Source organism: Colwellia aquaemaris (assembly GCF_057548755.1).
The window spans coordinates 173,015-403,700 of the sequence record NZ_BAAJLV010000004.1; the positions used below are offsets into that span (position 1 = coordinate 173,015).

Genomic DNA, 230,686 nt, shown 5'->3' on the forward strand with positions numbered 1-230,686 from the left:
CAAAGAAAAACCTATCGATGTGGTATTCTCTGATTGGAAACTAGCTGAACTATCTGGTATTGACCTGCTCAATTACTGCCGTAAAAATATTGCTGAAGTCGGCTTTGTCATTGCAACGGCTTACGGCACTATTAACCATGCAGTTCAAGCACTTCAACAAGGTGCTGATGATTATATTCCGAAACCTTTTAAGCGCCAAGAGTTGTTACTAACGATAGAAAAGGCGTTGAAAGCTAGAAAACTACGTGGACAAAATACCGAATTATCTGCTCGGCTATCAGAGCAAAATAAACTGGTTGGTTTAGTTGGAAAAGCGCCTTGCATGCAAAAGGTTTATCAACGCATCGACAAAGTTTCAGCAACCAATGCAACTGTGCTTATTTTAGGAGAAAGTGGTACTGGTAAAGAGCTTGCCGCACGAGCTTTACATGAAAAATCTGATAGAAAGCATGAAAAGTTTATTGCAATTAATTGCGGCGCCATTGCTGAATCAATTGCTGAGGCTGAACTGTTTGGGGCGGAAAAAGGCGCTTTTACAGGCGCCAACACGTTAAAAATTGGCCGATTTGAAGCTGCCGACAAAGGCACAATATTTCTTGATGAAATTGGCGAGTTAAGTGCAACATTACAAGCTCACTTATTACGTTTCTTACAGGAAGGCACTATTACGCGTTTAGGTAGCAATGAAGAGATCAAATTAGATATCAGAGTAATAGCGGCTACCCATAGAAACTTACAACAAGACGTAAGCACGGGCGCTTTTCGAGAAGACCTTTATTATCGGCTCAATGTTGTGCCAATTGATATGCCGCCATTAAGAGAGCGTCAACAAGACATCGCCATTTTAGCTGACCACTTTATTGCCTACCACGCTAAGCAATATCAATGTCAGCCAGCCAAGTTATCTAATGATTTATATCGTCAACTTTTAGAGTATCATTGGCCAGGTAATGTTCGCGAACTATCAAACCGCATCGAACGCTTTGTTTTACTCAACGATGAAACTGAATTAACACAAAACTTTAACAGCAATTCAGCTCAAGAAAATACTGAGAATATGCCAGTTTTCAACTTACCAGAACAAGGCTTTTGCTGGCATCAATTTGAGCGTGACTGTTTATCAAAAACTTTGACCTTAAATAATGGTAACAAAACCAAAGCGGCAAAGTATCTAAATATGTCATACAAAGCATTTTTGTATCGTTTAGAAAAATTTGAAATAAAAAGCTAAATTACATACGGCAATTGTCATGATATGTTTCGGGTTTATATTGCTTTATTACCAGTACAGGTTTTTAATTACCAATATGTATAATAAGCCGGTATACATGCTCTAAACTTAAGTTAAGGCACGCAATATTGTTGCTGCTAAAAGTTGCCTTGTAACTAAACAATGCAATTGTTGACCTAAGAGGATGCTTGTATGAGTGCCATTTGGAAAAACCATGCGAACCGTTTAATCGAATTGATTAACAGTAATAACGATACCCATGCTCATTTATATTTAGAGCAATTACTGCTATTCCCTGTTGATATTCAGGATAGAATCATCAACGACGTAAGCCATTTAAAGCATTGCAATACCGATGATGTTGCAAAAATTATTAATCAATACATGACGTTTGAACTTAAATAACGTCTTCAAACACTGCGCCTATACGCCTAACACTTGTTAACTGTCATTGATCAGGGATATGTTATTAAGTGTTAGTTGTGTTGTTAACCATAAATATAATGTCAACTAGCTTTAAGTGGCAAGTTGCTGCTCTCGTAACTGCTTTATACTATCACGAACTGACGCCGCTAATTCAAACTCCAAGTTCTGTGCATGCGTAAACATTTGTGCTTCTAACTCTTTTACTTTCTCATCGATTTCTTTGGTTGTAAGTGTCTGGTATTTGGCTGCTGGCTCTGCCGCTTTGGCGGCAAACTCTGCTCGACTCTTACCGCCATCAATATCCATCACATCAGTAATATTACGCTTAACACCTCTTGGCGTAATATTATTATCGAGATTATATTGATGCTGTTTTGCACGACGCCTTTGGGTTTCATCAATCGCTTTACGCATTGAGCCAGTAATACGGTCTGCATATAAAATGGCTCGGCCATTAATATTCCGAGCGGCACGGCCGATAGTTTGTATTAATGAGCGCTCCGAGCGTAAAAAGCCTTCTTTATCAGCATCAAGTATGGCTACTAGTGACACTTCTGGCATATCTAAGCCCTCTCGGAGCAAGTTAATACCAACTAAAACATCAAACTTACCTAGACGAAAATCACGAATAATTTCTACTCGTTCAACCGTATCAACGTCTGAATGTAAATAACGCGTTTTAACTTGGTGCTCATCTAAATATTCGGTTAAGTCTTCAGCCATACGTTTGGTTAACGTAGTGGCTAAAACACGTTCACCAATTTCAACACGTTTACGAATTTCAGATAACAAATCATCCACTTGTGTATCAACTGGGCGTACTTCAATTTGTGGATCAAGTAAGCCAGTCGGCCTAACAACTTGCTCGGCAATTTCTCCCGCCGACTTTTCAATTTCGTAATTGCTTGGCGTTGCGGAAACATAAATAGTTTGTGGCGCTAATGCCTCAAACTCATCAAATTTCATCGGCCTGTTATCAAGCGCCGATGGCAATCGAAAACCATATTCAACAAGGTTTTCTTTTCGTGAACGATCGCCTTTGTACATGGCGCCTATTTGCGGCACAGTTACATGGGATTCATCAATAATAAGCAAGCCATCATTGGGTAAGTAATCAAACAAAGTGGGTGGTGCTTCCCCTGCTCCTCTGCCTGACAGATAGCGAGAATAGTTTTCGATTCCCGAACAATAACCAAGCTCATTCATCATTTCGATATCAAATTGCGTACGTTGCACGATACGCTGCTCTTCAACTAACTTATTGTTTTCTTTTAACTGTGCAGATCTATCTTTTAATTCAACTTTTATTTGCTCAACAGCTGCTAATATTTTCTCTCGTGGCGTTGCATAGTGCGTTTTTGGGTAAACGGTAACTCTTGCCACCGTACGCTCTACTTCGCCAGTTAACGGGTCAAAAACACTAATCCGCTCTATCTCTTCATCAAAAAGTTCAACTCGCAACGCCATTCGGTCCGATTCAGCAGGAAAAATATCAATCACATCACCTCGCACTCGATACGTTGCCCGTTGAAATGCGACATCATTTCGCGTGTATTGCAATTCCGCTAATCTTCTTAAAATATCGCGCTGATTAATAATGTCACCCACACTAATATGCAGCATCATTTTTAAATAGGAATCTGGATCGCCTAAGCCATAAATGGCGGATACCGAAGCAACAATAATGACGTCTCGACGCTCTAATAGGGCTTTAGTTGCAGACAAACGCATCTGTTCAATATGCTCGTTTACAGAGGCATCTTTTTCTATAAAGGTATCTGTTGTTGGTACATAAGCTTCTGGCTGATAATAATCATAATAAGAAACAAAGTACTCAACTGCATTTTCAGGAAAAAACTCCTTCATTTCACCATACAGTTGCGCTGCTAAGGTTTTGTTAGGCGCTAACATCATGGTTGGACGGTTTAATTTCTCAATGACATTGGCAATCGTATAAGTTTTACCTGAGCCCGTAACCCCAAGTAATGTTTGATGCGCTAAGCCTGAATCAATACCATCTAATAGTTTAGCAATTGCACTTGGTTGGTCACCACTAGGTATATAATCTGAATGTATTTTCAAATTCTTCATCAAACAGTCACCTCTGTTGGCGTGGGATCATTTTGACATTGTTTATTAAATAAATGATATGAAATCATTGCCATTAGTACGTTTCCAAGTAATGCTCCAACAAAGAAACCTTCTAATCCAAACCATACACTACCAATATAAGCTAAAGGTACATAGCAAACGAATAAACGAATAATACTTAACGCAAGTGCAACCATAGGTTTGTGCAAGGCATTAAATGATGAGTTTGTTAAAATAATAACGCCTTGTAAACCATACCCTAAAGGCAATATCCAAATAAATAATGTAATAATATCAGCAACGGCTTGCTCTTTAGAGAAAGCTTCTGCAATGAGTGGAGCCGCTAACACTAAAATCGCATAAATAAGAACTTGCCATACTAAAACAAACTTTATTGATGCTTGATAACCTTCAGCAACACGTTTCATATTGCCGGCACCAAAGTTTTGACTAATAAATGGCGGTAAGGTCATCGACAAGGCTAGCACAACCAAGCAAGCTATAGACTCAAGTCGGGTACCTACACCGAAAGCCGCAACCGCAGACTCGCCATACTTGGCAACAATCGCTGTTAACACTGCTGATGCAATTGGTGTCAGCATATTTGCCCCTGCAGCCGGTAAGCCTATATGCAAAATACCACGCGCTGATTGAATCAATTTTTTAAGCGGTATTAAATGTGTATGAATTAAATCACGTTTTGCGCCCAAAATATAAAGTACATAACCTAAACCAAAAATCCATGACACAGAAGTTGCAATTGCAGCCCCTTGTATGCCCATAGCCGGTACAGGGCCAAAACCGAAAATAAATATAGGGTCTAAAATAGCATTTATAAGCCCCGCGCTACCCATGATCAAACTGGGCGTTTTAGTATCACCGGATGCTCGTAATGCAGCATTTCCTATCATAGGGCCAATTAAACAAATGCAACCCAAAAACCAAATATCCATATATTGATGAATAAGTGGTAATAATGCTTCACTAGCCCCCAATAATAAGAAGATAGTATCAATTAGAAAATAGCCAATAATGGCCAGTAAGCCTACAATAATGGCTGTTATATACAATGCACTGGTTGCCAAGTTTTTCGCTGATTCTTTATCGCCCTTTCCAAGTGCTTTAGCAATAACTGCCGAAGTACCAATACCTAGCCCTATGGTTAAACTAATCACGGTAAAAGTGATTGGAAAAGTGAAACTTATTGCGGCTAAAGGTTGCGTTCCTAATAAACCAACAAAAAATGTATCAACTAAGTTGAAAGTCATTAATAAAATCATTCCGTAGATCATCGGAACGGTCATATTTTTCAATGTCGGTGCAACGGGATCTACAAGTAAATTAATTTGGCGATTTTTTTTTGGAGTGGTCATTAATACTTTCAATTGTTGAGATAAATAGAATGCGTTAGCCATTGTAAAAGATCACGAATAGACTCGCTATGGAAATATTTTAATTCCAGTAATAAAGTCACAATATTACAAATTTAATTGCCTGCTGATAATTTAAGCTCCACTGGCTTTCGTAGAAGTACACAGCAAAATGTGCGAAAAATCACTCTTGAACAAAAAACACACGCCCCGAGAGTAAAACAGCAAATACAACACTTAATCTATTGTTAAATAAGTAAATAATAAAAAAACAACAAAATACTTTACATTACTACAAGCCGCATTCTACTGTTTAAGTTACCTAAATTTACACTTTAACTCACACAGTTATCCACAGATTAAGTGGATAACTACTAATTTACTCTCACAGGATTAGTGACGAGCATTTTTTCAACAAAAACTGCAGAAAACTTACCAACAATGGCTGCAAATTAAGCAAACAAACAATAAAATGATTTTTTTCTAAATTTTGTGTTGACAGTCTGACAAGTGCCCTTTAATATTCCGCCCCGTTAGCCAATAGCGGCTTACGAAACAATTCCTCAATAGCTCAGTTGGTAGAGCAACGGACTGTTAATCCGTTTGTCCCTGGTTCAAGTCCAGGTTGAGGAGCCAAATTAATAAGCAATGGTTATTATTTTAAAATAAAAACGGTTGCTAAGAGTTTTCTTCACAGCTCAAAAAATGAGTAATGGACTGTACTTTAATAATGAATAGGTGTTTGTTCCTGTTGGTTATTCAAGTCCTTGTGATGAGATAAAATGTTAAATAACAGCTTTCAGTTTTATTGCAAGCTGTTATATTAGAAGAACAATTCCTCAATAGCTCAGTTGGTAGAGCAACGGACTGTTAATCCGTTTGTCCCTGGTTCAAGTCCAGGTTGAGGAGCCACATTAAGAGCGATGCTCTCTTCCCTGATAAAGGAAGTAAAAGTTTTATTCCTCAATAGCTCAGTTGGTAGAGCAACGGACTGTTAATCCGTTTGTCCCTGGTTCAAGTCCAGGTTGAGGAGCCACATTAAGAAACCTGCTTTTTAGCAGGTTTTTTTTCGCCTAAAATTTTATTTCAACTTCTCTTAAAACATTTCAGAATGATTTGTTGGTAGCGCAACGGACTGTACTCTTATAATAAATAGGCGTTTGCCCCCGATTCAAGCCCAGTCTCAAAAACATAAGAGAGCCACATTAAGAAACCTGCTTTTTAGCAGTTTTTTTTCGCCTAAAACTTTATTTCAACTTCTCTTAAAACATTTCAGAATGATTTGTTGGTAGCGCAACGGACTGTACTCTTATAATAAATAGGCGTTTGCCCCCGATTCAAGCCCAGTCAAAAACATAAGAGAGCCACATAAAACATCTCAGAATGATTTGTTGATAGCGCAACGGACTGTACTCTTATAATAAATAGGCGTTTGTCCCCGATTCAAGCCCAGCCAAAAAATAAAGCATTAAAAATAAAAAAGCAGCAATGAATCATTGCTGCTTTAAAAACGAATTTAAGTATTTAACTTATACCGAACACTATCAGTATAAGTTAAAAAAATATGGCTAGCGCTTAAACTCTGACGTTTCACTCCATTGTGGCCAAACATTCTCATGAGACAATTCATAGCCTATTTCAAAGAAAGCTTGCATATCTTCAACGGCACCCGATAGATCCCATAACTCGTTATATTCATCACAAGCATTGTGGTAACACTTAGACAAGATAGGGTTTAATTTTTCACGTAGTGCTTTCGTTGCTGCATCTACAGGCTCTTTACCACTTTTTGCGTAAAGCGCTGGAATACCTATGTTTGCAAAAGCAAAGTGATCTGAGCGGTAATAAATACCAGCTGCTGGACGCGGATCACCTGAAATAACACGACCTTGCTTTTTCGCAGCTGTTGTTAGGTAATCATCAAGTTGAGATTGACCTAAACCATATACCGAAACATCTTTACTACGACCATTAACATTTAATGCATCCATATTAATGTTAGCTACGGTTTTAGCTGCCGGAATAATCGGATTTGCTGCATAGAATTTAGAGCCTAGCAAACCTTGCTCCTCCGCCGTTACCGCCATTACCGTAATTGAACGCTCTGGCGCTACCGGTAGCTTTGAGAATGCTTCTGCAACTTCAATTAAAGCTGCTGTACCAGATGCGTTATCAACCGCACCATTATAAATTTGATCGCCATCTTTATTGGTATCTTTACCTAAGTGATCCCAATGGGCTGTATAAAGAATATGCTCGTCTGACTTTTTACTACCTGGTAAGGTCGCTATAAAGTTATATGACACCGACTTCTTCACCGTGTTGTTTACTTCAACTGACGCTGTTAAATCACCCATATCAACATGATAGCTACCTTTAGCCGCTTCAGCTTTTGCTTTTTCGAAATTCAAACCCGCTTTAGCAAATAGTTCTTTCGCAACATCTGTATTCACCCAACCTTCAACAGCCACTCGGCCTTTATTCATGTCTTCACGAACAAAACCAAATTGTGCTCCGGTCCATGAATGTTCAACAACCGACCAGCCATATGATGCCGCCGCAGTTTCGTGAATAATAATGGCACCTTCAGCACCTTGACGGCTCGCCTCTTCATATTTATAAGTCCAACGACCGTAATACGTCATAGCATTACCGTTAAATAGCGCAGGATCTTTTGTTGCAAAACCTGGGTCATTTACTAGCATGACAACTGTTTTACCTTTTACATCAAGGCCTTCATAGTCATTCCAGTTATATTCAGGTGCATTAACGCCATAACCAACAAAGACTAACTCAGAATCTTTTAGTTGCTCAAAATCACTAATTCGACTTGAACCCATCACCATGTCATGGCCATATTGGTAATTTTTATCACCTATGGTTAATGTCATTTCTGGAGAAGCTTCAATTGATACCATAGGCACGGCTTGTAAAAAGCTATCGCCGTTGCCTGGCTGAAAACCAACTGCTGTTAATTGCTTGGTTAAATAATCTAAGGTAAGTTTCTCACCTTTACTTGATGGAGCGCGCCCTTCAAACTCATCGGAAGCCAACACTTTAATGTGCTCAGTTAGCTGTTCTTTATTAATACTCTCATAACTGGCGATAACATCGGCAGCAGTATTAGACTTTTCCACATTTTGTGTGCCACATGCCGCTAACACAGTTGAAGCAAGCAAAGTTAAAGCTACAATTTTTTTCATATTTTTATTCTTACGTTAATAATGACTTGCCGATTATAAACAAATCTTGTCATCTTTAGGTAGGGTTTACTGCTAAATTAAGCTAATAGCTTACAATTGCAAATTCTTTGTAACTCGCTAGTAAAATATTTATAAAGATTAAAATAATTGCGCAAAGCAAATAACCGCAATGACAAACAAGAACAAATAAAGTTTCAATTGTAATATCAGCACTCTACACTAGAAATTAAAACAAATAACAATTATCTATGTCGAACTAAATTTTGATATAAATCATATTTGACCAAGGGTATTGTTGCTACTATGCTAACGTTTTCAATCAACAGGTAAATTACTATGCCACTTTCCCGCAAAAGAAGCGTTCAACATAAAGTTTATATTCCATCTTCGGCTCGTGAAAACCAGTATTTACTGGCGAAATTTAATATTACCGAACAATTAATTGAAAAAATTGCCGGTGCTGTTGATTTAACAAGCGAAAAGCCATTTGAAAAGTTTTATAAAAAACTTTCAGAGCTGTTTTTTAAAATTAACGAAGAGCTAGATATCGAAAGTGGTCAATTTGTTGCTAATGATAAATTTACCCGTATCCGTTTCAGTCCTGAAAAAATAACGGCACAAACCGAACAACAAATTCTATTTCTTTATAACTCACGTTATCATTTCAGCCAAAGCGCCCATTATGATGGAAAAAAACAAGCGCAGAAAATTCATTTAGTATTTTTAGCTAATGGCGATGAAGTGAGACACAACTCAGCACTTTTCCACCAAAAAGTGGTTACTGCCATCAGCAAATTTACTGAACAAACAGGTATTAGCAAACAAGAAATGCGTATTTGTGATCACCAACACTTAACATATGACCTATTTGCAAAAGATAAAGGTGTTCAAGGTAATCAGGTACATAAATTACGCAGTATTTCAAAACGCTATGCACCAGATGAAATTACCATACCTGAAAATACCGATGAATTAACCTATGCGGTTGTTGACATGCCAATTAATCGCCGTTTACGTAATTTAGTAGCCTTAGATCACAGTGAAGGTGAAAACTATAACCCTTTGTATAACTATATTGCCGATGCCTTTATCAACGCTGCCAAAAAACACCACTTAAATAATGGTGCCGTTATCGCCAATGGTTTAGTACCTATTGTTCGCAAAAACGAAGATGAAAACACTATCGCCAAAGGCGAGCTTATTATGCTTGGCTATAATCCGAAAAACACCAGTGGCGGTTATACCTGCAAATGGGCTGCAGATCAGTTAGTTGACAGCATTCAATTTGTCTTTGTTGCTAGTGATCAAGACAAAACTAGCCATGGATTTGGGAAGTTTTTAACGCAAATAGAACATGCCCTACACAGCATTGCTGAAAAGCTTGAGTACATTAATGATAATGAAGAGCTAACCGTACGTTTTCATCAGCATATAGGTTTTTATCAAGACTGATAAAACAGCATACATAAAACAATAAAACGTGGCCAAAGCCACGTTTTTTTTACCTGAATTAGAATGAGTTTAACTAAAACGAAATCATAGACTTAATAGCCTTGATAAATTACGATACTATTTGTGTTTTTAATAGCACTGCTCTTCAAATTCTCATAGGTAGTCCAAAATTGATCGATCTAACACTGCTCAGCCTTTTTATTCCAACATTTTTTATTGTTAGCATAACGCCTGGTATGTGTATGACCTTAGCCATGAGCTTAGGCATTACTATAGGCGTGCGAAAAACATTTTGGATGATGTACGGAGAACTACTAGGCGTTGCAACCGTAGCCATCGCTGCTGTATTAGGCGTAGCAACCTTAATGAATAAATTTCCAGAGTTGTTTCAGGGCTTTAAAATTTTAGGTGCTTTATATCTTTGCTATATAGGTATCAATATGTGGCGAGCAAAAGGTAAGCTGGTAATTGCATCAACTGCAAACATTCAAGCTGTCAAAAAACGTAGCTTATTTCAGCAAGGTTTCTTTACTGCAATTGCAAACCCAAAAGGTTGGGCATTTATGATATCGCTACTACCACCATTTATTAATCCCAAACTTTCATTGGCACCCCAATTGACCATTTTAGTAGTAGTTATTTTAATTTCTGAATTTATCTGTATGACCCTATATGCTACTGGCGGTAGAACTATTGGCAAAGCTTTAACGCAGCGTAACAATGTGCAACTACTCAATAAAATATCGGGTAGCTTAATGATGGCCGTCGCCCTTTGGCTGGCACTAAGCTAAAGTTGGTCATTATGTTTCAATTGATAGTATTGAGCGACAGCTAGATTAACTGCGATAACTCACTAACGTGATCATTTTAGAGATTTTTTGATTGCTTTGTGTGGTAAAGGTTAACCACATTTTCCAGGTCATTTTTTGGGCGGAGCAACTACCAACAAATAACTCACCGGTAAATGTTTGTACTTGCTCATCGACAATTTCACCAGAAATAACTCTACGCTCAAGAAATACCGGAATTTTCCCCATAAACATTTCCACGCCTTCCATATAGCCTGTTACAGAGATTATTGCATCGCTACCTATGTAATTGACTGAAACATTAAACGGCTGTTCTGCAACAATTTTTTCAACATCAAACTGCACTTCAACGCGCCCAGAGCCAACAGCAAAATTACACGGACTTTGCTCAGCAAGACATTGCATAGTTTTGTTAGAGGCCAAATGATTATTATTGCTACTGGGTTTTGACTCATTACATGCAACTAAGCCTAGTGCCACAAAACAGCATAATGTAGGTAGTAAATTTTTAAGGTTTATCATTGAAATCGACATCATTAATTTCTGTAACAGCTATGATACCGAAAAGCTGGTGATATTTATCACTTTATTCCGACATATTTTTGATTTGAAACAACTCTCGTTTCGTTAGTCATTGCTATAATTTTGCGCAATATAGAATTCATGACTTGCAATAGTTAGCAAAAATACCGTGGGCAATAAAAATGACAACATGCATTAAAGTTAAACAACCTAATACAAAATATATAGATTGCGATAATTGTTCAATGCAACCTGTTTGTATTCCTTTAAAAGCAGGCAAGTCCGAAATTTCAATTATGGACAGTTATTTGTCAAAGCGAAATATTGTTACTGTTTCGACACCATTATTTCAAGAAAAACAAGCTGCAGAAGCAATTTATGCCGTTTGCTCAGGTAGTTTTAAGTTGACTGAAACCTCACCTGAAGGCAAAGAAAAAGTTATTGGCTTTCGATTTCCTGGCGAGCTTATCGGCGAGGATGCGATTCATACCCAACACTATAACTACAACGCAGTAGCTGTAGGCAATACCACGGTATGTCGTGTCGATTTAGCTGAGCTAAATGAATGTGGCAAACTAATGCCTGAGCTACAACTGAGCTTAATTTCATTGCTTAGCAAACAGAACTCTATGCTTCGAGAAGAATTTACATCAGTTGTGGCGAAACATACCGCTGAAAGCTTATTAGCAGCGTTTATTCTCAATATGTTAAAAAGAAATGCACATTATCAAGAAACTGAAACTAAATTACATTTACCAGTTGGACGCGATGTTATTGCCAATCACTTAGGTTTTCGTCGTGAAACATTAAGCCGCATATTTTCAAAATTTCAACAAAAAGGATTATTATCTATACATGCCAAAGAGGTTGAGATTTTAGATTTAGCAGCTTTAAAGGAAGTTGCATACAACTGATAATGTTGCACTTTATTAAATACTGAGGATTATCATCCTCAGTATTTCTTTATTTATCGCACTTCACGAATGTTCACTTTTCATACAGCTAGTTAACTCGCTGTTTTTCATAAATTAGTCTACCTTTACTAATAACTTTTAAATTGTTCGATCAGCTAAGCGCTATTTCAAAAAAATTTACCGTACGAGATTACAGCAACTTCGTTTTTTTTGTTGATTTAAATCAAGCTTTGCAGTTGATTTATGTCATAGGCGAAAGGTAAAATTACATGGAATTTGAAACAGCTCGTAACTGAGTGTGACATTTATCACTGCTTCTCAGCAATTTTTACTGAAAAAGTGGTTTTATCAATAAAAATTGCAAAATCTAACCTAGTAACGGAACAATAAAAATGACAACAACGCTTGATCATCCGTCCTATAACTTCAATGTGGTGCGTCAATTCACCGTAATGACAGTTATTTGGGGGATCGTTGGTACTCTAGTCGGTGTTCTTATCGCAGCACAATTAATTTGGCCTGCATTAAACTTTGATACACCGTGGTTAACATACTCTCGTCTTCGTCCACTGCATACCAATGCGGTAATTTTTGCTTTTGGTACCAGTGCCCTGTTTGCTACTTCATATTATGTTGTTCAGCGCACATGTAAAACGGCATTATTTGGAGGCAAATTAGCCTCATTCACCTTTTGGGGATGGCAAGCGGTTATTGTGCTTGCAGCGATAACGTTGCCACTTGGTTATACATCAAGTAAAGAGTACGCCGAATTAGAATGGCCAATCGATATTCTTATCGCTGTGGTATGGGTTAGTTACGCCATTGTATTTTTTGGTACATTAGTCAAGCGCAAAACTTCACATATTTATGTTGCTAACTGGTTCTTTGGTGGTTTTATTATCACAGTTGCCGTATTGCACATAGGTAACAGCATGGTTATTCCAGTATCCATGATGAAATCATATTCACTTTATTCGGGCGCAATTGATGCCATGATGCAGTGGTGGTACGGACACAATGCCGTAGGTTTCCTATTAACTGCTGGTTTCTTAGGTATGATGTACTATTTCGTACCAAAACAAGCTGAACGTCCAGTTTACTCTTACCGTTTATCTATTGTTCATTTCTGGGCATTAGTTTCTTTATATATTTGGGCTGGTCCTCACCACTTACATTACACAGCACTACCAGACTGGGCACAATCTGTTGGTATGGTAATGTCTATCGTTTTATTCTTGCCATCTTGGGGTGGTATGATCAACGGTATTATGACGTTATCAGGCGCGTGGCATAAACTTCGTCATGACCCAATTTTACGTTTCTTAATCGTTTCATTGTCTTTCTACGGTATGTCTACGTTCGAAGGACCAATGATGGCAATCAAATCGGTAAACGCCCTTTCTCACTACACTGACTGGACCGTTGGTCACGTACACTCTGGTGCGTTAGGTTGGGTTGCTATGGTTTCAATTGGTGCGTTATATCACCTAATTCCAGTGCTATTTAACCAAGGTCGTATGTACAGTATTCGCTTAATTAACATTCACTTCTGGATGCACACAGCCGGTATCGTTTTATACATAGTTGCGATGTGGATTTCAGGCGTAATGCAAGGTTTGATGTGGCGTGCGGTTAACACTGACGGTACATTAACGTACAGCTTTGTTGAAAGTTTAACAGCATCATACCCATTCTACTTTATCCGCTTTGTTGGTGGTGTGTTAGTGGTTGCAGGCTTTGTTTTAATGGCTTACAACATGTTCAAAACTATTGGTGCTAAAGACGGAAGTCTTAAGCCAGTTGAAGCAGCTTAAGGAGCCATACCATGATCAACAAACATGAAAAAGTTGAAAAAAGCGTTGGCTTATTCTTTATCTTCACTATCTTTGCTATCAGCATCGGTGGTTTAGTAGAAATTACGCCGCTTTTCTTCCAAAAAGCAACAACAACACCTGTTGACAACTTACGCCCATACACAGCTCTAGAAATGGAAGGTCGTGATATTTATATCCGTGAAGGTTGTAACGTATGTCATAGCCAAATGATCCGTCCATTTCGTGCTGAAACAGAGCGTTACGGTCATTACTCGGTTGCTGGTGAACAAGTTTGGGAGCACCCACACTTATGGGGTTCAAAACGTACTGGTCCTGACTTAGCCCGTGTTGGCGGTCGTTACAGCGATGACTGGCACCGCGCTCACCTACTTGACCCTCGCTCTGTTGTGCCTGAGTCAAATATGCCTTCATTTAAGTGGTTAGCTGAAAATACCCTTGATGGCGAATTAACGGGTAAGAAGTTAGCAACTTTTAACTTCTTAACACGTAATCGCAGCCATAAAGATGAGCAAGGTAACCCGATCCCGCTTTACTCTGAAACTGATATTGCTGATGCAAAAAAGGCAGTTAAAGGAAAAACGGAAATGGATGCGTTGATTGCATATTTGCAATCTCTTGGCCATGCATTGAAGTAATGGCTATGGATTACGGCACGCTTAGAGGGTTAATTGCCCTATTAATATTGGCACTATTTATTGTCATTGTGGTTTGGTCATATTCAAAAAAACGCAAAGGCGCGTTTGATGAAGCGGCAAATTCAATTTTCGAAGAAAAAGATGAAATAAATCACTCTGACAAAAATAACAAACAGGAGACTAATAATAATGTCTAGCTTCTGGAGTATTTGGATTTCAGTTCTTACCTTAGGTACATTAGTAGGTTGTTACCTACTATTGCGCTGGTGTTTAAAGAACTTTGCAGGCGTTGAAGAAGGTGAGTCTATGGGCCACACCTTTGACGGAATTGAAGAGTTGAACAACCCACTACCAAAATGGTGGAGTACATTCTTCTTATTAACAATCATTTGGGGTTTTGGCTACTTATTACTTTACCCAGGTTTAGGTAACTTCCAAGGTTTACTAGGTTGGAAAAGTTCTAACCAAGGCATTTTGAATTTATCTGAGTCAAAGGCGAGCGTTGTTGCCGCGAAAGATTCAGGCATGCTAGTTCAGTATGACCGTGAAGTTGAAGCCGCTGATGCTAAATATGGTCCAATCTTTGAAGCTTATGCTGCACAAAGTATTGAAACCTTAGCGGGTGACGAAGAAGCATTGAAAGTAGGCCAACGTTTATTTTTACAAAACTGTTCACAGTGTCACGGCTCTGATGCTCGTGGTACCACTGGCTTCCCTAACCTAGCTGATAAAGACTGGTTATACGGTGGTTCACCAGAAATGATCAAAGCCAGTATTATGCACGGTCGTAAAGCGAACGGCATGATGGCGTGGAAAGACGCTTTAGGCGGCGAGCAAGGCGTGAAAGAAGTAGCAGCATTTGTGCTAAGTTTAAGTGGTCGCGAAGTTGACGCTACAGCTGCACAAGCGGGTAAAGCTAAATTTTCTATGTGTGCGGCTTGTCACGGCGCTGAAGGTCAAGGCAGTGTTGCTATGGGTATTCCATTAGGTGCACCTAATTTAACGGATAACACTTGGTTATACGGTGGCTCTCAACGTGCTGTTGAAGCGTCAATCGCTAATGGTCGTGCCGGCGTTATGCCAGCATGGGATAAGATCTTAGGTGAAGAAAAAGTTCACGTGATCAGCGCTTACGTTTATAGCCTATCTCAAAAATAAATTTAATATATAAATATTAAGTTTAACTTTTAAAAACAAAGCCTTGGTGTTTAATTACACTGAGGCTTTTTTAATTCTAGCGATAAATTAAAATTCTCTAAATTAACGCTTTTTTGATAGTTCCCATTTAAGAAAAGCCGTATAATATGCACACTATCTGTAAATAAGAAATTTTCATGAAAACATCTTGGTATCGAGAGCCTTGGGCATGGCTTGTATTTATTTTGCCTTTTACCGCAGTTGTTGCTGGCATTGTTACTTTCATTATTGCTAACTCAAACCCAGATACGCTCGTTGTTGGTGATTACTACAAAAAAGGTAAAGCAATCAACCTTGAGTTAGGGAAAATCAAGCAAGCTCAAAAGCTAGGTATGCGCTTTGACTTAAAACTTGATGATGAGCAATTAACTATTCGCCCAACCGGTATCGAAAAAGAATTTCCATTATTAAATGTAAACTTTTATCACTCTACGTTGGCTGATAGAGATTTTTATTTAGTATTAACCGCTGACGGTAATGGTGATTTCAACCATTATTTTGAGCCAGAGCAAAATGTTTCGGGCAAATGGCGGGTTACGATCAGCCCGTTTGAAAATCATTGGAAAATACAGTCGGTCATTACCTTACCTCAGTCTGACTTTATCGATATTAGTCCTAACCCAGCACAAGCTAATTAATGGCCTAGAATTAATGAGCCTAGATTGTTTTCATTGTGGTGAAGTTGTTCCTAACGGTATTAGTTTAGCAACCAATATTGACAATATTTCACAGCCCATGTGCTGTGTTGGTTGCCAAGCTGTATCGCAAACTATTGTTGATAATAACCTCACCGATTATTACCGATTTCGCAGTGCCCCGGCACAAAAAGGCGACATGCTAGTTCCCGAGCAATTACAGCGCAATGAAATTCTTGATGATGAGAATCTGCAAAGTGAATTTGCTTACTATCATGACGGCTTTAAAGAAACCATATTAACCATAGAAGGCATAAGCTGCTCAGCCTGCGCTTGGCTAATAGAAATGCAGGTTAGTAAACTGCAAGGCATTAATAAAATTAATGTCAATGCCACCACCCAAAGAGCGACGGTGCAATGGCAAGAAAACATCGTTAAACTAAGTGAAATATTAGGCTTAATTGAAAAAATTGGCTATCACGCCCTACCTTTTAAGGCGAGTACCGCAGAAGAAATCAATAAAAAACAGGCAAAAAACTTTATTAAACGTTTAGGCATATCCGGCATTTTAATGATGCAAGTGATGATGATTGCCTTTGGTTTATATTTTGGCGCTTTTTCAGATATGGCCGAACATAATTTAGTTTACTTACGCTGGGCAAGCTTCTTTCTCACTATACCTATTGTTACCTACGGCGCCTTCCCTTTTTATAAAAGTGCATTCTATGCCTTAAAAGCAAAACAATTATCGATGGATGTTCCGGTATCCATCGCTATTGGTTTAGCATTTCTTGCCAGCGGCTGGGCAACCTTAACGCAGCAAGGTGAAGTATATTTTGAATCAGTTTCCATGTTTACTTTCTTGCTACTTATTGGCAAATTCTTGGAGTTTAGAGCACGCACCCGAGCCGCTGACGTTTCGGCTAATTTATTAAAATTAATGCCAATGACAGCGATTAAACTAGTTGATAATCAGGAAAGTTTTATTGCAGCGACCAATCTCAGTGCCGGTGACGTTATCATTATTAAGCCTGGTGAAACAATTCCAGCTGACAGTGAAATTAGCTCAGGAAGTAGTCAAATAAATGAAGCTATGCTCTCAGGTGAGCAATTGCCTTTGCAAAAAGGTGAACGAGACATTATTTACGCGGGTACTATTAATGGCGATGGTAATTTAACGGCGGTTGTAAAGCATAACAATCAAGCGTCATTTCTCAGCCAATTAATCCGCTTAAGTGAAACATCACAAACTCATAAGCCTAAGCTGGCAAAATTATCAGATAAAATTGCCCAATACTTTGTTGCTTTAATTCTAGTAACGGCGTCTTGCACCGCTTTTTATTGGGCTCAGCACCAACCAAGTGAGGCATTTTGGATCACGCTATCAGTGCTTGTTGTGACTTGTCCTTGTGCTTTGTCACTGGCAACACCTACTGCACTTACCTGTGCAACCACTCGGCTAAATAGAGATGGGATCATGGTAAAGTCAGGCCATGTATTAGAAACCATGCCAGAAATTGACGTTATGGCATTTGATAAAACCGGTACTTTAACAACGGGGGAGTTTACCATTGCCAATGTGGTTACTTACGGCGATTACGCGCTTGAAAATAACCCTGAAGGCAAACAACAAGTACTAGCGATTGCCGCAGCACTTGAAACCTATTCAGCACACCCGCTTGCCAAAGCATTTAGCCAATACAAAGACTTTACCTTAAAAGCTACACAAGTTGTGGTGGAGCCCGGTGCTGGTGTTACAGGTTATGTAAACGACAAGCATTATCGCATTGGTAAAAACTCTTGGTTATTAGCAAAAAACGACTCTCAAGCATTTAACGCACAATGCGTACTGATGGAAGGTGAAACCCTAATTGCCGAATTTTATTTACACGATGACCTACGCAGCGATGCGAAGCCATTGGTTGACTTTCTTCATACTTCCAATATGAAAACCCTTATGCTTTCTGGCGACCATAAGCCGGGCTGTAACGCAATACAATCACAATTACACTTAAGCCAAGTACAAGCGAATTTATCAGCACAAGACAAAGTAAACGCGATTAAGCAACAGCAATTATCACATAATGTTGCCATGATTGGCGATGGTGTAAATGATACGCCAGTATTAGGAGCCGCACACCTATCAATTGCTATGGGTAGCGGTACCGATATTGCGAAAAATGGCGCCGATGTTATATTGCTCAACAATAAACTTGCCTGTGTTAAAACCTTAAGAGAAGTATCTGAACGCACAACTGTAATTGTAAAACAAAATTATCTTTGGGCGTTTGGGTACAATGCCATCGTTTTACCATTGGCGGTTATGGGCTATATTGCACCATATATGGCAGTAATAGGCATGTCGGCTAGTTCAATTTTAGTGGTAAGTAATTCTTTAAGGCTATTAAAAAAATGAGCGTAATTTATGTATTAATCCCCATTGCTATTTTACTCACCGCAATAGGTATTTATATTTTCTTTTGGGCGGTTAAAACCGAGCAATTTGATGATCTTGAAAAACAAGGTATGAGTATTTTGTTTGATGACGCCAATGATAAAAAAGAGAATAACGCACAACAAAAATCGGAGTCAGCTAACAATCAAACTGATGTTAAAACTACCTCCAAACTTGACGGCAAGAATAATGTCACAAACAAGTAATAACTAAAGCCATGAACCTCGATTACTTTTCTGCCTTTATTATCGGCTTATTGGGCTCAGGTCATTGCATCGTTATGTGCGGCGGCATTAGCACTATGCTCACCACGGCCATTTCCCAAACGGCTGAGAATAAAAAATACCGTATAGTATTTTCCTATAACCTTGGCAGAATTGTTTCTTATAGTTTAATTGGTGGCTTAGTAGCACTTACCAGTTCAATGGCGGCAAAAAGTATTGGCTTTCCTGTTGTTGCACTAAAATCAATTGCGGGCATATTTTTAATTTTACTCGGCCTTTATTTAGGACAATGGCTAATGTGGTTAAGCCATATTGAGCATTTAGGTAAAAAGCTCTGGCAGTATATATCGCCAAATACGAAAAAATTTATTCCTATTAAAAACAATCGCAGTGCTTTTGCATTAGGCGCGTTATGGGGCTGGCTGCCTTGTGGCTTAGTTTATTCAACATTAACTTGGTCGTTGGCCAGTGCAAACGCAATTAATGGTGCACTAATTATGTTTTTCTTTGGACTTGGCACTTTACCTGCTTTGCTGTCAGTATCTTTAGGGACAATTAGCGTCAAGTCCCTATTAGGTAACGCTCTCTTTAGAAAGTCAGCCGCCGTTTTACTGATTTTATACGGTATTTATACTATACTTATTGCATATCTATAACGCATCTAATATGATCCTAATCATTAAAATGCAAAATTTATATAGGTTACTATGAGTAATAAATCGTGTACAGGTCAGCAACATATTCACTGCCAAAACTGTAGTATTAGCGAGCTATGTCTGCCGTTTTCCCTAAATGATAAAGAGCTAGATACGTTAGATAATATTATTGATCGTAAGCGCCCTATTCATAAAGGCGAGCAGATCTTCAATGATGGTCAACCTATGCATGCACTTTACGCTATTCGTTCTGGTACTTTTAAAACTTATACGGTCAACGAGCAAGGTGAAGAGCAAATTACCGGTTTTCATTTAGCCGGTGACTTATTGGGTTTTGACGCTATCGCTAATGCTGAGCATCCAAGCTTTGCTAAAGCACTTGAAACCTCTATGGTATGTGAAATTCCTTACAACACGCTGGATAGCTTGTCTAACAGCATGCCAAAATTGAAAAAGCAAATTTTACGTATGATGAGTACGGAAATTCGCGGTGATCAAGAAATGCTAACGCTACTTAACCGTAAAAATGCCGAACAACGCTTAGCAACGTTTATTAGCACATTAAGTAGTCGCTACCATGCTCGTGGCTTATCTGCATCTGAGTTTCGTTTATCAATGACCCGTAGCGATATTGGTAACTATATTGGCTTAACGGTTGAAACTATCAGTCGTTTACTTAACCGTTTTCACAAAAATGGTTTAATTCAGGTTGACGGCAAGTTAATAACTATTCTTGATATCGACAAATTAAACGAGTGCGCGGCACTTTAATCTCCTTCCTTACATTACCTTAAACTTCCTTATTTAAACATTTCACGCTATGCTTAGCGTGAAATGTTGTTTATATTTGATACGATAATAAATTGATTTAAAACAACTATTATTGTTTCAAACTATTCTATTGTTATAGCTACAGCAGATAATTGATAAAGGAATTAGATATGGATAAGTATCAAAAAATACTCGCTATTGTTGATCCAACAACAGAAGATCAAAAAGCGCTAAAGCGTGCTATAGAATTAGCCCGTAAAACTGGCGCTAACATTACTGCATTTTTGACCATATACGATTTTTCTTATGAAATGACTACTATGTTATCAAGTGATGAACGTGAGGCCATGCGTCAATCCGTTATCAATGACAGAACCCAATGGCTACAAACATTACTTGCAGAGCTCGATTTACATGGCTTAAACGTAGATTGTCGTGTGATATGGCATAACCGTCCATTCGAGCAAATTATTGAGCAAGTATTAAAAAATGGCTACGACATAGTGATTAAAGGGACGCACCAGCACGATAAGTTAAAGTCGGTAATTTTTACACCAACTGACTGGCATCTTTTGCGTAAGTGCCCTTGCCCTGTGTTGTTAGTAAAAGAACATTTATGGCCTGACAATGGCAACATAGTAGCAGCGCTAAATATTGGTAGTGACGAAGAAGAGCACAGTTCACTTAATGACAAAATTACTGCTGAAGCTAAACAACTAACAAAAGTGATGAAAGCCAACTTACACTTAGTTAACTCTTTTCCCGGCACGCCAGTTAATATTGCCATTGAAATTCCAGAGTTCAATGCCAGCGATTACAACCGTTCAATGCAAAAACATCATGAGAATGCCATGAAAGCGCATGCAAGCGCGTTTAACATTGCTGAAGAAAACACCCATATAAAAGAAGGTTTGCCTGAAGACGTTATTCAAAGTGTGGCGGACACCCTAGACGCCGAGTTAGTTATTTTGGGTACCGTAGGCCGAACCGGCTTATCAGCGGCACTTATTGGCAACACAGCCGAACATGTCATTGATCGCTTAAACTGTGATGTATTGGCATTAAAACCTGAAGGTTATATTTCACCACTCGACATTGAATAATGTGATCTAGTACAAATTTTTATAAATTGAAGTTGAACTTGCCGGATTTAATGGCCTGTTCAACTTTTTTCATTTCACAGCTTCGGCTATACTACGCGCCGCAATTTATTGGGAATTAATTATGAGCGCAGATTTAAAATCACCCTTAACACCTAGCCAAAACACACAATTACAAAAGCTTGAAAAACGTTTACGACGTCATGTTGGCCAAGCTATTGCACAATACAACATGATTGAAGACGGCGATAAAATTATGGTGTGCTTATCTGGCGGTAAAGACAGTTATGCGCTGCTAGAAATTTTAATGCTGTTAAAAGCCTCTGCGCCAATAAAGTTTGAACTAGTTGCTGTTAACCTTGACCAAAAACAACCAGGTTTTCCTGAGCATATTTTACCTAATTACCTAGAGTCACTTGGTGTTGACTATCAAATTGTCGAAGAAGACACCTATGCTATTGTAAAAGAGAAGATTCCAGAAGGAAAAACCACCTGTAGTTTATGTTCACGTTTACGCAGAGCACTACTTTACAAAGCCGCTAAAGCCCTTGGCGCAACTAAAATAGCCTTAGGACACCACCGTGATGATATGGTAGAAACTTTGATGTTAAATATGTTTTATGGCGGAAAGTTAAAATCAATGCCAGCAAAACTGGTTTCTGACAACGGCGAACATGTAGTTATTCGTCCATTAGCATTTTGTAAAGAGCAAGAGCTCATTCAATATGCCGAACTAAAACAGTTTCCTATCATCCCATGTAACCTATGTGGCTCTCAGCCAAACTTACAACGCCAAAATATCAAAGCCATGTTGCAAGATTGGGACAAAAACCACCCAGGGCGAATTGAATCAATGTTTACAGCCATGCAAAACGTTGTACCTTCACATTTATGTGATGCGCAATTATTCGACTTTAAAACGATCAATAGCGACTCAGGCATCATTGCAGGCGGCGATACCGCATTCGACCAAGAAGGTTTTGTAGATGCCACAATAACAGAAAAGTCTTCACTAAATGTCGCTCCTACTGATTTATTAAACATTGTAGAAATTAAATAACTTAACTCAACATTTAACATTGGTATTTTTCAAACAAGGCTCTCTAATGCTCGAAAAACTATTTCAGCTTCAACAGCATAATACTTCAGTCAAACAAGAAATTATTGCTGGCTTCACAACCTTTCTCACCATGGCTTATATTATTTTTGTCAACCCAGCAATGCTAGCAGATTCAGGTATGGATCATGGCGCAGTATTCGTGGCAACCTGTATCGCAGCTGCAATTGGTTGTTTTGTTATGGGATTATTGGCCAACTATCCAATTGCATTAGCACCAGGTATGGGCTTAAACGCCTTTTTTACTTATACCGTGGTACTCGACATGGGCTATACATGGCAAGTGGCGTTAGGTGGAGTATTTGTTTCAGGTATTGTCTTTATCATCCTTAGCCTTTTTAATATTCGAGAATGGATCATCAACAGTATTCCACATTCATTGCGCTTTGGTATTGCTGCGGGTATTGGCTTATTTCTAGCTTTTATCGCCTTGAAAAATGCCGGTATTGTAATTGACAGCCCAGCAACGTTACTTACTTTAGGTGACATTACCTCACTCCCTGCAATTTTTGCTGCTGTTGGCTTATTTTTAATTGTTGGCTTGGCCAATCGTGGGGTCAATGGTTCAGTGATGATTTCGATTCTAGTGATCACCCTGCTAGGAATTATTTTTGGCGATGTTCAATATCAGGGCCTCGTTTCCATGCCGCCATCTGTTGCGCCAACTTTGATGCAACTTGATATCGCCGGAGCATTAGAAGTCGGTATGTTGTCAGTGATTTTCGCATTTCTTTTTGTCGATTTATTTGATACCTCGGGCACACTCATTGCCGTTGCACAGCGCGGTAATTTACTGGATGAAAAAGGTAATTTTCCACGTTTAGGCAAAGCATTATTAGCAGACTCTACCGCGACAGTTGCCGGTAGTGTGTTGGGGACATCTACTACAACCAGTTATGTAGAAAGTACGGCAGGCGTTAGTGCTGGTGGCCGCACCGGATTAACAGCAGTAACCGTTGGCGTTTTATTTCTTCTGTCCTTAATGTTTTCTCCGCTTGCAGGCATGGTGCCAGCATATGCGACTGCTGGACCATTATTTTATGTAGCTGTATTAATGCTGGCAGGCTTAGTTAATGTGCAATGGGATGACCTATCAGAAGCCGTGCCGGTAGCAGTTATTTGTATTACCATGCCATTAACATTTTCTATCGCCAATGGCATTGCGTTTGGTTTTATTAGCTATGTTGCTGTACGAGCATTTAGTGGTCACTTCAATAAAATCAACATCAGTGTTTTATGCCTAGCACTATTGTTTCTATTCAAATTCGCCTTTTTCGCTTAATCAATTTTTGGGAATTATCACCTATGTCTATAACTACTAAGATGGCTAAATCAATTACCTGTGTAGGTATTTTAATCGCGGGAGCAGTTAACGCTGAAACATTGTGGAGCGACAACTCCATTAGCTACTTAAAAAATACCAGCGACTTTGAAGTGCTAACCAACGACAATATTAATGTCATCACTTTTGAGCATGCCTCTGGCCATAACTGGGGCGATGTTTTCTTTTTTGCTGATCGCATCACTGCTAGCCAAGATAAAAACAATGCTCGACACGAAGAAACTTATGGTGAAGTCTCAGCTCGCTTAAGCCTGAGCTATCTAACCGGCAACAAACTAGCAATGGGCCCATTAACTGATTTATATCTTGCTGGTACATATGAGCATGATACAGGCAATAAAGATGGTATAGGTTTCGGCTTTAATAACTATTTAGTGGGCATTGGTGCTTCTTGGGATGTGTCTGGCTTTAATTACTTAAGCAGTAATGTTTATTTGGCTGAAAATGATGATACAGACAACGATTACCAACTAACAGTTGCTTGGGGTTATCCGGTTGCATTAGGCGATCACGATATTATTATTGATGGTTACCTAGACTGGTCATCTGCGGCCGATGATCATCAAGCAGATTTTCACTTCAACCCACAAGTCCGTTTAGATGTTGGCAAATACTTTGGCAAAGCAAAGTTTTTTGAAGTCGGGATAGAGTACTCATACTGGCATAATAAATTTGGTATCCAGGGTATCGACAACGAAAGCACTGTCAGTGCTATGATAAAAGTGCATCTTTAACTAAGGGCTATTACTCTTTGTTTATTCACTCAACGAAGAGATAAATGTTAAAGCAATTTAAAAATAAAAACTCGTTAGCACCACTAACGAGTTTTTTGTTTGAGCTTTCTTTTAGTAATTAATCTGAATTTAGTGCTAAGTAACTTTGATTATGCCGGATCATTTCCGTTAACTCTAATACGTAATCTGTACCACGCTCCGAATAGGGAATTAAACCTGTGGCTAATATTTCAGGAGCTAATGGTTGTTCTTGTTCTCGCAACTGACCACGAATGGTACGAAATACCATATACGCGCTATTGGTATTAATATTTTTCAAATAACGAGCCACACCTTGCTCTACTGAGCTATATGCAGCCACCTCATGCTTAGCACCGACATTGCGACCATTTGGCACCATACCGCAGCCTTTTTTATAACACCAGACACCAAAAAAATTCAATCCTATGCGGGCAAATCGAGATGTTCCCCACGCCGACTCATTTGCTGCTTGAACCAACACTAACGCTGGTGGAATAACATCAACCTTCAACTGTAATTCGTAAAGTTTTCTTAAAAGGGAAAACTTTTTGCTCACGCGATATTGCTTACTTAAATCGGCAATAAAAGCATGCTCTTGCTCACTAAGTGGCTGCTCCAAGGTTAATTGCGCAATCAAACGCTGTACTTCTGTGCGCAATGCTAATATTTTTTCATTCTCAGCAAGAACAGCAGGTTTAATAAAAGCAAAAAACGTTCTCTTCTTCTCTTTTACATCTCGAATACTGGCAAAGTCAGGTAAACGAACATTGTGTAGTGGCTTTTCTACAACCTTGACCACCTCAACTTTTTTTTCAGGTATTACCGGCTCAGGTACTAGTTGTTGCACTGGTACAGGTAAAAACGTGAATGGAGCCACTAACCCGGCAATAAGTAATAAAGTAAATGCGAAGGCGATAAAATGCTGTTTACTAAATATATTCAAGTCATCAACTCCTTTGTTTGTATATTAATCATTAAACTCTCTTTTAGTTTTAGATATAAATTCAACAAGTTAAGCTGAAAATGTATCGTTAATAGTATTTGAGTTATCAGATGAAGCTTGCATATGTAAGCCAAAAATTTCGCGATATAAAATGCCTTTAACGTTATAAAACATTGGCGCTATATAGGCTAAACAGAACAGAAAAAATGCTATAGCAATAAAACCTAACTCAGAGCCTGCAGCTGCTGCAATCGGCATTGCCGATATGATCATCGCCAATACCAATGTTAAGTATATAGCAAAAATTTTAAACCACTGAAAACGTGTTGCTTTTATGCAAAGCACTATCGCTTTCATAGGTGACATTTGTTTTTCAACCACTAACGGAAGCGCCAACGACAAGGCCACAGCTAAAAATATACCTGGTAAATAAAACAAGGCTAACCCTATCGAAACAAGGGTTGAGGTTAATAGCGCACAAACGGCAACCCAGCTGCCACGCTTTAAAAAAGCAAAAATTAACTGATAGCGTGTTTTCAAACCAACCGAGTGAAAAACTCCCATCATTTCAACGCCAGCAAGGAAAGGGTATACAACTAAGGTAACGATTATATTGAGTAATGTTATTGATTGCGGATCTTTCATTACCGCTTCAATACCCCCCATTGGCGAACTGACCAGCATTGAGGTAAACATAGCAATTAATAAGCAAATAAATAAACCGACATTAATTGATAGTCGAGACTTTAACGTCAGCTGCCAAGCTTCTTTTAATATCTCCCTTACATCAAGAGAATATTCACCTTTAGTAGCATTTTCTATGCTACCACCAACTTTTACTACAGGAAGTTTTTCCACGAAAATAGTTACCTAACTGAAAAGCATTTTACTGCTTTATTACCACACAATGCTCTGCAGTATATCGTAATTCAAGGGTATCTGGGAATATGCTTGTAATTGTGATGAAAATTCAAACACCTTGTACAAACAATAAACAACAAAAGTTTAAAATATAATAAGAAAGGTGTTTTCGCTGTTGAAGAATATTTATGAGCCGTGGCTGTCGGCTTGACTAAGGAAAGCTTTATACTTTAATTGCTTGTAGTTTTTCGCTATAAAAATGCCATAAATCCTCAAAAGACTTAAAGTAATATAACTGCCCTTGGTAACTAGTTTTCATAATGCCCTCCAATACTGAAGTGGCATTGTACAATTTTCAACCTAAACGAGTTGTTATCTAACTGTAATAATACGTAGCAATACGTCAATTAACTAAGTGATATTTACAATTTAATTTGGCTTGATATGAGTTAATATTGATTGAAAGTACTGAGCCCCTTTTTCATGCGCTAAGGCAATATTATTGTCAGGTATTGCTTCTGGATTTTTATAAACTTTCAATACCTTTTCCATACTCTCTTCACGAATTAAGTGTAATGTTGGGTAAGGAGAACGGTTGGTAAAATTACCCGCATCATCATAATCAGTATCCGCAAAACAATATTCAGGATGAAAATTGGCAATTTGAAATATACCTTCGAAACCATAATCAAGGATGACATCATTAGCATAATCAACTAAGTCTAAAAAACGATTAAAGTCACGGAAACCTTGCTCATAAATAACTAAACTAGTTTCAATATCAGGATTATCACGTAAATATTCCAGTTGATTTACTAACTCCACTAAAGCAGCTTTAACTTGCGCTTTGTCACTCACATGATAATAAATGGTATCGTTAACAAACTCTTTTTTAGCAAATGGACAAAAATTAAGTCCAATAATCACCTGCTCAAGCCATTGTTTAGTTTGCTGCACTTCCAAAACTTCTGTCATACCTTTGTACTAGCCTAGAAAATTGAATAAAAAATTAATTATTGTCGCTTTGTTGTAATTGCCACATGCTATTGTAGTGGCCTTTCTTCGCTAATAATTCCTGATGTGTGCCCTGCTCAACAATTTCGCCGTGTCGCATAACAATAATATTGTCAGCATCAACTATTGTTGAAAGTCGATGGGCGATAACTAAGCTCGTGCGGTGCTCGGCAACCTCTTTTATTGCACTTAAAATAGCTTGCTCTGACTGACTATCTAATGATGATGTTGCTTCATCAAAAACCAAGATGCGTGGATTTTTTAATATTGTTCTAGCAATGGCAACTCGCTGCTTTTCGCCACCTGAAAGCTTTAAACCTCGCTCACCTACAACCGTGTCTATACCGTCTGGTAAACGTTTAACAAAATCAGACAAATGCGCCATGTCAAAGGCATTCATTACCGCACTTTTGTCAGCATCAGGGTTACCATATTGTACATTGGCAAATAATGTATCGTTAAATAACACAGTATCTTGCGGGACAATACCAATATGGCTTCTCAACGAGTGTTGACTCACATCACAAATGTTTTGTCCGTCAATATTGATACTGCCATTACCACAATCATAAAATCGAAACAGTAACTTCACCAACGTTGACTTGCCTGAGCCACTCTCTCCCACAACGGCGACTTTTTGCCCTGACTTAATAGTAAAAGATAAGTTTTTAATGATCGAACGTTTGTCATTGTATGCAAAGGAAATATTTTCAAAAACAATTTCCGCCTTTGACAATGTTAGCTGCTTGGCATCAACTTTATCTTCTACTTTTGGCTTTCTGAGCATCAAGTCAAACATATGCTCAATATTGGCTAACGAGCCTTTTATTTCACGATAAACAAACCCCAAAAAATTCAATGGAATAAATAGTTGCATCATAAAAGCATTAATTAATACAAAGTCGCCTAATGTCATTTGCTGGTGGGTAACTTGATACGCGGCAAGTGCTAGCATTGCGGTCATAGAACATGAAATAATAAACGCTTGGCCGCCATTAAGGGCAAATAGCGATAAACGATTTTGCATTTTTGCCTTTTCCCAACTGGCCAGTTGTTGGTCATACGCTTTTGCCTCATATTCTTCATTGGTGAAATATTTAACAGTTTCATAATTGAGTAAGCTATCAATTGCCCGGGAATTACTTGAGGAGTCGGCTTTATTTGCTGCGCGAATAAATCGCGTGCGCCAATCGGTGGCGAATACTGAATATGCAACATAAAGCAGAATTGACATTAACGTGATAAGTGCAAACCAAATACCATAATTAATCAGTAAGATACTCACCACCATAACAATTTCGATTAGAGTGGGAATTATGTTAAACACCATAAAACGCATGAGAAAACTAATACCTGATGTGCCACGGTCAATATCTCGAGATAAACCACCGGTTTGGCGATTAAGGTGAAAGTCTAAATCTAGCTTATGTAAGTGTTGGAAAACTTTTAAACCGATGCGCCGTATTGCCCGCTCTGTTACGCGGCCAAATAAGGTATCGCGAATTTCGGCAAATAATACTATGGTAAGTCGTACCAAACCATACGCTGCCACTAAGGCAAATGGCACAATGAAAATGCGATTCTCTTGTTGCTCATCTAAAATATCGACAATATCTTTTAAAATAAAAGGCAAATAAACACTGGCCACTTTAGTCAATATTAAACAAGCTAGCGCCAGTAATATTCGTGTTTTAAATTCAAATAAATAAGGGAGAAGAAGCTTAACAACACGCCAATTAAAGGTAGTTACTTCGTGTTCTGACTGTATAGGTCTTCGCATAATAGTAAAATGCATCCAACAATTTAATAGCGATAGTGATGTAATAACATCACTATCGGGAAGTCACTATATTAACATTTTTTATTAATAAATAAGTAAGAAATAATATTGGTATTTACACAATGAATAACCGCTTTAGTTCGAGAGAATACAATTTTTACAATCAGCTACGGGGAATTTAGGATCTTTACGAGTGCTTGTGCTAACGTAAAGTACATGATGTATTAATTTGTTATTAAATAATTCGTTTTATGCTGACAATCATTAACACCGTAATCGACCGTTGTTTTTTCACTATCACCTTTATTCTTGGCGTGCAGCTGCCGGAGTTTATTCAGCAATACCAACAACGACTTAGCGGCCATCTCAACGAAGCAAAATTGCAGCTTGCTCAATTTGAAACCATAGCACAGCAGCATTTTGACGGCAGTTTAGTCTCTATGATTACTCGTTATAAAAGCAACAATGAAGCTTCTATCGTCAATACAGGGGAACTTATAGAGCGCTTGTTAGAACGCATACAATACCTTACCGCTCATCTAGAGCAAATTAACACAACCAACTACCTAGATAGCCTTTATCGCTTTATCAGACACCTTGATCAGCAAATCGCAATAGCAACAGCAGAGCATTTTTCTATGGCAATACCTTTAGAGCTAGAAGCTATAGCCACAGGTGCTGTTATAGCTATTACAGCACTTGTTATAAAAGAGCTGCTGTATATTGCGGCTACATATCCATTTAAGAAAAAGAAAGCAGATATTATATAATGCAGATATTAAAAAAGGCTGCCTAAGCAACCTTTTTCAAATCACACAATGCAAAACTGACTTGCTATTTTATTCGCCGTTACCGTCTTCTACGCGACTTTTAAGCTTTTGACCTGGACGAAACGTAACTACTTTACGCGCCGAAATAGGAATATCTTCCCCAGTTTTTGGATTACGCCCTGGACGCTCGCTTTTTTCACGAAGATCAAAATTGCCAAAGCCAGACAATTTAACTTGCTCACCTGATTCAAGAGTTTCACGAATTTCTTCAAAAAACACTTCAACCATTTCTTTTGCGTCGCGCTTACTCAGCCCAACCTTTTCAAATAAATGTTCTGCTACTTCTGCTTTAGTTAGCGCCATTTTTTAATCCCTCAGAGATGCATTAAGTTCAGTTTTCAATGTATCAACCACTCGGTCAACAACGTCAGTGATATCCTTTTCTTCTAAGGTTTTATCGTTATCTTGCAATGTCATTGCAATTGCTAAGCTCTTAAAACCAGATTCAATACCATTACCTCGGTATACATCGAACAAGTTTAGATCAACTAAATAATTTCCGCCAACCTTTTCAATAAGTTGTAGTACATTATTTGCACTAACTTGATCTTCAACAACAACAGCAATATCGCGTCTATTTGCCGGAAAGCGAGATATATCGCGCGCTTGCGGGATATTTAACGTACAAACTTCGCTCAATAAAAGTTCAAAAACTAATGTCCGACCATTTAAGCCTAATTTCCTTTCTAATTCAGGATGTAAGGCACCAACATGACCAACTAACACGCCATCTTTATGAATAGCTGCCGTTTGGCCTGGATGTAAAGCATCAATTTCTGCTTTTGAAAATTGATAAGCAGCTTCGTTACTCGTTAAACTTAATAGTGCTTCTACATCGGCTTTAATATCGTAAAAGTCAGTAGCGGCCTTTTCAATATCCCAATGTTCTTCACTGCGTTGACCACTTAGGACACCGGCAATCATATTATCTTGACGAACGCCATTTTCAGCACTTTCATCAGGAATAAAGCGTAAACCTGTTTCAAATAAGCGTACACGATTTTGCTGACGATTTTGATTATAGGCAACCGATTGTAATAGTCCTGTCCATAAGCTGACACGCATTTCTGACATTTCAGATGAGATAGGATGCGGCAAAATCATCGTTTCTTGGCCTGGGTGCAATAAAGCTTGTACCTTAGGGTCAACAAAACTGTACGTAATTGCTTCTTGATAACCACGATTAACTAAGGTGGTACGTAATTTACTCACGGCTAACTTAGCTTCTTTTTGCTCGCGCATCGCCAAAGTTGCTGTTGGTGAAACATTGGGAATATTGTTATAACCAAAAATACGAGCAATTTCTTCAATCAAATCAACTTCAATACTAATATCAAAGCGGTATGCAGGAACAACTACACACCATACTTTTTCGTTGCTTTCACCTGTTTCAGAAACGTTAAAACCTAAACGTGTTAGTATTTCTGTTACCGTTGCATCATCAATATGATGACCAATACGACCGTCAAGTTTACTGCGACGTAAAGTTACTGTTTTTTCTGCTGGTATGTTATCTTTCGATACGGATTCTACGATTGGACCTGCTTCACCACCAACAATTTCTAGTAAAAGCTGTGTAGCGCGTTCCATAGCATCACGTTGCAGTTGCGGGTCAATGCCACGCTCATAACGATGTGAAGCATCGGTATGTAAACCATATTGACGCGCTTTACCTAAAATAGCTAATGGTGTAAAAAAGGCGCTTTCTAAAAAGATATCTTTTGACTCAGTAGTAACACCTGAGGCTAAGCCGCCAAAAATACCCGCCATCGCTAACGCTTTTGCATCATCTGCAATCACTAAAGTCTCTGTTGAAAGTGTCACTTCATTTTCATCTAGTAAAACGAGCTTTTCATTTTCATTAGCGTAACGTACGTTAATATCGCCATCAATTGCTGCTAAATCAAAGGCATGCATTGGGTGACCTTGCTCTAACAATACATAGTTAGTGACATCAACTACTGGGTCAATTGAACGTGTACCGCAACGACGTAGCTTTTCCACCATCCATAATGGTGTTTGGGCATTAACATTGATGTTTTTGATCACACGGCCTAAGTAACGAGGACATGCTTGCTCAGCTAATAAGTTAATAGCAACAGTATCATCAATAGTCGGAGTTACCGCTGTTATCGTTGGCTCAGTAACACTTAAGCTATTTAATACGCCAACTTCACGTGCTAAACCTTTAAGGCCTAAACAGTCGCCACGGTTAGCAGTTAAATCAACATCAATAGTCACATCGTTTAGATCTAAATATTCACGAACACATGTGCCTAGTGGCGCATCACTTGCTAATTCCATAATCCCATCAGCACTTTCTGCTAAGCCAATTTCAGACTCACTACATAACATACCGTGTGATGGTACGCCGCGCAGCTTAGCTTTTTTAATTTTAAAGTTGCCTGGCAATACTGCACCAACCGTTGCTACCGCAACTTTCAGCCCTAAGCGACAATTTTTAGCACCACACACTATGTCGACTAACTCGCCATCGTTAAAGTCTGGACCTAAATTTATTTTTGTAACTTGCAATTTATCAGCATCAGGGTGTGGGCCACATTCAACCACTTCACCAATTAATACGCCGGTAAACTCACCTGCAACAGGCTCTACTGCGTCAACTTCAAGGCCAGCCATGGTGATTTGATGCGCTAAGTCATCAGAAGAAATAGCAGGATTAACCCACTCACGTAACCAAGATTCACTAAATTTCATTATATGGCTTTCCTACTTGAACTGTTTTAAGAAGCGAAGATCGTTTTCAAAGAATGAACGTAAGTCATTTACGCCGTAGCGCAACATAGTTAAGCGTTCAACCCCCATACCAAAGGCAAAGCCAGTATATACTTCAGGGTCAATACCAACACTACGCAATACATTTGGATGCACCATACCGCAACCTAATACTTCTAACCATTTACCATTTTTTCCCATTACATCAACTTCCGCTGAAGGCTCAGTGAACGGAAAGTATGATGGACGGAAACGAATTTCTAAATCTTCTTCAAAAAAGTGATGTAAAAAGTCATGCAAAATACCTTTAAGGTGAGTAAAGCTGACATCTTTATCGACCATTAAACCTTCCACTTGGTGGAACATCGGCGTATGGGTTTGGTCATAATCGTTACGATATACCTTGCCTGGAGAAATAATACGTAATGGCGGCTGTTCTTTCTCCATAGTACGAATTTGTACACCCGATGTTTGCGTACGCAACACTAACTTAGGGTTGAAATAGAAAGTATCATGATCTTGACGAGCAGGATGGTGTTCAGGAATATTTAAGGCGTCAAAGTTATGAAAGTCATCTTCAACTTCTGGCCCCTGTTTCACTGAAAAGCCTAAATCACCAAAAAAGCTTTCTATTCGTTCAATAGTGCGAGTTACTGGGTGTAAACCACCTAATTCATCGCCACGTCCTGGCAAAGTTACATCAATTGACTCAGCCGCAAGCTGTTGCTTAATAACTTCAGCACGCAGTAACTCACCGCGTTCATTCAATAACTTTTGAACTTTTTGTTTAGCGATGTTAATCACTTGACCCGCTTTGGGTTTCTCTTCTTTTGGTAACTTACTTAGGCCTTTCATTTGTTCCGTGAACAAACCTTTTTTCCCTAAAAAGTTAACGCGAACCTGGTCAAGTTCAGCAGGATCAGTTGCCGCAGCAATGGCTTGTTCTGCCTGCAATATAATATCGTCTAAATTCATGAGTTCCTCTAAAGCGTGTTTTAAATGCCTGCGTCTCGACAATACGAGACCTAGCATTAACATCGGCCGACAATTCAGCCTTTAGCTAGACTTTTTCGATTAATAAAAATGGTGAATGATTTTACACAAAAAATCACTATGAGAGTAGAGTAAATCTACGTTTTTCAACAAAAAGTTAGTACTGATTAACTTTTATTTTTAGAATAGTTGGCGACTTGCTCTTTTAGGCACAAATAAAGGCTTACTTACGCGTAAGCCTTTATGCAATTTAGGAAAGTATTAAAGGTTATAACCTGACTCATCGTGCTCTATTAAATCAAGCCCTGTGGTTTCTTGCTCTTTTGATACTCGTAAACCACCTGTCATTAATGCAACGAGTTTAAATAGTACATAAGATACAAGCGCCGTATATAAAATCGTTGCGCCAATACCAATAAGTTGCACCGTCACTTGCCCTAACATAGTGCTAATGCCCTCGGCATAGCCATAGCCACTAAAAGCGCCTAGTTCAGTTGAAGCAAAAACACCAGCAAGCAAGGTACCTAAAATACCACCGACACCATGCACTGGAAATACATCTAACGAATCATCAATTCTTAATTTTTGCTTGATATAAACCGTCGCGTAAAAGCAAACAATACCGGCAGCAATACCAATAATGAGTGCGCCACCAGGGCCAACAAAGCCTGAGGCAGGTGTAATTGTACCAAGACCTGCAACCATACCCGTTACCGCACCTAAAACACTAGCTTTGCCAAATTTTTTCCACTCAATAGCCGCCCAAGTTAACGCACCAGCAGACGCTGACAAGTGCGTTACTAACATCGCCATCGACGCATCACCAGTTGCTGCCAAAGCACTACCACCATTAAAGCCAAACCAGCCAACCCACAACATGCCTGCGCCAGTTACCGTCATGGTTAAATTGTGAGGCAACATTGGCGTCTTAGGAAAGCCATGGCGAGGCCCTAAAACAACGGCGGCAACAAGAGCGGCAACACCTGCAGTTATGTGCACAACAATACCGCCAGCAAAGTCATAAACCCCCATTTGTGCAAGCCAACCACCGCCCCATACCCAATGTGTTACCGGCGCATAAACAGCAAGTAACCAAAGTGCAGAAAACAATAATACCGCAGAAAACTTCATACGTTCAGCATAGGCGCCAATAATCAAAGCCGGTGTTATTACCGCAAAAGTCATTTGAAATAACATAAACAAGCTTTCAGGAATATCACCTGAAAGTGACTCTTTTGTTATTCCCATCATTAACACTTTGCTAAAGTCACCTATCCATGCATTGCCTTCACCAAATGCTAAGCTGTAACCTATAACAAACCATAAAATAGACGACAAACCTGCAATAGCAAAACATTGCATTAGAATAGATAAAATATTCTTCCTACGTACTAAACCACCATAAAATAGGGCTAAACCAGGTAAAGTCATTAATAACACTAATGCGGTAGATGTTAAAATCCACGCCGTATTAGCACCGTTTAACTCGGTTTCACTAGCTATGCTTGGCACAGCAAACAATAAAGTAAACATTAGTATAATTATTTTATTCATTTTTATTTCCACAAAGATAAATTAACACTATTTAGCAACAAAGATTTCTCTAACAATGCCAGACATAAAAGCTTAAATAGCCTCATCATCAGTTTCTCCGGTGCGAATACGTGTCACGTTTTCAATGTTAGTAACAAAAATTTTACCGTCTCCAATTTTTCCGGTTTGTGCTGAGCTTACAATCGTTTCAACAACACGCTCAAAAAAGTCATCTCGCACGGCAATTTCAAATTTAATTTTTGGCAAAAAATCAACCGAATATTCAGCACCACGATATAACTCGGTATGGCCTTTTTGACGACCAAAGCCCTTTACTTCGGTAACTGTCATACCATCGATACCTATTTCGCTTAACGCTTCACGAACATCATCCATTTTAAAGGGCTTAATAATTGCTGTGACTAACTTCATACGTTCACCTTTAGTGCAGTTAATTTAATTCTTATTTTTGAATTTTTTATTTACCTAACACTAAGCACCAATTATACCCAAAGTGAAAAAGCCAATAATTACAAACAAATAGAGGCATATAGCATAAACAACAATGCAAATAAGCACCAAGGCAGTGCAAGCATCAAAGGTAAGAGTGCTAATTTGGTGCAATAAAAAATATCAAGGTGCAAAGTGAGGTGCGTTATGCCAGCTAACGCTAGTAAAAATATAAATCGACGCTACAAGCATTAATTGACAAGGTGAATAAAGAAAATAAAAAGCCCCGCGAGTGCGAGGCTTAAAAGGATGGAAAACGGTTTATTAATCTATCAATTGATATTGTTCACGCAAAATGTCGATAATTTCTTGCTTAGGGTTATCTGACAGAACTATTTTATCGCCGGTAACTTTCTCAGCAATGGCCGTATAAGTTTCAGATACTGCCATTAGCACAGAAGCTGGTAATGCATTATCACGTGCAAGCGCTTCACGCTCAGCCATACGATCTTTATTTAACAGGATATCAGGATCTGGAAAGTGATTTAATAACAACTGACGAAAACCCTCTTTCGAGTTTTCAACAATTTTACCAGCGCGGTATTGCTCACCATCCCAAATACGAGAAGAATCAGGTGTACCAACTTCGTCCATATAAATTAGCTTGTCATTGCCCGCTTTGTCTTTGACATAACCAAACTCAAACTTGGTATCAACAAAAATTTGATCAAGCTTGGCAAGTGCTGCCGATATAACATCAAAACCTTGTGTTAAAAGTTTTTCGTACAGAGCAATATCATCTTCAGACTTAAAATTAAAAGCAGCGAAGTTCTCTTCGATATTCTTGCGAGTAATATTGACATCATCAACGGCAGGAACACCAGGAATCCCCTCTAAAATACCTTTGGTAGACGGCGTTTGCAATAATGCTGGTAACTTGCTGTCTTTTTCCAAGCCATCAACAAGTTCAATGCCACAAAATTCACGCTCACCTTTACTGTATGAGCGCCACATAGAACCCGTTATATACTGACGACAAATCGCTTCTATCATCACAGGCTGTGCTTTTTGCACTATCCAAACAAACGGATGAGGAATATCAAGAATATGGCTATCGGCTAGACCTTGCTCTTTAAAAAGTTTGAACCAATGGTTAGAAATAGCATTTAGCGCTGCACCTTTACCTGGTACACCTTTCATACCACCTTCACCGTGCCAAATGCAATCAAAGGCTGAAATTCTATCGCTGATCACCATAATGGCTAACGGTGTATCACTAGGAACATCATAACCTTTTTCATCAATCAAGCGGCGACTATCAGACTCGGTTAACCAGTAAACAGAGCGAACTTTGCCACTATGTACTGCTTTATCAGTACGAATGGGTAAATCATTATTGACCGCTAAAACTTGCTCAGCACGACTCATAATAAAACCTTAACTTTCTATAATTGAATTGAAATCTTTAACTAAGCAAACTTTTATTGGCTTGCAAATTTGCTTAGTTAAATATGCTGACCTTTCAGTCAACTTTTTAACACCCTGAAAAAGAAAAGGACGCCTAGGGCGTCCTTATCTCAGAGCTAATATCTCAAACTTATGCTAAAGAAGCTTGCGCTTTTTCAACTAAGAATGTGAAAGCTGCTTTATCGTATACTGCGATGTCAGCTAGGATCTTACGATCGATTTCAATAGAAGCCTTTTTAAGACCATTAATGAAACGGCTGTAAGATAAACCATTTTGACGAGCTGCTGCGTTGATACGAGCAATCCAAAGTTGACGGAATTGACGCTTACGTTGACGACGGTCACGGTATGCGTATTGGCCAGCTTTAGTTACAGCTTGGAAAGCAACGCGATAAACGCGACTACGAGCACCGTAGTAACCTTTAGCTTGCTTTAGAACCTTCTTATGACGTGCACGCGCTTGTACACCACGTTTTACTCTTGCCATTTTCTATCTCTCCTATTAACCGTGACGTAAAAGTTTTTTAACTGACTTAATGTCAGAAGCAGCAATCATGCATTTCGCACGAAGATGACGCTTAACTTTAGTACGGCGTTTAGTCAAGATATGACGAAGACCGGCTTGTTTAAACTTGTAGCCTGTGGCTGTCGCTTTAAAGCGCTTTGCAGCACCTTTGTTAGTTTTCATTTTAGGCATGAATATTACTCCGCATTCACATATAACTATTTTCATAGTTAATATGTTGCCATTGAAATTTAGTAATTCAGGCGAAAATCCGACACTGTAAACAGCAGGAGATTTTACTTTCAGGCCTAAAATTACCCGTTAAAAACAATATTGGTGAATTAACATTCGAAAACGTTAATTACTTGCATATACCAAATATTGATTATTTTTTAGGTGCTAAAACCATCACCATTTGACGTCCTTCCGCTCTACGAGGGAAAAACTCAACTACTGTTAGTTCTGCTAAATCGTTTTTAACACGAGTCAACAATTCTAAACCTAGCTCTTGGTGGGCCATTTCGCGACCACGGAAACGTAAAGTTACTTTAACTTTATCGCCACCTTCTAAAAAGCGTTTCAAGTTACGTAATTTAACTTGATAATCGCCTTCATCTGTACCAGGACGGAATTTAATTTCCTTAACCTGTATTTGTTTCTGCTTTTTGCGCTGCTCTTTTTGTTCTTTAGATTTCTCATAAAGAAACTTACCGTAATCCATTACTCTAAGAACAGGAGGTTTAGCTGTAGGGCTGATTTCAACAAGATCTACACCAGCGTCTTCTGCTTGGCTCATCGCTTCATCTAATGTGACGATACCACCTGGTTCTCCGTCATATTTAATCAAACGAACTTCATTACCTGGAATGCCAGTAATCAACTCATTTAAACGATGTGCTGGCTCTTTCTGCCCGCCTCGTTGTCCACCTTTAATAGCCATGTTCCTCCAAAGAACGTTGTTACCGAGTAAGTTTAATATAACTTACTCGGGGTAAATAAATAGTTTGCGTGTTTAAATAAAATTAGTGGCTTAACTGCGAGTTTTCACTTCGTCAGTTAACTTAGCAATAAAGTCATCAACTGACATTTTTCCTAAGTCCTCACCACCTCGAGTTCGTATCGCTATTTCGCCAGCTTCCATTTCTTTATCGCCAACAACTAACAAATACGGAACACGCTTTAAAGTATGCTCGCGGATTTTAAAGCCTATCTTCTCATTTCTCAAGTCTAGTTTTGCTCTAAATCCATTTTCTTTTAGTTTTTTAACAACTTTTTCACAATATTCACCTTGTTTGTCGGTAATATTCATCACTGTTGCTTGAATTGGTGACAACCACGTTGGGAATTTGCCAGTGTATTCTTCAATTAAAATACCAATAAAACGCTCTAATGAACCTAAAATAGCGCGGTGAATCATCACGGGGGTGTAACGTTCGTTGTCTTCACCTACATAAGTTGCGCCTAAACGCTCCGGTAAGGCAAAATCAAGCTGTACTGTACCACATTGCCAGTTACGGCCTAAGCAATCTTGCAGGGTAAATTCAATCTTAGGACCATAAAATGCTCCTTCACCAGGTAAGTATTCAAACTCTATGTCTAAATCTTTCATGGCTTGGGCTAAGCCTTCTTCCGCCTTGTCCCACATTTCGTCACTACCAATACGCTTTTCAGGGCGTGTTGAAAGCTTAACAATAATGTCTTCAAAGCCAAACGTTTTATAAACATCGTATACCATATTGATACACTTGCTTACTTCACTTTGCACTTGGTCTTCGGTACAGAAAATATGGGCATCATCTTGGGTAAAACCACGCACGCGCATTAAACCGTGTAAAGCACCTGACGGCTCATTACGGTGACAACAACCAAACTCAGCCATACGCAAAGGTAAATCACGGTAAGACTTTAGCCCTTGGTTAAATATTTGTACGTGACCTGGACAGTTCATCGGTTTAATCGCATATTCACGTTTTTCTGACTCAGTTGTGAACATTGCATCACTGTATTTGTCCCAGTGACCCGATTTTTCCCAAAGACCTCTATCCATCATTAATGGACCTTTAACTTCGTCGTAGTCATATTCATGAAGTTTTTCACGAACATACTTTTCTAATTCAGTGTAAATTGTCCAACCATCGTTATGCCAAAACACCATGCCCGGTGCTTCTTCTTGCCAATGGAATAAGTCTAGGTTTTTACCTATTTTACGGTGATCACGTTTTTCTGCTTCAGCAAGACGTTGAATATAAGCTTTAAGTTGCTTTTTATCAGCCCATGCTGTGCCGTAAATACGTTGCAGCATCTTGTTTTCAGAATTACCACGCCAATATGCGCCCGCTACTTTCATTAATTTAAAGTGATGACAATGACGCATACTTGGCACATGTGGGCCACGACACATATCAATGTATTCTTGGTGGTGATAAAGTGCCGGCGTATCTGACTTATCGATATTTTCATCAAGAATTTCTAATTTATAAGTTTCACCACGCTCGGTAAATGCATCGTAAGCGTCTTGCCAGCTACCTGTTTTCTTAATAACTTCATAACCTGTACGTGCCAAGGTCGTCATTTGTTTTTCAAGCTTAGCTAAATCTTCCTCGCTAATGGTTTCTTCCATATCAACGTCATAGTAAAAACCATTGTCGATAGTTGGACCAATGGCCATTTTAGTATTTGGCCACAATTGCTTGATAGCATGCCCTAATAAATGCGCACACGAGTGACGAATAATCTCTAGGCCTTCCGCGTCTTTACTGGTAATAAGTTGCAAAGTAGCGTCTTCGGTGATCAATTCACAGGCGTCAACTAAGGTACCATTAATACGACCAGCTATGGTCGCTTTCGCTAAACCCGATCCTATATCTAAAGCAACATCCATTACAGAAACTGCTTGTTCGAAAGAGCGTTGACTACCGTCAGGGAGAGTAATTACAGGCATGTATTTTCCTTGTTCAGTGGCGACACATACTAAGCGCCGCTTGAATTTTATTAATAATTTTTATAACGCATTGAAATAAAATCATATAATGACACAAAAATAATTGTCATTAGGCGCGCTATATACTGCTAATTTTACTATTATGTTCATCTTAACTGCGTATATATAAGACGTTTGCGCCAAGATAACATGATGAGCAGAGGAATATAGGGTAATTCGCCTTAATTTGCAATGAACAGGACCGCTATATTGAACACGCAGGCTAATTTATTTCTGGTAAACATAAAAACAACGATTTGGCTTTGTTTTTTTACCATGCTTTTCTTGCTATCGAACCACAGCGCCTTAGCAAATGAGTCGGCAAAAAAATTAGCTAATTCAGCAAAAAACAAAGCTGATCCATTCTCAGAGCAAAGCAAAGAAGAAAATTGGAAAACATGGCGACGCACGAAAAACTTAAAGGTGAGTTATCGTCCAAGCAGCTATCAAGATCTTATTGAAATAAAAGCGCAAGCAAGACTAAATTCAACACTTTCAGGTTTTATTTACTTTATTGAAGACCTGACTAATATGCCAGCATGGCTAGATAATACTCACTCGGCAGAAATTCTTGAGCAATTTACTGCCAGCGAAAATATTTTTATCACCCGCTTTAACGGCTTATGGCCAGTATCGGCTCGAGAAATGATAGTGCATTCACGATATTGGCAAAATGACGATTTATCGTTAGAAATTGCTGTTATTGATGCGAATGATTTTATCGCTGTGCATAAAAAAGCCGTGAGAATGAAAGTTCATAGTGCCCATTGGAAAATTATCCCAACCGCTGCCAATCAAATTGATATCAGCTATCAATTTGTTGTTGACCCAAGAGGCAATATCCCACAATGGCTAACAAAAAGCATGACTCTCAAGGGCATATGGACAACGTTAAATAACTTGCAAGAACAGTTACCGAAAAGTCATTGGCAACAAAAACAAAAAAGCCACATTCAAGAAATTCAATAGATGCGGCTTTTTAGTTTTTCATTTTTTACCAGTAACTAAACGTTTTTTAGCATGGAAAGTGCCATCGCTTCTGCCACTTTAATACCATCTATTCCCGCTGATAAAATACCGCCAGCATAACCAGCACCTTCACCCGCAGGATATAAACCATAAGTATTTACGCTTTCTAAGCTTTCTTTATCGCGCGTTATATTAATTGGCGAAGAAGTTCTGGTTTCCACCGCAGTTAATGTTGCTTCATTCATAGAAAAACCTTTAATTTTGCGCTCAAATGCAGGTAAGGCTTCACGAATGGCTTCTATGGCATAGCTGGGTAAAGTTTCACTTAAATCACAATATTTAACACCAGGCTTGTACGACGGCTCAACACTACCGTGTTCACCACTTTTACGGCCAGCTAAAAAGTCACCGACTAGCTGTACGGGTGCGTCATAGTTTTCACCACCTAACTTAAAGGCCTTTTCTTCAAGCTTACGCTGAAAATCAATGCCCGCTAATACGTTATCTTTACTGCCATTTTCATCATAATCTTCAGGCGAAATACCAACCACAATCGCGCTATTAGCATTGCGTTCATGACGTGAGTATTGACTCATACCGTTTGTCACTAAGCGACCTTCTTCTGAAGCTGCTGCCACCACTGTACCACCCGGACACATACAAAAACTGTATACCGAACGGCCATTTTTACAATGATGCACTAATTTATAGTCTGCCGCGCCTAATATCGGGTTACCTGCATTTTTACCAAAGCGAGCATCATCAATAACCGACTGTTCATGCTCAATTCTAAAACCTACAGAAAACGGCTTAGCTTTTATAAATACGCCTTTGTCATGCAACATTTCAAAGGTATCGCGAGCACTATGGCCAATCGCTAGGGCTATATGTTTGGTATTTATCACTTCACCCGAGGCTAACGTTAAGCCCGTCACCTGCATTTTTTCGCTATCAGTAGCGGCTGCTTCAAAGTGAATATCTTCTACACGTTGCTCAAAACGTACTTCCCCACCCAAACGGATTATTTCAGCGCGCATTTGCTCAACCATAGTCACTAACTTAAAAGTACCAATGTGTGGCTTACTAACGTACAAAATTTCTGCCGGTGCACCCGCATCGACAAACTCATTTAATACCTTGCGGCTGTAATGTTTAGGATCTTTAACTTGGCTGTATAGTTTGCCATCTGAAAATGTACCCGCACCACCTTCACCAAACTGGACGTTAGACTCAGTATTAAGAATTTTTTTACGCCAAAAACCAAAAGTATCTTTAGTACGTTCTCGTACTTCTTTACCACGTTCTAAAATAATTGGTTTAAAACCCATTTGCGCTAAAATTAATCCAGCAAATAAACCACATGGCCCCATACCAATAACAACGGGGCGCTCGGTCATATTCGCTGGCGCTTCACCAACAAATTTATAGCTAGTATCTGGGCTTTCTTTAACATTAGAGTTCTTCGCATGCTGGTGTAACAATTGCTCATTACAGCTGGTTTCAACATCTAAGGTGTACATTAAAATTATATTGCTTTTCTTACGGGCGTCGTATCCACGTTTAAAAATTGAAAAGCTCGTTAATTGCTCGGCAGTAATTTGTAATAAGGTAAGAATTGCCTGCTCTAGCTCTTCTGGTTGATGCTCAAGCGGTAATTTAACGTTTGTTAAACGCAACATAATGTGTTTCCAAAGCGGTACTAGGGGAAAAATTGGCGCCATTTTACCTGATAGTGCTAGCGATACCAAATACAAAGCAAAAACAACAATTGAATTTGTTGGTCGGCAAGGTATGATGCGCACATTCGATAGAAATTAACCTTTATGGGTAAGTAAAATGGCTTTTGTCGTCACTGATAATTGTATTCAATGTAAATATACTGACTGCGTAGCTGTATGTCCGGCTGATGCCTTTCATGAAGGGCCAAACTTTTTGGTGATCAACCCCGACTCCTGTATCGATTGCGATTTATGCCCTATAGAATGCCCAGCCGAAGCAATTTACCAAGAAGATGAAGTACCAGAAAACCAAAGAGACTTTATTGAGCTTAACGCTGAGTTAGCGAAAACTTGGCCAGTTATTACCGAAGTTATCGCGCCGCCAGCCGACGCTGAAAAATGGGACGGCGTAGCCAATAAAATAGAAAACTTAATTACCGACCTCGAGTAGCAAGCACATCTCCCGTTTGTTATTTGGCGGTTATTACCGTTACCAAGCTTATATTCTATTAATCCTCGACTATAATTACTCATATTCTCACCTAACTTGGTAAAGAATAATGTGGCAAACCATTGAGCAAGAAATTTCCCAAGTAATTGACGAGCCGTTCAATATCAAACATAAGCAAGTTGTAACGGGTGGTGATATCAATTTATGTTATTGGTTAAGTAACTATCAACGCAATTATTTCGTCAAACTTAATGACAAGTCTCGACTTCAGCAATTTGAGTCTGAAGCTTATTCTTTAGCGCAAATAAAACAATTAAATGTCATGGGCTGCCCTAATGTTTTAACAACAGGCACAACTTTAGACAAAAGCTTCCTTGTACTTGAATATCTGCCATTTAACCATGCCTCGAATCAAAACTGGTATTCATTTGGCAAACAACTAGCAACAATGCATAAGCAATCAAGCCATGGCCAATTTGGTTGGCAACATGACAACTATATTGGTACAACGCCACAACCAAATAGTTGGCAAAGTAATTGGAGGACATTTTTTGCTGAACAAAGAATAGGCTGGCAATTGCAACTACTCGCAGAGAAATCAGTAAAGTTGGGCTCAATTGACCACATTATTAACGTTTGTCACGACGCCTTACTACACCACCAAGTAATGCCCTGTTTAGTTCATGGTGATTTATGGCAAGGAAATGTCGGTTTTAGCAACAACGCTGCCTATGTTTTTGACCCCGCATGTTACTACGGCGATAGAGAAGTCGACATTGCCATGTCGGAATTGTTTGGCCAAATGCCAGACGAGTTTTATCAAGGTTATCAAGAAGTTTTTCCTCTTGACGCTAACTACGACAAGCGGAAGTTAATTTACAACTTTTACCATGTTCTCAATCATGCCAATTTATTTGGCGGTGTTTATATTGAGCAGTCAAAAGCTAACTTATCACGTATTCTAGCACTGCATTAACATATTAAAGTTTTACAGATAATTGCTAACATATTTTTGCGAATTTTCGCCATGAAAAATTCGCACTTTAACTGAAAGCGTACATACTAAAACTAACGGTTAATTCAAAAAATCTAGGAGGCAGTATGCCCCAAGAGATTAAAGAACAACGCATTGAATGCCCGCATTGCGGACATAATATTCGCGTAACATTAGACGCCAGTGAAGGTGATCAAGACTACTACGATGAATGCCCAGCTTGTTGTATGGAAATGCATTTAAATTTACACGTTGATGAATATCACCAAAAAATACAGCTCGCCGTAGATAGCGACGACGAACAAGTTTTTTAATCAACCATCATTTCGCATTACTCAACAACAATCGTTTAGCATTTTGCTTAATGGCTAACGGCTTCATTACTGTACTTTTAAGTTCATGCGCTCAATCGTTTCCACTATGGTCATGGTTTGCTGGTCAAATTCAATATTAACCTTATCGTCCACACCAATTTTACTTAGGTTGGTTCTCATTAAAGTTTCAGGAATTAAATGCACTGAAAAATGCTCATCAACATCAGCACCCAAGGTTAAACTAACACCGTTAATGCTAATAAAGCCTTTGGCAAAAATGTATTTTTTATAGTGTTCGTCTATCGAAAACGAAAGCGTGCAGTTGTCTGAGCTTTCGTCACGTTTTACAACTACAGCTTGTGTATGTACATGGCCACTTAACATATGGCCACCAATTTCATCACCCACTTTTAACGAGCGTTCAACATTAACTAACATGCCTTCATGAATATCGGCTAAATTCGACACTCGTAAGGTTTCATCAATCACGTCAAAGGTAATAAAACTTTTCTTATCGTTTAGCTCAGCTAAATTGCCAAACTCAACCGCCGTTAAACACACACCATTAATGGCAACACTAGCCCCCGTTTCTAGGTTATTAATAAGCGATTGTTCTAACGCTATTTTTAAGGTTATCGCATTATTTTTGCGAATTATCGAAATAACCTCAGCTTGTGATTGCACTATACCTGTAAACATATATCATCCAGATAAATAAACTTTTTTCCATCTTAACAAATTACCGTCGACGAAATAATTACCTAAATGAACATTAATCGCTTTTTTTCCAACAGCAAAAATTTAATGAAATTGGCCTACCCAATTTTAATTGCCCAACTTATCCAAAATTTAATGGGTTTTGCCGACACCGTAATGGCCGGACGCGTTAGCGCCACTGACATGGCAGCCGTTGCCGTAGCAAGTAGCGTGTGGTTGCCACTTATATTAACCATTTCTGGTTTAGTGATGGCACTTGCCAGTATTGTTTCGCAGCTTTCAGGCGCAAAACAATTTAACGATGTAGCCAAGGCGAGTTACCAAACCGCTTGGATAGCCGTATTCTTTTCTGTCATCATTATTGTGCTGTACTACATAGCTACACCGCTATTAATTGACTCTATTGCTTTAGAGCCAGAATTAAAACGCTTAATGTTTGAATACCTTGGTTATATCGTTTGGGGTGGCCCAGGTTATTGTTTGTACTTGGTTCTGCGAAACTACTCTGAAGGTTTGTCACATACCCGACCAACTATGATCATCAGCATACTTGGCTTACTGATCAACATTCCCGCTAACTACATTTTCATTTATGGTGAATTTGGCGCACCAGCACTTGGCGGCGCAGGCTGTGGTGTTGCTACGGCTATTGTTTATTGGGTGATGTTCCTTGGCATGTTTACTTATGCTTATTTTTCAAAACACTTAAAGCACGCACCACTGTTTACCAAGTTTTTCTGGCCACAATGGAGCGAAATTAAAACCATATTAGCTTTAGGTGTACCAATTGCCCTGTCTTTACTATTTGAAGTGAGCTTGTTTGCCGCTGTTGCTATTATTCTTGCGCCATTTGGTGCCAATGTCGTAGCGAGCCACCAAATCGCAATTAACTTTTCCGGCTTAGTGTTTATGGTTCCGTTAAGTTTGGCAATGGCTGTCACCATTAAAGTAGGCTTTGAAGTTGGAAATAAAAACTTAGAACAAGCAAAAGAGCTTTGTCGCTATTCCGTAATATTAGGATTAATTATCGCTGTTGTAACTGCCGCAATAACTTTGCTATTTAGCCATCAAATAGCGGCTATTTATACCATTGACGAAGATGTACTTGAACTCGCTGCCAGCTTAATGTTTTTAGCAGCACTGTTTCAATTTTCAGACGCAATACAAGTAATATCGGCTGGCGCATTACGTGGCTATAAAGATACTAAATCAATTCTTTATATTACCTTTTTCTCTTATTGGATTGTTGGCTTATCGTTCGGATTAATTCTTGGCATTACTGACTGGATAGTACCTGCCACAGGCCCTTATGGTTTTTGGATAGGCTTTATTTCTGGTTTAACGGTTGCCGCCATACTACTGGCATGGCGATTAAAAGTGGTGCAAAACCGTTTCGACCAACAAGCGTTAGCTAGCTAGTATTTTGTTTGAATACAAAGCGGTTTGTTGAATTAAGCAGCAATCGAGCAGCGTTTTACATAAAAGGGCTTGCACTTGCTAAAACAGATCGCTAACATAGCGCCTCGTTGAGTCCTTCAACTTGTATACGTCCGTAGCTCAGTTGGTTAGAGCGCATCCTTGACATGGATGAGGTCGGTGATTCGAATTCACTCGGACGTACCAAAATTCTCTTTATTATTCAATCTCTTACTTTATAAGTTAGTTTAAGCTGTTCGCTTTTTGTCTAGCAAAATTTGAATTCAAAAACTTTTAGATACGTTTATCATTTCACTATTTACTGACTGCATTAATGGCTGAAGCTGTTCTGTTCGTGCATTAAACCAGTAGTCAATATTCTCTGGTAAAACAATTACAGGCATGCGTTTATGGTACTGCTTGCACTTTTCATTGGGTGATGTCGTTAATGTTACCAGCTGATGAATATCACTATTGTAGGTTATTCCCGCCATATACATTGGCTGATTATCGGCATGACTAAACAAATATTTTACTTTTTTACCTTCTTCAGCTCTCCATTCATACCAGCCCGAGCATGGTACTAAACAACGGTTACTATTAAAGGCATTTCTAAACGTTGGTTTTTGAGCAGCAGTTTCGCTTTGAGCATTAATAAGCAATCTTTTAGACCAGCTAGGTTGTATTCCCCAACTTGTATCTAATTGCTGATAGTTTCCGTCAATTAACGATATTGTTGACGTGTTTTGACTTGGGCACAAATCATTATTTGATTCAGTCCAAAATTTAATGCCAACTGCATCACTAACAATTTGACACAAGGGGTCGTTAATAACGTTCATTCTGCCACACATAACCAATCTCAATCTCAATATCAATATCAATATCATATGAAAGAAATTAGTTTAATATAATTCATAAAACATAAACAACTAATAGACATTTTCGAAATCTCATCGTATCTTGCGAGCCATACGACAATAGGAACGAATAACCAAGGGAACTACGCATTGGTATATGTAGCTTTATTTTTAATCATTATTCTATATTTTAAAATTGCAGATAATTATCACCGAGTATTTTCATATAAATATGGGAAGATGAGATCAAAATTTGATTGGCTCAAATTTATTTGTTTTTGTCTAACAATCTCAGTAATCATATTATCTGTGATTTACTATGTTATTGAGTCAGGTGAAAACTCACCTCTTGCATATATATTTTTAGTACCATTCATTACAGGCTATCAGGCCTATTTTTTCCTAGCAAAGTTTAACTGTAATGAATTTTCGTTTTCAAGAATGATCCCTTTTAGTAAGTCATACAATATCCATTTATCTAACCCTCTCATTGATAAATTAAAAAGAATAAAAAAGAAAGAGGCAGAAAACACAATAAGCGCTCGTAATTATTTAAATAATATTACTGAAAAGAAATTAGTGGATGAAATTAATTTTTGTTTTGAAAAAAAGAATGCAAAGCGTATCGTTATGACCTCACATCATATAGGCCAAGAAGATTACAAAAAGGAAGTGATAAATCACCTTTCTCTAAAGAATTTCATCATTAAAGAAAATTCAATTTCTTTACCAGAAAGGTATTTAATGGCCTTAGTTCTATCAATTATGCTTAGAAGCTTAAAACCACTTTATTGGAAATTTGGAAGATTAGATATATATCTTTCAACTCACTAAAGTTTACTATAAATATTTCTTTTTGGTTTATCCCCAAAGGCTAGGCTCTTTATAGCCCTTTAAAAATAGGACACATGAGAAACCAGAAAAATACTTTATCCTCGTGTTACTAAGACGGGGGTCTTAGATTACTTCTCAATTTTACAATCGCTCATTAAATTATTTTGAAAATAATGAATTGCAATTGAATTGCCAAAAGTAGAAAGTCACTCTTGACTTCGCTTAGCCCAGAATGCAGTATTCTTTTGACGTTTCTCCTATTTATTTTTTAAAGGAGAACCATATGGCCATTTTTTTAGTTTTAATCAGTTTAGCTATTCTATTTCTTATTGCTGCTGTTGCCCTCTATTTAAAAAATCCTTCAGAAAAAATTCAAGAGCTAATAATAAATAGAATATTAATATTTGCTTTGTTACTTCTATCTGCTGCAATTGTTCGTACTAATATTAGTATCGACAAGGTAGTAAACTTAATCCAAACATTATCTAACTGACAATATTAAATTAAGCTCCTAATCTGATGACGTCATTATTGCTTACTAGTTTCCAACCCCAAATTTTAAATAGAACGTGAACAAGTTCACAACCTCAGTAAAATTTCGCGTTAACGTTTTTCTTTGTGGTGCTCATCAACAATTTTGTACATATGCACCCGATTGATGAAGTTAAATTCTGCGGATTCATTCCAAAGCTTAAGCAGATAGTTAAACTCTTTGACTTCATATGGCCTGGCTGTTTCTGTTAGTACTTTCTCTCACAAGTAATTAAAGCTATTGAATTGCTCTCTATTCATCATAAACACTCCGTTTCTGTTTACGATTATTCCTTATTTATCGGTTGAACTATCTTGTTTAGCGCGCAGAAAAAAATCATCAAATACATTGTGGTCGCGAGACTGTCCCCATTCATCAAGAAGTAGGTGATACTCAGCCAGTTCTTGCGGAGTTGCTGTTTGTTTAGTGGCTTTATCTGATAAATAGCTAAAGCGCTCTTGTTTAGCATTATGCATAATAAGCACTCCTTGCTTAGGTCATTTAACTATCGTACAAAATGCAAAAATTTCAAGTATCAGCGCTGTTAGCATTACCCCAATAAATAACCTTAAGTAGGTGGATATATAAGAATTAATCGTTAACTTAAAGCCAGTGGTGCCCTTTCAGCATTTAACGCCGCCCAGTGATTAACTTCTGAAACGACTAGCCCGTCGTTATCGTCAAGCAAGGCTTTAAAGTGATCACGTATTCGCTCAACCGATGTGTCTGCCTTTTTTAAACACCAAGTTGACTCTAACACCCGAATGGCCCCTAAATGTTCAAGCTCGTCAATTAATTTTAAATCGTTTGCTCTATCGCATAAGTCGTAAGTTAAAAAGTACAACGCCAAAACAGCACTCCTTATGTGTTCAGCTGTAGGCCGCAATAAATATAGCCTCAAATGAACGTAGGTTTAATAAAGCCTTGATGATACAAAAATGTTTAATAAAAACCATTACACGACATTACACGCGATTTTTTCGCTATAAAAGCACACGTTCGTTACACACCATTAACAAGCAAAAGCCTTATTAATTTAGTTTTTAATAAGCTTTAGTCACGTTAATCATGTCATTATGTACCGCCTGCATTACTGGTGGTAAATGCTCAGTTGCCGCATTAAACTAATAATCAATGCGCTTATGATAAAGCTGACTTTTTTCATTGGGTGAAGTCGTAATTTGTTTCAGTCCAAAATTTAATACCTAGGGTATCACTGACAATTTTACATAGAGGATCGTTAATAACGTTCATTCTAGCGCACATAATTTTCCTCACCTTTTATATACATACACAAGCCCCATCACTAATATTCAAAAAACTTAATCAACTCTTAAGCACAGTAATTGAAGATAATAAACTCATGCAATCCATTTAAAAGTTCGTGTAACTGAAAGATTATTTGATGAGAAAACTGCTGCACTTGTTATAATGGCCACATAGACCATCACGAAAACGACTATGAATTACACCACGATTGAAGAATTAAAAAACGCTTGGATATTCAAACATAAAAGCTTACCTATTAGTGATAGCGACAAAGAAAAAATTAAACCTATGACGGCTAATAGAGCAAAAGTATTATGGGACGGCAATATTAGTAAACAAGTTGACCACCCTGACTTTTTCAAAAAAGGTGATTGGGCTGAAAATGGTAGCTCATGGCTAGATAGTGGTAAATGGGAAAGTACTTGGGACGGTGATAACGAACAATTACCCGAACAAATTCTACAACATTTAAACTGGGACAATAATACCGTTATTTATTATTGTTCAAGCCGTAATAACGTTATTGAAACCACTTGGGCAGTATTTAAACGTTGTTGGAAAAACTTCTTATTTATGGATGACGGACCTATTTTAATCGGTAAAAAACGCAAAGAAGCGGTGCAATTTTTATCAACCGGTTATTTTAAATTGGGTAATAGAACTAGCTAAACTAACAAAGACAAAAATTCAGGGGCATTGTGCCCCTTTATTTTTATTTTAGAAAACTACTGATAACTTGGCTCCGGTATAAGCTTGGCTATCGGCCTTCCAATATTCGCCATCGACTTGTCGATAGCGTGTAAATGCTTCAATTTGCAGGTGTTCAAACTTAAAACCGGCACCAACACCAATATAACCGTCTATGTCATTCGAATCATCATGATGACTTCTATTGGCAACAACATAGTCATTATCATCATCGCTGTAGAAAACCCGATAATGATGATCTTCATCGCGATCTTGAAATGCCAACTCACCTAAATCAAAGCCCACTTCTGCGTAAGCGAAGATATCAGAAAAATAGCCGAATTTAAAACCAGCTTCCCAGGCTAAATAGTCGTGTTGATCGCCGTCTCTATCTGTCACTTCTGCTTTACCAATTGAGCTAAGAACCGACATACCAAAATTTGAATCTCTATTTGTTAACCAAATTTCAGTACCAATACCTGAAATATAGTCATCACCATTAACTTCATTTTTAACAAAAAAACCGAACTTAGGTGCTTGACTAGCACTAGCACTAAACGCCGCTAAAAAAAGTACCATAACTAGTGGCGTAATTAAGTATTTAATGCCGAACGTTATCGACTTATTTTGAATTGTTGAATGCGCTAACATGAGCGTCCTTACTATAGGGTTTGCTGACCTGGTAAATACAGCTTAAAACATAGGACTGTTCGCTTCAGTAACGAAACTGTTAGTTAATCAAGGCATAGTGTTAGAAAGTGTAAGCAATAAAGAAGCGAAAAATAAAAAGGTAGCCTTAGCTACCTTTAATGAATTAATTTAGCAAAATAAAGCGTTGCTATGCTTCTTCACTTGAAAGCATTACCGCAAACCAGCGCCCTTCTGCAGAACTTTCTAACGCTATTTTTATTACCATGGTTAATGGTACAGAAAGTAGCATACCCACAGTGCCTAATAACCAACCCCAGAAAATTAAAGAAAGAAAAACAACCAGCGTTGATAACCCTAAGCCTCGTCCTAAATATCGAGGTTCAACAACGTTACCCATTACCGTATTTATCGTTAGATAACCTAAACCAATAAAGCCAGCCGCCGCCGGACCTAATTGTAAAACGGCCAACAATACGGCAGGCACTGCGGCAATAATAGAGCCAATATTTGGAATATAATTCAACAAAAAGGCAAGCACACCCCATAATAAAAAGAAGTCTAAACCAAATATCCATAACATGGTTGAAACGCACACACCTGTGGCGATACTAACCAATGTTTTAATTGCGATATAGTTATTTACTGACGCTAAAAATTCATCAATTTGCTTTAACCTTGCTTCAGGATCATCCATTGCTAAATGCAATTTTCTTGGAATTGAATAAGCTTCAAACAACATAAATATTACGGTGATAATGATCAAAAATAAGTTGGTCATTACGCCACCTAATCCACTAAGCATATTCGCAGCTAATCCCATGGCTGCACCGGGGTCAAAATATTTAATTAACAGATCAGAGGATACTTTTATATTGTATTTATCAAGTTGGGCAGTAACCCAAATAAACTCTTCTTTAAGTTGTGCACGATACTGCGGAAGGTTCTGTGAAAGTTCATTTAATGAATTACCCACAAGCCCGGCGAGAGATAACACAATTGATAAGAAAATAACAATTACAAAAATCACCGCAATTGGTTTTGGTATTTTATATTTTTGTGCTTTAACCACTAATGGGTTACAAATAATGGCAATAAATGCCGAAAGTAAAAATGGTACTAAAATGGTGGCCGCGGTTTTAACACCAGCTAACACGACAAATAAGGCCGCCGTTACTAATAAAAACTTCACTGTGCCTTCAGATTTTCCTTGTAAACCCATAACTTAGTCTAATTCAATTTATCTTGAGAAAACTATACGCGATTTTATAGCTAACTAGCCAGCAAAAACGCGTATAGAGACTAAATTTATACGACTTATGCTTCCTTACATGGTTCTCCGTATCAAAGTAACGCTTGAAAGGTTCAATAAACGCCAACAACTTAGCATACCAATAAGGCCAACAAATAAGGCACCAGCACCTATACCGACTAACCAGTATTGAAAATGAAAGCTGCCCGACATTTGAAAAACTTGGCTTTGTAGAATATAAACCGCGATTTCCATGCCGATACTTGCCATTAAACCAGCAATAGCACCTAATGCAACAAACTCATACAATACACTATTACGCAGCAACTTACCTTTAGCACCAAGTGTTCTTAATATAGCTAATTCCCGCTCTCGCTCTTCCATACTGGCTTGTACTTGCGCAATTAATACTAAACTACCTGCAAGTACTACAAGAATAAGAATGAGCTGAATGGCTACCGACACCTGCTCAATTATATTATTGAGTTGCGCCATGATTGCCGCAAAATCCATTAATGTAACAGTTGGGAAATTCGCCATAAAGCGGTAAACCATATCGCGGTCTTGATCAGTCACTGACCACGCTGAAATTGCCGTTGTTGGAAATTTATCAAGCACGCTTTGGTTAAAGATCATAATGAAATTTAACTGACGGCTTTGCCAATTCACTTCTCGAATACTGGTTACTGGCACGGTAAACTCATCAGAGCCTAAGGTAAAAGTTAATTCATCACCTAAGTTAATTTCTAGACGTTCTGCCATATTACTTTCAATTGACACTTGTGGTGTTTGATCATCAACTTGCCACCACTGCCCATCGATTACTTCATTCTCAACTGGCAATTCATTGCGCCAAGTTAAGCCAAGTTCACGGCCAGCGCCACGACGACCTTCTTGTCGCGGCTGTTCATTGTCAGTATCGTTAGCTTTTTCATTCTTGGCTTCGTTATCTGATTCCGCACTACCACCTTGACGGTTATCATCATCTTCACGAATAGTTTTTTCACCATTTATTGCCGACAAACGGCCGCGATAAATATTATAAAAGCCTTGGTTAGCAATATTATTTTCATTGACAAATGCCTGCAAAGGAGACACTTGCTCAGGGGTTATGTTGATTAAATAATGGTTAGGCGTGTCTTCAGGGAATTGCTGTTCCCACTCCGACAAAATAGAGCTTTTCATCACGGTAATTAACAGCAAAAGTTTTATGGCAATTGTAAAGCTCACCAATTGCACACTGTTTTCACTGGCACGGCGTTTCAAATTGGCCAGCGCCAAATGCCATGACTTACCTGCTTTGGTGCCAACTGTGCGGCCGGCACTCATTAAACCTCGGCCAAATAACAGCAAAATAAAAGAAACAAAAATGCCACCTAAGAGCAATGCTGCACTCATAATGAGGTTTTGGCTAAAAATAAACAGCAGTAAAAATAGTGCCAACAATGGTGGTAATTGATGCCAACCAAATCTAGCCACTTTTAGTTGACTAAAACCGCGAATAACATTTAATGGTGAACTTGCCACTAAGGTCATAATTGGATGAATGGCAAAAGCAATGGCGCATAATAATCCGGTAAAAATTGCCGTTAAAAATGGCACAAAGGTTAGCGGTGCATCATCTAACGAAAGATAGTTTGCAATGGCATTAACGCCAAGTAAAAGCAAGCCATAACCAACAATTAAACCAACAGCGATACTCAAACAGCTTAATAATGTCCAATGTAGGCAATACAGTTTACGCACATGAGAAATAGACGCACCCATAGCTTTAAAAATAGATACTGTTGATTGGTGACGCTGACCATAACGACGACTTGCCACCGCAACGGCAACAGCCGCCAATACTATGCCTAACATACTTGCTAAAGATAAAAACTTTTCAGCGGTATCTAGTATGTTTGATAAACGATTTTGAGCCGCTTTAGCATCGTACCACCGCTGACTTTCATTTATTTGCGGTTTTATCCAATCTTCAAAGGCTTCTACGTCACTTGTTTCACCAGCAAATAAATACTTGTAGCCCATACGGCTACCTGGCTGAATGAGCTCAGTTTTCGGCATATCAGCAATATTTAAAATTATGGTTGGGCCAGCGATAAAAGCGCGGTAAGACCTGTCAGGAATATCGGTAACAATACCGGCAATGGTTAATGGCGCAACACCAATTTCGACTGTATCGCCGATATTTACAGCAAGGCGACTTAACACACTAGGTTCAACCCAAACCGTACCGGGTTTAGGTGCATTTACAACCTCACTATTGTGTTGTGTTAAAGACTTTTTAACGCGAAGTTCACCCCGTAACGGATAGCTTTCAGAAACCGCGTCAATTTCGCTTAACAGCATATTATCGCCAGCGAAGGCCATTGACTCAGTTTCAATTTTTCGTGCGTGATTCAACGAAAGCTGCTGGCTTTTCTCCAAAATACTCGCATCTGCTTCTGAAGACATACGTAAAACACGGTCTGCGCCTATGGTATTTGTACTATTAGCGACTATGGCGTGTTTTATTTGCCCAGAAAAACCCGTTAATGAAAATACCGTTGCCACGGCGAGTACAATAGCGAGGAAAATAATAGTGAGTTCACCGCGTCGAAGCTCATGGTGTAGTAACCGTAACGACTGCGCAAACCACATAGATGATTTATTCGTATTAACTGCGCTCATATTAACCTACTTGTGGTACTGAACTTGGGTTGTTTGCATTGTCTTCATTAGTTAATTCACTTTCTTGAATTACAATTTGCCCGTCACCATCATTTGCAACATCAATAGCATTCACCGCTTGTTTTTCTTGTAGTACACCACTGTCCATTTCTACTTGGCGTTGGCATCTAGCAGCAAGTTTTGGATCATGTGTTACCAGTACTAAGGTAGTGCCCTCTTTGGCGTTAAGGTCAAAAATTAAATCGGTAATATGCTGCCCTGTTTTACTATCAAGGTTACCCGTGGGTTCGTCAGCAAATAAAATATCTGGCTTGGCGATAAAAGCTCTAGCAATAGCGACACGTTGTTGTTCACCGCCTGAGAGTTGCGATGGGTAATGGTCAAACCTATCACCAAGCCCCACTTGTTTCAGTAACGCTTCTCCACGTTCTTGGGCATCTGCTTGATTAGCAAGTTCTGCCGGAAGCATGACATTTTCCAATGCCGTTAAACTATTAATCAGTAAAAACTGCTGGAAAATAAACCCAACGTGCTGTGCGCGTACTTGGCTTCGTTGTTCTTCATTAAACTGGTGAAGTGGCTGATTTTTAAGGTACACTTCACCTGAACTAGGTAAATCTAGCCCTGCTAATATTGACAGTAAAGTGGTTTTACCTGAGCCAGAAGAGCCGACAATAGCGATTGACTCACCTGCCGCAACTGTTAAATTGAGTGGCTGAAGCAAAGCTAAAGTTTTGTCTTCAACTTGAACTGATTTAGTTAAGCTTTTAACGCTTAAAATACTCTCGGAATTTACATGCATGAAAAATTATCCACTTTTTATATTATTTATTAGTTTATTCATTGTTACTGCGGTTAATGCGGCAGCTGCAAAAACCAGTGTTACGCCCAAAACCAATATATTACTCTTAGGTGATAGTATCAGCGCAAGTTACGGGATGAAACCCACTCAAGGTTGGGTTCATTTATTAAACCAAAAACTTGCGCAACAAAATCAACCATACACAATTATAAATGCCAGTGTTAGTGGAGAAACGACGAGTGGCGGTTTATCAAGGTTAGCAGGCATTTTAAACAATGAAAATATTGACCATTTATTGATCGAACTAGGTGGAAATGACGGTTTACGTGGCTATTCACCTAAGTTAATTAAACATAATTTGTTACAAATGATCAAATTAGCAAAAGATAAAAACATAAAAGTATCAATGATTAAGATAAAAATAACGCCTAATTATGGCCCAAGATACAATAAAATGTTTGAACAAGTATTTGAAGATGTTGCCAGTGAGACTGAAATAACATTATTGCCGTTTTTTATGGAAGAAGTTGCAACAAATAAAGCACTAATGCAAGCCGATGGCATTCACCCCAATGCCAGCGCACAACCTATTATTGCAAACTATGTTGAGCAACAACTAGCCACTTTAATGAGCTCGGAGCATTAATACTCAATGGAATTTATTTGGATCGGATTTGCTTTTATATGTGGCCTGCTTACTAAGGTTATTGCCTTACCACCATCGATTGGTTATTTAGCTGCAGGCTTTGTTCTACACTTTTTGGGCTATCAAGCTGACAGTATGGTAACGGCCTTGGCCGATATCGGTATTACCTTAATGCTTTTTACTATCGGTTTAAAACTCAATATAAAAGATTTAATAAAACCAGAAGTTTGGCTTGGTAGCTTAAGTCATACGTTAATTTGGCTAGTTATTGGTGTTGTACTTCTAAAAGTTATTGCACTTATCAGCATTCCATTTATTAGTGGTTTAGATACCACAACATCTGCATTGATCGTTTTCGCGCTTAGTTTTAGCAGTACCGTTTGTGTGGTCAAATTAATGGAAGATCATGGTGAAATGCGTACCCGGCACGGCAAACTAGCCATTGGTATACTGGTAATGCAGGATGTAGTGGCGGTGATTTTTTTAGTATTAGCAACCGGAAAAATACCAAGCCCTTGGGCAGCTTCGCTTTTACTACTCATTCCATTAAAACCTTTGATTAAAAAAATGATCGACAAAGCAGGTCACGGCGAGTTGATCCCTCTAATGGGTTTTTTTGTCGCTTTTGGCGCTTATGAATTATTTGAATTGGTAAAAATTAAAGGTGATTTAGGCGCCCTACTTGCGGGTATGTATTTGGCTTCACACAGCAAGGCAACTGAAATTTCCAAGTCACTGTTAAGCTTCAAAGATTTATTTTTAATTGGCTTTTTCTTATCTATAGGTTTCACCGCTTTACCTACTCTAGAAATGTTGCTGATAGCGTCAATTTTAACCTTGCTTTTACCTATCAAGTTTTTGTTATTTTTCTTTATCTTAGTGAAGCTAAACCTGCGCGGTAGAACAGCATTTTTATCAGCATTAGCATTAAGTAATTTCAGTGAATTTGGCCTGATAATCGCATCACTAAGTAGTAAATCTGGTTGGCTATCACCTGAATGGCTAGTTATTTTGTCACTTGCGGTTTCGTTATCATTTATTTTGACCAATATATTATACAACTTTGCTCATGACTATTTTGCCAATAACAAAGAGAAGTTTAAACGCTTTGAAAGTAATAAACGTTTAGCCGAAGATAATTTTATTCAGCCATGCTCTGCCCCAATAGCCATTATAGGTATGGGTCGTGTTGGAATGGGTGCTTATAAAGCCCTAAATGCACAAACAGAAAACCAAGCCTGGGGATTAGATACAGACAAGAATAAAGTTAAATGGTTAAATGAAAACGGCGTTCAAGCCTATTTAGGTGACGCTGAAGATGCTGACTTTTGGGAAAGTATTGATCTTAGTAAAATTGAATTAACGCTACTCGCCCTGCCCTCAGTGCAAGATATTATGAATATTACCGCACAAATTAAGCGTACAAATTATCAAGGGAAAATTGCCGCTATTGCTCGATACGATGATGAACGTATTGCTTTAGAGAACTTTGGTGTAGATAAGGTATTTAACTTTTACAACGAAGCCGGTGTTGGTTTTGCTGAAGAGAGTATTAATTTGATACAACAATAATCGTATTACGCAACCCTAGCTGCCTTTATTTATGTGATACAAGGTAGCTAATCACGGTTTCATTCGTCAAATTTCAGACATAAAAAAACCGACATAAGTCGGTTTTATTATTTTCACTTTTAAGCACTGAATATCTGCATAAAAGCAAAATAAATAGTGGCATCCCTAAGGGGATTCGAACCCCTGTTACCGCCGTGAAAGGGCGGTGTCCTAGGCCTCTAGACGATAGGGACACAAGACAATGTGATTAAAGTTAAATAATTTAACCCGTTCACGTATTGTATCTGATTGCTAAACATTAAAAAAACATTTATCAATCTAAGTTAATGGTGGCATCCCTAAGGGGATTCGAACCCCTGTTACCGCCGTGAAAGGGCGGTGTCCTAGGCCTCTAGACGATAGGGACACATCAATACCAAATGAAATACTTAGTTATAAAATTACCGTAAAAAGCTCTAGCCTAGTGAACTTATGATAACTTTATATATTCCATAGTATGTGTCAAAAACACTTACCAATAACTTATCTAACTAAAAATGAGTGGCATCCCTAAGGGGATTCGAACCCCTGTTACCGCCGTGAAAGGGCGGTGTCCTAGGCCTCTAGACGATAGGGACACATTATCAACCTGAAATACTTAGCATAATAAAACCGTATAAAGCTCTAGCCTAGTGAACTTATGGTTTACATATATATTTCTTGTTTGTGTCTAAAACACGAACTCATTTTCTTTTTTACTTCCGTAGAAGTCTTCCGAAGAAGTGGCATCCCTAAGGGGATTCGAACCCCTGTTACCGCCGTGAAAGGGCGGTGTCCTAGGCCTCTAGACGATAGGGACACTAAAACGATAAAATAAACTTTTCAGCTTATTTTTGTATTCCGATAACCTAAAGATTATCCAAACACCTTTATCTTTTTATCTATCTTTTAATATTGCATAAACAACACTAAATAATATGGTGGAGCTATGCGGGATCGAACCGCAGACCTCTTCGCTGCCAGCGAAGCGCTCTCCCAGCTGAGCTATAGCCCCACATAGAAATAAAATAAGTGGCCTAATACTTATCTTAACTCTCCTCCAAACAAGCAATCGAGTTACTCGTTGAAAGCGAGGCGCATTCTAAGCAGCGACCATGATACTGTCAACACTTATTTTAGATATTAATGCATTTTTTTCAAAGATTTCATCTAACTGATTACTTATAGAACAAGTTGACTAAAATTTGTCTTATCAAGCGTTTATATTAGTCGTTATGCGATAACTATCTAGGAATAAAATAAAAACTTTGCTGTTATTTCCTAGTGTTAATTTAAAAATGGTCGCTAAGCTTTCTACTTAACAAGCTAACTCATGCAGAAACTCTAGCTTGTAGCTTTATTTATCGTATAATTAACGTTATGGTTATAGCTCAATTGAAAAAAATAATAGTTATATGCAGCTAAAAGAGCTCAATGTGGTTGCCATTGGCGGAGGTCACGGTCTAGGGCGTGTACTTTCTACTCTCTCCTTCCTTGGTAATCAATTAACAGGTATTGTCACCACTACTGATAATGGTGGCTCTACCGGACGTTTAAGAAAACGCAGTAGTTCGATTGCTTGGGGTGATTTGCGTAATTGTTTAACTCAGCTGGTTGATGAGCAATCAGTGGGTAGCCAATTATTTAACTTTCGCTTCGATGGCCAAGATGAACTTGGCGGCCATAATCTTGGTAATCTAATTTTATACGGTTTAGGTCAAATACACTCCCGTCCTTTAGAGTCTATTAAACTTGTTCGTCGACTACTAGGTGTAAAGACACCGGTACTGCCTATGTCAGAAACACCGACAGACTTGATGGCTTTTTATCCTGAAGGTCGTTGTCGCGTAGGTGAATTATCTGTTGATGAAATGCCGATAATGCCTAAAAATTTGATGTTGGCTCCACTCGTTAAAACCTTGCCCAACTGTATTGATGCCATATTAAATGCTGATTTGGTGATACTTGGCCCTGGAAGCTTTCTTACGAGTGTTGTACCACCACTATTAGTACGCGACATAAGCAACGCGCTAAAGCAAACCAATGCACACCGTGTTTTTATTGATAATATTATTGCCGAAAATAGTCCGGCGGCAGATTTAAGCCTAGATGAAAAGCTAACTTGGATAGAAGACAATATAGGATGTTTACCTATCGATAGTGCCATTTGTCATGATCACAAAGTGACCTCTAAGCGAATAAGTGTTTGCCATCATGAGTTAAGCAGCGACACTGTGGCCCATTACCATAGCCGCGATAAGCTAATTGCGGCATTAAATATGTGTATATCAAAAGCACTTAATGCCAATGACGAAATGCCAGCCAACGCCGTTAACTCAAATTAAAACTCATATTAAAGTAAAGAGAAAATTATCCATCAAAAAAGCCAACGACTAACGTTGGCTTTTTTATGTGAATTGCTAGGCCAAATTACATTACTTTTGGCTTTCATCTTGGCTAATACGACTAGCAACCGCGCCCATTTGCCCTTTGTATTTGGCATCATCACGTTTGTTATAAGGGCGTAGTGCACTTGATGACATAGTTTCAAAGTTTAGCGCTGCTATTTTCATTTTAGGGCGCAAAGCTAACGGTAATTTTCCACTATTATAAAACTCTAAAACAATTTGTCCTGACCAACCTGGGTCAATACGGTGTGCGGTCACATGTACCATGAGTCCTAAGCGCGCTAACGATGAGCGGCCATCTAACCAACCAACAATATTATCTGGCAAAGTAACTGACTCATAAGTCACCGCCAATGCTAATTCACCTGGATGTAGAAAAAATGCATCACCATCTTTAATAAATATTTCATCGCTCATGACTGAATTCATGGCATTTTGCATTTCATCTTTCGGACCACTCAAATCGATATATGGCGCGGTATGATCTTGAAATACCCTAAATTCATTACCTAAACGAATATCAACGCTGACGCCTGAAATCATGCTGCTGTCAGGAGTGGGAGAAATTTTTATCTCGCCTTTGCTAATACTTTCTTCAATATCTTTGTCACACAATCTCATGATTATTCTTCTTAGATTTAGCTGTTAAATAAAGTAACGAATTACCACTACTTTACTATTAAATTATTTTTGTTTTAAATTTCTACATTAACTATCAACAACCTCGGGGGTTGTTGGGCTGCGCATATCTAACTGATAATAAAGTTGAGCAGCAACATTGCGCGCTATTTTACGATAGAGCTGAGCCAATTCACCAGTGCTATTTTCATTTATTAAGCAGCTGCCATCATCAGCATCTTCGCGAATACGAATATCTAACGGCAATTGCCCTAATAACTGTGTTTTAGCTGTGTTAGCAATACGCTCGCCACCACCTTCACCAAATAAATTCGAGTGATGCCCACAATTATCACATTGGTGATAACTCATGTTTTCAATAATACCCAAAACCGGTAATTTAACTTGGTCAAACATCGCCATGCCTTTTACTGCATCAACTAAGGCAATATCTTGTGGCGTGGTGATCACCAAAGCTCCTGCAACGGGCACTTGTTGCGCCAAAGTTAGTTGAATATCACCTGTACCTGGTGGCATATCAACAATTAAGTAATCTAAATCTGACCAGTCTGTTTCATTTAACAGTTGCGAAAAAGCGCGACTTGCCATTGGCCCACGCCACACAGTTGCATTGGCATCATCAACCAAAAAACCAATCGACATTGCTGCTAAACCATTCGCTTCTAGCGGCGTAATTAATTTACCATCACTTGATGTCGGTTTTTCACCTTTTAAACCCAACATGGTGGGAATTGACGGGCCATAAATATCTGCGTCTAATATGCCAACACTACAACCTTCAGCTATAAGCCCGTATGCTAAATTTACCGCCGTGGTTGATTTACCCACACCACCCTTACCTGACGATATCGCAATTATATTTTTAATGCCTTTAATTGAGTGCTGCCTTACCGGTTCAACCTGATATTCAACCTCAAAATGCACAGGTAAATTGACCTGCGCCGTTAATTGTTCAGCAAGTTCATGTAACTCACTGTCACACGGAAAAGGTAACGTGGTAGTGATCAGCAACTCGTCTTTAATTAAGTTCATCGCCAGCGCTTGGCATACCGATAAAAAGCCTAGCGGGAAAGTATCAGAGCGATAAGTATCAAGAAAATTATTAACGGCCTGTTGCGTTTCGCTAGTAGGGTCATTTTTAGAAAACATATTTTTAGTAAACTTATTTTTTGAGAAAAAAGTTGAGAACATTTTTAAAACGCGTTTTATCTTACCTTTATCACATAAAGGCGATAATTCTTAATGAAAAGTAATGACAAATTCTGTACCATTCACCGCATAATTACCACCAATAATATGTAAACTTTATATGTCTTTATCAAAGTCATCTGTATCAGCAACAGATAAACGTAAAATTTTAGTTACTTGTGCCCTCCCTTACGCCAATGGTTCAATTCATTTAGGCCATTTATTAGAGCATATTCAAACCGATATTTGGGTTCGCTTCCAACGTATGCGTGGTCATGAAACTTACTTTGTTTGTGCTGATGATGCTCACGGCACACCTATTATGCTAAAAGCTCAAGAGCTTGGCGTATCGCCTGAAGAGATGATCGCAGGTGTTCGCGAAGAACATATGGCGGACTTTGCTGATTTTCACATTAGTTTTGACAACTATCACTCAACACATAGCGATGAAAACAAAGCGTTTGCCGAAGAAATTTATAATCGTTTACATGCTAAAGGTCATATAAAAACACGTACCATTGAACAATTATACGATCCAGAAAAAGGTATGTTTTTACCTGATCGTTTCGTTAAAGGTACCTGTCCAAAATGTAAAAGTGAAGACCAAAACGGTGATAGCTGTGACAACTGTGGTGAAACCTATTCACCTACCGAAGTGTTAAACCCACGTTCAGTAGTTTCAGGGGCAACACCGGTTTTACGTGATTCAGAACATTATTTCTTCGACCTACCAGCGTTTGGCGAAATGCTACAAGAATGGACGCGTAGTGGTTCATTACAAGAAGAAATGGCGAACAAATTAGCGGAATGGTTTGAGTCAGGTTTGCAACAATGGGATATCAGCCGAGATGCGCCATACTTTGGTTTTGAAATTCCAAATGCACCGGGTAAATACTTCTACGTATGGTTAGATGCCCCTATTGGTTACATGGGCAGCTTTAAAAACTTATGTGATAAAACCGGTATCGACTTTGACGCATTTTGGAAGTTAAATTCTGAAGCTGAGCTTTACCACTTTATTGGTAAAGATATTATTTATTTCCACAGTTTATTCTGGCCTGCAATGTTAGAAGGTGCAGGTTTTAGAAAGCCAACGTCAGTTTACGCGCACGGTTTTGTTACCGTTAATGGCGCTAAAATGTCTAAATCTAAAGGTACCTTTATTAAAGGCCGTACTTACTTAGAGCATTTAAACCCAGAATATCTACGTTATTACTACGCGGCAAAACTTACCAGCCGTATTGATGATTTAGACTTAAACTTAGAAGATTTTGCACAACGTGTTAACTCTGACTTAGTGGGTAAAGTGGTTAATATTGCTTCTCGCTGTGCAAGCTTTATCACCAAGCGCTTTGACGGCATGTTATCAACAAATATTGATGACCAAGCACTAGCAGACGAAGTAATGGCTGCTGGTGATAGCATAGCGGCCCATTATGAGTCTCGTGACTTTGGTCGTGGTATGCGTGAAATCATGGCGCTAGCAGACAAAGTAAATGAATACATTGCTGTAAAAGAACCTTGGCAGTTAGTGAAAGACGAAACTAAGCAACAAGAAGTACATGACATTTGTTCATTAGGTATCAATATGTTCCGTACCTTGATGATTTATTTAAAGCCTGTGCTTCCGGTTTTAGCTGACAGTACAGCAGCGTTTTTAAATGATGAATTAATTTGGGAAGGCCACAAAACCTTATTAACAGATCATAAAATTAATAAGTTTAAAGCCCTACTACAGCGTGTTGATATGGATAAAGTCAACGCCATGACTGACGCATCAAAAGAGAACTTATCAAGTAAAGCAGAAGAGCCGAAAGCGAAAAAAGCGGATAAGAAAAAATCTAAAAAGTCAGAGCCAAAGCAAGAACTTACTGGCAAACCATTAGTCGATGACCCAATTTCAGAAGAGATTCAGTTTGATGACTTTGCGAAAATTGACTTACGCATCGCGAAAATTGTTAACGCTGAACATGTTGAAAAAGCCGATAAGCTTTTAAAGCTTACCTTATCGCTAGATAATGAAGAAGGTGGCGAAACGCGCCAAGTATTTGCTGGTATTAAATCAGCTTACCAACCTGAAGATTTAATTGGTAAACATACAGTAATGGTCGCTAACTTAGCGCCACGTAAAATGCGCTTTGGCATGTCAGAAGGCATGGTATTAGCTGCTGGCCCTGGTGGTAAAGATTTATGGATTTTAAACCCAGACGATGGCGCACAACCAGGCATGCGTGTTAAATAATTAACTGGCATTAATATACTAATTTAGGCAAACCTTTACGCAAATTTAGGTTTGCCTTTTTTATATTTCAAAATAAATTAATATCAGCGCTTATCGATGTTAAATCATGACATAAGGGCAAAATATTCAAAAAAACATCCTCTTTTTAATACAATCGAGTTTAATGAAGACATATATCTTTCATTCAATTTACTATACTGTAAAAATAATAACTCAAATAAGACATAGCCTTAGCCTACATGAGCAAATTTAAGCTTAGCCAAATTCCGTTATCTGCACGCATTATTGTTGCAATGGCCTTAGGCCTCATCATTGGTGGTCTAGGAACTTCACTTTTTTCCACCGTTGACCATTTAGCAAACGCCTTTGTTATGTTATTGCAAATGACAGCCCTGCCCTATATTTCATTGTCACTTATGGTTGGTATCGGCAGCTTGTCGGCTCATAAAGCTAAAGGCGCATTAAAAAGCAGTTTTCTGTGGTTATTAGCACTTATTACATTAACCTTAGGGTTTATTCTTTTAGCGCCATTATCTTTCCCTAATTGGCAAACCGCTGAATTTTATAGTGCTAATACCGTTAAAGTCAGTCAAGAATTTAACTTAATAGAACTGTTTATTCCGTCAAACCCGTTTAATGCCTTTGCTAATGCTATTGTTCCATCGGTCGTTTTATTTAGTGTTTTTATTGGCGTAGGTTTAATGCCAATTAAAAATAAACGGCAAGCCTTGAGTGTACTTAGTAGTTTGCAGCAATCCGTCAGTAATATTAGTAATCTGGTAATGCGCTTTGCCCCTATTGGCGTGTTTTGTATCGGTTGGCGAGCAGCCTCCTCACTCGACGCCTCACAACTTGATGGTTTAATGATCTATGTCGCCAGTGCTTTGGTACTTGTTGTGCTGTTATCTTTTGTGGTATTCCCAGCATTACTAGCTATGGTGACACCTTTTAGTTATCGCGCCATTTTAAAAGTATCACGCGAAGCTATGATCACGGCATTTGCCACTGGCAGCTTTTTTGTTGTTATTCCCATTATCGTTGAAAAAACCAAACAGCTCATTGCGGCCTATTATCCACAAACCACCAACGCCGATAAAATCTCAGAAGTAATTGTACCTATAAGTTTTAGTTTACCGGTAGGTGGAAAATTACTGGCGTTACTATTTGTGCTATTTGCCGCTTGGTTTTCTGGGGCTTACATTAGTTTTGAAGATTACCTACAGCTTATTGTTATAGGTATTCCACAACTATTTGGTACAAGTACCTTAGCAATGCAAAATTTATTAGAGTTGTTCAATGTATCTAGCTCAATGTTTGACTTCTTTATTGTCGCTGAGAACTTGGCAGTTGGCCGTTTATCCGCGTTATTATCTGTCACTTTTGCCAGTTGTTTGCCACTATTAATCGCTACCAGCATGGCAAAGGCTTTTCGCTTAAAAAAAGACATGTTAATTAAAAATATAGCGATTATTCCAGCACTGTCCATTGTTGCCTTTATTTCACTAAAATTTGCATTTAGCTCAATAAGTTATCAATACCAAGGTTATAACAAATTTATTAAACGCGATTTTATAATGGAAGAGGTTAAGAGCCATTATTTGAGCGAACCTGAGGTCAACAGTAGTACAATTCAACCTTTTACCGGTGTTCTTGAACGAATTAAGCAACGTGGCTTTATTCGTGTTGGCTACTTTCGAGACGATCTACCCTATTCATTTCATAATCACGAGGGCAAACTTGTTGGTTTTGATATTGAAATAATGAACCAACTAGCAATTGATTTGAACGTTGAAATTGAGTTTGTCAAAATATTTCATGATCAAGCTAAGCCTTTACTAGCCTCTGGATACCTTGATATTACTTCGGGCGTCCCAGTTATTCCTGACAATATGGCGCAATTTACCCTAACCATGCCCTATAGTACTCAAAACATTGCTATTGTTGTTAAAGACCAACGAAGAGCAGAATTTACCGAGTGGGAAAATATCACACAGCGAGAAGACTTAACCTTAGGGATCCCTGAAACTTTCTTTTATAAAAAAGCCATAGCGCGAAACTTTACCCATGGCAAAGCTTGGCAAATTTCAACACCTAGATTATTTTTTAAAGAAGAATTTGCCCATATTGACGCTATGGTATTTGGCGCGGCGGCTTCTTCTGCTTGGACATTATTAAACCCTGACTACACAGTTGTTGTACCAAAACCTGAACTACCGCCTTTATATATGGCATTTCCTATCAATAAAAACGACCATGCCTTTGAACTATTTATGCGAAACTGGATCTCAATGAAACAACAAAGCAAAACAATAGATAAACTATTTAATTATTGGATTAAAGGTAATGTAAACTTAGCCAATTAACTTTATTTACTCTATTGCCTTTGTCGCTATTACTTATTGGCTATTAGACCTAAACAACCGAAAAGAATTAACTAAATATCATGACAAAACAAACACTAAAATTGGCGCTAACGGCCGCAATATTGCTTACTGGCTGCGCAAAAATTAATGATATCTCAACAAACCTTGATCGCGATAACTTCAAACATTACTTTTCACCCGCTAAAGTGAAAATTGTTGAAAGCGAAAAGGACTTTACCGGTAAGTTTAAATTTGTTGGCTTAGTTGAGGGGGAGTCCTGCCAAGAAAAAGCCCATCATGCTGCGCCTAATGAAATTGATGCCCGCACAGAGGCACGACGTAACGCCTACGAGCTAGCAGCAAATGCGATTATTTTTAGCCAATGCCTGATGATCGAGTCTGATCAAGCGGCAAAGTACTGTGTAGCTTCAACCGTATGTTACGGACGTGCATACCAAGTTGAGCAATCAAATAATGACAAATAGCATAAACTTTGATGTTATTGGTACGGTTGAATCTCCATATAAAGAAAAGTTTGCTATTCCACGACAACCGGGCATTGTTAGTGCTGCACAAGGTAAAGTGATATTACATGGCTTAGCTAATAATATTGATACCGTACGAGGCTTAGAGCAATTTAGTCATCTATGGCTGTTATTTGTTTTTCATGGCACGCAAGAGCAAGGCTGGAAGCCCCTTGTGAGACCACCTCGTTTAGGTGGTAATAAAAAGCTTGGTGTTTTTGCCACCCGTTCAACATTTCGACCTAACCCTATTGGCATGTCAGTGGTTAAACTCGATAGAGTTGTACAACAAGGCTCGCATGTTATTCTTCATATCAATGAATTAGACTTACTCGACGGTACGCCAATCGTCGATATTAAGCCTTACGTGCCATACGCTGATATTGTCGAACAAGCGCAAGGCGGCTATGCTCATCAGCAACCAGAAACAAGCATTAGCGTAGTGTTTTCAGCTGAGGCGAAAACAATATTAACTACAGTTAGTGCAGAATACCCTACTTTACAAAGCCTTATTGAACAAGTGTTAAGCCAAGATCCGCGCCCTGCCTATAAGCAAAAAACTTTCGATGAAAAGCTATATGGTATGGCATTATATGAATTTAATATTCAATGGCAGATGATCGATTTAAAAACGCTTTATGTTATAAGTATCAGTAAAGCAGTTGCTAACTCGAGTTAGCTTAATATCCTATTTAAATAAATTGCAGCTAAATGTCCGGTTATCGCGACTGCTTGATTTAAATATCTGTCACTATGTATAAATAAGCAAAAAGTCACACGAAAAAATTTAATAACGACATTCACAAAATACGAGAATCCAATTTGCAAACAGTTAGCAATACCCAGTCAAGTATCGAATTACTACTTTTAGCCGCTATTTGGGGTTCTTCCTTTATGTTTATGCGCGTTGGCGCACCTGAGTTTGGCCCAATTATGTTTACGGCGCTGCGCACAGGCATTGCCGCACTTTTTCTTTACTTTTGCTTGGTAAAATATAAACAAAAAGAGGCGCTAAAAGGCCGTTGGCAGCAAATTTTTATTGTTGGCACATTAAATACCGCAATTCCTTTTGCATTATTTGGCTATGCAACGTTAACTCTTACCGCAGGTACAACATCGGTATTGAATGCAACAACACCAATGTTTGGCGCTATTGTCGCTTATATTTGGTTTAAAGATAAACTCAGCGTCAGTGCAACGTTTGGCTTAATATTAGGCTTTATTGGTGTGTACTTATTGGTTTCTGAAAATATCCATTTACCAAATAGCGAAAGCACAGGTAGCAATAACGTATTACTACCGACGTTAGCCGCGATGCTTGCCGCCTTGTGTTATGGTATTTCGGCAAACTATACCAAGAAGCATTTCAGCGGAATAAAACCGTTAGCGCTTGCTGCTGGTAGCCAAATTTCGGCAACAACGTTATTAATCCCTATTAGCTTATTTTTTATTCCTGACGATATTCCAAGTTCGTCAGCAATAGTTTCTGTCATACTCATTGGCATAATTTGTACAGGCTTTGCCTATATTTTATTTTTCCGCCTCATAGCTCAGTTAGGGCCAACCAAAGCTATATCAGTAACTTATCTTATTCCAGCGTTTGGTATTTTATGGGGAGCATTGTTCCTAGGAGAAACAATCAGTTTAACCATGCTAATTGGCGGTATCGTCATTTTACTCGGTGTGGCATTAACAACAGGGCTAATTAAGCGAAAATAGCCCATTATTTATGTTCTGCAGAAAAACACTATGGCCTAGAAAAGCTGTAAATGAGAGAAAACCATAAACAAAAGGCTGCTATAAAGCAGCCCTTTGTAGCCATAGAAGCTTATTTCGCTATTGGTTTTTTACAACATGTCCAGATTTCATCACAAAATCTACATCAAGCAATTCTTTGATATTGTTTAGCGGACTGGCATCCATAGCGATAATATCAGCCACTTTCCCAACCTCAAGGGTTCCTAGACTTTTTGACTTTCCAATTAAATCAGCACCATGAAGTGTTGCTGACACTAAAATATCTTGCGGTGTCATACCCGCTTCAAACATCAATTGTGCTTCTCTGGCATTTGTTCCGTGCTTTGAAACACCACTATCTGTTCCGTAGGCAATTTTAACGCCCGATTTATAAGAGCGTTTAAAATTTGCGATCATATCGCCTCCGACACGAATCGCCTTGGCTTTAATTTCAGGAGACATAAAGTCAGTAGTTTTTGCCAAATTCACCACAGTATCACCGGCCATTAAAGTAGGCACTAAATAAGCACCACCCTTTTTAAATAGCTTAATACTTTCTTCATTGGCATAACTGCCATGTTCAATGCTATCAACGCCAGCGCGCAGTGCCGCATTAATGCCCGCCGCAGCATGGGCATGACTGGCCACTTTTCGGCCTAGTGCATGTGCTGTTTCCACAACTTCCTTTATTTCATCGTCTGCCATTTGCTGGCCAGTGCCAGTATCTGTGTCTGATAAAACACCACCGGTTGAGGTAATTTTAATAACATCTGCGCCGTATTTTATGGCGTGACGAGTTGCTCGGCGACAATCATAAGGACCATCACAAACAGTTTCTGCGGTATTTATTTTCATTAAATCAGGTGCCATACCATCTACATCGCCATGACCACCAGTAACAGCCACACTTGTACCAGCAGCGACTATATTTGGCCCTAGTACCCAACCGCGTTTAATGCCATCACGCAACGCAAATATTTGTTCTGCACTACTACCTAAATCTCGTACTGTGGTAAAACCCGCCATTAAGGTTTTCTTAGCGAAATAGGCACTTTTCATTAAGGTATCTGCATCAGATAAATTAACGGTTTCACTGTCATTTTTCGGCCCAAGCTCACCTTGCAAATGCACGTGCATATCCATTAATCCCGGCATAACAAAACTTGACGATAAGTCGATTAGTTTCGCATCGTCAGCAAAATCACTTGCCGCAATAAAACCCGACTTAAGTGCTGATATTTTACCATCTGTTATCACTAAAGTTTGCTTTTTAAGTGGGGCTTTACCTGCAACAACAAGCAATTCTCCAGCATGAATTACCGAAGTGTCTGCCAACGCAGATTGAGATAATGCGGCACTAACCAATAGCGCAATCGATGTCATTGAAGATTTTAAGGTATTCATTTGCCAAGCCTTATTATTATTTTTTAAGCAGAATAATGACAATAACAGTATGACAAAAAGGGTTGCAAGAGAAATCGACAAATGGTGAGTTTATTCGGTTTAACAACAATACGAATTAATTTGAGGTCAAATTAATGGCGTTAGCATTAAAAAAACCGGCATAAAGCCGGTTTAATCATAGTAGCTAAACTACTTAGTGGTGATGGCCGCCAACACCGTGAGCATGGCCGTGTTCAATTTCTTCAGCTGTTGCTTCGCGCACATCAACGACTTCTAAATCAAAAGTTAATACTTTACCCGCTAGCGGTGGATTAATATCAACAGTCACCATAAACTTACCAGCTTTAATAACCGTTACTTGGCGTTGACCCGCGTCAGTGTTAACAACTGCTGTCATGCCTTTTTTCCATTTTGCACTTGGTGTTGGCAAACCTTGTAAATGCTTTACTGGCACGCGCTGAATTGCATCATCTTGGCGCTCACCGTAGGCTTCTGCTGGCTGTAATGTTACCGAGAACTTATCACCCGTTTCTTTGTCGGCTAAGGCATTTTCAACACCAACCAACATGTTCTTATAACCGTGCAAATATGCAAGAGGGTCGCCAGCATGTGAGTTTTCAATTTCTTTCCCGGCTTCATCTTTCAAGGTGTAATGAAACTGAACCACAGTTTTATCAGTAATCTTCATTTATCTTCCATCAATGGTTTATTCAGCTGCAATTTAATAGCAACTATATTTGCTCAGGAGTTTAACAAATTACCTATAGTCACACCACTGCCATTTAACTATTTGCTCTAAGCCCAAAGTAATAAAATAACAACACTGGCAATAATTAAAAACATACCTACATATTCAATTGCTGATATTTTTTCCTTAAAGAAGCGATAAGTTATAAATAAAGTAATAAAAAACTCAACCTGCCCTAATGCTTTTACGTAAGCCGCATTTTGCAAACTAGCCGCGGTAAACCAACCAATAGAGCCAACAACACTGGTAACTCCAACAAATAAACACAAACGCCATTGCTGGAGCATAGTTATCAATTGTTGCTTATTTTGAAGATAAATATAGATAAGTGAAATTAATGATTGAACCGTTATCATGAAAACTAAGGTAACTGCTGCACTTAACAATAAATCGCTATTAAGTGATAAACTTGATTGTCGGATCAGCAAGGTTGTAATTGCCAAGCCTAAGCCCGAAGCTAAACCAAACCCTGCACCAGGGTTTTGAAAAACATCACGAAAAGTAAACTTCACTTTAGAAACAAATAGTACACCAACAACACCAATAATAACTGAAACCCAACCAAGCACCGACATACTGGCAGAAAACAATAACGCCCCAACAATTGCCACTTGAATGGCTTCTGTTTTTGCTAAACTTGTCGCCACAGCAAAGTTGCGATACTTAAAGGCAGCCACTAAGCAAGCAGTCCCTATAATTTGCATAACACATGCAACAAGTGCATATTGCAAAAATTGAGAATTTAAAGGCGGTAGTGACAATGCTCGATAATCAAGCATCCACCATAAATATAACCAAGCAAACGGTAAGGCATAGATATATCTAACGCCTGTGGTTGCCATCGCATTTAAATGTGCCGTAAGTTGCTTCTGCCCTGCCGTTCGAATAGCCTGCATTAAAGCCGCTAACAAGGTGAAGTAAATCCAAATGTCCAAAAAATTCTCAAATATCCAAATAGTTAAGAGCAATATTGTATGGCTTACAAACAGGAAAAACTATAATCGAATTCGTATATTCAATATCTAACCATTATATTTTGAACGCTTTGCGGTCGATATATTTTAACTAACCTGAACTCGGAATGTTGAGAATAAAAAGCATAACTACTTAAAAGTATTATCATCATGCAATCTACAGTTGTGGTATTTATATCTGGCTTAAGGCCTTTAAGTGTATCCAAAATAAGTTGTTGGTAACTTGAATAACATAGAAATTGGCTTTAATGGCGCTATTGTAGCATTTTGCTTATCCCGAGCTTAGGTTAACTAGCTCTGTTGTTTATGCCCTGCTACATTAGTCACTAACAATACAATAAAACATACAAAAGGAAATTCATATGCGTCTATTATTACTACTTTTACTTGTGCCATTTATTAGCTTTTCACAAGTGGTCAGTAGCGACAATCACGGCTTTCAACTAAAAATTGAAAGCCATGTTAATGTAGAAAAAACACAAGCATACCAACAATTTTTAAAAGTTAACCAATGGTGGCATCCTGATCACACTTGGTTTGGAAACTCACAAGGTTTGTCTATCACAGCAAATGTTGGTGGTTGTTTTTGCGAAAGAAATGATGATAAACAAGCAATGCATATGACGGTATCTTATGTAGATCCTAATAACGAAGTTCGCATGATTGGCGGTTTAGGGCCATTACAAATGTTAGGTGTTAATGGTGGCATGTCATGGAAATTTGAAGCAATTGACGACACACACACTAAAATTACCTTCCATTACCAAGTGGTTGGTTTTATAGATGGAGGCTTAACTAAATTAGCGCCCATAGTAGATCAAGTGCAAACAATTCAATTAACTCGACTAACCAACTTACTAAATACTGGCCACGTTGAGACAAAAAAGTAATGGTTAATTATCGTAAGTTTCTTATGTAGTACAATAACACTGGTCTTACCTGTTGATATAGTTGCTCATTCAGGGTAATTTAAGTTCATTACAACAATAACTCGCCATTGTGATTAATGAACTTATGCTAAAACTTCACTCTATTGACGGCTATATTCAGCGTATTTTAATTGCCGAATATCAAGACAAATTACTTTTACTTGACGGTTGCTGCCGAGCTGATATTGCAACAATTGAAAGTTTTATCAGCAATGAACTTAAGCGACCAGTAACTGATTTGGCTCTAGTGGTAGTTAGCCATATGCATCCCGATCACGCTGGTGCTGCCAATATTCTTCGCAAAAAATACCAATGTAAAATTGCCGCGGCTAATGTTGCCGGACAATGGTACCAAGGCATAGATGGAAAATTAATGCATTTAACCGACATGTTGCTAACGTGGTGGGTGGCAGGACGAATGGGCAAGGCCAAACAAAATATTTTTTATCAAAGCACACTAAAACCTGATATTTATCTTAGCGACAATGCCTTATTACCTGACTTTGAAGACTGGCAAGTACACTTTACTCAAGGACATACAGACCGCGACATTTCCCTTTATCACACTCCGAGCAAACAAGTTTATGTGGCTGATTTAATGGTTAAAGTCAGAGATAAATTCATTCCTCCTTACCCGGTATTTTATCCTAAGCGTTATCTCAGCTCATTAGCAAAAATAAAAGCCCTTAACGCTGATGCTATAATTTTGGCGCACGGCGATAAAGTACAACTTAGTGAACAACAATGGCATCAACTTATGGCGATGGCTCCAAGTAAACCAGTAACGCATTGGCGCTCGGTAAAAACAAAATTTAAGCGAGCACTTTTTAGTCGCCAAATAACCCCCTAGCTTTGATAAATCCAAGCTAGGAATGATTTAGACTCAGCTACATTGGTAAATTGAATAATTTTTTTACCTAATTTATCAGTAACTGCTACGGCATTTTTATTAACGGAAACTGCGCGAACCGGTGCTACGATCGAATACGTCGTACCTTGATATGTATAAGACATAATAAAACTCTCTTTTTGTGCTACTACAAGCAATTGCAATGAGCAGCTTAAACAACAAAAGCTATATTATTGTGATGTAGAACTTCTATATTTCTTGTTATGCAAGTATGAAAATTAACAACGTTTACGGGCAAACGGCCCGAAAATTCAGACAATAATTTAAGCTTAATAAATTAAGTGTTGACTAACTGTGAAAGGGAAAGACAAAACATGATTATGTAAATAATCGGTTAAATAAACTAGATAAGGAATATCTAACTCGCGCACTATAAAGCCATTAGTTAGTAAAGTAAACATTTTTAAGCGATGTTTACTTTACTAACTCAAACCAGAAGTGGCACTTTGGGTAAATATCTTCTTATCAAGCCTAATAACCTTCAAAGCCGACATAGAGGGTATATTACATTAAATTTAAATTCATTTTCTTCCAAACTATTTAGCGATATTTTGCATAGTTTTTATTTTTAGTGCATTACTGTGTGTATTAGTGACAATTATCACTAATACACACCTATCAATTGATTACCTCCATTAAAAACTTGAAATTTAAAGGTTTTAACTATGTTTTGAATTTGGCTATTACTGAGAGTTCTTAGTAATAAGAGCTCCATGTATGATAAGTCACAAAATATATAACTTAACGGTTTGAAATGTAAAAGGTTTAGTGTAAATTATTGGATATATAAGTAGATGGAATTACTGAGAAGTCTACATAATAAGCTGTTATGTTTGCCATAGAGGTTCACGTGTTTAAAAAGGTTGTACCTGATAAGGATTACACCCCAAATGAAGTACCAGTAAAAGAACGTATTGCTAACGCAGTTATTGCATTATTAATGGTTGCATACGGAACGTATGGAATTTGGAATCAAGAACTCTATGTGCCAATATTTAGAGGTGAAGTTACCCTTTATGGGGACTCGCTTTGGTTTGCATTTATTGCGGCATCAGTAGGTTCATTGTATTTTGTCTTGCGAGTAATTGATCATTACGATAAACGGAACAACGAACACTTGTACCGAAGATTTCAAATCATTCTTCGTGGTGTAGCAGTCCTAATTTTTATTATTGCTATATTAATAAACAACATGCATTTACTGCAAACATAACAAGCACTTAAAGCGGGACTTTTTACAGTTTGCTCGGTTCCGCTTCGCTACACAATTTTAGCAAACTAATAAAAAGCCCCTTAATTGGGCGTTATACACCTAATTCGCAATTGAGAGCCTGGATGCATCAAATCGATTTAATGACAATACCTGTTTATAGAATTCAACGTGAAGCATATTACGAACAAAGAGGTGCATTTACGGAAAAGATTATTTTTGGTGGCTCGGATGCTGAATTTAAAAGAGAGTATTGTAAAGTTAACCCCGATTACTTAAGTAATTATAAAGATGCAATCCATGCAAAATATGGAGGTTCTTGGGAATATAATGAAATAATAGGTTTTATCAAACTCCATATTTTAGGCTCACAAATTAGAGGTGAATACTGGCAAGATGATAAAAAGCGGTTTGTTAAATCGAGATCTAAACAGTTCAAATATGTAACTCACAAATTAGCTCCTGAAAATTCATTTTATAAAGAAGCCCCAAACATAGAAATCTACCAAGCTATTTGCTCATACGTTGATGATTGTCGTGAAGAGTTGAAAAATCGTTATATTGATGATTCGAATCTCAAGAATATTGGTAAATATGTAGATTGGAAATCACTAATAAAAGGTGTATAACAAGTTGCTCAAATGGACGAATAACAGCTGGCTGTCATTCGTTCCTCACTATTTTAGCCAGCTATTATACGCCGCTTATTGGGGCGTTAGCAGTACATTCAATTCAACTATGGAGATAATATGAAAAGTATTATATTAATAATGATGATGGCATTCTCATCAATATCTTTTGCTAAAGGACTAGAATCAGAGAAACAAGTTAGAGAGTTTTCCGATAAATTAATGGATCAATTCATAGCGAAAAAATTTACAGAAGGCTTAAATTCAGCAAAAGAATATTGGCCACTTCCCGAAGTTGAAATAGATGGGCTAGGTAATCAAATTAGCCAACAATGGCCTATTGTCGATCAAAGATTTGGACAAGCTATCGCTAAAGAGTTTGTAAAAGAAAAACGAATTGGTAAATCATTTTTACGATATTACTATCTTCATAAATTTGAGAACCATTCTATTTATTGGCAACTTGATTTTTACAAACCGAAGAATGAATGGAAGATAAATTCAATAGTATTCTTAGACACGTTAGAAACACTATACGAATAATCATTGTACTGCTAACAAGTCGTTAATATCAGAGTGAAGGATCATAAATTAGATATTACTATTGTTGTTGTTTTATTGGTTATCTTATCAATATGGGTAGCCACCGTAAATTCTAGTGATAATAGAGGCTCAATAGAATTAACCAATGCTGAACTATCTTGTAAAAAGAACCCAAAATGGGAAAACTATACAGGTTACTTTCACATAAACTCTGAAACTTACTTTTTGAGCACTAAGTTTACTTCATGCGACGAATTTAAAAAATTAGTACAAGGTCAAAAGTTAAATGGTAAATATTCTAAAAGTAATCATTTAGTTACTGACTTTTATATTAATTACAAAGCATACTATAAGTCATCAATTAACATAGCTATATTATCCGTAATATTTTTGACATTGTTAATTTGGGCATTCATACGTAAACCGATTAAGTGGTTTATGAAAAAGTAAGCTTACATGCGCATTAAGAATGGGACTGCTAACAGTTTGCTCGGTTCCGCTTCGCTTCATATTTTAGCAAACTATTATCAGCCCCTTATGCGGGCGTTATGTGTATAAGGGATTATGAGTAATTTTCGAGTTTTTCTATCAATATCATTTTTTATAATCAGCTCGTACTTCATTGTTGATTTGGTTATTTATAGCTTTGATTGGTTACTGTTAATTGTCAGTATTATTGGTTTTGTTTGTTCGCATTATTTGTGGCCACCTAAACATGACGATGAAAGTTCATGGTATGACATATTAGAGGTGGTAATTGAGCTTCCATTTAGAGCAATGTCTTTGCTCATTCGAGGGCTTGGTAAAGTTTTTAAAAATGCTGATTCAGGGCTGGATTTGTAAATACACATAACAAGCAATTAAAGCGGGCGTTATGTTTCTTCGTGAGAGGCCAATATGGATGTGATATTTCTAAATAGAACTTACGAATTATATTGGGGTTACCCAGTAATAGTTCTCACTTTGTTATTCGCATTCATCTTCCGTAATTTTTGCAGGGTGCTCCAAAAGGCAGCAGTTCGCTCAGGTAAATCGGATACAACTGCAAAAGTAGTTGCATATTCCCCAATGGTTCTTTTATTGGGGTTGCCGGTTATTGTTGGTAAAACTCTGGTGCTCATCATTGAACCTACTGTATTGTTGTTGGTTTTATCTGTACTAGTATTAATTCCATATTTCATCTTCTTGTTTAGTTTCTGCAAACCTAGCAAGCAAGATATGGAGTTAATTAATAGTAAAAATCAGAAACATAACAAGCAATTCAACAAGGACTAAAAACAGTTGGCTTGCCTCACTTCGTTCGTTATTATAGCCAACAATTTTTAGCCTGTTAACAGGGCGTTATATGCTTCAATTTAATTTGGAGTCGAGTTTTAAGGATTGAAATGAAATTAAAGTTTATCTGGGTCGGTTGTATATTTATGTCAACTGGCTGTGTGAATATAAAAGCTCCTGATAACTTAGTATCAGACACTGTTAGTGCAACTAAAGATATTTATCATTCAGTAAAAAATAAAGTATCAAAAGATAATGAAAGTTTATTTTCTATCACTTATGAAATACCAGAGAATGAAACTCTTAGTATTTCAAACAGTAAGTGTATGGACGCTGCAATTGAAAAAGCTAAAAAAACATTAAATAAATATAGCGTAGATGTAAAAGAAACAGAATCTAAAGTATCAGTTGTTGGTGGTAAATCAGTTTTGAGTTGCAGTGTCAGCATATAACAGGCTGTTCAAGCGGGACAAATAACAGTTGGCTGCTTCCGCTTCGCTTCACATTTTAGCCAAGCATTGTCAGCCCCTTATTAGGGCATTATATGTACAAGGAGTTGTGGTGAGAAAGTTCCTCAAATATCTAGGTTTTGGGTTTTTAAGCGTTATTATATTTTTTATTGGTATTGCAATTGTGACTTCAATCAATACTGTAGATAAAGAGGTTGTATTCGAACCTTATATTGCTAAAGCGATTCCGAAGTTAACTTCATGGGAGCAAACTTCTTATCGAGAGTTGATGTCAGAAAAGGGCTTTAACGGTGCAACACCAGAACAGTGGACTTTGTATCTTAATAAATTTTCACAACTAGGTGAGTTTCAATCAATTGGTAAAGCAGAACTTCAAAATTGGAAAACACTTTCACTAATCGGCAGCCCAAGTGTTACATATGCTACTTATCAGGTACCAGTCACATTTTCTACTGGTCTTGCTCATGTCCAACTAGCTTTGCAATCATCTGAAGATAAAGTCGAAATAAATAGTGTTAAGTTTTTATCTGACATTCTTATGCAATAGTACATATAACAGGTAACAAGCTGTTCAAGCGGGCGTTATAAGCCTAGAGGATTTCGTGAAGTATTTTATATATCTAATATTTCTTTTTAGTTTTAGTGCTTTTGCTGAATATGAAACATATTTACAAGTGGATGAGTCAACGGAAGCAGATAAATATTTTATAATGTTTATGGTTTCTAACTCTGATGTGGGGAATGATTCAAGTCTTGTAAATACTTCTATATCACCTGGCGGTACTGTTTCTTTAACAAAGAGCAATAAATTATTACCTGATAGGCTTTATAGTTTTGACATATCACTAAAAAAAGAAGACTTTCTTTTCGCTACTGTAAAATTAACAATTTCAGATAAGCAAAAGGTTATTTATAAAAATCAGTACAAGACACGGGTGACTTATATAAAAGGCTTATAACAAGACAATCAAGTGGGACTGCTAAAGCTTGGCTCAGTTTCACTTCGTTTCACATTTTTGCAAACTATTATTCACCGCTTAATGCGGCGTTATGTATCTAAGGATTAGAATGAAAAAATATTTTCCGTTACTCGTATTACTAATATCTGGTTGCGTTGGAATGAAAACGTATAACGGAGTGGTAGTCCAATATAGTGACGTTACAAAGAATTCAGATGGCTCATTTTCAATTGAAGTTCTTGGTCATACAGATTTAAATGAAACCGATATGGTTGATTTAGTTAAACTCAAAGGAAAAGAGTTGTGTAAATCGAATGATGCTCTTGTTAAATCATATAAAATGGGTACCTATGGTTCGCATTCACAATTTGGCTCTGTTTATCCGCCTAAGATAAACGCGACAGTTAATTGCGGTTTAAAAAAATCAAGCGATTCATAACAAGCCAATTAATTCAGGACTGTTAAAGCTTGGCTCAGTTTCGTTTCGCTACACATTTTAGCAAACTAATAAAAAGCCCCTTAATTGGGCGTTATGCGTAAAGGAGTATGCCTTGGATATCGAATTTAAAAATAGACTTCCTAATAATAATTGGTCTGAACTATCTGCATTATATTTAAATGCAGGAATGGGACATAAAACTGAAGAGCGTCTTGCTCGAGTATTTGACAATAGCCAATTCCAATCGTTTCTAATTATCGATGGTCAACTCGCTGGTGTTGCACGGGCTTTTACTGATGGTGGAGATTGTGCTGTAGTATGTGATGTTTGCGTTTTAAAAGTTTACCAATCTAAAGGTTTGGGAAGGAAAATCATTACTCATTTAATGTCCCAAATACCACCCCATGAACGAATCATGTTATTTTGCACCCCAGGGCTAGAGAAATACTATGAAAAGTTTGGCTTTGGTAAAATGACTACTGGTATGTGTATGTTTAAAGATCAAAAAGACGCTATATCAGCTGGTTACATAGTTTCCGCATAACAAGCGCATTAAGCACGGAACTGCTATCAGCTTGCTCGGTTCCGCTTCGCTTCACATTTTAGCAAGCTATTATCGGCCCCTTAACAGGGCGTTAGGTTTTAAGGAGAAAAACTTGAAAGTGTCACTTCGCCAAGTCACAAAAGAAAATTATGAAGATGTATGTGAGCTTGATGTGTCAAAGGAACAAGAAGAATACGTTGCTTGTAATATGTGGTCACTTGTTGAATCTATGTTCAACGACGGGCATGAAACTAGAGCAATTTACTTGGAAAAAGAACCTGTCGGTTTCTTTATGTGGGTTAAGGAGTCGCTGACTAAAGTTTCAATCTGGCGGTTTATGATTGACCGAAAATACCAAAAAAAAGGTATAGGCCGTAAAGCGTTAGACCTTGCTTTAGCTGAAATAAAACAGCATGCAAACCTCAAAGAAATAGAGATTTGTTATAACCCAGAAAACCCAGTAGCTAAGGAGTTCTATTCTAGCTTTGGTTTTGTTGAGGTCGGTATGGATGAAGACGATGAAGATATGCTCGCAGTTATCACTATTTAAAACCTAGCAAGTTACTTAAAAGGACGCAAAACGCTTGGCTTGTACTCCTTAGTGGCTAATTTTAGCCAAGCGTTAATTTGCCCTTTAGTTGGGCGTTATGTTTACAGGAGGTTCCATTGAAAATTCTAACTATACTTATGGGGTGCATGTTTTTAATTTCATGTTCAACTATTAAACTTAATGGTTCAATGGATTTTAAAAATGAAACTTACATTTCGCCAAACGAAGAATTTATTGTCAATTTTCCCCCTATACTCCACCCTAATGCTGCTGACACATCGTTTCCTAATCAGGTATTTGTAGATTTTTTCATTGGCTCTGGATATTGGACTCCTTTAGGCTTGCACACCATTGAATGGGTTAAACTACCTCAAAATATAACTGTGGAGCAGTTTCAGGAGAGCCTTCCTGAGGTTATAGATGAACACGTTAACAATCGATTTGCTAAAAATGGGAAGTTCGCTGTTATTGAGCAAGAGCAAACACCAAATAAGCAGTCACATAAATTTTTAGCACAAGGCTCTTATAAAGGAGTTCCTAGTACTTGGATATGCACTATTAAATGGTATAAAAATAGAGTTGCTTTTATTTCAAAAATCCTCCCAAATGATAATCACGCGCCGATTAATAAATTAGGTGTTAATACCGATAGTTATAATGAATGGGTAAATTCGTTTAAAGTACTGTAAAAATAACAAGTAAATTAAACGGGACCGCTAACAGTTTGCTCGATTTAGCTACGTTACACAATTTTAGCAAACTATTATCAGCCCCTTAAATGGGCGTTAGCTAGCCAGTATCAAGGATGGTCATGAGTAAAGTTCTAAACTCATTATGGAATATAGGAGCAGCTCTGTTTTGGGGACTGGTACTTATTCTTTTTCCGTTATACCTACTATTAAACAATTCAAATAATTGGTGTAGTTCCGAGCAATATGAAATTTTCATATCACCAAATCAAGATATTGAAGCAGTGGTTACAATTATAAATTGTGGTGCAACAACCAATTATGAAACTCAAATCTCTGTCAATAGGGTTGATTCACCCGCAGATAAAGATATCTTAGTTGTATTAGATGGTCATCCTAATGAACTTGAATATAAAGTGTCTTGGTTAGAGGGGAACACTATTGAAGTTTCTGAATTCAACTTTAAAGATTTGTTAAGCTTTCATAGTCGTAATAAAACAGGTGATATTGTAAGGTCAAATATTAAGCCGAAGGCAAGCTAACAAGGCGTAAATATGGAAATCCGAAAATATAAAAATAAGTATAGAGCGCAGTGTCTTGAAGCGTTTGACAGTAACATTGGTCAATATTTTGCGCCATCAGAGCGAGCTGAATTTATTGAGTACATTGATGCATTAGTAGAAAGCTCTGAATACTACGTTTGTATTGAAGCTGGAAGTGAGAAGCTGGTAGGTTGCGGCGGGATTGGTTTTAATTCTTCGAAAGCGTATTTAGCTTGGGGCTTAGTTCACAAGAACTTTCATGGTCAAGGTTTCGGAACCGTGTTGACTGACTATAGGTTATCTCACTTAAAACAAAATACATTGGCAAATACGGTAGAAATTGAAACCTCTCAACATACGCAAGGTTTCTACAAAAAGCGTAACTTTGCTGTCACGAGAATTGAGCGTAACGGTTTTGGTGAGGGAATTGACCGTGTTGCAATGAAGTTGACCATAAGTCGTTGAAACTGTTTACTAACAACGCGTTTAAGACGGTTTCACATCGTTTAGCGATTTCAGTACAATTTGCATTTAGTGTTTAAGGTACAATGGTTTAGTTTTGTGGTAGGCGTTGCTCTCCACTTAACGCGGCGTTATATACCAAGGAACATTTTAGTTTATTTATAAAATCAGATAGAGAACTGCATGAAAGAGGTGTTCGGCTTCCAGAGATCCCTAATGAGAATGCGACTGAATATTGCAACTCCATAATCTGATAAGTTTAGATATAACACGGCGCTCAAGAACCTACAAAAGCAGTTGGTTTTTGCTCACTACGTGCACTATTTTAATCAACAATTTCATTGCCTTTCAACAAGGCCTTAGGTGTCAGTCATGATTAAGTTTATATTTGTTATTTTATTTTTATCACCATATGTTATTGGAACGACAGTAAACGCAAGTGAAGCTCATCTAAATAAGGAAGAAATTATGAGTAACCAGCATAAAGCCTTAGAAGCAATTAAACAGTCTCTTGGAACTGAAGATGGAGAATATGGAATAGACCTTTTCATTTCACTACACTTAGCGGAACTACCTTCGAGTTATTGGTTACAACACCTTAATATAGCAATTCCATCATCTGAGCAGGTTATTAGTTTACTTACACTACGTGAGAAATGGCAGGACCAAGAAATTTATGACTTTGCGTTACCAGGAAAAGTTACTGATTATGTCATTAGTGTCTCCTTTGATGATGAAGGAAACATTGAAAATATTGCTATGGAAAGCTGAGCCAACACCTAGCAAAAATTTAAACTGGGCCTGCTAAAGCTTGGCTCCGTTTCGCTTGGCTAGGCTAGCCAAGCATTTCCCCCCTTAATGGGACATCAGGCAACAAGGAGTATTATTTAGCTATGGCAATTAGCTTAAGAGAAGTTACTAAAGATAATTGGGAAGATATTATCTTATTAGAAATCACAAAAGAACAAGAAGAGTTCGTCGCTTTAAATGCAGAATCAATCGCAGGTTCTAAATTTAACGAACACTATGTTAATCGCGCAATCTATTATAATGAAGAACCCGTTGGCTTTATCCAGTACTTTCCTAATTATGAAGAGGATAAGCCAAATGAAATTTATATTGATCAATTCATGATCGATGTACCGCATCAAGGGAAAGGCTATGGCACGAAAGCAATTAAGTTAGCCCTCGATGAAATCAAGCTACGTGAAGATTGTAAAGCTATTTCAATATGCTACGTTGAAGGTCATGACGTAATGAAAGGTTTTTTTGAACGCTTTGATTTTAGTGTTGTTGAGCAAGATGAGTTTGATGAAACTATCATGGTGCTAAATGTCGCCAAATAAGCCATTCAAACGATACTGCTAAGAATTTAGCAAAGCCCCCACTCTAGTTTGTGAGCGTTAACTTAAGTCCTTTAAGGGCAAAACCTAATAATTCTCGGCATAGAAAAATGTAGTTTAACTGAGTTAATTTATTTGGTATAATGTATACAATATGATTTAAGTGAGAGAAAACATAGTGAAAACAAATAGTACAGATTGGCGATATACGGTGATGCCAGCCGTGTTTACATGGCTTAAAGAGTCGAAATCTGGCGCCCTTGAAATTGATTTTGAGGCAACAAAAAAATACGCTGCAGATATTTTAAAAGTTCAAGGAAAGAATGGAAGCAGAATGGGTGGGCTTGTTGGCTCTGGCACGCTAGGTGAGAATAGTTACCTAAGTGCTGAACAGCGTCTTTCGTTACTTAATGCCCTTTCAGATGTTGCTAAAGAATATAATGTTCCATTAATCAGTGGCGCAGCTGCGGAAACTAAAGAAGAACTTGCTGAAATTGTTAAAGAACTAGCGACAGTCGGCGTGGATACAGTTATGGTGATGCCGCCAAAAACTAAGCAAGTTCCTTCTGATGAAGAAATGTATGCATACTATGCGCTTTCTGCATCAGCGGCAAAAGAGGCAGGCGTAACAATTATGCCTTATAACAACCCTGATGCAGCCGGATATCATGCACTTTCAACAGAGCTTCTTAAAAAGCTTGCTGCGCTACCTGAGGTAACTGCGCTTAAAATTTCAACTACAGATGTGTCAGTTATTGAAACACTGATGTTAGAGAATAAAGATTTAAAAGTTTTGGCAGGTGTTGACACGGTAACTGTGCATGCTGGGCTTGCTGGAGCATGCGGCGGAATTACAGGTGTAGGTTGTATATTCCCAAAAGCAAGCGTTACTATGCAGGAATATGTTAATAATGGCGAATGGGCTGAGGCAAACAAAATTTCTCAGGCGATGAATTCTATATCGTATCTAGATGCTCAACCGCTACTTATGGAATACCTTAAGTTTGCATTTGGCATTCATCATAATGATGCTGATGGAGGGCTTCGTACCTTAGGCAAGAAATTAACTGAACAGCAAATTGATGATGTTCGCGCAAGATATATTCTGGCAAAAGAAAGACTTGAAGCGCTAGATTTATTAGACTAATCCGTTCAAATATTCAAAAAGAATAAGCTCTGTTTTTACGGAGCTTTTTTATGTCCGTCATCGAATTAGCACTCCAAACGCATTAAGCATGAGGCGGCTAACAGCTCACTCAATTTAGCTCTCGATTTAACAAACTAATACTCACCACTTATTGCGGCGCTAATGAATATATTCCCCACTATCAGCAACGAGTTACGGGTTTCAGCATTATCAATAAAGTTAGACTCAGCACTGTTTGATTCATAACTTAGAAAAACAACTTTTTAATCCGTTATATCCAGTACATAAGCTGCGCCTGAAGCACTGCCATTGTCATCACGATGAGGAGCAGCAATAATTGCAGCCTTTTCTGTAAGAGCGACATTCCAACCAAACCTGTCTTCTGACACACCATCACTGGCTAGTATTTTAGATGAATAGCGCCATTGGCCTTGTTGTTTTTTAAACACATACAATGCACCCGCATTATTTCCATTTGCATCATGGTGCATAGCACTGATTAACGCTGTCTCTTGGTTTAATGCGACACCACGAGCAAACCTGTCATCAGCATTACCATCAGGTGCTACTAGCTTTTGTGTCTGCGTCCATTTGCCTTTTCTGCGCTCAAAAATATAGGCTGAGCCTGCATCTGTGCCAACGCCTGCGATATCATCTCGTCGAGCAGAAATTAACGCTGTATCTGCAAACAATGCCACCCTCACGCCAAAAATATCTGTGTTAGCACCATCGCTAGCCATAAGCTTTGCTTGATGCCTCCATTGTTCGCCGTCAAAAACATAGGCATAAACGGCGCCGGCTTTTTCTGCTTGTTCATCATTAAGATCAGCACCAACTAAAATAGTTCTTCCGTCTATTGCCACACTGATACCAAACAAATCGCCTGCTGCTCCATCTATTGCGGTTAGCTTGGTTTGGAACTGCCATGTATTTTTGTCTCGTATGTAGACGTAAGCCGCCCCAGAATCTTTATGCGGTGAATCACTATGGGGCGCACCAATAACAAGAAACTGCTCAGTAAGAGCGATGCTTTGACCAAAAGCATCGCCAGCTTCGGCATCTAGTGCTGTTAAAACTTGCGTTTGCAACCATAAATCTCCCTTTTTCTCAAAAGCAAACACCGCACCAGCGTCTTTACCTTTATCATCTCTTCTTGATGCACCTAACAAGGCGGTATTGTTTTTCAACGCCACATTGCCACCTAAAGTGTCATCAGCATAAGCAGGTTCGGCGACCAATTTTGCCTGCTGTTGCCACCCTCTCGAACTTAAGGAATAAACGTAGGCTGCTCCAGAATCTTCGCTATTTTTAGTATCGGCTTTTAATGCGCCCACCAACGCCGTTTCGCCATCTATCGCAACACTATAGCCAAATTGGTCTGCGGCTTTACCATCATCCGGTAACAGCTTTTGCAGCTTCGCATAACTTTGACAAGCTATTATCAAGGTTAAGCAGGACAAGATTTTGAAAACAATGTGAGGTTTCATAAATACTATTTTGTATTTGATAAAGTGTAGAGTCACTTTATGCAACTCAAAATAGCTTAACAAGGGGTAATCGACGAAGTGAAAGATATTAGAGATATAAATATATACATCATTAATAAGCTTTTAATTTCAATGCGTATGTTTTGACGCTATACGCATTGAATAATTAAGCTTCTTTAGCTTGATACCGATAACGAGATTCTAATTCACTAATCCCTAAACCACTTTGCTTTTTCACTTTAATTTGCACGCTTATTCGCTCTTTTAACGCATCAACATGGCTAATAACACCAACCATTTTGCCGCTGGCATTTAAGTTATCTAGGGCATCAAGGGCGATTTCTAACGTATCGTTATCTAAAGTACCAAAGCCTTCATCAAGAAATAGCGAATCTATGCTGGTTTTAGCACTGACTAAGTCAGACAATGCCAGTGCTAGCGCTAGGCTCACCAAAAAGCTCTCTCCTCCTGATAAAGTTTTAGTGTCACGCACACCATCAGCTTGCCAGGTATCTACCACTTCCAGCGCTAAGGTATCCGTTGTTTGACGCTGCAACTGATAACGACCATGTAAACGATTTAATTGCTGATTCGCTAAGTACACTAAGTGCGACAAGGTTAACCCTTGGGCAAACTTTCTAAACTTAGCGCCGTCAGCCGCACCAATTAGGCCATTTAAATGCGATAAATCATCTAGTGCCGCACGCTTATCGTTAATTTTTACCAATAAACTTTGTTGCTGCTGCTGTTGTTTTTCATTTTGCTCAAGTTGCTGTGTTAACTGCCCTTGTCGTAATTGCAGCTGCTTCAATGCTTGTTGGCAAGCAGCTGCCTTTTCTTCAAACCTTGTTAAGGTCATATCGGTTAAATCTTCTTTCTCGGAAAAAATAACCGCCGTTGTGCTACTGGCTTCAACTAAATTTTCAGTGCTTTCTTCAATATTTTGCGAACGAATAAGCGCTTGTATACTTTCTTGTAAGTCTTGTTTTTCTTGTTGTAGTTGCGTTAATTGCTGCTTAGCCTGCTTTAATTGTCCATTAGCTTGTTGAATTTGTTGATCAAGTTGAGTTTGCAACTGCTGTAAATTCTGTTTTTGCTCAGGGCTTAATAATGCCGATAAAAAGCTTGCTTCATCTTCAAAAACACTGGCTGACAATTTGTCTAACCAAAGTTGTTTAACCGACGTTTGTCGCGGCGCTAGCTGCTGCCTTGCTTCATTATTGCCGGTTATTTGGCCTTGAATAATCTGTAATTGCTTTTGCTGTTCATTATGCGTTAATTGTTGCTCAGCAATTTTTTGCTCAAATTGCTGTTGTTGCAGCTTTAATTGCTCTCTAACCTTTTGTGCGTCTTGCTCCGCAAATAACTGTTGTCGCTGTTGTTTAGCCGCGTCTAATTGTTGCAGACATTGCGTTAATTCTACTTGTCGTTCATTTAATTGTCGCTGTAATTGCTGACAATGGCTGTTTGCCACGGCGAGCTGTTGCTGCGTTTGCTGCAATGCCTCTTTATCATTACTCTGTGCTTGCAATGCTTGTTGGTATTGTGTTATTTCTTGCGTTAGCTTTTCCAACCATTGCTCGGTTTCGCGTTGTGCCAGTGCAACACTTGTCTCAATTGTATTTTCAGTTGCCGTTAGTAAGGTAAATAATGAAAAATTATCTGCTAAGACAATGTTAGCGCTGCGAATCTCAGCTAAAAACACCTGCCCTTGCTCTGCAATATAGCTTTGCTTTTGTGTAATACTTGTTTGCAATTGCGCTAGCTCTTGACTTAATTGCGTAAACTGCACCGTTTGTGTTTGTATTTTTCCGTCTAAATTCAATAGCGCTTTTTCTTGCTCAGAAACAATTTTCCCTTGCTGTTGATGGGCTTGTTTTAACGTTTGAATTTGCTGGTTAAGATTGCTTAGTTGCTGAAATTGCTGCTGATAACTTAATAATGCCTGCTCTATTTGTGCAATATCAGTTAGCTCACAATTTAATTGCAATAAGGTTTGCTGTTGCTGCCATTGCTGTTGTAATTGTGCTTGTTCTTGCGCCTTCGCCAGTTTTGCCTCGCTTTGTAAACTCATTTTAGTTTCCAGCGCTTTATGCTGAACTCTTAGCTCTGAGCCTTGTCTTTCAACATCCGCAAAGCTTTGTTTTAATTGTGCTAAGCGTAGTTGTTGCTCACTTCTCTTATTGCCATTGACCGAATCATTGCTTAATGCCTGATAAGCCTCAATGGCAGGATGTTGCTCAGAGCCACATAATGGGCAAGCCTGTTCAGGTTGCAACTTAGCACGATGTTCACTTAACGATAAAATCAATTTTTCTTGCTCAACAATAAGTTCTACATCGTTAATTTCAGCTTTAAGCTGCTTATATTGTTCTCTCAATGGCGTGATTTGAGCCATCAATGCTGTTGATTGCTGTAGGTCTTGTTGTAAGTGGCTTTCGATATCAGCAAACTCAATAAGCAAAGTTTGAAAGCGCTGAGCGTTGTGCTTTATTTGCGCATGTTCAGCCATGTTCGATTGCATCGCATGTAACTGCTGCGTTAATGCTTGTTCACTTTCACAATGGTTTTGCTGCAATAAACTATTTATTTCAGCTTCTTTGGCGCTAAGCACCTGTTGTTGTTGTGTTAGCAAGCTTTGCTCTTGTTGCAATTGTGCTTGTGCTTGCGTTAATGCTTCACTGCTTGTCGATTGCTTTGCCTGTAATTGTATTTGTTGTGCGCTCTGTTCAATAACGACACTTTTTTCATGCAATAACTGTTGGCTAATATTACGCCATAATGGCAGTTTTTCTGGCAAGGGCGCTAAATAGGCATGTTGTTCAATAAATGTTTGTGCATTAGTTAACGACTGCTGTTGCTGTTGCTCTGTAGCAGTTAACTGAGCTAATTGCTGTTGAGCAGAGCTAAGTTCTTTGGCACTCACTTGTTGTTTTTGCTCAGCCTGCTGCTTGTGCGATGCTAATTGGCTTATTTGATGATCAAGCGGCAATACCTGTTCAACAATGAGTTGCTCGGTAATTTGCTGTTGTGCTAGAAAATCTTTTTGCTGTGTAATTGATGCATCTAATGCCTGTTTTTCATTGTCAACTAGCAGCTGTTGTTGCTTTAATTCAACATCAAGTGTGCTTTGTTGCTGGCTAAGTTGTGATAATTGCTCTGTTAGTTGTGTAAGTTGTTGATAATCAGCTCTTAGCTGCTCTGCGGGCTCAGCACGCGTTAAGGCTTCAAGTTGTTCATGTTGTGCAAGCCGTTGTTGCTCAGCGTCAGCTAAATGTAAACTTGCTTGTTGTTGCTGCTGCTCGGCTGACTGCTCATTTAACAAGCATCCTTTAATTTTTTGCCATAAGGCCAAATGCTGATCGAGTGCTTTTTGCTGCTCGCCGTTGTCAGCTAGGCTACTTTCAATATCTTGCTGCTGCTCTTTAGTAAGTAATTGCATACCATCGCGCTGTGCTTCAAGCAATTTCAAGGCATTGCTGGCCTCTTTATGTTGTTCAAATACCGCTTTCGAAATATCACCATATATTTCACTGCCGGTTAATTCTTCAAGTAAATCAGCTCTTTCATTAGCAGGGGCATTCAAAAACGCAGCAAATTCCCCTTGCGAAAGCATCATAGACTTTTTAAAACGTTCAAAATCCAATCCTGTAAGCTGCGCTATTTCATGGCGTATATCAGATACTTTTGTAGCGATAATTTCAGCTTCACCCGCATCAACATCTATAATTTTAGCAAGCTCTGCGGTCGGTTTTTGTAAATTACCTTCAAGACTATTTTTAGCTCGGCGTTGGCTCCAAAAAGCGCGGTAAGCTTGTCCTTTCACTTCAAATTCAACCTCAGCTAAACAGCTAGCTGTATGTCGAGTCATTAACTGGTTTTGTTTATCAGAAATAGTTAAGCGTGGCGTGCGATGATAAAGTGCCAAACACATAGCGTCGAGTATGGTGGTTTTGCCTGCCCCTGTTGGGCCAACAATGGCAAATAACGCACTGGTGTCAAATGGCGACTGAGTGAAATCAATTTTCCACTGACCTTTAAGAGAATTGATATTTTCAAAGCGAAGCGAGCGTATTTTCATTATTTTGACTCCGCTGTTGATGATGATGCGAGAGTTGTTGCTAGCTTTTCTTGTTGCATGTTTTCTGACGCTGAAGCTTCATCTAAGTCACCGGTAAGTTGAATATTCTCAGCAATGGCATGATACAAATGATTCAACCTGTCTTTTCGAGCAAGCTCCTCCTCAGTTTGCCAATTTTCAAGTTCGACTCTCGCATCAAATACTTCTTGTACACTTAATTCGCTTAAGGTAATTTTTTTCTCACTGGCTGGCATTTTCGCTCGCGCTTTTTTACTGCGTCTAACCAGCAATACTTCCACAGGCAAAGTTAGGGTTAACTGCTCTATTCTTGAGGTTAAATCTTGCAAGTACTCAGCGCTTTCTATTTCAATATCGAGCCAGATTTTCTCACGTTTTACGTTATTATTTTTAGCGTTATCAACCACAGCCGTAATATCATCAGCAAGGTTTTCTAAATTTGTTTTAACCATCGCCATTGGCTGAAAACACGGTACGTTACAAAGCTCAACATTGGCAAGTTCACCTTGCGAAAATTCTGCAATAACAATATTTTTCTGCCATTTAACCTCGTCAAAACTTAACGCAATCGGCGAGCCGCAATAACGAATATGTTCACTTTTGGTGACTTTCTGCGGCCGATGAATATGTCCTAAGGCTATATAATCTGCATCTGGAAATTCACTGGCGGGAAACGCTTCTAAGGTGCCAATATAAATATCTCGCACAGACTCTGACGTTGACGCGCCGATGGTTGTTAAATGCCCAGTGGCAATTATAGGTAAGCGAGACTTTTCATCACTTTCTGGCTTCGATAAGCACTGTGCATGCTCAAATAAGTGCTGATAATGCTCTGCAATGGCCTGTTGCAGTGATTGCTGTTTTTCCTTTGCTGACTGGCCCGCATAGCTTTTAACAATATCGCGCGGGCGAATAAATGGAATGGCACAAACAACTGCTTGTTGCCCAGTTTTAAGACTATTAAGCACAAACACTTGCTCACTAATGTTATCACTTGCAACTGAGATTACTCGGGTTGAAAGTTGTTGGAGCAATTGCTTTGACTCAGACAACATAGCCACGGAGTCGTGATTACCCGCTAACACCACCAACTGACAATTTGTTTTATTCAGTTTAGCAATAAAGTCAAAGTACATTTCTCGGGCATAGCTTGGCGGCGTGCCGGTATCAAAAATATCGCCAGCGACAATAATGGCATCTATTTGCTTCTGTTGAGATTGCTCAATCAACCAATCTAAAAACTGTTGATGTTCATTGGCACGACTTTTACCGTAAAAATGTTGGCCTAAATGCCAGTCAGAAGTGTGAATAATTCGCATAGTTTGTCAGCGTGCCAAAGTCATAAAAGTTAAAGCAAATATTCTACCTAGTCTAGGTTGAGGTTACTACCACGCATAACTGAAACTTCCGCAAAAATTTCTTGCGCTATACTGATAACAAATGGAATAAACCATGATCTTGAGTTTACCTTTTGCCCAAGTGACCAATAATAAACCGCTAAAATAAGTAAAAAAGGAAAAACACATGGAAAATCAAATTGTTTGGGTTGATATTCCCGTCATCGATTTAGACCGCGCTATTGAGTTTTATAGCGCCCTCTTGAATGGAAAAATTAAAAAGGAAGAATTCGAACATTTCACATTTGGTATATTACCCCACGCTGAAACTAATGTTTCTGGCTGCTTAGTTCCTTCACCACCTGAGCAAATATTTACCTCGGGGCCACTGATTTATTTTAATGTTAACGGCCGTTTAGATGATGCTATTACGCAATCAGAAATGCATGGTGGGCGTATTGTGGAAGAAAAAATATCAATGGGCGGGCATGGCTTTCGCGCTATTATTCATGACTCAGAAGGTAACCGCATTGCACTGCATAGCAATACGGCTTGACTTAAAACTAGTTTATTCCAATAAGAATTTTACAATAAAAAAGAGCCATTCAAGTTATACTGAATAGCTCTTTTAGTGTTAAATTCTCACAAAGGTGAGCTGTTAACTTTCTATCAAGGTTAAAGCGATAATATTACAACTGCGTCAGTACACCATCTGTCACTTTAAACTTATACAAACGTACTTTTGATAAGAAATTATCAGCATCGTCATAATAATTGCGAGTTACCGTATCCATATTGTGGAATTCACTGCCGGTATTGTGGAAGTTTACTAATACGTTTTCAGCGTCAACTTCAACAATGGCAACACCATGCTCCCACATACGAGAAAATACCATATCATCAGTAATATCATCACGCTTAGTCGCCGTGCGCACTAGTGGGTCAAAGTAAAAAGGTAGATCACTTAACGCATCTGGTACATCGCCTAATTGCGAGAATATTTGATTCATGCCATTTTCTAAGAATGAACCAAAGGTGCCAGATGAAACCGATGAGGTTGTGAAGTTAAACGATCTCTTGCCTGTAACCGCATTTGGCTTATGTTCGGTAACGTAACTACTATGAATATCGCCGCCTATGCTAATTACGCCAAATTGACTCATGACGTTATCAACAAAGTTTGATTTAAACTGTGGGACACCATCCCATTGGTCTGCTTCTAGGTAAAAACGCTGTTTCAGTGGTGCTGGAATAGCATCTGAGTTTAATACTCCTTCAAGTAAGCCTAATCCACTATCAGCACGACTTGAAGACAGATCAAAAATCAAGGGTGAAAATGACACTGAACTGCCGAGCATTTTCCAAGTACTGGTTGATGTAGCAAAGGTTTGCGCTAGCCAATTGGTTTGCATATCATCAAACACTTTTTGTGCGCTCGTACCTTGCAAGTTTGCAACATGCTCACGGTAACCTGCGTAAATATCATAGGTATCTTTTACCACTAAATAACGGCTACCAATAAAGCCAAACAATGAGGTTTTACCCATAGTATAAAATGCTAAGCCTTGTGCTACGCCTGTTTCAGGCAATGCAGGTAGCATTTGAATAGGATGCTCGGCAGGTAAACTTGCTTTTGCTCCCGCTAATACTTGGTTTAAATAACTGGTGGTTAAATTACCTTGCACGGCTGAAACAGCACGTTGTTGAGCTTGTGCTAATGCATCAGCTTGGCTTAGCTCTACACGTGCCATTAGCTCCTGCATATAAAGACCAGTAAACACTTCTAAAAATGCCGCTTTATATGGTGCAAAAGGCGCATCGTCAATATTCACATACGGTGACATTTGGCTAACAATACCGTCAACTTGCGCTTGAACTAAACCCGCGCCTAATAAAAAGGCACTTAGTGTCGCTTGGTCCATTTCAACTTTTGCTGGGAATGCATCTTCTGGCAAAATGTGATCAGGGCGATTGGTACGAAAATCTGTCATGGCTAAATGTAAATGTTGGCCAAATTGGAAGTCGCGGTAAATTCGCGTATTCGGGAATAAATGCTCTTCATTGATACCTATGGCGCCAGCGGCAAGCCCTGCTTGAGTATGAGGTTGCTCATGGTCAATTGGCATATACTCAAAATAAGCAATTTCAGAATTCTTTTTACGCTCAGTTTGTTTTTCTTCACCTGCGCCATCTAAATATGTCGCGGTATCACCCCAGCTATCGTCCGAGAACTCATGATCATCCCAAATGGCGATCATTGGGAAACGCTCATGCACGCGTTGTAATAATTCATCAGTACGGTAAGTTTTATATAGCTGACGATAGTTATCTAAACTATTCGCTGCTTGCGTTTTATTATCACCAACACCTATGATTAATGCGCCTTCGTTGTCGGTAAATTCAATACTGCGCGCACCACCAGCTGATTGGAATTGTGAATCACCCGTGGTTTCATAAATGTAGTCACCTAAATGTACAACAAAGTCTAAATCATCGTTATCAAGTAACGATAAGTAGTTGTTAAAGTAACGACCGATATAGTCTTGGCAAGAAACGTAAGCAAATTTTACTTTGCTATCGCTATCGGCTGCAGCGGCAGTTTTAGTACGACCAACGCGGCTTGAGTAGTTTTTACCACCCATTTGGTAAATAAAGCGGTAGTAATAGTGCTGCCCAGCATTAAGCTCAGTAACACGAATTTTTAAACAATTATCGTACGAAGCTAAGGCGTCAAAGCTTTCTTCAACCACTAAATTAGCGAAGCCTTCGTCGCTAGCCACTTGCAACATTAGTGATGTGTCGGCGCCTGAGCCATCATCTACACGAGTCCATAAAATAACTGAGTCAGCTTTCGGATCGCCTGATACAACCGACTGTGGGAAATATTGGCTACCATCTAAAATACTCGGCTCAACTGGGCCGGGCTCGACAACTTCATCTTTTTTGTCTGAACTACCACAACCAACAAGGCTTGAGGTAACAACAGCACCAGCACTTACCGCAAGGGTTTTAATAAATTTACGACGGGTATAATTCATATTTAAATCCTTCTTACTCATTATTTAATTGTTGTTATAATTTGTTTATTTACCAGCATGTTAACTGTATTTTATGACAAGTTATCAATGCTTTATTGCTTTTATTATTTTCTTGCTACTTTTTATTGCTTTGCTCTATTCTGGATAGCCAGTAATATTTTTTATATCTTGATAAATAGGTTTTAACTGTCGGTACATTTTTCTATATACCCGCTGATATAACTTGTTGTATAGCTGCACATTCACCTGATTTGGCAAAAATGACTGCTCAATGCGCGTCATCTCATCAATTGCTTGTTGGTAATTGTCAAAGTAACCACTACCCACGGCGGCATTAATGGCAGCCCCTAAGCCCGAAGTTTCAAAAGTATGTGGCCTATGCGCGGGTAAGTTAAAAATATCTGCGGTAAGTTGCAATGCCGCGTCTGATTGCGAACCACCACCAGACACAATTAAGCGGCTAATTTTGCACTTTTGTCGTTTCTCTAAACTTTCTTTACCTTCACGCAAAGCATAGGCTAAACCTTCAAGTATCGAGCGATAAATATGAGCGCGAGTATGAACATCGCCAAAACCAATAATGGCGCCTTTAGCTTCTAAGTTTTTCAAGCCCGGCGACCAATACGGCTGCAACATTAGCCCCATTGAACCTGGTGGCACTTCAGCTACTAGTTGGTCAAACAAACTTTCAGCACTTACCCCTAAGGTTTGCGCTTTCTCAATTTCATTTTGACCAAATTCTTGCTTAAACCAGTTCACCATCCAGAAACCACGATAAATCATCACTTCAGCATTAAAATTATCAGGAATTGCCGATGGATAAGGTGGAATAAAAGCCTGTGGCTCAATGTATTTAGCGTTATTGGTGTTAATTGTTGCTGTAGTGCCATAGCTTAAGCTGGCGGTGTCAGGGCTGATACAACCTGAGCCAAGCACTTCACAAGCTTTGTCTGAGGCTGAGGCAATCAACTTAGTACCGGCGACTAGGCCTGTTGCTTGTGCTGCTTGCTCAGTAATAGTGCCGAGTATTTCACCTGGTTTGACTAAAGTTGGCAGCATAGAGCGCTTTACTGGCAAAGCCAGCCATTTCCAATCCCAACGACCTGCCCAATTTTGTTTTTTATAATCAAACGGTAAGTAACCAACAATACTGCCGATAGAGTCTTTAAACTGCCCTGTTAACTTATGGGTAAAAAAACCAGAAAGTAAGAGGAATTTATCGGTATTTTGCCAAACTTTAGGCTCATTTTGCTCTAACCAATTAGCTTGCGATTTACGGCGAAAATAATCAATGACCTTAGTTTGTCCAATCGCGGCGAAAGCTAATCGCCAGTACCAAGGCATCGCTTTGTTTTGTTGGCACAAGCGTTGATCAAGCCATAAAATTGCCGGGCGTAACGGTTTAGCATTTTTGTCTAAATTGATAACCGTGCCACGTTGCGTGGTTACCGTTACCGCTGTTATTCTTTCTCGATAGCCATTTTTAATTACATCACTTTGTTGCCAAAGTTGCTGACAACATTGCGCTAACATTTGCCAAAAGTAATCTGCATCTTGCTCTGCCCAACCTGGGTTGGTTGAAAAATAAGCTTCGAGTTCTATTCGGCTTTTGGCAACTAAATTACCTTTTAGATCAAATAACAAGGCGCGCACACTCTGTGTGCCATTATCTATGGTTAAAATTAGCTCATCTTGCGAACTAGTCGTTGTGCCTTGTTTTGCATTTTCGGCGTTATTATCTTTAGTTTGCTTGGCTGTTACGTCTATTGTCATTAATTATTATTCTCTTGAAGCATTTTATCCGTGGTTTTGCCAAGTCGTTGCTGATTATTAGGAACACTATACGCCCGTTGCCAAATGGCACAATAACGGTTAATTTCCCGCTGCCATTGTTCCTCATTCCAAGGTAAAAAGGGGGCACATAATTGTTTAATTTTTGGTATTAATTCCTGGGCACCATTTGGTAAAACATTGCCAATACGGGTACGCCTTAACAGTAAATCATCAAGGTGAAATACTTGCTCAAACTGTACTGACCAAATAAGCTCCGCCCACAAATATTTACTATAACGTATTGGATTACAATACCTTTTTTCCATAAGAATAACAAACAACTGATTGAACTCGCCATAGTTTGCGTTAATTTGCTGCTTAATATCGTCATTAAAAAAGGGAGCTCGCATCGCATTTGATGGTGAAAGAATCGGCTGCTTGCAGGCAAGTTCAAGTGCTGCTTGGTAATTGTTATTTAGTTTTTTATAACCCGAATTTGCTACTAAGTATTGACCTGCCATTTGCAGTACTTGCTCAGCAATTAACCGGAAGGTTGTAAGTTTGCCACCGGTAACAGAAATAACACCTGCATTTTGTTCAATGTAATGTTCACGTTTTTCTTTTGATGGTGCCGCTGAAGGCTCAGAAGTCATTACCGGCCTAACACCTGCGAACGTCGAAATAACATCTTGTTCGGTTATTTTCGCATCGGGAAATTGCTGCTCAATCGCGGCCAGTAAATAATCAAACTCACTTTGACTAATTTGCGCGTCTTTCGCCATATTTTGCTTATGCTCAACATCGGTTGTTCCAACAACAGTAACGTTTTGCCAAGGGTAAACTTGCACAGGCCGTTTATCATGCGCATGACGAATGGCAATGACACTCGCCACTGGTAATCGCCAATTAGGTATAATTATATGGCTGCCCCGCAACGGCCGCATATGCATAACAGGCTTTTTATTTTTATTCTCTACATCAACACAGTTTGCTTTTAATAATTCCGACCACGCTCCACATGCGTTTATAACCACTTTGGCATTAATGGTTAATGCTGACTCACAACCATCTATTTCAACCGTAATTTGCTGATTTTGTTTTTGGGATTCTAGCTTAGTTACTTTGGCATAATTTAGCGCTTGCCCGCCTAACTGTAATGATTCTTGTATTAAGCGCTGTACGAGTCGCGCATCATCGGTTAATGCATCAAAAAACTGCGTTCCGCCTAACAACTGCTCTTCTTTAACCTTAGGCGCTAATGCTAAATATGATGATTTCGGCCAGAACTTATGCTGTTTAATACCAGCAATAAAATCGTAGCAAGCTAACAATTGATTAAAAACCCAAGGCCCGGGGAAGGCTTTTTTATAATGGCTCATAACAAAGCTTTGCTTGGCAATTAATGGCTGGCCTTCTTTTAGCAAGCGTTGTCGTTCAATAACTGATTCACGTGTTAAACCAATTTGACCTTGCGCCATATAACGCAAACCGCCATGTACCATTTTTGATGAACGGCTTGAGCTGCCCCATGCAAAATCTTTTTGCTCAACTAACAACACCTTTAAGCCGATTTGACTGGCCAGTTTTAAAATACCCGCACCAGTAATACCGCCGCCAATAATGATCATATCCCAGCAGTCGTGCTGACGTATTTTTGTAATACGTTGTGCGCGGTTAATAGCTATGTTTTCAGACAAAGCAAAGTTTTCAGAGAGCGACGACTTAGTGTCAAACGCTGCCTTTAACGTGCTAGCTTTTGCTTGTTGCTTTGACTTATTCATCGCGCTCACATTCGTTTATTTGTTATCGGGCTAATTCGCTATTCAAGCAAAGTCCCCGGGTTTAGTAACTGTTCACTGTCAAAGTGTTGTACTAAGTTTTCTAATACCTTCATCCCCAACTCACCTTTTTCAACTGATAAATAAGGCGCATGATCTTTACCAACGCCATGCTGATGGCTAATAGTACCGGCATTATTAACAATAGTGTCACTCGCTAAATGCTTTAACTTTTGCCAGCGTGCTAAGGTTTCTTGGTAACTATTGCCATTTCGGTAAACATAAGTGGTGTACAAACTACAACCTTGGCTATAAACGTGCGAAAGATGCGTAAATACATGCACTTTTTCACCTTCGTCACTTAAGCCATGACGAATTTTCTCTTCAACTTTTGTCATTAAGCTATCAACATTGCCCCAATCGGTTGCCGTTTCAAAGGTATCAACCACATAGCCTTGCTGCCATAAAGCATCACGAAGATACGGTGAACGAAAGCGATTTGCTTGCCATTTTTTGCCAAGCATTTCACCAGTATTTACCCCTTGGAATTTTTTAACCAGCGCTTTCAATTGCTTTTTACTAGCATTAATTTGCTGGCTACTGCCGGTTAAACCAAAGGTCAACATGCACTTACCTTCAGCGCAGCCTCGCATCGACAAATAACGCTCTAACCATTTTATTTGATTTTCATGACCAGCAAGTTTGAGTTGAGTTTGCGTTTCAATTCCATTACTAACGCGCAACATAGACAAAGCGATGCGCTGCTGCACAGACTCTTTACAAAACTGGCTGGCTGCTTGCCAATTTGGGAAAAAAATAACTGAGAATTGCTCTCGGTCGGCAACTTTACTTACTCGCACTTTTACTTGCGTTAAAATGCCAAAGCGCCCTTCCGAGCCTAAAAGTAATTCACGTAAATCAGGGCCAGCCGACGATGCAGGAAATGTTGGTACATCCAACGAACCAGCGAAAGTTTCAATATTACCGCCAGCAAACATTTGCTCAATACGACCATAACGTAGTGACTGCTGACCACTAGAGCGGCTCGCAACCCAACCACCAATAGTAGAAAGCTCAAAAGACTGGGGAAAATGGCCAAGAGTATATCCGCGCGCTAGTAACTGAGCTTCAACCATAGGCCCGGGAGTACCTGCACCAAAGGTCGCAATTTGACTATCTTCATCTAGATGCAGTAATTGGTTCATCCGCCCCATATCAACAGTTAATATTGGCCGTTGTGATTGCTTAGGGTTAATATGTCCTGCAACGCTAGTGCCGCCTCCGTATGGGATCACCTCAACATGATATTTTTTCGCATAAGCTAAAATAGTTTTCACATCTTGGCAGTTTTCTGGATAACAAACCCCATCGGGAAAACAAGCTATGTCACCACTTCGCACTGCTAAATAGTCAGGTAGTGATTGACCTTTTGCATGGCGAACTCGCTCTTCTTCGTCGGTAATAACCAGCGCATGTTCAGGTAAGCGAGAAGCTGGAACTTTGCTGACAATATCGTCTAATGTTGCATCGGGCAAACACTTGCCACTACCGACAACTTGTGACAAAAATGCTCCTGCCGATTGAGGTAACTCCATTGAGGTACTTTCATCACCCCAGCCATTCCAACGTCTCATTTAACGCCCCTGCTATTAATTCACTATTCGTTTATTGTTAGTTATGATAAAACGAAGCTACAACAGGCAAAATGTCCTAAAAAGACAGTCAAGGTGACATTTTAGGACAAAATTACGGTCAGGTTTGACCTCTTTTAGCAGTTAATAAAAATATGACAAATAATACATTGGTAAATAACACAACAGAAAACATCGCTGCTCAGCCAAATAACAATTTAGATGCAAACTTAGGCCAAGCTTCGGTGCCAGCAGTGAATCAGTATTTACAGCTTGCCATAGAGCAACAGCTTAATGTTGAGCAAATTTGTCATACTCTCGGCATAGAACAATCAATACTACTTGATAACAGTAAGCACATAACCGGCTTAATGTTTCAGCAATTGATCTCATCCTTGATCAGCCAATCGGAGGATGAACTTTTTGGCTTGCATACCGCTAAATATGTGCAGCCTGGCTCGTATAGTGTTTTGGGCTATATTTTGATGAACTGTGAAAACTTAGGACAAGCCCTGACTAAAATTCAGCCGTTTGAAAAGTTAGTGGGTGATATGGGCACCACCACATTTGAGCAACTTGGTGAGCAGGTAAAAATTAGTTGGCATTGTCAGTTTACAGAGCCTAGTGTTAAGCGTCATATGGTTGATAACTGCTTAGCCTCTTGGCTAACTTTTGCTCGTTACCTAGTTAGTCAAAACAGCAACCCAAGTGAACTTAGACTAATGCGAAAGCAGCCGACATTAGCGCAACAAAATGAATACCAAGCGGTATTTAAATGTCCAATAAGTTACGCTCAAGATGAAAATGCCATTATTTTCAACAAAGCATTATTAACCTTGCCATTAAATAAAGGTGACCAGCAATTACTTTCTACTTTAGAAACTCACGCTCAAAGCCTTATTTCCAATATGAGTAACGAGAATGACTTTTCTAGTCAATTAAGAGCCGCTATTGAAATATCGCTGAAAAAAGGCTGTTTTCATCAGCAAGAAATGGCGAAAAACTTTGGCATTAGCGCTAAAACCTTACAGCGACGCTTAGCAAACTTAGGGTTAAATTTTCAAACAGTACTAGACGAAACACGATTGGCGCTAGCCAAAAGACACCTTAACAACAACAGCTTAAACCTAAACCAAATTAGTGCAGAACTAGGCTTTACCGAGCCAAGATCTTTTTACCGCTGGTTTAACAAAGTTACTCAGCAAACACCTGGCGAATATCGAAAACTTCTACAAAACAAGATCTAGTCAAATAGCGGTAGGCTAACCAACAAGCCCAGCTCGCTAGCCTACTTGCGCTAAATTTCAGCTTTTAAACTCGCCTATAAAGTTAAGCTTAATCGACTTAAAGTCATCAAGACAATACTATATGTAAAATACACTTGACATAAAAATACTCATGTTCTACATTAACAAATGTAAAGCAGACTTAACTTTTAGTAAAACAGAACAGACAAGGAGTATCAAAATGACTGATGACAGTGTAAATAAAACTTCAAACTGGCAAGAAAGGAATAAAAAAAATACCGCTAAACTTGGTTTTTGGACCGCCATTTGGGTAATTAGCATGGCACTCACTAATTTTGGTCCTCATTTTCTCTGGGGTTTCAATCAAGCACTGACAATTATTGCGGTAGTGTTAAATCTCGCACTTGGGCTGAAAATGGTGTTAGTGAATATTCAACACATAAAAGGCTTAGATGAAATGCAACAACGCATTCAATTAAATGCCATGGGTATTACTTTAGGCCTGAGCTTAGTGGTTGGCTTGGCGTATTCAAATTTAGATGTTTTGAATTTAATAGGGTTTAATGCTGAAATTTCTCATTTAGTCATTTTTATGGGGTTGACTTATCTAAGTGCTACCTTTATTGGCAATAGGAACTACCAATGAAAAATCGATTGAAAGTGTTGCGTGCAGAAAGAGATTGGACGCAAGCACAACTTGCTGATGCTTTAGACGTTTCTCGCCAAACCATTAACGCCATTGAAAAGGGTAAGTTTGATCCAAGTTTACCACTGGCTTTTAAAGCTGCACGACTTTTTAAGCTAAGCATTGAAGACATTTTTCAGGATGAAGAAGCTTAAAGCATAAAATCTAGTCATCATATTAATCAAGCCTCACTTAACTACAAGTTGGGCTTTTTTTTGTTTTCTCGTTTTTAATTTCTCATTAGTTTCTCCACCAAGTATATGCAATTACTGAGGCCGAATTATTCAATTGCAATGGTACTAAGGTGCCACTTCAATCCACGCCTGCTTGTTGTAAGCTTTAACAACTAAAATTTATTCAGCAAAACACCCGCCACTATTTGGCTTGTAGCGCTATTTAATAGGAATGAAATTAATGACAACGGCACAAACACTAGCAGGCAAAGTTGCACTTATTACTGGCTCAACTAGTGGAATTGGCTTGGCAACTGCACATGTTTTGGCTACGCAAGGCATCAACCTAGCCCTGCATGGCTTATTAACAGAGGAAGAGGGTGGCGGGCTGGCCCAGCAGTTTGCAAAAGAATATGGCATAAATGCCTACTTTAATAATGCTGATTTGCGAGACACTTGTGCCATTGAACATTTTATTAAGTGTGCTCGCTCAACACTGGGCGATATCAATATATTGATCAATAACGCTGGTATTCAACATACGGAAAGCGCAGAAAAATTTCCCGTTGAAAAGTGGAACGATATTATTGCCATTAATTTGTCTGCAGCTTTTCATACCATTCAACAATCATTACCTGCGATGCAAAAAAACAATTGGGGCCGAATAATAAATATCGCCTCCGTGCACGGCCTAGTGGGTTCAGTAAATAATTCAGAGTAATGAATCAGTAAACTACTAGCCATCGCGCCGCCTGTATTTTGTTCAAACTATAGGTATATGAGCGCTCAATACCAGTGCAATCATATTCAGCCCTATTGCCCAAATAACCTGTAAGTAAAGTGTGTTAAAGATTGAAGAACAAAAATAGGCGCACACAAATGTGCGGTCATGTGGGAAAAAATAATTCAACATCTGTGCTTTCAAAATCTTTAGGATCAAGCACTTGTTTATATAATAAAAGATTGCTTATAAACATAGCAAAAACAGGCTGCTGTAAATAAAAAGCCTTCTCGAAAGAAGGCTATTAGTTATCTTAAACGTTTAATGCGTTAAAATGGCGTATTTAACTTTAACAGCAGCTTTTTGAGGCATTACCACCGCAGCCATTATATTGCCCGCTTGCCGATGAAATTGCTGTTTGTAGACGCAGAAAAGCACTTTCTATATCAGCTTTTGGTGCCGCAAAATTCATACGGGCAAATTGGCCATAACTTTCTCCAAACCAAGTCCCAGGCGAAACACCGAAACCAGCATCACCAAATAGCTTAACTAAGCCGTCATTAGAGTAACCAAGTTTTGAAAAGTCTAACCACACTTGGTAAGTGCCTTCAACTGGAGTCATAGTGACACTTGGTAGTTGTTCAGCGAGAAATGACGCGATCCAATCAACAGTTCCTTGCATTTGTTGTAAAAACCCGTCGAGCCATTCTCCACCTTGGTCAAACGCCGTTATCGTGGCAAATGTCGTGAAAGCATTGCCGTGATCAATATATAGCGATTGCGATAGTTTGCTCATAGTGTCGAATATTTCTTGATTTTCACTATAAATATAGCCATTTGAAATACTCTGCATACCGAATGTTTTTGCTGGAGAGCCAATTAAAGCAACATGCTTTTTCGCGCCCTTTGCCATTAAGCTAGTAAACTTATGGCCTGAGTAAACAATATCGGCATGAATTTCATCACTAATAATAGTGACGCCATGTTTTTCAGCCAGGGTTTGAATTTGATGTATTTCATTTTCACGCCACACTCGCCCCACCGGGTTATGTGGGTTACACAATATCATTAACGTGACATTATCAGCACTTAGCTTTTCTTCTAAGTCGCTATAATCAACTTCGTAACGGCCATTAACTAGTTGCAAAGGACTTTTAATCACATCACGACCAGCGCCGCTAATCACTTTTGCAAATTGATGATACGCGGGAGTTTGAATTAACACCCCTTCCCCATTTTTACTAAGCTCTCGAATTAACAGAGCAATTCCGGCTAATACGCCAGGCACTTGCACAAATTGATTCGAGCTTAAGGTTAGGTTATGCCTACGCTTGAACCAACCGCTAATAGCATTAAAAACCTGTGCAGAGTCATTCTCATAAGCAAACTGATTACGCTCTACAAGCCGTTGTAATTCCTGTTGAATCGGTTTTGCAATGGTAAAATCCATATCTGCTATCCAAAATGGCGTCACATCACTGGTACCAAATACATTCTTTAGCATTGATGAACTATTACGAATAAAACTATTTTTTGCTGCCACTTTCTTTTCGGTAAACTTCATATCTATCTCCAATAAGGTTTACTAATAAGACGAAATAAATTCACAAAAGACGCACACATGACCATAAAAATTAAATTTAGCAACTAGCCCAAAACATCAACTAACACTCTTTGCCAGTTTTTTCCCATAATTTTATCTATTTCTGAACCAGTAAATTTTGCTTTTGATAATTGATATTCAATAGAGCGCATACGTTTAATATGATTTAGTTCAGGAATAACAATATGATTAACATCTCGCTCAAACCCTAGCACACCTTTTTCACCAAGCCCCTGCCACCAAGTATCGTAACCTTTAATGGCTACAGCATTATTATTACCCGCTAACAGTGCGTTTTTGTGCCCTCTTAGCGGGTAATCATTAGCAATAGCCACAGCATCAATACCGGCGACATTTCTTACATGCTTTAAGTGTGCAATATAATGCTCTGGTCTTGGTATTTTTTCGTTGGTTAGCCACCACGACATCATAAATACCCCAAACACACCTCCACTATCAGCAATGCCTTTTAAAATATGATCTGGTGTACAACGGGCGTTGTTGATAATTTCTCGCGCTGCACCATGCGTTTGAACAATTGGCCCTTTGGCTCGATATAAAGTATCTTGAGCGCTGGCAACACTAGAATGAGACAAGTCAATCAGCATGTTTTTGCTTTCAAGTTTATCTATTAAGGCAAAGCCTTGTTTGCTTAAACCCTGTTGTTCTAGGCTTAATGCACCACCAGCGTATAAGTTATTATAATGATGTGTTAGTTGCAGTACTCTTAAGCCTAACTGATGAAATTCATCAACTTGCTCAAGCCCACCTTCAACGCAATCAGCTCCTTGAATTTGTAAAAACACTGCACATTTATTTTGCTGGCGAGCTTTTGCAATTTCACTGCCTTTCGTCGCAATAGAGTAAATATCAGGTGCGGCTAACATTTTTGCTGATTTCTCTTTGATGCTTTTCATGCAGGCATTATAAGTACGCTTATAATTAACACTGCCGTCAGCAAGCTTTACCTCTTCAATTGCAGAAATATCAGCAATGAAACTATCGAGTTGTGATGCTTTTACATCAAGACTTTCATCTGGCACAAAAGATAAACCGTCAATATACAGCCTTTTTTTATCAACAGAAGCAGCAGGATCACCAATATTTGAGCACGCACTTAAGGCCGCAATTGAGCTAAAACCTGCGAGTTGTTTCAAAAAATTTCTTCTTTGCATAGCACACTCCTTTATGCACACTTACATTTTTTATTTCACTTAATAGCTGAAATAAAAAAGCACTTTGCTGTTAGCAAAGTGCTTAATTAAAAAATTAAATATTCAGCAACAATATTGGTAACTAGCCTAATAGTTTTCCTAAGCCATCGGTTAAAATTTGCTTCGCTTGTTGGCCTTGCTCTGTATCTAGGTAACTTTGCGCTGTAGTTACAAAACCACTGATCATCTCTGGCTTTAAACCCAATGCTTCAAATTGCTTTTTCACATCATTAATAGACTTTAAAGAATCACTATATTGTGACGCTTTATCAAGTAAACCACCTAAACCTTCGCCAGAGCTAAGTTTACTTATATCTGGCATTTGACTAACAAGCCCATCAACACCAGGTAAAGATTTAGCAAGCTGACTAAATTGCTCACTTGAAACATTATTTTTAACGTAGTTCAAAATAGCACCCATACCGCCTGCGGCTTGGCCTGAACTGACATCTAAAGAGCCTGTTAACATATCGACTAAACCGCCAGCACTTGGTGTAGCTGAAGCGTCAACCACTTGCTCTTTAGCATCACCTAAACCGATTAAGTTTTTTAAGCTGTCTAACCAACTTGTTTCTTGTGCTAGAGCAGAGGTACTTAGCGTAGAAAGCGTTAATAGTACAATAAGTTTTTTCATAGTGATTTCCATCGGTTTTAATAAGTTATTATTTAGTTAAAAACAAGTGTACAACATTTAACATAAAGGTATGTAACGCTTTATGAAATTTAGTGATTTAACAACAAAGAAAGGTAAATTGCCCATAAACTTTACGCGCTTTAATGTATAATCATGCTTAATGACGAGTTAATTAAGTTAAATTATGAGCCAAGAAGATATTCAGTTAAATAATCCATTACACGGTTTAAAGTTAGATACGCTACTCAGTGAACTAGTAACACATTATGGCTTTGATATTTTAGCGGAATATACCCGCATAAAATGCTTCAAAAATAACCCAAGCATGATCTCTAGCTTAAAGTTTTTACGAAAAACACAATGGGCAAGAGAAACACTTGAACGCTTCTATCTTTATAGCTTTAAAAATTTACCTGAGCCAGGTGAAGACGAATTTGAAATTCCACCTAGACAGAGAGAAATTCCATTACACATCAAGCCAAAAGAGCCTAAAGTATTAATTAAAGGTGAGGCAATAGTCCCATTAACTAAAGATAGTTTCAAAGAAACACATCGCTCGAAACCAGTACAGGGCCGTAAAAATCAAGATGCGACTAATAGAGGTCAAAACTCTCGCCCTCGCTCAAATGAGCGGAAAAATGAAAACTCAAATAACAGTTCTGAGAGCAATAAGCCATTTGACCCATACGCTAACGCACCTAGATAGTAGCAATTACTCAATAAAAAAAGCGCTAATAAATGAATTTATTAGCGCTTTTGCTTTTCTAAAACAGAATACTTTAGCTATTATTTTTTTGCTGCAATTGTTCTTGCTGCCACGCCCAAGTAGGCGACTTAAAAAATAGTTTCACACGGTATGACCAAGACGGAGCTTGCCACAAGCGTTGTAAAAACTTCCCGTACCCTGAGAAGAAGACAACAAACGGGTTAACACTGTTTATTCTCGGGTACACGCCGTAATTTACTTTTTCTTCCTCTTTGGCAAAAGTACCGAACATTTTGTCCCAAATAATTAAGATACCGGCATAGTTCTTATCTAAATACTGCTTGTTTGTCGCATGGTTATTCGAACAAAAGTACAACCATGCTCTGATTTAACCTATTTAAGCCAAAGTATGCGTAGTGCCATGTACTGGTATAAATCAACTTTTGCCAAAGACGACAAGATGTCTGCCGATCATCCACTCGCTTCTGGAGATTTTTTACAAGAGGATATTTTTGTCTGCGAACAGTTACAAAAGTCGCTAACTAGCCCTATTTTCAAACCTGGGCCTTCTGCAGAGTTTGGCGAGTTACCCGTGCGTGAACACCAAGATATTGTTTGGCAATATATTAGTAAACACCTTAACGATAACGCCGAGCAGGAAATAGCTGTTACTTCAATAAATAATTAAGCGTGTTAAACGAGTGCCAAGTTTGATACCTAGCACTCGTGTACTAACAATTTTTATTAATGTTAAATATTTAAAGCTTAAAACGCGCCACTGACTGAGTTAATGAATCAGCTAATTTATTCACATCTTCACTTCGATTTGATAAGTCTTGTGATTCAGCAGCATTATGACTTGCAGCTTCTGCCGCTTCACTCATGGTCGCTTCAATATCTTGGCTAAAACCTAATTGTTCATTCGAAGCAACACTAATACTTTTACTCATCTCATCAATCGTTAGCAAGGCACTTTCTATTTGTTTTATAGCATTACTAAGCTCTTGGCTTTGCGAAACACATTCTGATGCTTGTGTTTGCCCTTGTGAAATCGCCAGCTCTGCGGTTTGTGTTTCTTTTTGCAAAGCGTCAATCATGGTTTGAATTTCAGCAGTCGATGCTTGTGTACGCGATGCTAGCGATCTTACCTCGTCGGCAACCACAGCAAAACCACGGCCATGTTCACCAGCTCGTGCCGCTTCAATGGCAGCGTTTAACGCTAATAAATTAGTTTGATCCGCAATACTGCCAATGGTATCTAAAATGCCGCCAATACTATCGCTGTGCTTACTTAAACGAGCCATAACCTCCACCGACTCTCTTAACCGCTCAGAAAGTGACACGATGCGATTACTATTGTCATCAGCAATAGTGCGAATTTCATAACTATGTGTTGTCGCCTCTGAAACATTATTTGCGGTTAAATTGGCTTCATCAGTCACACGGGTTGAACTGGCAAACATTTTTTCTGCGATTTGTTTAGCGCTATCAACTCGAGTTATTTGCGCCGATGTTGACTGAGCTATACGTTGGCTTTGCTCACTGGTTATTTGTGACGACTCATCTAACGAATAAGCATTTTGGCTAATATTTTTTAATAATGAAGTTAAGTCATCACTGAGCTTATTGATATTTTTAAATAACACGCCAAACTCATCTTCGTTACTAACGGTTAGGCGATTTGATAAATCACCTTGCGCGATTAGCGCTAATGAATCATTGGCAAGTGCCAAGGGAGTCAGCATAGCGCGCGTGGTAATGACACCAATAAAGCTTGCAAGAATAATAAACACTACAGCTAAAATAATCGCTAAACTTTCACCTGTTTCCACCTTATTTTTCGTTGTTAATTGCAATTCTACAAAGCGTGCTTCGGCTAACGACAATAAAACAGTAAGTTGCTGATAGGTGGCATTAAAACTTACCACTGAGTCGTTATACGCTTTATTCGCATTAACGGCATCTTCTAGTGCGCCTTGTTTATACTGATATAATTCTCCCGGCTCTACTAATAAATGATTTAAAGTGGAAAACTGGTTTGAGAAATCGTCAAGTAATGATTTATCTGCAATGTTTTCAAATAGCTGATGCATAAAATCAAAGTTATTTTTTGCGTTGGCAATAAGAAAACCTACATCTTCTTTGTGTTGCGCTAACACAGCCAGTTCATTTACTTGCTGTAAACCTGACATAGTATTTTGTAGGGTATAGAGCATGTCATCAATGCGAGCACCATTACCTATGATGTCTTCTAATAACTGTTCGTTGTCTATTTCTAGAAGCTCTAAATCAAGCATATCGTTGCTGGCCTGATCTCGGCTCTCAACAAAAATCTGATATTGCTGAGTAAACGCTTCATTAGCAACGGCAATATTCTTTTTCGCTTGATAAAATTGTTCAGTTTGAGTGACGTATTCTTGGTAATGTATCTGAGCTTGCTTCAATGCTTGTTGCATTTTCGCTTGATCCATAACCTTGCCACTTAACACAGTAACAGCAGCTTGAAACTCTTGATTTAACTTATTATATTCTTGCTCACTGTTAACTAGTGCAGCTTTATCTTGTTGAGTAAAGCCCAATGCACCAATTTTAATCATATTAAGTAATTTGATTTGCAAAGCATTACTTTGCTTTTGTACAGGTACAGCAAGTAATTCAACATTACTGTTAGCGGTACTGATTTGCATTAATGAATTATAAAAAAAACTGCTTCCTGCAATTAACAAAATCCCTATTGTGCTAAACCCCATTATTATTTTTTGTTTTATGGTTAATGGTAGGTTGTACATAAACACCTCTGGAATGAATAAATTTTTCTTGCTTTAGCAAGGTACTTCAACCACGGGGATTGAAGAGTGATTATAAAACGCAGAATATAAATGTAAACAGTGGTCAAACCACATCTAACATTCTATCTAGTTAATTTTCATCTAATTCATAATTTTCAAAGCTAGTCGCCAACACAAACCATTAACAAGAAATTAACACGAAACACAGCCATAGCCCTTACTGTCTAAGATTATATCTTCTATCTATTTTCGCCATTTAAATTATAAATATGCTGCAATTGGATAATAAATAAACACTACCCTATTATCACCTTAACTGGTCGAACGTCCGATCAGTAAAATACACATAATAAAAACATGACGTAATAAATATAAAAATAATTTGGGGAAACAAATGAATACAATTAAAAGCCTAGCCGCCATTGCCTGCTGCTGTTTAACACTGTGCTCCACCGAGGCACTGAGCAAAGAGCACAAAATAGTACTGATCCACGGTTTTCAACCGCAGCAACTAATATCTGACGGCGATGTTACAGCAAATGGCCAACGTTATTGGCAAGGCTATTGGAATAACCTAAGCGATGCACGCATTGATTGGCCCTCTTACGAAAGAATTGAAGGCAAGATTGCATCTGACTATGTTTGGCCAAAGCTAAAGGCATTCTCAGAAAGTAACTTTTGTGATCCTGGCTGCATATTCGTTACGCACTCTACTGGTGATTTAGTGGCAAGATACATTATAGATAATCAAGAAACTTGGCTGGAAAATGCAGGCCTAGCTCCCCTCAATATAGTAGCTACCTTTGATATTGCTGGTGCAGGTGGCGGTAGTGAACTTGCCGACTTAGCGGTTAGTGTTGCTCAAGGCACTGAAAGCTGGACCTTCGTAATAGAGGCAGCGCTCGAAGCCTGGTTAGGAGGTGATCTTAGTGATGAAATGGGTGTACTACATGACCTAAAAGTTAACAATGCTAGACAGCTTGCCCCCTTACCTGATGCTCGTATTCCTCGATTACGATTTGTTGGTGACGCCAGCGAATATTTAGGTGTCACGAGCCCGTTTATTAAGGGACATGACGACGGAGTGGTTGGTAGTCATTCAGCCTGTGGTGGCAATCGCCAGGGCAGTTATGGCAGTTGTAGCGCACAAGTTGCCTTTAACGGCAAACTAACCACTCAAAACAACGCCGTGTCAGGATTTATGCCATTTCATTACCCAATGTTAATGGGCGAAGATTATAGCCATGGTTCATTATTAGAGCCGGAACAAGAAGGCAAAGTTACCGCTGCAAGTAACCAGCAAAATTTACTTTCTGGAGAAAGTATTCAGTTTGACACCTACACAAAAACAACAGGTTGGTGGTTGTGGAAAAGCAATTATCTTTATGTACAAAATTCTGACAATGACAGCATGTCGGCACTGATTTACGACGCTATTCCTAATTAAATTAAAGTAGAAAACGATACAGCGTTATGAAAGGTAATCCATTGATAAAGCGAATAGTGGCAATCAGTATTGTTGTTGTCACTGTTTGGCTTTTTTGGCCAACAATGCCAACCCAAGCCCCTGTACAACAGCAATCAAGGTTGGAAAAAACAACAATTGCATTACAGGAACATCAACTTAAAACGGTTAAAAAGAATCACCAAGCAATTACAACTACAACTACAACTGCAACCAATATAACAACAAACGACTCGGCGACCTTAGTTGCCAAAGCCTATGCTGGAGAAATTACCTATCCTCCCTATTCTCGGCCACTAAACGCCAATGATTACGACCGCTTAAAGCCCAATTATTTTAATCCGCAAACTATTCCTGTTGATGATAATGGCAACACACTAACAGCCAAGCTTTCAAAGTATCGTTACACCTATCCAGAGTCTATACAGGCTACATTAATAGGTGAAAATATTAAAAGCGCAAAATTGCAGCTCATCGATTTGTCAACCGGCAAACAATTGCATACGAAAAGCTTTAAACAAGATGAAAATAACTGGTATGTGCAGCTTGACGGAGAACGTGACTTTCCAGACCAATTACAAGCGACCGTAAAAGCAGACGTTAACGGCAGAAACATTAGCTTAGCTTTATCTCTTAAATATGTTGACTCCATCGCAACACTGGAAAGTTTTCAGCCTGCCGTTAGCAGTGAATCAGATATGCTAATACAAGCTAATTTAAACGTTAGAGAAAAAGGGCTTTATCGCGTAAGAGCCAACTTGTTTGATGCTAACCAACAACCAGTCGCGCATCTTGTCAGCAAAGAAAGACTCAATAAAGGCAATGAAAGCATAGCCTTAAAGGCGCACTTATCGGTACTAAAAGGAAGACAAACGCCACTTTATTTATCGACTTTCTCTATTGAGCTAATGTCGCCAGCACCAGGACAGCCAACCCGATATGGCGATAGCGCCATTAATAAATACCAAATAAAAGATTTTGCAATATCAAGTTTAAGTGATATACCGTACCAAGCAACAATACAAGAACAACAACGACTACAGCTACTACAGAATATGAGCAAACAATAGTAGAGAAGTTAGCTATAATTGCTTAATTACAGTTACGAAATGGCTTATTATTCAAAAGGAATTGACACGGAAATTTAACCGCCAGAGTTAAATAATACTGGTAATTTAAAAGGTTATGTCTTTTGTATAGACTCAAATTCGCACTAATTGCATGCATAATGTTTGCAACGCAAGCTAATCAGTTACCTAGTAACCGCCAGCTTGTCTCTATATTAGCAGAAGCCGAAGATTACTTGTCTGTTAAACCATCAAGGTCATTGCAATTGCTTTCAAAACCAAATGACCTATCAATTCTTACTGAAGATGAGTTTTTTCGCTGGCACATTACCATTATTCGATCTGCATTACCGCTTAATAAACTTTCCCTTGTTGAACATTCGTTAAGTACATTATTTAAACACGCGCATAGCCACGAATTTAATCGTAGAATCGTGCCAATTTTAAGCGCATTGGGAATCTGGTTAAGGCGCTCCAACTACTTAGAAGAGGCGAAATTAGCACTTCTTTGTTCTCTATCACATAATAATATTCGCCAAAACAAGGTCAGATTACTGATAAGCCTAGCCATAGTATCGAAACACTTAGCGCAAAAAAGTGAAGCTACTCAAATTTACAATTTAGCTAGAACAATTGCAGAACAAGACCAGTTAACATCATTGCTAGCAACCATAGAAAATAATATCGGAGTTTTAGCGCTTGAAAACGGAGACTTACTAGCGGCAGAGCAGCGATTTCGAAAAGCGTTAGCAAGATACCAAGCACATTCAAATCGTTCGGGAAACATTGTTAGTGGCTTAAACTTATTACAAGTATTCTTAATACAAAATCAAAGCCAAAACTTCCAACGCTTGTATCCTTCAATTGCCAGATTAACTCAATCATTTCCAAATAACTCAAAAAAGAATAACCTAAAATTTCTCAAGACAATCTTTGACATACAACAAAGCGACATAATTAGTATTGAAGCAAAAAAACTACTTGCAAACAGCTATCAACAAATAACCGAGCAAAGTGTGCAATTATCACTTCATCAATATTTTGCAAAAACCTACGCGCTTGACCTTAAACAACCAAAGCAGTTTATAAACAAGAAGTTACAGTCACCTTGGTTTACTAAAATACCGCAATGTAACTGGCATGAGTTAAAAGAATTTGATATTGAGACTTTAAAATAAAGCTATTGATTAAAAATGCAATTCAAATGAATCCCTACTCGCTTTCCAATATCACTTTCAAATTGTTCAACCCAGTTTGTAAGTCATCACCAATAATCTGTTCAAAATCCATAAACAAAAGCATAATATTCATTGGATAATCCATATGGCCACTAAAGCCCCATATAACTTTAGTTTGATTATCAGTAACACTTTCTGTGCTCATAAAGGCAGGCTCACTCGCTTCAAAAGGCTTTAAGAATCTTAACTCAAAATTGATACGTTCACCGTCTTTAATCGCCATGATTTCTTGTTCACCTTTGCCCACATCTGGGTTTTGTGAATCCCAAGCTGAAACAAAGCCAACTTCTCCATCAGTACCTCGATAACTTTTTGTCATTTCTGGGTCCATTTGTGCCCACTTGCTATAGTTATCCTGATTTTTCAATAGTTTTACGTAATCAAACACCACCACTTTCGGTTGGTTTATTATTATTTCGCGCTCAACTTCATAACTATCTTGCACAAAAATAGCCACTATTAACGGAATCGCGATAATAGTGGCAATAACGATAAGTAATTTTTTCAACATAAGACAACCTTGCTCATCTTTATTGTGGTTTGGCTTAAGTTTGGCGCAACCATAATGGTATTTCAATCACAAAAAGTGAGTAAGATCATTTTAATTATACTGATTGTCATCATAGCTACCAAAGGCTATCACCTGACTATAATGAGCTAAGTCGACTTTTTAAAACGTAATACAAAGCGGTCAGTTTTGCCGCGCACCGTAGGGTCAAAAACCACTTTAGTGTAATCATCGTTCGGATTACGAAGAAATGCCGCTTCAGCATCTAAAATAAAGCCAGCCTCAATAAGCTCTTGCACCACATAATCTCGATTAACTCGGTGTAACTTGGGGTTATGCTCTTTAGCACTATCGTGCATATCAATAATACCCAAAACACCATTAGGCTTTAAGGCACTTTTAAGTTGAGCTAATATTGCTTTACGCTTCGCTTTTGGCATAGATGAATAAAGATCGTGATAATTTAATACCACGGTTATCGCATCCACTTCATTATTTAAATCAAATTCGCCAAACTCTTTTTTATAATGACTAACATTTGGCAAGCGTTGATTGGCAATTCGGTGGTCAAACTCTTTGGCAAAACGGCCATCAAAAACCTCTAAAATAAACTTATTATTTTGGGCAATAACCTTACCTTGCTCTCCAACACGATGAGATAATACTTCGGTATAATAGCCACCACTCGATAAAATTTCTAAAACAGTCATTCCTGGTTCGATACCAAAGAACTTCATCACTTTAGCTGGTTTTCTGCCATTATCGCGCTCTCTATCAGCCTGCGCACGTTGCTCAGATTGCAAGGCGTTAACAAATTTTTGCTCGCTATCACCATAGCCAAAGGCCATAGAACTCATAAAAACACTACAGCTAACTAATACTATTTTTAACTTCATGATTGCTCTCCTAAAGTATTGCTTTGTTGATGACTTAAATGGTTATTCATTTGACGATTAGTGCTTGTTGCTTTAGCTAGCTTGTTGCGACGATAAAAAATATACACAACATAAATACCACCAGCTAAGTGGCCTAACATCAGTGCTTGAAACAAACTTATTTCCGTTAAAAATACCGCGCCAATGAATGTGCACGGTAATAACAAAATAATGCGGTGAATTACGCCTAAAGACAGCGCTTGCCAAGGTCTTCCCTCTGCATTTAAACATGACTGATAAACAATAACTAAGCCCGCCCCGATATACCCAAACGGTACCCAAGTAAGGTAAAGAGTCAACAACTCAGCCACAGCACCCTCTGGGCAAATAAAATAAGACAACATGTTATTGTTAATCACTAAAGCAAGGGCTAAAACAAGCTGCAGTAAGATTACCAAACCAAAGGCAAATAAATATGCCTGTCGAACACGGCTGACATGACCGAGCCAAAAGTTAGTACCAACAATGCATGGCATGGTTGTCGTTAATACCATAGGTATCAATAAAAAAATGGATTCCATACGGAATATAAAAGCGAAAGCAGCGACATAGCTATAGTTAATTTCGACAACAATGGTGGTTATTATTGCCATGCTAATCGGGGCTACTAACTGCTGCGAAACAATCGTTATACTATTTAGTTTATTTGACAGTAAACCACCCTTAATTTCTGCTAACTTAGGTATCGTCAAATGTACTTTTTTATCAAGAATAAATAGCGATATGCAGGCAAACAAAACGTCAGTTATGCCATGAGTCCACGCCAGCCCTTCCAGCCCTGATATATAAAATCTGCTTTCCGGTATTAATAAAGCAATTGCCATAACGCTCTTAGATAGCAACCAAGACAGCATTAAACGGCTTGCCATTTTTGAGTTACCAAGCGCCCTAAATATAGCGCTAACTTGCCAAATAATAGCTAAAAAAATCCATGTGAAATAACGTGACTCAACATACAGCATTTGGCTATTTGCCAATATTAATTTTGGATCTCCAATATGACCCGAAGCCCAAGTTCTACTGCCAAGAAATGAAAATATCGCTTCATTGAAAAAGCAAAAAACTAACGAAAAAAGCGCAATAAAAAAGGTAGCTTCCAACAAAGAGCTACTTATTGCATTAGAAAGTTGATGGCCTTGCAAGCATGAAACTTTAACAATTTTATTATTGGTTACTATGCTCATACCAATGGCAATGGCAGTTACTGCGGTTGTGATTGGTAAAGTAAAACCAAGCGCAGTTAAAACATCTTCGCCGTTAAAAGCTAGTAAACTAGATTCAAGTAAGTCATAGGCAAATAACGCTAAAATAGCCGTGATCATCGGCAAGGTTGAGTGTACGATAACTTTAGGTATTTTTTCTTCTGCAATCCAGTTTTTAAGCTGTCGATCCATTAAGCTAAAATTCTTGTTATTAATATTCAATAACAAGATACGTTAAGCTGAGAATTTTATTCGTTTATGAATGTAACAATTCATGTTACCCAATGATTTAAATCGAGAAACTGAACTATAATTCACTAAAATACACGTTACTCTGCACTCTTATTACGATGAGTAACATTAAACCTCTCTAATAGGCTATTTCATTAAGAAACATCTTTTAACAATCCTTTTAACATAATAACAACACATCATTTGCAAATAATAACTGTTAACATTAAGTTTTCGATCAGTTAAAGCAAATAGATGTTGTCAATATTTAACAAGCACTCTGCCTTCTCATCTTCAATATAGCAATTCATTAATTATCGGTAAAACCATGCAAAGTTGCACGACGACTCGTAAAGAGCATCAGCAATGATGACTAATGGTTTTCGAGGTTTGCGCTAAAACGAAAATTTCAAGACTAGGTAAAGTCAATTTGAAAAACGATTCCCTCTCTGCAGGACTTAACAATAAAGGCCTGTGAAAACACAAAAGTAAAGGGTAAAACATTAATAAGCTTGCCCTGCAAAGGAAAGACGGCTATGGCCATTTAAAATAGTAAACTGGCACCTCTACTGCATTAGCATTAAATTCGTTGGCAACAATTCAATTGGCTTATGCAAATGATGTTGCTATCGAATATGAAAAAATCACCCGCACTTTACAAGAGACACCTGCCGATATGCTGTTTATAGTGATACTAAAATGTTCCAGCAAAACTTAGGTGGAATCATCGAAGTATTATTTGAAACAGCCAATGCTCACTCTTCTGCCGCAGGAAATTTCAGTATTCGAGGTATAGACGACTTTAATGGTTCAGGTGCCTAAACAAGCGCTTTGGCCAGTGTTTACGTAGATGGCACCGCATTACCTCAACGTATAATATGCACTGGTTTCTCGACATGGGATGACTATAATGACGATGCTGGTCCTGAAGCGCTGGGTACTCATTTTAACCTGAAGATACCGTTACAGTAATGGCAACATGAAGCATTCGGTATGCAATATGGTCATAGATAAAAATCACAGAACCTCAGCATGCCATGGTTAACACTAGTACATAGAAGAACGCCATTGCCGCGATATGATGCAGCAATGAGGAGATATAAGCGACAATGACTAAAATTATAAAACCGCCCCAAGCAGCATATTTATTAGTTGGCTTAGCGAGTAGTTTTTAATTTGGTAAGGCTGAACAACTTAGAAGACAGGCAGTCCAAGTTAAAATCATTGTAAGTTCCATTCAAGTTGATTTTATTGGCAATTATTCGTATAACGATTTGCTTCGTATGGATTTTCACTACAATTGATAGCCCTAACTGACATGATTTATACAACGTAGGCCGCTATTCGGCTTACGCTATTTTTTTAAATACTTTTTGACAACAATGCGTTGCTGGGGAAATATTGAAGTGATATACATACAGCAGCATATCACTATTTGTAAACTAAGTTAGCCTTTGGCAAGTATACTGTCTAACCAACGTGTCGGTAATAATCTTTTTAATATTGCAAACAGCTTTGTTGGCGTCGTAATACGGTAACGTAATTTAGGTCGCTTACTTTCCAACGCATGAATTAGTGCACGCGTAACATGCAATGGCTCAAGGGTAAACGCAGCATTTGATTTTTCGCTACTTAAGCGCTCAATTTGTTGACGATATTGCTGTTTATGATCGCTTGACTCAACATCAATATGTGCTTGAAAAGCAGCTAAAGCATTGGCGCGAAATTGCGTATTAATCGGCCCTGGCTGTAAAAGCACAACATCAATATTAACTGGCTTTAGCTCTAACCTTAGGGTATCAGTTAAACCTTCAATGGCATACTTAGAAGCATTATAAGCACCTCGATAAGCCATAGATACAAAACCCAATACTGAGCTGCACTGTATAATACGCCCATGTCCCTGCTGCTTCATAATTGGAATTATTTTTCGAGTAAGTTCATGCCAACCAAAAACATTCGCTTCAAACTGTGCTCGTAATGCTGATGTAGGTAGGTCATCTAACGCTCCGGGTTGCCCGTAAGCACCATTATTAAACAGGTAGTCAAGCTTGCCATTGGTTTCTAACAATATTTTGTTTAGCGTTTGCTCAATAGTTTCCGGCTTAGTTAAATCAAGTAAATGCGCCGATAATCCTTTCGCCGCTAAATTTTCTACATCTGCTGGTTTACGTGCAGTGGCGAAAACCTGATAACCACGTGCCGATAAGGTTAATGCTGCGTGCAAGCCAATGCCGCTCGAGCAGCCCGTAATCAATATGGATTTTTTAGACATTAATAAATCGTATATATAAGTAAAGTTATTCTTGAGCTTACTAAAATATAGCGCCCAAGAAAACGAATATGCTCAGTAAATACCAACAGTGCTACCTTTACTTAAAGGCGTTACATTTAGCATCTTTCATCTTTAGGTGAGTCCATAACTACATGAGTCGTGATGGTTCGCACTTGCGGTATTGCACCAATAACGTCAGCATGAAAAGCTTTATATGCTTTAATATCTTTAGTTTCGATCCGCAATAAATATTCAAAAGCACCTGTCATGTTGTGGCACTCTTTAACTTCTTCAGCAACATTAATTGCCCGCTCAAATGCCTGTTGCGACTGTGTTGAATGCTCATCCAAGCCAATGGTGACATAGGCTATAAAATGATTGCCAAGTAATTCAGTATTTAATACCGCTCGATAGCCATTAATGACACCGTTACTTTCAAGTTCTTGCACGCGTCGCAAACAAGCCGATGCTGATAAACCAATTTTTTCAGCAAGTTCAGAGTTTGCAATACGGCCATTAATTTTAAGCTCACGCAATATTTCACGGTTATATCTATCTAGTTTCGTCATTTATTGTTCATTCCCTTAAATTTCCTAATGAATTCGCACAGATATTGCCTACAAATAAACTTATACTTGTTTAACAACGAAAACAACAAAGGATTAAATTAGTGAATGCTGAAATACTTACCGCTTTAGCCATTTTTGCTTTTGTGTCGTCAATCACACCTGGTCCAAATAATTTAATGCTAATGAATTCAGGCGCTAATTTTGGCTTTAAACAAACATTACCACATGCCTTAGGAGTTGGAATTGGTTTTACCGTTATGGTTGCCCTTGTTGGTATGGGAATTATGCAAGTATTCGATGCATTCCCAATCAGTTACCAAATACTGAAAGTATTGAGTATTGTTTATCTACTGTATTTGGCGACTAAAATTGCCATGTCTGACACATCAATTAAATCAACAGATGATCAAACTCAGAAAAAGTCAGTACCGCTTACTTTTATGCAAGCGGCTATGTTTCAGTGGGTGAATCCAAAAGCGTGGACCATGGCACTAACCGCAATTAGTGTATATGCGCCATCAAAAAACTTAACGGCTGTGCTCATTGTTGCCTTAATTTTTGGTTTAGTGAATTTTCCATGCATTAGTAGCTGGATAGTGCTTGGTGAAAAACTGCAAATATTTTTGACCAATAAAAGGCGTTTGAGGCTTTTTAATTTCACCATGGCAATACTATTAGTACTATCGTTAGCGCCGGTTATATTGAATTAACAACCCAGCCTTTGCCATTGAGGGTTAACCTCCCCTGCGACAAAGGCATATCCGTCAAATTTATTCTGATAAAAAGCTATGGCATATTTGCCAACTATTTGGGCACTGACTTTTCGTCGTATTAGATAACGCATAGTTAAAGTCTTTCGAGGTCAGCACTCGGCCGCTATGAGCAGCGGCAAAAAGCTCAACAGCTATTTGTTCTTCTGCTAAACGCTCTGCTAATAACTTAAGTGTTTGGCCTCCGCTAGGCGAGCCACTAACTTTACGAGAGAAGAACATATCCGCGGTAAATAATAATTTTGCCTGTGGAAAATAACTAATTAAATTATGTGTTGCATGACCACTGGCAAAGTCGAATACTTTTAACGCGCCATTTGCAAAACTAGCATTGCCCTCTACTACTTCAAAGCGTTCCGGCGCGATATCAGCATAGGCTAGCTCTTTAATTCGTGCTTGGTGCGCTTGCACACTAATAAACTTCACGCCTAGCTCAAATGCCTCTTTCATTCCTTCAAGGTGGTCAATATGATGATGACTTACCACTTGATACTTCAAGGGCTTTTGAGAACCAGTAAGCTTTTGTACTGCTAAAAAGCGTTGTGTTAAGTCTTCATAACCACCAGTGCCAATAAAGTAATCGCCAGCATCTAGAAAGACTGAAAAACCCCAGTCTTGTCCAGCAAGGTAAATATTGTCATCAATTTTTTCCACCATCATTTCTGAAAACGACAGTGTTGGCGCGCTATCTTGATAATTATCTGGTAACTCAAACGCTTGGCTTACATCTGGGTTAATGGTTAATTTTCGTGCAACTGACACCATATAAGGCTGACCACCTCTGGTTACATAGGTGCTGGTAGCGAACTTCACCTCTTGCTGAGATTTAACCTTAGAATAGTTATAAACAAACAGTTTACCCGGCTGCCAATCTGGCTTTGACATTTTAACGATTAAGCCCGTTTGCTGATTAATAAATAACGTTAATTCCTCGTAGCCTTGCATCGCTAATTTAACTTTAAATAACGTCGAGTCAAAGGTTACCTCGTCATCAAGTACTGTTACATCGTCAATATTTCGATAAAGTAACACCGCTAATGCGGTATCTAAATAGTAAAAGTGACGACGGTCGGTGCGTGCATAACTTAAATTGCTATTAATAGATAAGGTTTTTAAATTGTGGTTAAGTTGATAACCTTGCTTACCATCAAACATTTGATGTTGAATAGAGAAGCTGTCTTTATCGCCTCGTATCCACTTAAAGTTTTTTCTTTTATTGATAAAATCAATAGTGCTGTCTGAGCGATAGTTTACCAAGTCGACCGCGTTTGGGCTTTCACTTTGCCCGTAACGAAAACTTTTATAGGTATCCTTTACGTTAATACTTTTGATTGCTTTAAAGTGCTCTTCACCATAGCCAGAGACAACTTTATTGATTATTTTTGTTTTATTGTCACTAGCAAAAGCCACAGCACTATCACCAAAGTAACAGGCCAGTAAAATGACTGTTGTTGTTATTATTTTATTCATACGCTAATCCCTTAAATGTGGTCAATAAATCCTAATGTAGCCAGCATTTATTCGCGATGATTATGAGATAAGAGGGATGAATTTCAGGTCAAATAGCAAGCAGAAACATAAGCTTACAATTAGCAAGTATTTGCATAAAGCAATTAAATTGCACGCAAAATTAATCGTGGGAGTAATTTATTTACCATTGTCATTAAAACGAAAAACGCATTAACACGAGATACGTATCAATACCCTCTAGATATTAATCTTCGTCGGTATTAACACGTATAACAACAGAGCCAGCTAACTTGTCATGCCAGCCTTGCTTCTTTTTATCCATTGCGATCCAGAAAAAACCAAGCCCTAGTGGCAATAAGGAAATGTAATAGCCAACATAGCGAATAAGTGCTTGCTTAACACTAAGCTTATTACCGGTTTTCTCATCAACCACTTTTGCCAATAAGGCTATTTTCCCTGGTGTTGCTGACTTATAAAGCCAAAATAGAATAATGGCGAGTATAGGAAATACATAGCTAATAATAACGTCGAGCCAACCTTGTACTGATTCTCCAGAATAAAAGTATTCACCGCCGTATATCAAAAATAAAATGGGAAAGGTGATCATAATGAGAATAATCGTGTCGATAATACTCGCTGCAAATCGCGCCCAAAAACCAACATAGCTAACTTCTGCTTTCATGTTAGATGTTAAAGTTTTTTGGGCTTGATTATCGGTAATCTCAATGTTGCTCATTATCATTCCAAATTAAACTATCGCTTATTTCAGCGCTAAATTTGAGTAAGATAGTAGCAACAATTAAATTCGTGCAGCTAACGCTAGATCAATAAAAGCTCTCATAACTGCACGCAAGGCTGATAATTCACTACGGTAATTATTTAACAAGCAGTTACCGCTATTCTTGCTCTTTGATCGCAGGCGTTTTTGTTACCACTTGCGGTTTTGCCCGCCAGTAACCTTGTGCCCCTAGTTTCCCCCATGCCCACTTTATCCAAGACAAGCTGGTAAAACTCAACCAAATAACCCAAGCAAGCATAAGCCCTTTATAGAATAATACCGGAATGCTAAGCACAGTAATATCAGGTAATAGTCCGTCCGATTTATCGGCAAACCACTGAAGGTTATTTCCAAAAGAATAATTACCGGTTATACCCATATTTGGTGAGCTTAATAGACTGGTAGGAATAACAGCGATTAAAGCTAATACCGTAACGATGGATAAGCCGTATAAAATAAATTGTGAAAAATTAAAAGCTAGTCGGTTTAAATTTTTTGGTCGATAAGTGCTTGCAGTCAAGGATGCAAACCAAACCGCTACTAGCATTAATATCCCCCAGTTATTCAAGCTTAGGCCAAAACCTAAAGCTATCCAACTCACTAAAGTTAATGGCGAGAATGGCACACGTGCTACAAATATTGCTAATAAAATAAAAGCTAATAATTCTCCCCAATATAGCACTGCAGGACCAAGTATTGGGCCATCAGTCCAAAGCACCCAGCGCTGTCGTGTTAAGTTAACAATACTGGTGATATTACTAACTGGCGCATTTAAGTTGATAGTAGGTACTGTGAGTAATAATTCATTGCTGGTATTTGAGCGCATTGAAATTTGAATAGTATGCTTACCGGGTAAAATTGGCAAAGCCAATTTACCTTGCTCAAGTTGCAAGTTAATCAATTTATTATCAGTTCTAATTTCTTTTAACTGATAACTATCAGGCAATTCAATATGATGCTCACCGCCGCGAGTGCTTCGGTAGTCAAATGACAAGTGTAATTTCGAGGTGCGAGTGCCCTGCTCAATTTCAAGATTTACTCGGTCAATTGCTAGAATTTCGCCTTTAACTGCGTTTGGTCGAGATGTAGCAATAGTTAACGTTTCCCCCGGATAAGGATAAAACAAATACGAATAGTAATCATCGGGCTGTTGTGCACCTAAAATCATAGGTATACCACTGATATCCGCATGCCACGATGGATTAACAATAACTTGCCATTGTTCTACCAAAGGTAACGTTGCACTGGCTTGCAAAGACAATAACGCTTGTCGTTCAAGTGTTGAGTTCCAACGAAACTCATTTTCACCAGCAGGCAATGTGACATTAACTTGTGCATTTTCTACTATCATATCAGCGCTAATAATACGCTCACCCGGCAAAATAGGTATTTGCATATTAATAGAGCCAGAACTTGGCGCAATGCGTTTTATCGTCGTTGTTACTGTCCATATTTGGTCAATAGATAACTCCCTCACCACCTTCACGAAAGGCTGATAAGCATATCGCGTTGACGAAGTATTATTTTCCTTAGCTGTATCGCTATTATTGAGTGCTTGTTCATTGGCTAACGAAAGAAACGCTAAGGTATTACCGGTTAAATGATTCGCTTGCACGCCCACCACTTGCCAAGCATTATTTGAGCCTAATTCAACATGCTGAGGCTTATCTTTAAACTCAAGTTGGAAACTATCTACCGGTGCAATTTCACCCTGTAGTGTAAAGGTTGAAATACCTTGTGCAACAGGAATGTATAGCCAGCGGCCTTGTTTAAATAAACTCTGTACAGGCTTGCCATTTAGTAAGAGTTTTTCCGGTCGCCAAAATTCTGATTTTGGCAAGGCGATTGCTGTTTCTGCGTTCGCATGAACGTTAAGTGTAATGGTTAACTGCGACGCATGGCTTTGCACTTTTATCTGATTAATTAAGGCACAGCTAGGCGCACATTTTGGGGCTGCTAATACGCGCTGTTGCAGCTCTTCGAGCAAGGCTTGTGGTGGAAAGTTAGCCGCTTCTACTTTTCCTGTATAGCCAGGAAGTAATAAGCCTAAAGCAAATAAAGTCATTAATGCTGGCGAGCTTAAATTGTTAATTTTCAGCTTAATATTATCTTTTAGCACCAATACTAACCATAATAGCGCCAATAAAACGCCTAGCACTTTAACGACTCGATAACTGTTCTTTGATAAAACTATCACATCAAAGGTTTGTCCTTGAGTTACAGGGCTGTGCCAGTTAATAGTATATGGTTGCCACTGCCAATCAGGAATACCTGAGCCCGCTTGTATCATAGCGTCTGATTGATAACGCTCCATCAATAAATCCGCTCTTTTAATACGGCTACCTGTCACTTCAATACGTTCAACATCTTGTTGCGCTGACAAAGCTTGCTTTTCAGCTCTGGATTTAACCAAATCATTAACAATGCTCATTTCCGCATTACTGCGGTCGTTAAAACTTTGCACTTTAGTGACATTAGCTTCGAGTTGCGGATGAATAACTGTTCTTAATTGCATGGCACTAAAATACAAAATAGTGCCAACAACTAAGGCGACACTAAATGCCCAGTAACCATTAACTATTGTTTTTAACGACGTAAACGGTTGATGCGTTTTAACAGCAACCGCCAGTAAAAAATTAACAATGGCAAATAGCGGCACACCGCTTTCTTGATAAATCGCAATCAGCATTATCGCGGTTACCACACCAGCACTAACACTAACAATACGACTGGCAACAAAAGCCGAAAGTAAGACAATAAAGCTTGCCCAAATGGTCCAATTACCCCACCAGCTATTCGAAACACTGTCAGCACCAAATACTGCAAAAAGCTTATTACCTGGCGGCAAATTTAGCCTCAACGAAACACGTTCAAAGTTGCTTTGCCATCCACTTATGGCAATTTCACTTTCAGCTTGAAAGACGCCACGAGCCTTAATATCAGTGCCCGGATAGCGATTTTCTATGCCTCGCTCCTCTTCATCTTTACTGGTAATTAGTACTGAACCATCTTGATCTTCGGCAGATTCAAGTATGTACGGTGAAAGCATACTTAAGCGCCAGTCATTAATCATTTGGCCGCGAATATTATCATTAAATGTATAACTAGCGCCGTCAAACGACAGCCATAAAGTGCGGTTAAGCGTTAACTGGTTTTCAATATGAACAGGCTTGCCTCTATGTTGAATGTCATAACTAAGTGCGTCACCCTCTTTTAATAAATAACTCGGTAGTGTGTACCAAGACCTTGGCATATCAGCTTGATTACTATCGATCATTTGGCCGCCACTTAACTTACCAATACGTAAACTTTCATCTCCTTTAAATACCCAAATCTCTTCTTTCGGCCAATGGTGGGACTGTATTGGTTTTTGCCATGTTAATAATGTTTGTTTCGCATAACCGCGTATTAGCATTTGCCAATTACCTGGCTTAAGTTTTACGTGTAGCAATCCATCAGCATCCAAAAATGCCGGCAGTTCAGAATCAATGCCAACTAGTTCAATATTTTCAGGTAAAGCGCGGCCAACAATAACTTCACGCATTTTTCCAGAAACATTAAAATCTAAATAAGTATCTAAGGCAATGTGACTTCCGTCAGTAACACGGCGTGCAACTGTAACAGCAATTGAGTCATGTTGTGCTTGGCTTGGCTCTAATTCTTGCAGCCATAGATCATTATCTTCAATTTTAGGAAAAGTAATCGCCTGGTCATTAATGCTCATTTTCACAAAGGCATATTGGCGCGGAATCTTGATACTTTCAGGAATGGTCGGCCAGTTAAATTGCCCTGTAACCTGATATTCGCCTTTTTCTAAGGTAATAGCTGGCTGGCCTTGATATAAAATTACCGGCAAAAACTTATTATTGACTTTGACGGATAACGGCCAATTTTCCGAACTCCCCGGCAAAGGAATAGTGCTTTTTGCCAGTACTTGCCATGACTGTTGAAACGTTGCGCCTTCATCAGTGACATCAAGTATTAACGTGCTCGGCCAAGCACAAATATGGTTTTTCTTTTGACTAAAATCACTACGATTAATAAATGGGCACTTATAAGCCTCATTACCATCTATAACCCATGATAACCATGGCGTAAGTGCTTTCGGGACATTCTCAGCAATAGATTTAGATTCTAATGCAAACAATGTTGTTGATAACAACAGAAAAAAAACGCCAAAAACACGAGAACAAGATTTCAACATATGGACATAACTCCTTGTAATGATTGCTTTCAGTGTGCACTTAACTTGACCTGAAAAGCAAACTTTAACGAGTTAAAATGTCATTATTTAGTTGTTAACTAAATAATGACATGAGCAATGCTAAATGAAATATTGAGATACGAAAATTAGTGCCTTTTTAGTGGTGAGACCTAGGCCAATCTATTAAAACAGTAGCTGTCTACTTTCGAGCAACTAAATGTACGGTACTAATTGAACGCTCTAAAAAAGCCCCTTCACAGTAGGCAAAGTAATAAAGCCATAAACGCTTAAATGCTTTGTCATAACCAAATTTAACTAATTCTGGCCATGCATTGATAAAGTTTGCTCGCCAATCGGCTAATGTTCTCGCGTAATCGAGGCCAATATCATCAAGAGACTCAACGACAAGCTGACTATGATCAGTGACGTGCTGCGTTAAACAATTTATTGACGGTAAAAACCCACCAGGGAAGATGTAACGCTGTATAAAATCAACATTGTTTTTATAATGTTCAAATCGTTGGTCGGCAATGGTTATCGACTGAATTAGTAACTTACCACCTGTCTTTAAACGCTCATTACATTGCTGGAAAAAACTCGGTAAAAACTCATAACCAACCGCTTCAATCATTTCAATCGAAACGACCTTATCAAAGTTGCCCGTCAGGTCTCGGTAATCCTTTTTTAACAAGGTAATTTTATTTGTTAGCCCTAACTTTTCAATGCGTTCTTTAGCGTATTCATACTGAGCGTCTGAAATCGTGGTAGTAGTCACATTGCAACCATAGTATTGCGCAGCATAAATGGCAAGGCCGCCCCAGCCGGTGCCTATTTCCAACAATTCATCGGTACTTTTTAACTCAAGGCGTTGGCAAATAGTTGCCAATTTAAAAAGTTGAGCTTGCGACAACGTCGCATCTTCGTTTGGATAAATAGCCGACGAGTACATCATTTCAGGGTCTAAAAATCGCGTATAAAGTTCATTACCTAAATCATAATGAGATAAAATATTGCGTTTTGAACCTGATTGCGTATTTCTATTTTGCCAGTGGCTAATGGCATTTTTTATTTTATTTGACCAAGACTTTTTAGCTTCCAAGCTATCAGTGGCTTGCTGCGCTTTCGCAAAAATACGAATAACATCAGTTAACTTTGGGCTACTCCATTTGCCATCAATATAGGCTTGTGCAGCTCCAATACTACCGCCTTTAACAAAATCACGATAAACACTAAGGTCATGGATATGTATTTTTGCTTTAATTGATGATTTATCAGCAGTCACTGGAAAAAGTAAATGGGCGTTGCCCTCAACAACTTCCAGCTGGCCATAGTCAAATTTAGAAAATACTGAATGAACAAGACTGCGACAGCGCTTATCTAACCAATTAAGCTGCTTTGTTATGCTGATATCCTCAATTTGTTCCATAAAATACTCCTAATTATTTTTTTGGTAACCTAAAAAAGGTACTCGCTTAATCAACAGTTTTAACGCTTGCCAGTAAATGCCAGCAACAATCTTTACGGTCATAACAGGAAGCTGACACCAAACTTTCAACAAATTATGTTTAGTAAATGCCCTACGCTTCATTCGTAAGTTAACATCAAATAAATTTGTTGTTTCACCATTTTGATGATCAATACGCTTATTTACGATATTGATCATCAACTTGTCATTATCGTTATTTGGCGCTTTTACTTGCCAAAAATAAGACATATCTAAATCCATAAATGGCGAAACCTGAAATGCTTTTTTGTTAACTTTTTCGCCCTCTGTGAACAGGTCAACTAAATAGTAATGCCGTTCATTCCAGGGTGTGTTACTTACTTCCACCAGCATTTGCGTACAATTGCCAGCTTGGTCATAGCAAAAATAGAAGTTTGCCGGACTGAAATAGATGCCAAAACATCGTACTTGCACTAACATCACAATTTTTTCAATATCATGATGCCCGTTTAACTGCTGTACTTTTTCAGTAATACGGTGACGTAATGATTTTGGTTCACCTCGCAAGTAATCTTTTTCAACAAAACGAAGCGGGTAATACCATGAAAAACCAAACAAACCTAAACTTTGCTTTTTATCTTCAAGATCAGATAAATCAAGTGCCAACATAAACAAAGCGTAATTAAAACTGTGTTTTTTAGGCGAGAAGCGTCGATGTACAATGTTGCCTAAATATAAATAACTTTGGCTGAAAGCTGACATTACACAGAGCCACTTTCAACTTCATCTAAATAGCAACCAAAGCGCTTGGCAACTTCTACCGCGCTTCGCACACCATCTTCATGAAAACCATTGTGCCAATATGCTCCGGCAAAATGGGTATGATTTACACCGCAAATTACGTTTCTTTGTTTTTGAGCTTGGATAGAGTCCGTTGAAAATATCGGGTGGTGATAGGTAAACTCTTTCAATATTTCCTTAGGGTTAATATCGGCTTTTTGATTTAAGGTGACACAAAAAGTATGTTCGCTACTAATTCCCTGAAGAATGTTCATATTATAGGTAACACTTGCCGCCTGATGGCGATCTTGGCTAAGCTGATAGTTCCAACTCGCCCACGCTTTTTCTCGCTTGGGTAATAAGGATTTATCGGTATGGAGAACAACTGAATTTTCACTGTAAGGCATTGCAGAGAGTATCTTTTGTTCATCTTTACTTGCGTCACTTAACAGCGCTAGTGCTTGATCGGAATGACAAGCAATCACCACGTCATCAAAAACTTCACTATGGCCATCATAAAAACGCAACTGCACCTTACTATCAGCTCGAGTAATGCCCGCAATATCGACGTTTAACTTAATGTTTTCCTGAAAAGGCATACATAATGGCGCTAGATAACTTCGAGAGCCATTTGGAATAACATACCACTGTGGCCGGTCAGCAATATTTAACAAGCCGTGATTATGAAAGAACTGCACAAAAAACTTAAATTCAAAATCTTCCATCTGCGCTAGTGAGCTTGACCAAATCGCTGCCCCCATAGGCAAAATATAGTGCTCTGCAAAGTAATCACTAAAGTTATTTTCACTTAAAAAGCGCCCCAATGTATAGCCACTAAGATAATTTTCCTGCTGATAAACCACTTTGCATAACTTATTAAACCTTAAAATTTCTTTTACCAGTAACCAAAATTTTGGCCTAAAAATATTACCTCTCTGTGCAAAGAGTGTGTCTAAGTTATGGCCATTGTATTCCAATCCAGTTTGGCAGTTATGCACAGAGAAACTCATTTCTGTTGCTTGCTTACCAATACCTATTTCATTCAATAGCGCTAAATAATTAGGATAGGTTTTGTCGTTAAAGACAATAAAACCCGTATCAATGGCATAGTATTCACCATCTTTTTCAATGTCGACAGTGGCAGTATGCCCACCAATACGTTCATCTTTTTCAAAAACCGTTACTTGGTGTTTTTTTGACAAGAGGTAGGCAGCGGTTAAACCCGAAATACCCGAGCCTATAATAGCAATATGCTTCATCTATTGTGCTTCCTTGTGATTAAAGTCTGCCAAATTGACGACGGTAAAAATGAGAAAAGTTTCAACAAAAAAGTCAGTCGTTTAGGGAAATGAATATATGACTTACGCTTATCAACTCCTTTAATAATGCGTGTTGCAGCTTCATCGCTGGTGATGATAAAAGGCATCTCAAAGGTATTTTTATCTGTTAACGGTGTTTTTACAAAACCTGGGTGTATTAGCGTTACGTCAATTAAATCGTTAGCTAAATCAATACGTAAACTATTGGCCAGATAATCCATTCCCGCTTTAGATGCACCATATGCCTCGCTTCTCGGGAATGGCACTATAGTTGCGCTTGAGCTAATAAACACTACTTGTCCTCCTTTAGTGACTTTAGGAAGCAGAAACTGTAGTAAAGCGCCCATTGACGTTAAGTTAGTATTTATAATGTCGGAAAATAATTTGCCATCAAAGTGTTTAGCGTCATCAATATATTTACAATCACCGGCGTTCAAAATAACAATGTCTAGGCTTTCTATTTGTTTAGTAGCCGCCTCAACTTCAGCGGCATTAGTCATGTCAAATAAACAAAGCTTATTTGCTTTATCACGTAATGCGTTTAATTTAGGCTGGGTTCGGCCACAAGCAATCACTTTGTCGCCTCTTTGCACATATTGCTCTAACAACGCTAAGCCTATGCCAGATGTGGCGCCAGTGATTAATATATTTTTACAAGTCATTATTTAGCAGCCTTAGCTTTAATCCATCGGGTTAGCTTGCCAAAGACCGGTAGTTGTTCATAAAGCATAGCGCCAAGGTCTAAGTAATCACGGTGGTAAATCACTTTATCTTCAGCACCTTTAATATGTGAATGACCGTCAACAGTCACTCTTTGTCCATAATTTAACTTTGGATGCTGGTAAGACATAGTCCAATAAATTGCTGCCTCATCTGCTGACAAAATCACATGATTAATAACAAAATTACAACTAGTTAAGTTTTGATATAAATTTTTAAAATATTGCTTTAAGTTATCAAAGCCTTGAACTTGATGCATAGGATCGGTGAAGACGACATTCTCATGATAAATAATTGAGAGTAAATCAAGATTGTCTGTTGCAAGTGTTTGGTAAATATCAACAAAGTTATGCAACCATACGGGGGCATTATTTATAGGGTTATCTATTGCGTAATTTTGCATAATTTCTACCACTACTTCTCAATTTAAATGACGTTACTAAAACCTAATAATGTACAAAGATGCGACGTTATCTTTTATAAAAAGCTAACGCTTTCAGCCTAGCTGCTTTGTGTTCGACTATCGGCGGCCAATATAATGTCTTTTGATTATTCTTAATATATTGATGTGGAAAATGTATATGCTTTACAGGTACTTCCACTAACTCTGGTATATATTTACGAATAAAGTCTCCATTAGGATCAAATCTTTCACTTTGCCTAATAGGATTAAATATTCTGAAATATGGCTGAGCATCACAACCGGTACTCGCCGCCCATTGCCAGCCACCATTATTGGCAGCTAAATCACCGTCAATAAGTTTTTGCATAAAGTACTTTTCACCTAAACGCCAATCAATAAGTAAGTGCTTGGTTAAAAAGCTTGCCACAACCATACGCAAGCGGTTATGCATCCAACCCGTTTTGTTTAATTGTCGCATGGCAGCATCAACCAAAGGGTAACCTGTTTTGCCGTCACACCAAGCTTGAAATAATGCTTGCTCAGAACGCCATTCAATATTTTGGTATTTTTCGTTAAAACTTTGATGTTTACATAAGCGTTGTTCATGAAACAGCAAGTGACGATAGAATTCGCGCCATATTATTTCATTTAACCAAGCAAACTCAGGGCTGTCAGTCGCCACTAAAATATCTGGAAATTTATTGATAAGTAAAAGTAATAGAAAACGCGGGCTAATAGCGCCAATGGCTAAATATGGTGAAATTCCAGAGGTGCCTTTAATTGACGGAATATCACGGTCGTTAGCATAAGCAGTTAGTTTCTCGTTAAAAAAGTGAGGCAATACTTTTGTTTCAAATTCACTGGCAAGCGGCCAAGCATTTGAGGCACCATTATCGAACAAAGCTGTTGCTAAAGGCCTTTTATCATTATCGCCGTCAATTTTACCTAAATATTCAAAACCAAATGTTTGAACATATCGCAGCCATGCTTTTTTGAAAGGCGTAAAAACTTTAAAAAATTGCCCTGACTGATTGAGTACCTTACCTTTTGGCACAATAACGTCAGCTTCGAAAAGCTTTAACGCAATGCCCTGCTTTACACACTCGGCATCACGTTGCTGCTCATTGAATTCAAGTTCACTGTTTGCAGCAACTTGTTGAATGTTATGTTTTTGACAATAATTTTTTAAATAAGATATTTGGCCTTTAAAATCATCAACATAAACTATCTCTAAAGATATATTCAGTTCGGCTAACTCAGCAACAAGTGCTAAAGCATGCCTTTTTTTAAAGTCTATTTTAATTGCTGACCAATCGTGCTGTTGCCACTGACCTTCACTAACAAAAAAAAACGCCTTACGTGATGATTCTGAACGAGTACACTTCAGAAAATAATGTAAGGCGGGGTTATCGTGTGTTCTTAAATCATTACGAAACCAAAGTAACAAGGGAGTTCCTTTTCAAAAAGTTTAATAAGCATATCTCAATTTAAGCTCATCGGGATAAGGCGACAAATAAGCTTGTTTTGATAAATAGTCTTTTGGGTATTGCAATAAATAGTGTTTTATCAGCGTTAATGGTGCAAAAAGTGGTATTAACCCTTTTCGGTAGGCATCAATTTGCTGGCATAATTCTTGTCGCTCATTACTCTTCAAATGTTTAGAAAAATAGCCTTGAATATGCGCTAAGGTATTCGCATGTTTTTTACGGGTTGCTTTAATTTTTAACGCAGCCATTAAACCAGCAATATATGTTTCAGCCATTTTCTCTAGTGATATATCCGCTCTTGCTAAAAGTTGACCTAACTCCTTATAAGCAACTAAATCATGACTCATTACGGTATATTTATATTGGCTATGAAACGTTGTTAATTTGTGCTTCGTTAAACCGGATGCTTCAAGATTTTGCCAATGTTTGTATGCGTAAATACGGGCAACAAAGTTTTCTCGAATTAATGGGTCATTTAAGCGGCCATTTTCTTCACATGGCAGTGACGGGTTAGCACGCATAATTTCTTTGGCAAAAGCACCAATACCATCTGATGCAAGCGCATTACCTTCAGGGCTATACACTTTCACTCTTTCCATTCCACAGCTCGGGCTTTTGGCGCAAAATACATAGCCACTTAAATATTTGGTCATTGCAGCGACCTTTTTACCATAGGCACTAAGTGCCTCGGTCACATCGCCTGAGCCATCAGGTCTAGCAACGCTAATTATATTGTCTGCTTTAATCTGGCGAATGGTGGGACGAGGAATAGGTAAACCAACCGCAACCTCAGGGCAAAACGATTTATAGGTAACGTGTTGTCCTAACTCTTTGATGCAGAAGTTCGACGGTTTATTGCTGGCATCAAAGCGCACTTTTTCACCAATTAAGCAAGCACTGATACCAATATGTAAATCTTTTTTATCAATAGAATGAATCATTATCTCAACTCCTTCTTGCTTGCTTTTAATAAATAAACGAACCAATTGGATTAAGCAGTTTGTTTATCCCTTGCGTAAAATGTAATGCGTCATTTGCAACCGTATAACATAAACAGCCATTGTCAGATACTGGGTGATGTTGATGAGAGCCATCGAGCATAATGAAGTCACCTTTTACGTATTCGCCGCTTTCATCATGAAAAGAGCCATCAAGTAACACGGTTAATTCAAAACCTTTATGCGTATGTTCAGGTACTGAGCCACCAGGCTCAATTTGCAATAAACTGGTATGAATTTCGTTTTCATCGAGCTGTATACGGGCTCTTGCCAATTTGCCAATATTTGCCGTTTTACCTAATGTCATATTCGTTAAAGCACGCGGTAATAGGTATGACTTTTCATTAAAAACTATAGTTTTATCCATTTGAGGATTAATCTCGAATACCTCTTTTGACTGAGTAATTTGCTCTACCATAGTTTCAAAATCAAACGTATCTAATTCACTATCATCGTCAACAATAAATCTATCAAGGAAAGCTTCTTCAAAACTTACTTCTGCAACTTGCTCTGTTAATTGAGCAATTTGTTGTTGGCATTTAGGGCACATGTCAGCATGAATAGCGATACCAGCTGATAGCGATGCTGGTAAATCACCATTGACAAAAGATTGAATCAATTCAAATGTTGGATGATGCTTAATCATGATCTTCTCCTAATTGCACTTTCAATTTCGCCAATGCTAAACGCAATCGAGACTTTATTGTTCCTAAAGGTAAGTTAAGGTGCACGGCGAGCTGCTCTTGCGACATTTCCATAAAATAAAACCCTTTAACAACTTCTTGCTGTGCTTCAGGAAGCTTTTCAATAACATTCAATAATTGTTTATTTTCTAGATGGTCATCAAAACTTTCATTTTCATTCACCATACTTTCTGCCAACGGCCAAATATCGTCACTGAGATTATCTTCTTTGTTACCTTTAATTTTACGTAACATATCAAAGGTGACATTACGCATCACAGTGTAAACCCAAGTAGTAGCAGCACCTTTATCTTTATTAAATAAATGCGCCTTTCTCCAAACATTACTCATGGTTTCTTGCACAACTTCACTCGCTTGTGTTTCATTTGGGAATCTATTGCGAGCGATACGCTGAATTTTGGGTCCAAAAAAACGAAACAAGTGCGTGAAAGCTTGCTTATCTCGGGAAGCTGCAACGGCATTAAGCCATTGACAAAGCTGAGGATGATCTATTTTATCTGACATTATACTAGGTTTAGCATTTGTCACTTTGCTTAGCAAGTTAGTTCGCATTGCAATAACCACCAAGTTATCGTCTAAAGTACAGTTCAATACGCACAGTATTTGGTTAGGATCACTTTTTTAAAATTATTTTATTGGCTTTGTTTAACAGACTTAACAAGAATAGATTCAACAAAACTTTTAGCTGTTTCAAAATCATGCTGACTAACAAAGCTATTTTTAACCGCTAAACTAACCGGCAACAATTCGAGCCAGCGAGCAATAACCCAATTTTCATTATCCGTTAGCTGTTCACTATAAAGCTCACTGAGGATGGTATTCTCTTTAAATGCCGCGTTCAAAGGCTGAACTAAATGGGCGGTATCTGTGTTAGTAGAATTTTGTGACCAATGTGGTAGATGTGCAACAGATGCAAAACTCAAATTATCTTTAGTTGTATTAAACGACATTACCTCAACCAGTGACATACATTTAACATCAATTTCTAAAACTTGGTCGTCTGCTTGGTCAAAATTAATAATTTCTACCCAACTGCCCCACTGACATTGTGATAGACAAGCTTCTTGATGATTTAACTTAATTAAAAAACCACACTCTTTTATGGCAATTTTAACTAGCGTTAAATATCGTGGCTCAAACACTCTTAAACGAGTGATTCCTCCTGGTAATAAAAATACCGGCAATGGAAAAACCGGAAGTACAATATTTGATTTATTCATTAACATTTCAATTGTTTGCTTATGAAGATGTATACGAAACAAATAAATAATTCGATCAACTATAAGAAAAAAAGCCCTCAAAATTGAGGGCAAAAGGTTACACTAAATAAAATTCTTAATACATTTAGAGAAATATCTATAGCTCACTCTAGAATGATACGATCGATTACGTGAATAACTCCGTTAGTAGTATAAATATCGGAGATCACGACATTGGCTCCACCTATCACCAACATGCCTGTTTCAGCATCTATTGCAACATTAATTGCGGTGCCTGACGCCGTTGTCAGCATTTTTCCGTTTGCAGCATATGCATCTAGTGAGCTTAAAGTAGCACCACCAACAACATGAGTAAGCAGTACATTTGTTAACGCGTCAGTATCGGCTAATAAAGCTGATAACGCATCCGGGTCTATGGCGGCAAAAGCAGCATTTGTTGGCGCAAATACGGTAAACATAGCATCTTCATCTGATAATGTTGTCACTAAGTCAGCCGCCGTTAATGCAGTTACTAACGTTGAAAAGTTATCAGGATCAGCAACCGCTACTTCAACAATATTTTGGCTTGGTGTTGCCATTTGGGCTGGTGGTAGTAAAACATTATCAAGAACATGGATAACACCATTATCTGCCATAACGTCCGCAGTACTAACCTTGCTACCATTAACAAATAACATACTGTCAACAAATGATAATGAAGCCTTATCACTATTAGCCATAGTAATCATATTTTCCATTGACTGTGCAACAGTAATTGCACCATCTGCGAGTACCTCACCTGATAGTACATGATACAGTAGAATATTGGTTAATTGCTCGCTTGTTAAACTGTCTAACGTACCTGCAGGTAGTTTGGCAAACGCGTCATCAGAAGGTGCAAATACGGTAAAATCACTATCAAGATCGCTCAATACGGTATCTAACCCCGTTGACTGCAGCGCTGCAACAAGCATAGTAAAATTTCCATTCGCTATCGCTACATCAACTAAGGTCATCGCAGGAGCTGGAATATCTATGTCACCGACAATTACCGCGTCAATCACATGAATAATGCCATTGCTGGTATAAATATCTTTCATGACAATATTTGCGCCACCAAACATTAATAAGTCGGTAGTTGCATTGATTTGTAACGCTATATTCGTCATCGCAGCCGTTTCTACATTGGCACCATTTAGCGAAAACGCAGTTACTGAATCAACAGCGCTGTCAGCAATAACATGTTGAAGTAAAATATTTGAAAGTACGTCGGGGTTTGCAAGCAAGGTGTTGATTGTTTCTTCACCAATTAAGGCAAAGGCGTCATCCGTTGGCGCAAATACAGTAAAGGTAGCACTTTCATCAGCAACTACCGTATCGAGACTTGTAGCTTGCAAGGCTGCCACAAGGGTAGTGAAATTACCGTTGGCAATAGCTGTTTCTAAAATACTACTTGTAGGCATGCCCTTATCAGCTGGTGGTAACAGTACGGCGTCAATAACGTGAATAATGCCGTTATCGGTTTGAATATCTGTCGTTATCACTGTCGCGGTATTAACCAATAAATTACTGCCATCAAGTGATAAAGCAAGGGCATCACCATTGACCATATCAACCGTAGTACCAGCTAAGCCAATTGCAGTTGAGGCATTAACCTCTCCGGAAATTACGTGATAAGTTAAAATATCAGATAATGTTTCAGTGTCTGCCAACAGCGCATCTATAGTTTCCTGTCCCAGTAAAGCGAACGCCTCATCGGTTGGCGCAAAAACTGTAAAATCACTGGCAGTATCTGCCAATGTTGCATCTAAACCTGTTGCCTGCAAAGCAGCAACTAAGGTAGTAAAACGGCCATTGGCAATGGCTGTATCAACAATAGTAGTAGGCGCAACTACAGTTTCAACAACTTCTGTTTTTTTATCATCCTCATCATCACAAGCTTGTAAAAATAACATAGTAAATAGCGTTAAACTTAGTACTTTAAAATATTTCACTGTCTGATCCTCGTTTTAAATCACACTAGAATCTACGCAGAAAAAACAAGCAAAGATCAGAATATTACAGTAGTAAAATTTATATTAATTTTGATGATCTAAGCCAAAATCCATACGTATTAATGGTGTTAATCCATTTAAAATTTATACTGAAAAAAACATGCAAATAAGGTGGTACTGGTTATGAATATTCTTATTACGGGTGGCAGTGGTTTGATTGGGCAACACTTAATTGGCAGTTTAATTCAAACAAAAAATCACATTACAGTACTCACTCGAGATAGCGTTAAATCTGCTCGAAAGTTACCTATCGGCGTGAACTTAATTGAATCACTTTCTCAGAAAAACATAGATAATCACGAAGTCGTTATCAACCTTGCTGGCGAACCCATTGCCGATAGGCGCTGGAGCGATACACAAAAACAGAAAATTTGTCTTAGTCGTTGGCAGATAACAACACAACTCGCTGAATTGATTAAAAATGCTAACACGCCACCGAAAGTCTTTATTTCAGGCAGTGCTATTGGTATTTATGGTCGGCAAGGTAATGAAAAAATTGATGAAAGCTACACAAATTATCACCAAGAATTCACTCATGATGTTTGTAAGAAATGGGAGCAAGTTGCATTAGAGGCGGCATCAGCCCAAACCCGAGTTGCCCTTTTACGAACCGGCATTGTGCTTGACACACATGGCGGTGCGCTAGCAAAAATGTTACTACCATTTAAGTTGGGCATAGGCGGTAAAATAGCGTCTGGCCAGCAATTTATGTCTTGGATTCATATTGAAGATATGGTGGCAGCGATACTCCATATCATGAATACGCAAACCCTCGCTGGTGCCATTAATATTACGTCAGAACATGCTGTTAGCAACCAAGAATTTGCCAAAACTTTAGCTCGTACTTTATATCGCCCTAGTGTTTTTACTACGCCTAGCTTTATCCTGAAAGCGCTATTTGGAGAGATGGCTGACTTACTACTATTTGGCCAAAATGTTATCCCCCAAAAGCTGGTAAACACTGGTTTTACGTTTAAATACCCAACACTTGATGCCGCTTTAAATAACTTAATTAAGCAGCAATAAAGTTACAACGTTTATTCGGTGACTCCTTATCAAAAAACAGTGTGATTTTTGCAACTTCAACACCAAATTTTGACATAGAAGTTGTATTCATGACTTTATGTTGATCTATTTGGTACATCCAATCATCCATACTAACTTGGTATGTTTCATTATCTAGGTTAAGTAAAAGTTGATACTGAAATTGGAACGCAAAACCTTTGTGTTTACCCATTGCGATACCGACAACATCTTCTGCAGTACCTTGATAACGGCCATCCGGCATTAAACTTAATTGCCAGTTGCGATACGTTACCTCGCCATCATCAAAATAAAAGGTTTCAGCCAAAACACCGCTATTATCCTGCCAACTACCTTCAATTTCGACGCAAAAGCGCCTTTTTACTTCATTGCCGTAATCCTGAACCATTCCCCAAGCAATAACGTTTCCGTTAAAATAGCTTTTAATACTAAATGGCTCCTTACTTTGCTGGTAATCTTCCAATTGCACAGAACAACTTGAAATAAGAAGCGAAATAAAAATACTTAAACATTTCTTTATTGCTTTACTCATCATTAACCTCTCCTAACAGTTGCTGTCTCAATTTCGGTTCGCTGGTTTTCTCTGACAACCAAATAGCTAAAAAATCAGCAGCAAATGCTGACTCAACAATTTTGCCAATATATTCACCATTAAAATAAAAGCGACTATGATCCGCTTGCACGAACAGTGCTAAAGTATCCCCTTCACTAATATCAGGCCATATTGCGGAGAGTTCGGTAATGTATTTCTGATAAACATTGGCACTAATACCTAAGTGTTGCCATTGCTCTATCGTGCTCTTAATCAAATTTTCTTGAGTAATATCGACCAAATATTGTATTTCATAAAGGACGCTGTCTTTTTCAGCATCAACTGGAAAATCCCCCGTTGATGTTTGCAATTGACTCTGGTAAATATCCCAAAATAAAAATGAAAATTTAGCTTTCCCAACCAACTCTAAAGCAACACTTTTCTTTACTAACTCAATACTAAAAAAGTTATCTTTGAGAGCATTATTATTGGCAAATGCGTTATTTGAAATCAAAAAGAACAAAATCAAGATGATTAAAAGCTTAAATCGCATCGTCATTCTCCTGAATCAACAAAAACTCTAATCTAAAAAATAACAACAGCAATACACTCCAAATAACACCCAGCATTAAATAAGTAATGAGCGGTGAATAACTAAATTCGACCACATTAAGTTTATTGCCAGCAATATAGCTCAAAGGCGTAATAAAAAGTCCAGCAACCACTTGTAATAAAGGCCACTTTTTAAGAAAAGATAAGCTATGCGTTATGGTGCTAGCGAAACATGCCCACAACACAATCAGCCATAAAGGGATGAATAAACTTGAACTGAATACAAAAATAGCACTTAGTGCTAACAACGAGTCGACCAAGCCGCCTACACAAACAATCGTTGCCACAAGCAATAGTTCGTTTTCTCCCTTCGAGAGAAAAATCAAATGAATGACCAATAAACTAATGGCGATTGGCACAAAGCTATTACCGAATAAAACCAAGCCAAACCAGCATATTTGAAAACCCAAAATATTTATAATCATATAATCAGAACAGAGTTACTATTTTGGTTTATACGAAAGATAAAAGGTTAAGGTTCAATTCGCCTTTTAGTCGTTCGGTTTTCAGACTAAATGGGACAAAAAAAGCCTACTTGTTAGACAAGCAGGCTTTGAAATGAATAGTTGTAATCAATATAGATAGATAGCTTTATCTCGTACTATACCGTCGATTTATTGCGAGTTAATAGTATTATTCTGCAAATTCCGCCGCAATATTGCTAAAAGCTTGAGTAGACCAGTTCGTTAGTGCTTGGCCAATACCGTCATACATTACTGTTAATTCTTTTTTACCAAGCGGTTGCTGATAAAACTGGCTGTATTGTTCAATTTCTTGATCAGTTAATGAATCATAAATATAGTAAGAAACCATAATCATTTGTTGCTCTAACGCTGGTCTCATCATAGCTTCCATTTGGCTAAGTTGCGTCATAACAGCTTCTTCATCAACATCATCTTGTGGGTTAGCCACTTTTAGACCTTTAATTGTGCCTTTGGCAACCGACATTACAATTTCAACCGTGTGATCAATCATATCGGTTGTTTCAACAAATGTTCTGATCGCTTTTACACGTTCAGCTGTTGGCGGCGTTGATTGCAACTGCGCCATATATTGCATAAATTCTTGGTTAAAGTTGGCCGCCGACGCTTTTGCTTCTGATGATTTAATTCTGCGCGCCAAATCACTATTCAACCAAGTTAATAAGCTTTGCATTTCGGTTGCTGTAAACTTAGTTTTAATATGATTTGCAACAATCTGCTCAGCTTCTTGTTGCTGCCAAGAAGACTCTAACAATTGCATAACTTTTTGCGCTTCTGCTGGATCTTTTGCGGTCATTTGCATTTGTTGGCCCATAGCCCCCATTTGTGCAGGAATGCCGTTAAGTGCTGAGTCAACTCCAGATAACGCCATATACTGTTTAACGTCCTGGTCACTAATGTTTTTAGCTAAGCTGAATTGGCTAAATGCACTGAGAAGTAGAAAGAAAATAAAATAGAATGAATTGATTTTTTTCATTGTTAGTCCTTTAACGAGTTAAATTTTTTAAAGCAGCACCATAGCATAAATAGCAGCTAATTTACGAATAGTAATTATTGAAAATTAAGCTATTGCAATTAGTTGTTACAGAAAATTAGCAATAAAGACTCTATATATATTTTAATTAGTGCAATTATTAAACGAGTCTTTTGCTGACAATTAACCATAAAAAATGAAGCGTTTTACATTAAACATACAGAAAACCAGCTTAATAAAAGTCGTATTATGCTATTCAATTTTAAGCAGCTTTACTTTTAGTTGCTATGCTGACGGTTCAACAGCAACTAACTCCACTGCCGTAGCAGAGCAAAAGACTATCAATGCACAACAGCATAAGTCCACGACATCGTCACGAATAATATTTGATAAGAACTTTCCAAAAAACAAAAGAGCAGACATCAAAAACTGGGTTGACCATGCCGCGCAGGCTTTACGCTTAGTGTACGGCAAATTACCCGTTAATAACTTTGTAACGGTAGTTAAAACCAGCAACCGAGGTACAAGCGTTGTACCTTGGGGTGAAGTAAACCGTCACTCACCACCTGAGGTTTTGTTGGTAGTTAACCCTCGCAGCAGTCTTAAAGCATTAAAGGCTGACTGGACAATTTATCATGAATTTAGCCATTTACTGATCCCCTTTGACGCTGGAGATTCAAGATGGTTTTCAGAAGGTTTAGCAAGCTACTATCAAAACATTACCCAGGCGCGAATCGGTATGTTCAATGAACAAACTATGTGGCAAAAACTTTATAATGGCTTTGAACGTGGCAATAAACAGCAAAACTATCGCCATCAAACATTAGATTATGTTAGCGATAACATAGCGAGCAACCGCAATTACATGCGCATATACTGGAGCGGTGCTTTATATTGGCTACAAGCTGATATTGCCCTCAGAAAGCAAGCTAAAATTACCAATAAACCTTATTCTCTAGACATAGCTTTAAAGCAGTTACAGTCATGCTGTTTTGACACTTATTTAAACACGCCTGAAATTGTAGAAAAACTTGATGAACTAAGCCAAAGCAACATTTTTAGTAGTTTATTGACTAAATTTTCTGGAAGTTACGCTATCCCTAATTACTTGCAACTTTTAAATGATTTAGGTGTTGAAGTAAAAAGTAGCCAAGTTCGACTAAATAGCCGAGCACCGTTAAGTAACCTGCGCGCCGATATTTATAGCGGAGTCATTAAAAATAAAACAAACTAACTTACAAACTGTATATAAAAAACAAGCAATTAAACTTGAAGTGTACGAAAAACATGCTAAACGTTAAATAATGGATTTATATGATTGACCTAGTTGGTTTAATACTTAATCAAGATTGCAAAAGGAATCGCAACAATGAAAATAATAGTCGTCGATGATATGGTGTCAATGCGACACGTTATGCTGCATATGCTAAGAAGCCTTGGTCATACTGATATTGACGAAGCCGCAGACGGGTTACAAGCGCTCAACCTACTTAATAAAAAACGCTATGACTTGGTGATCACTGACTTTCATATGCCTAGAATGGATGGCAAACAATTACTCAAATCTATACGATGCAGCAAAAAGTTAGCTGAGCTACCTGTGTTAATGATTTCATGCGAAGATGAAAAAAAGCAAATTCAAGCAATTATCACCAGCGATGTAACCGACTTTATTCTCAAACCATTTAGCTTACAAACACTAGAGCGTAAAATTGAGCATATTGAACAACTTTGCAATCCTGATATTCAAATAGTGTAGTTGAATTGTTAAAACGTCCTTCCAGTGCAATTTTAAGTTACTTGGCTGCACTTTACTTACGCCTTAAAGGGTCCCTTTGCATATGGAGTGCTTAGGCTGCGAGAGCTTAAGCTACACCTTATGCATATTTAAGCTATTGAATTTCAAGTTGAACAACGCCTAATTATTCTCTATTCTGTCGGCTACTCATATTACTCCCGACTGCCGCTAACAAATATAAATATATCGGCCGAAAATACTGAAAAGGAAGAGGAAATTGAAAGCAAGATTTTCATCAATAAAAACATATATAGTTGCTGCTACTTTAACCGCTGTGGTTGGCTGCTCAAAACCAGACCCTGCAATAGAGTCAGTTAATAGTTTTATTGAAACTCAAAAAATTGATAAAACAAAGACTGACTGGAAAACCACACTTGAAAAGCCTGAAATGGCTCAATTCAATCCAGAAGCAAAATATTTTTGGGATTTAGAAACCAGCGAAGGCAAATTAGTTGTAGAGCTATTCCCTAAAACCGCACCTATGCATGCCACAAGTACAATTTACCTAACTAATTTAGGCTTTTACGACGACTTAATTTTTCACCGAGTGATCAACCAATTTATGGCACAAGGTGGTGACCCATTAGGCAATGGTAGAGGCAACCCAGGTTATAAATATGCCGGCGAATTTGAAGGTACCTTAACCCACGACAAGCCAGGCTTATTGAGTATGGCTAACGCTGGCCCTAATACCGATGGTAGTCAATTCTTCCTTACATTCGTACCAACACCTTGGTTAGACGGAAAGCACACTATATTTGGTGAAGTTGTTGACGGTTTAGAAACCACATTACCTGCAATAGAGGCCTTAGGTAGCCGCTCCGGTAGAACCAAAAAAGAAGTAAAAATAATTAAAGCCACTATTCGCGTCGAGTAACAGCAAGGCTGTTACTTATTTTGCTATCAAACGCATAACTTTCCTCACCACGACGCTTGTATTATCCGACAATATTTGCCCTTTAATGGGCATTAGCTTTTACTAATGAATCTGAGCATCATATGAGAATTTGGACTTTACTAATCTTTTGTTTTTACTCACTCTCTTGCAATGCGGTTGTGAAGCGCCATGATACTCCTTCGGAAAATTACGTTGTAAATAAAGCTCCCGAATTCTTAATTGATATGCCTCATGAAGGTCACGGAGTATTAATTAATTCACAGTGGATTTTGACCGTCGCACACACTATTTTTTATAATTATGTTGGTAAAGCGATAACCATAGGTTCAAAAACTTATAAAATAGAAAGTGTACATATACATCCGGATTATTCCGAGCCAGATCAACGCTTGCTAAAAGGTGATTTAGCACCTTTAATGAACTTTTTTAAATCTAGAAGTGATATTGCACTACTCAAGCTAACTACAGTGGTAAGCGATATTAAACCAATCAGCATATACAAAGGGACAGATGAGAAAGGCAGAACGATCACTGTTTATGGTAAAGGTGCTACAGGTAATGGCTTAACAGGCGAAGACCTAGCAACCAAACCACTTCGCCTGATGAATCAATTTCAAAACATTATTGAAAGTTCACAAGGTAACTGGTTAACATTTAAATTTGACGAACCCGAGAATGCTCTAGCACTTGAAGGAATGCACGGTTCAGGAGATAGTGGTGGTGCTTCTGTTATATTCCAAGAAAATATTCCTTATCTTGTCGGTTTATCAAGCTGGCAATTAGCACATGGCGATATATCTACTTTTAGAGGTGGTTTGTATGGAACTATCGCTTATCAAGTTAGAGTGTCAAATTACCATGACTGGATATTAAGTGTATTAAATAGCGAATAAGTGACAATTCAATATTACTTTTACAGTTACTCGGTTGCGTTCTGCCGCGTATTTAACCAATATTATCAGCCTTTTATAAAGGCATAGAAAAATATAATCGTGTATGATGAAAATTCAAAAAATAGTATTTCTCACTTTTACCCACCTTGCTGTACTAGCTTTCGGGTTTGCCATTGGTATTTATACACTGCCAATACTTTCCGCACCTACTGCACCTAGCGAAGCTGATATCAAAGCGGTTTCTCTTAAAACAGAATATAAAACTGAATTTATTCGAGATTTACAAGACAGCGATGCACTCCATTGGGGTGATGGAGAAGTTGCACTTAATCAAAATTATATAACCTTATTAGGAGAGCTTGCCCCTGGCCCAGAATATCGACTTTATTTATCACCGACATTTGTTGAAACAGAGGTTGAATTTGAACAACTAAAGTCCACTATGAAACTTGTTGGCGATGTTAAAACTTTCGATAACTTTATAGTTAAAGTTGGTACTGACGTTGAACTATCTCAATTTAATACCGTAATCGTTTGGTGTGAGGCTTTTGGCGAATTTATTACCGCAGCAAAGTATCGTTGAGAGAGGCTAAATCTATGAAATTTCAAGCCCTGTCATGCGAGCATTTAGAGCAACTATTTCAATTTGAATTAGAAAATAGAATTTGGTTTGAATCTTTGATAGCTTCAAGGGGCGAGGATTTTTACAGTCGAAGTAATATCAAGCAACATATCTTCGATTGTATGGCTAGTGCAAAGCAAGGGCATAGTTACTCAGGAGTACTTATTGCCAACAACGCTATTGTTGCACGCGGCAACCTTAAAAACATATGTGCTAAAAAGCATAGCGGCTCTGTTGGTTATCGAGTAGCAAAAAATTGTATTGGCAAAGGTTTCGCTAGTTTTTGCCTTTCTAATTTGATTAAAGTGGCAAGCAACGACCTTGCACTTAGTAAGTTAAACGCACAAGTTTTAGATAATAACCCTGCATCAGCAGCTGTATTAATAAAGCAAGGCTTTAAGGCTAAATCTTACCAGCCTAATTGTTTTACCGTAAATGGTGAGAAATTTGGCTGTACTAACTATGAGTTTATATATGAATTACAGGAGCCTAATAAAAAATAGGCTCCCTCAATAGGCATTTAAAACTGGGTAAAAGGCTTTTACGCAGTGAAGTATCACGAGTTACTTATTTAATGCCGCCTTAGCAGCTTCAACTTTGCTAAAATCTAAGCCTAACTCGTCGACAGCTTCTTTAATTAATGCCGGGTTTTGCATTAACAGCATCATCATTGATTGCAGCTTTTCTTGCGGAATACCTAATTGTTGCACGGTCGCCATTGCCATCAATGGATTTTCTGTCAACGCTTGAAATACTTCTTTAGTTCGCTCGTCACTCACGTTGTGTTCTTTTAAAATTGCAATAATTGGATTCATTTATATTCCTATTAATTTATTAACTTGTTTATGCGTATTATTAGCGCAAACATCAGCAAATATTCTAACACTGCTGACTTAGATTTAAAAACACGCCATTAATATTGAATTACGGTCGCTTGTTTTTAGGCACGTAGTTCAAAATGGATATCGGAACGACCTTTTTAACCGGAAACTCTGCAAACTCTCTACGCTCAATAATATGGCCTAAACGGCTTTCTATAGCACACAAATTTCTAAAGTTATCTTTGGCAACAAATGAAACCGCGACACCACTTTGCCCGGCGCGGCCTGTTCGACCAATACGGTGAATATAGTCATCAGCTTTATCTGGTAAGTCGTAATTTACAACCCGCGTCAATTCACCAATATCAATACCACGGGCAGCAATCCCCGTTGCAACAAGAAAGTTTATTTTCCCTGATTTAAAGTCCGACAATATTTGCTCTCTAATCGCTTGTGTTCTACCACTATGAATACACTCAGCTTTTATACCGCGCTTTTCCAGTTGACTAACTAACTTGGCAGCGCCGTGTTTGGTTTCAATAAAAATTAACGCTTGCTGCCATTGCTGCTCTTTAATTAAAAAGCTTAATAGCGCCGACTTATTAGTTTTATCGACAGTAACTAACCATTGCTCAATTTTAGGTTTAGAAGCATTATTTTTAACGACCGAAATTTCTTCTGCATCAGATATTGTTCGCTTGGCAAGCGCTCTAACATCATTAGATATGGTCGCTGAAAATAATAGGTTTTGACGCTGCGACGGCAAGCGTTCAATAATTTTATTAATATCATCAATAAAACCCATGTCTAACATTCTATCGGCTTCATCTAGCACTAAGGCTTCAAGTTGGTCAAAATGTACGGCGCGCTGATGCGCCATATCAAGCAATCGCCCTGGCGTTGCTACGAGAATATCGACGCCCCAAATTAACTGCTGCTTTTGCGGCCCAATTTCAGTGCCACCATACATTGCCATTGATGTTAAATTTAAATATTTGCCATACTGAGCAATGCTTGCTTCAACTTGCATTGCCAGCTCACGTGTTGGCGTTAATATTAGTGCTCGTATACGTTTACCGCGTAACTTTCGTTCATCATCGTTTTCAATGGCACACAGTTTTTCCAACAGGGGTAACACAAAACTTGCCGTTTTTCCGGTACCCGTTTGCGCTGCCGCAATTACATTTTTACCCGATAACACTACAGGTATTGCCTGCTTTTGAATCTCTGTTGGTGTTGTATATTCTAACTCTGTAAGTGCATTGACTATCGGTGAAGACAATCCAAGTCGAGAAAACGGCATTAACTACCTCTATAGGTTTTTACAAGGAGAATTAGGCTCAAGTAGCCTAGTCAAAACAAGAGCGCGATTATAGCACCAATTATCATCATCATGCAGTCGAACTTAACGAGTAAGTATCCACAGTACGCAGATACAGCGATAGAATGAATATCCAGAATGGTTACTAATTGTTATCGGTTAAATCATAATACTGCTTTTATTATTGTTTTTAGTATAATAACGTCGCTGTTGCATTATAGTTGGATTTTGCAATACTTATAAAACAGCTAAATTAATCATTAACTTAGGTTATTACGTAATGGAAAATACTGAACAAGACTCGCAAAGCAACGATATTTCCTATGGCAACGTCTACGTGATGACGCACTCATTTTTTAGTGACGTTGTAAGAATTGGCTGTACACCTAAAGATCCTGAAGATTATGCCAAGCAAATATCTCAAAACACTCCCGGTGATTATTCCGTTGTATTTTCATTAAAATGTATGAACCCGTGCAAAGTGAAAAAGCAAATTCGTGAGTATTTAAACGCGCAAGAATATGTGAATGAATTTTACCAAGTGCCAGCTGAAGTTGCAGAAAGCTTATTGAAAAGAGAAACCTTAAGAATCCCTATTCTCAACGCAAGTTAATACTTATAGATAAGTCCCCTCTTTATTAAAATTTATGGTGTACTAATTACCTAGGCTTGCATCTGACAACGCTGTCACGTAAATTATTAATCATAAAAATAATAGACAGGGTAAGTTTTAATGAGCAGCAATGATCGCCGTAATTTTTTAAAGTCGGTTGCAGCCGTCACAGCCGCAGGAGTTGCAAGTGGCTGTGCGACATCAAATTCACAAAATTCTACAACCTTAAAAGCTCAGGGCAAATCGGTAATGGGCTTAATCGTTCCAAAAATGGACGTTGTACGCATCGGTTTTATTGGTGTCGGTGAACGCGGCTCCGGCCACGTAAAACACTATTGTCATATCGAAGGTGTAGAAATAAAAGCTATTTGTGATACTAACCCACTGGTATTAGACCGCTCTATTAACTATGTCGTTGAAAAGAACTTACCTCGCCCTGATCGCTATACGGGTTCAGATCATGCCTATCGAGAAATGTTAAATCGTCAAGATATTGATATTGTTATTATCTCAACACCTTGGGCTTGGCATACTCCTATGTGTGTAGAAACCATGGAAAGTGGTAAGCATGCTTTTGTCGAAGTACCTGCCGCAACCACTATTGAAGAATGTTGGCAATTAGTTAACACCGCTGAACGCACACAAAAAAATTGCATGATGATGGAAAATGTTTGCTATGGCCGCGATGAACTCATGGTGCTGAACATGGTACGTCAAGGCTTATTTGGTGAACTGCTTCACGGTGAAGCGGCCTATATTCATGAATTGCGTTGGCAAATGAAGGAAATTGAATATAAAACAGGCTCTTGGCGTACGTACTGGCATACCAAAACTAACGGTAATTTATACCCAACACATGGTTTAGGACCGGTTTCTCAGTATATGAATATTAACCGTGGCGATCGTTTTGACTATTTAACGTCTACCAGTTCACCGGCGCTGGGGCGAAAAGCATACGCTAAACGTGAGTTTCCAGCCAGTCATGAAAGAAATCAGTTAAATTATATTGCCGGTGATATGAATACCACGCTTATTAAAACCAAGCTTGGCCGTAGCATTATGGTTCAACATGATACCACCACACCAAGACCGTATTCACGACATAATTACATTCAAGGTACCAACGGGGTTTTTGCGGGTTTCCCTAATCGTATTGCCTTAGAAAATGTGCCAAGTGTTATTGCTGAACAAAATGAGCAAAGCTATCAAGAACATCTTAAAGCATGGCAAGCAACAGGAAAGCAAGGCACAAAACCTAGAGCGCCAAGTTTTCATCGCTGGGATAAAGATATAACTAAGTGGCAAGCAGAATATGATCATCCATTATGGCTCGCGATGGGCCAAGAAGCACAACGTAATGGTGGCCATGGCGGTATGGATTTCCTCATGCTTTGGCGTATGGTTTACTGTTTACGAAACGGAGAAGCATTAGATCAAGACGTTTATGACGCCGCAGCATGGTCTGCTATTACTCCGTTAAGTGCAGACTCGGTTACCGATAGAAGTAATTCGAAGGATATTCCTGACTTTACACGCGGCGTATGGCAACAAGCCAAGCCGCTCGGCATTATTTCTTAGTAAAAAGTAGTACAGAACAAACGATAATATGACGCAATTAAAAACCATAGTTATTTTAGCCGCAGGGAACGGTACTCGTTTTGGTGGTGCTAAGCAATTCGCTTGCTTTGGAACGCAAGCGAAAACCCTGATGGAATACAATTTAATTCATGCGCTAGCTGCTGGTTTTAATCATGTAATTTTTATTACTCAGGCTCAGCAGAAGCAGCAATTAGAGCAAGAGGTTATTAGCCGGCTACCAAAGTCACTTACGGTAGATATTGCTATTCAAGTGTTAACTTCGTTACCAGAAAAGTGTTCTATACCTACATCAAGAACTAAACCACTAGGTACAGCGCATGCACTTTGGTGCGCAAAAGAGTTTATTAACAATCCATTTGTCGTTATTAATGCCGATGACTACTACGGCAAAAAGGCTTTTAGTTTACTGCAACAACATCAAGCAATTGACGCTAAAAGTGAATTACCGCAATACGCTATGGTGGCATACTTAGTTCAAAAAACGCTTTCTCAACATGGTGGTGTTAACCGAGGTCTTTGCAAATTTAATCAAGAGATGCAATTAACAAAAATTACAGAAATTGAAAATATCCACATAAAGAGTGGTCATAATAACCTCGTGATATCTGGGCAAGATAGCAGTAAAAATCAATCAATTGATTTACTTGAAAACTCGTTAGTTTCCATGAATCTTTGGGCTTTTGACTCCAGTATATTTTCTGCAATCGAGCAAGAACTCATCAAAACGCTAACCGCAACGTCTGCTGAAAATATTGAATGTTACTTACCCAATGTTGTGATGAGTCAACTAAATCAACAGCAAGTAAGTGTTAATGTATTAACTTCTGACGATGACTGGTTTGGGGTAACTTATGCCGCTGATGCTACTTGGGTTAATCATAAAATTGACCAGCTATTTTCTTCCCCTATTTCGTCTTACAAACAAATTAAGTGTTATTTATGAACAACAGTTTACTGGCTAGCAAGCAAAATCAAATTATCGACAACGTTGTAGAACATTACCAAGTATCTCCATTAAATTATGCCATAACACCTTTAGGTAATGGTTTAATTAATGACACCTACTTAATAACGTCAGATAATAAGCGCTTTGTATTGCAGCGTATAAATAGCCATGTATTTAAAAAGCCTTGGCAAGTAACACAAAATGCCGACTTAATTAACCAACACTTACTCGCAAAAAAAGCGCTTGGTAAGTATCCATTAGCAACAATTGGCCAACTAACGAACACAGAAAGCAGCTCGCTTTTGCAACTTGGTAACGACTACTGGCGTGCCATAGAGTTTATCCCTAATAGCTGTTCAATTGACGTGGTAGAAACTTGCCTACAAGCAGAAAAAGCTGCCACAGCATTTGCGCAATTTAGTGCCGCATTAAGCGACTTTCCAAGTCAAAATTTAGCTGAAATTATTCCAAACTTTCATCACTTAGCGCATAGATTGCAACAATTGGCTTATGCCACTGAAGCTGACAATGCACAACGAAGCGCAGATTGCCAAACTATCATCGACCAGTGTTTTACCGAGCAAAGCTTTATCAATGAGGTGGCAGAGTTAGTCACTAGCCTACCAATTAAGGTAACTCACAACGACACAAAAATTAATAATTTACTTTTTAATACTAAAACACATCAAGCCATGGCGGTGATCGACCTTGATACCTGCATGCCGGGCTATTTAATGCATGACTTCGGTGACATGGTGCGTACTTGTTGTTCTAACTTGCCAGAAGATGGTATTGAAATAGAACAAATGAACATAAGACTAGATATTTTCGAAGCCCTAGCTAAAGGCTATATAACAACCCTTAATGACACTATTAACAATGTGGAAAAAGAAAGCCTGGTTGTTGGCGCTTTACTAATCCCCTTTATGATGGCCGTGCGGTTTTTAACAGATTACCTTGATGGTGACAAATACTTTCACGTTCAGCATTCAAAGCATAATTTAGCAAGAGCTAAGAACCAATTACAGATGTTTAAGTTACTGAAGCAGCAACGCCAGCAGTTAAGTAACATAGTTCATAGCATTTAATCTTAGCCGATAACAACATCTAGCCTTGTGGCGTCTCTATTTAGTTAGTGGCTAGATATTACCTAGCCACTAACGTCACTATTATTTTTAAATTTAGTTAACCTGAACTCGGGATAATGAGAATAAACAACATAAATATTTCAAAGTATCATCAGTATACACTCGTGGTATTTATGTTTAGTTCAAGGCGTTTAAGTGTCCCCATTACACGTTATTGGTAACTTGAACAGCGCAGAAATGAGCTTTAATAGCGCTGTTGTAGCATTTCGCTTATCCCGATTTTAAGTTAGTTAGCACATTTATAAACATTACCCGATAAAGTAACGTTAGTTTGTTGGCTACCACCACCAAAATCATCATCAAAATGCCCTGTTTGCCCTGCTCGTTGCGTTAGAATATATACCGTATCGCCACCAAGTTGCTTGGCTTTATTTTTAATATCATTACGAGCACCAGTTTCTAAATCAGCATTTGAAGTAAACGCCCCGGTAAAAAAATCGCCTTGACTACCGGTAACATCTCCTAAAAATGTACACTCTTTACCCGGTTCATTGTGAGTTAACCGTACGCCTGTTGCTTGAGGCTGTATGGCCACCGAAGAGCATGCCGCCAAAGTTGTAACAAAGATCATCGCTATTAGTGTTTTCATGTTATTTCCTATTAAGTAAACCATTTCAATAAGGCTATTGTATGTTCTCGGCCGATGATTAATATTTACAAAGTGTGTTGATAATGTAAGGCCCACTTACACCTAACGAACATTTTCTAACAATTACGCTAAGGGCGGAAAACGAGTTACCTATTGAGATAAGTACGTTATGCTAGCGGCCCTAAATAAAATTACGCAATGCACTACAACAAATTAGTGACATTTCAATTCGTTGCAAATGGAATTCAAGCAAATGAAAGATTTAACACAGGGCTCAATACCGAAGCACTTAATTACTATGGCAATGCCAATGATGTTTGGTATGTTTGTACAAACCCTTTATTTTCTCGTTGATCTATATTTTGTCGGCAAATTAGGCGCTACAGCACTAGCCGGCTTAAGCTTGGCCGGCAATGCCATGTTTTTAATTTTCGCGTTAACACAGGTTATTAATGTCGGCACAGCAACACTGATTTCTCATGCTGTAGGCGAGAAAGAGCAAGAAAAAGCGAATAGTATTTTTAATCAATCAATGATGCTATCAAGTGTTATCGGTGTGATTGTTTGTATTATTGGCTACTTCGGTGCGGAGAATTACCTTAACTCTGTCTCACAAGATGTTGGCACTGTTGCCATGGGCCTAGACTATTTACACTGGTTTATCCCTTGTATGGCGCTACAATTTTTGATGGTTTCAATTAGCGCTGCGCTGCGTGGTACCGGTATTGTTAAACCGACTATGGTCATTCAAATGCTGTCGATTTTAATCAATATCATACTATCGCCAATATTAATTGCAGGTTGGGGAACTGGCTATGCAATGGGTATTGCTGGCGCAGGCTTAGCAAGTTCAATTTCGGTTATTTTTGCCGTTGGCTTGTTGGTCTATTACTTTAAAACCACAGAAAAATACGTCAGCGTTAACTTTTCTCTTTGGCAGTTTGATGCTGCATGTATAAAAAAACTTCTTGCTATTGGCCTACCTGCTGGCGGCGAATTTTTCCTCATGTTTTTATACATGGCAACCATTTACTGGCTTATTCAACAATTTGGGCCTGATGCGCAAGCAGCATTTGGTTTAGGTTCAAGGGTTATGCAATCACTCTTTTTACCTGCCATGGCGATTGCTTTTGCTGCACCCGCCATCGCCGGCCAAAATTTTGGAGCAAAAAACTATCAACGGGTAAAAGAAACATTCAAATACTCTGCAATGATGACTTGCTCACTAATGGCGCTTCTAACATTCGTGTGTTTATGGCAAGCCGAATTTTTACTGCAAGGTTTTTCTAACGACAAACAAGTGATAGTGATCAGCGCCGCGTTTTTGCAAATTATATGTTGGAATTTCGTCCCGTCTGGTTTGGTATTTACTTGTTCGGGCATGTTTCAATCTTTAGGGAATACATGGCCGGCATTGCTAAGTACTGCAACGCGTTTATTGAGCTTTATTTTCCCAGCACTTTGGCTATCGCAACAGAATGATTTTGCCATTGAGCAACTTTGGTACATTTCTGTTTCAACAGTTTGCATACAAGCCACGCTTAGTTTCTTTTTATTACAGAAAGAATTTAACAAACGTTTACCCGGTAACACTGTTGTTACAGCCAAAGCTCAAGCGAGTTAACTTTTCCTTAAAACAAAAAACTTACCCGATAAACTGTTCAAACAATCATTTTGGACAGTTTAGCCATATTATCATCACTAGGCCCTCCATATAATAATCAACATCTTAAGTGTTTGAGTTGGAGGGTGTTGTATGAAGTTTTTTATCAAGAAAGCAAAATTATCTGTTGTGCTAATTGCGTTAGGCACATTTAGTGCATTCAGCAACGCCTCACTTATAACTAATGGTAGCTTTGAACAACTAACATTTGCTGATAACTCACAATCTAGCGGCTTGGTTCACAACACAAACTTACTAGATTTTAATCATAAAAATCGTGCATGGGATGTATTTTCATACTTACCTGGTTGGGAAACAAGTTATGGTAACGGTATTGAATTGCAAAAAAATGTTGTAACACATTCGCAAGACGGTTCACATCATATTGAATTAGACTCTCATCCACGAGGGGCGTCAAATGCTGTTATGACCCAAACCCTTGACTCATTAACGATTGGTGCTAATTATCTACTAGAGTTTTATTATAAGCCACGTACTAATAACGCCAATGATAACGGCATTAATGTTTTTTGGTATGACTCAGCACTAGACTTTGATGTAAATATGCTTGCTGATTTTAGTACAGATAGCACACGTAGCTTAACGCCGAATTGGTCATTACAGTCGACCACTTTTACTGCACAAGCCCAATCAATGGATTTAAGCTTTGGCTCATACGGTAAACAAAACACTTTAGGTGGATTAATCGACAACGTTTCGCTAAGACAAGTTTCGTTAAAACCTGCGACTGCAGTACCAGAGCCTTCAATGTTAGTTTTGTTCGCTATCGGACTAGGTTTACTTGTTGCTCGCCAACGCAAATGGATTCACTAATTTGATTCCTCCATATTTATGACTTTCTCGGCTAATAACCAGCCCCCAAATCTGTTAGCGGCCGGGAAAGTTCATATCATCATAAATATCATTACAGTGTGCTAACACAATAAAATTAAATTATTTCGACATCATGACGTCTCTTAGCATAGTAAAGTCAGCTATTCCAAGTAACTCAGCCTTTTGTTCAAGCGCACTATAATCGGCATTTTGTGTTGCGGCATAATATAAACAAGACAACATAAACAGTATCAGTTCATCCTGGCTACTACTTTTAATTTGCTGCTGGCTCACTTTCTCTAAATGACTTAACTGTTTAACTAAGGTCGCGTCAATGTGCCACAATGACAACATTAATGAAGATGCAGAAAAAATACTGATCCCCATCACTTCTTTTATATGTCGATTTAAAAACTGCAAATCATCGATGCCATATAACGAATGCAGCATCAATTCATGCTTATATGTTGATTTATGACTTAATAAAAATATTCCCAATAACGCAAAGACCAATACTTGTTCAACCTGCGCAATATCAAACTTTACTTCACGTTTTAACGACTTTCTTAAGCATTGAAACAACTTAGGAGCCAACATAAAGGCATGGCTGTACTGTGAAATTATTTTTTCGTCAACATGATTTTGTAAAGCGTCTTTCATGGCGTAAATAATTGCGAAATTTACCACAGTGCCAACGCCTAAATTTCGACTGATAGCTTCTTGTAGATTTTTCGGTGTTTTACCATAGATTGCTTTACTTGCCTGGCCTAACAATCGCCCAGAAAAAATGGCATCTCTATTTACTATCGTGATCACGCGTTGAATATCTAAATTGCCATTATCTTGCTCTTCTAACAGTTGCTGGCAACTATCAGACATAGGTGGAATACTCTGCGCCACTTCCGTTAGTTTTTGGTAACTACTTTCAACATTATTTACCAAGGCGAGTTCACGAAATTGCGACGCTGTGGTGCCAAACTTTTGCTTAAATGCACGCTCAAATGTTGCACGTTCAGAGTAACCTAACCTACCTGAGAGTTCGTCAATATTAGCCTGTTTGGTGAGTAAGGCTTGTACACAAAGTTCATTCAAAAATTTATTTTGAATCAATTTATAACTAGTTTCTTCTTGCGCTAATTTTCGACGAAATGACGTCATACTCATTGCAAGCGCTTTAGCACATTGCTCGATTGTTAAAGACGCAGGTAACTGACTTTGCTTAAGTAATGCATTGACGGATTCAGTAAGTTGAAAAGTTTGTAACATATCTATTTATTCAAAGACTTAAAGTGACTAACACCCTATTAGAACATGCCAACGGCAGATAAACACCTATTTAAACAAATAATATAAGTTTATAAAACCATAACCTAACCGCATACCTTTCAAACAACAATAGTTCAACTGTACTATTTACAAAATAGAACAACCGAACTATTATAAAAGAACAAGTGTACTTTATAATGTAATGGACTGATAAAATGAAGTTTAGCTATTTTAATGAAAACGCGAATAAACTTGGGCTCGCAGCAATAGGACGTGGATTAACCAGTGGGCTAAGCACATTAACGCCTAGGTTTAGCGCCTTTTTAGGCAAAAAGGTATTAATGCGTCCTTATGGCCGTCGCTCATATAACACAGAATTGGTATCACCGACGAGTGAGCTTAATATTCTAACTTCCATGGGCATTGCCCATGTCAATATCTTTGGTGGTGGCCCTAACATCATTATTGTCAGCCATGGTTGGGAAGATAATAGTCAAAGTTTTCAGCACATGATTGCCCCTTTAATAGAGCAAGGTTATTGTATTGCCGCCATTGACCATATTGGCCATGGTAAATCATCAGGAAAGAAATCACATTTACTCAGTTTTATTGAAACACTCAACTTACTTATTGAGCACTTTAACGAAGAAAAAACACCTGTGCAGGCAATTATTGGCCATTCAATGGCAGCCATAGCGACCCTTAACCTACCCTTAGCTATGTTAGAGAATAAAAAAATCATCTTAATTTCATCACCGATAAAGTTTTTCGAACTTATGTTTCAAAAGGTTGAGCAAGTTGGTATTTCGAGAAAGCTCCTTAAGCGTGTATTAGAAAGTATCAGTTTTAGCTATGGTAAAACTTGGCAACAACTAACCGCTGAAAATCATAGAGATAAGCTAGCGCTAAACATTACTTTTATACACGACCGCCATGACAGGTTTGCACCATTTGATGATGTTAAGCACTACTTAAAGCAAGAAAAAAATACCTTAATAGCAACAGAAGGGCTTGGTCATCGAAAAATTTTAGGAGATACTAAGGTTATTGAAAATATTAGTCAGGTTTTAGCTTCTTAATGAACAAAGGCGAACGCACCCGCAACGAAATATTGAAACAAAGCATTATATATAGCAGCCAATATGGTTTAGCAGATATAACCATTGGCACTATTTCTAAGCTGTGTAATATGTCGCGAACAGGGGTAATTTCACATTTTGAAAATAAAGAAGATATGCAAATTGCCATTTTAGAATATGGCGAAGCATTATTTAGAAAACGAGTAATTCAACCCGCATGGCGTGAAAACCCTTTAGAGCATGTTATTGCTTTGTTAGAAAATTGGGCTGACTGGGTTCGCGAAATGTTTACGGAACACCAAGTCAGCTGCCCATTTATTAAAGCCGTTGTTGAATTTCAAAACCGCCCTGACTCTAAAGTTCGTACCTTTACGGTTAGCCAACAAAACCGATTAATTGATTATTTAACCCATCGTATTAATCGTTGTGTTGAGCACGGAAAACTCAAAGCCGATACCGACAGTGTCGCTGTTGCTTATGAACTTTACAGCCTATATTTAGGTCATGCCATTACTCAACATAGTGTTGCGATAAATACACCAAATACTATGTTTAAAAACAGCATCACTAGGTTATTAAAGCAATATCAAAGCTAATGGTTATTTAACCAAGACTATTTTTTAGCTGATTTAAACTGGCATTGCTGATCGCCATAATAATTGTTGGTATAGTTACATTCTAGTATCTGCTGCTTAACAGCTTTATTGCTTTTAATTATGTCAAAATTAAAAGCTGTTTTAAGACTCGCGATAACATTTTTCATAATTTCGTTCCTCATATGATGGTAATTTTTAACTGCAAAATCATTATTACCTAACTATGTAATTCAGAAAATCAGATAAAATCAATAAAGTTATTCTAAAAAACAGATAAACAATGTTCAATTACCGCTAACAACACTTTTCCGTTAGTTGCTGCTTGAATATATCTCGCAATATGGTGAGTTCATTAGTTCTAACGTAATTTGGCCGAATAATTAGTGCAATAGTGCGATGTGGCCCTGGTTCATTTAAGTGTACCGCCCTAATTTCAGATTCATCATAAATTAACTGATCTAATGCCATTTGTGGCACTAGTGTTGTGCCAAGCTTGCCTGCAACCATTTGAATTAAGGTATGTAAGCTTGCCGAATCAAAGTCTGAGTCTTGCTTGTCATTTTGCAAACTACAAGCCGCTAAGGCATGGTCTTTTAGGCAGTGACCATCTTTCAATAGCATTAACTTTTCAATTTCTAGCTCTTCGCTGGTAATTTCTTTTAGTTGGCTCGGACATTCATCTTTATGACTCACCCAATAAAAATCTTCTTGCCAAAAATCAAAACTCATTAAGCCCTCTATTGGGTAAGGTAAGGCCAAAATTGCGGCATCTATATCGCCATTTCTGACCATATCAACCAGCACATGCGACTGTTCCTCGATTATTTTTAATTTGAAATTTGGTTGTTGCCGTCTTAACTCAGGTAGCACTTTCGGTAAAAGGTATGGCCCTATGGTAGGAATAACGCCAATTGTCATGGCATTGCTAAATGGCTGTTTATTAGCCCGAGATATTTGCATTAGCTCATCTAGCTCTATCTTCACCGCCTTAGCTTTATTCAAAATTAACTGACCAGAACTGGTGATCAATACCTGCTTATTATTGCGTTCAAATATTGTCGTACCCAGTTGTTTTTCTAACTCAATAATGGCTGTACTTAAGGCCGACTGAGAAACATTACAAACATCTGCGGCTTTCTTAAAGTGTAATGTTTTTTCTACCGCTAAGGCATAATGAAGCTGTTTTAGTGAGATCATAGGGGTCCGTTAGTAGCGGCAATAAAGCGCTATTGATAGTTATTATTGAACATAACCACTAGTTTAATTATTTATTTGAATTATACCAGCCTACTAAAAACTAGTATGGGCTAAAAGCAAGCAACGCATCGTCAAAAACATACTTAATCTGTTGTTTATTATAGTTATTTAAATGTTCATTTAAAAAACTGAACAGTATCTTCCATTCAATCAATTATAAAAACAGTGCCACCAGCTCTAAGCTTAAACTATCTGAGTTTATCAACAGATATAAACCAATATTACTGCTGGGGAATAACATGATTAAAAAAACATTACCATTAGCCGCTGCAATCAGCATTGCAATGTCATCAATGGCCTTTTCAACATCGGCTATAGCCGCTGGCAATGCCAAAACCAATCAATTTTGGTGGCCTGAGCAACTAAATTTAAGCCCGTTACGCCAGCACGGCGCAGAATCTAACCCGTATGGAGATAAATTTAATTACGCCAAAGCGTTTGCCACGGTCGACTTGCAGCAACTTAAAAAAGATATAGAAAAAACGCTAACTGACTCTAAAAGCTGGTGGCCAGCTGATTGGGGACATTATGGCCCATTGATGATTCGCATGGCGTGGCATAGCGCTGGTGTCTACCGAGTACATGATGGTCGTGGCGGCGCATCAGGTGGGCAGCAACGTTTTGACCCTCTTAATAGTTGGCCTGACAATGTAAATCTAGACAAAGCCCGCCGCTTACTTTGGCCAGTTAAACAAAAGTATGGTCGTAAAATATCATGGGCCGACTTAATGGTACTGTCGGGTAATGTCGCTTTAGAGTCTATGGGCTTTAAAACGTTTGGTTTTGCCGGTGGCAGAAGCGACGATTGGGAGCCAGATTTAGTGTACTGGGGCCCAGAAACGACAATGTTAGACGATAAGCGCCGGGATAAAAAAGGCAAACTTAAGGGGCCTCTTGCTGCCGTTGAAATGGGATTAATTTATGTCAATCCCGTTGGTCCACACGGAAAACCAGATCCACTTTTAGCAGCAAAAGATATCAGAATGTCATTTGGCCGTATGGCAATGAATGATGAAGAAATTGTTGCGCTTATCGCCGGTGGTCATACTTTAGGCAAGGCACACGGTGCTAAAAAACCAGAGCATTGTGTTGGCGCGGAGCCTGCAATTGCCAGCACTGAACAACAAGGCTTAGGCTGGAAAAATAAATGTGGCTCAGGCGTTGGTGCCGACACAACCAGTAGTGGACTAGAAGGCGCATGGACGACAACACCAACCCAATGGTCTTCGAACTATTTAGATAATCTTATGAATTTTGAGTGGATTATTACCACAAGCCCAGCCGGCGCTATCCAGTGGATACCAAAAGATAAAACCGCAGCCAATTTAGTCCCCGATGCTCATATTCCAAATAAGCGTCATGCACCTATTATGTTTACAACAGACTTAGCACTAAAAGAAGATCCTGCATTTTTAAAAGTTGTTGAGCGTTTTCGGGCCGATCCAAAAGAGTTTGACCAAGCCTTTGCCAAAGCTTGGTTTAAACTAACCCATCGAGATATGGGGCCTCGTGCTCGTTATGTTGGCGCTGAAATACCGAGTGAAGTATTACTATGGCAAGACCCTATTCCAGCCATTGACTACCCACTTGTTTCAAATAAAAATATTGTCAAACTTAAAAAGCAAATTACTCAATCTGGCTTAACTAACTCAGCATTAGTGAAAACAGCTTGGGCTGCGGCATCAAGCCATCGTGTAACAGACATGCGCGGTGGTGCTAATGGTGCTCGTATTAACTTAGCACCACAAAATACTTGGGCGGTTAATAACCCGAAAGAGCTAAAGAAAATCCTAGCTAAGCTTGCCGGTATTCAGGCAAAATTCAATCGTCAATCTTCAACAGAAAAAATCTCGCTTGCCGATCTTATTGTCCTTGCCGGCGCAACCGCTATTGAAAACTCAGCAAAAATGGCAGGACACAAGATTAACGTTCCTTTCTCTCCTGGTCGCGCTGACACCACACAAGCACAAACTGATATTAAGTCGTTTAACTATTTAAAACCTAAGGCAGATGGTTTTAGAAATTACTATCATGCTGATAGCTACATGTCCCCTACAGAAATGCTCGTCGATAAAGCCAATATGCTAGGTTTGAATGTGCCAGAAATGACCGTATTAGTCGGTGGTATGCGGGCACTTAATACCAATTACAACAATTCAACGCTTGGAATATTTACCAAGCAACCCGGTGTATTAAGTAATGACTTTTTTATCAATTTATTAGATATGTCAACCACATGGAAGCAAGACAAATCGCAGGCAGGAGTATACCAAGGCTTTGACCGAAACTCAGGTAAATTAAAGTGGCAAGCAAGCCCAGTTGATTTAATTTTTGGCTCTAGCTCTGAATTACGCGCTATTGCTGAAGTTTATGCCTCAGATGACGCTAAAGACAAATTTATCATTGACTTTGTTAAGGCTTGGGTAAAGGTAATGCAACTTGATAGATTTGACTTAAAATAACGTCCAGCATAGGTAAATAACATAGTTCATTTCGTACCAGAAAAGTGGCAAAGAATGAAAAATAATTAAATTTATAAATAGTTAAGGAACTTTTCATTGCTTAACCACTCATACTATACGAGAGGCTTTTATTTCCCTTAGTGTTTCATGTTTTTATCTTGCGTTTACTTTTTTAAGTGAACGCTTTTTTTTACCTATTTTTTAACTAATTCAGATATTTCAAGTTTAATGCTCAATCACCAATGTAAGGGATCAATAGTGTAATATTGAGTTAGTTGTTGATAAAGCTTCGGGTATTCGCTAGCTAACTGCTGTGATTGCTCAAAAAATACTTCACTAGCAACGGCAAAAAACTCAGCTGGGTTTGTCGCGCCATAATAATCAAACAAAGATGGCGCACCAACTTTCGCTTGTTGCTGTAAAATCGCAAACTGCGCTGAAAAAACTTCTGACCAACACTGATAACTATGCTGTTTGTCAAGAATTGGAGCGCCATTAGCCGGGCCGTTTTCTTGGTCTAACTGATGAGCAAACTCATGAATAACCACATTTCGACCATCATCAGGAATTTGTGCTCCGTCTATAGTATCCTGCCAAGATAAAACAACTTTGCCAAAATCCCAAGACTCTCCAGCTAAAACAACTTTTTGCGAAAATTGCACACCATCAGCATTTCTGTTTTGTTGCTCTTTAACAAACGCGCTTGGGTAGACAAGTATGGTTTTTAATTTTGGATAATAATTAGTTTTTCGATTGAGCAGCAACAAACAAGCTTGTGCGGCAATGGTAATTTTAATTTCATCCGTAATTACAACGCCATTACAGCCAACAAACTCTTTTTCTACTAAAAAAACCTGAATATGCTGCTTTAGTTGTAGCTGCAAGTCTGCCGGCATAGTACGAAAGTAAGGCATTCGCTGTTGAATTATTTTACGCCAAGCTTTTTTAAAAGGCTTACGCTTAATTATCGAGCGTTTATAAGCTTGCCAATGAGGTTTCCCAGCGAAATATGCAATTAACACGACACCAATAAATATCGGCAGAAAGTAAGACAACATAACGTAATTAGGCACCGTAAATTATATAAACTTAATTATAGAAGTGCGTGCACTAAGTAGAAATATCAAGCTTTTGCTATAAATGAGCAGCGTAAAAACAATAAAATCAACTTTATCAAGAAAATATTAAAACAAATTGAACTAATTAAAACTTCATCACTCATAGTATACGAGAGGCTTTATTTCCCTTAGTGTTTTATGTTTATTTATAATGCGTTTACTTTTTTAAGTGAGCGCTTTTTTTTGCGTAAAATTTATCCTGCTGGCCTAATCTCTTTTATTTTACTCATTAAGATTTCCTTAAGGTTACTCATTAATACTGAGCTCAAATCAACTTTGAGAGTAAAGAGTATTGTTATGAATAATATTATATTGAATAAGCAAAATAGTGACATCCTTGCCCCAGAAACACTAGCTAGTGCTAAGCAAGCATTAATAGCATCAGGTTGGGTTTTGCTGCGTGACTTTCAAATGAATCTAACCAGCTTTAGCCAAATAGTAAAAACCTTCAGTCGGCAATTAACCTTTGATCCTGCTAGAGAATACGGCAATGACTCAACTCAAAAAGTTAATGCGGGTACTACTGCCGTAGGCTTACACATTGAAAATGGCAACACCCCCTTACCGCCTGATTTAGTTGCCTTTTATAGTGCCAAAAGTGCTACTTCCGGCTCGCAAACAACGGTTTGTGATGGCGCTGAAATATATCAAAACATGTCCAAAAAACTAAAAACCTTATTTGAAAAGCCGATCACAGTTTCACGAACGTTACCTTCAAAGCTTTGGCGTCAATATGTTGCTGACCAACATCCAGCAATATCGAGCAGTGAGCAAGTTAATGAGCAGCACTTACATGATTTAAATGCTCTGGCACCAAATCAACAAGCCATTTTAAATAGTGACGACAGTCTTACTTATCATTTGACGATTAATCCATGTATCAAAGGGGCATTTTCTGACAAATTAGCTTTTGCTAACGCTATTTTAGGGCCATCTTTTAACTATGAAACACCGAAAGTAGTTTTATCGAATGGCGAAGAGATTTCACCTGAACTTAAACAAGAACTCACTTTACTTGCCGAAAAGTTCACCCACGAAGTGCAATGGCAAGATGGCGATTTAGTGCTTATAGACAATAAGCGTGTTATGCACGGTCGCCGAGCAATTGAAGGTGATTTAGCTAGCCGACAGTTATTTATTGGTATGGGGTGTTTATAATTCGCGACAAAAAAGCCAGCAAATAGTCGCTGGCTTTTATTAAGTAAAACGCTAGATATCGAACAAGTTTATTCTTTAATACACTTGCGACTTTCAGTAAACACATTAGGCATAAAACGAATATCACTAAACGATAATTTTACTGCGCCGTGCGTGCTCAAAGCAAAAGGTGAAACAATTTTATCTAATTGTACGCCTGCTTCTACAAAGCATTGTAAGTCGATAGCAATTTCCCGCCATTGTCCCTTAGGGATGGCCTTTAACTGTTGTTGAATATCAACTTCTGCACGACAACTACCCGCAACGTCCCCTTCCGATTCACAACTCATCGCAATATTAACAGCTTCTAAGACATCACTATCACGTTTTAGGGTCATCACCAATGCCGACTTTTGTTCTAACTCAAAAGATAGGTCTTCTCTAAAACTGCTGGAAAAGCTAATGCCAGCATTTTCACTACCATTAGTTTCAAGGCGAAATGCATCTTCTTGCACCACTTTATCAACCGTTCTATATGCAGCACCGGGCAATGCACCGCTATTAGAAAGCAATTCTGAAGCTTGCGAAGCTGATGTTAAAAACATTCGCCAAGGCTTAACCACTTTACCTGAAAACACTGAGGTATTTTTCGTATTCTCTATGTCATTTTCTATTTCTTCAGATAAGTTATCCGATAATTGCTGTAGATTTTCTTCCGTTTGATTTACATAACGTAAACCATAACCATAAGGTAATAACGGCTGATAATCCTCATCAAAACGATTGACAACTTGGTTCGCTGTTTTTGGCCATGAAAATGATAATTTACCTTTAAAGTCGTGCTGGATATTGCCGTTATTATCTTTAAAGAGCACATCGGCAACTGCCAGTCCCTCAGAGCCTGGCAACCAAGCAGCCACAAATGCATCACTGGCATTTAACTCAGCATTCACCCACATCGGACGTCCGCTGATGAAAATGCTTACCACGGGAATACCTTGGCTTTGTAGCATTTTCAACAATGCTAAGTCTGTTTTCACACCGCGCTGATACGCTAAGTTGTCTTTATCACCGTGCCCTTCGGCGTATGGTTCTTCACCAAAAACAACAATGGCAACATCTGGCTGTTGTGAAAAAGTACCATATTCACTTAACATTAACTTGCCACCAGCAGCTTTTACTTGCGCTGCAATACCATCGTAAATAGAGGAACCGCCAGGGAAGTCTTGATTACTATTGTTAGTGCCCTGCCAGGTAATACTCCAACCACCTGATTGCTTTCCAATATTATGGGCAGCGTCACCAGCAACTAATACATTTAACTTAGGTGAAAGCGGTAAAATATCGTTTTTATTTTTTAATAACACTAACGACTCTCGCACAGCTTGCCTTGCCACTTCTCGGTGTTGTTCACTACCGATAAGCTCTGTTTTACCTGAGAATATTCGATCTTTTGGGCTCGGTTTACTAAAGAGTCCAGCGCGTAGCTTAACTCGTAAAATACGACTTACCGCATCATCAATACGAGATTGTGGAATAATCCCCTGTTTAACTTGTTCAATGGTATTTTCCATTAACGGCTTCCATGCATCAGTTGGCACCATAAAAATATCTAGCCCAGCATTAGCCGCCTGCGGGCAATTTTCATTTGTACAGCCAACTATTTGCCCATGGCCATTCCAATCACCAACCACAAAACCATCAAAGCCCATTTTAGTTTTTAATACATCCGTTAATAAATAACGATTGCCGTGGATTTTATCGCCATGCCAACTATTAAATGACGCCATAACCGACTGAGCACCTGCCGATAATCCACCGACATAGCCTTGAGCATGAATGTTAAATAAATCTTGCTCTGAGGCAATATTATTACCTTGGTCATCGCCAGCAATCGTGCCGCCGTCACCAATAAAATGCTTAACGGTGCTGATCACTCGGTTGTCGCCTAAAAAGTCATTGCTTGCATGTCCTTGTAACCCCTTAACAACCGAGGCGGCATAAGATCTAACAATTTCAGGATCTTCAGAGTAACCTTCATAAGTTCTGCCCCAACGGTCATCTCGAACTGTCGCCACCGTTGGTGCAAATACCCAATCAATACCTGTTACCATCACCTCAGTCGCAGTAATTTGCGCTATTTTCTCAACTAGTTCAGGATTGTTAGCTGCGCCTAAGCCAATATTATGGGGAAATAAAGTTGCGCCAATAACATTGTTATGACCGTGGACGGCGTCCGTGCCCCACATGGTTGGAATCGTTGAACCATCCAGAGAATCATCAATGGAGGCTTGATACATTTCTTCTGCTAATGCAATCCAGTCTTGCGGTGTTGAGTGCTTGTTATTATTTGGAAATGCGCCGCCGCCATTTAGGTACGAGCCAAAACCATATTTACGCATATCGTCTGGAGTGATATCGCGAATTTCAGGCTGAATCATCTGCGCAACTTTTTGCTGCAACGTCATAGTAGCGAGCAAAGCTTGTACCTGTCGCTCTAGCGCCGCGTCAGTTTTAACTTCTGAGTTAATGACAGGCCAAATCGATAGATTTTTTTCGGCCTGCTCGGCACTTACTTTTTTTATAGCGTTTTGCTCTTTCGTTGCTGAATTACAACCTTGCACCGCAATTAAAACCAAGGCAGATAAAACTGCATAAGTTAACTTATTCATGACATCTGCTCCTTATTAACTGCTTTAACAGGCGAAGAGCCATTCATACCGTAATAGACAATATAGCTATAACAAAGCACAGGAATAACGAATGATAGTTGCACACCAACAATATCAGCCAGAATGCCCTGAACTAGCGGAACAATGGCACCACCAACTATCGCTAAACATAAAATTCCAGCCCCCTGACTCGTGTGTTTTTCTAGTCCATTTAGCGCTAAACTAAAAATAGTAGGGAACATTATAGAGTTACATAACCCCACTAAAAGTAGCGCCCACATCGCAAAACTACCGCTCATTAAAATGGCTGCAGAAACTAAAATAACAGCAAAAAAGGCATTAAAACTAAGAACTTTAGTGGCGGAAACCTTTTGCATAACTGCTGCACCAATAAAACGACCGACCATAGCTCCGCCCCAATAATAAGTTAAATATTTCGCTGCATCAGACTCTGCTAAACTGGCAATATTGGCTTCACCAAAAAAATTAATCATAAAACTGCCAATTGACACTTCAGCGCCAACATAAACAAAAATACCAACAGCACCTAAAACCAAATGGCGATACTGCCAAGCTGAGCCTGATACCACTTCATCGGGTGCTGTTTCGGCGCTGCTAATATGTGGCAATTTTAACCATGCAAAAATAGCGGCTAACAATAATAAGGCTGCTGTTAATATTAAATATGGCACTTTTACCGAGTCTGCAGAAGGCGCTGCTGACATTGAGCTTGCCGCTTCATTAAGAATAAACAAGGCACCTAAATAGGGAGCAACTGTAGTGCCTAAGGAGTTAAAAGCCTGAGTCATGGTTAAGCGTGAAGACGCTGACTCTTTTGGCCCTAGTAATGTTACATAAGGATTAGCCGAAACCTGTAAAATAGTGATCCCGCTAGCTAACACAAACAATGCTGACAAAAACATTGGGTAGCTGTGCATTGACGCCGCAGGATAAAACATCAAGCAGCCTAACGCTGCAACAATTAAGCCGGCGACAATACCTTTTTGATAACCGACTTTTTTTACTAGTTGGCCAGCAGGTAATGACACTAAAAAGTAAGCGCCAAAAAAGCAAAATTGCACCAACATTGACTGGGTATAGGTTAAGTCAAAAATGGCTTTTAAATGAGGAATAAGAATATCGTTTAGGCAGGTAATAAAGCCCCACATAAAAAATAATGTTGTTAATGAGATCAGAGCAAAACGATTTTGACTCGGCGAAACACTATTGGTTGCGCGAGAGTTCTGCTCTAAAATGACCGAATTTCCAGCCATAATAAAATTCCTATATCAAGAGGAGTCGGTGCAGGCTTTACGTTAATAAACCTAAGTTATCTTAGGCTGCACCGATGAATGAGTTGCGCTTACATTATCTATAAGCGCGGTTTACAAATGTCTAATACTCAAAGACTGCTGACGTAAACAAGCAACTTTAGTTATCCATAGTGTATCTAAAGCCAAGTGCGTATCTTGGGCCATATTGAGCGGCACTTAAGAATTGGCTTTCAAAGCGACTAAATGATCGTTCGGTTTCGTTGGTTAAATTCACACCTTCAAAAAATACCGTCATATTGTCATTAAGTTCATAGTTAACACTGAGATCCCATTGCAGGTACTCTTCGGCATATTGTGGAGGAGAACCAGCTGCATCAGGTAAACCTTGACCAATAAGGTACTCATCACGCCATGCGCCAGTAATTTTTACTGACAAGCCATCTTTCTCATAGAAGCCTTGGATATTGGCTGAGTCACTTAAGCCTGACAACACAGCTTGAGACGCAAGCACATAGTTATCATATTCAACATCACCATCAACAAAGGTGGCATTAAATCCGGCACCAAAGCCAGACTCACCAAATAAGTGTTGAATAGCAATCTCAATACCATTAACTTTACGTGAGCCAACATTCTCTGGAGAGCTTATGGTCCATTCAATTAAAGGGTCAGTTGCTGCGTCGGGTAATATGCGATTGTTCTCGCCAATACCAACGCCGTTGGCAACAATTTCATTGTATATTGCTGAATCTGTCGCCTGTTCGCCTCGTCCTTCTATCGCGGCGACTGCATTATTCCAACGCTGACCTAAATAAACATCATGTAGGCCATCAAATGTTGTTTTAACTTCAGCATTGTCAATCCAGTCATCAACATCTTTCCAAAATAATCCAATTGCAGCATAACTAGCTTCGTCGTAGTAATATTCAAGGGTTAAATCAATATTAGTCGACTTAAATGGCTGTAAATTAGGATTACCGCGACTACCACTTCTCGAATTAAGTTTTGGAGATGACGTTAAACTAAGGTTTCCAAGCATATCGCCTAATGTTGGTCGAGTAATAGTTTGTCCCCAAGACGCTCTCGCGACTAATTCATCACTAAGATCAACCTTAATATCTAACATAGGCAGGAGTAGATCATAATTTCCTTCATAATCAACTTCGACTAGCTCACCACCGCTAGCAAACTGAGTGATCCACTCAGAGCCGCCAGCCCAATATACTAATTCGGCTACACGACTTTTCGCCGGGCTAACAATGTCAGTTTCCTCATAGCGAACACCAAGATTAACTTGTACATCGTAACCACTAACTTCAAAAAGCCAGTCTGTTGAAATGTATAAACTAATAGTCTCTTCTTCCACTTTATTAACAGGGAAGTCATCAAAACTACCTATTTGATAAACATCACTCCCAACCACATCTTCTGTCAAAAACAAGGCTTGTCTTGTGAATGCTTCGTCAAGATTAAAAGTGTAGGCATAGCCAGGAGAAACACCACCAGAGCCAAAAGAGAACTGATCAAGGAAGTCACTTAAATCAACTCTTTCAAACATACCATCAGGGAATATCTCAGCAAAGGTACCATTATTAAAACCTGGTGCATTGGCATTATTAGAACCGCCCCAACCACTCAATGTTTGTTTAGTGTAGGCGGTGCCAAATTTAACGGTTTCTAAGCCGAAATTTGTATCTAATAATAACTTTCCGTCTAATTGAACTTGTGAAACTTCCGACTCACCTGGCGTGCGCGTAAAAATACTAAAGTTAGAGCCAATTTGGTTCGGATTTATTTCTTGACTACCATTATTCCAATTAATGTTAAAGCCTGGAATATCGCCTTCTGTAAAGAAATACTCTTTGGTTGAAAGATCCGCAGAGCCAAGTATTACTCGAGCATTAGCACCTAAGCCTTTATCTTTACCATTATCAGTGGTTGTTTTAGAGGTATGAGCATCAAAAGTGAAACTTAAATTATCACTGGCAAACCACTCAATGTTAATACCTGTTGCTTTCGAATCAACTTCATTAGTCTCACGAAATGAGGTAAACGAGCCATCATCGCCGGCCGAGTTATAATAAATAGCCGTGCCATTTTCATCCAATTCATATGAGTTAGCATTACCACCAAATGAACCATTCCACATGCCCCAAGACAGCGAGTTATTGCCTGTTACTGCATTAGATATGGTGTGGTCTAAGGTAAAAATTAAATCATCTGTTGCGGCAAACTGAAAAGTGACCTGAGCATTTGTGCGTTCACGTTGAATATCTTCTCGTGCGTAACTTATTTCTTGTGGAAAAAAAGATGCAGAAACATATTCACCATTTTCTCCTGCCGTAGGGTCAAAAAATTGTTTAGCGACATTTCCTTCCGCATCCACAGGTCGATTATCTATAATATTCTCAGGGTCAACACTTAACGATGGATTTACCAGCCAAGAGCGTACATTGGCAGCTTGACGTTGAAAATCTCTTCTATGGTAAGAGAAATTAGCTGAGACACCAAAACGATCATCATCAAAAGTATTGCTATAAATACCTGCTATTTCAGGGGTTACATCATCGCCATCTTCAACAGAACTATCATGAATCCCTTTTGCCATAAAAGAGAACTTTTCACCTGGATTTTGAAAAGGTTTAGCCGTAACAATATTTACTGTTGCGCCTAAGCCTCCGGTAGGAACCTCGGCACGTGCAGTTTTCATAATTTCGAGAGAACTAACACCTTCAGATGATAAGTTTTCAAAATTAAATGAACGCGTAAACCCCGTACCCGCCATTTGGCGACCGTTTAAGGTTACTAAGTTAAATTCAGGACCAAAACCACGCACGGTAATTTGGCTTCCTTCACCATTACTTCGACTAACGGAAACACCAGTAATTCGCTGTAATGACTCAGCTAAATTGGTATCAGGAAACTTACCCATTTCTTCAGCAGAAATGGCATCAACCACACCTGACATATCACGTTTAATGTTCATTGAACGAACTAATGAACCTCGAATACCTTTTACTTCAATAACTTCAATATTTTCATCTTTCTCTGTTAATGCCGCATCTTCTTCCGCAGCAAAAACTGGTTGGCTAAAACCTGCCGCTATAACTGCCGATATACAAACAGCTAAATGTTTTTTTGAGAATGTTAAATGTTTCATGTTAACCCTACTTAGTTAAATTTAGTTTTATTTATGGCGGCTACAAAAGGCCAGCCGCACATTTTTAAATTAGGTTTTTGAATTACGTGTTATGGTGCAGTTATTGCGACATTATCCAGTCGATAAACTGCTCCATCACCCGTTCCCCAAGCAGGGAAAACCATAATCACATCAATTTCACTAACATCTAAGCCAGCATCAAATAGGTCTAAAAGTGTATAAGTATAAGTTTGCCACTCACCGACAACCGGTGCAGCGCCTTCTTGACTAGCGGTTAAATCCAATTCAACCGCACTTGCTGTATCACCTGATTCAATTTTAAATTTCCATACTGAACCAGCGTCATTTGGCGCACTGACAACTTTCATATCAAATTTCACTACACCATTTTGTAATAGTGAACTTGCATCAAAATAAACACCGTCATTGGCTAGGAATCCCATTACCGTTGGTGTTGCACCAATAACAAACTCGGCCACCATACCATGATTAGCATCATCTTCTTCTTCAGTAGGGGTTGAACCTGCACAACAATCCCAAATTGGCCATTCGGCATTTTGCGCGTTGTCGTATAAGGTTAACCCTTGAGGAGCTGGTACGCTGCTTGGATCAAAGATCATCACATTATCAAGGCGGTATACTGCACCTTCACCTGTTCCCCAAGCAGGGAAAACCATAATAACGTCGATAGCGCTTAGGTCTAAGCCAGCATCAAATAAGCTTTCAAGTGAGTAGGTATAGGTTTGCCATTGACCAACAACCGGAGCCGCACCTTCTTGGCTTGCCGTTAAGTCTAATTCCACCGTAGAAGCTGTATCACCCGCTTCAATTTTGAATTTCCACACCGCACTAGCATCATTTGGTGCAGTGACCACCTTCATTTCAAATTGGATAACACCAGTACTTAATAAGCTTGAAGCATCTAAATAAACGTCGTCATCAGCTAATAGCCCCATGACGGTTGGCGCAGCGCCAATTACAAATTCTGCCGTCATGCCGTGTTCAGTATCATCATTTTCTAATGTTGGTGTCGAACCACCACAGCAATCCCAAATGCTCCATTGCTCTTTGACATCATCAGCAAATAACACATGGCCATTAAAATCTGTAGAAGCATTGGGATCATACATTTTAACATTATCAACACGATAAACAGCGCCTTCACCTGTGCCCCATGCCGGGAATATCATCAATACATCGATAGCACTCGCATCTAAACCTGCATTGGCTAAATCGGCTAAATTGAATGTATAGGTTTGCCATTGGTCGACTACAGGTACCACACCTTCAACGCTTTCAGATAGCGGCAGTTCAACCGCTGTTGCGGCATTATCCGCTTCGACTTTAAATAACCAAGTTGCACTTGCATCATTTGGCATAGCGACAACTTTCATATCAAATTGCACAACACCGTTGGCTAAAATCCCCGTTGCATCAAATGGTGCAGGCGAATCAGTATTGCCTTCTCTAGAAATAAACCCCATAACGGTTGGGTCAGCACCTATGCTAAATTGCGCTACAGCGCCGTGTTCGGCATCATCCGTTTCTACGGTTGGGGTTGAACCACCACAACAATCCCACATTGGCCAACTAGCATTTTCTGCATCTTCGAATATGGTTACTTGCGGAGACGCAACGGTATCCCCAGCAATAGTTAAGTTAGTAACCTGATAAACCGCACCCTCGCCCGTGCCCCAAGCCGGGAAAATCATCACAACGTCAATTGCACTTAGGTCTAAACCGGCATCAGCTAAAGTTTTCAAAGGGAAAGTATGTGTTTGCCATACGCCTGTTTCAGGAGCTATGCCTTCAGTACTATTAGCAATAGGCATTTCAACGGCAGTTGTCCCCTCTTGGCTTTCAACTTTTATTAACCACGTTGAATCAGTATTACTTGGCGCGGTTACAACTTTCATGTCAAATTTTAACGTGCCAGAATCAATTAATGGTGAAGCATCAAATGGAGAAGCTTGCCCAGCTGGATCATCAATAAATGCTTCTCGAGAAATAAAGCCCATTACCGTTGGCTCTGCTCCTACAACAAATTCAACCACATCACCTTTATCTGCATCATTTACGATGGCAGGAGTTGAACCACCACAACAATCCCATGCAGGCCAATTAGGATTAATCGCCCCTGAGAAAATCGTTAAATTTTGCGGAACCCCTGTAGATGGTGGTGATGGAATTGGCGCTTTACCTTCCACCATAGCATCATCAAAACTATCATAACCTGGGCGAACAGTTTCACAGCCTCGGCCAGTTAAAGTATCCTGCTGACATTGATAGACACGTACATAGTCAACAATGTAAGAATTGCCATTTTCAAAGGCACTGGCATCAATACCTGTATCGTTGACAGATGCAGGCCAATTACCACCAACAGCGAAATTTAGTAATAAATGGAAGCGTTGATCAAAAGGAGCATTTTCCCACTGCGTTTCAAGCTCACCGGAAACAATATTAAAGTTTTCAGTAAACCAACCTCGGTGCGATAAACCTACAGCTTCATCTTTGCTGTTGTAACGTACGGTTGATTTACGCTGTGTAGCGTATAAGTAGTCATCAACGTACCAGCGAATTTCACCTTCTTGCCATTCAATTGCATACGTATGAAAGTCATCCGCTGGATTAATATCATTAGGTAATAAATAAGATTGCCCAGAAAAACTATTGTCTGGCCACTCTTTGCCATAATGTAAAGTGCCATAAACATGGGCTTCACTACCACCTTCATTAGTACCCGCTTTTAGATTAACTGACTCAATAATGTCAATTTCACCAGAACGTGGCCAACCACCGTAAACCTCATCGGTAGGTAACATCCAAAATGCCGGCCAAGCACCCTGTCCTGCAGGAAGTTTCGCACGCATTTCAAAACGACCATACTTCCAGCTTTGGTTACCTTTAGTATTTAATCGAGCAGACGTATAAGGTTTAGCTGCACCTTCAGCTGCAGGTAAGGCAACAATATTTAGCATACCATCGGCAACAAAAGAGTTTTCAGGTGCGTCGGTATAACACTGCTCTTCTTGGTTACCTCCGCCATCACAGTTAACTTCATGGTTCCATTTGTTGGCATCAATTGACGAGCCATCAAATTCATCGCTCCATACCAGTTGCCAGTCTGTCACCGGAATTTGTGGATCTACGGCATCCACTTTGGTTTCAGTTTCAACACTACTACCACCACAACCTATTAAAGTCGCCGTAGATAGCAATGCAATGAACTGTGTAATACTTTTTGCAGCTTTTATCATAATTTATGTTCCAGTTACTCAACTATTTTAATGTGCTAACAAAACGCTTTGTTTTAATATTATTTAATACGAGTTTATTTAGCACTATAGTTCAGTAGTCATGTCGAAATATTGACTAAAACGACAGACTACCCCCTGAAATAATACTGGTTTAAATTACAAATAGTTACAATTAAAATGCGCTATAGTGGTTGCTGTATGCGGTATTGACAGTTTTTGATGAAATATCAAGATAAGACGAGTTAAAAATACGACAAGTGGTTAAATTTGCTTCGCTTCAACAATTTTTTGAATATCCGAACTGAAATTGCGGCTTACTTTTAATTGCACTTCATCACCTAATTCAAGAATGCTTTCACTATTTCGTAATGGTTTAATACTCTTAATACAATGAATGTTAACTAGAGTGGATTTATGTATACGAGAAAATATTTTCGGATCTAACTGGCTCTCAAGTTTTTTCATGGTTATTCGTACCACATGTGTTTCATCATGGGTATGAACACACATATAATCACCGGCCGCGTCTATCCAGCGAATATCTTTAATCGGCAAAAAAACTTTTTCATTATCATTATTTTTTATCACCAACTCTTGGGTAAACGGACTCGGCAGCGGCAAGTCTGATTCTAGCCAGTCTTCAAGCTCTGAAATAGCTATGCCAGAACTTTCACCTAGTGCACGTAATAACTTAAATTTTTCCTTACCTGAATCAACTGGCTCAACTCGCTGTAAAATGCGTTCTACTGTTTTTTGTAAACGCCCCAGGTTTGCCGGTTTCATCACATAGTCAATGGCATTTAATTCAAATGCATCTATGGCATATTCACCATAAGCACTGACAAAAACCACCATAGGAAGAATGTCAGACTGTAATGCTTGTACCACTTCAATACCATTGAGCCCGGGTAGGCGCAAATCTAAAAATAACACGTCTGGCGACAAAGTTTGGCATAGGTGAATGGCTTGGTCGCCATCACTCGCTTCGGCAATGACTTCAATTTCAGGAATTTTTTCTAACCTTAAGCGCAAGCCTTCTAGAGCTAGCGGCTCATCATCAACAATTAAAGCTGTCAGTGGTTTATTAATCATTAACCTATTTACTTCTCATACGGAATAGAAATCGAGACCAGTGTACCGCCATCTTTGGTATTAGTTATATCAACATGATAATCACCACCAAACATGGCATTTAATCTAGCTTTGGTGTTACTCATGCCAATACCAAAACCATCACTAACTTTTATCGGTGTTTCTTGTCCATTATCAGCCACCTGAATCACTAACCTGCCAGCTAGCTGTTTAGCGGCAATACGTATTATCCCGCCTGACTTTCTCAACTCAATAGCATATTTAATGGCATTTTCTACTAATGGTTGCAACAACATACTGGGTACTTGGCAGCCCAATACGCTTTCGCTAACATCAATTTCAACACTAAGACGATTGGCAAATCTAACTTTCTCTATTGATAAATATAGCTCAATTAATTCAAGTTCTCTTTGTAAAGTTGTTTTACTTTTATCATTTTTATCAAGAGAGTAACGAAAAAACTCACACAACTTATCTATCATCTCATTGGCGGTATCATTTTCATTTTTGTAAATAAGCGTAGATATAGCATTCATGGTATTAAACATAAAATGCGGATTAAGTTGATAACGTAACATTTGCAGTTGTGCATCTTTAGCCGCCGTTTGCGCTCGCAGCAACATTTCATGTTCACGTTGCAATTTCGTGTTGTAAAGCATAATGAAATATATTGAGGTCCAAACAAACATGGTGGTTAAGGAAAAGAGTAACCAGCCACCGAATTCAAGCATATCCCATGCTTCATTCCATTGCTGTTGGTAAACCAAAACTTTATACGAACTCAGCTTTATCACATTAAATATAAACCCTAAGCTCGCAGCAGATACAAAACTTAAGGCTAAGGTTTTCTTTAAAGGTAAGTGGACAATTTTTCGTATCATTTGCCATTGCAAATAAGACAAAATAAAACCGCTGAGGGTTTCAACGACAAGATTAATGAGCTGACCAGAGAGGTTAAAACCGTCTTGGCCTATTTGTGGGCGAATTATGGCAATAAACACTACCACCGAATAGCCAAGCCAACCCGCTATTTGCAATGTCCAAAACTGATGACTTTGTTTAGAAAATGCTTGAGGCTCTAATTCGAGTGTACTTTCAGTATTCATTACTTCCATAGATTCCGCTTCAAGTCACAAGGTAAACTTACATTTATTAATCATTAAGATATAACAATTACCATGAAACGAACACCAAATGCGACAAGGCGTGACAATTCTGCGATAACAGATCAAATTGTTTTAGCGCTATATTCACTCGCTACATCACCTAAACCGTGTCATTTACTTTATTTTTCACAATAATTAAATAGCATCCGTAACATATTAGCCTTATAAAATCTCCGTTAACGCGAAAACTTTAATTCTTGTTATGTTTCGCCCGACACACCGCCTAGCGATACCGCTTCACCTATTCTTCATTGCAACTGCTTAATATTTAGTCTTTAACTACTCCTAATTCATAATAATAATTAAACTTAGGAAATAAAATGTCAGTTCAATTTCGACAGATTTCATCTATTGTTACCTTCACAATGTTGGTATTACAAGGCTGTGGCGGTGGCAGTAATAGTACTGAAAATAGCAATAGCATTACGCCCGCACCTATAGATACAACAGCCCCCGTTATTACATTATCTGGCTCAGCAATTGTCGAACATGAACAAGGCACGGCATATATTGATGCCGGTGCTAGTGCAACAGATAATATTGACGGTACCTTAGCTGTTATTACATCTGGTGCTGTCGGTGAGCAAGCAGGAGTTTATACCCTTACCTACACTGCGACCGACAAGGCAGGAAATTCTGCATCAGCGTTAAGAACGGTAACAGTTGCGGATACTACAGCACCAACAATAACGGTTATTGGCAATATCAACGAAATTCATGAGCAAGGCACGATATATGTTGATGCGGGTGCCAATGCCATCGACATTGTTGATGGCAATATAAGGGTAACAACCACAGGAGAAATAGAAAGTAGTGCTGGAAATTATACCTTAACCTACACGGCAACAGATATTGCCGGGAATACTGCAACCGCAACGAGAAGTGTGGTTGTAGCTGACACTAACCCTCCAGTCATTAACATTATTGGTGACACCACTATCAACCATAGGCTAGGAGAAATATATATAGATGCAGGAGCGACTGCTACTGACCTTGTTGATGGCAATGTTGCCGTTACCACATCTGGCACAGTGGCTGACTTGGCTCAAACTTATACAATAACCTATACCGCATCAGATAACGCTGGTAACCAAGCTATTGCAACTAGAACCGTGATTGTTGGTGACAACACAGCAAGCACACAAGTAAGTATTTTTGAAGGCGGTACTGTTGCTGCGCTTTGGGACAGAGGCATTAATGCCTTTGACTCAGCCATAGGTTGGGCAGAATGTAATAACGATGGTGGCGCAGGTTGCCCAAGTATTGGCTGGCAAGTTGTAACTGACCACGAGCGAGGTGATGTTCTAGAAGTGACTCACAGTGCTGCCGGTAATGCCGCCGGCCTATTTATTAGTATGAGCAGTGTAATAAATCTTAGCAATCATACCGACGGCAAGCTTGTTTTCGATATTAAGGTGATCAGTGGTGACAGTAAAATCACCATGAAACTTGACTGTATTTACCCTTGTACTTCTGGCGATCAACACTTGGGTAGTAAAGGTGCAACAGGCTGGGAAACGGTGGAAATTCCTTTAGCCTCGTTAGCAAATGCAGGACTAAACCTAGCAAGCGTCAATACGGGCATAGTTATATGGGCAACCGATGCAACCAGCACCATATTTCAACTCGATAATATTCATTTCACTGGCATCAACGATGGCGGAACTAGCCCAGGCTCATATCAAATAACGAACTACGGCGCAGGTTCTATTTCCGATACCATTAACCCCGAAAGCTATCGCTGCGTTTATGACTTTGGCAACTGGATTTACAACGCCGGTATTGTTGAGCCAGCAATTGCTGGTTGTGATACCACAACAGGGATTCCTACAGGTACACCAACTAAGCTATACCCGCAGTTAACAGGTCCTGCTTTAACTAAGCCAACACCAACCCACAAATGGTGGGGCTCTGTGCCTTTTATGGGCGAAATGACCATAGGTGATGCTAACACCGCTGCCTATATTACCCCTGACCCAATAACGGCCCGTATATCAGAGCGCGGTGTTAGAATTATGGGCATTCCATCAGGCTTAACCACCACAACAGACGGTTTTCTGTACCCAATTCCAGACCCTTTTAGTGAAGTGTTTGACGGTATCGCGATTGCTAATTCACTGCATAGCGATTTACAAGGCTATTTAAAAGACCACAGCGACGGCTCAGTAACGGTAGAATGGCAAAATAATGACACTGCTGTTATGGAAGCAACATTTGTTCATGGCTCACCTTATATATATTTCAAAGTTTATGATGGCGATATCATAATTCGTACCCTGCGCGATGATGGCAGTGAAAAAGGTACCTTTTACAACCAAAATAATAGTTTAGGTATCTGGACTAGCGTTGCTGGCAATAGTAATAACTTCTTAGTTACAGGCGAAGGAACAACCACATTTGACAATATAGCCAGTAACGAAATTACCGTTAGCAATGCAACAAAGGAATTTACCCTAACCTATCTTCCGAGCTTAAACGGTGTACCTTCCGATACCTTAACCAGTTTCTTTGCAGCAAAAGCCCGCAATGTTGTTGCCAGTGTTTTAATAGACTACTCGGTTGATAAAGCCAGCAATACCGTTACGGTTAGTCATAGCTATAAAAATAGCCAAGGGCAAGCTGTTGAAACAATTGCCGGTATGCAGCCGTTACACTGGAAAAACTCTACGCAAATAACGTCAACTTACCAAATAAAAAGTGCCCGCGGCGCTATTAAGTTTAGTGAAACCGACCAGTTTAGCTATCAACTACCTTTTGTCGGTGTGCTACCTACATTACCTTCTATTGATGGAACTTTTGAGCAAGCAACCTTAGAAACTTTGATCAGAGAATTTATTGCACTAGGGGCTGACTCTTGGAATACCCACACCGACGCGTACTGGTCAGGAAAAAATTACAGTAAAGTTGCTGAATTAACCGCCATTGCTGAATCAATCGGCATGGCAAAGGAAGCAACTACCCTGCGAAACTGGCTAAAAGCTGAGTTATCTGACTGGTTTACCGCTGAAACAGAGGATAATTTAGATATCAACAAATACTTCGTTTATGATGAAGAGTGGTCGACATTATTGGCATTAGAAGAGTCTTTTATGAGTCATCAACAACTTAACGATCATCATTTTCATTATGGTTATTTAATTCGCGCCGCCGCCGAAGTGTGCCGATTAGATACAAGTTGGTGTAGTGACGAACAATACGGCCCTATGATCGAATTACTGATCCGTGATTATGCTGGTGGTAGAGATGACGACATGTTCCCGTATTTACGAAACTTTGATCCCGCCAATGGCTTTTCATGGGCCTCTGGTAAAGTCAACTTTGCTCGTGGCAATAATAATGAATCCACGTCGGAAGCCGCTAACGCCTATGGCGCAATTATTCTCTATGGCTTAATCACCGACAATAATGATTTAGTAGAGCGTGGCATGTATTTACACGCCTCAACCACGGCAGCTTATTGGCAGTATTGGAACAATATTGATGATTACAATAATGTTGGTGAAACTGAAAATAACTTTCCCGATGGTTACGATAAAATAACCACCTCAATAATCTGGGGCGACGGAGCGGTGTTCTCAACTTGGTTTAGCGCTGCACATGCACATATTTTAGGTATTCAAGGATTACCAATTAATCCACTAACCTTACATGTAGGTTTACACGCAGATTACATGAAAGACTACGTTACATTAGGTTTAAGTGAATCGTCTAACGGTAAACCTTCTGGTTTAATTGATGATCAATGGCGGGATATTTGGTGGAACTTATGGGCAATGACAGATGCAGAGCTAGCCATTGCCGATTACGACAATGTCGCTAGTTATGAACCCGAGGCTGGCGAAACAAAAGCCCATACTTATCATTGGCTTCATACCTTCAGCAAATTGGGACATTTAAAAACCGGTACAGGTGCACTGACAGCAAATCATCCTGCAGCCGTGGCATTTGAAAAAAATGGTGCCACTAGCTACGTTGTTTATAACTATAGTGATCAAACAATGCAAGTGACCTTTAGTAATGGCAAAATAGTTAATGCCAGCGCGAACGGCTTTACGGTTGTCAGTGACTAGCTAATCAAAGTTCAAGTTAGTTAATAAAAAAGCCAGATACCATATAGTTTCTGGCTTTTTCAAACAAAATGAAAATAAATAATACTTACGCGATTTTTTTCACTTGTTCTTGGCTATTAAGGTATTCATCCAGTGAACCCTGAAAATCGACCAATTGCTTATCTTTAATGTCGATAACACGAGTTGCCAAGCTAGAAACAAACTCGCGGTCATGACTAACGAATATCAAGGTACCTTCAAAGTCTTTCAAGGCATTGTTTAGTGCATCAATGGCTTCAATGTCCATATGGTTGGTCGGTTCATCCATAATTAATACGTTAATATCTTGCATCATTAACATACCAAACAATAAACGGTTTTTCTCACCACCTGAGCAGTTACGCGCTTTTTTATTGGCATCATCATCAGTAAACAACAAACGCCCTAACATACCACGAACAATTAGATCATTATGACAAGGTCGGCGCCATTGCGACATCCAATCCATCAAGGTTAGGTCATTATCAAAAAAGTGGCTGCTATCTTGTGGACAATAGCCCAATAATGCGTTTTCTGACCACTTAACCACACCTTCTTGCTGCACTAGTTCATTCATTAAACAACGTAAAAAGGTGGTTTTACCAACACCATTTTCGCCAATAATAGCAAGCTTGGCACCCGCTTCTAATAACAAATCGCCGCCTTGGAACAATGTTTCACCATCAAAGCCATGCCCCAAATTTTCTAGCTCTAAAGCTTGGCGATGCATTTTCTTACCGGAAGTAAATCGTAATTTAGGCGTAATACGACTAGAAGCTTTCACCTCATCCAGTTTAATTTTATCGAGTTTCTTTGCGCGTGAACTCGCTTGTTTTGCTTTAGATGCATTGGCGCCAAAACGGTTTACAAAGTCTTGTAATTCTTCCATTTCCGAGACTTTTTTCGCATTCCCTGCCAGTAACTGTTCACGTAGCAAGCTTGACTGCGCTAGATAAAACTCATAGTTGCCAGGATAAATACGCAATTCACCGTAATCAATATCAGCCATATGAGTACAAACTGCATTAAGAAAATGACGATCATGAGAAATAATAATCATGGTACATTTACGTTTGTTTAATTCGCCTTCTAACCAGCTAATGGTATGAATATCTAGGTTGTTGGTTGGCTCATCAAGCAGCAGAATATCAGGATTAGCAAACAAGGCTTGTGCGAGTAATACCCGCAGTTTCCAGCCTGGGGCGACCTGTTGCATTAAGCCATAATGTAAAGACTCTTCAATACCCGCTTCAAGTAAAATTTCACCGGCGCGACTTTCCGCACTGTAACCATCCATTTCCGCAAATTGGCTTTCCAAGTCGCCAACACGCATGCCGTCTTCTTCACTCATTTCTGCTTGCGCGTAAATGGCATCTCGTTCTTGCTTAACTTTCCATAGCTCAACATCCCCCATAATAACCGTGTCGATAACGCTATACTCTTCAAACGCAAACTGGTCTTGACTTAAGGTACCGACTTTATTACCAAGGGGAATAGAGACATTACCTGACGTAGGTGCCAATTCACCGCTAAGAATTTTCATGAAAGTAGATTTTCCACAGCCGTTGGCGCCAATTAAGCCATAGCGATTGCCATTGCCAAACTTAGCGGAGATGTTTTCAAACAAAGGCTCTGCGCCAAATTGCATGGTGATATTCGATGTCGAGATCAAAAAGAGTCTTCCTATATGCTATTAACTAGATGTATTTACCGATAATCATTAACAGATTGCTTTAAATAGGTAGTTAATATGATGAAATTTTTAGTTGAATAATTTGCAGCAGTGAGCAAAAAATTAGCCAGTATAATAAGGCCGCACACTATACAGCATTAATGGCCACGACCCCATTTAAAATTGCATTTAATTCTATATTTAACAAACAAGAATAACGGCTAGCTGAATGCTGTTTTTGTGAACAATAACTTGTCGTAAAATTTAACACTATCAAATAGATAGCACATACCAAAAAGAGCAAACCATTGTTTTCACTTGATAAAATAGATATGGTGCATTTTATGCTTAAATTTTCAGAAAAGCCTATCGTAAGTTATTAATTTTAAGGAATAAAGTGAATATACTAAAAGTTCTACTAATCATAACAGCCATTACTGTTTCTGCGCAGAGTAAAGCGGCATTTATTACCACCAATGAATCAGATCTTGATGCCATTTTCTCGCAAGCTAGTTTTGCCAATATGCCGATAGATATTCGTATAGGCACAGTATCAGAGCTCATATTCCCTGAACTTTTAGATATCACAACCGATGCAGAAGTTGAGCAATTATTTGATATGCATATTGGCCCTGCCAACGTGGTCAATTTCTACTTTATTGACACTATCAGTGCTTGTGGTGGTTTTATTAATCCTAGTTATGTTGGCTGCGGAGAGTTTTTTGGTAATGATTTTGTAGTTGAGTCTTCTTTTGCCGCAAGTAGCTTTGGAGGTGAGTTGTTGGCTCATGAATTGGGTCATAACCTAGGCTTAGATCATGTTGACGGTAGTTTTTTAATGAATCCAAGGTTAAACAATAATACGTTTTTAACGGTTAACGAAGTTAACCAAATTCATAGAAGTCCGCTTGTGCAAAGCAATGGCCAAAGCTTTTGGATTGATATTAACCCTGTTCTTGTTGTTGCAGCGGCCAGTATTCCAAGACCAGTGCCAGAGCCGAGTACCTTAATGTTGTTTTTTCTTTCTTTTGTCTTTCTATTTAAAAATAGTATTAAAAGAAATCAGTAAAACTGATATTACAAGCCAACACTTATATATTTATAAGTGTTGGCAATTCCAGAGAATATTATGAAATTTAGCTATTCAGCTACCCTGTCACTTACCCTATCTTTACTTTATTCGAGCTATTCAACCAGTAAAAATTTAAATAATACTGATAATTGGCTTGAGCTTTGCCCTCATAATCACTTTTGCTTCCAACATCCAAAAAGTTTACTGGTAACTAAAGTGTTAGCAATCGACTCCATTACCGGTCAATTGAGTAATAAGCATATGACATTAACTTATGACTTGGGCAGATATGCCTCTCAATTTAACGAGTTAACTCATGCCAGCATAGAAACAATATCTATTGACGGCCACCAAGCTAGACTATTGAAATATAATAAAAAGATAGCACTATCTATTGTCAATATACAAATTAGACAGCGATTTTCGATGTTAATCGAATTTAAGAATAACGTCGACTATATTCAAGCTCAAAAAATATTTGAATCCATCAAATTTACTTTTAAAAATATATAATTAGCAACTATTTTGTATAGTGATGGTACATGGGAAACTGTGTCTGTACGTGCATCATATGAAAGAGGCTTTTAACCTAATAGAATAGAACATTCTAGCCAGCTTTATTTTTAAGTTGGCTATATAGTATTAATTTAGCTGCAACCGATAAACTCCTTTGCCATCAATCCCAAGATAAATGAAACCATCAGGGCCTTGTGCAACATTACGCACTCGAATCAACTTGTCCAAAATAACATCTTCTTTAACAATATTATTATCCTCTAACGTTAACATCACAAGCTGACCAAACTTCAATGAGCCCACCAAAATATTGCCTCGCCAATTCGAATACTTATCACTAGTAATAAACGCCATTCCAGACGGCGCAATAGACGGGTCCCAATACCACAATGGCTGTTCCATACCTTGTTTTTCAGTTAGCTCAGTAAACTTAGAGCCTGAATAATTTACACCGTAGCTAATTACTGGCCAGCCATAGTTTTTGCCTTTGGCAATTAGATTAACTTCATCGCCACCACGAGGCCCGTGTTCATGAGTCCATATTTCACCTGTGATAGGATGCTTTGCCATACCTTGCGGATTACGATGACCATAAGAGTAAATCGCCTTTTTAGCCCCAACACTGTTAATAAAAGGGTTATCACTGGGTATGCGGCCATCATCATGTATACGATAAATTTTCCCAGCATCGCGAGTAATATTTTGCGGGTTAGTGTCTCTTTTCCCTCTATCGCCTATTGAGAAATATAAATAGCGCTGGTTATCAAAAACCATACGGCTACCAAAATGCTGTCCACTGCCGCTGTACGCTTGAGCAACATAAATATCTTCAATTGCCGTCAATACATTGCCTTTAAGTTTAGCTCGCATTATTGCCGTGCTTTTATTACCACGACCGTCAGTTTTAGCGTAAGAAATATACAACCAACCGTTTTTGGCGTAATCTGGATGCACAACAATATCAAGCAAACCGCCCTGCCCGCCGACAGCTATTGCCGGTAGACCTGTGATTATTTTTGCAGTGCGCGTAGCATGGTTAACTAACTTTAGCTCGCCACCACGTAGGGTAATTAACATATCGCCACTTGGTAGCCATGCCATGCCCCATGGAATGCCAGCATCGGCAAAATAGAGTTCGGCATTAGGAGTTTTAGTACTTTTCACCACTGACGAATTTGACGTTTCAGCACTATTAACAAACCAAGGAATAAACAGGCTAAAAACAAATAGTAATTGAGTACACACAGATACGTGGCCTTTATTGCACAGCATTTTATTCCATCTCCATCTCGTTAAAAAGCAACATAAACAATCACTTTTGTATTACTTCGTCATCCAAACAATGCAAAACACAGCAAATAAAGCGAAACACTAACAAATTTCCTTTACGCTTTTTTGACAAACTTAGCAGTGACCATCATCTCACCGACACCATCAACTTTACAGTCTAACTGATGATCTTTAGCATCTTTTATACGACGTACAACTGCCTTAGTGCCTATTTTTATAACTTGCGAACTCGCTTTAATTTTTAGGTCTTTAATTACAGTAACCTTATCTCCTTCACTTAATAAAGCACCATTAGCATCTTTTACCTCAATAATATCTTCCGCTTCAAAGTCTGACGGATCCCACTCATGGCCACATTCAGGACAAATTAATAGCGATTGATCACGATAAACATAGCTGGATTCACATTTAGGGCAATTAGGTAAAGTATCGGTCATGGTCAAATTATTTAAATTAAGTAAGGTTGCATTTATTTTACCAAGCAAACCTCAAAATTAGTACCATAGCGTAGCGCAAAGTAATACAGGCCGTATGGTTTCAATAAACTATAACTTTTTAATAAAATCGTAATTTAAGCATTGTTTTCAATGACGAGTTTAGCCATGCTAGTGGCTTCACCATTACTGTGCTAACCAAGGAGTGTTTATTTGTGACTGCTATGACTCGATTTTCCAAGTATTTTTCTCGACAATTACCGAGTTTCTCCAATCTTCGCCAATTAATTCTTATTTGTACGTTTTCACCACTTTTAGCTCATGCTGAAATCGCTAATGAAAATTTCGATCAATGTAAATTAAATTTAGTCGAGCGTACTGAAAATGCTGGGTTTTCTCCTTATATCACCAAAACAGTTATTGATAGTATTACCCCTATTCAGCGCGTGCTTAGCTTAGATAAAAAACAACCTGAATTTACCCAAACATTTGAACAATATATAAAAGCCCGGGTAACTAATTATCATGTACGCGTTGGCAGAAAAAAGCTAAAAGAACATAAAGTACTATTCGATAAGTTAGAAAAAGAATACGGTATTCCTAGGCAATATTTAGTGTCTTTTTGGGGCTTAGAAACCGTATTTGGTAAACACAAAGGTAAAATGTCGGTACTCAATGCGTTAGCAACCTTAGCCTGTGATCAACGTCGTAGCGAATTTTTCACATTAGAGCTACTCAATTTATTTACTTTAATTGAATCCAAACAAGTTAGCGTAGAACAGCTAAAAGGCTCTTGGGCTGGCGCCATGGGCCATATGCAGTTTATGCCTACCGCGTTTTTAAAATATGCCATTGATGGTGACAATGATGGCAAGGTGGATATTTGGCAAAGCGAAGTCGACGCCTTAACCACCGCGGCCAATTACTTACAGCAAATAGGTTGGCAAAGTAAAGAACGCTGGGGAAGAGAAGTAAAGTTACCGGAGAGCTTCGATTTTGCAAAAGTCGCATTCGATAAATACTACCCGCTAACACACTACCAACAATTAGGCGTTAAACAAACCAATAACAACTCGTTGTCTACCTACAATATTCAAGCTGAGCTTTACCTTCCGTCTGGTCATAACGGGCCAGCATTTTTACTATATCCAAATTTCAATGTCATCATGACCTGGAACCTTTCTAAGAGCTATGCGTTATCGGTAGGCATATTGGCAAATAAACTAGTGGGCGCCAAGGGTGTAGATTTTACAAAAATCAAATCAGTTCAGCCCTACAGTATTAAGCAAATGAAAGCCCTACAAAGCCAGCTAAATGCTTTAGGTTTTGAAACAGGAAAACCTGATGGTATTTGGGGACCAATGAGCCGACAAGCTATTCGTTTATTTCAACTACAACATCAATTGGTTGCCGATGGTTACCCTAACAAGGAGGTTTTTACCACCGTGAAATCGCTAATGAGTAAAACAGCTGCAAAATTACCAAATGATGGCCTAAAGAGTTAACTTAAATCGAGCCTATTAATATTAATTGAACTGCATGGTTGCTAGGGTTAACATCCATGCATTAAATTGATGTAGCAAACAGTTACCCATTAGCAAGTACCTTACTTATTCGCTAACCATCAACAGTAGAAATTAAGAGAGTTTTTTGTGTCTTCATCTTTTAGTAGTAAATTAGCCAACGTAGAAACCAGTATTTTCACTGAAATGTCGATGTTGGCAAATCAGCATCAAGCCATCAACTTATCTCAAGGTTTTCCGGAGTTTGACACTCCTGACTTTTTAAAAGATAAAATCAACCAAGCTGTTTGTGACGGCAAAAATCAATACTCACCATCTAACGGCCTACCTGAGCTTCTTACGCAAATTGCTGAAATGATACACAGGCAATATCAGCCAAACTTATCAAACGAGCAACAGCTGAACGGTCAAAATAATATTACTATTACCTCAGGTGCTACAGAGGCATTATGGGTTGCAATACAAACGCTGGTACGTCCAAATGATGAAGTCATAATTTTTGACCCCGCCTATGACTCCTATGAACCAGCAGTAGAGCTTGCCGGCGGCAGTTGTCGCCATATTGCTTTGCAATCACCCAACTATGCTATTAATTGGTCTGAGGTTGAAGCCAGCATTAATGAAAATACGCGCGCAATTATTGTTAACAGCCCTCACAATCCAACGGGCTCAATTGTTAGCGCTGACGATCTGAAAGCCTTAGAAGATTTAGTTAAAAAACATCAGCTGTATGTTATTAGCGATGAAGTTTATGAGCACATGACCTTTGACGGTCTGCGTCATGAAAGTGTATTACGTTATCCGGAGTTGTTTAAACGTGCTTTTGTCGTTTCAAGTTTCGGAAAAACCTTCCATTGTACTGGTTGGAAAATGGGTTATTGCGCCGCCCCTGATGAACTAATGGCTGAGTTTAGAAAAATTCACCAATACGTTACCTTTTGTTCGTTTACACCCGCACAAATTGCCATCGCAGAAATGATGAAACAACACCCTAAGCATATCACTGAATTAGCAGGTTTCTATCAACAAAAAAGAGACATACTAGTTAATGCATTAAAAGCTTCTCGCTTTAACTTATTGCCGTCTAAAGGCACTTACTTTTTACTATTAGATTATTCTGCGATATCGGAACTCAATGACCGAGAGTTTTGTCATTGGTTAACCACACAGCTTGGCGTTGCTGCCATTCCACTTAGCCCTTTCTATCCGGCAAATGAACGAGAAGCATATCAGCAAAACAATAAAGTTATTCGACTTTGTTTCGCAAAAAATGAACAAACTTTATTAGAGGCAGCAGCATTGTTATGTCAACTTTAACCGTAGCAGCAGTTCAATACGACATTCATTGGCTAGATCAACAAGCCAACTTTCAATACTTAGAGCAAGTTATTGCTGATTATTTTAATAACAATGCTGGCGTTGATTTATTATTACTACCTGAAACCTTTTCAACCGGTTTTTGTATCAATAATGACAATGTACAAGAACCTGAAAACGGCGGAAAAGCGTTAGCTTGGCTAAAAAAATTGGCGCAACAATTTAATTGTGTTGTCGCTGGCAGTGTTTTAGTTAGCCAAAACAACAAAAAGGTAAACCGATTTTATTGGGTGTTTGCTGATGGCAGTGTTGAACACTACGACAAACGCCATTTATTTCGTTTAGGCAACGAACAAAATTATGTTGAACAAGGCTATGAGCGAAAAGTCATCACCATCAAAGGCATAAAGATATTGCCACTTGTTTGTTACGATTTACGCTTTCCTGTTTGGTCTAGAAATCGCCAAGATTATGATCTCATGATTAATGTTGCCAATTGGCCAGCAGCACGTCGTAATATTTGGGATACGTTATTAAAGGCACGAGCCATGGAAAACCAAGCTTATGTTATTGGCGTAAACCGCGTCGGCAACGATGGTAATAATGTTCCACATTCAGGTGGGACAGCAATAATCGACTATAGCGGTGAAATCATCACTTGTGCTAAAGATAACCAACAACAAATAATCACAACGCAGCTCGACTTTACTAAGCTTGAAAAGTTTAAAAATGACTTTCCGGCATTTTTAGATGCCGACGAATTTGAATTATCAATAAACAATCAATAGGTACCAATGTGAGCAGAATTTTACTCCTTATACTGACAGTTTTAATGTCATTTCAACTATTCGCTGCAAATACTAAAGGCCAGTATATTCAACCAAATAACTACTCACCAAAAGTGAGAATAGAAACCTCTATGGGCAATGTAATTGTAGAGCTTAACCGCCATAGGGCAAAAATTACCGTTGATAATTTTTTAGGCTACGTAACTCGCGGACAGTATGATAAAACGCTGATCCATCGTGTTGAAGAAGGCTACCTTATTCAAGGCGGTGGCTTTATGACCAACTACACTGACGTTGAACCCGACACTCCTATTTTTAACGAATCAGGTAATGGCTTAAAAAATAAAGAAGGCACCATCGCCATGGCGAAACAGCTAAACGATGCTCACTCTGCCACTAACCAGTTTTTTATTAACCTAAATGACAATACAAATTTAGATCCCGGCAGTTCGTGGGGATACGCAGTATTTGGTGAAATTGTTGAGGGCTACGACGTACTCGAAAAAATGGCGCAGGTTGAAGTTGGCTTTAGCAACGAACTCGGCTACACCACAGTCCCGAAAAAAATGATCACAATTTACAGAATGGTTATTCTTGATGAAGAATAGCTAGCCTTTTTAATTCAATACAAGCATCACACGTGAAACACACGATTAAACTCAGCAAACGTCTACAACAAATCGAAAAAATGGTGACAAAGCAATATGATCACATTTGGGATTGCTGCTGTGACCATGGCTTTTTAGGTTTTGCATTGTTATCAAGCCAACCGAAAAGCAATATTCATTTTGTAGATATTGTGCCTGAACTTGTTACCAATGTAGAAAGCAAACTTAAGCGTTTTTGCCCTACCTTGTTTTGGGAAACTCATTGCCTCGACGTTGCCAAACTGCCGCTAGCACAATATCAAGGCAAGCATTTGATCATCATCGCAGGGGTTGGCGGTGATTTAATGATTAAGTTTATTGAAGCAATTTATCAACAGCATTGTAAAAATATGGATATCGATTTTTTGCTTTGTCCTGTTCATCATCAATATTCCTTACGAGAAAAATTAATTGCACTCAATTTTAGCTTGCAAAACGAAATGTTAATTACTGAAAACCAACGTTTTTATGAGCTAATATTAGTATCAAGTTTGCACAATAAAAACAGCAAAATCAGCGCTATTGGTGATAAAATTTGGCAGCCAAGCACGATAAAGCATGCGGATATAGCAGATAAATATCGACAAAAAACATTAAAACACTACCGCCGAATTCAACAAGGCTTTCAGCATAATAATCAAGAAAATGAAGCTAATAACATTCAGAAAATTATTGACGCCTACCAAGCAGTTACTAAATAATTTGCCCTATTCAGTCATCAGCAAAACCAAGTCGATACCTAGCGTTAGTAAATTTTTACGCTACATCAATGTTTTCTAGCACTTTACTGCTAAAATACTATTTATATATTTCATAACATCACTTCTCCTTGCTATGGCTAAAAGTTCACTCGCAATTCGTGAAACCACCATTTTTGACGGTGTTTTCACTAAATACTTTTTAAAATTCTTCTTTACACTTTGGTTCAAAATTGCCGGCTGGAAGCTATGTAAAAATACACCTGAAGGTGCAGGTGTTACTATTGCAGCGCCGCACACGTCAAATTGGGACTTCTTTTACGCACTTGGCGCGGCCATTCAGCAAGATGTTAAAATATACTTTTCTATTAAAGACAGTATTTGCCAAGTACCATTATTAGGTCGTTGGTTAATGTATTTAGGCGCAATCCCTATTGACCGTTCAGAGCAAGGTGTTGGGCAAGTTCAACAAATTAAAAATTTCATCAACAAACAGAAGTTACAACGAGTATTCTTCCTATTTACACCAGAAGGAACTCGTGGCGCAGTACCTAAATGGAAAACTGGCTTTTACCATGTTGCTCAAGGTTGTGGCTTACCTATTTTTTTAGCAAAAGTAGACTATTTCAGTAAAGAATCAGGTGTTTTTCATACCTTTACTTTAACCGGTAATAAGGAGGAGGATATTAAAGCCATGCAAGCCTCTTATGAAAGTATTCAAGGTAAATATCCACTGCATCAATTCCCACCGTATACAGGGCGTATGCCAACCTTGTCAGAAGCCGAGGCAAAAATAATTAAAGCAATGTATTCATTTAAAGGTGTCGCCACCAAAATGGAAATTACGGCAAAAACTAAACTGGGCGAACTATCAACTAACATGTTGGACTTTTTAATTGCCAAAGGTATGTTAGAAGAAGTTTCCGCTGCACCTGACAATAGTGAGCCTAGATATCAACTAACCTTCGCCGGTAAAGGCTGTTGTTTGCATTTACCCGCCAACCTTTAATTTGTACACATATTGTAGCTCGCTAACATATCACGCAGTTGCTGCTTTATTGTTATTTAAAGCACGCTGCGTAATATCCTCGCTGAGCTATTACTATTACCATCACCTTAAACCATTACACCACGTAATATTATAATCAGCACAAAAAACGTCCCTTATTTTCAAGGCCGCTAGGCCAGTATATGTATTGAAAAGCCAAAATGTGATATAAACTTAATATTTTACGGCAAAGATTTGGGTACTAAGTTATGAAAAAAATTAGTTTGCTTTTGCTGGGTCTGATCTGGGCTACATTTACACATGCTCAAAGTAAACTATTAGTTGCCTGTATTGATGACCACCCACCTTATCAATATTTAGGCGCTAAACCTTACGGTACTCATATTAGAGCTCTGGAAACCCTTGCTGATATATTAGGAAAAGAGCTTAGCTTTATTCAATCTCCTAACTTTGCTCGATGTGTTGCTATGTTGAAAAACGGCGATGTTGACGTTATTGCAGGGCTTAATAAAACCGAACAAAGGGCTAAGTTTGCTCTTTATGCGCCGTTTAAATCTGCTGATGCACTTAGAGTTATTTCGAAAAAAGATATCACTATTAACAGCTATGATGACTTCAAGGGTAAAATTATTGGCGTGTCACGTGGGTCTTTATATTTTCCCCGTTTTGATGATGACGACAGCTTAAATAAAGTTTCTGTGCAAAATAATCGTATTGGCTTTTCTATGTTACTTAAAAATCGAATTGACATAATAATGCTAAGCCCTGAAATACTAGAAACCTATGCGGTAGAAATTAAAAAAGCAAAATTGAACGTGTCGCCTATCGAGCTTGAAGAAGTCAGGGCTAACGTCACACTTTTCGGCTTTAGCAAACGTCACAAGCTAAACATAAGCGACCAAGAGCTCATTAATAAAGTGACTAACGCCTACGAAAATGGTGTTTTTAAGTAAATAATCTAAGAAAATAATGTACAGCCATTGCCAGCAAAATATTTAAAATATGTTCAAAAAAAAGCGAGCCATAGCTCGCTTTTTATTACTGTATATCAAATCATAACTAGTCCTAACAAACATCCATATTCAACTAGCCATAAACTAAGCTTTCATCTAACGTCTAAAAGCTGTTAAAACATAATCATAAAACGCTGCTGGCTGCAGTAAATCTAAAATAACATTAACGGTACGTGATTTCTCTTGAGATGGATATAGTGTTCCTTCATAGAATCCTTGTGTAATTATGCTTAACTCCATGCTTTGAGCTGCGGAAAATAAATCCGGCCGAGCTAAATAACTTACCGTTAATACATCCCACATTTCATAGAATGACTGTCCATCAACTAAAGAATAGCTTTGGTGCGCTAAAGTTGATAATGGATAGTCGTTAGCTTGTGCCGCTAAAGCATTTTTAAATTCAGTGGTAATTTTCGCTTGGTTCGTTACATTTAGTGGAAATACCGAAATGGGAATATTGGTATTTTTAAACACCCAATCAACAGCACTACTGTCCCAAAAAGCATTCCACTCTGCCCATGGGTTAGCAATTACTGGCGAAATGGTGCTTGGGTCTAAATTACCTTTTACTGGTGCTATCGCTCCCCCCATCCAAACCAGTTCGTCAATTGCATTTTCTCTTTCTAGCCTTTCGCTTAAAACACTTTTCAAAATAGTCAAAGGACAACAAATAACAAGGGTAATTTTTTCTCCACTTAGCAGTGCGTTATCTAACGCATTTGCTAGAAAAACATTGCCATCTGGGTATCCAGCAACACTTCCCTCAATAGATTTATTGGCGTTAGGGTTGAACTCTTTCGGCTTTTCAACGCTATTTGGATACCAAGGCCAATTAGGGTTGTTTGGGATTAATTTCAAACATGAAATTTCGCCTTGGCGAATACAATCTTCTCTATACGCCCACGGAAAGCTATTCCAACCACGGTCTGAACTAAGTAACAAAGGAGTATTAGGCTGCCCAATATATTGCTGTATTTTGTAGGCTGCGTTCATGGCCGGACCATATACGCAATCACCATTGGTTATTATCACTCCGAGTAAATTAACATCTGCCATTGTGCTGATAAGCACGCTCGCCATGTATTCATCTATTGCCGCATCATGATTAAAAATTACATTTTTCATTGTTTATTCTCCAGCTTCAGTTGACGCTTTAAAACCCGTGCGTTGTTTAGTCAAAAGTGGCAACTGCCATAAAAAATCAACTGGGTACAACAATTGATATGCCCCTTCTGGGCCTCGACTATGCGCTTGATAAAACCATTGAGGGTCTGGGGTTCCCACAAAACCTAGTGCCGGTTTAGCACTTTTAAACGGGTTTGGAAATTGATTAGGCGCTAAGCCTGGTTTAGGCGGAATGGCAAGCTTAACTCCTTCAGCTACAGAAGAGCGCGCATGACATGTCATGCACGAGGAGGTGTTAATTTGACCAGCTTCTTGCACTGAGTTACCAACAATAATGGCTCTTCCTGTTGAGTCAGTGAAAGATGTTTGCGTTCCTTTTAATCGATAATTTTGCCAAACCTTTGCTAAACCTTGTTGTTGAAAAAGCTTTATAACTTCAGGTGTTAGTTCCCCGCTTGGGTAACCTTGGTTAAGCAGTTTATTGGGCGCTTGATACGCAGGCGTTGCTCCAAATGAATCAAATGAGCCAGTTATGTCACTACGCCCGGCATTGTCAACATGTTCAAACGTTGCCCAATACCACATTGGAAGATCTTTGGTCATACCCCCCCAAGCGACCATGCCTACTAATTGTTTACCATTCATTTGCCAGTAATAACGGGGCTTATCTTTTTCCTCAATGGCAACCCAAGTTGTTTTAATAATTTTCGACTGTATGGGAAATTTAACCTGATTGAGCATTGCCGATTTTAACAGCCCTTCTTGGTACCAAAGCTCTTTATCGACAATATAGTTAAAAGCGGCTTTGTTAACGCGAACTTCCTGAATTGCATCAGCAACAAATGGTGCTGGACTACCATGAAAAACATCATTGGGTAGCCGATTATTTTGCAAAAGCATATTATGAATATGCTGATTAAAGTTTTTCTTTAATTGCCTTTTAGTATTCCATTTAGGTGCTTTGGTTGGGTCGGCATAAATATCTTCTTGTTCAATCCATGTTTCCCAAACCGTTGCGCGAGCATTTCCCTTTGCCTCTTTGTTTAAATGCGTAAAAAGCATCCAAGCATATTCATCAGGTGAGTTAATTGCTTTACCTGGCTCACTCAGTGCATTTGCATGCCCCATATTTGCACAAATTAATAATATAACTAGTATAACTTTGTTAATAAATTTCATTGTCTTACCTTAATATGGTGTTTTAGGGCTACGTTTCCATAAATTAAAAGCATCTAACGAGTTTTCAGTACTCGATTGATATACTTTCATCATCACTCTTTGTGAATAAGGCTTGGCCATTTCTTCATATATTTCTTCATCAGAAAAAGCGACACCTTGAACAGCTGAGTCGTAGCGAGTTGCAGCAAAAATCAATTGTGGCATTCTAGCCCAAGAAATGGCGGCGTAACACATAGGACAAGGTTCCGCGCTGCTATAGATAATACAATGCGATGTTTGCCCTGGCTGGGGCAACTTACTGTCTTTTTTATTAATTTTACTTAAGTCGAAAACCCCAAGTTGTTGGCATGCTGCACGAATAGTGGTTACTTCAGCATGCGCTGTAGGGTCATTCCATTTAGTAACATGGTTGTGGTTTTTCCAATACCGAATAACTTCATTACTTTCATCGTCAATTTGCAAAATTACAGCGCCAAATGGGCCGCCACCACCTGCTAATCCTTCTTTTGCAGCTTCACAAGCTAAGCTCATCCACTCATCAGATTCAACTTCAACATTGTTATACTCATTGTTTAATTTGATATTAAATGTTTGGCTTGGCAAACACTGGCATTGTTCTTTGTTGTCTAACGTACATTGAGGATCGTAGCCATTCCAAGGTTGGATATAAGTTGCAGCATCTTCTATGTTAATCGGCGCAGGCACTCCTTGATAAGGTCTACCTACTTCAACCGCTAGCATATCGGTATACTTGCTGTCATAGCTATAGCAAAACTTTGCATCATTTTCTGAATTAGACATAAGCCACCTCTTTACTGGTAACTTCAGCCATTGCTGCTAAATATTGTGCAAAAACCGCACTCTGATTGGCGGCAATTGCAATTTTTACAGGAGAGCCATTAACTGCATCAACCTCAATTTTCCCCGAAGTATCATTTGCTTCATTGAGGGTTTGTACTATGGATATACTAAATACTTCTGTTGAAACGAGTGTTTCATCAACTAATACTGACGCCGCCAGCGGATCCCAAAATTCTAAATAGGCATCTATACCACCAACAATAGTGGGGCTATCAAGTATTTGAGTAACAAATGTCGCGGCTGAAGTATCAATTTCTTTTAATTGACTCACAAACGTTTGAGTAATTGGTACGTCGTTACAAGCATTTAGTGCCACTAGCGTTATATCTAAACCACTACTTAAAACGCGTTGTGCTGCTTGTACATCAACAAAAATATTCCACTCTGCAACGGCATTAGTGTAATACGGTGTTTTACCTAATGTGTCTTGAATATTACCCTGCGCACCGGGGCTAATATATTCAGGCAATAGATTTCCCCCCATCATAACGACTTTCCCAATATTACTTAACGAGTTAGTGTTTAATTGCGATAGTGCTTTGGCAAAATTAGTACCGCCGCCTATCAACAAAAAAGCGATTGGATTTACTGCTGAAGTTATCGTTTCCGCCATCCACTGGGAAGCTTCGTTTTCAGTATAAGGATTAGGATTAACTGCCGGAAATGCTACGCCATAGTGCGCATTTGCTGCGCTTCTCACATCATACGGAAAAACGTTACTGTAAATCATCGGTGAGGTTGCGCCGGCAAATACAGGAATTTTTTGTGTTTCTGCGTCAAACAAAGTTAGCATATTACGTACGTTGTCAACGCCCTTGCTTAGGTGAGCTGCTCCACATCCGGTAACTGTAATGCCAAGAACATTGATTTCTTTATGCTGCAACAAATAAATCATTGCCATGTAGTCATCAAAATCTACATCGGTGTCAATTATAACGTCCATATTTATTCTCCATCTTGTTTTCTAAGTTTCATCTTCTGGTTGTTCACGCTGACAGCTAGGCGACGAGTATCGTAAAAACACAAAGAACGATATACATTCAATTTATGGTTAGAATCTATTCAGTTAGCATTAAATGGGAAATTTGAAAGACAAGGGAATAACAACCAATGTGGTTCAATGATACATCCATATATCAAGCTTCACGTTTTTAAACCTTTAGCGCCAAAATTACGATTACATTCTCCTTGTAATCAAGCTGCATAAATGTGACATATATCACTATAGTTAAGGCTTATTAAAAAGCTAATTTAAATTATGCCTTGCGTTTAACTGTAGTCGGTAAAAATTAATATGTCAGCGCTGAGATGGGTTAGAGTTCGCTGTTCTTGAGTGCAAAAATATACCAGCAGAGAAACACGGAAGATTCACGATCACCCTAGTCTGCTTGAACAAACGCTGATATTAATGAAAGTGTTCACGTATGTTCATCAGGGATGATGAACAAAGCGATGTAGTGCATGGATTATGTTCAGGATGAACGGTAAAGCGCGGTGCCATGGATGGCAAGGAGCGCAGTACGTTCTGAGCGTTAGCTCGATACATTATTATTTTACGAAGAATACATTTTTCAGCAGCGCCGGGAGCTTCCAAAGAGCTTAACTTAGGTATAGTGCGTTTAGCCCTCTTTCTTTTTTGGGTCGACTGCATGGATGCAGGAGATAGAGCAACGCAGGAGCAGTTGCCGAGCCGTCGCCACTGCGACAAAAGCAAACAGGTTATTTCTACTGAGTATTTGATTCAATCCAAGTGAGAAGCAAGTTCAATATAATTCACAAATGTTTTATTATCACTGTATGTCATAAGCATATACCATTCGAATAAAGGCTCAGATTGATCGTGTCTAGAATTAATATGTAAGCTTCTAATAAGTTTTTGCATAATAGAAATTATTCCTTTAATACTAGTATCATTATTAAAGTCTTTGCGAACTCTTGAGCGGTTCTTTTCGTGATGGGAAAAGTCATTGTCATATAGGTTGACATGCTGCTTCAATGATTCAGTTTTTAATATATATTCTTCAGACTTTGTTTTGTCTTTTAGAGGTTTAAATATCTCTGAGTAAGGACTATTTGTCTGGCCAGTTTCAGTAAGCTGTGCATTAATCATCATTTTATAAGCACTAGGAAGAGAAACTCTCAGAGCTTCGAGTACAAATAACCAGATAATTCCTTTTTCATTTGGGTTCATCATTAAAACACTAGATACCCTGTCACATATTTGAGCCGTAGATCTTAAATCAACACTTAGCGCATTAAATAAATTATTTACGATATTAAGAACTTGCTCCTCTTCCCATTGAATTATATTTAAACTATTTGTCTCCAAAACTTTTGCCATTATGTATTGAAAAGATGGTAAATACTCCAAAAAACTAATAAGGTCTGGAACAGGTAGTTCATAGGTTCTATTAAAAAACCTCATAAGATATTTATTTGCATCAAAACCATTTCCATACACAGCTTTAATCGAGTGTTGCAGTTCACTGGTGTTAGTGGCGATAACAAAAATAACTCCCTCAATATCAAAAACATGCTTGATAACCTCCAATACCTCAATTGCAAAATTAGGGCGACATCGGTCTAGCTCATCAATAAAAATGTACATTGGAGACCAGCGTTTATTTTTATCTTCATTGTCTTTAGTAATGACATCTTCAAGCGTTGCTTTAATTAAGTGTTTTAAATTTTTAATGGAGTCAGCTTGTTTGGTATGAAGCTTTAATAAACCTTTGGTCGCTGCTGACGCAATATTTGCAAGGTCTTTATCAGAGCTTTGAGCTTATTCTAATCTTCCATTTATATCGTCAATATCGACTCTTAATAGAGATTTCACTAATGATTTTGATAGCTCAGGTGCAACTGATTTGAATAATTCAGTTGTGGATTTTACTAACTTTTCTTTCTTAGCTTTCTGGCCTTTCCCTTCAATTAAACTACTTATCTGATCAACAATTTGGCTTACAACTAGTATTAACGGATCATTATGAAAATCATTGGCCCAAGCATCAAAATATACTGTTGGATGTTTGCAATGAATTGAATTCGCCCAACGTTTTATAAAATAAGTTTTGCCTGCTCCCCAATCACCGTTTAAATTTAGTACATACGAAGTATTTTTATACTTTTGAAGATGAGCATCTAAAAAGTTTGCTAATGTAGTACGCCCCAAAGAGTCTGCTGGAATTTTTTCATTTGTAAATACGCAGTCAATTTCGCTTTCCCACTCAAAAGTATTTTTCGACATTACTACTACTCCTCAAAATATGAAATGATGCCTTAGTACAAATTAAGCTATACTACTAACAACAAAAAAGCGAGCCTTAGCTCGCTTTTTATTATTTTATATCAACTAGTGTCATACTCTAATTAAGTTTGTGACTCGCCCCTATAGAAATAAAAGGCTAGTACAACACAACACTTCAATAAAGTTTGTGACTACGTGGCTAATCTCAAGAAATTCCCTCACAAAAATCTTAATAAAGTTTGTGACAAGTCAATGAAAACTGCCTAAAAGAGCATTTAGAAAATATACTGTTTGAGTTAAACAACTTAATTTCAATTAATTATCAGTTCAGGTTTGTTCTCCGGAAAATTAACAGTGAAATATTAAGCTTCACCTGTGAGGTACTGGCTTTTTGCATAGATTTGTTGCTGTATAGCTTCACTTTCACTACTAGATGATGCACTACTATCTTTATCTACATTTACGTAAACATTTGTACCATCACCTCGCTTATAAATCAGGTTTATTTCATGCTGAAATTCACCTACATCATCTAAAGTGTGATGAACCCCAAAATATTCATCCAACAACTCTCCTATTAATCTCGGATAATCTCCATGTGATTGAATAGCGTTTCCCACAGATGCAGTAAGCGTTACACAACTAACTTCGCAATTCCCATACCTAGAAACACACACTGCCATTTGACCTTTTTCACAACTACCACCACCGGGCGCATTATCACATGTACAATTTGACATATTTAATCCCTTCCTCTAATTATCAACAAAGAGTCATTACCTAGTACTTCGTAAGGTAACAATTGTTCCCCTTCTTTAACTAAATTTGCTATTAACTCTATTGCTCGCTTAGTTGTTGGTGCATTTAATTGGCGGCCACCGACAAGTTTTACCTTTTTATAAACCTCATCAAAATTTTCATAATTGACTACTACACCTCCTTTTTCTGCCAATACACTAACAACTGCACCGAAAGTCGCTCTCTTCTCTGGCAATTTAAAGGATATACTATGTTTTGGAGATTTTGTTTTCGTCAATTCAAGCTCTTTGAGTTTAACTGAATGCCAATAACGAATAGAGGTGTAAGAAATAGTGCTTAATAATAGTAACAGCACTAAAATTATGATGAAGGTATATGTTGCCCCCATTTCAGTAAAAATGTTCAAGTCGAGAACTTTTGTAATTAGTAGCCACAATACAAACAACCCAAGCCCACCAATTCCCGTTGAAGCTAAACTTGATTTAAAAACGTTGAGAACTCCATCTTCTGAGGAAAGAAGGTCAAAAGCGGATTTTGCAATTCCTTTATTTTTTTTATCTTGTTCAGTAACCATACGACCCTCTAGTTAATAATTTTTACCTTAATAAGAAGCATATCTAAATTTAAAAAAACTTTGCTGATACTAGTGCTGTATTCACTTACAGTGCTAAAGTAAATGTAGAAGCTAAAGTGATAATAAGTGTGGAAAAAAGTATCGTTCCATTAATGTTTTATTTTTACGATAGTTAAAACCCAATATACTTTCTAGAGTATTATTCCGGTGTAAATCTAAATTTTAATGCAAACGACTCTGTATTTTTTTCTGTAAATTTAATTCGATCATCACCATAAGTGTGTGTATATGCTAGAAAAGCTTCAAACCCTTTAGCTTTAGCAATACTGTAATTCAAACTTAACTCTGAGACTGTCCAATCATCATCATCGAATTCATATATTCCTGATGAGTTGAAGTCATATCCAAGCTGATTTTCATACTCTAATGACCATTTACAAATATGCCTCGTTTCATCCTCATCCCCAGAACAATCTTTATCAAATAAATATACAAAACTAGAATCTAAATAAAGCCTAGAAGCACCGCCTTTTTGCTTTAAGTCATCCTCTGTTTTAAATGCATCAATGTAGTCGTATTTAATATTTAAATAAAACTCTAAAACACCACCAAATAAATTCGGAATTAAATCTGCATTAACCCGACTAAACCCAGTAGGTGAAAATGAATATTGGTAAGATAATGATTCTGACTTTTTAATATCATTATCTTGATATTCAATACCAACCGTATGAAGCCCTTCAAATAGACCTTTATTAATTGTATAGCCTATCTGTGGCCCTAGCGCCCAACGATCTTCTTCTGAGTCTGTGAGGTCATTTTTGTTTCTTTCTACAGATACCGCGAAAACAAATTGGGTTATATAAGTACTACCTAATCCGCAATCAAAACTATTACTTCCACAAAGAAAACCTTCATATTTCATACCTAACTGAATATTTTCAGATTTATCACCACTTTTATTTTCTATTCGTTCTATTTGAGCAGGTTTTACACCTTCTTTTGAATCAAAACTATTTAAAGATTGTCCTATGGTGAAGGTTTCCCAAATTGTCGTAGGTTTGCTTACCTGAGCAGAACCATAAGATGAGTAAAATAAACTCCCCAGCACCAAAACTGACAATATCTTGAACATAAGCTTTCCTACCTATACGTTTACTTTCTCATAAACCAAATCAATAACAGTCTGTACAGACTTGAGTTTTCCTGCTTTTTTATTAGTGATATACCCACCTTTAGGAGTTGAAGTATGTTCTTTTATCAATAAATTGTAGTCTGCTGCCAACTTTAACCTCTTGGGTTTTAAAATTCGTAAATCTTTCTCTAGTTTTTTGAAATATTTACCCTCTTCATCTATTGAAGAAACTATTTCGCTCCCTTTACCTGACTTTTCAGCTAATATTTCTATAACCCTCTTAGCTATTTGGTCTCTGAGTAAACTCAAGAAACACCTCCTTGATATATTTTTATTAATTGAGACAAAAGCGCTCAACATTCCTTCTGCACTGTTTTTGTTAAAAAAATTCAACTTCAGTCCCCTACATGTATAAGTAGAGGACTGAGGTGTGCCCCATTTTAAAACGGTAAATTCACAAAACCATTTATCAAATATTTCTAAAACCTATTTCTGAAATGACTAATTTTAGTATTTTCAATTCAGCCAATTTTTTTGAGAACAAAATAGCTGATTTTTTATTATTAACATTTATAGGTATATCGTGGATCAATTTCGTCAATTCCTTATTCGATGGAATTAATGAATCAAAAACACATTTTCCATCATCAAATGAAGAGGAGTGTTTGTCTTTTAATTTTGGAGCAATATTGAAAAACTTTGCATCAACTTCACCAATGGTGGAACGTATAGATAAAAAAATGGTAGGTGGATCAGGAATAATCTCTCCATACACAGATTGCTTTTTTTCTTCAGGCCAAAACTTTCCAAATAGTAAGCTCTTTTCTGTGTAAAGATCTTTCAGTGCCCAATGTATCCATTGAAAAAACATTTCTCTCCTAACAATATCGAGCAACTTAGTTTCAAAGATTATATTCTCGCAAAGAAGCGACTTTTCTATTTCCCCAATAGACTTTTTTTCAGTTCGCAGTATTTCAGTATGAATTACAGCTAGAGCGAATGCCGTTTCTTCCCAATTAGAAACTTTAGATACATCGTAAATAGTAAATTTAGTTAACTCCATGCTTGTTGACTTTCTGAAGTATGGGCAGAAAGACAAAGCTACCTGATCAAGGTAGCCACTCCATTTGCTATCGTTTAATCCTGTTTCACGATACATTCTATTTAAAGTCCCTCAGGTTAAATAGTAAATAAGCTAAACTCTACGAATCAGCAATGTTATTACGTTCTTTAATTTTGTCTATTTTGAATTTATCTACTTTTTCTTTTATCGAGTCTATTAATTCATCTTCATCCAAATTTTGTAAATCACTTAAATCCGGCAGACCTAGATTACCAAGCTCATCAATCTTTTTATTTATTTCTCTTATTTTTTTCAACTTTTCAATATCTTTGTTAATTTTATTTGTTATTTCCGGCATTACAGGACCACAATCCCAAGAGCAAATCATCTTTCCTGAATCAAGGTACTCCTGATAAGCTTCTTGATTTAACTCTCCAGCGATTGAAGTGAACCAAACCTTAGGTAGAGGACCAAAACTTTCTTCATATAATGGAACCCAAGACATTTCATCATGCCCTCCACCAGGTTTGTGCTCCACATATCTACCAGCATTTTCTTGACAAAAAGTAGAATAGATAGTCGAGTCTTCTTGTAATACATGCCAGCGTTCATCAACAATACAAGATGGCATTTTTAAGTCATCAAGATCATCAACTAAAGGGATCAACGAGAAGAACTTTCCTAATTCGCTATGAGTCGATTTTTGTGTTTGTATGTCCATTTTTCCTTTCCTTAGCATTTAGTAGAATTTCAGTTTCTTATACTTGATATGAACACATGTATAAAAAGATAGTATGTGATCGATAATCAAGCTATCAATTTTAAAATGAAACAACTTTAGGAATAGACATACCAATCTGAAGGAACTTATCCTTAGCTGTTTCCCAGGTATACCACTGATTATTTATATTCCATATTATTTCACTTACAGGAACTAGTTTTCTCAGGAGAAACTGCCCTATATGTGCTTTATTTCTAGCACATGCAAGGCAAGTTTCAATCCTACCAGTAAGTACAGCAAACCTTCCGATTTCATCGTTATTGTGAAACATGATCACACGTCTATAACTTTCTATATGTTTGATCTCTTCAAAAAAAACAATTTGCCTACTAAGAGGCGCTGCAATACGCCTGACATATTTATAATCATCCTCAGTAAAGTAACGTGCTGTAAATAAAGACACTAGTTCATCATACGAGTCATAGTCTTCTTGTAAATCAGGGCTAGACTCAAAATGTTCTTCCAATATTGGAAGTTCTAGTTCAGGGTTGTCATTTAGCCAAGTTTCGAAAATCAAATCCACAAAAGTATGGTGAATAAAAAAGCACTGATCACCGCCTGCTGTTATCACATTTCTCATTCCTCTACTCGTTTCACCATGAATCATGTCGTGAAATTGTTCAACCTGAGAGGTGAATGATAAGTTATAGCCGAAATCTCTATTCGTACCGACAAAATCCAAATCAATTGCAAACGGCTTACAAATCATCGCTTCAGCGATATCTAATTTAATTTGTTCTAAATCAGAATTTGTAAATGAATTTAATTTATTATCATCTTCTACGAATGTAATTTGGTCACTACTATTGATAATTAAAGATTTTTTTAATGAACTATATAGCTTCCTATCATCTTCTTCCGTCAAAACTGCGTATGTTCTAGGAAGTCCAATCTCACCCCAAAACTTATTTACAAATTTTCTATGCCAAGGCAAAAACGTAAAATCCCAGTGGTGACAATTTTCTTGATGAATTTCTTGATATTTCTTAGATAGTTCAGGTGTAAAGTTCTGATTAAATTTAAGGATGAAATCGTTATTTATTCTTTGAGACATATTAATTTCTCCTTAGAGAAGTTAATAGTTTAATTTTTATCTCAAATATAAAACTGAAGAATTGAGTTCGGATACTTGAGATGACATGTTCATTCTTTAGTTCAGAAAGCAGAATGCAGTTAATTGTATTCATCGACTGCCCTTATCCTTTGTTATTTAAATGAGTTCCTTTCACATTGAAAATTAATCAACAACAGCAGTGAATAATAATCATATAGGTCATAATTTTATTTAAAGCAAATTTAGTTGCGATATTTATGATTTAATTTATGAGTAGAAAGTTTTTTAAATGGCAGTTTTAAAAAGTAATAATTAGTATGCCGAAAAAGCAGCAAAGCCGAACTTTGCTGCTTTAAATAATGATATTAACGTTTATTTCCTTCAGGAATATCCCCCTGATAACTATCATCTATAGTTTTTTTAAAATTCCTTTCAACCAAGTTTTTACTATCTCCACGAAATACATCTTTCGCTTGATAACTTTTACCGTTATCAAAAATTAACTCTCTAGGAGTGCCCTTGATTTCAAATTCAGGTTTTTCATTAGTCATTTTATTTCTCCGGTTTTCTATTTAGTTTGCTGGGTGGTAGGTTTTGATAAAGCCATTGCTTGTCATTTTTGAATAACCATAAGTAACTTGCGCTGACTATTAGCTTCAACTTATTACGTGAATAAGTTGAATTTTTTTCCATAGCATCAGAAAGTATTGAACGATGCTTGAGTTGTTTTGCTCTATAACGGAAGTGCTGCCTTTGTTTAACTATCGCAGGATATTGCGTAAGTAGCTGCTCAACAGCACCAACGCTAATACCAAACTGTTTGGCTATTTGCTTTGTTGGCATGCCAATAAAAAGCTTTCTAAAGATAGATCTGCGTTCATCAGCAAAAATCTTCGACTCCCGCCTATTGATAACACCGCCATTAGCCAATACTTTTGATTTAACCGCAATAACGCTTAAACCAACATGTTTTGAAATTTTTCTGAGGCTTAAACCTTTTTTAAAAAGTGTCATTATTTGAGTTGTTATTTTTTTAATTGAATCACGCTTATCTTCTGTAGGTATTTGGTGGCTTTGAAAGTGAAGAGCTGTATTTTCTTTTGAGCAGTGATAAGCACTTAAAAACTCACTTGGTGAGTTAAACAAGAAAGCAATTAGTGCGATGTGTTTCGCTGGATGTAAATGACATTTATTGTAGTTATAAAAAAGTTGCTGTGGGTAAGGATAAGCTTGATTAGATTCAAATATTTGCTGCCATTCTTTAGTTTTTATCTCATTTTTATAATGACTGTAACGGTATGATTTAACTAGAGACTTCGTTAGAGGTAAAATACAACTAACGAATGAGGTTAAAAATGCCAAAGAAAACACTATCAGCAGAATTTAAACGTGAGTGTGCAGAGCTAGTTATTGTTCACGGTTATAAACATAAAGATGCAGCCGCAGCGATGAATGTTGGATTATCATCAATTCAACGCTGGGTAAGCCAATATAGAAAAGAGCAAACAGGTGTCACACCGAAAGCTAGTGCGTTAACGCCAGAGCAAATACGCATTCAAGAGCTTGAAAAGCAAGTTAAACAGCTAAAAAGTGACAATGCCCTATTAAAAAAAGCTTCGGCCTTTTTCGCTATGGAAATGAACAACGGCAGCAAGTAGCTGTTCAGTTGAAAAAGGCAGGAAGCAATGTTCAACAAATCTGTCGTTGTTTATCGATAGCTGCTAGTTCATTTTATTATCGAGCAAAGCCTAAACCTATTTGCCCAGAAAAGATAAAACTTGATGCGGCCATGAAGCAAATTCATGCGGATATGGATGCCACCTACGGCAAGGTGCGTATGCATGGCGAATTACAGGCATTAGGCTTTGATATTGGTATTCATCGTGTTCGAACTTCGATGAAACGATTGGGGTTAGTGGCTAAGCGGCCTAAGCAGCATAAATATCCTGCGGATGGTAAGCCTTCAGTTATTGCGCCTAACTATTTAAATCGCCAGTTTAATCCACAACAACTAAATAAGCTGTGGTCTGGTGATATTACGTATATACGCACACAACAAGGTTGGCTGTATTTGGCAGTCATTATGGATTTATGTTCACGCAAGGTAATTAGCTGGGCTTTCTCTGATAAGCCGAATAGCGAACTTACAACTAGGGCTTTACGACTAGCCGTAAATAAGCGACAACCAACTGATGGAGTGTTATTCCATTCAGATCAGGGTGTGCAATATATGTGTGATGCATTTCAACGTTCCTTGAAAGAGCATGGGTTAATCTCTAGTATGAGTCGTGCTGGTAATTGCTTAGATAATGCTGTTACTGAACGTTTTTTCCGTAGTTTGAAATCAGAGCGAGTTAACTACCGCCGCTATCAAACAAGGCGTGAAGCAATGGCTGACATTATTGAATACATCGAACCGTTTTATAACCAAAAACGACGACACTATAAATTAGGAAATATCTCTCCAGCAGAGTACGAGATAAGATTATTAAAAAGTGCCTAAAGAAGTCTCCAAGTTTATTTGACCGTTACAAATCATATCTAGACACAAAGTTGGTAAGTCATAAACATATAGTTCTAAATCAGGTGATATATGTTTTACTTCTGGAATCATTAAAATATCCTTAAAAAATTATTCCTTTTCGAAGTAACTACTTCGTTATTTCAGGTCGTACAACCAATATGTGCGGAGTCACTTATACAGCATTGCTTTTTACTGATAAAAATATACCAATATTAATTTTCAATTAAACTTCAACAACATAACACTTTTGATAAGCAAGTTGTAGACAAAAAATCATATTGCTTTTGGAAATACCTCCATAAAATTCAATTATTAACGTCATAACTTAGTACTGCATCATTAAAACAAAAAAGGTGAGCACTAAGCTCACCTTTTTTATTCTTTATGAGTCACAAACTATATTCGACTCACAAACTACCGAAATAAAGTCACAGACTTTATTAGAGTACGACAACAACTAGTGTCGCATGCGAATAAAGTTTGTGACTATGAATATAATATTCAACGATTTCAAGGCAACAATTTCGAATTAATTTTGTGAGTGTAAGCCATTTTGAACAAATCTAGATGCAAAAATTTTAATTAAGTTTGTGACTTTCAGTCTGCCGACCGTTAGCTATCAGATTCAAAATATTTTCGAATCATTTTGACAATATATATAGTCTCATCGTCTGATAGGTAAGGGTGACAAGGCAAGCTTATTAGCCTTTGAGATAACAGAGTAGAGTTATTTAGGCCCATAGGTGCTTGAGGAAAATTACTAAAAGCGTTTTGTTCGTGCACACACTTAGGGTAATAAACCATAGAAGTAATTCCTGATTCAGCCAAATATTTTTGCAATCTACTGCGAATCAAACCGTTCTCAAGTTTGATCGTATATTGCCCCCAACTACTCTTGCAGTTTTCATCTATATGCGGAACATCTACATAATTTGATAGAGATTCATTATAAAACTTGGAAATTTGTTGCCTTTTTTCATTCTCAACAGGAAACTCTTTCAACTTTTCTAGCAAAATAGCCGCCTGAATAGTGTCGAGTCGAGAATTATACCCTATGATTTCACTATGATATTTGTCAGTTATAGTGCCATGTACCCTCAAGCTACGGCATAAACCAGCCAGTTTTTCGTCATTAGTAAAAATTGCCCCCCCATCTCCATAGGCCCCTAAAGGTTTTGACGGAAAAAAAGAAGTTGTAGTGATGTCAGTAAAACAATTAGTACTCTTACCATAGTATCGTGAACCAAAACTTTGTGCTGAATCACCCAATACCCACAGCTTAGATTCATTAGCAAATTGAGATATTCTGCTGTAGTTAGCAGGCTGTCCAAACATGTCTACGACAAGAACTCCAACAGGGGATAAACTTTGCTTTTGAGAGAATCTAAAAGCATCAATTAAACTATTTGTGCAAATATTGAAAGTATCTTTACATACATCGACGAATATAGGAGTAGCACCTGACTGAACAATCGCCTCTGCTGAAGCTGAAAAAGTAAAAGAAGGACAAAATACGGCATCACCTGAACTACAGCCTAAAGCTTTTAGAGATATGGTTAACGCATCTGTTCCATTAGCACAAGATATGACATATTTGGAACCTGACACTTCACTTAATTCATGTTCCAATTCTTTAACTTCCGGCCCCATAATGAACTTGCAATGTTCATAAACTCTGTCTACTCTACTTTTGATCCTATCGGCTAAGGCTACTTGTTGCTTGTTTACATACGAAAAATCGACTTCTCTAATATTCATATTTGTCACCTAAATTCCTTGTAATTTTCTAAGTTCACTCACTTTCAGAATACTTTTCTTTGTATTCTTGAAACTTCCACTCCAAGAGTTTTTCTAGTTGAAGTGGCATTCGTTTGGTGACAACATCACTCTTCTCTTTAACAAATTGTCGCCTGCTCCCTTCTAACAAGTAATTTTGAATTTGTGACAATAAATCTAACTCTTTAGAATAGTGCCTAGCGGCGAAGCTTTCTAAAGTATCACTTTTATATACAGGTGTTTTTTCCTGAAAAATCACTTCCCCATAATCAACTTCTTCGCCAATAAAATGAATTGTATTTCCCATAGGTAGCATTGAATAAATAGCCCATTTAAAAGCATCTAATCCTCTGACTAAAGGGATTAAGCCGGGGTGACAATTAATTACTTTGTAACCAGTGTTTCTAATAAATTCAATAGGTAAAATTCCAGCTCCTAAAACTAAAAAATAATCAAATTGCTCACTTTTAAATTCTGATAGTTTTTCATATTTTAACCAGTCGCACCCGAGTTCTTTTGCTAGTTCAAAAGTATGGGTTGCTCTATGTTGATCTGGTCTATGGTTTAGCAATACTTTTCTACTAGCTCGATTAACAAAAGGTAAAGCAATAAACGAAAGCTCCACCCCTTTGGATTTAACTAGTTCTCTTGCTACATTCTCTGTTTTGTGATGTGGGGCGTCATAAGTAATTAATGCGATTTTCATAATTTATTGGCTTTATGTTGTTAGCTGGAAATAGATGTATATGTGTTACTTCTAGATACTGAACGATTCGCCGCCGACAGAACTTTTATTACATTCAATGCTTCAACACCATTAGAAATAGGCTCCTTCCTAGTATCTATACAATCAATGAAGTGTTTAAATTCCATTTGAAGTGGCTCATCGCATTCAACTTCAATAAAAACTGGTAACGCTTTTCTAAAGACTGGGACTCCATTGTTTTCTACCCGATATTCATGTTCATAAAAAACGAGTTTTTTTCGCCAATCACTCTCACAATCATTAAAAACTAACATGCCCCTCGCACCAACAATGACTAGTCGCTGTTCTTTAAATGGATTTGCCCAAGATACGTGGATATGGGCACTCAATTTATCTCCAAAGTCAAGATTAATAATTGCATTGTCTAATTTATCTCCAGATAGAAAATCCGAGCCAGTTGCATCAATTCTGCGAGGAAACTCCTTAATTAAACCTAAAATCATTGAAACATCATGAGGAGCAAGCGACCATATAACGTTTTCTTCATTTCTAATTCGACCTAAAGATAATCGATTAGAATATATATATTTTAACTGCCCTAAATAGTCATCATTTATCAAAGCTTTTACTTTTTGGAAGACTGGGTGGTAATGCATCAAATGACCGACCATCAGTATTTGGTTATTGTTACTAGCCAGATCCGTTAATAAATGAGCCTCTTCTTTACTAAGAGTCATAGGCTTTTCAATAAAAACATCCTTGAAACTATTAAGAGCTTTGATAGCTATTTCAAAATGCGTAATTGCAGAAGTTGCAATGACAACCCCATCAACCATTGGATCTAATAAAACTTCATCTAAGCCTCTAACACAAACATCATATTCATTTGCAATTGCCGTTGCAGTCAAATAATTCGTATCTGTAACGGAATATAGCGAACCTAAAGAGTTCAACACACGAGCAATGTTCCTCCCCCATCCCCCGCAGCCAACTAAAGCAAGGTTACTCACATTCAACTCCTAAATATTGATTAGCCTCGGATAGATCTAACTGTCCTTTTGTCCATGCTGAAATGCATGACGCAAAATATGCTAATAAGAATACGATTTGAGGAGTACCTGTTAACCAGAAGCTCAATTCAGATTGCGCTTTCATTGCTGCAACGATACCTACTCCAAAAAGCGTAAGTATAATTGCGGCAAATAGTAAAACAGACACTATCGGATAACGACCTTTTATTTCATTGATTCGCTGAATCATTAGTTTTCTATCAACACTATCTGGTGCTGAACTGGAAGACAGATTCACAGATTGCTCTAGCAAAGTATTTACCTTTTCAGTCCAACGCTGAAGTGAAAACATGATATATACCATAACGATACTACCTGCCGACAATGATGACCCAATAATAGAAAGAGCTATGCTGGCTTCCATTTCAGTTTTACAAAATTCAATTAAACTCTCCATATCAATCCCACCTATTGCCTGTGTAACTTTTTAGTCTATTGTGTGAATCTTGATCCAAAAAAAATGAAGTATTGAATGAGTCGCTGGACGTTACATCTTTAAAAGAAATGCATTTATCTGCAAGCCATGCCCCTATCTGATTACTAAACCCTTTCTCGAACGATATGATAATTCCATTTTTCTGAAGTCGTGCATTCTGTATGCTCTGGTTAATCTTAGCTTCTAGTTCACATATTGTGTTTTCGCTTGGTTCAAGCTCTATCATGGAAATCACTCTTCTTTCAGAGCTTTTGTCTACTATATCCTCTATCCAAATTTCCAAGAAATGGCCTTGTTCAAGTCTTCTTACCTGAACAGTGCTCCCTACGGTCTGATTAACCAAGGATTCATATACAGATTTTCTTAGATAATCTTCAGTCAAGGACACAGTAACGGCTTTACCAGATAGGTAAGTAGAATAAAGAGCCTCATTATCAGATAACAAATTTTCAGTGCTATCTGCATACCTATAATGAATACTTAGTGTATCCCCATCTTTCGTCTCTACCCCGTTTCCTTTTTTTACAACACAAATGTAGTCACTCAAATTTGTTCCCTTTTCACTAATCTGAAACCTTGCCTATCAAATCTAGATAAACTTGAATCATTTCCTCGATATGTATTCCTCAACATCGTTTCACCGTTCAAAAAGCAACACCCTCTAACAACAAATCTTAATGGGTGTTCCATTTCTTGTTTCAAGTTTGAGGCTTCATATTTATAAAACCCTGTAGAATTTAGTTCACCAGCACAACTATTAGTCCACTCCCATACATTGCCAAGCATGTCTTGAGGCCCCCCATTCCATGGAGTTTTAGCATACGCATAACAACCAACAGGTAAAACTCTTCCTATTCCCGAGCCACTCCAGTTGCAGTTATGTTTATCAAACTCATTCCCCCAAGGATATATGCAATTACTAGGGCCTCTTGCAGCAACTTCCCATTCATATTCAGATGGTAAGTCAATGGTTTGCCCAAGCTTTCTAGATAACCATTTTGCAAATGCTTTAGCTTCGTACCAATTTATTGAAGTTGCAGGAGCATTAGATATTGAAGGAGAATTTAGTAATTTTTCGATTCTCTCCTGTTTTTCCAAAGAGGATAATGAGAAATACTCCCAGTTTTCATTATTTCGATAACCTGACTCATCTTCTACGAATGTAATATATTGTGCCCATGTTACTGGATAAACCGATATACCGTAATTCTCCAACTGACATTCAATATAAGGGGATTCCCTTTGGAGTTGCACGGAGCCTGTTGACTCAAGCACCAAAGCTTCATATTCGGTCAAACCTATTTTGTATTTCCCTTTTGGGATATCGATCCATTTAATATCAGGTAAGCCGTTTTCATTAATCCCGACGCCACTTCTATCATCGCCAATAACACCCAATACTTCTGCCAAAGATTGTCGTTTTGCACAACTTAATTTTTGACCGTCAGATAATACAATTTTAGCTAGCCTTCGATATTCACTTATTAACCACTGATCACGTTTTGACAAGGAATAACCTGAATGCACAGCAGTTTTAATAGCCATAGAAGCTAGCCAAACCAAAAGGTAGCAAGACAAACTATCTCTCTCTATACTCTCTATCCTTTCTAACGCGCAACAAGCAAGGCCAATCAAAGTATGATGACCTTGCTGACTCAGAATACTTTCAGCATAAAGCTCCACGACAGGTATAAAACGATTTGGATGCTTCATAAAACCATCAAGCATCAAGTCATGATTATTTTTGGCAGTAAAACCTTGAACTAAATAATCCGCAGCTAGTAACTCGTGAAATATCCTATGGGAGAAATTAGCAAAGCGATCATCGCTATACATCAAACCAGAATTGGATATTAAAAACTTTTTAAGGGTTTTTGGGTTTACATCCACTTCCAAATTATCAAATGCATACAAAATATCTCCTATAGATATTGTATACCCCCCCTCTCCGGAAGTTTCACTTCCCCCCCCTCCAAATAGGCTATCAAAACTGAGCTTCTGAATTACAAATAAGAACTCTTCGAAACCAACACCTAACAATTCTCTGATATCACTGACTTCATTATTTTTATTGACGGAGTATTCCACTAACCCTCTAATTCCGCATCGAATGATTTCATTTCGCGATTTAACATTCATGCCTTCACAAGTTTTCAGCGATTGAGCAATTAAAGAAATAAACAGTGGTCTTGTTCGTAAATCAGTATCTAATGAGCTTAGAAAATGAACAATCGAACTATCTGTAGCCCCTGTAACTCCCATATCCATTAATACTTGAGTAGCTTCGTTAATCAACATTGGAGCAATTTCGACCTCCAATAGATCTAATATGTCTAGCCTCTCCATTAATTCATGACGAGTAGATATTATTATTTTGCAACCGAGTTGTTTAAGGTTTAGCATTAATCGATTTAACTCATCTACCAAAATATTACTTTCAGCAACGCATAACTCTATAAAAACTTCATCAAATCCATCAAGCACAATGTCAGGTTTGCTATCCAACCAGCGCTTAATAACAAGCTCCGATATTTCTTGGTGCTCCCCCTCAAAGCAATGCTCTATTCCACATTCAAAAAGATAGTTTAAGGATAACTTACCTTCATCTTTAATAAACTTAAAAAGTTTTCGCGAAATAGCTCTCAGTTCAAGATATAACGGCGGGCAGTTGACAAAGTTCTCATCAAACATTTTTGTTTTTTGAAGTGCATAGCTGCGCAATAGAGTAGTTTTACCACTCCCCACAGGTGCAACAACTAATATAGATAACTTGCAATTTAAAAGGTCTAATGCTGTAATATTGATAGCATTTTGCCTCCAACCACTCTCTTCTATAGGCTTTTCAATAACCTCTATATAAGTATGTTGCTCCCTGCCATTGGTTCTTAATGCCGTAGGATCATAACTTTCTATGAGCTGGTTGAGTGCTCCAGATGATGTTAAGAGATCAATTTTTTCAATATCAATAGATATCGGCGATAGGTTGTTTTGTCTCAAATTAATCCTTTCAGATTTTGGTTCAAAAACAACCCTCCATGCACTAATTTGATCATTTCGAGTCTTTAAATCGATGCTTAGATATGTAGGAAACATTAATCTCCCAGCATCTAGCTCTTTAATAAAAAATGACTGTGCGAGTTTATTTAATAAGAGGTTTGATATTGCCAGATTGACTGATTGCAATGATTCATCAATTTTAAACATATTCCCTAACCCAATTGTTCAAACGGTTCAATATCTGTTCAGCTACACATTCATTTCCAAAATCATCAATTTTTCCGCTAAATTGACAGTCAACTTCAGCTATTGCTGATTTGATACTTGCGCCGGGGATAACTTTAATATTGAAATTTGCATCGGTTAACGTGGGCCAAAAAGGCGAGTCTTGAATAACAATACTTCGGGTCCCAACATAAAACCCCTCTCTTTGTAATGCACCAGAATCTGTTACACTAAATCTGCACTTTCCCATTAATTTTAATAATTTTGAGTGGGGCAGCGACCCCGTCACGGTCACTTTTTCATGCTTTAATAATTTAGAATTTTTAAACTCTTCCTCTTCCAGTAATTTAGGATGTGTAATTAGATGAATCGAAAAATCACAATCTATTAAATCTTTAAGAATATTGAAGATTAAATTACAATCATGAATATTCTCGTCCCGGTGCATAGACACTAGAACCTTTTTTTCTTTCTTTTCCCAGCAATTTAATGCAAAACTTGAAGCTAAGTCTTTTATTAAATCACCAATATAATTAGAGGATGCTGCAAATCCTTCTTTAGTTAGCTGAGCAAAATCTTTCCTTGTCGATGCTATATGAAGTTGGCTAATTCTATCAACAATCACTCTATTTAATTCTTCAGTGGTATTGGAGCCAGTTCTCAACCCTGCCTCAATGTGTACTAGTGGAATTGCTAGCCGCCTAGTAGCTAAAGCAGCAGATAGAGTCGAGTTTGCATCCCCAAAAACTACAACAGCCATAGGTTGTATTCGTTTCAGGATCTTTTCGCATTCAACTATCATCTTTGCAAATACTTCACCAGAACTCATACTTTTATTTCCACAGTTTAACGAATAATCAAAATGTAACTGATACTCATCTATATACTGTTTAGCTAAAACATCATCATAGTGCTGCCCCGTATCTATAAATATTAGGGGTAAATTTTGAGATCTATAATATGCTTTTTGCAACGATGCCAATTTGATGTATTGAGACCTTATTCCCGCAAAAACCACCACCGCATTGTCATCAACATTAATAGTTGATTCCGAACTACTTTCCACTAGCACTTCCACTTCTAACATCATAGGTATCTAGGCCCATTATTTGCCTAAAACCAATTCTGTCTTTAAGTTGCAAGTTGCTATTTGCAACTTCATATAACTCGTTGACATCATGAAGAACGTTCTCTGGCAATGGTTTCGACCAACTAGCAATTTTTATTGCATCTTCAACTTTAGTAGCCCCCATCTGGGCAACTCCGACGAATGGCTGAGAAATAGCCCAACGAACAGCAATCTCTTCTGTGCTCATTTGGTAAGAATTAGCCAAGTTTTGTAACTCATTCAACACGAAGCTGCGAATTTTAAGAATTGCTGAACTTTCAAACTCAGGTTTTCTATGTCTTAGATCAGTCTCTGTATTCATTCGAGGTCCTCTATTGGTTAAAAGCCCTCTCTCAATGACTTGATACGCAACAAACTCAGCTCCGATCCTTTCTAATATGGACTGCATATTTTTTGAAACGGATCTATTGATATAACTAAGTCTATTTTGGACTATTCTAATATCAGCGTGCTCGGCGTACTCTATCAACTGGTCATCAGTAACGTTTGACACACCAATTTTTTTGGCCGTGCCACTTTCCACAATTTTTTGAAGTGCAAGAGAAGTTTCTTTGAAGGGAGTATTTAAGTCTGGAATGTGAGAAATATAAATATCAAGAAAGTCTAGGCCCAGCCTATCTAGACTCTCCTCTAGATCTTTCATTACATCATCATACTTTCCTGAAATCTTAAAAGAATCACCATCTCGAACATAACCGCAGCTTGTTGAAACTATATAAGAATCTCTAGGTCTCCCCTTTAAGTACTCTCCTAAAAAGCTCTCTATAGCCCCAAATCCGTATGTTGGTGCCACATCTATGTATTTACCACCAGCCTCAAAGTATGCATCAAGTATTTGTGACGCTTTATCAAAATCCACAGGAGAAAAAGCACTCGTAAATGGAAAAGTTCCCAATCCAGTCATTTTATTCATTCATTAATTCCTTCATTCTGTTATTTCAAAAACGTTGTTTTAGCAAATTGAGGTAAAAAATTTAATAACTCTCTTCTATCAAATACTTTCGAATCACGACCGCTTCCTTTACTCCACCAAAAAGGATGAACCAAAATTTGAACTGTTTTAAATTCTTTTTGATCCACAAGAGGGTTGCCCCACCTCCAACTTCCTGTGGAGTCGGAAAAATAGCTGACATCTTTGTTATTCAAACCTTGATATATTTCTTTGGCACCATACAAATTTACCAATTGAGAAATTGGAGTAGTTGGTGAGTGGTAGGTAACGTATTCTTCTGAAATCATTTCATATTCACTCTTTAATGATTTCAGAATGTTCTTTTTTGAAGGTAGATTCAATAAATGACAGTATAGATCGTGCCCGTAAGACTTTATCTTATCCAGTTTATCAGCTAATCCATCAAGATTAATAAAAGGGGATTCGAAGCAAATAAAATATGAAGCCTTAATTCCTAATTTATGTTCAATTTCAGCACTAAGTATTGCTGCATCAATATCAAGCTCGACATCATGCCTCAACCAAAACCCTTCTTCATATCTACTATATTGCTTCAATGATATGTTTTGATTATATGTAGACAAACAACCTACAAGTAAATTTCTATAATCTTCACCGGACCATTGAGGTTGTATATCAATAAGCATTTACATTCCATATAAAATTTGAATACTATTTAGTCAATACAATATTATTTTAATGGTTTAATGTCTACAGCTATGTATTTGATCATCAAAATATAATTTAAAATCCTTCTATGCTTTTTTGTTTAGCATTTATCCAAACATAAAATTAATTAATATGTTCCAATAAATCTAAAAGCTGGGCAAGAGAGCCACATGCACCATCATCAAGAGTATAATTAAACAGAGTATACTGAAATAGGAACTTTCGAAGCTATTCTAATTAATTTAGCTAGAGTTCTGTAAGAGTTAAATTGATGCCTAAACTTTCTAGTTTTTCTAAAAATGAACTTGAAAAATGACTTTTCCTAATACGACAAAGCTCCCCATAACGAGCATCATATAATTTATTTTCGACTGATTTTTTAAGTTTTCCGCGATTTAAAAGGTGAGCCAGAAATTCACTATGATTAGAGTTCATTGAAGAGACGGTCCACATCAATGAATATTTATCTACAACGCAATCAGACTGCTTTGGTGTGCTCCGATGTAACAGCCTTCCATCCCAAATAACTACATCTCCCGCAATAGATTCAATACGAACTGAATGTTCTTTTATTCGCTTAAAAATATCTAGACTCTTTGAAAAATCAAATTTCCGACTTTGCCACAATTCTTCAGAATGAGACCTTGGTATAACCTCTATTCCTCCGCCGTACATAACGTCGTTTTCTTGCAGAAACATAGAAACTTGAATAAACTCGGTTTTAGAGTCGCATTTAACAACCTCGTCACTACAAAAAGCTTCATCTATGTGCCACGGACTATATGTACCTTTTCTTGCCGTCAAGTTTGGGTACACTCTTAAACTTCTTCCAAGTAATTTTTGTAATACAGAATTTATACTTATATTTACAACTTGATCTAGAAAATCGTCTTCGGCTAAAAAGTCAAATACGGATGCAGATAATAGCGAACTGCCATAAAAGACCCTTTCAAGCGCCTTTCTTAGTTTCGATACATTTTCATTGGAGATAACCCCTCTTAATAATAAGAAGCCATTTTGATTAAAATATTGCAGACCTTTTTCTAAATCTACTTCTTGATTAAAATCTATCACATAACCTTCTTGTACTTTATTCATAACAGTCTATGACCAACTCTACTTTAGCTTGAAATCTCAACTGTGCCGCACCAATAACCGCCCTCGCAGGGCAATAAACTCCCATATATTGACTATAAACCCTATCAAATAAATCGTATTCTTCTAAATCAGTTAAAAAGCACTGTACTCTAGCTATGTTTTTCTTAGTTAAATTAGCAGAAAGTAAAATATCATCTAATCCTTTACAAATATCCTTTGTCTGTTGCTCTATACAACCTTCTATTTTATTGTTTTCTAATAAGCTCCAAGCTTTAATCCCAGAGAGTAAATAGAGTCCATTTTTGCAGTCCACTAAATATGAGTAGTGTCCAAGCCCCTGTAAATACAAATTACTCATTTTCAACCTTCCTGAATAGTAAATAAGCCAATAATATATCTGTACATGATGCCCCTAAAGAAGCGAATACGATTCGCTTCTCTCTGACAGTTTCAATATTGGCCATTCGAGTGAAATCTACTACTTTTGACAAGTGTTCTTTAAAAATCAAAGCCGTACTATCAACCAAAATTTGTGCCATCGAATCAGTAACGATAAAATCTGACTTCTGATATATTTCATAAGACAACTCACTATTCCCTATATATTTAGGCCCAATATTAACAAGTAAGTAACTCTTACCAAGTTGCTCCTCAAAAATAATAGGGGTTGCGCTATTAGTTGCCGTTATAATGACATCTACACCTGAAACTGTTTCAACAATATTCGGATAATGATTGATTGTTATTTTATTTTTCTTATCAAAATCTAATTTAAAAGCTTCATTGTTGTTATATTCGAGAATATTAACGCTTTCAATGTCAAAAAAACGACAAAAAGCTTCAATACACGTTTTACCCACCTTTCCTTGCCCGATTAAAGCGATATTTCTCACACTTTCCCCTAAGATCAAATGACAAGCGGTTAAGGCTATTGCTGCAACTCTCCATTCCCTAATGTATTTTGAGGAAATAAGTATCTGTTTATCATCTTGGTTGTGGTCACAAAGGTAAAATATGTCATGTCCTACTCTTTGGGCATTATTTTTTACGTGGTAACTCCTATAGCCTGATATATGAAAAAGCTCATTTGATATTTCACCAGATGTGAAAAAAAACTGATTATTACATGTCTTTGAATTTATCCTTGCTGGAGAGTTTTTTCCAACATGATCATATTTACACAATAGTGACTTATAAATCGAAACTAATTCTTTTAAATCAATAGCATTTCTTATTTGATATTCATCCAGTTCAGTTAACATCATGATTTCATGACCTTTATGAGCTTGCGATAGTAATCAAATACATATTGGCGATCGTCATTTAGAGAACGCACATAAGTATCTATCGCAGGTAAGTGGGCATAAAAGCAAAACAAATCAAAAAGCTGCTTAAAAAGCCCTTTAGTTTCAAGCTTAATCAAATCATTAGTATTTTTAGAAAAGAAAATTTGTAGCAGCTCTTCAAATAAAGCCCCGCCACGCGAATTCCTAACACTTAAAATATTTTTTTGCAGTCCATTATTTAAATAGACGTTTAGAGCACAGCTAACTAAATTGCCTTCTATCATGTTGAGCAAAATTCTACTATTGTTTCCAAACCTTGCATTAGTCTCAATAAAATAATGATGATTGTCAGTACTGCACTTTTTAGTTTGAATAACCCAAAATCCGGGGCCTGCTGTATTTTTTAAAAGTTCTTTGCCTAATGTATAGAATTCATCATTTTTTAGAATTTCACAGGATGTAGACCAAGAGGCTTTTAAATGTCTTGGTTTATAATTTTTAAACCCAAAAACTACTTCATTATTGTTATCAATTAAATAATGGTATGAGTACTCCTCACTCCCTTTAATGTAACTTTGCAACACCACTACTCTATCCAAACATCGCAAGCGCTTAACGAATAAGTAATACTCTTTTTCAGTTTTTACTTTCCAAACATAAGCAGATGATTGAGAGTACCTTGCTTTTACAATAATGGTCTCGCCAAGCTCTTTACAAGCCTCTTCCCACGACAAGCCATCATGATATAGAATCGTTTTTGGGGTTTTAATCTGATATCTCTCTGCTAACTTAGGTGAGCCGTATTTATCCAAAAAATTCAAAAGGGTTTTATGTTCTGTACAGCAAAGTGATAAACCGAATTCCATAAACTTCGACTTATACTTAGATAATATATATATATCTATGTCATTGGTTGGGAAAATAATTGCAATATCGTTATCTTTACAAATTCGAATTACCGTTTGAACATAGTTGTTATCTTCTTGTTCACTTTCTTCCGTTTCTTCTGAAAGCAACCACGAAAGTTTAGGTTGTTTTACTCCTTTAAATGAACGCACTTTATCACTATCAATAAATTCAACGTGCTGATCATCTACAGTAAAGTAGACTTTGTAATTATCCTTGATAAGTTGACATGCTAATGCATAAGAAGGAGGTAATTGCCCGTTAGGTATCAATATTTTATCCATATTTCAAACCAACTTATTTGGACCGGATAGTGACTGACCGCCATCAATTATTAAATTTTGCCCTGTTATATATGATGATTCTGTCGATAAAAGAAAAAGTACAACTGAGCTAACATCCGATGACGTAGCAGCCCTACCTAGAGGAACATTTTTTTGACAATATTTCGCGATTGAATCAGCGGTTCTCCTACCTCCTTTTTTCACTCTTGGAGTATCTATCTGCGAAGGCGTTACCAAATTAATATTAATGCTATATTGAGAAAGTTCGAGTGCTAGTTGCTTTACCATGCCTAACATAGCGGATTTAGTTGCACTATAAGTAATTGCTCGCCCCCAGCTCCCTCTTAAAGCAGATGAAGACGAAATAAACACTATTTTTCCGAATTTCTTTTTCTTCATATACGAAATAGCATATTTACAGGTATAAAAAGACCCTAAAAGAATCGTTGAGATATCTTTTTCCCAGTCTTCTTTAGATACCTCATTCGTGAATTTAAAAGGCACTCCATCGGCAGCATTATTCACCAATAGATCTATAGAACCGTATTTTTCAACCAAGGAGCTTATTGCATTCTTAGTCGCTTTTTCGGAGCCTGCATCACAAACAAATATTTCATAATTCTCTGAATACAACTTTAACTCGTTATGCAAGGAGTCTCTTGATTCTATATTTTTTACAGTCATCCCGACAGTAGCACCAGCACTTAGTAATTGCTTAACAATATTGGTTCCAGTGCCGCCACCACCAGCGCCCGTAACAAAAGCTACTTCACCTGAAAAGTCATATGAAATATTACTCAAAAACAAACCCTCTGGCCGTTAGTTCCTCCTCGACACCTTCAAACCTTTCAAAACTGCTAATATTTCTCTCTCTCTTTTCAATTTCTAGTATTTCAGCAGCACGTATAGATATTTCTTCGACACGATGAGAAGGAATAATAATTACCCCGTCATCATCTCCCATAACAACATCACCGGGGGTTACATATTGACCTCCACAAGTCATAGGTTCATTTACAGAACAGTACTCCTGTTCAATTGGGTAGTGGAAATTTCTTGGGGTAACACCTATACAGAAAGTATTAAACTTCAATTTCTTAATGCCTGCTGCATCCCTAACAAAGCCATCGATGACGATTCCATCTAGACCTTTCAACTTCATCTTTAAAGCAGTTCCATCACCAAAACAAGAAACCTCTTGGTAGGTTTCGGCAGATATCAGTAAAATGTCACCGGGTTTTGAAAGATTAATAGCAGCTCTTCGAACCGTTAAGTCTTTTCCAAACACAGTTATTGCGGGTCCACACACTGTCATCCCTTCAGACAAAGGCTTAATTCGATGGTCCACACATATATTTTTTCCTAGTAAATCAGCAACCAAAGCTGTGTAACACTTTTTCAGAAGTTCTATCGACTCTTGTTTAGGTCGAACTATTTCTCTTATGATTCTGCCTTGATTAGTATTTTTATTAACGATACTCATGTCTAATTATTCCAATAACCCGATAACATTCTATTTTTGTACGATTCATTAGAACCATGTTGTTCACGTATTTCATTTATAATTTTATCCCCTATTCCAGATAGGTTGTTTTCGTGCATACGATAATAAAAAAGCGGCTCGGGGATATGCTTACCCTCATATCCCATCTCACAAATTTTCTTCCATTTGTGATGTTTAGTGCCTACCTTGATGGATGTATCAAAAGGTAGACACTTGAATAAAGCTTTAGACAAAGTAAGTGCTGTTTCAGGGATATAGCTCAAATCAAAGACTTTATCTAAATCAAATGCTGTAGAGAATCCACCACAAATTAATTCTTCTAACTTGTTAATAAGAAGGTTGTCCGAATAGACAAATGCCAATTTATGGTTAGTTTTTTGCTCATTTTTAAACACATGCAATTGGCTTTCTAGAAATTGAGTCATCAAAAAGTCATCCGAATCAAGGATAACGGTAAACTCACCTTTTACTTGTGCCATAGCATCATTTAAACAGGCAAGTTTTCCCCTATTTTTTGAATGAAAAAGAAAAGAACTATCTCGAAATCTGTGCCTATAATTAGAAAAGGCTGAAATAATTTCAGTAACCGAGTCATCAGTACTTCCATCATCGACGACAATTAATTCAAACTCTTCGGTTCGATTGCTTTGAGCAAAAATTGAGTAAATTGCCCTAGAAATGAAAGCTGAGTAGTTGTAATTTATTACAATAAAAGAAATCAGCATATAACGTCCTCTGTTAAAGTTTCTCCCCATTAAATGAGGAGAAACAAACTAATAATCTAACCAAGCTTGAAAGGTTTACCTCCTTTCCTAACTTTTTGCTGAATTGCGGCCAGAAGCTGAATTTCATCAAAATTCATTGTTCTTAGTATCTCAATATCATCAACATTTACGTTGCCAAATGATACTCCCGTTTTAGCCTCAAGAGCTTTAATTGCTTCCAATGGATTTTTTGAAAATTCTTCAAAAATCTCTTTATAAGCCGATATAGTGTTTATTAAATCACCAGCCATTATAATCTCCATATTTTATTTATTGACACGTGACAACTAGCGCAGATTGTTCAAAAATCACACTACACAAAATTAAACTATATAGATTTAAATGATCGTGTCAACAAAGGGATATGAAATCCCGAATTCTTACAATTCTAATCATGTTTCTGTGCGCTCATATACTTTTGAGAGAAAACCAAGCGTATTTTTTGCTTTCAACTAAAGCACCTTGCAACCTATAATATTTTGACTACCAATTGATTCACTAAAGGTTAAGAGCGTTAAATTTAATATTATTCATAATAAGCCACATGTAGTTAAGCTCTATTTGATTGCCCGAATTAATAACCTATTGGAAGATCTAAAACTAAAAATTAACTTTGAGAAGTCAGTTATGTAGAAATCATTAAGAAAAGATTAAGTTAACGACTAATTATGAAAATCGACAACCCTGAAACGCTCAAACAAGCTTTAGCAAACGCAAGATTAGAAAAGCTCTCTTTTTCTCCAGAAGTTGAAGTGTTATTTCAGCAAGCGCTAAGTGACCCCAATGTTGATACTGATGATATTATGCGACTATTACGCAAACCTTACGTGGACAAAAATGACGCTTGTTGATGTATTGTGGTCCTAGAAAAATACTGCAATATCGAGCTATTGGCGTAAACAAAAAAGCCAGAAAAGTAACCTCTAACAGGTTACTCTTCGACTGCTTACAAAATTATAACCACTCGCAGATTACAATTTCATCCAATTTACAATTATTGCGACAACATAACGTCCTAAAAATTAGGTTTAAAACTAAAGCTTATGACCTCCGTCATACGAAGTTTCATTTGCTATTTTGTGATTCTTAATACTTGCAAGTTGTTTTTCATCGAAGCTTTTAAAGTCACCTCTAAAAGCTGAACCTTTGTCCGCAATAATTTGTCTTGGTAAACCTTTAACAGGCCACTTAGTTGACCACTACAGACTCTATATGTAACCTCGAAAGATCCGATATTGATAAATGATTAAAAAATATGTTTGATTTTATTTTTCTAGTGTAACTACCAACATCTAGTAAATATTTAGCTAGTTGGATCCGCTTGTCATCAACTCGGTCAGATAGCTGGCGGGCCTCTTCAAAGATGTGTGCTCTAGTTGTTAAAATGAACCGTGCATTTTTTGATCTTTTAACCCGCTTAACAAAAGTAGACAAAGCGGAGTCATGCTTAAGAAGAGATTGACGATCAAGTTCTATTCGGCCTAAAAAGTCATCAAAAAAGAAAATGGTAGGAATTTCATCATCAATTCTGGCAAAGCCCTCTTCTAACGAATTTATCGCATAAAACCTCCATCCATCATTCAAATATTTGTAGGTTACCATTTTAGCTAAAGTAGTTTTACCGACTCCCGGTGGACCAGATACGATCAATATTCTCTCGTCTTCAAGCTTTTGAATCGCTTCGTCAAAGCTTGGATTTCGTGCATAAACTTTTAGTTCTTCAAGGATCTCCAGCTTAGTTGAATGGGTGTATGCCTCAAGACCAGATTGTAGAATTCTCTCTAAGACAGCAGAACTCGAAAGCCAGAGCTTTATATGTGACTTCTCAATCTCAGGATTTCGCTTTAGTGCAGCCTCTATATCTTCTCTTCCCCATATATCGTCTGGTTGGGCCAAATAATCACCAAGTAAATTAGCAAGTTCATCACTCTTACTTGGTGTCAACGAATGAGAGGTAAACAATAGATACCTCTCAGGGCGCATTGCACTTAACTTAAATATCTCTTTTTTAACTGCTGTTTTCAGTGACGAAAATGATGAGCCTAAATAGTGTTTACACTGCAAAACAACTGTTTCTTCCCCCACAGAGTGACGTCCATCTACGCCTCCATCTGGCCCCGGACCAAAAGCGGAGAAACGTTTACCAGTTTCTTCTTGTGCTAAATCACGACATAAATCTTCAAAATCAATAGGAGATAGATTTTCCAGTTGAGACATACGCTTTAAAACTTCCCTAAATGTTCATTCTTATTACTATTTAAAACAACTTCTAAACAATACAACCAGAAAATCCATAATCAATCTACCAAGGCTACTATTTCAATCGATAAATCAAGCAACTCAGATTTTTTTACGCCTTCTTCTTCATAAGTTGAGCACTTTATAATTTTCTCAGCGCACATACTCGGCCAAAACCTATCTATCACGTCATCAGGTTTCATACCTACAGCGTTTCCTATAATTTTTTTTGCATCACAAGTATCTGTGTATTCAACTGAAACGCCCGATTCTTGTTTGACTAGATCTGTACATAGATAGTTTTCTATTTCTCTTTTTCGAGTTGAATAAAATTTTCGTCCTTGCGCCTCTACTTCTGCCTTACGCTTCAGAATTGACTTTACTTGCTCAGGGGTTCCGCCTACATCTGAGTCTAGAAAAACGCACCAAGGCAAACCAAGATCGTCAGCTAAATTGTGAGTTACCCAGTGTTTTACGTTTCCACTACCACCAGTTTGGATAGGTACGATCCCTAGCTCTTCGATGCTATTAGCTAGATGTCCTGAGTTTTTCAAAACACTTGTCGTATGGCGAAGGAAAATAACATCTGATTTACCCTCCACAAGTACTACTCCTTTAGCCCTTTCCATGCCTGTTTCAGGCAATATACCGAGACTTTCAGCAGCTTCTCTTAACACTTCATCACAAGGCATTCTCACAATAGGCTTACCATCTTCGCCTTTGGTTACATAACGAACGCCACCTTGAGGAATTAACCCTGCTAATGCTGGTACATGCGTTGTAACCAAAATTTGCCTGTTATCATGATCAGACAAGTCCAATAGTGCTTTCATTAGCAAAACTTGGTAATTAGGGTGCTGGGAAGTCTCTGGTTCTTCAATCGCATAAATAACATTTCGCCTACCTTCGACAGCAGCTTTTTCAGCTTCAGCTCTGAAAAAATTTAGTAGAATTAAACGGCGTACACCGCTACCACGCTTATTTATGGGAATCCCATTTTCACCATCCAAAGAAAAATTAAAGGTCCACTTTGGCTTATCCTTGAAGCGAGGTTTTAACTCATTGGCTAAATCTGGAGCCATTTCTCTTAATTTATCAAGAGTCCTATTGGCAACATCAAGAACACTATTTTCAATATCCTCCTCAATTTCTGAAATTTTATCTTGTAATGCCGCCTGCGCATCTTTTACTGCTTGTTGAAGTGGACTTTTCGCTTCGGTATCACTATCACTGCTTTCTCTATCTGCTTTAAACAAAGCAAATGTAGGCAATTGATCTTGAACTTTTGACCAAATCGACTTTCCTTCTGTAGAAAGCTCTTTCTCGACATTTAGTAAAACTTCTTTCAGTTCTAGCGGCATTGATTTTTCTCTAATAGCATTTCGCCACAATGAAGCCACGCGTTTGTCACCAACTTCTTCATCAGCGCCAAGCTCTTCCCCAAGTTTTTTTAACTCTGATATTTTTAAGCTAAGAAGACCTTGAATTTTTTCATCAATTGGATGCAAACATCGTATAAGAGTTTTATCTGGTTTTCCTGATATTGTTGATTTAAATACCTTTACTATTTCAAGATATCCATCTGTATTAAGCAATAATTCCTGAGATAATGATGTTTCTACATTCTCATCGAGTACTATTTTATTGGGTAAATCGTCAAATAAGCATGCAATTTCAAAGGTAGTTTTACCTTCATCTAACTGAAAACAGTTCATATCATTTTTGTCTGCCTTAACTCCATCACTTTCAAAAAATATTGCCAAAGCTTCCAAAATTGTCGACTTACCGTAGTCATTTCTTCCAACAATACCAGTCATAGACTCATCAATTGGGATTATCACTGTTTCTTGATACCCTCTAAAATAAGTAAGCTTTACAGATTTCAAACGCATTATTAACTTCCTTATTAATCTAAGTTGGGCTGGTAAAAATACCGATGGGTAAACATTGAAAAATATATAACAAATTAGTTTATCTAAACACAAATTGAATCAATAAAATGTCAATATTTTAATCTATACTCGATCACGCTGTTTCAAAAAAAAGGCGAGCACTCGGCTCGCCTTTTCAGATCACTTTATTCACAAACTTAATTCAATTCACAAACTCTATTAAAACGTTCACAAACTTAATTAAGCATCGACAACTAGTGTCAGTCGGGAATTAAGTTTGTGACTAGCACTTTTTGTATTCCAAAGACTTAGCTAGGTCATTTTTGTAATTAAGTTTGTGACTCATGCCTATATAGAACAGTTCAAGGCACACAGATATTGTAATTAAGTTTGTGACCACCTTTGCCTACACTGCCAATACTATTTCGACATTGTACGACTATTCGTTTAATTATTGTAAAGTAAGGCGCTGTTTAGGGGATTGATAAAAGTCCTCATCACCGATTCTCTTTATCGCACTACCAATAACCTTATCAGCCTGGGGATTATCGATTAAATGTGATGAGTGTTCTCTTGGCGAAATCACTGACTTCAACTCTTTAAACGAAATCAAACTATGTGGAAAATAAACATCTATTGAATCGTCTTCTTCTTTGACCTCTTGTATTGCCTCTCTCCCTAAATGGTTAGCGGCATTAAAGCACTCATTACAAACCTTTATTTCCGTTGCTAACGATTCAACCTGAGGGTCATACGAAAGAATCCCTTTCACTTCAAATACCCACGGGTTATTCTTAGACGGTTTTAAACATGCAAATTTAGATCTTTCGCAACATGGGCAATGCCAGTCACTCGCATACCGATTCCAATAACGACCACGTGTGTTTGATAAATGAGAAACCTGACCATCACTAGGTTTTGAATTTGTTGCCGACTTTGGATTTAAGCGCCAGGAAGAATGATTACCTTTAAAGGGAACTGTATTATAAAGAAGCTTTTCAGGGTCATAATCTATCGCTTTTAACCCCCGTTGTTCAAACCTAAAACTTGCAATTTTCTCTATCTGCTTAGCTGTGGATGTTGATGGTTGGTACCAGTGCGAATCGCTTGCAGCTAATTCGGCAATATACTCGGCCAATTTCATACGTTTTTCAAAGGCGCTGACATTTTCTTTCCATATTGATCTGGCGATTTCCACATCAATTTCATGTCCCTGATTGTCAGAAGGTTTAACAAAGAGCCCAATTTCCTTTGGGGAATACGAAAAATCACAGTGTGTTTTGACAAGCTTTTTCGCAACACCATCTGCCTTATTACAATCAGAACAGATCACGGTATTATCGTAAGCTGAAATTGCAAACGAAGTTCGAATCGCAAAGCGCTCTGAAAGCTCTGTAGCCACAACGTGATCTTTTTCTGAAGAAATTTTTTCAAATAATCTACGTACAACATCTTTCATATGATCATGATGCTCATGTAACTGACACGAAGCAAAGCTTCGCCCATCCAGCTTAGCAATTTGAAACTTACTTCTTGCACATGCTGGGCATTTCCAGTCCATAGGAGTCCTAACCCACCATTTGTTCATATGAATACCTTTGGCGTCTAAGTTCTCAATTATACTTTTGGACAAAGGGGAAAACTCGGCGTCAAACCAAGGGTTTCCACCTTTTTCAAAGTACTCAACCAGCGCATCTACACTCTCAAACTTTTCAACACTCATCGTCCACCTACTCGACCAAAAATTTCTATCCCTGACTTCGCTGTTCTGGGGTAGTAAGAACACAACTCCCCAGCATCCGATAGTCTACGTTTAAGATGGAAGCTACCTCTATCTTCATACATTTGATAAAACTCAATATCATTTCTCGCCTCTAAGGCCTTTAAGACGGTATACATAAGGCTACTTTTACAGCGAAGACCAAAAGTTATTTCTGTCATTTTTAATGGTGAGGCATTGAGCCCTTGTGACCCGAAAAGTCGCCATTCACTTTCGTATTTCCAGGGCTCTGCTTTTTGAAGCAATGTTTTTGTTTCGAGTTTGCTTTTTGCCTCTGCATTACCATCCAATAAAGCTTTTACAACAGTACTGGTTTTGAGTGTGCGATCGCCACCGTACACAACTCTGTGTAGCTTTGGTTTAGGCTCTCTATCAAGGTTATAGCCGATCAAGATGCCTTTATGTTGGTCGGCATAGTGACTCCACATTAACGGGTTGTCTGGTTCAGTGGAAAAACAACATATTCCTTTGTCGTTCTTGCGAATCAATTCACGCTGTATTTCTGAAACTAACAACCAATTTTCAGCTTCATCAGTGCCAACCTCATAATCAGGATTTGTCGCATGGTAAGCCAGTTCACCTAACATTTGTTCAGCAGTTTGTTGCGCTAAGTTTTGAGCATAATTCACTGATTGCTCATTGTTTACTTTGACACTTTTTAACGAATGTAATGTCTCAGCTTCTGTTCTTTCTTTAATTAACAACGAAAGCACCTGTCGCAATTCTTGATTTGCCGAATCGCTTTCCAGTCGAGGCTGGCAGTCGAGAGGGTCGTTAAAAGCAGAAGGTGCTGAAAAGTACATTTCATCATTACATAAAGAGTCAATAGTAAACTCGTCAATCGCACGATAACGATAAATCATGTCTGGCCTTT

The 230,686-nt window shown here is 38.2% G+C and carries 217 protein-coding genes and 9 tRNA genes (2 of these 226 cut by a window edge); 100 read left to right on the forward strand and 126 right to left on the reverse strand.

Features of this window, described 5'->3' with window-relative positions; genetic code table 11:
* A protein-coding gene (locus AC27HL_RS12655) for a sigma-54-dependent transcriptional regulator (RefSeq protein WP_487081369.1) crosses the window boundary here: on the forward strand, window positions 1-1,231 show its 3' portion. It extends 131 nt beyond the left edge of the window; 1,231 of the gene's 1,362 nt are visible here — the last part of the coding sequence; its start codon lies off the left edge, out of view; the stop codon is at window positions 1,229-1,231.
* Window positions 1,232-1,423: 192 nt separating this feature from the next.
* Window positions 1,424-1,636, forward strand: a complete 213-nt coding sequence (locus AC27HL_RS12660; RefSeq protein WP_487081371.1) for a hypothetical protein — start codon at window positions 1,424-1,426, stop codon at window positions 1,634-1,636.
* A gap of 111 nt (window positions 1,637-1,747) precedes the next feature.
* Here the strand turns inward: AC27HL_RS12660 and uvrB are convergent, their stop codons facing one another.
* A complete protein-coding gene (uvrB, locus tag AC27HL_RS12665) occupies window positions 1,748-3,748 on the reverse strand; it encodes an excinuclease ABC subunit UvrB (protein ID WP_487081372.1) in 2,001 nt (666 codons plus the stop codon).
* Window positions 3,748-5,121, reverse strand: coding sequence for an MATE family efflux transporter (locus tag AC27HL_RS12670; protein WP_487081373.1), 1,374 nt, complete (start codon window positions 5,119-5,121; stop codon window positions 3,748-3,750). Before AC27HL_RS12670 ends, uvrB begins: the two co-directional genes overlap by 1 nt.
* Window positions 5,122-5,678: 557 nt before the next feature.
* On the opposite strand from AC27HL_RS12670, the gene AC27HL_RS12675 reads away from it, so the two are divergent.
* The 3 genes from AC27HL_RS12675 to AC27HL_RS12685 all read left to right on the forward strand — a co-directional run bounded on the left by AC27HL_RS12675 (window position 5,679) and on the right by AC27HL_RS12685 (window position 6,154).
* Window positions 5,679-5,754, forward strand: a tRNA-Asn gene (locus AC27HL_RS12675).
* Between the two features lie 200 nt (window positions 5,755-5,954).
* Window positions 5,955-6,030: transfer RNA gene (locus AC27HL_RS12680), tRNA-Asn, on the forward strand.
* Window positions 6,031-6,078: 48 nt separating this feature from the next.
* Window positions 6,079-6,154: transfer RNA gene (locus AC27HL_RS12685), tRNA-Asn, on the forward strand.
* 532 nt (window positions 6,155-6,686) lie between these two features.
* On the opposite strand, the gene AC27HL_RS12690 is transcribed toward AC27HL_RS12685, so the two are convergent.
* Window positions 6,687-8,321 carry a M28 family metallopeptidase gene (locus AC27HL_RS12690; RefSeq protein WP_487081374.1) on the reverse strand — a complete coding sequence of 545 codons (1,635 nt, stop codon included), beginning with the start codon at window positions 8,319-8,321 and terminating at the stop codon, window positions 6,687-6,689.
* 336 nt (window positions 8,322-8,657) lie between these two features.
* Here AC27HL_RS12690 and AC27HL_RS12695 point away from each other — a divergent pair, with 336 nt between their 5' ends.
* Both AC27HL_RS12695 and AC27HL_RS12700 read left to right on the forward strand, forming a co-directional pair.
* On the forward strand, window positions 8,658-9,773 hold the full coding sequence (locus AC27HL_RS12695) for a DUF3083 family protein (protein WP_487081375.1): 1,116 nt from the start codon (window positions 8,658-8,660) through the stop codon (window positions 9,771-9,773).
* 170 nt (window positions 9,774-9,943) lie between these two features.
* Complete coding sequence (locus AC27HL_RS12700) at window positions 9,944-10,564, forward strand: LysE family translocator (RefSeq protein WP_487081377.1); 621 nt, start codon at window positions 9,944-9,946, stop codon at window positions 10,562-10,564.
* Between the two features lie 45 nt (window positions 10,565-10,609).
* On the opposite strand, the gene AC27HL_RS12705 is transcribed toward AC27HL_RS12700, so the two are convergent.
* Window positions 10,610-11,119: a hypothetical protein gene (locus AC27HL_RS12705; protein ID WP_487081378.1), complete on the reverse strand. Its 510-nt coding sequence runs from the start codon at window positions 11,117-11,119 to the stop codon at window positions 10,610-10,612.
* A 167-nt stretch (window positions 11,120-11,286) separates the two neighbouring features.
* On the opposite strand from AC27HL_RS12705, the gene AC27HL_RS12710 reads away from it, so the two are divergent.
* The 14 genes from AC27HL_RS12710 (at window position 11,287) to AC27HL_RS12775 (ending at window position 24,719) form a co-directional block, all read left to right on the forward strand.
* Window positions 11,287-12,018: a Crp/Fnr family transcriptional regulator gene (locus AC27HL_RS12710; RefSeq protein WP_487081380.1), complete on the forward strand. Its 732-nt coding sequence runs from the start codon at window positions 11,287-11,289 to the stop codon at window positions 12,016-12,018.
* 392 nt (window positions 12,019-12,410) lie between these two features.
* Window positions 12,411-13,832: a cytochrome-c oxidase, cbb3-type subunit I gene (gene ccoN, locus AC27HL_RS12715; protein WP_487081381.1), complete on the forward strand. Its 1,422-nt coding sequence runs from the start codon at window positions 12,411-12,413 to the stop codon at window positions 13,830-13,832.
* An 11-nt stretch (window positions 13,833-13,843) separates the two neighbouring features.
* Window positions 13,844-14,488 (forward strand): cytochrome-c oxidase, cbb3-type subunit II, encoded by a 645-nt coding sequence (ccoO, locus tag AC27HL_RS12720; protein WP_487081382.1) that lies wholly within the window; start codon window positions 13,844-13,846, stop codon window positions 14,486-14,488.
* A 5-nt stretch (window positions 14,489-14,493) separates the two neighbouring features.
* Window positions 14,494-14,685 (forward strand): cbb3-type cytochrome oxidase subunit 3, encoded by a 192-nt coding sequence (locus AC27HL_RS12725; protein ID WP_487081383.1) that lies wholly within the window; start codon window positions 14,494-14,496, stop codon window positions 14,683-14,685.
* Complete coding sequence (gene ccoP, locus AC27HL_RS12730) at window positions 14,678-15,646, forward strand: cytochrome-c oxidase, cbb3-type subunit III (RefSeq protein WP_487081384.1); 969 nt, start codon at window positions 14,678-14,680, stop codon at window positions 15,644-15,646. The genes AC27HL_RS12725 and ccoP overlap by 8 nt, the downstream gene beginning before the upstream one ends.
* 176 nt (window positions 15,647-15,822) lie before the next feature.
* Window positions 15,823-16,323 (forward strand): FixH family protein, encoded by a 501-nt coding sequence (locus tag AC27HL_RS12735; RefSeq protein WP_487081386.1) that lies wholly within the window; start codon window positions 15,823-15,825, stop codon window positions 16,321-16,323.
* Window positions 16,324-16,336: 13 nt separating this feature from the next.
* The gene (locus tag AC27HL_RS12740; protein ID WP_487081387.1) at window positions 16,337-18,736 is read left to right on the forward strand and encodes a heavy metal translocating P-type ATPase; all 2,400 of its coding nucleotides are present in this window, start codon (window positions 16,337-16,339) and stop codon (window positions 18,734-18,736) included.
* Window positions 18,733-18,981, forward strand: coding sequence for a cbb3-type cytochrome oxidase assembly protein CcoS (gene ccoS / locus AC27HL_RS12745; protein ID WP_487081388.1), 249 nt, complete (start codon window positions 18,733-18,735; stop codon window positions 18,979-18,981). The genes AC27HL_RS12740 and ccoS overlap by 4 nt, the downstream gene beginning before the upstream one ends.
* Window positions 18,982-18,992: 11 nt before the next feature.
* Complete coding sequence (locus AC27HL_RS12750; RefSeq protein ID WP_487081389.1) at window positions 18,993-19,655, forward strand: sulfite exporter TauE/SafE family protein; 663 nt, start codon at window positions 18,993-18,995, stop codon at window positions 19,653-19,655.
* Window positions 19,656-19,706: 51 nt separating this feature from the next.
* Entirely contained in the window at window positions 19,707-20,426 is a 720-nt protein-coding gene (gene fnr / locus AC27HL_RS12755; RefSeq protein WP_487081390.1) for a fumarate/nitrate reduction transcriptional regulator Fnr, read from the forward strand.
* A gap of 170 nt (window positions 20,427-20,596) precedes the next feature.
* A complete protein-coding gene (gene uspE / locus AC27HL_RS12760; protein WP_487081391.1) occupies window positions 20,597-21,529 on the forward strand; it encodes a universal stress protein UspE in 933 nt (310 codons plus the stop codon).
* A gap of 121 nt (window positions 21,530-21,650) precedes the next feature.
* Entirely contained in the window at window positions 21,651-22,586 is a 936-nt protein-coding gene (gene ttcA / locus AC27HL_RS12765) for a tRNA 2-thiocytidine(32) synthetase TtcA (RefSeq protein ID WP_487081392.1), read from the forward strand.
* A 46-nt stretch (window positions 22,587-22,632) separates the two neighbouring features.
* A complete protein-coding gene (locus AC27HL_RS12770) occupies window positions 22,633-23,925 on the forward strand; it encodes an NCS2 family permease (RefSeq protein WP_487081393.1) in 1,293 nt (430 codons plus the stop codon).
* Between the two features lie 23 nt (window positions 23,926-23,948).
* Window positions 23,949-24,719, forward strand: coding sequence for an outer membrane protein OmpK (locus tag AC27HL_RS12775; RefSeq protein ID WP_487081394.1), 771 nt, complete (start codon window positions 23,949-23,951; stop codon window positions 24,717-24,719).
* A gap of 118 nt (window positions 24,720-24,837) precedes the next feature.
* Here the strand turns inward: AC27HL_RS12775 and AC27HL_RS12780 are convergent, their stop codons facing one another.
* The 4 genes from AC27HL_RS12780 to AC27HL_RS12795 all read right to left on the reverse strand — a co-directional run bounded on the left by AC27HL_RS12780 (window position 24,838) and on the right by AC27HL_RS12795 (window position 29,338).
* Entirely contained in the window at window positions 24,838-25,683 is an 846-nt protein-coding gene (locus tag AC27HL_RS12780) for a glucosaminidase domain-containing protein (RefSeq protein ID WP_487081395.1), read from the reverse strand.
* A 69-nt stretch (window positions 25,684-25,752) separates the two neighbouring features.
* Window positions 25,753-26,541, reverse strand: coding sequence for a hypothetical protein (locus AC27HL_RS12785; RefSeq protein WP_487081397.1), 789 nt, complete (start codon window positions 26,539-26,541; stop codon window positions 25,753-25,755).
* Window positions 26,542-26,973: 432 nt separating this feature from the next.
* Window positions 26,974-27,519 (reverse strand): DUF1415 domain-containing protein, encoded by a 546-nt coding sequence (locus AC27HL_RS12790; RefSeq protein WP_487081398.1) that lies wholly within the window; start codon window positions 27,517-27,519, stop codon window positions 26,974-26,976.
* 34 nt (window positions 27,520-27,553) lie between these two features.
* On the reverse strand, window positions 27,554-29,338 hold the full coding sequence (locus tag AC27HL_RS12795; RefSeq protein WP_487081399.1) for an ABCB family ABC transporter ATP-binding protein/permease: 1,785 nt from the start codon (window positions 29,336-29,338) through the stop codon (window positions 27,554-27,556).
* Between the two features lie 251 nt (window positions 29,339-29,589).
* On the opposite strand from AC27HL_RS12795, the gene AC27HL_RS12800 reads away from it, so the two are divergent.
* The gene (locus AC27HL_RS12800; RefSeq protein WP_487081401.1) at window positions 29,590-30,108 is read left to right on the forward strand and encodes a DUF2937 family protein; all 519 of its coding nucleotides are present in this window, start codon (window positions 29,590-29,592) and stop codon (window positions 30,106-30,108) included.
* A gap of 69 nt (window positions 30,109-30,177) precedes the next feature.
* Here the strand turns inward: AC27HL_RS12800 and AC27HL_RS12805 are convergent, their stop codons facing one another.
* From AC27HL_RS12805 to thrS, 10 genes are all read right to left on the reverse strand, one after another.
* Entirely contained in the window at window positions 30,178-30,471 is a 294-nt protein-coding gene (locus tag AC27HL_RS12805; protein ID WP_487081402.1) for an integration host factor subunit alpha, read from the reverse strand.
* A 3-nt stretch (window positions 30,472-30,474) separates the two neighbouring features.
* Window positions 30,475-32,886 (reverse strand): phenylalanine--tRNA ligase subunit beta, encoded by a 2,412-nt coding sequence (gene pheT / locus AC27HL_RS12810; RefSeq protein ID WP_487081404.1) that lies wholly within the window; start codon window positions 32,884-32,886, stop codon window positions 30,475-30,477.
* Window positions 32,887-32,898: 12 nt separating this feature from the next.
* On the reverse strand, window positions 32,899-33,879 hold the full coding sequence (pheS, locus tag AC27HL_RS12815; RefSeq protein ID WP_487081405.1) for a phenylalanine--tRNA ligase subunit alpha: 981 nt from the start codon (window positions 33,877-33,879) through the stop codon (window positions 32,899-32,901).
* A 279-nt stretch (window positions 33,880-34,158) separates the two neighbouring features.
* Window positions 34,159-35,430: an ammonium transporter gene (locus tag AC27HL_RS12820; protein WP_487081706.1), complete on the reverse strand. Its 1,272-nt coding sequence runs from the start codon at window positions 35,428-35,430 to the stop codon at window positions 34,159-34,161.
* 93 nt (window positions 35,431-35,523) lie between these two features.
* Window positions 35,524-35,862, reverse strand: a complete 339-nt coding sequence (gene glnK / locus AC27HL_RS12825; protein ID WP_487081406.1) for a P-II family nitrogen regulator — start codon at window positions 35,860-35,862, stop codon at window positions 35,524-35,526.
* A gap of 342 nt (window positions 35,863-36,204) precedes the next feature.
* Window positions 36,205-37,308: a phosphoribosylaminoimidazolesuccinocarboxamide synthase gene (locus tag AC27HL_RS12830; protein ID WP_487081408.1), complete on the reverse strand. Its 1,104-nt coding sequence runs from the start codon at window positions 37,306-37,308 to the stop codon at window positions 36,205-36,207.
* Between the two features lie 169 nt (window positions 37,309-37,477).
* Complete coding sequence (gene rplT, locus AC27HL_RS12835; protein ID WP_077284679.1) at window positions 37,478-37,834, reverse strand: 50S ribosomal protein L20; 357 nt, start codon at window positions 37,832-37,834, stop codon at window positions 37,478-37,480.
* Between the two features lie 15 nt (window positions 37,835-37,849).
* Window positions 37,850-38,044: a 50S ribosomal protein L35 gene (gene rpmI / locus AC27HL_RS12840; protein WP_077284678.1), complete on the reverse strand. Its 195-nt coding sequence runs from the start codon at window positions 38,042-38,044 to the stop codon at window positions 37,850-37,852.
* Between the two features lie 193 nt (window positions 38,045-38,237).
* On the reverse strand, window positions 38,238-38,792 hold the full coding sequence (gene infC / locus AC27HL_RS12845) for a translation initiation factor IF-3 (RefSeq protein WP_487081410.1): 555 nt from the start codon (window positions 38,790-38,792) through the stop codon (window positions 38,238-38,240).
* Between the two features lie 90 nt (window positions 38,793-38,882).
* Window positions 38,883-40,793, reverse strand: a complete 1,911-nt coding sequence (thrS, locus tag AC27HL_RS12850) for a threonine--tRNA ligase (RefSeq protein WP_487081411.1) — start codon at window positions 40,791-40,793, stop codon at window positions 38,883-38,885.
* Between the two features lie 315 nt (window positions 40,794-41,108).
* Between thrS and AC27HL_RS12855 the strand changes: the two genes are divergently transcribed.
* On the forward strand, window positions 41,109-41,801 hold the full coding sequence (locus AC27HL_RS12855; protein WP_487081412.1) for an START domain-containing protein: 693 nt from the start codon (window positions 41,109-41,111) through the stop codon (window positions 41,799-41,801).
* A gap of 35 nt (window positions 41,802-41,836) precedes the next feature.
* Here AC27HL_RS12855 and AC27HL_RS12860 read toward each other — a convergent pair whose 3' ends face one another.
* Window positions 41,837-43,480, reverse strand: coding sequence for an NAD(P)/FAD-dependent oxidoreductase (locus tag AC27HL_RS12860; protein ID WP_487081414.1), 1,644 nt, complete (start codon window positions 43,478-43,480; stop codon window positions 41,837-41,839).
* A gap of 1 nt (window position 43,481) precedes the next feature.
* Between AC27HL_RS12860 and AC27HL_RS12865 the strand changes: the two genes are divergently transcribed.
* The 4 genes from AC27HL_RS12865 (at window position 43,482) to AC27HL_RS12880 (ending at window position 45,278) form a co-directional block, all read left to right on the forward strand.
* Window positions 43,482-43,619 (forward strand): hypothetical protein, encoded by a 138-nt coding sequence (locus tag AC27HL_RS12865; protein WP_487081415.1) that lies wholly within the window; start codon window positions 43,482-43,484, stop codon window positions 43,617-43,619.
* Window positions 43,620-43,637: 18 nt separating this feature from the next.
* On the forward strand, window positions 43,638-43,970 hold the full coding sequence (fdxA, locus tag AC27HL_RS12870) for a ferredoxin FdxA (RefSeq protein ID WP_487081416.1): 333 nt from the start codon (window positions 43,638-43,640) through the stop codon (window positions 43,968-43,970).
* A gap of 109 nt (window positions 43,971-44,079) precedes the next feature.
* Entirely contained in the window at window positions 44,080-44,946 is an 867-nt protein-coding gene (locus AC27HL_RS12875; RefSeq protein WP_487081417.1) for a fructosamine kinase family protein, read from the forward strand.
* 125 nt (window positions 44,947-45,071) lie between these two features.
* Window positions 45,072-45,278, forward strand: coding sequence for a CPXCG motif-containing cysteine-rich protein (locus AC27HL_RS12880; protein ID WP_487081419.1), 207 nt, complete (start codon window positions 45,072-45,074; stop codon window positions 45,276-45,278).
* A 66-nt stretch (window positions 45,279-45,344) separates the two neighbouring features.
* On the opposite strand, the gene AC27HL_RS12885 is transcribed toward AC27HL_RS12880, so the two are convergent.
* On the reverse strand, window positions 45,345-45,977 hold the full coding sequence (locus AC27HL_RS12885; protein ID WP_487081420.1) for a riboflavin synthase subunit alpha: 633 nt from the start codon (window positions 45,975-45,977) through the stop codon (window positions 45,345-45,347).
* A 105-nt stretch (window positions 45,978-46,082) separates the two neighbouring features.
* Between AC27HL_RS12885 and AC27HL_RS12890 the strand changes: the two genes are divergently transcribed.
* On the forward strand, window positions 46,083-47,414 hold the full coding sequence (locus tag AC27HL_RS12890) for an MATE family efflux transporter (RefSeq protein WP_487081422.1): 1,332 nt from the start codon (window positions 46,083-46,085) through the stop codon (window positions 47,412-47,414).
* A 127-nt stretch (window positions 47,415-47,541) separates the two neighbouring features.
* Window positions 47,542-47,618 (forward strand) — tRNA-Val (locus AC27HL_RS12895).
* Between the two features lie 77 nt (window positions 47,619-47,695).
* Here the strand turns inward: AC27HL_RS12895 and AC27HL_RS12900 are convergent.
* Complete coding sequence (locus AC27HL_RS12900; protein WP_487081423.1) at window positions 47,696-48,253, reverse strand: SOS response-associated peptidase; 558 nt, start codon at window positions 48,251-48,253, stop codon at window positions 47,696-47,698.
* Window positions 48,254-48,580: 327 nt separating this feature from the next.
* Between AC27HL_RS12900 and AC27HL_RS12905 the strand changes: the two genes are divergently transcribed.
* Both AC27HL_RS12905 and AC27HL_RS12910 read left to right on the forward strand, forming a co-directional pair.
* Window positions 48,581-49,105, forward strand: coding sequence for a hypothetical protein (locus AC27HL_RS12905; protein WP_487081424.1), 525 nt, complete (start codon window positions 48,581-48,583; stop codon window positions 49,103-49,105).
* A 283-nt stretch (window positions 49,106-49,388) separates the two neighbouring features.
* Window positions 49,389-49,598: a hypothetical protein gene (locus AC27HL_RS12910; protein WP_487081425.1), complete on the forward strand. Its 210-nt coding sequence runs from the start codon at window positions 49,389-49,391 to the stop codon at window positions 49,596-49,598.
* Between the two features lie 332 nt (window positions 49,599-49,930).
* Here the strand turns inward: AC27HL_RS12910 and AC27HL_RS12915 are convergent, their stop codons facing one another.
* Window positions 49,931-50,113 carry a hypothetical protein gene (locus AC27HL_RS12915; protein ID WP_487081427.1) on the reverse strand — a complete coding sequence of 61 codons (183 nt, stop codon included), beginning with the start codon at window positions 50,111-50,113 and terminating at the stop codon, window positions 49,931-49,933.
* A gap of 122 nt (window positions 50,114-50,235) precedes the next feature.
* On the reverse strand, window positions 50,236-50,487 hold the full coding sequence (locus AC27HL_RS12920) for a hypothetical protein (protein WP_487081428.1): 252 nt from the start codon (window positions 50,485-50,487) through the stop codon (window positions 50,236-50,238).
* A 611-nt stretch (window positions 50,488-51,098) separates the two neighbouring features.
* On the opposite strand from AC27HL_RS12920, the gene AC27HL_RS12925 reads away from it, so the two are divergent.
* On the forward strand, window positions 51,099-51,575 hold the full coding sequence (locus AC27HL_RS12925) for a DUF2947 domain-containing protein (protein WP_487081430.1): 477 nt from the start codon (window positions 51,099-51,101) through the stop codon (window positions 51,573-51,575).
* Window positions 51,576-51,623: 48 nt separating this feature from the next.
* Here the strand turns inward: AC27HL_RS12925 and AC27HL_RS12930 are convergent, their stop codons facing one another.
* The 4 genes from AC27HL_RS12930 to AC27HL_RS12945 form a co-directional block, all read right to left on the reverse strand.
* Window positions 51,624-52,244 (reverse strand): hypothetical protein, encoded by a 621-nt coding sequence (locus AC27HL_RS12930; protein WP_487081431.1) that lies wholly within the window; start codon window positions 52,242-52,244, stop codon window positions 51,624-51,626.
* A 187-nt stretch (window positions 52,245-52,431) separates the two neighbouring features.
* Entirely contained in the window at window positions 52,432-53,463 is a 1,032-nt protein-coding gene (locus AC27HL_RS12935) for an AI-2E family transporter (protein ID WP_487081432.1), read from the reverse strand.
* Window positions 53,464-53,568: 105 nt separating this feature from the next.
* On the reverse strand, window positions 53,569-56,163 hold the full coding sequence (locus tag AC27HL_RS12940; RefSeq protein ID WP_487081433.1) for an ABC transporter permease: 2,595 nt from the start codon (window positions 56,161-56,163) through the stop codon (window positions 53,569-53,571).
* Window position 56,164: 1 nt separating this feature from the next.
* Window positions 56,165-56,965 (reverse strand): ABC transporter ATP-binding protein, encoded by an 801-nt coding sequence (locus AC27HL_RS12945; RefSeq protein WP_487081434.1) that lies wholly within the window; start codon window positions 56,963-56,965, stop codon window positions 56,165-56,167.
* On the opposite strand from AC27HL_RS12945, the gene AC27HL_RS12950 reads away from it, so the two are divergent.
* Together AC27HL_RS12950 and AC27HL_RS12955 are read left to right on the forward strand one after the other, a co-directional pair.
* Entirely contained in the window at window positions 56,964-57,611 is a 648-nt protein-coding gene (locus AC27HL_RS12950; RefSeq protein ID WP_487081435.1) for an arylesterase, read from the forward strand. The genes AC27HL_RS12945 and AC27HL_RS12950 overlap by 2 nt on opposite strands.
* A 6-nt stretch (window positions 57,612-57,617) precedes the next feature.
* Window positions 57,618-59,183, forward strand: a complete 1,566-nt coding sequence (locus tag AC27HL_RS12955) for a cation:proton antiporter domain-containing protein (RefSeq protein WP_487081437.1) — start codon at window positions 57,618-57,620, stop codon at window positions 59,181-59,183.
* A 157-nt stretch (window positions 59,184-59,340) separates the two neighbouring features.
* Here the strand turns inward: AC27HL_RS12955 and AC27HL_RS12960 are convergent.
* The 5 genes from AC27HL_RS12960 to AC27HL_RS12980 all read right to left on the reverse strand — a co-directional run bounded on the left by AC27HL_RS12960 (window position 59,341) and on the right by AC27HL_RS12980 (window position 60,216).
* Window positions 59,341-59,416: transfer RNA gene (locus tag AC27HL_RS12960), tRNA-Glu, on the reverse strand.
* Between the two features lie 97 nt (window positions 59,417-59,513).
* Window positions 59,514-59,589, reverse strand: a tRNA-Glu gene (locus AC27HL_RS12965).
* A 135-nt stretch (window positions 59,590-59,724) separates the two neighbouring features.
* Window positions 59,725-59,800: transfer RNA gene (locus AC27HL_RS12970), tRNA-Glu, on the reverse strand.
* Between the two features lie 145 nt (window positions 59,801-59,945).
* Window positions 59,946-60,021 (reverse strand) — tRNA-Glu (locus tag AC27HL_RS12975).
* A gap of 119 nt (window positions 60,022-60,140) precedes the next feature.
* Window positions 60,141-60,216: transfer RNA gene (locus tag AC27HL_RS12980), tRNA-Ala, on the reverse strand.
* Between the two features lie 400 nt (window positions 60,217-60,616).
* On the opposite strand from AC27HL_RS12980, the gene AC27HL_RS12985 reads away from it, so the two are divergent.
* Window positions 60,617-61,546 (forward strand): gluconeogenesis factor YvcK family protein, encoded by a 930-nt coding sequence (locus AC27HL_RS12985; protein WP_487081438.1) that lies wholly within the window; start codon window positions 60,617-60,619, stop codon window positions 61,544-61,546.
* 90 nt (window positions 61,547-61,636) lie between these two features.
* Here AC27HL_RS12985 and dcd read toward each other — a convergent pair whose 3' ends face one another.
* Window positions 61,637-62,230, reverse strand: coding sequence for a dCTP deaminase (gene dcd / locus AC27HL_RS12990; protein ID WP_487081439.1), 594 nt, complete (start codon window positions 62,228-62,230; stop codon window positions 61,637-61,639).
* 87 nt (window positions 62,231-62,317) lie between these two features.
* Window positions 62,318-63,397 (reverse strand): iron-sulfur cluster carrier protein ApbC, encoded by a 1,080-nt coding sequence (gene apbC / locus AC27HL_RS12995; protein ID WP_487081440.1) that lies wholly within the window; start codon window positions 63,395-63,397, stop codon window positions 62,318-62,320.
* A 160-nt stretch (window positions 63,398-63,557) separates the two neighbouring features.
* Here apbC and metG point away from each other — a divergent pair, with 160 nt between their 5' ends.
* The 5 genes from metG to AC27HL_RS13020 all read left to right on the forward strand — a co-directional run bounded on the left by metG (window position 63,558) and on the right by AC27HL_RS13020 (window position 70,284).
* Window positions 63,558-65,678, forward strand: a complete 2,121-nt coding sequence (metG, locus tag AC27HL_RS13000; protein WP_487081441.1) for a methionine--tRNA ligase — start codon at window positions 63,558-63,560, stop codon at window positions 65,676-65,678.
* 239 nt (window positions 65,679-65,917) lie between these two features.
* The gene (locus tag AC27HL_RS13005) at window positions 65,918-68,041 is read left to right on the forward strand and encodes a cation:dicarboxylate symporter family transporter (protein ID WP_487081442.1); all 2,124 of its coding nucleotides are present in this window, start codon (window positions 65,918-65,920) and stop codon (window positions 68,039-68,041) included.
* An 80-nt stretch (window positions 68,042-68,121) separates the two neighbouring features.
* Complete coding sequence (gene rcsF / locus AC27HL_RS13010; protein ID WP_487081444.1) at window positions 68,122-68,526, forward strand: Rcs stress response system protein RcsF; 405 nt, start codon at window positions 68,122-68,124, stop codon at window positions 68,524-68,526.
* Window positions 68,516-69,244 (forward strand): tRNA (N6-threonylcarbamoyladenosine(37)-N6)-methyltransferase TrmO, encoded by a 729-nt coding sequence (gene tsaA / locus AC27HL_RS13015; protein WP_487081445.1) that lies wholly within the window; start codon window positions 68,516-68,518, stop codon window positions 69,242-69,244. Before rcsF ends, tsaA begins: the two co-directional genes overlap by 11 nt.
* A gap of 143 nt (window positions 69,245-69,387) precedes the next feature.
* Complete coding sequence (locus AC27HL_RS13020; RefSeq protein ID WP_487081446.1) at window positions 69,388-70,284, forward strand: DMT family transporter; 897 nt, start codon at window positions 69,388-69,390, stop codon at window positions 70,282-70,284.
* Between the two features lie 117 nt (window positions 70,285-70,401).
* Here the strand turns inward: AC27HL_RS13020 and AC27HL_RS13025 are convergent, their stop codons facing one another.
* The 3 genes from AC27HL_RS13025 to AC27HL_RS13035 form a co-directional block, all read right to left on the reverse strand.
* Complete coding sequence (locus AC27HL_RS13025; RefSeq protein ID WP_487081447.1) at window positions 70,402-71,706, reverse strand: metal-dependent hydrolase family protein; 1,305 nt, start codon at window positions 71,704-71,706, stop codon at window positions 70,402-70,404.
* 193 nt (window positions 71,707-71,899) lie between these two features.
* Window positions 71,900-72,394 (reverse strand): FKBP-type peptidyl-prolyl cis-trans isomerase, encoded by a 495-nt coding sequence (locus tag AC27HL_RS13030; protein ID WP_487081449.1) that lies wholly within the window; start codon window positions 72,392-72,394, stop codon window positions 71,900-71,902.
* Between the two features lie 107 nt (window positions 72,395-72,501).
* Window positions 72,502-73,389 carry a DMT family transporter gene (locus AC27HL_RS13035; RefSeq protein ID WP_487081450.1) on the reverse strand — a complete coding sequence of 296 codons (888 nt, stop codon included), beginning with the start codon at window positions 73,387-73,389 and terminating at the stop codon, window positions 72,502-72,504.
* Between the two features lie 401 nt (window positions 73,390-73,790).
* On the opposite strand from AC27HL_RS13035, the gene AC27HL_RS13040 reads away from it, so the two are divergent.
* Together AC27HL_RS13040 and AC27HL_RS13045 are read left to right on the forward strand one after the other, a co-directional pair.
* Window positions 73,791-74,318 (forward strand): hypothetical protein, encoded by a 528-nt coding sequence (locus tag AC27HL_RS13040; RefSeq protein ID WP_487081451.1) that lies wholly within the window; start codon window positions 73,791-73,793, stop codon window positions 74,316-74,318.
* Window positions 74,319-74,442: 124 nt separating this feature from the next.
* Window positions 74,443-75,207 carry an MBL fold metallo-hydrolase gene (locus AC27HL_RS13045; RefSeq protein ID WP_487081453.1) on the forward strand — a complete coding sequence of 255 codons (765 nt, stop codon included), beginning with the start codon at window positions 74,443-74,445 and terminating at the stop codon, window positions 75,205-75,207.
* On the opposite strand, the gene AC27HL_RS13050 is transcribed toward AC27HL_RS13045, so the two are convergent.
* On the reverse strand, window positions 75,204-75,371 hold the full coding sequence (locus AC27HL_RS13050) for a hypothetical protein (protein ID WP_487081454.1): 168 nt from the start codon (window positions 75,369-75,371) through the stop codon (window positions 75,204-75,206). The genes AC27HL_RS13045 and AC27HL_RS13050 overlap by 4 nt on opposite strands.
* A 746-nt stretch (window positions 75,372-76,117) precedes the next feature.
* Between AC27HL_RS13050 and AC27HL_RS13055 the strand changes: the two genes are divergently transcribed.
* The 4 genes from AC27HL_RS13055 to AC27HL_RS13070 all read left to right on the forward strand — a co-directional run bounded on the left by AC27HL_RS13055 (window position 76,118) and on the right by AC27HL_RS13070 (window position 78,492).
* Entirely contained in the window at window positions 76,118-76,480 is a 363-nt protein-coding gene (locus AC27HL_RS13055) for a hypothetical protein (protein ID WP_487081456.1), read from the forward strand.
* 122 nt (window positions 76,481-76,602) lie between these two features.
* On the forward strand, window positions 76,603-77,106 hold the full coding sequence (locus AC27HL_RS13060; RefSeq protein ID WP_487081457.1) for a hypothetical protein: 504 nt from the start codon (window positions 76,603-76,605) through the stop codon (window positions 77,104-77,106).
* A gap of 120 nt (window positions 77,107-77,226) precedes the next feature.
* Window positions 77,227-77,649 carry a hypothetical protein gene (locus AC27HL_RS13065; protein ID WP_487081458.1) on the forward strand — a complete coding sequence of 141 codons (423 nt, stop codon included), beginning with the start codon at window positions 77,227-77,229 and terminating at the stop codon, window positions 77,647-77,649.
* Between the two features lie 564 nt (window positions 77,650-78,213).
* Window positions 78,214-78,492, forward strand: coding sequence for a hypothetical protein (locus tag AC27HL_RS13070; protein WP_487081460.1), 279 nt, complete (start codon window positions 78,214-78,216; stop codon window positions 78,490-78,492).
* Window positions 78,493-78,590: 98 nt separating this feature from the next.
* On the opposite strand, the gene AC27HL_RS13075 is transcribed toward AC27HL_RS13070, so the two are convergent.
* A complete protein-coding gene (locus AC27HL_RS13075) occupies window positions 78,591-78,830 on the reverse strand; it encodes a hypothetical protein (RefSeq protein ID WP_487081461.1) in 240 nt (79 codons plus the stop codon).
* 204 nt (window positions 78,831-79,034) lie between these two features.
* Here AC27HL_RS13075 and AC27HL_RS13080 point away from each other — a divergent pair, with 204 nt between their 5' ends.
* The 12 genes from AC27HL_RS13080 to AC27HL_RS13135 all read left to right on the forward strand — a co-directional run bounded on the left by AC27HL_RS13080 (window position 79,035) and on the right by AC27HL_RS13135 (window position 86,069).
* Window positions 79,035-79,376, forward strand: coding sequence for a hypothetical protein (locus tag AC27HL_RS13080; protein WP_487081462.1), 342 nt, complete (start codon window positions 79,035-79,037; stop codon window positions 79,374-79,376).
* Between the two features lie 109 nt (window positions 79,377-79,485).
* A complete protein-coding gene (locus tag AC27HL_RS13085) occupies window positions 79,486-79,941 on the forward strand; it encodes a hypothetical protein (protein ID WP_487081463.1) in 456 nt (151 codons plus the stop codon).
* A gap of 55 nt (window positions 79,942-79,996) precedes the next feature.
* Window positions 79,997-80,353 carry a hypothetical protein gene (locus tag AC27HL_RS13090; protein ID WP_487081464.1) on the forward strand — a complete coding sequence of 119 codons (357 nt, stop codon included), beginning with the start codon at window positions 79,997-79,999 and terminating at the stop codon, window positions 80,351-80,353.
* A 109-nt stretch (window positions 80,354-80,462) separates the two neighbouring features.
* Entirely contained in the window at window positions 80,463-80,792 is a 330-nt protein-coding gene (locus tag AC27HL_RS13095; protein WP_487081465.1) for a hypothetical protein, read from the forward strand.
* Between the two features lie 112 nt (window positions 80,793-80,904).
* Window positions 80,905-81,336, forward strand: a complete 432-nt coding sequence (locus AC27HL_RS13100) for a GNAT family N-acetyltransferase (RefSeq protein ID WP_487081467.1) — start codon at window positions 80,905-80,907, stop codon at window positions 81,334-81,336.
* 112 nt (window positions 81,337-81,448) lie between these two features.
* The gene (locus tag AC27HL_RS13105) at window positions 81,449-81,886 is read left to right on the forward strand and encodes a GNAT family N-acetyltransferase (protein WP_487081468.1); all 438 of its coding nucleotides are present in this window, start codon (window positions 81,449-81,451) and stop codon (window positions 81,884-81,886) included.
* Between the two features lie 116 nt (window positions 81,887-82,002).
* Window positions 82,003-82,575 carry a hypothetical protein gene (locus AC27HL_RS13110; protein WP_487081469.1) on the forward strand — a complete coding sequence of 191 codons (573 nt, stop codon included), beginning with the start codon at window positions 82,003-82,005 and terminating at the stop codon, window positions 82,573-82,575.
* A 122-nt stretch (window positions 82,576-82,697) separates the two neighbouring features.
* Window positions 82,698-83,117 carry a hypothetical protein gene (locus AC27HL_RS13115; protein WP_487081471.1) on the forward strand — a complete coding sequence of 140 codons (420 nt, stop codon included), beginning with the start codon at window positions 82,698-82,700 and terminating at the stop codon, window positions 83,115-83,117.
* A 12-nt stretch (window positions 83,118-83,129) separates the two neighbouring features.
* Entirely contained in the window at window positions 83,130-83,582 is a 453-nt protein-coding gene (locus AC27HL_RS13120) for a GNAT family N-acetyltransferase (RefSeq protein WP_487081473.1), read from the forward strand.
* A gap of 465 nt (window positions 83,583-84,047) precedes the next feature.
* Entirely contained in the window at window positions 84,048-84,350 is a 303-nt protein-coding gene (locus AC27HL_RS13125) for a DUF2004 domain-containing protein (protein WP_487081475.1), read from the forward strand.
* Between the two features lie 122 nt (window positions 84,351-84,472).
* Window positions 84,473-84,925: a GNAT family N-acetyltransferase gene (locus tag AC27HL_RS13130; protein ID WP_487081477.1), complete on the forward strand. Its 453-nt coding sequence runs from the start codon at window positions 84,473-84,475 to the stop codon at window positions 84,923-84,925.
* Window positions 84,926-85,100: 175 nt separating this feature from the next.
* Complete coding sequence (locus AC27HL_RS13135; RefSeq protein WP_487081478.1) at window positions 85,101-86,069, forward strand: dihydrodipicolinate synthase family protein; 969 nt, start codon at window positions 85,101-85,103, stop codon at window positions 86,067-86,069.
* 263 nt (window positions 86,070-86,332) lie between these two features.
* Here AC27HL_RS13135 and AC27HL_RS13140 read toward each other — a convergent pair whose 3' ends face one another.
* The 3 genes from AC27HL_RS13140 to sbcD all read right to left on the reverse strand — a co-directional run bounded on the left by AC27HL_RS13140 (window position 86,333) and on the right by sbcD (window position 92,974).
* Window positions 86,333-87,556, reverse strand: coding sequence for an FG-GAP repeat protein (locus AC27HL_RS13140; RefSeq protein ID WP_487081479.1), 1,224 nt, complete (start codon window positions 87,554-87,556; stop codon window positions 86,333-86,335).
* Between the two features lie 166 nt (window positions 87,557-87,722).
* Complete coding sequence (locus AC27HL_RS13145) at window positions 87,723-91,637, reverse strand: AAA family ATPase (RefSeq protein WP_487081481.1); 3,915 nt, start codon at window positions 91,635-91,637, stop codon at window positions 87,723-87,725.
* A complete protein-coding gene (sbcD, locus tag AC27HL_RS13150; RefSeq protein ID WP_487081482.1) occupies window positions 91,637-92,974 on the reverse strand; it encodes an exonuclease subunit SbcD in 1,338 nt (445 codons plus the stop codon). The genes AC27HL_RS13145 and sbcD overlap by 1 nt, the downstream gene beginning before the upstream one ends.
* Window positions 92,975-93,179: 205 nt before the next feature.
* Between sbcD and AC27HL_RS13155 the strand changes: the two genes are divergently transcribed.
* Window positions 93,180-93,548: a VOC family protein gene (locus AC27HL_RS13155; protein WP_487081484.1), complete on the forward strand. Its 369-nt coding sequence runs from the start codon at window positions 93,180-93,182 to the stop codon at window positions 93,546-93,548.
* Window positions 93,549-93,681: 133 nt separating this feature from the next.
* On the opposite strand, the gene AC27HL_RS13160 is transcribed toward AC27HL_RS13155, so the two are convergent.
* From AC27HL_RS13160 to AC27HL_RS13175, 4 genes are all read right to left on the reverse strand, one after another.
* Window positions 93,682-96,030, reverse strand: a complete 2,349-nt coding sequence (locus AC27HL_RS13160) for an alkaline phosphatase D family protein (protein ID WP_487081486.1) — start codon at window positions 96,028-96,030, stop codon at window positions 93,682-93,684.
* Window positions 96,031-96,165: 135 nt separating this feature from the next.
* Window positions 96,166-97,803 carry an FGGY-family carbohydrate kinase gene (locus tag AC27HL_RS13165; RefSeq protein ID WP_487081488.1) on the reverse strand — a complete coding sequence of 546 codons (1,638 nt, stop codon included), beginning with the start codon at window positions 97,801-97,803 and terminating at the stop codon, window positions 96,166-96,168.
* A complete protein-coding gene (locus tag AC27HL_RS13170; RefSeq protein WP_487081489.1) occupies window positions 97,803-99,584 on the reverse strand; it encodes a glycerol-3-phosphate dehydrogenase/oxidase in 1,782 nt (593 codons plus the stop codon). The genes AC27HL_RS13165 and AC27HL_RS13170 overlap by 1 nt, the downstream gene beginning before the upstream one ends.
* A 38-nt stretch (window positions 99,585-99,622) precedes the next feature.
* Window positions 99,623-101,215 carry an FAD-binding oxidoreductase gene (locus tag AC27HL_RS13175; RefSeq protein WP_487081491.1) on the reverse strand — a complete coding sequence of 531 codons (1,593 nt, stop codon included), beginning with the start codon at window positions 101,213-101,215 and terminating at the stop codon, window positions 99,623-99,625.
* Window positions 101,216-101,367: 152 nt separating this feature from the next.
* Between AC27HL_RS13175 and AC27HL_RS13180 the strand changes: the two genes are divergently transcribed.
* From AC27HL_RS13180 to AC27HL_RS13195, 4 genes are all read left to right on the forward strand, one after another.
* Window positions 101,368-102,459, forward strand: coding sequence for an AraC family transcriptional regulator (locus AC27HL_RS13180; RefSeq protein WP_487081492.1), 1,092 nt, complete (start codon window positions 101,368-101,370; stop codon window positions 102,457-102,459).
* Window positions 102,460-102,679: 220 nt separating this feature from the next.
* Window positions 102,680-103,105: a hypothetical protein gene (locus AC27HL_RS13185; protein ID WP_487081493.1), complete on the forward strand. Its 426-nt coding sequence runs from the start codon at window positions 102,680-102,682 to the stop codon at window positions 103,103-103,105.
* Entirely contained in the window at window positions 103,102-103,299 is a 198-nt protein-coding gene (locus tag AC27HL_RS13190; RefSeq protein ID WP_487081495.1) for a helix-turn-helix transcriptional regulator, read from the forward strand. Before AC27HL_RS13185 ends, AC27HL_RS13190 begins: the two co-directional genes overlap by 4 nt.
* A 259-nt stretch (window positions 103,300-103,558) precedes the next feature.
* Entirely contained in the window at window positions 103,559-104,038 is a 480-nt protein-coding gene (locus AC27HL_RS13195; RefSeq protein WP_487081496.1) for an SDR family NAD(P)-dependent oxidoreductase, read from the forward strand.
* 349 nt (window positions 104,039-104,387) lie between these two features.
* Here the strand turns inward: AC27HL_RS13195 and AC27HL_RS13200 are convergent, their stop codons facing one another.
* From AC27HL_RS13200 to AC27HL_RS13210, 3 genes are all read right to left on the reverse strand, one after another.
* Window positions 104,388-105,602 carry a MalY/PatB family protein gene (locus AC27HL_RS13200; protein WP_487081497.1) on the reverse strand — a complete coding sequence of 405 codons (1,215 nt, stop codon included), beginning with the start codon at window positions 105,600-105,602 and terminating at the stop codon, window positions 104,388-104,390.
* 83 nt (window positions 105,603-105,685) lie between these two features.
* Window positions 105,686-106,816 (reverse strand): membrane dipeptidase, encoded by a 1,131-nt coding sequence (locus AC27HL_RS13205; RefSeq protein ID WP_487081499.1) that lies wholly within the window; start codon window positions 106,814-106,816, stop codon window positions 105,686-105,688.
* Between the two features lie 121 nt (window positions 106,817-106,937).
* The gene (locus tag AC27HL_RS13210) at window positions 106,938-107,489 is read right to left on the reverse strand and encodes a DUF2780 domain-containing protein (RefSeq protein WP_487081500.1); all 552 of its coding nucleotides are present in this window, start codon (window positions 107,487-107,489) and stop codon (window positions 106,938-106,940) included.
* A gap of 184 nt (window positions 107,490-107,673) precedes the next feature.
* Between AC27HL_RS13210 and AC27HL_RS13215 the strand changes: the two genes are divergently transcribed.
* The gene (locus tag AC27HL_RS13215) at window positions 107,674-108,195 is read left to right on the forward strand and encodes a VF530 family protein (RefSeq protein WP_487081502.1); all 522 of its coding nucleotides are present in this window, start codon (window positions 107,674-107,676) and stop codon (window positions 108,193-108,195) included.
* A 73-nt stretch (window positions 108,196-108,268) separates the two neighbouring features.
* On the opposite strand, the gene AC27HL_RS13220 is transcribed toward AC27HL_RS13215, so the two are convergent.
* Window positions 108,269-108,487: a hypothetical protein gene (locus AC27HL_RS13220; RefSeq protein WP_487081503.1), complete on the reverse strand. Its 219-nt coding sequence runs from the start codon at window positions 108,485-108,487 to the stop codon at window positions 108,269-108,271.
* Between the two features lie 60 nt (window positions 108,488-108,547).
* Here AC27HL_RS13220 and AC27HL_RS13225 point away from each other — a divergent pair, with 60 nt between their 5' ends.
* On the forward strand, window positions 108,548-108,883 hold the full coding sequence (locus AC27HL_RS13225) for a hypothetical protein (RefSeq protein ID WP_487081505.1): 336 nt from the start codon (window positions 108,548-108,550) through the stop codon (window positions 108,881-108,883).
* Window positions 108,884-108,953: 70 nt separating this feature from the next.
* Here AC27HL_RS13225 and AC27HL_RS13230 read toward each other — a convergent pair whose 3' ends face one another.
* On the reverse strand, window positions 108,954-110,882 hold the full coding sequence (locus AC27HL_RS13230) for a methyl-accepting chemotaxis protein (protein ID WP_487081506.1): 1,929 nt from the start codon (window positions 110,880-110,882) through the stop codon (window positions 108,954-108,956).
* A gap of 496 nt (window positions 110,883-111,378) precedes the next feature.
* On the opposite strand from AC27HL_RS13230, the gene AC27HL_RS13235 reads away from it, so the two are divergent.
* From AC27HL_RS13235 to AC27HL_RS13245, 3 genes are all read left to right on the forward strand, one after another.
* On the forward strand, window positions 111,379-112,431 hold the full coding sequence (locus AC27HL_RS13235; RefSeq protein WP_487081507.1) for a hypothetical protein: 1,053 nt from the start codon (window positions 111,379-111,381) through the stop codon (window positions 112,429-112,431).
* A gap of 41 nt (window positions 112,432-112,472) precedes the next feature.
* A complete protein-coding gene (locus tag AC27HL_RS13240; RefSeq protein WP_487081509.1) occupies window positions 112,473-113,519 on the forward strand; it encodes a hypothetical protein in 1,047 nt (348 codons plus the stop codon).
* A gap of 158 nt (window positions 113,520-113,677) precedes the next feature.
* Window positions 113,678-114,694 carry a hypothetical protein gene (locus tag AC27HL_RS13245; RefSeq protein ID WP_487081510.1) on the forward strand — a complete coding sequence of 339 codons (1,017 nt, stop codon included), beginning with the start codon at window positions 113,678-113,680 and terminating at the stop codon, window positions 114,692-114,694.
* A gap of 34 nt (window positions 114,695-114,728) precedes the next feature.
* Here the strand turns inward: AC27HL_RS13245 and AC27HL_RS13250 are convergent, their stop codons facing one another.
* From AC27HL_RS13250 to AC27HL_RS13260, 3 genes are all read right to left on the reverse strand, one after another.
* Complete coding sequence (locus AC27HL_RS13250; protein WP_487081511.1) at window positions 114,729-115,265, reverse strand: SRPBCC family protein; 537 nt, start codon at window positions 115,263-115,265, stop codon at window positions 114,729-114,731.
* A 146-nt stretch (window positions 115,266-115,411) separates the two neighbouring features.
* Window positions 115,412-116,158 (reverse strand): class I SAM-dependent methyltransferase, encoded by a 747-nt coding sequence (locus AC27HL_RS13255; protein WP_487081513.1) that lies wholly within the window; start codon window positions 116,156-116,158, stop codon window positions 115,412-115,414.
* Window positions 116,155-117,591 (reverse strand): MATE family efflux transporter, encoded by a 1,437-nt coding sequence (locus AC27HL_RS13260; RefSeq protein WP_487081514.1) that lies wholly within the window; start codon window positions 117,589-117,591, stop codon window positions 116,155-116,157. The genes AC27HL_RS13255 and AC27HL_RS13260 overlap by 4 nt, the downstream gene beginning before the upstream one ends.
* A 738-nt stretch (window positions 117,592-118,329) precedes the next feature.
* Here AC27HL_RS13260 and AC27HL_RS13265 point away from each other — a divergent pair.
* Window positions 118,330-118,452 (forward strand): hypothetical protein, encoded by a 123-nt coding sequence (locus AC27HL_RS13265; RefSeq protein WP_487081516.1) that lies wholly within the window; start codon window positions 118,330-118,332, stop codon window positions 118,450-118,452.
* A 625-nt stretch (window positions 118,453-119,077) separates the two neighbouring features.
* On the opposite strand, the gene AC27HL_RS13270 is transcribed toward AC27HL_RS13265, so the two are convergent.
* Together AC27HL_RS13270 and AC27HL_RS13275 are read right to left on the reverse strand one after the other, a co-directional pair.
* Window positions 119,078-119,905, reverse strand: a complete 828-nt coding sequence (locus AC27HL_RS13270; RefSeq protein ID WP_487081517.1) for an SDR family oxidoreductase — start codon at window positions 119,903-119,905, stop codon at window positions 119,078-119,080.
* A 116-nt stretch (window positions 119,906-120,021) separates the two neighbouring features.
* A complete protein-coding gene (locus tag AC27HL_RS13275) occupies window positions 120,022-120,474 on the reverse strand; it encodes an Lrp/AsnC family transcriptional regulator (RefSeq protein ID WP_487081519.1) in 453 nt (150 codons plus the stop codon).
* Window positions 120,475-120,575: 101 nt separating this feature from the next.
* Between AC27HL_RS13275 and AC27HL_RS13280 the strand changes: the two genes are divergently transcribed.
* Complete coding sequence (locus AC27HL_RS13280; RefSeq protein WP_487081521.1) at window positions 120,576-121,184, forward strand: LysE family translocator; 609 nt, start codon at window positions 120,576-120,578, stop codon at window positions 121,182-121,184.
* Between the two features lie 60 nt (window positions 121,185-121,244).
* On the opposite strand, the gene AC27HL_RS13285 is transcribed toward AC27HL_RS13280, so the two are convergent.
* From AC27HL_RS13285 to AC27HL_RS13350, 14 genes are all read right to left on the reverse strand, one after another.
* Window positions 121,245-122,714, reverse strand: a complete 1,470-nt coding sequence (locus tag AC27HL_RS13285; protein ID WP_487081522.1) for an MBL fold metallo-hydrolase — start codon at window positions 122,712-122,714, stop codon at window positions 121,245-121,247.
* Between the two features lie 244 nt (window positions 122,715-122,958).
* Window positions 122,959-123,450, reverse strand: coding sequence for an RDD family protein (locus AC27HL_RS13290; protein WP_487081524.1), 492 nt, complete (start codon window positions 123,448-123,450; stop codon window positions 122,959-122,961).
* Window positions 123,451-123,610: 160 nt separating this feature from the next.
* Complete coding sequence (locus AC27HL_RS13295; RefSeq protein WP_487081525.1) at window positions 123,611-127,696, reverse strand: hypothetical protein; 4,086 nt, start codon at window positions 127,694-127,696, stop codon at window positions 123,611-123,613.
* 199 nt (window positions 127,697-127,895) lie between these two features.
* The gene (locus AC27HL_RS13300) at window positions 127,896-129,122 is read right to left on the reverse strand and encodes a class I SAM-dependent methyltransferase (protein WP_487081527.1); all 1,227 of its coding nucleotides are present in this window, start codon (window positions 129,120-129,122) and stop codon (window positions 127,896-127,898) included.
* A gap of 9 nt (window positions 129,123-129,131) precedes the next feature.
* On the reverse strand, window positions 129,132-129,902 hold the full coding sequence (locus tag AC27HL_RS13305; RefSeq protein ID WP_487081529.1) for a DUF1365 domain-containing protein: 771 nt from the start codon (window positions 129,900-129,902) through the stop codon (window positions 129,132-129,134).
* Window positions 129,902-131,179, reverse strand: a complete 1,278-nt coding sequence (locus tag AC27HL_RS13310) for an NAD(P)/FAD-dependent oxidoreductase (RefSeq protein WP_487081530.1) — start codon at window positions 131,177-131,179, stop codon at window positions 129,902-129,904. The genes AC27HL_RS13305 and AC27HL_RS13310 overlap by 1 nt, the downstream gene beginning before the upstream one ends.
* Window positions 131,176-131,901: an SDR family NAD(P)-dependent oxidoreductase gene (locus tag AC27HL_RS13315; RefSeq protein WP_487081532.1), complete on the reverse strand. Its 726-nt coding sequence runs from the start codon at window positions 131,899-131,901 to the stop codon at window positions 131,176-131,178. Before AC27HL_RS13315 ends, AC27HL_RS13310 begins: the two co-directional genes overlap by 4 nt.
* Complete coding sequence (locus AC27HL_RS13320) at window positions 131,901-132,362, reverse strand: nuclear transport factor 2 family protein (RefSeq protein WP_487081534.1); 462 nt, start codon at window positions 132,360-132,362, stop codon at window positions 131,901-131,903. The genes AC27HL_RS13315 and AC27HL_RS13320 overlap by 1 nt, the downstream gene beginning before the upstream one ends.
* Window positions 132,363-132,429: 67 nt before the next feature.
* Window positions 132,430-133,809 carry a deoxyribodipyrimidine photo-lyase gene (phrB, locus tag AC27HL_RS13325; protein WP_487081536.1) on the reverse strand — a complete coding sequence of 460 codons (1,380 nt, stop codon included), beginning with the start codon at window positions 133,807-133,809 and terminating at the stop codon, window positions 132,430-132,432.
* A gap of 21 nt (window positions 133,810-133,830) precedes the next feature.
* Entirely contained in the window at window positions 133,831-134,790 is a 960-nt protein-coding gene (locus tag AC27HL_RS13330) for a YbgA family protein (protein ID WP_487081538.1), read from the reverse strand.
* A gap of 25 nt (window positions 134,791-134,815) precedes the next feature.
* Window positions 134,816-135,493 carry a ChrR family anti-sigma-E factor gene (locus tag AC27HL_RS13335; RefSeq protein ID WP_487081539.1) on the reverse strand — a complete coding sequence of 226 codons (678 nt, stop codon included), beginning with the start codon at window positions 135,491-135,493 and terminating at the stop codon, window positions 134,816-134,818.
* Window positions 135,486-136,055: a sigma-70 family RNA polymerase sigma factor gene (locus AC27HL_RS13340; protein WP_487081707.1), complete on the reverse strand. Its 570-nt coding sequence runs from the start codon at window positions 136,053-136,055 to the stop codon at window positions 135,486-135,488. The genes AC27HL_RS13335 and AC27HL_RS13340 overlap by 8 nt, the downstream gene beginning before the upstream one ends.
* Before the next feature lie 128 nt (window positions 136,056-136,183).
* The gene (locus AC27HL_RS13345; RefSeq protein WP_487081541.1) at window positions 136,184-136,771 is read right to left on the reverse strand and encodes an LON peptidase substrate-binding domain-containing protein; all 588 of its coding nucleotides are present in this window, start codon (window positions 136,769-136,771) and stop codon (window positions 136,184-136,186) included.
* Window positions 136,772-136,914: 143 nt separating this feature from the next.
* Window positions 136,915-138,705, reverse strand: a complete 1,791-nt coding sequence (locus AC27HL_RS13350) for a fasciclin domain-containing protein (protein WP_487081708.1) — start codon at window positions 138,703-138,705, stop codon at window positions 136,915-136,917.
* A gap of 222 nt (window positions 138,706-138,927) precedes the next feature.
* Here AC27HL_RS13350 and AC27HL_RS13355 point away from each other — a divergent pair, with 222 nt between their 5' ends.
* Window positions 138,928-139,830 (forward strand): TIGR01777 family oxidoreductase, encoded by a 903-nt coding sequence (locus tag AC27HL_RS13355; protein WP_487081543.1) that lies wholly within the window; start codon window positions 138,928-138,930, stop codon window positions 139,828-139,830.
* Here the strand turns inward: AC27HL_RS13355 and AC27HL_RS13360 are convergent.
* From AC27HL_RS13360 to AC27HL_RS13375, 4 genes are all read right to left on the reverse strand, one after another.
* On the reverse strand, window positions 139,817-140,383 hold the full coding sequence (locus tag AC27HL_RS13360; protein ID WP_487081545.1) for a DUF3833 domain-containing protein: 567 nt from the start codon (window positions 140,381-140,383) through the stop codon (window positions 139,817-139,819). The two genes, AC27HL_RS13355 and AC27HL_RS13360, sit on opposite strands and share 14 nt — an antisense overlap.
* Window positions 140,373-140,933: a chalcone isomerase family protein gene (locus AC27HL_RS13365; RefSeq protein WP_487081547.1), complete on the reverse strand. Its 561-nt coding sequence runs from the start codon at window positions 140,931-140,933 to the stop codon at window positions 140,373-140,375. The genes AC27HL_RS13360 and AC27HL_RS13365 overlap by 11 nt, the downstream gene beginning before the upstream one ends.
* The gene (locus AC27HL_RS13370; RefSeq protein ID WP_487081549.1) at window positions 140,923-141,417 is read right to left on the reverse strand and encodes a DUF2878 domain-containing protein; all 495 of its coding nucleotides are present in this window, start codon (window positions 141,415-141,417) and stop codon (window positions 140,923-140,925) included. The genes AC27HL_RS13365 and AC27HL_RS13370 overlap by 11 nt, the downstream gene beginning before the upstream one ends.
* 208 nt (window positions 141,418-141,625) lie before the next feature.
* A complete protein-coding gene (locus AC27HL_RS13375) occupies window positions 141,626-142,450 on the reverse strand; it encodes a DUF2059 domain-containing protein (RefSeq protein WP_487081550.1) in 825 nt (274 codons plus the stop codon).
* Between the two features lie 193 nt (window positions 142,451-142,643).
* Between AC27HL_RS13375 and AC27HL_RS13380 the strand changes: the two genes are divergently transcribed.
* The 6 genes from AC27HL_RS13380 to AC27HL_RS13405 all read left to right on the forward strand — a co-directional run bounded on the left by AC27HL_RS13380 (window position 142,644) and on the right by AC27HL_RS13405 (window position 147,161).
* The gene (locus tag AC27HL_RS13380; RefSeq protein WP_487081551.1) at window positions 142,644-143,681 is read left to right on the forward strand and encodes a M61 family metallopeptidase; all 1,038 of its coding nucleotides are present in this window, start codon (window positions 142,644-142,646) and stop codon (window positions 143,679-143,681) included.
* Window positions 143,682-143,816: 135 nt separating this feature from the next.
* The gene (locus AC27HL_RS13385) at window positions 143,817-144,206 is read left to right on the forward strand and encodes a response regulator (RefSeq protein ID WP_487081552.1); all 390 of its coding nucleotides are present in this window, start codon (window positions 143,817-143,819) and stop codon (window positions 144,204-144,206) included.
* A gap of 256 nt (window positions 144,207-144,462) precedes the next feature.
* Entirely contained in the window at window positions 144,463-145,122 is a 660-nt protein-coding gene (locus AC27HL_RS13390; RefSeq protein WP_487081553.1) for a peptidylprolyl isomerase, read from the forward strand.
* A gap of 122 nt (window positions 145,123-145,244) precedes the next feature.
* Window positions 145,245-146,036, forward strand: coding sequence for a trypsin-like serine protease (locus tag AC27HL_RS13395; protein WP_487081554.1), 792 nt, complete (start codon window positions 145,245-145,247; stop codon window positions 146,034-146,036).
* Between the two features lie 103 nt (window positions 146,037-146,139).
* Window positions 146,140-146,619 (forward strand): DM13 domain-containing protein, encoded by a 480-nt coding sequence (locus AC27HL_RS13400; protein ID WP_487081555.1) that lies wholly within the window; start codon window positions 146,140-146,142, stop codon window positions 146,617-146,619.
* Between the two features lie 14 nt (window positions 146,620-146,633).
* On the forward strand, window positions 146,634-147,161 hold the full coding sequence (locus AC27HL_RS13405) for a GNAT family N-acetyltransferase (RefSeq protein ID WP_487081556.1): 528 nt from the start codon (window positions 146,634-146,636) through the stop codon (window positions 147,159-147,161).
* Window positions 147,162-147,221: 60 nt separating this feature from the next.
* Here AC27HL_RS13405 and AC27HL_RS13410 read toward each other — a convergent pair whose 3' ends face one another.
* Complete coding sequence (locus AC27HL_RS13410; RefSeq protein WP_487081557.1) at window positions 147,222-147,473, reverse strand: DUF2999 family protein; 252 nt, start codon at window positions 147,471-147,473, stop codon at window positions 147,222-147,224.
* Window positions 147,474-147,582: 109 nt separating this feature from the next.
* Window positions 147,583-148,782: a DEAD/DEAH box helicase gene (locus AC27HL_RS13415; RefSeq protein WP_487081558.1), complete on the reverse strand. Its 1,200-nt coding sequence runs from the start codon at window positions 148,780-148,782 to the stop codon at window positions 147,583-147,585.
* A gap of 298 nt (window positions 148,783-149,080) precedes the next feature.
* Between AC27HL_RS13415 and AC27HL_RS13420 the strand changes: the two genes are divergently transcribed.
* The 4 genes from AC27HL_RS13420 (at window position 149,081) to AC27HL_RS13435 (ending at window position 153,046) form a co-directional block, all read left to right on the forward strand.
* Window positions 149,081-149,413 (forward strand): GIY-YIG nuclease family protein, encoded by a 333-nt coding sequence (locus tag AC27HL_RS13420; RefSeq protein ID WP_487081559.1) that lies wholly within the window; start codon window positions 149,081-149,083, stop codon window positions 149,411-149,413.
* Between the two features lie 120 nt (window positions 149,414-149,533).
* On the forward strand, window positions 149,534-150,991 hold the full coding sequence (locus AC27HL_RS13425; protein ID WP_487081560.1) for a Gfo/Idh/MocA family protein: 1,458 nt from the start codon (window positions 149,534-149,536) through the stop codon (window positions 150,989-150,991).
* Between the two features lie 28 nt (window positions 150,992-151,019).
* Entirely contained in the window at window positions 151,020-151,955 is a 936-nt protein-coding gene (locus tag AC27HL_RS13430) for a sugar phosphate nucleotidyltransferase (RefSeq protein WP_487081561.1), read from the forward strand.
* On the forward strand, window positions 151,952-153,046 hold the full coding sequence (locus AC27HL_RS13435; RefSeq protein ID WP_487081562.1) for a phosphotransferase enzyme family protein: 1,095 nt from the start codon (window positions 151,952-151,954) through the stop codon (window positions 153,044-153,046). The genes AC27HL_RS13430 and AC27HL_RS13435 overlap by 4 nt, the downstream gene beginning before the upstream one ends.
* Before the next feature lie 286 nt (window positions 153,047-153,332).
* Here AC27HL_RS13435 and AC27HL_RS13440 read toward each other — a convergent pair whose 3' ends face one another.
* The gene (locus tag AC27HL_RS13440; protein ID WP_487081563.1) at window positions 153,333-153,695 is read right to left on the reverse strand and encodes a DUF4156 domain-containing protein; all 363 of its coding nucleotides are present in this window, start codon (window positions 153,693-153,695) and stop codon (window positions 153,333-153,335) included.
* Window positions 153,696-153,948: 253 nt separating this feature from the next.
* Between AC27HL_RS13440 and AC27HL_RS13445 the strand changes: the two genes are divergently transcribed.
* Together AC27HL_RS13445 and AC27HL_RS13450 are read left to right on the forward strand one after the other, a co-directional pair.
* Window positions 153,949-155,319 (forward strand): MATE family efflux transporter, encoded by a 1,371-nt coding sequence (locus tag AC27HL_RS13445; protein ID WP_487081564.1) that lies wholly within the window; start codon window positions 153,949-153,951, stop codon window positions 155,317-155,319.
* Between the two features lie 132 nt (window positions 155,320-155,451).
* The gene (locus AC27HL_RS13450; RefSeq protein ID WP_487081565.1) at window positions 155,452-156,192 is read left to right on the forward strand and encodes a PEP-CTERM sorting domain-containing protein; all 741 of its coding nucleotides are present in this window, start codon (window positions 155,452-155,454) and stop codon (window positions 156,190-156,192) included.
* Window positions 156,193-156,312: 120 nt separating this feature from the next.
* On the opposite strand, the gene AC27HL_RS13455 is transcribed toward AC27HL_RS13450, so the two are convergent.
* Window positions 156,313-157,458: a helix-turn-helix domain-containing protein gene (locus AC27HL_RS13455; RefSeq protein ID WP_487081566.1), complete on the reverse strand. Its 1,146-nt coding sequence runs from the start codon at window positions 157,456-157,458 to the stop codon at window positions 156,313-156,315.
* Window positions 157,459-157,673: 215 nt separating this feature from the next.
* On the opposite strand from AC27HL_RS13455, the gene AC27HL_RS13460 reads away from it, so the two are divergent.
* The gene (locus AC27HL_RS13460) at window positions 157,674-158,537 is read left to right on the forward strand and encodes an alpha/beta hydrolase (protein ID WP_487081567.1); all 864 of its coding nucleotides are present in this window, start codon (window positions 157,674-157,676) and stop codon (window positions 158,535-158,537) included.
* Entirely contained in the window at window positions 158,537-159,133 is a 597-nt protein-coding gene (locus tag AC27HL_RS13465) for a TetR/AcrR family transcriptional regulator (protein ID WP_487081568.1), read from the forward strand. Before AC27HL_RS13460 ends, AC27HL_RS13465 begins: the two co-directional genes overlap by 1 nt.
* 17 nt (window positions 159,134-159,150) lie before the next feature.
* On the opposite strand, the gene AC27HL_RS13470 is transcribed toward AC27HL_RS13465, so the two are convergent.
* Together AC27HL_RS13470 and AC27HL_RS13475 are read right to left on the reverse strand one after the other, a co-directional pair.
* Complete coding sequence (locus AC27HL_RS13470) at window positions 159,151-159,300, reverse strand: hypothetical protein (RefSeq protein ID WP_487081569.1); 150 nt, start codon at window positions 159,298-159,300, stop codon at window positions 159,151-159,153.
* A gap of 127 nt (window positions 159,301-159,427) precedes the next feature.
* A complete protein-coding gene (locus AC27HL_RS13475; RefSeq protein WP_487081570.1) occupies window positions 159,428-160,330 on the reverse strand; it encodes a LysR substrate-binding domain-containing protein in 903 nt (300 codons plus the stop codon).
* 299 nt (window positions 160,331-160,629) lie between these two features.
* On the opposite strand from AC27HL_RS13475, the gene katG reads away from it, so the two are divergent.
* Window positions 160,630-162,852 (forward strand): catalase/peroxidase HPI, encoded by a 2,223-nt coding sequence (katG, locus tag AC27HL_RS13480; RefSeq protein WP_487081571.1) that lies wholly within the window; start codon window positions 160,630-160,632, stop codon window positions 162,850-162,852.
* 236 nt (window positions 162,853-163,088) lie between these two features.
* Here the strand turns inward: katG and AC27HL_RS13485 are convergent, their stop codons facing one another.
* Window positions 163,089-163,910, reverse strand: a complete 822-nt coding sequence (locus AC27HL_RS13485) for a M90 family metallopeptidase (RefSeq protein ID WP_487081572.1) — start codon at window positions 163,908-163,910, stop codon at window positions 163,089-163,091.
* 357 nt (window positions 163,911-164,267) lie between these two features.
* Between AC27HL_RS13485 and AC27HL_RS13490 the strand changes: the two genes are divergently transcribed.
* Entirely contained in the window at window positions 164,268-165,128 is an 861-nt protein-coding gene (locus AC27HL_RS13490; protein ID WP_487081573.1) for a TauD/TfdA family dioxygenase, read from the forward strand.
* A gap of 68 nt (window positions 165,129-165,196) precedes the next feature.
* On the opposite strand, the gene AC27HL_RS13495 is transcribed toward AC27HL_RS13490, so the two are convergent.
* The 6 genes from AC27HL_RS13495 to AC27HL_RS13520 all read right to left on the reverse strand — a co-directional run bounded on the left by AC27HL_RS13495 (window position 165,197) and on the right by AC27HL_RS13520 (window position 177,671).
* A complete protein-coding gene (locus AC27HL_RS13495) occupies window positions 165,197-167,779 on the reverse strand; it encodes a glycoside hydrolase family 3 protein (RefSeq protein WP_487081574.1) in 2,583 nt (860 codons plus the stop codon).
* Window positions 167,776-169,053 carry a sugar MFS transporter gene (locus AC27HL_RS13500; protein WP_487081575.1) on the reverse strand — a complete coding sequence of 426 codons (1,278 nt, stop codon included), beginning with the start codon at window positions 169,051-169,053 and terminating at the stop codon, window positions 167,776-167,778. The genes AC27HL_RS13495 and AC27HL_RS13500 overlap by 4 nt, the downstream gene beginning before the upstream one ends.
* Window positions 169,054-169,210: 157 nt before the next feature.
* Complete coding sequence (locus AC27HL_RS13505; protein WP_487081576.1) at window positions 169,211-172,213, reverse strand: TonB-dependent receptor; 3,003 nt, start codon at window positions 172,211-172,213, stop codon at window positions 169,211-169,213.
* Between the two features lie 89 nt (window positions 172,214-172,302).
* Entirely contained in the window at window positions 172,303-175,473 is a 3,171-nt protein-coding gene (locus AC27HL_RS13510) for a family 16 glycosylhydrolase (RefSeq protein WP_487081577.1), read from the reverse strand.
* Window positions 175,474-175,734: 261 nt separating this feature from the next.
* Window positions 175,735-176,565 carry a LytR/AlgR family response regulator transcription factor gene (locus tag AC27HL_RS13515; RefSeq protein ID WP_487081578.1) on the reverse strand — a complete coding sequence of 277 codons (831 nt, stop codon included), beginning with the start codon at window positions 176,563-176,565 and terminating at the stop codon, window positions 175,735-175,737.
* 8 nt (window positions 176,566-176,573) lie between these two features.
* A complete protein-coding gene (locus AC27HL_RS13520; protein ID WP_487081579.1) occupies window positions 176,574-177,671 on the reverse strand; it encodes a sensor histidine kinase in 1,098 nt (365 codons plus the stop codon).
* Window positions 177,672-178,051: 380 nt separating this feature from the next.
* Here AC27HL_RS13520 and AC27HL_RS13525 point away from each other — a divergent pair, with 380 nt between their 5' ends.
* Window positions 178,052-181,801 carry a glycosyl hydrolase gene (locus AC27HL_RS13525; RefSeq protein WP_487081580.1) on the forward strand — a complete coding sequence of 1,250 codons (3,750 nt, stop codon included), beginning with the start codon at window positions 178,052-178,054 and terminating at the stop codon, window positions 181,799-181,801.
* Window positions 181,802-181,886: 85 nt separating this feature from the next.
* On the opposite strand, the gene AC27HL_RS13530 is transcribed toward AC27HL_RS13525, so the two are convergent.
* Window positions 181,887-183,491, reverse strand: a complete 1,605-nt coding sequence (locus AC27HL_RS13530; protein WP_487081581.1) for an ABC-F family ATPase — start codon at window positions 183,489-183,491, stop codon at window positions 181,887-181,889.
* A gap of 397 nt (window positions 183,492-183,888) precedes the next feature.
* Here AC27HL_RS13530 and AC27HL_RS13535 point away from each other — a divergent pair, with 397 nt between their 5' ends.
* The gene (locus AC27HL_RS13535) at window positions 183,889-184,560 is read left to right on the forward strand and encodes a PEP-CTERM sorting domain-containing protein (protein WP_487081582.1); all 672 of its coding nucleotides are present in this window, start codon (window positions 183,889-183,891) and stop codon (window positions 184,558-184,560) included.
* Between the two features lie 60 nt (window positions 184,561-184,620).
* Window positions 184,621-185,076: a hypothetical protein gene (locus tag AC27HL_RS13540; RefSeq protein ID WP_487081583.1), complete on the forward strand. Its 456-nt coding sequence runs from the start codon at window positions 184,621-184,623 to the stop codon at window positions 185,074-185,076.
* Between the two features lie 129 nt (window positions 185,077-185,205).
* Here AC27HL_RS13540 and AC27HL_RS13545 read toward each other — a convergent pair whose 3' ends face one another.
* Both AC27HL_RS13545 and AC27HL_RS13550 read right to left on the reverse strand, forming a co-directional pair.
* Window positions 185,206-186,351 (reverse strand): PQQ-dependent sugar dehydrogenase, encoded by a 1,146-nt coding sequence (locus AC27HL_RS13545; RefSeq protein WP_487081584.1) that lies wholly within the window; start codon window positions 186,349-186,351, stop codon window positions 185,206-185,208.
* A 113-nt stretch (window positions 186,352-186,464) separates the two neighbouring features.
* On the reverse strand, window positions 186,465-186,806 hold the full coding sequence (locus AC27HL_RS13550; RefSeq protein ID WP_487081709.1) for a zinc ribbon domain-containing protein YjdM: 342 nt from the start codon (window positions 186,804-186,806) through the stop codon (window positions 186,465-186,467).
* A gap of 221 nt (window positions 186,807-187,027) precedes the next feature.
* Between AC27HL_RS13550 and AC27HL_RS13555 the strand changes: the two genes are divergently transcribed.
* The 7 genes from AC27HL_RS13555 to AC27HL_RS13585 all read left to right on the forward strand — a co-directional run bounded on the left by AC27HL_RS13555 (window position 187,028) and on the right by AC27HL_RS13585 (window position 193,738).
* The gene (locus tag AC27HL_RS13555; RefSeq protein WP_487081710.1) at window positions 187,028-188,308 is read left to right on the forward strand and encodes a lytic murein transglycosylase; all 1,281 of its coding nucleotides are present in this window, start codon (window positions 187,028-187,030) and stop codon (window positions 188,306-188,308) included.
* Window positions 188,309-188,512: 204 nt separating this feature from the next.
* Window positions 188,513-189,643, forward strand: coding sequence for a methionine aminotransferase (locus AC27HL_RS13560; RefSeq protein WP_487081711.1), 1,131 nt, complete (start codon window positions 188,513-188,515; stop codon window positions 189,641-189,643).
* The gene (locus AC27HL_RS13565; RefSeq protein WP_487081585.1) at window positions 189,631-190,431 is read left to right on the forward strand and encodes an amidohydrolase; all 801 of its coding nucleotides are present in this window, start codon (window positions 189,631-189,633) and stop codon (window positions 190,429-190,431) included. The genes AC27HL_RS13560 and AC27HL_RS13565 overlap by 13 nt, the downstream gene beginning before the upstream one ends.
* Window positions 190,432-190,475: 44 nt before the next feature.
* Window positions 190,476-191,039, forward strand: a complete 564-nt coding sequence (locus AC27HL_RS13570; protein WP_487081586.1) for a peptidylprolyl isomerase — start codon at window positions 190,476-190,478, stop codon at window positions 191,037-191,039.
* Between the two features lie 32 nt (window positions 191,040-191,071).
* A complete protein-coding gene (locus AC27HL_RS13575) occupies window positions 191,072-191,779 on the forward strand; it encodes a tRNA (adenine(22)-N(1))-methyltransferase (RefSeq protein WP_487081587.1) in 708 nt (235 codons plus the stop codon).
* 133 nt (window positions 191,780-191,912) lie between these two features.
* A complete protein-coding gene (locus AC27HL_RS13580) occupies window positions 191,913-192,785 on the forward strand; it encodes a 1-acyl-sn-glycerol-3-phosphate acyltransferase (RefSeq protein ID WP_487081588.1) in 873 nt (290 codons plus the stop codon).
* A 248-nt stretch (window positions 192,786-193,033) separates the two neighbouring features.
* Window positions 193,034-193,738, forward strand: coding sequence for a substrate-binding periplasmic protein (locus AC27HL_RS13585; RefSeq protein ID WP_487081589.1), 705 nt, complete (start codon window positions 193,034-193,036; stop codon window positions 193,736-193,738).
* Between the two features lie 156 nt (window positions 193,739-193,894).
* On the opposite strand, the gene AC27HL_RS13590 is transcribed toward AC27HL_RS13585, so the two are convergent.
* From AC27HL_RS13590 to AC27HL_RS13660, 15 genes are all read right to left on the reverse strand, one after another.
* The gene (locus AC27HL_RS13590; protein WP_487081590.1) at window positions 193,895-194,923 is read right to left on the reverse strand and encodes a nucleoside hydrolase; all 1,029 of its coding nucleotides are present in this window, start codon (window positions 194,921-194,923) and stop codon (window positions 193,895-193,897) included.
* Window positions 194,924-194,926: 3 nt separating this feature from the next.
* On the reverse strand, window positions 194,927-196,102 hold the full coding sequence (locus AC27HL_RS13595; RefSeq protein ID WP_487081591.1) for a hypothetical protein: 1,176 nt from the start codon (window positions 196,100-196,102) through the stop codon (window positions 194,927-194,929).
* Window positions 196,103-196,111: 9 nt separating this feature from the next.
* On the reverse strand, window positions 196,112-196,903 hold the full coding sequence (locus tag AC27HL_RS13600) for a nucleoside deaminase (RefSeq protein WP_487081592.1): 792 nt from the start codon (window positions 196,901-196,903) through the stop codon (window positions 196,112-196,114).
* A complete protein-coding gene (locus AC27HL_RS13605) occupies window positions 196,896-197,906 on the reverse strand; it encodes a nucleoside hydrolase (protein WP_487081593.1) in 1,011 nt (336 codons plus the stop codon). Before AC27HL_RS13605 ends, AC27HL_RS13600 begins: the two co-directional genes overlap by 8 nt.
* 798 nt (window positions 197,907-198,704) lie before the next feature.
* Complete coding sequence (locus AC27HL_RS13610; protein WP_487081712.1) at window positions 198,705-199,715, reverse strand: KAP family P-loop NTPase fold protein; 1,011 nt, start codon at window positions 199,713-199,715, stop codon at window positions 198,705-198,707.
* A gap of 30 nt (window positions 199,716-199,745) precedes the next feature.
* Window positions 199,746-200,210, reverse strand: coding sequence for a P-loop NTPase fold protein (locus tag AC27HL_RS13615; protein ID WP_487081594.1), 465 nt, complete (start codon window positions 200,208-200,210; stop codon window positions 199,746-199,748).
* Between the two features lie 362 nt (window positions 200,211-200,572).
* Window positions 200,573-200,950, reverse strand: coding sequence for a hypothetical protein (locus AC27HL_RS13620; RefSeq protein WP_487081595.1), 378 nt, complete (start codon window positions 200,948-200,950; stop codon window positions 200,573-200,575).
* A gap of 2 nt (window positions 200,951-200,952) precedes the next feature.
* Window positions 200,953-201,543 (reverse strand): hypothetical protein, encoded by a 591-nt coding sequence (locus AC27HL_RS13625; RefSeq protein ID WP_487081596.1) that lies wholly within the window; start codon window positions 201,541-201,543, stop codon window positions 200,953-200,955.
* 199 nt (window positions 201,544-201,742) lie between these two features.
* On the reverse strand, window positions 201,743-202,678 hold the full coding sequence (locus AC27HL_RS13630) for a hypothetical protein (RefSeq protein WP_487081597.1): 936 nt from the start codon (window positions 202,676-202,678) through the stop codon (window positions 201,743-201,745).
* A 12-nt stretch (window positions 202,679-202,690) separates the two neighbouring features.
* Window positions 202,691-203,071, reverse strand: coding sequence for a hypothetical protein (locus tag AC27HL_RS13635; RefSeq protein ID WP_487081598.1), 381 nt, complete (start codon window positions 203,069-203,071; stop codon window positions 202,691-202,693).
* 76 nt (window positions 203,072-203,147) lie between these two features.
* Entirely contained in the window at window positions 203,148-203,837 is a 690-nt protein-coding gene (locus AC27HL_RS13640; protein WP_487081599.1) for a hypothetical protein, read from the reverse strand.
* A 43-nt stretch (window positions 203,838-203,880) separates the two neighbouring features.
* On the reverse strand, window positions 203,881-204,462 hold the full coding sequence (locus AC27HL_RS13645; RefSeq protein ID WP_487081600.1) for a glycine-rich domain-containing protein: 582 nt from the start codon (window positions 204,460-204,462) through the stop codon (window positions 203,881-203,883).
* Between the two features lie 100 nt (window positions 204,463-204,562).
* Complete coding sequence (locus tag AC27HL_RS13650; protein WP_487081601.1) at window positions 204,563-205,576, reverse strand: tyrosinase family protein; 1,014 nt, start codon at window positions 205,574-205,576, stop codon at window positions 204,563-204,565.
* Window positions 205,577-205,941: 365 nt separating this feature from the next.
* The gene (locus AC27HL_RS13655) at window positions 205,942-206,127 is read right to left on the reverse strand and encodes a hypothetical protein (RefSeq protein WP_487081602.1); all 186 of its coding nucleotides are present in this window, start codon (window positions 206,125-206,127) and stop codon (window positions 205,942-205,944) included.
* Window position 206,128: 1 nt separating this feature from the next.
* Window positions 206,129-206,938, reverse strand: coding sequence for a TnsD family Tn7-like transposition protein (locus AC27HL_RS13660; RefSeq protein ID WP_487081603.1), 810 nt, complete (start codon window positions 206,936-206,938; stop codon window positions 206,129-206,131).
* Between AC27HL_RS13660 and AC27HL_RS13665 the strand changes: the two genes are divergently transcribed.
* On the forward strand, window positions 206,932-207,234 hold the full coding sequence (locus tag AC27HL_RS13665; protein WP_487081604.1) for a transposase: 303 nt from the start codon (window positions 206,932-206,934) through the stop codon (window positions 207,232-207,234). The genes AC27HL_RS13660 and AC27HL_RS13665 overlap by 7 nt on opposite strands.
* A gap of 8 nt (window positions 207,235-207,242) precedes the next feature.
* Entirely contained in the window at window positions 207,243-208,079 is an 837-nt protein-coding gene (locus tag AC27HL_RS13670) for an IS3 family transposase (RefSeq protein ID WP_487081605.1), read from the forward strand.
* Window positions 208,080-208,712: 633 nt separating this feature from the next.
* On the opposite strand, the gene AC27HL_RS13675 is transcribed toward AC27HL_RS13670, so the two are convergent.
* The 17 genes from AC27HL_RS13675 to AC27HL_RS13755 form a co-directional block, all read right to left on the reverse strand.
* Window positions 208,713-209,858: a DegT/DnrJ/EryC1/StrS family aminotransferase gene (locus AC27HL_RS13675; RefSeq protein WP_487081606.1), complete on the reverse strand. Its 1,146-nt coding sequence runs from the start codon at window positions 209,856-209,858 to the stop codon at window positions 208,713-208,715.
* 34 nt (window positions 209,859-209,892) lie between these two features.
* Window positions 209,893-210,582, reverse strand: a complete 690-nt coding sequence (locus tag AC27HL_RS13680; protein ID WP_487081607.1) for a formyltransferase family protein — start codon at window positions 210,580-210,582, stop codon at window positions 209,893-209,895.
* Window positions 210,583-210,602: 20 nt separating this feature from the next.
* Window positions 210,603-211,592: a Gfo/Idh/MocA family protein gene (locus tag AC27HL_RS13685; protein ID WP_487081608.1), complete on the reverse strand. Its 990-nt coding sequence runs from the start codon at window positions 211,590-211,592 to the stop codon at window positions 210,603-210,605.
* Window positions 211,585-212,049, reverse strand: a complete 465-nt coding sequence (locus tag AC27HL_RS13690) for a hypothetical protein (RefSeq protein WP_487081609.1) — start codon at window positions 212,047-212,049, stop codon at window positions 211,585-211,587. Before AC27HL_RS13690 ends, AC27HL_RS13685 begins: the two co-directional genes overlap by 8 nt.
* Before the next feature lies 1 nt (window position 212,050).
* Window positions 212,051-212,635, reverse strand: a complete 585-nt coding sequence (locus AC27HL_RS13695; RefSeq protein ID WP_487081610.1) for an FKBP-type peptidyl-prolyl cis-trans isomerase — start codon at window positions 212,633-212,635, stop codon at window positions 212,051-212,053.
* A complete protein-coding gene (locus AC27HL_RS13700; protein WP_487081611.1) occupies window positions 212,632-215,292 on the reverse strand; it encodes an SUMF1/EgtB/PvdO family nonheme iron enzyme in 2,661 nt (886 codons plus the stop codon). Before AC27HL_RS13700 ends, AC27HL_RS13695 begins: the two co-directional genes overlap by 4 nt.
* On the reverse strand, window positions 215,285-216,400 hold the full coding sequence (locus AC27HL_RS13705) for a UDP-N-acetylglucosamine 2-epimerase (RefSeq protein WP_487081612.1): 1,116 nt from the start codon (window positions 216,398-216,400) through the stop codon (window positions 215,285-215,287). The genes AC27HL_RS13700 and AC27HL_RS13705 overlap by 8 nt, the downstream gene beginning before the upstream one ends.
* Window positions 216,366-217,352: an aldo/keto reductase gene (locus AC27HL_RS13710; protein WP_487081613.1), complete on the reverse strand. Its 987-nt coding sequence runs from the start codon at window positions 217,350-217,352 to the stop codon at window positions 216,366-216,368. Before AC27HL_RS13710 ends, AC27HL_RS13705 begins: the two co-directional genes overlap by 35 nt.
* Window positions 217,353-217,372: 20 nt before the next feature.
* Complete coding sequence (locus AC27HL_RS13715; protein WP_487081614.1) at window positions 217,373-218,038, reverse strand: hypothetical protein; 666 nt, start codon at window positions 218,036-218,038, stop codon at window positions 217,373-217,375.
* A gap of 268 nt (window positions 218,039-218,306) precedes the next feature.
* Complete coding sequence (locus AC27HL_RS13720) at window positions 218,307-219,158, reverse strand: phytanoyl-CoA dioxygenase family protein (RefSeq protein ID WP_487081615.1); 852 nt, start codon at window positions 219,156-219,158, stop codon at window positions 218,307-218,309.
* Window positions 219,151-219,516 carry a RidA family protein gene (locus AC27HL_RS13725; RefSeq protein ID WP_487081616.1) on the reverse strand — a complete coding sequence of 122 codons (366 nt, stop codon included), beginning with the start codon at window positions 219,514-219,516 and terminating at the stop codon, window positions 219,151-219,153. Before AC27HL_RS13725 ends, AC27HL_RS13720 begins: the two co-directional genes overlap by 8 nt.
* The gene (locus tag AC27HL_RS13730) at window positions 219,509-220,423 is read right to left on the reverse strand and encodes a Rossmann-fold NAD(P)-binding domain-containing protein (protein WP_487081617.1); all 915 of its coding nucleotides are present in this window, start codon (window positions 220,421-220,423) and stop codon (window positions 219,509-219,511) included. Before AC27HL_RS13730 ends, AC27HL_RS13725 begins: the two co-directional genes overlap by 8 nt.
* Window positions 220,420-221,634, reverse strand: a complete 1,215-nt coding sequence (locus AC27HL_RS13735; protein ID WP_487081618.1) for a hypothetical protein — start codon at window positions 221,632-221,634, stop codon at window positions 220,420-220,422. The genes AC27HL_RS13730 and AC27HL_RS13735 overlap by 4 nt, the downstream gene beginning before the upstream one ends.
* Window positions 221,635-221,637: 3 nt before the next feature.
* The gene (locus AC27HL_RS13740; protein ID WP_487081619.1) at window positions 221,638-222,435 is read right to left on the reverse strand and encodes an SDR family NAD(P)-dependent oxidoreductase; all 798 of its coding nucleotides are present in this window, start codon (window positions 222,433-222,435) and stop codon (window positions 221,638-221,640) included.
* On the reverse strand, window positions 222,428-223,117 hold the full coding sequence (locus tag AC27HL_RS13745; protein ID WP_487081620.1) for an RraA family protein: 690 nt from the start codon (window positions 223,115-223,117) through the stop codon (window positions 222,428-222,430). The genes AC27HL_RS13740 and AC27HL_RS13745 overlap by 8 nt, the downstream gene beginning before the upstream one ends.
* A 2-nt stretch (window positions 223,118-223,119) precedes the next feature.
* Window positions 223,120-223,863, reverse strand: coding sequence for a glycosyltransferase family 2 protein (locus AC27HL_RS13750; RefSeq protein ID WP_487081621.1), 744 nt, complete (start codon window positions 223,861-223,863; stop codon window positions 223,120-223,122).
* A 56-nt stretch (window positions 223,864-223,919) separates the two neighbouring features.
* Window positions 223,920-224,153, reverse strand: coding sequence for a hypothetical protein (locus AC27HL_RS13755; protein ID WP_487081622.1), 234 nt, complete (start codon window positions 224,151-224,153; stop codon window positions 223,920-223,922).
* Window positions 224,154-224,570: 417 nt separating this feature from the next.
* On the opposite strand from AC27HL_RS13755, the gene AC27HL_RS13760 reads away from it, so the two are divergent.
* Complete coding sequence (locus AC27HL_RS13760) at window positions 224,571-224,753, forward strand: hypothetical protein (protein ID WP_487081623.1); 183 nt, start codon at window positions 224,571-224,573, stop codon at window positions 224,751-224,753.
* Between the two features lie 337 nt (window positions 224,754-225,090).
* On the opposite strand, the gene AC27HL_RS13765 is transcribed toward AC27HL_RS13760, so the two are convergent.
* The 4 genes from AC27HL_RS13765 to AC27HL_RS13780 all read right to left on the reverse strand — a co-directional run.
* Window positions 225,091-226,119: an ATP-binding protein gene (locus AC27HL_RS13765; protein ID WP_487081624.1), complete on the reverse strand. Its 1,029-nt coding sequence runs from the start codon at window positions 226,117-226,119 to the stop codon at window positions 225,091-225,093.
* 80 nt (window positions 226,120-226,199) lie between these two features.
* The gene (locus tag AC27HL_RS13770; RefSeq protein ID WP_487081625.1) at window positions 226,200-228,032 is read right to left on the reverse strand and encodes an AAA family ATPase; all 1,833 of its coding nucleotides are present in this window, start codon (window positions 228,030-228,032) and stop codon (window positions 226,200-226,202) included.
* 451 nt (window positions 228,033-228,483) lie between these two features.
* A complete protein-coding gene (locus tag AC27HL_RS13775; RefSeq protein ID WP_487081626.1) occupies window positions 228,484-229,755 on the reverse strand; it encodes a hypothetical protein in 1,272 nt (423 codons plus the stop codon).
* A protein-coding gene (locus AC27HL_RS13780; RefSeq protein WP_487081627.1) for a DUF2971 domain-containing protein crosses the window boundary here: on the reverse strand, window positions 229,752-230,686 show its 3' portion. 10 nt of this gene lie beyond the right edge of the window; 935 of the gene's 945 nt are visible here — the last part of the coding sequence; the start codon falls outside the window, past its right edge — the gene reads right to left on this strand; it ends in the stop codon at window positions 229,752-229,754. Before AC27HL_RS13780 ends, AC27HL_RS13775 begins: the two co-directional genes overlap by 4 nt.

Coding starts and splice junctions, on each gene's coding strand:
- AC27HL_RS13515 (WP_487081578.1), bottom strand. CDS start 176,565: ATGATTAATAAACCACTGACAGCTTTAATTGTTGATGATGAGCCGCTA.
- AC27HL_RS13655 (WP_487081602.1), bottom strand. CDS start 206,127: ATGACTAATGAAAAACCTGAATTTGAAATCAAGGGCACTCCTAGAGAG.
- AC27HL_RS13250 (WP_487081511.1), bottom strand. CDS start 115,265: ATGTTGAAAAAATTACTTATCGTTATTGCCACTATTATCGCGATTCCG.
- AC27HL_RS13760 (WP_487081623.1), top strand. CDS start 224,571: ATGAAAATCGACAACCCTGAAACGCTCAAACAAGCTTTAGCAAACGCA.
- AC27HL_RS13130 (WP_487081477.1), top strand. CDS start 84,473: ATGGCAATTAGCTTAAGAGAAGTTACTAAAGATAATTGGGAAGATATT.
- AC27HL_RS13565 (WP_487081585.1), top strand. CDS start 189,631: ATGTCAACTTTAACCGTAGCAGCAGTTCAATACGACATTCATTGGCTA.
- AC27HL_RS13095 (WP_487081465.1), top strand. CDS start 80,463: ATGAAAAAATATTTTCCGTTACTCGTATTACTAATATCTGGTTGCGTT.
- tsaA (WP_487081445.1), top strand. CDS start 68,516: ATGACAAATAGCATAAACTTTGATGTTATTGGTACGGTTGAATCTCCA.
- AC27HL_RS13755 (WP_487081622.1), bottom strand. CDS start 224,153: ATGGCTGGTGATTTAATAAACACTATATCGGCTTATAAAGAGATTTTT.
- AC27HL_RS13295 (WP_487081525.1), bottom strand. CDS start 127,696: ATGTTGAAATCTTGTTCTCGTGTTTTTGGCGTTTTTTTTCTGTTGTTA.
- AC27HL_RS13735 (WP_487081618.1), bottom strand. CDS start 221,634: ATGGATAAAATATTGATACCTAACGGGCAATTACCTCCTTCTTATGCA.
- AC27HL_RS13630 (WP_487081597.1), bottom strand. CDS start 202,678: ATGTTCAAGATATTGTCAGTTTTGGTGCTGGGGAGTTTATTTTACTCA.
- AC27HL_RS13230 (WP_487081506.1), bottom strand. CDS start 110,882: ATGCAAATCAGTACCGCTAACAGTAATGTTGAATTACTTGCTGTACCT.
- AC27HL_RS13060 (WP_487081457.1), top strand. CDS start 76,603: ATGCATCAAATCGATTTAATGACAATACCTGTTTATAGAATTCAACGT.
- AC27HL_RS12830 (WP_487081408.1), bottom strand. CDS start 37,308: ATGAGTCGTGCTGAGCAAGTTTTAGCGGTCAATAATGATTTACCCATT.
- AC27HL_RS13215 (WP_487081502.1), top strand. CDS start 107,674: ATGAGCCAAGAAGATATTCAGTTAAATAATCCATTACACGGTTTAAAG.
- AC27HL_RS13465 (WP_487081568.1), top strand. CDS start 158,537: ATGAACAAAGGCGAACGCACCCGCAACGAAATATTGAAACAAAGCATT.
- AC27HL_RS13275 (WP_487081519.1), bottom strand. CDS start 120,474: ATGACGAAACTAGATAGATATAACCGTGAAATATTGCGTGAGCTTAAA.
- AC27HL_RS12925 (WP_487081430.1), top strand. CDS start 51,099: ATGAATTACACCACGATTGAAGAATTAAAAAACGCTTGGATATTCAAA.
- AC27HL_RS13410 (WP_487081557.1), bottom strand. CDS start 147,473: ATGAATCCAATTATTGCAATTTTAAAAGAACACAACGTGAGTGACGAG.
- AC27HL_RS12875 (WP_487081417.1), top strand. CDS start 44,080: ATGTGGCAAACCATTGAGCAAGAAATTTCCCAAGTAATTGACGAGCCG.
- AC27HL_RS12955 (WP_487081437.1), top strand. CDS start 57,618: ATGGAATTTATTTGGATCGGATTTGCTTTTATATGTGGCCTGCTTACT.
- AC27HL_RS13490 (WP_487081573.1), top strand. CDS start 164,268: ATGAATAATATTATATTGAATAAGCAAAATAGTGACATCCTTGCCCCA.
- AC27HL_RS13540 (WP_487081583.1), top strand. CDS start 184,621: ATGAAATTTAGCTATTCAGCTACCCTGTCACTTACCCTATCTTTACTT.
- AC27HL_RS13645 (WP_487081600.1), bottom strand. CDS start 204,462: ATGGACATACAAACACAAAAATCGACTCATAGCGAATTAGGAAAGTTC.
- AC27HL_RS13425 (WP_487081560.1), top strand. CDS start 149,534: ATGAGCAGCAATGATCGCCGTAATTTTTTAAAGTCGGTTGCAGCCGTC.
- fnr (WP_487081390.1), top strand. CDS start 19,707: ATGAGTAATAAATCGTGTACAGGTCAGCAACATATTCACTGCCAAAAC.
- AC27HL_RS13680 (WP_487081607.1), bottom strand. CDS start 210,582: ATGAAAATCGCATTAATTACTTATGACGCCCCACATCACAAAACAGAG.
- AC27HL_RS13070 (WP_487081460.1), top strand. CDS start 78,214: ATGAGTAATTTTCGAGTTTTTCTATCAATATCATTTTTTATAATCAGC.
- AC27HL_RS13675 (WP_487081606.1), bottom strand. CDS start 209,858: ATGAATATTAGAGAAGTCGATTTTTCGTATGTAAACAAGCAACAAGTA.
- AC27HL_RS13420 (WP_487081559.1), top strand. CDS start 149,081: ATGGAAAATACTGAACAAGACTCGCAAAGCAACGATATTTCCTATGGC.
- AC27HL_RS13180 (WP_487081492.1), top strand. CDS start 101,368: ATGACAAATAATACATTGGTAAATAACACAACAGAAAACATCGCTGCT.
- AC27HL_RS13665 (WP_487081604.1), top strand. CDS start 206,932: ATGCCAAAGAAAACACTATCAGCAGAATTTAAACGTGAGTGTGCAGAG.
- AC27HL_RS13395 (WP_487081554.1), top strand. CDS start 145,245: ATGAGAATTTGGACTTTACTAATCTTTTGTTTTTACTCACTCTCTTGC.
- rplT (WP_077284679.1), bottom strand. CDS start 37,834: ATGGCAAGAGTAAAACGTGGTGTACAAGCGCGTGCACGTCATAAGAAG.
- AC27HL_RS12820 (WP_487081706.1), bottom strand. CDS start 35,430: ATGTTTACTTTATTGTTTGCTGTGCCAAGCATAGCTAGTGAAACCGAG.
- AC27HL_RS13270 (WP_487081517.1), bottom strand. CDS start 119,905: ATGTCTAAAAAATCCATATTGATTACGGGCTGCTCGAGCGGCATTGGC.
- AC27HL_RS12900 (WP_487081423.1), bottom strand. CDS start 48,253: ATGAACGTTATTAACGACCCCTTGTGTCAAATTGTTAGTGATGCAGTT.
- AC27HL_RS13140 (WP_487081479.1), bottom strand. CDS start 87,556: ATGAAACCTCACATTGTTTTCAAAATCTTGTCCTGCTTAACCTTGATA.
- AC27HL_RS13380 (WP_487081551.1), top strand. CDS start 142,644: ATGAAGCGTTTTACATTAAACATACAGAAAACCAGCTTAATAAAAGTC.
- AC27HL_RS13605 (WP_487081593.1), bottom strand. CDS start 197,906: ATGGACGTTATAATTGACACCGATGTAGATTTTGATGACTACATGGCA.
- uvrB (WP_487081372.1), bottom strand. CDS start 3,748: ATGAAGAATTTGAAAATACATTCAGATTATATACCTAGTGGTGACCAA.
- AC27HL_RS13320 (WP_487081534.1), bottom strand. CDS start 132,362: ATGCAAAATTACGCAATAGATAACCCTATAAATAATGCCCCCGTATGG.
- AC27HL_RS13450 (WP_487081565.1), top strand. CDS start 155,452: ATGAAGTTTTTTATCAAGAAAGCAAAATTATCTGTTGTGCTAATTGCG.
- AC27HL_RS13475 (WP_487081570.1), bottom strand. CDS start 160,330: ATGATCTCACTAAAACAGCTTCATTATGCCTTAGCGGTAGAAAAAACA.
- AC27HL_RS13590 (WP_487081590.1), bottom strand. CDS start 194,923: ATGAAAAATGTAATTTTTAATCATGATGCGGCAATAGATGAATACATG.
- AC27HL_RS13430 (WP_487081561.1), top strand. CDS start 151,020: ATGACGCAATTAAAAACCATAGTTATTTTAGCCGCAGGGAACGGTACT.
- AC27HL_RS12890 (WP_487081422.1), top strand. CDS start 46,083: ATGAAATTGGCCTACCCAATTTTAATTGCCCAACTTATCCAAAATTTA.
- AC27HL_RS12865 (WP_487081415.1), top strand. CDS start 43,482: ATGTGTTTCCAAAGCGGTACTAGGGGAAAAATTGGCGCCATTTTACCT.
- AC27HL_RS12930 (WP_487081431.1), bottom strand. CDS start 52,244: ATGTTAGCGCATTCAACAATTCAAAATAAGTCGATAACGTTCGGCATT.
- AC27HL_RS12670 (WP_487081373.1), bottom strand. CDS start 5,121: ATGACCACTCCAAAAAAAAATCGCCAAATTAATTTACTTGTAGATCCC.
- AC27HL_RS13525 (WP_487081580.1), top strand. CDS start 178,052: ATGTCAGTTCAATTTCGACAGATTTCATCTATTGTTACCTTCACAATG.
- AC27HL_RS13030 (WP_487081449.1), bottom strand. CDS start 72,394: ATGAAGATTACTGATAAAACTGTGGTTCAGTTTCATTACACCTTGAAA.
- AC27HL_RS13510 (WP_487081577.1), bottom strand. CDS start 175,473: ATGATAAAAGCTGCAAAAAGTATTACACAGTTCATTGCATTGCTATCT.
- AC27HL_RS13245 (WP_487081510.1), top strand. CDS start 113,678: ATGTTTGCAACGCAAGCTAATCAGTTACCTAGTAACCGCCAGCTTGTC.
- AC27HL_RS13145 (WP_487081481.1), bottom strand. CDS start 91,637: ATGAAAATACGCTCGCTTCGCTTTGAAAATATCAATTCTCTTAAAGGT.
- AC27HL_RS13505 (WP_487081576.1), bottom strand. CDS start 172,213: ATGAAACATTTAACATTCTCAAAAAAACATTTAGCTGTTTGTATATCG.
- AC27HL_RS12805 (WP_487081402.1), bottom strand. CDS start 30,471: ATGGCGCTAACTAAAGCAGAAGTAGCAGAACATTTATTTGAAAAGGTT.
- AC27HL_RS13265 (WP_487081516.1), top strand. CDS start 118,330: ATGTTCCAGCAAAACTTAGGTGGAATCATCGAAGTATTATTTGAAACA.
- AC27HL_RS12740 (WP_487081387.1), top strand. CDS start 16,337: ATGAGCCTAGATTGTTTTCATTGTGGTGAAGTTGTTCCTAACGGTATT.
- AC27HL_RS12860 (WP_487081414.1), bottom strand. CDS start 43,480: ATGTTGCGTTTAACAAACGTTAAATTACCGCTTGAGCATCAACCAGAA.
- AC27HL_RS12885 (WP_487081420.1), bottom strand. CDS start 45,977: ATGTTTACAGGTATAGTGCAATCACAAGCTGAGGTTATTTCGATAATT.
- pheS (WP_487081405.1), bottom strand. CDS start 33,879: ATGAATTTAGACGATATTATATTGCAGGCAGAACAAGCCATTGCTGCG.
- pheT (WP_487081404.1), bottom strand. CDS start 32,886: ATGAAATTTAGTGAATCTTGGTTACGTGAGTGGGTTAATCCTGCTATT.
- thrS (WP_487081411.1), bottom strand. CDS start 40,793: ATGCCTGTAATTACTCTCCCTGACGGTAGTCAACGCTCTTTCGAACAA.
- AC27HL_RS13335 (WP_487081539.1), bottom strand. CDS start 135,493: ATGATTAAGCATCATCCAACATTTGAATTGATTCAATCTTTTGTCAAT.
- AC27HL_RS13710 (WP_487081613.1), bottom strand. CDS start 217,352: ATGAATAAAATGACTGGATTGGGAACTTTTCCATTTACGAGTGCTTTT.
- AC27HL_RS12710 (WP_487081380.1), top strand. CDS start 11,287: ATGACAACATGCATTAAAGTTAAACAACCTAATACAAAATATATAGAT.
- AC27HL_RS13640 (WP_487081599.1), bottom strand. CDS start 203,837: ATGTATCGTGAAACAGGATTAAACGATAGCAAATGGAGTGGCTACCTT.
- AC27HL_RS13470 (WP_487081569.1), bottom strand. CDS start 159,300: ATGAAAAATGTTATCGCGAGTCTTAAAACAGCTTTTAATTTTGACATA.
- AC27HL_RS13125 (WP_487081475.1), top strand. CDS start 84,048: ATGAGTAACCAGCATAAAGCCTTAGAAGCAATTAAACAGTCTCTTGGA.
- ttcA (WP_487081392.1), top strand. CDS start 21,651: ATGAGCGCAGATTTAAAATCACCCTTAACACCTAGCCAAAACACACAA.
- AC27HL_RS13730 (WP_487081617.1), bottom strand. CDS start 220,423: ATGATGTTAACTGAACTGGATGAATATCAAATAAGAAATGCTATTGAT.
- AC27HL_RS13495 (WP_487081574.1), bottom strand. CDS start 167,779: ATGAATAAGTTAACTTATGCAGTTTTATCTGCCTTGGTTTTAATTGCG.
- AC27HL_RS12750 (WP_487081389.1), top strand. CDS start 18,993: ATGAACCTCGATTACTTTTCTGCCTTTATTATCGGCTTATTGGGCTCA.
- AC27HL_RS13690 (WP_487081609.1), bottom strand. CDS start 212,049: ATGGAGAGTTTAATTGAATTTTGTAAAACTGAAATGGAAGCCAGCATA.
- AC27HL_RS13255 (WP_487081513.1), bottom strand. CDS start 116,158: ATGAAGTTAAAAATAGTATTAGTTAGCTGTAGTGTTTTTATGAGTTCT.
- AC27HL_RS13310 (WP_487081530.1), bottom strand. CDS start 131,179: ATGAAGCATATTGCTATTATAGGCTCGGGTATTTCGGGTTTAACCGCT.
- AC27HL_RS12985 (WP_487081438.1), top strand. CDS start 60,617: ATGCAGCTAAAAGAGCTCAATGTGGTTGCCATTGGCGGAGGTCACGGT.
- AC27HL_RS13715 (WP_487081614.1), bottom strand. CDS start 218,038: ATGCTTATTGATATACAACCTCAATGGTCCGGTGAAGATTATAGAAAT.
- ccoO (WP_487081382.1), top strand. CDS start 13,844: ATGATCAACAAACATGAAAAAGTTGAAAAAAGCGTTGGCTTATTCTTT.
- AC27HL_RS13750 (WP_487081621.1), bottom strand. CDS start 223,863: ATGCTGATTTCTTTTATTGTAATAAATTACAACTACTCAGCTTTCATT.
- AC27HL_RS13160 (WP_487081486.1), bottom strand. CDS start 96,030: ATGAATTATACCCGTCGTAAATTTATTAAAACCCTTGCGGTAAGTGCT.
- AC27HL_RS12735 (WP_487081386.1), top strand. CDS start 15,823: ATGAAAACATCTTGGTATCGAGAGCCTTGGGCATGGCTTGTATTTATT.
- AC27HL_RS12800 (WP_487081401.1), top strand. CDS start 29,590: ATGCTGACAATCATTAACACCGTAATCGACCGTTGTTTTTTCACTATC.
- AC27HL_RS13555 (WP_487081710.1), top strand. CDS start 187,028: ATGACTCGATTTTCCAAGTATTTTTCTCGACAATTACCGAGTTTCTCC.
- AC27HL_RS13175 (WP_487081491.1), bottom strand. CDS start 101,215: ATGAGACGTTGGAATGGCTGGGGTGATGAAAGTACCTCAATGGAGTTA.
- AC27HL_RS13545 (WP_487081584.1), bottom strand. CDS start 186,351: ATGCTGTGCAATAAAGGCCACGTATCTGTGTGTACTCAATTACTATTT.
- AC27HL_RS13040 (WP_487081451.1), top strand. CDS start 73,791: ATGCGTCTATTATTACTACTTTTACTTGTGCCATTTATTAGCTTTTCA.
- AC27HL_RS13415 (WP_487081558.1), bottom strand. CDS start 148,782: ATGCCGTTTTCTCGACTTGGATTGTCTTCACCGATAGTCAATGCACTT.
- AC27HL_RS12880 (WP_487081419.1), top strand. CDS start 45,072: ATGCCCCAAGAGATTAAAGAACAACGCATTGAATGCCCGCATTGCGGA.
- AC27HL_RS13705 (WP_487081612.1), bottom strand. CDS start 216,400: ATGATGTTAGAAGTGGAAGTGCTAGTGGAAAGTAGTTCGGAATCAACT.
- AC27HL_RS13775 (WP_487081626.1), bottom strand. CDS start 229,755: ATGAGTGTTGAAAAGTTTGAGAGTGTAGATGCGCTGGTTGAGTACTTT.
- ccoN (WP_487081381.1), top strand. CDS start 12,411: ATGACAACAACGCTTGATCATCCGTCCTATAACTTCAATGTGGTGCGT.
- AC27HL_RS13720 (WP_487081615.1), bottom strand. CDS start 219,158: ATGAATAAAGTACAAGAAGGTTATGTGATAGATTTTAATCAAGAAGTA.
- AC27HL_RS12660 (WP_487081371.1), top strand. CDS start 1,424: ATGAGTGCCATTTGGAAAAACCATGCGAACCGTTTAATCGAATTGATT.
- AC27HL_RS13050 (WP_487081454.1), bottom strand. CDS start 75,371: ATGTCTTATACATATCAAGGTACGACGTATTCGATCGTAGCACCGGTT.
- AC27HL_RS13625 (WP_487081596.1), bottom strand. CDS start 201,543: ATGGTTACTGAACAAGATAAAAAAAATAAAGGAATTGCAAAATCCGCT.
- AC27HL_RS13745 (WP_487081620.1), bottom strand. CDS start 223,117: ATGAGTATCGTTAATAAAAATACTAATCAAGGCAGAATCATAAGAGAA.
- AC27HL_RS13370 (WP_487081549.1), bottom strand. CDS start 141,417: ATGATTATAAATATTTTGGGTTTTCAAATATGCTGGTTTGGCTTGGTT.
- fdxA (WP_487081416.1), top strand. CDS start 43,638: ATGGCTTTTGTCGTCACTGATAATTGTATTCAATGTAAATATACTGAC.
- rcsF (WP_487081444.1), top strand. CDS start 68,122: ATGACAAAACAAACACTAAAATTGGCGCTAACGGCCGCAATATTGCTT.
- AC27HL_RS13300 (WP_487081527.1), bottom strand. CDS start 129,122: ATGGAACAAATTGAGGATATCAGCATAACAAAGCAGCTTAATTGGTTA.
- AC27HL_RS13620 (WP_487081595.1), bottom strand. CDS start 200,950: ATGTCAAATTGTACATGTGATAATGCGCCCGGTGGTGGTAGTTGTGAA.
- AC27HL_RS13770 (WP_487081625.1), bottom strand. CDS start 228,032: ATGCGTTTGAAATCTGTAAAGCTTACTTATTTTAGAGGGTATCAAGAA.
- AC27HL_RS13725 (WP_487081616.1), bottom strand. CDS start 219,516: ATGAGTAATTTGTATTTACAGGGGCTTGGACACTACTCATATTTAGTG.
- AC27HL_RS13350 (WP_487081708.1), bottom strand. CDS start 138,705: ATGTTATTTTTACAAGCTTGTGATGATGAGGATGATAAAAAAACAGAA.
- AC27HL_RS13700 (WP_487081611.1), bottom strand. CDS start 215,292: ATGTTTAAAATTGATGAATCATTGCAATCAGTCAATCTGGCAATATCA.
- AC27HL_RS13595 (WP_487081591.1), bottom strand. CDS start 196,102: ATGAAATTTATTAACAAAGTTATACTAGTTATATTATTAATTTGTGCA.
- ccoS (WP_487081388.1), top strand. CDS start 18,733: ATGAGCGTAATTTATGTATTAATCCCCATTGCTATTTTACTCACCGCA.
- AC27HL_RS13200 (WP_487081497.1), bottom strand. CDS start 105,602: ATGAAGTTTACCGAAAAGAAAGTGGCAGCAAAAAATAGTTTTATTCGT.
- AC27HL_RS12940 (WP_487081433.1), bottom strand. CDS start 56,163: ATGAGCGCAGTTAATACGAATAAATCATCTATGTGGTTTGCGCAGTCG.
- AC27HL_RS13210 (WP_487081500.1), bottom strand. CDS start 107,489: ATGAAAAAACTTATTGTACTATTAACGCTTTCTACGCTAAGTACCTCT.
- AC27HL_RS13440 (WP_487081563.1), bottom strand. CDS start 153,695: ATGAAAACACTAATAGCGATGATCTTTGTTACAACTTTGGCGGCATGC.
- AC27HL_RS13120 (WP_487081473.1), top strand. CDS start 83,130: ATGGAAATCCGAAAATATAAAAATAAGTATAGAGCGCAGTGTCTTGAA.
- AC27HL_RS13385 (WP_487081552.1), top strand. CDS start 143,817: ATGAAAATAATAGTCGTCGATGATATGGTGTCAATGCGACACGTTATG.
- AC27HL_RS13235 (WP_487081507.1), top strand. CDS start 111,379: ATGAATACAATTAAAAGCCTAGCCGCCATTGCCTGCTGCTGTTTAACA.
- AC27HL_RS13080 (WP_487081462.1), top strand. CDS start 79,035: ATGAAATTAAAGTTTATCTGGGTCGGTTGTATATTTATGTCAACTGGC.
- AC27HL_RS13065 (WP_487081458.1), top strand. CDS start 77,227: ATGAAAAGTATTATATTAATAATGATGATGGCATTCTCATCAATATCT.
- ccoP (WP_487081384.1), top strand. CDS start 14,678: ATGTCTAGCTTCTGGAGTATTTGGATTTCAGTTCTTACCTTAGGTACA.
- AC27HL_RS13025 (WP_487081447.1), bottom strand. CDS start 71,706: ATGAATACCTTAAAATCTTCAATGACATCGATTGCGCTATTGGTTAGT.
- AC27HL_RS13520 (WP_487081579.1), bottom strand. CDS start 177,671: ATGAATACTGAAAGTACACTCGAATTAGAGCCTCAAGCATTTTCTAAA.
- AC27HL_RS13400 (WP_487081555.1), top strand. CDS start 146,140: ATGATGAAAATTCAAAAAATAGTATTTCTCACTTTTACCCACCTTGCT.
- AC27HL_RS13345 (WP_487081541.1), bottom strand. CDS start 136,771: ATGAATAAATCAAATATTGTACTTCCGGTTTTTCCATTGCCGGTATTT.
- AC27HL_RS12855 (WP_487081412.1), top strand. CDS start 41,109: ATGCTTTTCTTGCTATCGAACCACAGCGCCTTAGCAAATGAGTCGGCA.
- rpmI (WP_077284678.1), bottom strand. CDS start 38,044: ATGCCTAAAATGAAAACTAACAAAGGTGCTGCAAAGCGCTTTAAAGCG.
- AC27HL_RS12935 (WP_487081432.1), bottom strand. CDS start 53,463: ATGGGTTTACAAGGAAAATCTGAAGGCACAGTGAAGTTTTTATTAGTA.
- AC27HL_RS13550 (WP_487081709.1), bottom strand. CDS start 186,806: ATGACCGATACTTTACCTAATTGCCCTAAATGTGAATCCAGCTATGTT.
- AC27HL_RS12915 (WP_487081427.1), bottom strand. CDS start 50,113: ATGCATAATGCTAAACAAGAGCGCTTTAGCTATTTATCAGATAAAGCC.
- AC27HL_RS13285 (WP_487081522.1), bottom strand. CDS start 122,714: ATGAATAAAATAATAACAACAACAGTCATTTTACTGGCCTGTTACTTT.
- AC27HL_RS12945 (WP_487081434.1), bottom strand. CDS start 56,965: ATGCATGTAAATTCCGAGAGTATTTTAAGCGTTAAAAGCTTAACTAAA.
- AC27HL_RS12795 (WP_487081399.1), bottom strand. CDS start 29,338: ATGCGAAGACCTATACAGTCAGAACACGAAGTAACTACCTTTAATTGG.
- AC27HL_RS13045 (WP_487081453.1), top strand. CDS start 74,443: ATGCTAAAACTTCACTCTATTGACGGCTATATTCAGCGTATTTTAATT.
- AC27HL_RS13205 (WP_487081499.1), bottom strand. CDS start 106,816: ATGCAAAGAAGAAATTTTTTGAAACAACTCGCAGGTTTTAGCTCAATT.
- AC27HL_RS13445 (WP_487081564.1), top strand. CDS start 153,949: ATGAAAGATTTAACACAGGGCTCAATACCGAAGCACTTAATTACTATG.
- metG (WP_487081441.1), top strand. CDS start 63,558: ATGTCTTTATCAAAGTCATCTGTATCAGCAACAGATAAACGTAAAATT.
- AC27HL_RS12790 (WP_487081398.1), bottom strand. CDS start 27,519: ATGACAGAAGTTTTGGAAGTGCAGCAAACTAAACAATGGCTTGAGCAG.
- AC27HL_RS13405 (WP_487081556.1), top strand. CDS start 146,634: ATGAAATTTCAAGCCCTGTCATGCGAGCATTTAGAGCAACTATTTCAA.
- AC27HL_RS13260 (WP_487081514.1), bottom strand. CDS start 117,591: ATGGATCGACAGCTTAAAAACTGGATTGCAGAAGAAAAAATACCTAAA.
- apbC (WP_487081440.1), bottom strand. CDS start 63,397: ATGTTTTCTAAAAATGACCCTACTAGCGAAACGCAACAGGCCGTTAAT.
- AC27HL_RS13600 (WP_487081592.1), bottom strand. CDS start 196,903: ATGTCTAATTCAGAAAATGATGCAAAGTTTTGCTATAGCTATGACAGC.
- AC27HL_RS13560 (WP_487081711.1), top strand. CDS start 188,513: ATGTCGATGTTGGCAAATCAGCATCAAGCCATCAACTTATCTCAAGGT.
- AC27HL_RS13765 (WP_487081624.1), bottom strand. CDS start 226,119: ATGTCTCAACTGGAAAATCTATCTCCTATTGATTTTGAAGATTTATGT.
- sbcD (WP_487081482.1), bottom strand. CDS start 92,974: ATGCGAATTATTCACACTTCTGACTGGCATTTAGGCCAACATTTTTAC.
- AC27HL_RS13360 (WP_487081545.1), bottom strand. CDS start 140,383: ATGATGAGTAAAGCAATAAAGAAATGTTTAAGTATTTTTATTTCGCTT.
- AC27HL_RS13500 (WP_487081575.1), bottom strand. CDS start 169,053: ATGGCTGGAAATTCGGTCATTTTAGAGCAGAACTCTCGCGCAACCAAT.
- AC27HL_RS13185 (WP_487081493.1), top strand. CDS start 102,680: ATGACTGATGACAGTGTAAATAAAACTTCAAACTGGCAAGAAAGGAAT.
- AC27HL_RS13435 (WP_487081562.1), top strand. CDS start 151,952: ATGAACAACAGTTTACTGGCTAGCAAGCAAAATCAAATTATCGACAAC.
- AC27HL_RS13650 (WP_487081601.1), bottom strand. CDS start 205,576: ATGTCTCAAAGAATAAATAACGATTTCATCCTTAAATTTAATCAGAAC.
- AC27HL_RS13225 (WP_487081505.1), top strand. CDS start 108,548: ATGGTTATTCGAACAAAAGTACAACCATGCTCTGATTTAACCTATTTA.
- AC27HL_RS13005 (WP_487081442.1), top strand. CDS start 65,918: ATGAGCAAATTTAAGCTTAGCCAAATTCCGTTATCTGCACGCATTATT.
- AC27HL_RS13375 (WP_487081550.1), bottom strand. CDS start 142,450: ATGAAAAAAATCAATTCATTCTATTTTATTTTCTTTCTACTTCTCAGT.
- AC27HL_RS13170 (WP_487081489.1), bottom strand. CDS start 99,584: ATGAATAAGTCAAAGCAACAAGCAAAAGCTAGCACGTTAAAGGCAGCG.
- AC27HL_RS12770 (WP_487081393.1), top strand. CDS start 22,633: ATGCTCGAAAAACTATTTCAGCTTCAACAGCATAATACTTCAGTCAAA.
- AC27HL_RS13585 (WP_487081589.1), top strand. CDS start 193,034: ATGAAAAAAATTAGTTTGCTTTTGCTGGGTCTGATCTGGGCTACATTT.
- AC27HL_RS13155 (WP_487081484.1), top strand. CDS start 93,180: ATGGAAAATCAAATTGTTTGGGTTGATATTCCCGTCATCGATTTAGAC.
- AC27HL_RS13365 (WP_487081547.1), bottom strand. CDS start 140,933: ATGCGATTTAAGCTTTTAATCATCTTGATTTTGTTCTTTTTGATTTCA.
- AC27HL_RS13165 (WP_487081488.1), bottom strand. CDS start 97,803: ATGACAATAGACGTAACAGCCAAGCAAACTAAAGATAATAACGCCGAA.
- AC27HL_RS13485 (WP_487081572.1), bottom strand. CDS start 163,910: ATGTTGTCTTACTTTCTGCCGATATTTATTGGTGTCGTGTTAATTGCA.
- glnK (WP_487081406.1), bottom strand. CDS start 35,862: ATGAAGTTAGTCACAGCAATTATTAAGCCCTTTAAAATGGATGATGTT.
- katG (WP_487081571.1), top strand. CDS start 160,630: ATGATTAAAAAAACATTACCATTAGCCGCTGCAATCAGCATTGCAATG.
- AC27HL_RS13220 (WP_487081503.1), bottom strand. CDS start 108,487: ATGTTCGGTACTTTTGCCAAAGAGGAAGAAAAAGTAAATTACGGCGTG.
- AC27HL_RS13305 (WP_487081529.1), bottom strand. CDS start 129,902: ATGTCAGCTTTCAGCCAAAGTTATTTATATTTAGGCAACATTGTACAT.
- AC27HL_RS13615 (WP_487081594.1), bottom strand. CDS start 200,210: ATGTCGAAAAATACTTTTGAGTGGGAAAGCGAAATTGACTGCGTATTT.
- AC27HL_RS12725 (WP_487081383.1), top strand. CDS start 14,494: ATGGATTACGGCACGCTTAGAGGGTTAATTGCCCTATTAATATTGGCA.
- AC27HL_RS13580 (WP_487081588.1), top strand. CDS start 191,913: ATGGCTAAAAGTTCACTCGCAATTCGTGAAACCACCATTTTTGACGGT.
- AC27HL_RS12910 (WP_487081425.1), top strand. CDS start 49,389: ATGGCCATTTTTTTAGTTTTAATCAGTTTAGCTATTCTATTTCTTATT.
- AC27HL_RS13340 (WP_487081707.1), bottom strand. CDS start 136,055: ATGTCAGATAAAATAGATCATCCTCAGCTTTGTCAATGGCTTAATGCC.
- AC27HL_RS12695 (WP_487081375.1), top strand. CDS start 8,658: ATGCCACTTTCCCGCAAAAGAAGCGTTCAACATAAAGTTTATATTCCA.
- dcd (WP_487081439.1), bottom strand. CDS start 62,230: ATGAGATTGTGTGACAAAGATATTGAAGAAAGTATTAGCAAAGGCGAG.
- AC27HL_RS12705 (WP_487081378.1), bottom strand. CDS start 11,119: ATGATGTCGATTTCAATGATAAACCTTAAAAATTTACTACCTACATTA.
- AC27HL_RS13460 (WP_487081567.1), top strand. CDS start 157,674: ATGAAGTTTAGCTATTTTAATGAAAACGCGAATAAACTTGGGCTCGCA.
- AC27HL_RS13570 (WP_487081586.1), top strand. CDS start 190,476: ATGTCATTTCAACTATTCGCTGCAAATACTAAAGGCCAGTATATTCAA.
- AC27HL_RS13330 (WP_487081538.1), bottom strand. CDS start 134,790: ATGATTCATTCTATTGATAAAAAAGATTTACATATTGGTATCAGTGCT.
- AC27HL_RS13195 (WP_487081496.1), top strand. CDS start 103,559: ATGACAACGGCACAAACACTAGCAGGCAAAGTTGCACTTATTACTGGC.
- AC27HL_RS13355 (WP_487081543.1), top strand. CDS start 138,928: ATGAATATTCTTATTACGGGTGGCAGTGGTTTGATTGGGCAACACTTA.
- AC27HL_RS13290 (WP_487081524.1), bottom strand. CDS start 123,450: ATGAGCAACATTGAGATTACCGATAATCAAGCCCAAAAAACTTTAACA.
- AC27HL_RS12690 (WP_487081374.1), bottom strand. CDS start 8,321: ATGAAAAAAATTGTAGCTTTAACTTTGCTTGCTTCAACTGTGTTAGCG.
- AC27HL_RS13190 (WP_487081495.1), top strand. CDS start 103,102: ATGAAAAATCGATTGAAAGTGTTGCGTGCAGAAAGAGATTGGACGCAA.
- infC (WP_487081410.1), bottom strand. CDS start 38,792: ATGGCTATTAAAGGTGGACAACGAGGCGGGCAGAAAGAGCCAGCACAT.
- AC27HL_RS13115 (WP_487081471.1), top strand. CDS start 82,698: ATGAGTAAAGTTCTAAACTCATTATGGAATATAGGAGCAGCTCTGTTT.
- AC27HL_RS13075 (WP_487081461.1), bottom strand. CDS start 78,830: ATGAAATATGGAATTAATACTAGTACAGATAAAACCAACAACAATACA.
- AC27HL_RS13455 (WP_487081566.1), bottom strand. CDS start 157,458: ATGTTACAAACTTTTCAACTTACTGAATCCGTCAATGCATTACTTAAG.
- AC27HL_RS12775 (WP_487081394.1), top strand. CDS start 23,949: ATGTCTATAACTACTAAGATGGCTAAATCAATTACCTGTGTAGGTATT.
- AC27HL_RS12950 (WP_487081435.1), top strand. CDS start 56,964: ATGAAAAATTATCCACTTTTTATATTATTTATTAGTTTATTCATTGTT.
- AC27HL_RS13315 (WP_487081532.1), bottom strand. CDS start 131,901: ATGACTTGTAAAAATATATTAATCACTGGCGCCACATCTGGCATAGGC.
- uspE (WP_487081391.1), top strand. CDS start 20,597: ATGGATAAGTATCAAAAAATACTCGCTATTGTTGATCCAACAACAGAA.